215 protein-coding genes, 6 tRNA genes and 4 pseudogenes (2 of these 225 only partly in view) are annotated in these 230686 nt (G+C 47.0%); 102 read left to right on the top strand and 123 right to left on the bottom strand.

Annotated features, from left to right (window positions below):
- From ACT6PV_RS03015 to ACT6PV_RS02955, 13 genes are all read left to right on the top strand, one after another.
- Positions 1–252 carry the end of a phage tail protein I gene (locus ACT6PV_RS03015; RefSeq protein ID WP_445115018.1) on the top strand. It extends 276 nt beyond the left edge of the window, so only the last 252 of its 528 coding nucleotides appear in the window; the start codon falls outside the window, past its left edge; it ends in the stop codon at positions 250–252.
- A gap of 6 nt (positions 253–258) precedes the next feature.
- The gene (locus ACT6PV_RS03010; RefSeq protein ID WP_445115017.1) at positions 259–1905 is read left to right on the top strand and encodes a phage tail-collar fiber domain-containing protein; all 1647 of its coding nucleotides are present in this window, start codon (positions 259–261) and stop codon (positions 1903–1905) included.
- 56 nt (positions 1906–1961) lie between these two features.
- Positions 1962–3755: a hypothetical protein gene (locus ACT6PV_RS03005; protein ID WP_445115016.1), complete on the top strand. Its 1794-nt coding sequence runs from the start codon at positions 1962–1964 to the stop codon at positions 3753–3755.
- 152 nt (positions 3756–3907) lie between these two features.
- Positions 3908–4525 (top strand): hypothetical protein, encoded by a 618-nt coding sequence (locus ACT6PV_RS03000; RefSeq protein ID WP_445115015.1) that lies wholly within the window; start codon positions 3908–3910, stop codon positions 4523–4525.
- Between the two features lie 2 nt (positions 4526–4527).
- A complete protein-coding gene (locus tag ACT6PV_RS02995) occupies positions 4528–5151 on the top strand; it encodes a phage tail sheath subtilisin-like domain-containing protein (RefSeq protein WP_445115014.1) in 624 nt (207 codons plus the stop codon).
- A 2-nt stretch (positions 5152–5153) separates the two neighbouring features.
- Entirely contained in the window at positions 5154–5660 is a 507-nt protein-coding gene (locus ACT6PV_RS02990) for a phage major tail tube protein (RefSeq protein WP_445115013.1), read from the top strand.
- Between the two features lie 41 nt (positions 5661–5701).
- The gene (locus ACT6PV_RS02985) at positions 5702–6034 is read left to right on the top strand and encodes a phage tail assembly protein (RefSeq protein ID WP_445115012.1); all 333 of its coding nucleotides are present in this window, start codon (positions 5702–5704) and stop codon (positions 6032–6034) included.
- A gap of 14 nt (positions 6035–6048) precedes the next feature.
- Positions 6049–6168 carry a GpE family phage tail protein gene (locus tag ACT6PV_RS02980; protein ID WP_445117009.1) on the top strand — a complete coding sequence of 40 codons (120 nt, stop codon included), beginning with the start codon at positions 6049–6051 and terminating at the stop codon, positions 6166–6168.
- Entirely contained in the window at positions 6165–8699 is a 2535-nt protein-coding gene (locus ACT6PV_RS02975) for a phage tail tape measure protein (RefSeq protein ID WP_445115011.1), read from the top strand. The genes ACT6PV_RS02980 and ACT6PV_RS02975 overlap by 4 nt, the downstream gene beginning before the upstream one ends.
- A gap of 3 nt (positions 8700–8702) precedes the next feature.
- Positions 8703–9131, top strand: a complete 429-nt coding sequence (locus ACT6PV_RS02970) for a phage tail protein (RefSeq protein WP_445115010.1) — start codon at positions 8703–8705, stop codon at positions 9129–9131.
- A complete protein-coding gene (locus ACT6PV_RS02965) occupies positions 9128–10114 on the top strand; it encodes a contractile injection system protein, VgrG/Pvc8 family (RefSeq protein WP_445115009.1) in 987 nt (328 codons plus the stop codon). The genes ACT6PV_RS02970 and ACT6PV_RS02965 overlap by 4 nt, the downstream gene beginning before the upstream one ends.
- 125 nt (positions 10115–10239) lie before the next feature.
- On the top strand, positions 10240–10569 hold the full coding sequence (locus tag ACT6PV_RS02960) for a hypothetical protein (RefSeq protein WP_445115008.1): 330 nt from the start codon (positions 10240–10242) through the stop codon (positions 10567–10569).
- Entirely contained in the window at positions 10566–11636 is a 1071-nt protein-coding gene (locus ACT6PV_RS02955) for a hypothetical protein (RefSeq protein ID WP_445115007.1), read from the top strand. Before ACT6PV_RS02960 ends, ACT6PV_RS02955 begins: the two co-directional genes overlap by 4 nt.
- 40 nt (positions 11637–11676) lie before the next feature.
- On the opposite strand, the gene ACT6PV_RS02950 is transcribed toward ACT6PV_RS02955, so the two are convergent.
- Together ACT6PV_RS02950 and ACT6PV_RS02945 are read right to left on the bottom strand one after the other, a co-directional pair.
- On the bottom strand, positions 11677–12015 hold the full coding sequence (locus ACT6PV_RS02950; protein WP_445115006.1) for a helix-turn-helix domain-containing protein: 339 nt from the start codon (positions 12013–12015) through the stop codon (positions 11677–11679).
- On the bottom strand, positions 11999–12253 hold the full coding sequence (locus ACT6PV_RS02945; protein ID WP_445115005.1) for a type II toxin-antitoxin system RelE family toxin: 255 nt from the start codon (positions 12251–12253) through the stop codon (positions 11999–12001). Before ACT6PV_RS02945 ends, ACT6PV_RS02950 begins: the two co-directional genes overlap by 17 nt.
- Positions 12254–12449: 196 nt before the next feature.
- Between ACT6PV_RS02945 and ACT6PV_RS02940 the strand changes: the two genes are divergently transcribed.
- The 3 genes from ACT6PV_RS02940 to ACT6PV_RS02930 are packed head-to-tail and all read left to right on the top strand — an operon-like array spanning position 12450 to position 14820.
- Positions 12450–12983 carry a PAAR domain-containing protein gene (locus ACT6PV_RS02940; RefSeq protein ID WP_445115004.1) on the top strand — a complete coding sequence of 178 codons (534 nt, stop codon included), beginning with the start codon at positions 12450–12452 and terminating at the stop codon, positions 12981–12983.
- Positions 12976–13707, top strand: coding sequence for a VRR-NUC domain-containing protein (locus tag ACT6PV_RS02935; protein WP_445115003.1), 732 nt, complete (start codon positions 12976–12978; stop codon positions 13705–13707). The genes ACT6PV_RS02940 and ACT6PV_RS02935 overlap by 8 nt, the downstream gene beginning before the upstream one ends.
- A 12-nt stretch (positions 13708–13719) precedes the next feature.
- On the top strand, positions 13720–14820 hold the full coding sequence (locus ACT6PV_RS02930) for a type VI immunity family protein (RefSeq protein WP_445115002.1): 1101 nt from the start codon (positions 13720–13722) through the stop codon (positions 14818–14820).
- Positions 14821–14865: 45 nt separating this feature from the next.
- On the opposite strand, the gene ACT6PV_RS02925 is transcribed toward ACT6PV_RS02930, so the two are convergent.
- Positions 14866–15195 (bottom strand): DUF2511 domain-containing protein, encoded by a 330-nt coding sequence (locus ACT6PV_RS02925; RefSeq protein WP_445115001.1) that lies wholly within the window; start codon positions 15193–15195, stop codon positions 14866–14868.
- A gap of 28 nt (positions 15196–15223) precedes the next feature.
- Complete coding sequence (locus tag ACT6PV_RS02920; protein ID WP_445115000.1) at positions 15224–15685, bottom strand: WYL domain-containing protein; 462 nt, start codon at positions 15683–15685, stop codon at positions 15224–15226.
- Positions 15686–16215: 530 nt separating this feature from the next.
- Here ACT6PV_RS02920 and ACT6PV_RS02915 point away from each other — a divergent pair.
- The gene (locus tag ACT6PV_RS02915; RefSeq protein WP_445114999.1) at positions 16216–16452 is read left to right on the top strand and encodes a hypothetical protein; all 237 of its coding nucleotides are present in this window, start codon (positions 16216–16218) and stop codon (positions 16450–16452) included.
- Positions 16453–16956: 504 nt separating this feature from the next.
- On the top strand, positions 16957–17268 hold the full coding sequence (locus ACT6PV_RS02910) for a hypothetical protein (RefSeq protein WP_445114998.1): 312 nt from the start codon (positions 16957–16959) through the stop codon (positions 17266–17268).
- On the opposite strand, the gene ACT6PV_RS02905 is transcribed toward ACT6PV_RS02910, so the two are convergent.
- Entirely contained in the window at positions 17254–17466 is a 213-nt protein-coding gene (locus ACT6PV_RS02905) for a hypothetical protein (protein ID WP_445114997.1), read from the bottom strand. The two genes, ACT6PV_RS02910 and ACT6PV_RS02905, sit on opposite strands and share 15 nt — an antisense overlap.
- 13 nt (positions 17467–17479) lie before the next feature.
- Positions 17480–17839: a helix-turn-helix domain-containing protein gene (locus tag ACT6PV_RS02900; RefSeq protein WP_445114996.1), complete on the bottom strand. Its 360-nt coding sequence runs from the start codon at positions 17837–17839 to the stop codon at positions 17480–17482.
- A 103-nt stretch (positions 17840–17942) separates the two neighbouring features.
- Between ACT6PV_RS02900 and ACT6PV_RS02895 the strand changes: the two genes are divergently transcribed.
- From ACT6PV_RS02895 to ACT6PV_RS02875, 5 genes are all read left to right on the top strand, one after another.
- Positions 17943–18119: a hypothetical protein gene (locus tag ACT6PV_RS02895; protein WP_445114995.1), complete on the top strand. Its 177-nt coding sequence runs from the start codon at positions 17943–17945 to the stop codon at positions 18117–18119.
- A 253-nt stretch (positions 18120–18372) separates the two neighbouring features.
- Positions 18373–18768, top strand: a complete 396-nt coding sequence (locus ACT6PV_RS02890; protein WP_445114994.1) for an ogr/Delta-like zinc finger family protein — start codon at positions 18373–18375, stop codon at positions 18766–18768.
- A gap of 5 nt (positions 18769–18773) precedes the next feature.
- Entirely contained in the window at positions 18774–21500 is a 2727-nt protein-coding gene (locus tag ACT6PV_RS02885) for a toprim domain-containing protein (protein WP_445114993.1), read from the top strand.
- A gap of 214 nt (positions 21501–21714) precedes the next feature.
- A complete protein-coding gene (locus ACT6PV_RS02880; RefSeq protein ID WP_445114992.1) occupies positions 21715–22143 on the top strand; it encodes a DUF2528 family protein in 429 nt (142 codons plus the stop codon).
- Positions 22144–22272: 129 nt separating this feature from the next.
- Positions 22273–22560: a hypothetical protein gene (locus tag ACT6PV_RS02875; RefSeq protein ID WP_445114991.1), complete on the top strand. Its 288-nt coding sequence runs from the start codon at positions 22273–22275 to the stop codon at positions 22558–22560.
- 73 nt (positions 22561–22633) lie between these two features.
- On the opposite strand, the gene ACT6PV_RS02870 is transcribed toward ACT6PV_RS02875, so the two are convergent.
- Positions 22634–23701 carry a tyrosine-type recombinase/integrase gene (locus tag ACT6PV_RS02870; protein ID WP_445114990.1) on the bottom strand — a complete coding sequence of 356 codons (1068 nt, stop codon included), beginning with the start codon at positions 23699–23701 and terminating at the stop codon, positions 22634–22636.
- Positions 23702–23888: 187 nt separating this feature from the next.
- Positions 23889–23975, bottom strand: a tRNA-Leu gene (locus ACT6PV_RS02865).
- Between the two features lie 209 nt (positions 23976–24184).
- Here ACT6PV_RS02865 and queA point away from each other — a divergent pair.
- The 7 genes from queA (at position 24185) to secF (ending at position 31681) form a co-directional block, all read left to right on the top strand.
- On the top strand, positions 24185–25225 hold the full coding sequence (gene queA, locus ACT6PV_RS02860) for a tRNA preQ1(34) S-adenosylmethionine ribosyltransferase-isomerase QueA (RefSeq protein ID WP_445114989.1): 1041 nt from the start codon (positions 24185–24187) through the stop codon (positions 25223–25225).
- Between the two features lie 126 nt (positions 25226–25351).
- Complete coding sequence (locus ACT6PV_RS02855; protein WP_445114988.1) at positions 25352–26377, top strand: hypothetical protein; 1026 nt, start codon at positions 25352–25354, stop codon at positions 26375–26377.
- Between the two features lie 28 nt (positions 26378–26405).
- On the top strand, positions 26406–26972 hold the full coding sequence (locus ACT6PV_RS02850; protein ID WP_445114987.1) for a LemA family protein: 567 nt from the start codon (positions 26406–26408) through the stop codon (positions 26970–26972).
- A gap of 206 nt (positions 26973–27178) precedes the next feature.
- Positions 27179–28309: a tRNA guanosine(34) transglycosylase Tgt gene (gene tgt / locus ACT6PV_RS02845; RefSeq protein WP_445114986.1), complete on the top strand. Its 1131-nt coding sequence runs from the start codon at positions 27179–27181 to the stop codon at positions 28307–28309.
- Between the two features lie 103 nt (positions 28310–28412).
- The gene (gene yajC, locus ACT6PV_RS02840; protein WP_445114985.1) at positions 28413–28742 is read left to right on the top strand and encodes a preprotein translocase subunit YajC; all 330 of its coding nucleotides are present in this window, start codon (positions 28413–28415) and stop codon (positions 28740–28742) included.
- Positions 28743–28793: 51 nt separating this feature from the next.
- Complete coding sequence (gene secD, locus ACT6PV_RS02835; protein ID WP_445114984.1) at positions 28794–30695, top strand: protein translocase subunit SecD; 1902 nt, start codon at positions 28794–28796, stop codon at positions 30693–30695.
- A gap of 8 nt (positions 30696–30703) precedes the next feature.
- A complete protein-coding gene (gene secF / locus ACT6PV_RS02830; RefSeq protein WP_445114983.1) occupies positions 30704–31681 on the top strand; it encodes a protein translocase subunit SecF in 978 nt (325 codons plus the stop codon).
- Between the two features lie 45 nt (positions 31682–31726).
- On the opposite strand, the gene ACT6PV_RS02825 is transcribed toward secF, so the two are convergent.
- The 35 genes and pseudogenes from ACT6PV_RS02825 to ACT6PV_RS02655 form a co-directional block, all read right to left on the bottom strand.
- Positions 31727–32383, bottom strand: coding sequence for a 4'-phosphopantetheinyl transferase family protein (locus ACT6PV_RS02825; RefSeq protein WP_445114982.1), 657 nt, complete (start codon positions 32381–32383; stop codon positions 31727–31729).
- Positions 32384–32402: 19 nt separating this feature from the next.
- Positions 32403–32837, bottom strand: coding sequence for an excinuclease (locus tag ACT6PV_RS02820; protein ID WP_445114981.1), 435 nt, complete (start codon positions 32835–32837; stop codon positions 32403–32405).
- A gap of 30 nt (positions 32838–32867) precedes the next feature.
- Positions 32868–34088 (bottom strand): beta-ketoacyl-ACP synthase, encoded by a 1221-nt coding sequence (locus tag ACT6PV_RS02815; protein WP_445114980.1) that lies wholly within the window; start codon positions 34086–34088, stop codon positions 32868–32870.
- Positions 34088–34813, bottom strand: a complete 726-nt coding sequence (gene fabG, locus ACT6PV_RS02810) for a 3-oxoacyl-ACP reductase FabG (RefSeq protein WP_445114979.1) — start codon at positions 34811–34813, stop codon at positions 34088–34090. Before fabG ends, ACT6PV_RS02815 begins: the two co-directional genes overlap by 1 nt.
- A 58-nt stretch (positions 34814–34871) precedes the next feature.
- Entirely contained in the window at positions 34872–35399 is a 528-nt protein-coding gene (locus ACT6PV_RS02805) for an ApeP family dehydratase (RefSeq protein ID WP_445114978.1), read from the bottom strand.
- Positions 35396–36595, bottom strand: a complete 1200-nt coding sequence (locus tag ACT6PV_RS02800) for a beta-ketoacyl-ACP synthase (RefSeq protein WP_445114977.1) — start codon at positions 36593–36595, stop codon at positions 35396–35398. Before ACT6PV_RS02800 ends, ACT6PV_RS02805 begins: the two co-directional genes overlap by 4 nt.
- Complete coding sequence (locus tag ACT6PV_RS02795; protein ID WP_445117008.1) at positions 36588–37202, bottom strand: DUF3261 domain-containing protein; 615 nt, start codon at positions 37200–37202, stop codon at positions 36588–36590. Before ACT6PV_RS02795 ends, ACT6PV_RS02800 begins: the two co-directional genes overlap by 8 nt.
- A 5-nt stretch (positions 37203–37207) precedes the next feature.
- Positions 37208–38518, bottom strand: coding sequence for an NAD(P)/FAD-dependent oxidoreductase (locus tag ACT6PV_RS02790; RefSeq protein WP_445114976.1), 1311 nt, complete (start codon positions 38516–38518; stop codon positions 37208–37210).
- A gap of 14 nt (positions 38519–38532) precedes the next feature.
- On the bottom strand, positions 38533–40872 hold the full coding sequence (locus tag ACT6PV_RS02785) for an MMPL family transporter (RefSeq protein WP_445114975.1): 2340 nt from the start codon (positions 40870–40872) through the stop codon (positions 38533–38535).
- Complete coding sequence (locus ACT6PV_RS02780) at positions 40847–41413, bottom strand: outer membrane lipoprotein carrier protein LolA (protein ID WP_445117007.1); 567 nt, start codon at positions 41411–41413, stop codon at positions 40847–40849. Before ACT6PV_RS02780 ends, ACT6PV_RS02785 begins: the two co-directional genes overlap by 26 nt.
- A 135-nt stretch (positions 41414–41548) precedes the next feature.
- Positions 41549–41968, bottom strand: coding sequence for an acyl-CoA thioesterase (locus tag ACT6PV_RS02775; protein ID WP_445114974.1), 420 nt, complete (start codon positions 41966–41968; stop codon positions 41549–41551).
- Positions 41958–43547 carry an HAL/PAL/TAL family ammonia-lyase gene (locus ACT6PV_RS02770; protein ID WP_445114973.1) on the bottom strand — a complete coding sequence of 530 codons (1590 nt, stop codon included), beginning with the start codon at positions 43545–43547 and terminating at the stop codon, positions 41958–41960. The genes ACT6PV_RS02775 and ACT6PV_RS02770 overlap by 11 nt, the downstream gene beginning before the upstream one ends.
- A 1-nt stretch (position 43548) precedes the next feature.
- Positions 43549–44475, bottom strand: coding sequence for an LpxL/LpxP family acyltransferase (locus ACT6PV_RS02765; RefSeq protein ID WP_445114972.1), 927 nt, complete (start codon positions 44473–44475; stop codon positions 43549–43551).
- Positions 44472–45218: a glycosyltransferase family 2 protein gene (locus ACT6PV_RS02760; RefSeq protein WP_445117006.1), complete on the bottom strand. Its 747-nt coding sequence runs from the start codon at positions 45216–45218 to the stop codon at positions 44472–44474. The genes ACT6PV_RS02765 and ACT6PV_RS02760 overlap by 4 nt, the downstream gene beginning before the upstream one ends.
- A 14-nt stretch (positions 45219–45232) precedes the next feature.
- The gene (locus ACT6PV_RS02755) at positions 45233–46996 is read right to left on the bottom strand and encodes an AMP-binding protein (RefSeq protein ID WP_445114971.1); all 1764 of its coding nucleotides are present in this window, start codon (positions 46994–46996) and stop codon (positions 45233–45235) included.
- A gap of 16 nt (positions 46997–47012) precedes the next feature.
- Positions 47013–47582, bottom strand: coding sequence for a septation protein IspZ (locus ACT6PV_RS02750; RefSeq protein ID WP_445114970.1), 570 nt, complete (start codon positions 47580–47582; stop codon positions 47013–47015).
- Complete coding sequence (locus ACT6PV_RS02745) at positions 47579–47827, bottom strand: acyl carrier protein (RefSeq protein ID WP_445114969.1); 249 nt, start codon at positions 47825–47827, stop codon at positions 47579–47581. Before ACT6PV_RS02745 ends, ACT6PV_RS02750 begins: the two co-directional genes overlap by 4 nt.
- 9 nt (positions 47828–47836) lie before the next feature.
- Positions 47837–48097: a phosphopantetheine-binding protein gene (locus tag ACT6PV_RS02740; protein ID WP_445114968.1), complete on the bottom strand. Its 261-nt coding sequence runs from the start codon at positions 48095–48097 to the stop codon at positions 47837–47839.
- Positions 48081–48885, bottom strand: a pseudogene (locus ACT6PV_RS02735) (lysophospholipid acyltransferase family protein). The gene ACT6PV_RS02740 and the pseudogene ACT6PV_RS02735 overlap by 17 nt, the downstream one beginning before the upstream one ends.
- Positions 48885–49505 (bottom strand): beta-ketoacyl synthase chain length factor, encoded by a 621-nt coding sequence (locus ACT6PV_RS02730; protein WP_445114967.1) that lies wholly within the window; start codon positions 49503–49505, stop codon positions 48885–48887. Before ACT6PV_RS02730 ends, ACT6PV_RS02735 begins: the two are co-directional and overlap by 1 nt.
- Positions 49506–49690: 185 nt before the next feature.
- Positions 49691–51100, bottom strand: coding sequence for a ribosome biogenesis GTPase Der (der, locus tag ACT6PV_RS02725; RefSeq protein ID WP_445114966.1), 1410 nt, complete (start codon positions 51098–51100; stop codon positions 49691–49693).
- Between the two features lie 167 nt (positions 51101–51267).
- On the bottom strand, positions 51268–52416 hold the full coding sequence (bamB, locus tag ACT6PV_RS02720; protein WP_445114965.1) for an outer membrane protein assembly factor BamB: 1149 nt from the start codon (positions 52414–52416) through the stop codon (positions 51268–51270).
- Entirely contained in the window at positions 52416–53117 is a 702-nt protein-coding gene (locus ACT6PV_RS02715; protein ID WP_445114964.1) for a YfgM family protein, read from the bottom strand. Before ACT6PV_RS02715 ends, bamB begins: the two co-directional genes overlap by 1 nt.
- Positions 53118–53146: 29 nt before the next feature.
- Positions 53147–54442 carry a histidine--tRNA ligase gene (gene hisS, locus ACT6PV_RS02710; RefSeq protein WP_445114963.1) on the bottom strand — a complete coding sequence of 432 codons (1296 nt, stop codon included), beginning with the start codon at positions 54440–54442 and terminating at the stop codon, positions 53147–53149.
- A complete protein-coding gene (gene ispG / locus ACT6PV_RS02705; RefSeq protein WP_445114962.1) occupies positions 54439–55554 on the bottom strand; it encodes a flavodoxin-dependent (E)-4-hydroxy-3-methylbut-2-enyl-diphosphate synthase in 1116 nt (371 codons plus the stop codon). The genes hisS and ispG overlap by 4 nt, the downstream gene beginning before the upstream one ends.
- 23 nt (positions 55555–55577) lie before the next feature.
- Positions 55578–56369 carry a helix-turn-helix domain-containing protein gene (locus ACT6PV_RS02700; protein ID WP_445114961.1) on the bottom strand — a complete coding sequence of 264 codons (792 nt, stop codon included), beginning with the start codon at positions 56367–56369 and terminating at the stop codon, positions 55578–55580.
- A complete protein-coding gene (gene pilW, locus ACT6PV_RS02695) occupies positions 56360–57151 on the bottom strand; it encodes a type IV pilus biogenesis/stability protein PilW (protein WP_445117005.1) in 792 nt (263 codons plus the stop codon). Before pilW ends, ACT6PV_RS02700 begins: the two co-directional genes overlap by 10 nt.
- Positions 57152–57189: 38 nt before the next feature.
- Positions 57190–58425: a 23S rRNA (adenine(2503)-C(2))-methyltransferase RlmN gene (gene rlmN / locus ACT6PV_RS02690; RefSeq protein ID WP_445114960.1), complete on the bottom strand. Its 1236-nt coding sequence runs from the start codon at positions 58423–58425 to the stop codon at positions 57190–57192.
- Between the two features lie 121 nt (positions 58426–58546).
- Positions 58547–58978 (bottom strand): nucleoside-diphosphate kinase, encoded by a 432-nt coding sequence (ndk, locus tag ACT6PV_RS02685; protein WP_445114959.1) that lies wholly within the window; start codon positions 58976–58978, stop codon positions 58547–58549.
- 109 nt (positions 58979–59087) lie between these two features.
- Positions 59088–59288: a Fe-S cluster assembly protein IscX gene (gene iscX, locus ACT6PV_RS02680; protein WP_445114958.1), complete on the bottom strand. Its 201-nt coding sequence runs from the start codon at positions 59286–59288 to the stop codon at positions 59088–59090.
- A 126-nt stretch (positions 59289–59414) separates the two neighbouring features.
- On the bottom strand, positions 59415–59966 hold the full coding sequence (locus ACT6PV_RS02675) for a phosphatase PAP2 family protein (RefSeq protein ID WP_445114957.1): 552 nt from the start codon (positions 59964–59966) through the stop codon (positions 59415–59417).
- A gap of 31 nt (positions 59967–59997) precedes the next feature.
- A complete protein-coding gene (locus ACT6PV_RS02670) occupies positions 59998–61284 on the bottom strand; it encodes a glycosyltransferase family 4 protein (protein WP_445114956.1) in 1287 nt (428 codons plus the stop codon).
- Positions 61285–61597: 313 nt separating this feature from the next.
- Positions 61598–62614, bottom strand: a complete 1017-nt coding sequence (ilvC, locus tag ACT6PV_RS02665) for a ketol-acid reductoisomerase (RefSeq protein WP_445114955.1) — start codon at positions 62612–62614, stop codon at positions 61598–61600.
- A gap of 114 nt (positions 62615–62728) precedes the next feature.
- Positions 62729–63220, bottom strand: coding sequence for an acetolactate synthase small subunit (gene ilvN, locus ACT6PV_RS02660; RefSeq protein ID WP_445114954.1), 492 nt, complete (start codon positions 63218–63220; stop codon positions 62729–62731).
- Positions 63217–64944, bottom strand: a complete 1728-nt coding sequence (locus tag ACT6PV_RS02655) for an acetolactate synthase 3 large subunit (RefSeq protein WP_445114953.1) — start codon at positions 64942–64944, stop codon at positions 63217–63219. The genes ilvN and ACT6PV_RS02655 overlap by 4 nt, the downstream gene beginning before the upstream one ends.
- 677 nt (positions 64945–65621) lie before the next feature.
- On the opposite strand from ACT6PV_RS02655, the gene ACT6PV_RS02650 reads away from it, so the two are divergent.
- The 7 genes from ACT6PV_RS02650 (at position 65622) to ACT6PV_RS02620 (ending at position 75355) form a co-directional block, all read left to right on the top strand.
- Positions 65622–66002, top strand: a complete 381-nt coding sequence (locus ACT6PV_RS02650) for a DUF4124 domain-containing protein (RefSeq protein WP_445114952.1) — start codon at positions 65622–65624, stop codon at positions 66000–66002.
- 137 nt (positions 66003–66139) lie between these two features.
- Positions 66140–68764, top strand: a complete 2625-nt coding sequence (gene leuS, locus ACT6PV_RS02645; protein ID WP_445114951.1) for a leucine--tRNA ligase — start codon at positions 66140–66142, stop codon at positions 68762–68764.
- 137 nt (positions 68765–68901) lie between these two features.
- Positions 68902–69441, top strand: coding sequence for an LPS-assembly lipoprotein LptE (locus ACT6PV_RS02640; protein WP_445114950.1), 540 nt, complete (start codon positions 68902–68904; stop codon positions 69439–69441).
- A 25-nt stretch (positions 69442–69466) separates the two neighbouring features.
- The gene (gene holA / locus ACT6PV_RS02635) at positions 69467–70465 is read left to right on the top strand and encodes a DNA polymerase III subunit delta (RefSeq protein ID WP_445114949.1); all 999 of its coding nucleotides are present in this window, start codon (positions 69467–69469) and stop codon (positions 70463–70465) included.
- A gap of 113 nt (positions 70466–70578) precedes the next feature.
- Positions 70579–71937 (top strand): efflux RND transporter periplasmic adaptor subunit, encoded by a 1359-nt coding sequence (locus ACT6PV_RS02630; protein ID WP_445114948.1) that lies wholly within the window; start codon positions 70579–70581, stop codon positions 71935–71937.
- A 3-nt stretch (positions 71938–71940) separates the two neighbouring features.
- Positions 71941–73920 (top strand): MacB family efflux pump subunit, encoded by a 1980-nt coding sequence (locus ACT6PV_RS02625; RefSeq protein ID WP_445114947.1) that lies wholly within the window; start codon positions 71941–71943, stop codon positions 73918–73920.
- A 10-nt stretch (positions 73921–73930) separates the two neighbouring features.
- Positions 73931–75355, top strand: a complete 1425-nt coding sequence (locus tag ACT6PV_RS02620; protein WP_445114946.1) for an efflux transporter outer membrane subunit — start codon at positions 73931–73933, stop codon at positions 75353–75355.
- 155 nt (positions 75356–75510) lie between these two features.
- Here the strand turns inward: ACT6PV_RS02620 and ACT6PV_RS02615 are convergent, their stop codons facing one another.
- From ACT6PV_RS02615 to ACT6PV_RS02600, 4 genes are all read right to left on the bottom strand, one after another.
- The gene (locus ACT6PV_RS02615; RefSeq protein WP_445114945.1) at positions 75511–76401 is read right to left on the bottom strand and encodes a hypothetical protein; all 891 of its coding nucleotides are present in this window, start codon (positions 76399–76401) and stop codon (positions 75511–75513) included.
- Positions 76398–77465, bottom strand: coding sequence for a GNAT family N-acetyltransferase (locus ACT6PV_RS02610; protein ID WP_445114944.1), 1068 nt, complete (start codon positions 77463–77465; stop codon positions 76398–76400). The genes ACT6PV_RS02615 and ACT6PV_RS02610 overlap by 4 nt, the downstream gene beginning before the upstream one ends.
- Before the next feature lie 8 nt (positions 77466–77473).
- On the bottom strand, positions 77474–78913 hold the full coding sequence (locus ACT6PV_RS02605) for an aspartate aminotransferase family protein (protein WP_445114943.1): 1440 nt from the start codon (positions 78911–78913) through the stop codon (positions 77474–77476).
- Between the two features lie 94 nt (positions 78914–79007).
- Positions 79008–79796, bottom strand: coding sequence for a MipA/OmpV family protein (locus ACT6PV_RS02600; protein WP_445114942.1), 789 nt, complete (start codon positions 79794–79796; stop codon positions 79008–79010).
- 505 nt (positions 79797–80301) lie between these two features.
- Between ACT6PV_RS02600 and ACT6PV_RS02595 the strand changes: the two genes are divergently transcribed.
- The 6 genes from ACT6PV_RS02595 to ACT6PV_RS02570 all read left to right on the top strand — a co-directional run bounded on the left by ACT6PV_RS02595 (position 80302) and on the right by ACT6PV_RS02570 (position 85253).
- Positions 80302–81021 (top strand): MtnX-like HAD-IB family phosphatase, encoded by a 720-nt coding sequence (locus tag ACT6PV_RS02595; RefSeq protein WP_445114941.1) that lies wholly within the window; start codon positions 80302–80304, stop codon positions 81019–81021.
- Positions 81018–81908, top strand: coding sequence for an alpha/beta hydrolase (locus tag ACT6PV_RS02590; RefSeq protein ID WP_445117004.1), 891 nt, complete (start codon positions 81018–81020; stop codon positions 81906–81908). Before ACT6PV_RS02595 ends, ACT6PV_RS02590 begins: the two co-directional genes overlap by 4 nt.
- Complete coding sequence (locus ACT6PV_RS02585; RefSeq protein WP_445114940.1) at positions 81905–82264, top strand: EamA family transporter; 360 nt, start codon at positions 81905–81907, stop codon at positions 82262–82264. Before ACT6PV_RS02590 ends, ACT6PV_RS02585 begins: the two co-directional genes overlap by 4 nt.
- Positions 82261–82662 (top strand): DMT family transporter, encoded by a 402-nt coding sequence (locus tag ACT6PV_RS02580; RefSeq protein WP_445114939.1) that lies wholly within the window; start codon positions 82261–82263, stop codon positions 82660–82662. Before ACT6PV_RS02585 ends, ACT6PV_RS02580 begins: the two co-directional genes overlap by 4 nt.
- Before the next feature lie 500 nt (positions 82663–83162).
- Complete coding sequence (locus ACT6PV_RS02575) at positions 83163–84131, top strand: formylglycine-generating enzyme family protein (RefSeq protein ID WP_445114938.1); 969 nt, start codon at positions 83163–83165, stop codon at positions 84129–84131.
- Positions 84132–84278: 147 nt separating this feature from the next.
- Complete coding sequence (locus ACT6PV_RS02570; protein ID WP_445114937.1) at positions 84279–85253, top strand: formylglycine-generating enzyme family protein; 975 nt, start codon at positions 84279–84281, stop codon at positions 85251–85253.
- A 27-nt stretch (positions 85254–85280) separates the two neighbouring features.
- On the opposite strand, the gene ACT6PV_RS02565 is transcribed toward ACT6PV_RS02570, so the two are convergent.
- Complete coding sequence (locus ACT6PV_RS02565) at positions 85281–85523, bottom strand: hypothetical protein (protein ID WP_445114936.1); 243 nt, start codon at positions 85521–85523, stop codon at positions 85281–85283.
- Between the two features lie 128 nt (positions 85524–85651).
- Between ACT6PV_RS02565 and ACT6PV_RS02560 the strand changes: the two genes are divergently transcribed.
- Positions 85652–86623 (top strand): formylglycine-generating enzyme family protein, encoded by a 972-nt coding sequence (locus tag ACT6PV_RS02560; protein ID WP_445114935.1) that lies wholly within the window; start codon positions 85652–85654, stop codon positions 86621–86623.
- A 27-nt stretch (positions 86624–86650) separates the two neighbouring features.
- Here ACT6PV_RS02560 and ACT6PV_RS02555 read toward each other — a convergent pair whose 3' ends face one another.
- The 4 genes from ACT6PV_RS02555 to ACT6PV_RS02540 all read right to left on the bottom strand — a co-directional run bounded on the left by ACT6PV_RS02555 (position 86651) and on the right by ACT6PV_RS02540 (position 95133).
- Positions 86651–89653 (bottom strand): hypothetical protein, encoded by a 3003-nt coding sequence (locus ACT6PV_RS02555; protein WP_445114934.1) that lies wholly within the window; start codon positions 89651–89653, stop codon positions 86651–86653.
- Positions 89654–89665: 12 nt separating this feature from the next.
- Positions 89666–92470, bottom strand: a complete 2805-nt coding sequence (locus ACT6PV_RS02550) for a type VI secretion system Vgr family protein (RefSeq protein WP_445114933.1) — start codon at positions 92468–92470, stop codon at positions 89666–89668.
- Between the two features lie 336 nt (positions 92471–92806).
- Positions 92807–93055, bottom strand: coding sequence for an RNA recognition motif domain-containing protein (locus ACT6PV_RS02545; protein WP_445114932.1), 249 nt, complete (start codon positions 93053–93055; stop codon positions 92807–92809).
- Between the two features lie 86 nt (positions 93056–93141).
- A complete protein-coding gene (locus tag ACT6PV_RS02540) occupies positions 93142–95133 on the bottom strand; it encodes an ATP-dependent helicase (RefSeq protein ID WP_445114931.1) in 1992 nt (663 codons plus the stop codon).
- Between the two features lie 224 nt (positions 95134–95357).
- On the opposite strand from ACT6PV_RS02540, the gene ACT6PV_RS02535 reads away from it, so the two are divergent.
- Positions 95358–95807, top strand: coding sequence for a carboxymuconolactone decarboxylase family protein (locus ACT6PV_RS02535; RefSeq protein WP_445114930.1), 450 nt, complete (start codon positions 95358–95360; stop codon positions 95805–95807).
- An 89-nt stretch (positions 95808–95896) separates the two neighbouring features.
- On the opposite strand, the gene ACT6PV_RS02530 is transcribed toward ACT6PV_RS02535, so the two are convergent.
- The 4 genes from ACT6PV_RS02530 to ACT6PV_RS02515 all read right to left on the bottom strand — a co-directional run bounded on the left by ACT6PV_RS02530 (position 95897) and on the right by ACT6PV_RS02515 (position 100153).
- On the bottom strand, positions 95897–96469 hold the full coding sequence (locus tag ACT6PV_RS02530) for an HdeD family acid-resistance protein (protein ID WP_445114929.1): 573 nt from the start codon (positions 96467–96469) through the stop codon (positions 95897–95899).
- Positions 96470–96613: 144 nt separating this feature from the next.
- Positions 96614–99256, bottom strand: a complete 2643-nt coding sequence (gene topA, locus ACT6PV_RS02525) for a type I DNA topoisomerase (RefSeq protein WP_445114928.1) — start codon at positions 99254–99256, stop codon at positions 96614–96616.
- 33 nt (positions 99257–99289) lie between these two features.
- A complete protein-coding gene (locus tag ACT6PV_RS02520) occupies positions 99290–99739 on the bottom strand; it encodes an ammonium transporter (RefSeq protein ID WP_445114927.1) in 450 nt (149 codons plus the stop codon).
- Between the two features lie 168 nt (positions 99740–99907).
- Positions 99908–100153, bottom strand: a complete 246-nt coding sequence (locus tag ACT6PV_RS02515) for a SlyX family protein (protein ID WP_445114926.1) — start codon at positions 100151–100153, stop codon at positions 99908–99910.
- A 37-nt stretch (positions 100154–100190) separates the two neighbouring features.
- Here ACT6PV_RS02515 and ACT6PV_RS02510 point away from each other — a divergent pair, with 37 nt between their 5' ends.
- The 4 genes from ACT6PV_RS02510 (at position 100191) to ACT6PV_RS02495 (ending at position 105334) form a co-directional block, all read left to right on the top strand.
- On the top strand, positions 100191–102101 hold the full coding sequence (locus tag ACT6PV_RS02510) for an ATP-binding cassette domain-containing protein (RefSeq protein WP_445114925.1): 1911 nt from the start codon (positions 100191–100193) through the stop codon (positions 102099–102101).
- Between the two features lie 489 nt (positions 102102–102590).
- Positions 102591–102827: a hypothetical protein gene (locus ACT6PV_RS02505; RefSeq protein ID WP_445114924.1), complete on the top strand. Its 237-nt coding sequence runs from the start codon at positions 102591–102593 to the stop codon at positions 102825–102827.
- 315 nt (positions 102828–103142) lie between these two features.
- Entirely contained in the window at positions 103143–104078 is a 936-nt protein-coding gene (locus ACT6PV_RS02500) for an LpxL/LpxP family acyltransferase (protein ID WP_445114923.1), read from the top strand.
- A 149-nt stretch (positions 104079–104227) separates the two neighbouring features.
- Positions 104228–105334 (top strand): glycosyltransferase family 4 protein, encoded by a 1107-nt coding sequence (locus tag ACT6PV_RS02495; RefSeq protein WP_445114922.1) that lies wholly within the window; start codon positions 104228–104230, stop codon positions 105332–105334.
- Positions 105335–105594: 260 nt separating this feature from the next.
- Here ACT6PV_RS02495 and ACT6PV_RS02490 read toward each other — a convergent pair whose 3' ends face one another.
- Positions 105595–105912, bottom strand: a complete 318-nt coding sequence (locus ACT6PV_RS02490) for a hypothetical protein (RefSeq protein WP_445114921.1) — start codon at positions 105910–105912, stop codon at positions 105595–105597.
- Positions 105913–106439: 527 nt separating this feature from the next.
- On the opposite strand from ACT6PV_RS02490, the gene asd reads away from it, so the two are divergent.
- The 5 genes from asd (at position 106440) to truA (ending at position 112375) form a co-directional block, all read left to right on the top strand.
- On the top strand, positions 106440–107558 hold the full coding sequence (gene asd, locus ACT6PV_RS02485) for an aspartate-semialdehyde dehydrogenase (protein ID WP_445114920.1): 1119 nt from the start codon (positions 106440–106442) through the stop codon (positions 107556–107558).
- Positions 107559–107698: 140 nt separating this feature from the next.
- On the top strand, positions 107699–109102 hold the full coding sequence (locus ACT6PV_RS02480; RefSeq protein ID WP_445114919.1) for a type IV pilus assembly protein FimV: 1404 nt from the start codon (positions 107699–107701) through the stop codon (positions 109100–109102).
- Between the two features lie 59 nt (positions 109103–109161).
- Positions 109162–110493 carry a hypothetical protein gene (locus tag ACT6PV_RS02475; protein WP_445114918.1) on the top strand — a complete coding sequence of 444 codons (1332 nt, stop codon included), beginning with the start codon at positions 109162–109164 and terminating at the stop codon, positions 110491–110493.
- Between the two features lie 68 nt (positions 110494–110561).
- Complete coding sequence (locus ACT6PV_RS02470) at positions 110562–111569, top strand: asparaginase domain-containing protein (protein ID WP_445114917.1); 1008 nt, start codon at positions 110562–110564, stop codon at positions 111567–111569.
- Positions 111570–111577: 8 nt separating this feature from the next.
- On the top strand, positions 111578–112375 hold the full coding sequence (gene truA, locus ACT6PV_RS02465; protein ID WP_445114916.1) for a tRNA pseudouridine(38-40) synthase TruA: 798 nt from the start codon (positions 111578–111580) through the stop codon (positions 112373–112375).
- Between the two features lie 23 nt (positions 112376–112398).
- On the opposite strand, the gene ACT6PV_RS02460 is transcribed toward truA, so the two are convergent.
- Positions 112399–113406, bottom strand: coding sequence for an AraC family transcriptional regulator (locus tag ACT6PV_RS02460; RefSeq protein ID WP_445114915.1), 1008 nt, complete (start codon positions 113404–113406; stop codon positions 112399–112401).
- A gap of 228 nt (positions 113407–113634) precedes the next feature.
- On the opposite strand from ACT6PV_RS02460, the gene infA reads away from it, so the two are divergent.
- The gene (infA, locus tag ACT6PV_RS02455; protein WP_004718087.1) at positions 113635–113856 is read left to right on the top strand and encodes a translation initiation factor IF-1; all 222 of its coding nucleotides are present in this window, start codon (positions 113635–113637) and stop codon (positions 113854–113856) included.
- A 212-nt stretch (positions 113857–114068) separates the two neighbouring features.
- Here the strand turns inward: infA and leuB are convergent, their stop codons facing one another.
- The 4 genes from leuB to leuC all read right to left on the bottom strand — a co-directional run bounded on the left by leuB (position 114069) and on the right by leuC (position 117963).
- Complete coding sequence (gene leuB / locus ACT6PV_RS02450) at positions 114069–115148, bottom strand: 3-isopropylmalate dehydrogenase (protein ID WP_445114914.1); 1080 nt, start codon at positions 115146–115148, stop codon at positions 114069–114071.
- A gap of 46 nt (positions 115149–115194) precedes the next feature.
- On the bottom strand, positions 115195–115755 hold the full coding sequence (locus ACT6PV_RS02445) for a hypothetical protein (RefSeq protein ID WP_445114913.1): 561 nt from the start codon (positions 115753–115755) through the stop codon (positions 115195–115197).
- 101 nt (positions 115756–115856) lie between these two features.
- A complete protein-coding gene (gene leuD, locus ACT6PV_RS02440; RefSeq protein WP_445114912.1) occupies positions 115857–116507 on the bottom strand; it encodes a 3-isopropylmalate dehydratase small subunit in 651 nt (216 codons plus the stop codon).
- Positions 116508–116529: 22 nt separating this feature from the next.
- Positions 116530–117963: a 3-isopropylmalate dehydratase large subunit gene (gene leuC, locus ACT6PV_RS02435; RefSeq protein WP_445114911.1), complete on the bottom strand. Its 1434-nt coding sequence runs from the start codon at positions 117961–117963 to the stop codon at positions 116530–116532.
- Positions 117964–118202: 239 nt separating this feature from the next.
- On the opposite strand from leuC, the gene ACT6PV_RS02430 reads away from it, so the two are divergent.
- Both ACT6PV_RS02430 and ACT6PV_RS02425 read left to right on the top strand, forming a co-directional pair.
- On the top strand, positions 118203–118460 hold the full coding sequence (locus tag ACT6PV_RS02430) for a DUF2061 domain-containing protein (protein ID WP_445114910.1): 258 nt from the start codon (positions 118203–118205) through the stop codon (positions 118458–118460).
- 210 nt (positions 118461–118670) lie between these two features.
- The gene (locus ACT6PV_RS02425) at positions 118671–119561 is read left to right on the top strand and encodes a LysR family transcriptional regulator (protein WP_445114909.1); all 891 of its coding nucleotides are present in this window, start codon (positions 118671–118673) and stop codon (positions 119559–119561) included.
- 16 nt (positions 119562–119577) lie between these two features.
- Here ACT6PV_RS02425 and ACT6PV_RS02420 read toward each other — a convergent pair whose 3' ends face one another.
- A complete protein-coding gene (locus ACT6PV_RS02420; RefSeq protein ID WP_445114908.1) occupies positions 119578–119820 on the bottom strand; it encodes a DUF2789 family protein in 243 nt (80 codons plus the stop codon).
- 170 nt (positions 119821–119990) lie between these two features.
- A complete protein-coding gene (locus tag ACT6PV_RS02415; RefSeq protein ID WP_445114907.1) occupies positions 119991–120641 on the bottom strand; it encodes an HAD family hydrolase in 651 nt (216 codons plus the stop codon).
- 184 nt (positions 120642–120825) lie between these two features.
- Here ACT6PV_RS02415 and ACT6PV_RS02410 point away from each other — a divergent pair, with 184 nt between their 5' ends.
- Positions 120826–121326, top strand: coding sequence for an RNA pyrophosphohydrolase (locus ACT6PV_RS02410; RefSeq protein ID WP_445114906.1), 501 nt, complete (start codon positions 120826–120828; stop codon positions 121324–121326).
- An 83-nt stretch (positions 121327–121409) separates the two neighbouring features.
- A complete protein-coding gene (gene ptsP, locus ACT6PV_RS02405) occupies positions 121410–123704 on the top strand; it encodes a phosphoenolpyruvate--protein phosphotransferase (RefSeq protein ID WP_445114905.1) in 2295 nt (764 codons plus the stop codon).
- A gap of 73 nt (positions 123705–123777) precedes the next feature.
- Here the strand turns inward: ptsP and ACT6PV_RS02400 are convergent, their stop codons facing one another.
- Complete coding sequence (locus ACT6PV_RS02400) at positions 123778–123966, bottom strand: DUF7230 family protein (protein ID WP_445117003.1); 189 nt, start codon at positions 123964–123966, stop codon at positions 123778–123780.
- A 174-nt stretch (positions 123967–124140) separates the two neighbouring features.
- Positions 124141–125808 carry an acyl-CoA dehydrogenase family protein gene (locus ACT6PV_RS02395; RefSeq protein ID WP_445114904.1) on the bottom strand — a complete coding sequence of 556 codons (1668 nt, stop codon included), beginning with the start codon at positions 125806–125808 and terminating at the stop codon, positions 124141–124143.
- Between the two features lie 472 nt (positions 125809–126280).
- On the opposite strand from ACT6PV_RS02395, the gene ACT6PV_RS02390 reads away from it, so the two are divergent.
- The 3 genes from ACT6PV_RS02390 to ACT6PV_RS02380 all read left to right on the top strand — a co-directional run bounded on the left by ACT6PV_RS02390 (position 126281) and on the right by ACT6PV_RS02380 (position 128736).
- Positions 126281–127801: a catalase gene (locus ACT6PV_RS02390; RefSeq protein ID WP_445114903.1), complete on the top strand. Its 1521-nt coding sequence runs from the start codon at positions 126281–126283 to the stop codon at positions 127799–127801.
- Positions 127802–127910: 109 nt separating this feature from the next.
- On the top strand, positions 127911–128366 hold the full coding sequence (locus ACT6PV_RS02385; RefSeq protein ID WP_445117002.1) for a thiol-disulfide oxidoreductase DCC family protein: 456 nt from the start codon (positions 127911–127913) through the stop codon (positions 128364–128366).
- A complete protein-coding gene (locus ACT6PV_RS02380) occupies positions 128344–128736 on the top strand; it encodes a DoxX-like family protein (RefSeq protein ID WP_445114902.1) in 393 nt (130 codons plus the stop codon). Before ACT6PV_RS02385 ends, ACT6PV_RS02380 begins: the two co-directional genes overlap by 23 nt.
- A gap of 46 nt (positions 128737–128782) precedes the next feature.
- On the opposite strand, the gene ACT6PV_RS02375 is transcribed toward ACT6PV_RS02380, so the two are convergent.
- On the bottom strand, positions 128783–129904 hold the full coding sequence (locus tag ACT6PV_RS02375) for an MBL fold metallo-hydrolase (RefSeq protein ID WP_445114901.1): 1122 nt from the start codon (positions 129902–129904) through the stop codon (positions 128783–128785).
- A 464-nt stretch (positions 129905–130368) separates the two neighbouring features.
- Here ACT6PV_RS02375 and ACT6PV_RS02370 point away from each other — a divergent pair, with 464 nt between their 5' ends.
- On the top strand, positions 130369–130818 hold the full coding sequence (locus tag ACT6PV_RS02370) for a GNAT family N-acetyltransferase (RefSeq protein WP_445114900.1): 450 nt from the start codon (positions 130369–130371) through the stop codon (positions 130816–130818).
- Positions 130819–131012: 194 nt separating this feature from the next.
- Here ACT6PV_RS02370 and ACT6PV_RS02365 read toward each other — a convergent pair whose 3' ends face one another.
- The 9 genes from ACT6PV_RS02365 to ACT6PV_RS02325 all read right to left on the bottom strand — a co-directional run bounded on the left by ACT6PV_RS02365 (position 131013) and on the right by ACT6PV_RS02325 (position 142558).
- Positions 131013–131474, bottom strand: coding sequence for a YbaN family protein (locus ACT6PV_RS02365; protein WP_445114899.1), 462 nt, complete (start codon positions 131472–131474; stop codon positions 131013–131015).
- On the bottom strand, positions 131471–132082 hold the full coding sequence (locus ACT6PV_RS02360) for a biliverdin-producing heme oxygenase (RefSeq protein WP_445114898.1): 612 nt from the start codon (positions 132080–132082) through the stop codon (positions 131471–131473). The genes ACT6PV_RS02365 and ACT6PV_RS02360 overlap by 4 nt, the downstream gene beginning before the upstream one ends.
- Positions 132083–132099: 17 nt before the next feature.
- Positions 132100–133470 (bottom strand): TolC family outer membrane protein, encoded by a 1371-nt coding sequence (locus ACT6PV_RS02355; protein WP_445114897.1) that lies wholly within the window; start codon positions 133468–133470, stop codon positions 132100–132102.
- Positions 133467–134795, bottom strand: a complete 1329-nt coding sequence (locus tag ACT6PV_RS02350) for an HlyD family type I secretion periplasmic adaptor subunit (RefSeq protein ID WP_445114896.1) — start codon at positions 134793–134795, stop codon at positions 133467–133469. The genes ACT6PV_RS02355 and ACT6PV_RS02350 overlap by 4 nt, the downstream gene beginning before the upstream one ends.
- Positions 134792–136663, bottom strand: a complete 1872-nt coding sequence (locus tag ACT6PV_RS02345; RefSeq protein ID WP_445114895.1) for a type I secretion system permease/ATPase — start codon at positions 136661–136663, stop codon at positions 134792–134794. Before ACT6PV_RS02345 ends, ACT6PV_RS02350 begins: the two co-directional genes overlap by 4 nt.
- Before the next feature lie 201 nt (positions 136664–136864).
- Entirely contained in the window at positions 136865–137482 is a 618-nt protein-coding gene (locus ACT6PV_RS02340; RefSeq protein WP_445114894.1) for a hypothetical protein, read from the bottom strand.
- A 173-nt stretch (positions 137483–137655) separates the two neighbouring features.
- Positions 137656–140634 carry a TonB-dependent hemoglobin/transferrin/lactoferrin family receptor gene (locus tag ACT6PV_RS02335; protein WP_445114893.1) on the bottom strand — a complete coding sequence of 993 codons (2979 nt, stop codon included), beginning with the start codon at positions 140632–140634 and terminating at the stop codon, positions 137656–137658.
- 446 nt (positions 140635–141080) lie between these two features.
- On the bottom strand, positions 141081–142061 hold the full coding sequence (locus ACT6PV_RS02330) for a FecR domain-containing protein (protein WP_445114892.1): 981 nt from the start codon (positions 142059–142061) through the stop codon (positions 141081–141083).
- 2 nt (positions 142062–142063) lie between these two features.
- The gene (locus ACT6PV_RS02325; protein ID WP_445114891.1) at positions 142064–142558 is read right to left on the bottom strand and encodes a sigma-70 family RNA polymerase sigma factor; all 495 of its coding nucleotides are present in this window, start codon (positions 142556–142558) and stop codon (positions 142064–142066) included.
- A 137-nt stretch (positions 142559–142695) separates the two neighbouring features.
- On the opposite strand from ACT6PV_RS02325, the pseudogene ACT6PV_RS02320 reads away from it, so the two are divergent.
- Positions 142696–142853 (top strand): annotated as a pseudogene (locus ACT6PV_RS02320) (DUF1345 domain-containing protein); the annotation flags it as partial.
- A gap of 5 nt (positions 142854–142858) precedes the next feature.
- Here the strand turns inward: ACT6PV_RS02320 and ACT6PV_RS02315 are convergent.
- Together ACT6PV_RS02315 and ACT6PV_RS02310 are read right to left on the bottom strand one after the other, a co-directional pair.
- Entirely contained in the window at positions 142859–143530 is a 672-nt protein-coding gene (locus ACT6PV_RS02315; RefSeq protein WP_445117001.1) for an HAD-IA family hydrolase, read from the bottom strand.
- A 14-nt stretch (positions 143531–143544) separates the two neighbouring features.
- Positions 143545–144480 (bottom strand): RluA family pseudouridine synthase, encoded by a 936-nt coding sequence (locus ACT6PV_RS02310; RefSeq protein WP_445114890.1) that lies wholly within the window; start codon positions 144478–144480, stop codon positions 143545–143547.
- 769 nt (positions 144481–145249) lie between these two features.
- Here ACT6PV_RS02310 and ACT6PV_RS02305 point away from each other — a divergent pair.
- From ACT6PV_RS02305 to ACT6PV_RS02285, 5 genes are all read left to right on the top strand, one after another.
- Entirely contained in the window at positions 145250–148600 is a 3351-nt protein-coding gene (locus ACT6PV_RS02305) for an Rne/Rng family ribonuclease (RefSeq protein ID WP_445114889.1), read from the top strand.
- 199 nt (positions 148601–148799) lie between these two features.
- Positions 148800–150641, top strand: coding sequence for a long-chain-acyl-CoA synthetase (locus ACT6PV_RS02300; RefSeq protein WP_445114888.1), 1842 nt, complete (start codon positions 148800–148802; stop codon positions 150639–150641).
- Between the two features lie 133 nt (positions 150642–150774).
- Positions 150775–150850: transfer RNA gene (locus ACT6PV_RS02295), tRNA-Lys, on the top strand.
- Positions 150851–150873: 23 nt separating this feature from the next.
- Positions 150874–150949 (top strand) — tRNA-Lys (locus tag ACT6PV_RS02290).
- Positions 150950–151331: 382 nt separating this feature from the next.
- The gene (locus ACT6PV_RS02285; protein WP_445114887.1) at positions 151332–151598 is read left to right on the top strand and encodes a PspC domain-containing protein; all 267 of its coding nucleotides are present in this window, start codon (positions 151332–151334) and stop codon (positions 151596–151598) included.
- A 107-nt stretch (positions 151599–151705) separates the two neighbouring features.
- Here the strand turns inward: ACT6PV_RS02285 and ACT6PV_RS02280 are convergent, their stop codons facing one another.
- On the bottom strand, positions 151706–152749 hold the full coding sequence (locus ACT6PV_RS02280; protein WP_445117000.1) for an HPP family protein: 1044 nt from the start codon (positions 152747–152749) through the stop codon (positions 151706–151708).
- A 384-nt stretch (positions 152750–153133) separates the two neighbouring features.
- On the opposite strand from ACT6PV_RS02280, the gene ACT6PV_RS02275 reads away from it, so the two are divergent.
- Positions 153134–154543, top strand: a complete 1410-nt coding sequence (locus tag ACT6PV_RS02275) for an SLC13 family permease (RefSeq protein ID WP_445114886.1) — start codon at positions 153134–153136, stop codon at positions 154541–154543.
- A 308-nt stretch (positions 154544–154851) separates the two neighbouring features.
- Positions 154852–156267 (top strand): SLC13 family permease, encoded by a 1416-nt coding sequence (locus ACT6PV_RS02270; RefSeq protein WP_445114885.1) that lies wholly within the window; start codon positions 154852–154854, stop codon positions 156265–156267.
- A 23-nt stretch (positions 156268–156290) separates the two neighbouring features.
- Here ACT6PV_RS02270 and ACT6PV_RS02265 read toward each other — a convergent pair whose 3' ends face one another.
- Positions 156291–156494 (bottom strand): hypothetical protein, encoded by a 204-nt coding sequence (locus ACT6PV_RS02265; protein ID WP_445114884.1) that lies wholly within the window; start codon positions 156492–156494, stop codon positions 156291–156293.
- Between ACT6PV_RS02265 and glyQ the strand changes: the two genes are divergently transcribed.
- The 3 genes from glyQ to ACT6PV_RS02250 all read left to right on the top strand — a co-directional run bounded on the left by glyQ (position 156493) and on the right by ACT6PV_RS02250 (position 160595).
- A complete protein-coding gene (gene glyQ, locus ACT6PV_RS02260; protein ID WP_445114883.1) occupies positions 156493–157470 on the top strand; it encodes a glycine--tRNA ligase subunit alpha in 978 nt (325 codons plus the stop codon). The genes ACT6PV_RS02265 and glyQ overlap by 2 nt on opposite strands.
- A 1-nt stretch (position 157471) precedes the next feature.
- The gene (gene glyS, locus ACT6PV_RS02255) at positions 157472–159541 is read left to right on the top strand and encodes a glycine--tRNA ligase subunit beta (RefSeq protein WP_445114882.1); all 2070 of its coding nucleotides are present in this window, start codon (positions 157472–157474) and stop codon (positions 159539–159541) included.
- A gap of 553 nt (positions 159542–160094) precedes the next feature.
- On the top strand, positions 160095–160595 hold the full coding sequence (locus ACT6PV_RS02250; RefSeq protein ID WP_445114881.1) for a hypothetical protein: 501 nt from the start codon (positions 160095–160097) through the stop codon (positions 160593–160595).
- A 1-nt stretch (position 160596) separates the two neighbouring features.
- Here the strand turns inward: ACT6PV_RS02250 and ACT6PV_RS02245 are convergent, their stop codons facing one another.
- Together ACT6PV_RS02245 and ACT6PV_RS02240 are read right to left on the bottom strand one after the other, a co-directional pair.
- Positions 160597–161559, bottom strand: coding sequence for a 2-hydroxyacid dehydrogenase (locus ACT6PV_RS02245; RefSeq protein WP_445114880.1), 963 nt, complete (start codon positions 161557–161559; stop codon positions 160597–160599).
- Positions 161560–161664: 105 nt separating this feature from the next.
- A complete protein-coding gene (locus ACT6PV_RS02240) occupies positions 161665–162927 on the bottom strand; it encodes a hypothetical protein (protein ID WP_445114879.1) in 1263 nt (420 codons plus the stop codon).
- 124 nt (positions 162928–163051) lie between these two features.
- Between ACT6PV_RS02240 and ACT6PV_RS02235 the strand changes: the two genes are divergently transcribed.
- A complete protein-coding gene (locus ACT6PV_RS02235) occupies positions 163052–163843 on the top strand; it encodes a class I SAM-dependent methyltransferase (RefSeq protein ID WP_445114878.1) in 792 nt (263 codons plus the stop codon).
- 124 nt (positions 163844–163967) lie between these two features.
- Here ACT6PV_RS02235 and ACT6PV_RS02230 read toward each other — a convergent pair whose 3' ends face one another.
- The 4 genes from ACT6PV_RS02230 to ACT6PV_RS02215 all read right to left on the bottom strand — a co-directional run bounded on the left by ACT6PV_RS02230 (position 163968) and on the right by ACT6PV_RS02215 (position 166841).
- Complete coding sequence (locus ACT6PV_RS02230; RefSeq protein WP_445114877.1) at positions 163968–164891, bottom strand: RsiV family protein; 924 nt, start codon at positions 164889–164891, stop codon at positions 163968–163970.
- A 227-nt stretch (positions 164892–165118) separates the two neighbouring features.
- Complete coding sequence (locus ACT6PV_RS02225) at positions 165119–165526, bottom strand: protease inhibitor I42 family protein (protein WP_445114876.1); 408 nt, start codon at positions 165524–165526, stop codon at positions 165119–165121.
- Between the two features lie 106 nt (positions 165527–165632).
- The gene (locus ACT6PV_RS02220) at positions 165633–166193 is read right to left on the bottom strand and encodes a hypothetical protein (RefSeq protein WP_445116999.1); all 561 of its coding nucleotides are present in this window, start codon (positions 166191–166193) and stop codon (positions 165633–165635) included.
- Positions 166194–166373: 180 nt separating this feature from the next.
- On the bottom strand, positions 166374–166841 hold the full coding sequence (locus ACT6PV_RS02215; RefSeq protein WP_445114875.1) for a Holliday junction resolvase-like protein: 468 nt from the start codon (positions 166839–166841) through the stop codon (positions 166374–166376).
- A gap of 129 nt (positions 166842–166970) precedes the next feature.
- Here ACT6PV_RS02215 and ACT6PV_RS02210 point away from each other — a divergent pair, with 129 nt between their 5' ends.
- Both ACT6PV_RS02210 and ACT6PV_RS02205 read left to right on the top strand, forming a co-directional pair.
- Positions 166971–167615 carry a ParA family protein gene (locus ACT6PV_RS02210; protein ID WP_445114874.1) on the top strand — a complete coding sequence of 215 codons (645 nt, stop codon included), beginning with the start codon at positions 166971–166973 and terminating at the stop codon, positions 167613–167615.
- A 117-nt stretch (positions 167616–167732) separates the two neighbouring features.
- Positions 167733–168845: an AI-2E family transporter gene (locus ACT6PV_RS02205; RefSeq protein WP_445114873.1), complete on the top strand. Its 1113-nt coding sequence runs from the start codon at positions 167733–167735 to the stop codon at positions 168843–168845.
- Between the two features lie 305 nt (positions 168846–169150).
- Here ACT6PV_RS02205 and ACT6PV_RS02200 read toward each other — a convergent pair whose 3' ends face one another.
- The gene (locus ACT6PV_RS02200) at positions 169151–169420 is read right to left on the bottom strand and encodes a transposase (RefSeq protein WP_445114872.1); all 270 of its coding nucleotides are present in this window, start codon (positions 169418–169420) and stop codon (positions 169151–169153) included.
- Positions 169421–169657: 237 nt separating this feature from the next.
- Here ACT6PV_RS02200 and ACT6PV_RS02195 point away from each other — a divergent pair, with 237 nt between their 5' ends.
- The 6 genes and pseudogenes from ACT6PV_RS02195 to sodC all read left to right on the top strand — a co-directional run.
- Positions 169658–172300, top strand: coding sequence for a type VI secretion system Vgr family protein (locus ACT6PV_RS02195; RefSeq protein WP_445114871.1), 2643 nt, complete (start codon positions 169658–169660; stop codon positions 172298–172300).
- An 8-nt stretch (positions 172301–172308) separates the two neighbouring features.
- On the top strand, positions 172309–173361 hold the full coding sequence (locus ACT6PV_RS02190; protein ID WP_445114870.1) for a T6SS immunity protein Tli4 family protein: 1053 nt from the start codon (positions 172309–172311) through the stop codon (positions 173359–173361).
- Positions 173354–173506 (top strand): hypothetical protein, encoded by a 153-nt coding sequence (locus ACT6PV_RS02185; protein WP_445114869.1) that lies wholly within the window; start codon positions 173354–173356, stop codon positions 173504–173506. The genes ACT6PV_RS02190 and ACT6PV_RS02185 overlap by 8 nt, the downstream gene beginning before the upstream one ends.
- Before the next feature lie 8 nt (positions 173507–173514).
- On the top strand, positions 173515–174564 hold the full coding sequence (locus ACT6PV_RS02180; protein WP_445114868.1) for a T6SS immunity protein Tli4 family protein: 1050 nt from the start codon (positions 173515–173517) through the stop codon (positions 174562–174564).
- On the top strand, positions 174557–176290 hold the full coding sequence (locus ACT6PV_RS02175; protein ID WP_445114867.1) for an esterase/lipase family protein: 1734 nt from the start codon (positions 174557–174559) through the stop codon (positions 176288–176290). The genes ACT6PV_RS02180 and ACT6PV_RS02175 overlap by 8 nt, the downstream gene beginning before the upstream one ends.
- Positions 176291–176605: 315 nt before the next feature.
- Positions 176606–177013 (top strand): annotated as a pseudogene (sodC, locus tag ACT6PV_RS02170) (superoxide dismutase [Cu-Zn] SodC); the annotation flags it as partial.
- A 69-nt stretch (positions 177014–177082) separates the two neighbouring features.
- On the opposite strand, the gene ACT6PV_RS02165 reads toward sodC, so the two are convergent.
- From ACT6PV_RS02165 to ACT6PV_RS02155, 3 genes and pseudogenes are all read right to left on the bottom strand, one after another.
- On the bottom strand, positions 177083–177958 hold the full coding sequence (locus tag ACT6PV_RS02165) for a pirin family protein (protein ID WP_445114866.1): 876 nt from the start codon (positions 177956–177958) through the stop codon (positions 177083–177085).
- Between the two features lie 301 nt (positions 177959–178259).
- Positions 178260–178641, bottom strand: a pseudogene (locus tag ACT6PV_RS02160) (hypothetical protein).
- Between the two features lie 99 nt (positions 178642–178740).
- Positions 178741–180150, bottom strand: coding sequence for an FAD-binding oxidoreductase (locus ACT6PV_RS02155; protein WP_445114865.1), 1410 nt, complete (start codon positions 180148–180150; stop codon positions 178741–178743).
- Between the two features lie 367 nt (positions 180151–180517).
- On the opposite strand from ACT6PV_RS02155, the gene serA reads away from it, so the two are divergent.
- Positions 180518–181750, top strand: a complete 1233-nt coding sequence (gene serA, locus ACT6PV_RS02150; protein ID WP_445114864.1) for a phosphoglycerate dehydrogenase — start codon at positions 180518–180520, stop codon at positions 181748–181750.
- 177 nt (positions 181751–181927) lie between these two features.
- A complete protein-coding gene (locus ACT6PV_RS02145) occupies positions 181928–182797 on the top strand; it encodes an EamA family transporter (protein ID WP_445114863.1) in 870 nt (289 codons plus the stop codon).
- A 12-nt stretch (positions 182798–182809) separates the two neighbouring features.
- Here ACT6PV_RS02145 and ACT6PV_RS02140 read toward each other — a convergent pair whose 3' ends face one another.
- Both ACT6PV_RS02140 and truB read right to left on the bottom strand, forming a co-directional pair.
- Entirely contained in the window at positions 182810–183577 is a 768-nt protein-coding gene (locus tag ACT6PV_RS02140) for a sulfite exporter TauE/SafE family protein (protein WP_445114862.1), read from the bottom strand.
- Between the two features lie 14 nt (positions 183578–183591).
- Positions 183592–184509, bottom strand: a complete 918-nt coding sequence (gene truB, locus ACT6PV_RS02135) for a tRNA pseudouridine(55) synthase TruB (RefSeq protein ID WP_445114861.1) — start codon at positions 184507–184509, stop codon at positions 183592–183594.
- A gap of 144 nt (positions 184510–184653) precedes the next feature.
- Between truB and ACT6PV_RS02130 the strand changes: the two genes are divergently transcribed.
- From ACT6PV_RS02130 to ACT6PV_RS02105, 6 genes are all read left to right on the top strand, one after another.
- Complete coding sequence (locus ACT6PV_RS02130) at positions 184654–185706, top strand: lipase secretion chaperone (RefSeq protein ID WP_445114860.1); 1053 nt, start codon at positions 184654–184656, stop codon at positions 185704–185706.
- A gap of 352 nt (positions 185707–186058) precedes the next feature.
- On the top strand, positions 186059–187051 hold the full coding sequence (locus ACT6PV_RS02125; protein ID WP_445114859.1) for an esterase/lipase family protein: 993 nt from the start codon (positions 186059–186061) through the stop codon (positions 187049–187051).
- A 466-nt stretch (positions 187052–187517) separates the two neighbouring features.
- On the top strand, positions 187518–188510 hold the full coding sequence (locus ACT6PV_RS02120) for an esterase/lipase family protein (RefSeq protein ID WP_445114858.1): 993 nt from the start codon (positions 187518–187520) through the stop codon (positions 188508–188510).
- 311 nt (positions 188511–188821) lie between these two features.
- On the top strand, positions 188822–189814 hold the full coding sequence (locus ACT6PV_RS02115) for an esterase/lipase family protein (protein WP_445114857.1): 993 nt from the start codon (positions 188822–188824) through the stop codon (positions 189812–189814).
- Between the two features lie 649 nt (positions 189815–190463).
- Positions 190464–191456, top strand: coding sequence for an esterase/lipase family protein (locus ACT6PV_RS02110; protein ID WP_445116998.1), 993 nt, complete (start codon positions 190464–190466; stop codon positions 191454–191456).
- A gap of 178 nt (positions 191457–191634) precedes the next feature.
- Complete coding sequence (locus ACT6PV_RS02105; RefSeq protein ID WP_445114856.1) at positions 191635–192621, top strand: lipase family alpha/beta hydrolase; 987 nt, start codon at positions 191635–191637, stop codon at positions 192619–192621.
- A gap of 125 nt (positions 192622–192746) precedes the next feature.
- Here ACT6PV_RS02105 and rplS read toward each other — a convergent pair whose 3' ends face one another.
- From rplS to ispH, 12 genes are all read right to left on the bottom strand, one after another.
- Positions 192747–193118, bottom strand: a complete 372-nt coding sequence (gene rplS / locus ACT6PV_RS02100) for a 50S ribosomal protein L19 (RefSeq protein ID WP_445114855.1) — start codon at positions 193116–193118, stop codon at positions 192747–192749.
- Positions 193119–193326: 208 nt separating this feature from the next.
- Positions 193327–194079: a tRNA (guanosine(37)-N1)-methyltransferase TrmD gene (trmD, locus tag ACT6PV_RS02095; RefSeq protein ID WP_445116997.1), complete on the bottom strand. Its 753-nt coding sequence runs from the start codon at positions 194077–194079 to the stop codon at positions 193327–193329.
- A 42-nt stretch (positions 194080–194121) separates the two neighbouring features.
- The gene (rimM, locus tag ACT6PV_RS02090) at positions 194122–194670 is read right to left on the bottom strand and encodes a ribosome maturation factor RimM (RefSeq protein ID WP_445114854.1); all 549 of its coding nucleotides are present in this window, start codon (positions 194668–194670) and stop codon (positions 194122–194124) included.
- A gap of 30 nt (positions 194671–194700) precedes the next feature.
- Positions 194701–194961, bottom strand: coding sequence for a 30S ribosomal protein S16 (gene rpsP, locus ACT6PV_RS02085; RefSeq protein WP_445114853.1), 261 nt, complete (start codon positions 194959–194961; stop codon positions 194701–194703).
- Positions 194962–195111: 150 nt separating this feature from the next.
- A complete protein-coding gene (locus tag ACT6PV_RS02080; protein ID WP_445114852.1) occupies positions 195112–195543 on the bottom strand; it encodes a type IV pilin protein in 432 nt (143 codons plus the stop codon).
- 5 nt (positions 195544–195548) lie between these two features.
- The gene (locus ACT6PV_RS02075) at positions 195549–196082 is read right to left on the bottom strand and encodes a type IV pilin protein (RefSeq protein ID WP_445114851.1); all 534 of its coding nucleotides are present in this window, start codon (positions 196080–196082) and stop codon (positions 195549–195551) included.
- Positions 196066–200001, bottom strand: coding sequence for a pilus assembly protein PilY (locus ACT6PV_RS02070; RefSeq protein ID WP_445114850.1), 3936 nt, complete (start codon positions 199999–200001; stop codon positions 196066–196068). Before ACT6PV_RS02070 ends, ACT6PV_RS02075 begins: the two co-directional genes overlap by 17 nt.
- 17 nt (positions 200002–200018) lie before the next feature.
- Positions 200019–200798: a pilus assembly PilX family protein gene (locus ACT6PV_RS02065; RefSeq protein ID WP_445114849.1), complete on the bottom strand. Its 780-nt coding sequence runs from the start codon at positions 200796–200798 to the stop codon at positions 200019–200021.
- Positions 200782–201675 (bottom strand): PilW family protein, encoded by an 894-nt coding sequence (locus tag ACT6PV_RS02060; protein ID WP_445114848.1) that lies wholly within the window; start codon positions 201673–201675, stop codon positions 200782–200784. Before ACT6PV_RS02060 ends, ACT6PV_RS02065 begins: the two co-directional genes overlap by 17 nt.
- Positions 201676–201702: 27 nt before the next feature.
- Complete coding sequence (pilV, locus tag ACT6PV_RS02055; protein ID WP_445114847.1) at positions 201703–202224, bottom strand: type IV pilus modification protein PilV; 522 nt, start codon at positions 202222–202224, stop codon at positions 201703–201705.
- Positions 202221–202730: a pilus assembly FimT family protein gene (locus ACT6PV_RS02050; protein WP_445114846.1), complete on the bottom strand. Its 510-nt coding sequence runs from the start codon at positions 202728–202730 to the stop codon at positions 202221–202223. The genes pilV and ACT6PV_RS02050 overlap by 4 nt, the downstream gene beginning before the upstream one ends.
- A gap of 141 nt (positions 202731–202871) precedes the next feature.
- Positions 202872–203822 carry a 4-hydroxy-3-methylbut-2-enyl diphosphate reductase gene (gene ispH, locus ACT6PV_RS02045; protein ID WP_445114845.1) on the bottom strand — a complete coding sequence of 317 codons (951 nt, stop codon included), beginning with the start codon at positions 203820–203822 and terminating at the stop codon, positions 202872–202874.
- Positions 203823–203957: 135 nt separating this feature from the next.
- Here ispH and gmk point away from each other — a divergent pair, with 135 nt between their 5' ends.
- The 6 genes from gmk (at position 203958) to bfr (ending at position 208837) form a co-directional block, all read left to right on the top strand.
- On the top strand, positions 203958–204587 hold the full coding sequence (gene gmk, locus ACT6PV_RS02040; RefSeq protein WP_445114844.1) for a guanylate kinase: 630 nt from the start codon (positions 203958–203960) through the stop codon (positions 204585–204587).
- 69 nt (positions 204588–204656) lie between these two features.
- Positions 204657–204938, top strand: a complete 282-nt coding sequence (gene rpoZ / locus ACT6PV_RS02035; RefSeq protein WP_445114843.1) for a DNA-directed RNA polymerase subunit omega — start codon at positions 204657–204659, stop codon at positions 204936–204938.
- Between the two features lie 207 nt (positions 204939–205145).
- Positions 205146–207251, top strand: a complete 2106-nt coding sequence (locus ACT6PV_RS02030) for a RelA/SpoT family protein (RefSeq protein WP_445114842.1) — start codon at positions 205146–205148, stop codon at positions 207249–207251.
- Between the two features lie 74 nt (positions 207252–207325).
- Complete coding sequence (locus ACT6PV_RS02025) at positions 207326–207709, top strand: RidA family protein (protein ID WP_445114841.1); 384 nt, start codon at positions 207326–207328, stop codon at positions 207707–207709.
- 171 nt (positions 207710–207880) lie between these two features.
- Positions 207881–208075, top strand: coding sequence for a bacterioferritin-associated ferredoxin (locus ACT6PV_RS02020; protein WP_445114840.1), 195 nt, complete (start codon positions 207881–207883; stop codon positions 208073–208075).
- A 297-nt stretch (positions 208076–208372) separates the two neighbouring features.
- Positions 208373–208837: a heteropolymeric bacterioferritin subunit Bfr gene (gene bfr / locus ACT6PV_RS02015; RefSeq protein ID WP_445114839.1), complete on the top strand. Its 465-nt coding sequence runs from the start codon at positions 208373–208375 to the stop codon at positions 208835–208837.
- 312 nt (positions 208838–209149) lie between these two features.
- On the opposite strand, the gene ACT6PV_RS02010 is transcribed toward bfr, so the two are convergent.
- From ACT6PV_RS02010 to tpiA, 16 genes are all read right to left on the bottom strand, one after another.
- On the bottom strand, positions 209150–210787 hold the full coding sequence (locus ACT6PV_RS02010; protein ID WP_445114838.1) for a Wzy polymerase domain-containing protein: 1638 nt from the start codon (positions 210785–210787) through the stop codon (positions 209150–209152).
- Positions 210788–210845: 58 nt separating this feature from the next.
- Positions 210846–211565, bottom strand: coding sequence for a TfpX/TfpZ family type IV pilin accessory protein (tfpZ, locus tag ACT6PV_RS02005; protein ID WP_445114837.1), 720 nt, complete (start codon positions 211563–211565; stop codon positions 210846–210848).
- Between the two features lie 44 nt (positions 211566–211609).
- Positions 211610–211954, bottom strand: a complete 345-nt coding sequence (locus ACT6PV_RS02000; RefSeq protein WP_445114836.1) for a pilin — start codon at positions 211952–211954, stop codon at positions 211610–211612.
- Positions 211955–212221: 267 nt separating this feature from the next.
- Positions 212222–212620, bottom strand: coding sequence for a prepilin-type N-terminal cleavage/methylation domain-containing protein (locus ACT6PV_RS01995; protein ID WP_445114835.1), 399 nt, complete (start codon positions 212618–212620; stop codon positions 212222–212224).
- 201 nt (positions 212621–212821) lie between these two features.
- A complete protein-coding gene (locus ACT6PV_RS01990) occupies positions 212822–213382 on the bottom strand; it encodes a TPM domain-containing protein (RefSeq protein WP_445114834.1) in 561 nt (186 codons plus the stop codon).
- On the bottom strand, positions 213376–214452 hold the full coding sequence (locus tag ACT6PV_RS01985) for a TPM domain-containing protein (protein ID WP_445114833.1): 1077 nt from the start codon (positions 214450–214452) through the stop codon (positions 213376–213378). Before ACT6PV_RS01985 ends, ACT6PV_RS01990 begins: the two co-directional genes overlap by 7 nt.
- Positions 214453–214513: 61 nt before the next feature.
- Positions 214514–215104, bottom strand: coding sequence for a LemA family protein (locus ACT6PV_RS01980; protein WP_445114832.1), 591 nt, complete (start codon positions 215102–215104; stop codon positions 214514–214516).
- Positions 215105–215402: 298 nt separating this feature from the next.
- Positions 215403–215801, bottom strand: a complete 399-nt coding sequence (locus ACT6PV_RS01975; protein ID WP_445114831.1) for a ribosome-binding factor A — start codon at positions 215799–215801, stop codon at positions 215403–215405.
- Positions 215801–218524, bottom strand: coding sequence for a translation initiation factor IF-2 (gene infB, locus ACT6PV_RS01970; protein ID WP_445114830.1), 2724 nt, complete (start codon positions 218522–218524; stop codon positions 215801–215803). Before infB ends, ACT6PV_RS01975 begins: the two co-directional genes overlap by 1 nt.
- 10 nt (positions 218525–218534) lie before the next feature.
- The gene (gene nusA, locus ACT6PV_RS01965) at positions 218535–220019 is read right to left on the bottom strand and encodes a transcription termination factor NusA (protein WP_445114829.1); all 1485 of its coding nucleotides are present in this window, start codon (positions 220017–220019) and stop codon (positions 218535–218537) included.
- A 36-nt stretch (positions 220020–220055) separates the two neighbouring features.
- Positions 220056–220580: a ribosome maturation factor RimP gene (gene rimP, locus ACT6PV_RS01960; RefSeq protein ID WP_445114828.1), complete on the bottom strand. Its 525-nt coding sequence runs from the start codon at positions 220578–220580 to the stop codon at positions 220056–220058.
- Between the two features lie 241 nt (positions 220581–220821).
- Positions 220822–220898, bottom strand: a tRNA-Met gene (locus ACT6PV_RS01955).
- Between the two features lie 92 nt (positions 220899–220990).
- Positions 220991–221067 (bottom strand) — tRNA-Met (locus tag ACT6PV_RS01950).
- Positions 221068–221108: 41 nt separating this feature from the next.
- A tRNA-Leu gene (locus tag ACT6PV_RS01945) sits at positions 221109–221193 on the bottom strand.
- A 53-nt stretch (positions 221194–221246) separates the two neighbouring features.
- Positions 221247–221576, bottom strand: coding sequence for a preprotein translocase subunit SecG (gene secG / locus ACT6PV_RS01940; protein WP_445114827.1), 330 nt, complete (start codon positions 221574–221576; stop codon positions 221247–221249).
- A gap of 11 nt (positions 221577–221587) precedes the next feature.
- Entirely contained in the window at positions 221588–222379 is a 792-nt protein-coding gene (gene tpiA, locus ACT6PV_RS01935) for a triose-phosphate isomerase (RefSeq protein ID WP_445114826.1), read from the bottom strand.
- A 276-nt stretch (positions 222380–222655) separates the two neighbouring features.
- Between tpiA and pilB the strand changes: the two genes are divergently transcribed.
- Genes pilB through coaE form a run of 4 tightly spaced genes read left to right on the top strand, consistent with a single transcriptional unit; the run spans position 222656 to position 227117 of the window.
- Positions 222656–224374: a type IV-A pilus assembly ATPase PilB gene (gene pilB / locus ACT6PV_RS01930; protein WP_445114825.1), complete on the top strand. Its 1719-nt coding sequence runs from the start codon at positions 222656–222658 to the stop codon at positions 224372–224374.
- Between the two features lie 27 nt (positions 224375–224401).
- The gene (locus ACT6PV_RS01925; protein WP_445114824.1) at positions 224402–225628 is read left to right on the top strand and encodes a type II secretion system F family protein; all 1227 of its coding nucleotides are present in this window, start codon (positions 224402–224404) and stop codon (positions 225626–225628) included.
- Positions 225628–226488 carry a prepilin peptidase gene (locus tag ACT6PV_RS01920; protein ID WP_445114823.1) on the top strand — a complete coding sequence of 287 codons (861 nt, stop codon included), beginning with the start codon at positions 225628–225630 and terminating at the stop codon, positions 226486–226488. Before ACT6PV_RS01925 ends, ACT6PV_RS01920 begins: the two co-directional genes overlap by 1 nt.
- 26 nt (positions 226489–226514) lie before the next feature.
- Positions 226515–227117, top strand: a complete 603-nt coding sequence (gene coaE, locus ACT6PV_RS01915; RefSeq protein WP_445114822.1) for a dephospho-CoA kinase — start codon at positions 226515–226517, stop codon at positions 227115–227117.
- Positions 227118–227158: 41 nt separating this feature from the next.
- Here coaE and ACT6PV_RS01910 read toward each other — a convergent pair whose 3' ends face one another.
- From ACT6PV_RS01910 to ppnP, 3 genes are all read right to left on the bottom strand, one after another.
- Complete coding sequence (locus ACT6PV_RS01910; protein WP_445114821.1) at positions 227159–228085, bottom strand: DMT family transporter; 927 nt, start codon at positions 228083–228085, stop codon at positions 227159–227161.
- Between the two features lie 43 nt (positions 228086–228128).
- The gene (gene rlmB / locus ACT6PV_RS01905; protein WP_445114820.1) at positions 228129–228875 is read right to left on the bottom strand and encodes a 23S rRNA (guanosine(2251)-2'-O)-methyltransferase RlmB; all 747 of its coding nucleotides are present in this window, start codon (positions 228873–228875) and stop codon (positions 228129–228131) included.
- A gap of 161 nt (positions 228876–229036) precedes the next feature.
- Positions 229037–229360 (bottom strand): pyrimidine/purine nucleoside phosphorylase, encoded by a 324-nt coding sequence (gene ppnP / locus ACT6PV_RS01900; protein WP_445114819.1) that lies wholly within the window; start codon positions 229358–229360, stop codon positions 229037–229039.
- Between the two features lie 338 nt (positions 229361–229698).
- On the opposite strand from ppnP, the gene recN reads away from it, so the two are divergent.
- Positions 229699–230686 carry the 5' portion of a DNA repair protein RecN gene (gene recN / locus ACT6PV_RS01895; protein WP_445114818.1) on the top strand. It continues 674 nt past the right edge of the window, so the window shows 988 of its 1662 coding nt (coding positions 1–988); it begins with the start codon at positions 229699–229701; its stop codon lies beyond the right edge, outside the window.

The raw sequence follows: 230686 nt of genomic DNA, 5'->3' as shown, positions 1-230686 counted from the left end.
ATTACAGAATATCAGCTGAAACCCTGGCATGCATTTGAACCGAAACTTACCCAATTTACATTTTATGTGCTTGTTCCTAAACACATCATCATTTCAGTTGATCAACTGCAGCAGATGCACACTGCAGTCGATGCCACAAAATCTCAGCGCGATCTATATGCGATCTACGCACGTGTTAAAGCAGAATGTAAATTCAATGTGAGTGGTACCGCGTATTTTGGGGAAAAAATTTTTATGACGACAAGGAATTAAAAAACTATGTCAGCCACATATTATTTAACTTTAACTGATTACGGCTCTAATCTGGTCGCACAGAGCCATAATAACCGAAATATTGAATTACTTAATTTATTATTGGGTGATGCCAATGGCCAGCCCTATAACCCACTTGATAAAAAGAACCGCACATCGTTAATAAACCAACGTGCATCAGTTCCTGTGCAATCCGTCGAAATTATCGACAATATTGCCCGAGTCACTGCAACAATTGAGAATCATATTGGCGGATTTAATATTCATGAATTAGGGCTGACAGATACCACAGGAAATCTGGTTTATATCGGTAATTATCATGGCGGCTTAAAGCCAGTGCTGGACGCAGGTGCAAGTGGTGAAATTGAACTGATTATTGACATTCAGGCGGAAGCTGGTAGTCAGGTCTTAATTTCAATTTCACCGAATATTGTTACTGCAAATAAAGCCTGGGTATTAAATACGATCAGTGCAAGTTTAAAAACATTTGCGGAAACAATATTTCATGTCAACTCGTGGCACGGCTCAAACAATATCAACTATGACCCAGCAAAAGTTCTAACCAGATTTTTTGGCTATGAAACCACATGGGTATTATGGCCTTACGTTCCAAAAGGTGTAGCAACAGATGGAGACGTATTAGGTGTAATTTCAGGAATAGCCGTGGGTAATTCAGCATCTGCTTCGACAACACGAATCTGGCAAAGACTTGAGGATGGAGCCTCTGGACCAACATACAGCTTAACTGCAAATAAAACGGCAGTTGATGAAGGTGGCCAAGTAATCTTTACGCTTCAGACCACAGGTTTGACTACCGGCACACCTGTCGACTGGACGATTACTGGCATTCAATCTGATGATATTTCACCATCGGCTCTGTCCGGTCAGTTTATTGTCGACGCTGAAGGTAAAGCAATATTAAGTTTAGATATTATTGAAGACAACAAAACAGAAGGTAATCAAACTCTTAACCTATCATTAACTTATATTAATGGTAAGCAAGTTGCTGTAGTTATTATTGATACGAGTCAATATCCAATAGGTCAGCAAACATACTACCAAGGCAGCCATGAACTCATTGTTGAAGCCAACCAAACTATCACCGTTGATATGTATGCGCCGGGTGGGGGGGGAGGTGGCTCTATTTACACTGGCGGTGTTCCAGATTGCCCTGGAACCGATGGCGGTGATGTAATTCTCAGTTTTGATTCAAACATTCTGACCGTTGGTGGAGGCAAAGGCGGTGGGGGGGGTAGATGGGGCAATGGTTCACATTACTTCAATGGTGGAGCAGGTGCTGGCGGTAAAAATAATATCATTGCTGATTCAGATTTTAATGTTTTGATCGATCAAATTGGTAATACTGCGGTAATCGGCTCACGCTGGAATCGACAGGAAGGTGCAGCTGGCATCCCATCCAGTATAGGCATACTTAATGGAGGTGGCGCGGGAGCATGGGGAATCGGTGATGAACGTTGGTCTTATGGCGGCGGCGGCGGCTCAGGCGGACGTGTACAAGTCCAGTTCACGAACAACTCTGAAGAAACCATCACCATGTCGCTGGTCGTTGGTGAACGTGGCCGGGGTTGGAAAAACAGCGGAAATTATGGTGATGATGGTGGGATCGGTTTTGCTTTAGTCACCACGTCATAATCCTGTTTAAGCTTTAAACAGGATTTTGCAGATGGCATCTTAAATCACCACACAACATGATGACTTCAAATCGTCAAAAACAGTTTGGAGCAATCATGTTTCACCACGGTATTTCCAAAAGGGAACTGGGTTCCGGCATCATTCCAATGCGTGACGCCAATACCAGTGTTATCGGACTCATCGCTTTTTCAAATGATGCAGATGAATTCACCTTCCCACTCAATACCCCGGCTTTAATTACATCCATTAACCAGGGCATTGCTGATTCAGGTACTGAAGGAAATTTACGCTCATCACTGGAAGCCATTGCAGCGATGACGTCCCCGACCCTTGTCGTTGTCCGGATACAGGACCCGTTTACAGGCCAAAGTTTCGATCAAAGTAAAGTCATCGGTACCACTCTCGATACTGGCCAGCGAATTGGCATACAGGCTTTACTGACAGCAAAATCAATTCTCGGTTTAACGCCAAAAATTATTATTGCACCAGATGTGGAGGCACCATCAGTAACACAGGCCCTTGCCGCAGTCTGTAAAAAGCTACGCGCTTTTGCATATGTCACCCCCAGGGATGAGTTTGGGTTAATGTTGCAGACCATGCCTGAAGTTACAACTTACCGAAACACGTTGTCTGATCGGGAAATCATGCTGATCTGGCCTGAATTCACCAATGGGAATGTTTTGCAGCCTAAACCGAAATCAGAAATCAGTTGTGCAGGAGCAACAAATACAGTATCAATGCATCGGGCAATATTGATAGATCAAAATGAAAGCACAGTTGTTCCGGAGGATGAAAGTCTTATCATTAATGGCGTGGTGGTGTTTGAGCAACCACCGGAGTTTCTTGAAGTAAACCCTTCTTCACCGCCACCATTTCCCCCGCCGAGCGGATATGCATGGCAAGATTCTATTGAGATTAAGAATAACTCAAATCAGGATATACGTCTGGAACATAGAGTGATTCCTGATAATCAAAATCTGGAAAGAGTTTTTTTTAGTGAAAATCCAACAGTAATATCATTTGATGCAAATCGAAGTGGAGTTTGTCTGGCAGGTTTGGAGCCCGTTTACCCGCCATATGCAGCAATTCAAACAAGTGCTTCATGGGGTGACAGCTTTCCTGCAAAAATCACAATCAATGGTGAAGTATTTACAGGAAATCTATTCGGTGATTTGGCTGACATTTTGGCGCATCAATACAATATCTACACGGGTTTTGAAAGAATCTATGCTGATTTTGAAGGTGAGACAGACTTAGTGCGGGTGGTATTTGCTGGTGATGTATATGCAAAAAATGCGGAAATATCCTTAGACTTCTTATCAAATATAGATATCGGAGTTGATAGTAGCTTCTTTTATCCTGAAAATGACACGCTTCAATTTAATGGAAACCAGGCAAGCTTTAATATTGGCAAGTTAGTTTGTGATATTAGAGTTGATCAAGATGCTGCGGTTGAATGGGGCAATCTAACCCTTGTTTATGGTCAATCTTTTGATTTCAAAGTGGGTGATCGAATCGGGGTAAATGTTCTTACAGAAAGAATTGCAGGCGCAGGGATAGAAGATCCAGCAGACTCTTGTTCAGTTGCAGCATCACCTGAACTATGCGTTCAATTTGCATTATTGGCGGATTTATCTGAACAGTGGAATCCTGAGTTAAAAACAATAAATGCAAAAACACACCCGAATGGTAAAAGTCGAGTAATAATACCTTTAAATTCAGATATAGGGGATGATCAAGGCGACCCGTTTGCAACTGCAAAAATTGTCATTCAACCCAGCAAGGATGTTCCACTCAGGGATATGTCATTTCTAGGATATGCCATTCCAAAATGCTTCGTGCCTAGATAGCGGGAGGATACATGGAACCACTTTCACAACTTAATTGGTCAGACGACAATGTCATAATCCTGTTTAAGCTTTAAACAGGATTTTGCAGGTGGCATCTTAAATCACTACACAGCATGATGACTTCAAATCGTCAAAAACAATTTGGAGCAATCATGGCCCAGTTTCACCACGGTATTTCCAAAATGGAACCCGGCTCCGGCATTATCCCGATGCGCGATGCCAATACCAATGTTATCGGACTCATTGCATTTTCAAATGATGCAGATGAATTCACTTTCCCACTCAACACGCCGGCTTTAATTACATCCATTAACCAGGGCATTGCTGATTCAGGTACTGAAGGAAATTTACGCTCATCACTGGAAGCCATTGCAGCGATGACGTCCCCGACCCTTGTCGTTGTCCGGATACAGGACCCGTTTACAGGCCAAAGTTTCGATCAAAGTAAAGTCATCGGTACCACTCTCGATACTGGCCAGCGAATTGGCATACAGGCTTTACTGACAGCAAAATCAATTCTCGGTTTAACGCCAAAAATTATTATTGCACCAGATGTGGAGGCACCATCAGTAACACAGGCCCTTGCCGCAGTCTGTAAAAAGCTACGCGCTTTTGCATATGTCACCCCCAGGGATGAGTTTGGGTTAATGTTGCAGACCATGCCTGAAGTTACAACTTACCGAAACACGTTGTCTGATCGGGAAATCATGCTGATCTGGCCTGAATTCACCAGTGGGAACGTATTTCTTGGCAATGAAAAGGAGCGATGATTATGAACTTAGAGTATGGACCCGGTATCCTCAGTGCAGTGGTTGTCGCTGCAGCATTACGTGTCGAAACAGACAAAAAAGTGGGATGGCACAAGTCCATTTCCAACATTCCTGTAACAGGTCCGACCGGAATCAGCCAGCCAATTACTTGGGATCTGGAAGATATGGACACAGATGCAAGCTATCTGAACCAACATGAGATTACGACATTAATTCAGCACCAGGGTTTCCGTTTTTGGGGCAACCGTACCTGTTCTTCAGATCCGAACTTTGCCTTTGAAGTGGCCACGCGTACCGCTCACTTTCTGTTGGACACCATCATTAACGGCTGTTTCCCATTTGTTGACCAACCCCTGACACCCTACCTGGCAAAGGACATTATCGATTCAATTGATTTTGAGTTGCAGGAACATGTTCAGGCAAAACGGCTATTGGGTGCAAAGGTCTGGTATGACCCGAATGAAAATTCAGTCGGTAACCTACAGCAGGGGAAAATGTGGATCGATTATGACTACACACCAGTTCCACCCCTTGAAAATCTTAATCTTAATCAGCGCATCACAGGGCGCTACCTGGTAGATTTCGCACAGTTGATCAATGGCGCAAACGCGACTGAAGGAGTATAAAAATGCTACCTCGCACACTCAAAAACTATAACGTCTTTGTTGATACACACTCCTGGGCCGGGGTTGCTGAAGAAGTCACAATCCCCAAAATCACCAAGAAAACCGAAGACTACCGAGGGGCTGGCATGATCGGTGACATCGCTCTGGGGTTAGGCTATGAAAAGTTGGAAGGTGAAATCAAATATGCCGGTTTCGATATCAGGCAATACCGTCAGCTGGGGGTCTGTGGCACATCAGATTTACCTGTTCGTTACGTGGGAGTTTATGACCGACAGGATACCTGTACCACTCAGTCCGTTGAAATATATATGCGCGGCATGGCCAGGGAGCTTGACCCAGGTGCTTCCAAAAATGGTGAAAAAACCGAAATCACAATGAGCTACAACTACACATATTACCGGATGGAAGTTGACGGTGTGATCGAAGTTGAGCTGGATCTGATCCGGGGTATTGAACGCTTCGGTGACAGCGATCTGGCAGCAGGATTGAAACAGTTACTTGGTCTGTAAGCAGACCAGGCATTCCCACTTTTTATTACTGAGTATTTAACATGACAGAAAAAACTGAAGAGCAGCTACAGAACCAGGAAGCCACCCAGGACCCGAATGTCACGACTGTAGATTTTGACATTGGTTTTAAGCGTGGTGAGAACATGATTAAGCAAGTTGATGTCCGGAAACCAAAATCCCGTGCATTACGTGGCTTAACTGTGGTCAATATCCTGCAGCTGGATGTAGACACCCTTGCCAGGCTTGCACCACGTATCACGGCCCCGGCCATGTCTGAAAATGATGTTTACGAGCTGGAACCGGCTGACTTAACCAAGCTGTGTAAAACGGTGATTGGTTTTTTCGTGAGTACGACGGACGACGACTTCCAGTAAGTGTTGATGAGGTCATTGCGGATCTAGCTGTCGTTTTTCATTGGCGACCTGCGGACTGTGATGACTTTGAACTGGGGGAGTTGATGGACTGGCACGAACGTGCGCGTGAACGATGGGAAACAGATAAACGATGAGCCAGATAAGTTTAAAGGCCATGCTTGAGCTGGTTGACAAAGCCACTAAGCCCCTGAAGGAAATCATGGGCGAAAGTGACAAAACCAGTAGGGCACTGAAAACTCAGCGTGAAGAACTGAAAAAACTCAATCAGGCTCAGTCGAATATCGCATCATACCGTCGTATGAACTCTGCACTGAAAACCACACGACAGGAAATTACAGCAGCACAGGCTGCTGTAACCCATCTTGCCCTGGAGCATGCCAGGGTTCAGAATCCGACCCGGGCCATGACCAAAGCGTTTGAACAGGCCAAACAGACTGTTAAACAGCTGAAACAGACTGAACAGGATCAGATGCGGCAGTTGTCCATGCTGAAACAGGGGCTTAGTCAGGCTGGTATCAGCACAAAATCACTGAGCAGGGATGAACGGGAATTGCGAACCCGAGTTGAATCCGCAACCACGGCCCTGCAAAAGAAAAAAAATATGTTGGACAAAGTGTCCCAAAGTCAGCAAAAACTAAAGGAGTTGCAAGCCCAGTTTAGCAGCGGTGCCATGAAAGTTGCTGGCGTTGGCATGTCTGCCTATGCTGGTGCACGGTTCCTGGCACCAGGTACCAGTCTTGATCAGAACATGAGTAAAGTCCAGGCGCTGGCACGGCTTGATAAAAACTCCCCACAGCTGAAAATGCTCCGGGAACAGGCAATGAAGCTTGGATCTGAGACATCCTTCACTGCAGCAGACGCTGCCGCAGGACAGGCTTTTTTAGCAATGGCTGGCTTTACCCCGGAAAGTATTAAGGCCGCTATGCCCAGTCTTTTAAATATTGCAAAAGCAGGTGATCTGGATCTGGGTACTGCGGCAGACATCACCTCCAATATTTTAGGTGGTTTTGGCCTTGATGCAGATAAAACAGAAAGCGTAGCAGATATTCTAACCAAAGCGTTCACTACCAGTAATACCACCCTGGGTATGCTGGGTGAAACAATGAAATACGTTGCGCCCGTTGCCAAAGCAGCCGGAATGAGCCTGGAGGAAGCCGCTACAATGGCAGGCCTACTGGGCAATGTCGGTATCCAATCTACACAGGCAGGTACTACTTTACGTGCTATGACTTTACGCTTATCCGCCCCTCCAACCGCTGCAGCAAAGGCATTGCAGAAACTTGGCATCGAAACAAAAGACGCAACGGGTAAATTACGGAATATTCCACAGATTATGTCTGATGTTGCAAAAGCGACTGAGAATATGGGAAGTGGTGACCGACTTGAGTATTTAAAAAATATCTTTGGTACAGAGTCAGCTTCTGGCATGGCTGAATTACTGGAAAAGTCAGGCTCTGGTGCTTTTGATAAATATTTAGACGTGATCAGGGACTATAAAGGCACTGCAGCTGAAGTCTCAAAAGTCATGTCAAATAATGTGGCCGGTGACTGGACCGTCCTGATCAGTGGCTTTGATGGCCTCCGCACCAGCATTTATGACATTGTAAAAGATGATCTGCGTATCCTTTTACAAGGCATCACCAATGTAATCTCCAGGTTCAATGAATTTGCCCAGGCAAATCCACAGCTCGTATCCATCATTGCTAAAGTAATTATTGTCGTTATGGCCATTGTGGCAGCTATGGGGGCATTAACCATGGCCATGGTCACAGTTCTTGCACCACTGGCAATTTTAAAATTGTCATTTGCAACTCTGGGACTGAAAAGTATTGGTTTCCTCAACATTATCAAAATGATTGGTCCTGCATTTATGTGGTTGGGTAAAGCCCTGCTCATGGTCGGGCGATTTATGCTTGCCAATCCTGTGATTCTGGCCATCACCCTGCTGGCTACTGCAGCTTATCTGATCTATAAAAACTGGGGGCCAATCAAAGAGTTTCTGGCCAATATCTGGAGCAGTATTTCTGCAGGTGCAGCCAATGTCTGGCAAAGCGTGACCGGATTCTTTAACAGTGGCATTGAAAATATCAGTGCAACCATTCTGAACTGGTCGCCTATCGGTCTTTTTTATCGTGCGTTTGCAGCGGTCATGAGCTGGTTCGGTGTACAGCTACCAAGTACATTTACTGGTTTTGGCCAAATGCTTATGCAAGGTCTGGCCAATGGGATCACCGGTGCAGTCAGCTGGGTGGTAGACAAAGCCAAAGCCGCTGCAGCGGCCGTGGTCAACAGTGTGAAAAACTTTTTCGGGATTCATTCACCAAGCCGCGTTTTCGCTGAATTGGGTGCATACAACATGCAGGGCCTGGCGTTGGGGATTGATCAGAACAGCAACTTGCCCAGCATAGCTGCGACTTCAGCCAGTCAGGACATGCTCGGGGTATTTGACACCAGTGCATTCACTTTTGACAAGCGTCCAGCCATTTCAGGCATGTCACCAGCTATCGCTGGCAGTACTGCAACACCCATGCATGTCGAAATCAACATCTACCCGACTGCAGGCATGGATGAACACGCCATTGCACAAATGGTGGCCTCTGAAGTCTCAAAAATCCAGCGTTTCCCCCAGACTTCCGGGGTCCGCAGTTACACCGACCAGGATTAAATTATGTTAATGAGTCTCGGACAGTTCATTTTTAAAACGGACACTCTGAGTTTTACCGAAATTCAGCGTCAGCGTTCCTGGAACTATGCTGAAAATTCTGTGGCCAAAGGCCGCAGCAAAAAACAATATATTGGCCCCGGTACAGATACCATTACCCTGCCTGGCCTGATCTATGAAGAATATGGCTTCGGTACACGCTTTTCCCTGGATGAGTTGGCGGCAATGGCAAGTACTGGACAGGGTTTTGTACTGATGGATGGTAATGGCTACCTGTACGGGGTTTACATTATTGACAGCATTGACGAAACAAAATCGATTCTGCTGGATAACGGTGTACCGAGAAAGGTCGACTACACCCTGAAGCTGACCAGGACAGATGATGAACGTATTGAAGAACAGACCGCACCGGATAAACACGAGGTGACAACATGATCAGAACACCGATCTGTATCATCACTGCCGACAATAAGCCGCTTAATGATGAAATCCTGAAACGGATTATCAGCGTGACCGTGACAGACAACCGGGCCAATGAAGCAGATCAACTGGACATTGCCCTGGATGACAGTGACGGAATACTGCAGATGCCCAGACGTGGTGTACGCCTGAACTGCAAAATGGGCTTTGTCGGCGAGGAACTGCACGACAAGGGTGATTTTATTGTTGACGAGTCAGAATGGGCCGGTCCACCGGATCAGATCACGGTGAAGGCATCGAGTGCAAATTTTAAAAGCAATCTGAAAGAAGCCATCTCAAAATCATATCACCGGAAAAGCTTTGGCCAGGTCGCTGCTGAAATTGCACAGAAACATAAATTAAGCCTGGTCATGGCTGCAGATTTAAAGACCATTGACCTGAATCACATTGATCAGACCAATGAGTCGGATCTCAACCTGCTGACCCGCCTGGCCAAACAGAACGGTGCGGAAATGTCCGTAAAAAAAGACCGGTTATTAATATTCAGGGCCGGTACTGCAAAAACTGCATCCGGTCAGAATCTGCCTGCAGTCACCATCACCCGGAACGACGGTGACCAGTTCCGTTACAACGAACAGGACCGGGAATCAGATCATACTGGTGTATCAGCCAGTTACCAGGACATTGGCAAGGCCAAACGCGAAACCGTGACTTCAGGCAACACAGGTAAGGTTAAGCGGCTGAAAGGAACCTATGCCAGTAAAGCCGAAGCTGATCGTGCTGCAGCAGCAAAAATGGCAGAAATCAAGCGTCAAATGGCAAAGTTCAGCATAAACATGGCCTTTGGTATCCCTGCGATCAGCACTGAATCCCCAGTGAGACTGGAGGGCTTTAAAAATGAAATTGATCAACTGAACTGGATTATCGCAAAAGCCACACACAGTTATCAGACATCCGGGGGCTTAACCAGCCAGCTGGATCTTGAAGCCAATATATAGGCAGCTCAGGTATGAAACTCATTGTGCTGCTATTCATTCTTCTTTCAGTGGGATGCTCTGCACACAGCATTCAGAACAATATACGCATCAGCATTTGCCTGCAATGCGTACAGGATAGGTGAATCATGCACCCAACGATTAAAGTCGGTGACAGTTTTGCAGTACCAATAAAGTTTTATGACACCCTTACCGGTAATGGTCTGAATATCAGCAGTGATATGCTGGTTACAGCTCATATTGTGACGCATACACATAAACTAATTGCCATACCAACAGTCACTGTTTACCCAGATCAGCAGACAGACACAGGCATGGTATTGTTTGAAGTATCAGCCACGGATACAGCTAAATGGCCAGCCGGGACAGCATTGATGGATATCAAGCTGGAAATATTCGGCAATATTCGCCACTCTCAAACATTTCAGTTTTTAATTGAAAAGAGTATTACACCATGAATATTGCATTAAAAGTATTCTGGTCAAATCAACCCATGACCGTGGCCGAGAAAGTAAAGCATGCTCCCCTGCAGATAGATATTCCGTTTGGAGTCATGATCAGCCATCCAGCATCCGGGAATATCGGCGGTATTCATTCAATCAATGGTAAAACCGGTACAAATATTATTTTATCCGCTGACGATGTACGTGCAGACAAAGCAGGTACAGCTCAACATGTTTTAGAACAACTCACACAACAACTGGAGTCATTAAACGCCAGCAAACTGGATGCATTAGATTATGTTCAGCATTTCAGAGGCGTCTTTAGCAGCTATGCGGCATTGGCTGAAGCACTACCAACTGCATTAGACGGTGACTATGCACATATTGACAGTGGTTCCAGCTTTGATCGGCTCCTCACTATCTGGGACAGCTCGGATAGTAGATGGATTGTAAATGATGTACATATCGCGTCTACAACAGATGAAATTGCCGAAGGCTCAATAAATCTTTATTTTAAATCTGAACGTGTACGAGAAACATCACTGACCGGGCTTCAGGAGCAAAATGCGTTAGAGATTTCTCATACGGATACTGTGCTGATTGCACTGGCAAAACTGCAGGCACAATTAAAAGCCACTTCAACCGTGACGTGGTTACCTGCTGCCACTGCATTTACATTTGATGAGAATGTCGTCACAACGAGCCTGACTTCCTGGGGAGGAACCATTCATCTTGAAGTCGCGAAAATCAATGGAATGCTGTGGCTCCGTGGTGGATTTACAATGCAATCCACTGTGACCGCTGGATATGCCATTTTTAACTTTAAGCCAGATTGGAAATTGTTGAAATCATTCTCAGGCAATGGCTCGGCAGGCCATATTTACGGAATCGCTGGAAGCTATATTTATAATATTTTATCAAATGACAGTGCATCATCCGGACAGATCCGTTGTTACAGTGAATGGGACTGCATAAACACTAAAAGTGCTGAAACTGTCAGGCAGGCAATACTGGCAAATAATCAAATTGCCCCCAAAGGGTATCAGATCTCTTTGTGCCTCGGCCAATTAATCATGCCTTAAGTTGAAAAAATGATACGCCACAACTGTGGCGCAGGATGAATTAAAAGTTTAATTGCTCAACATCAATACCCAAGGCCTGAGCTATTTTTGTTTTACTTGATACCCGTAAATTGGCACTATTTTCCTGCTTCGAGTAAGCCGCTTGTGAGATACCAAGCTTATCCGCGACATCGACCTGGCTCAGACGCAAATGTTCACGCCATGCACGAACCGGTGTCCAGTCATGATCAAACACAAGATTAACGACCGCAGCAGGTACTGTTATTTTATTACGATTAGATTTCGCTAAAACCACATAGTCATCATACGGCAGGATCACAAATGCCGGGTTACCACTGGCATCGTTCAAAACTGTTAGATTTTCAATATGTGCGTTCATCTCTTTTTTTCACCTCTTCAATCGTAACGATCTCAATGACACCATCAAAATTAAAAAAAACACGATAATTACCTACGCGTAACCGGTATTGATACTGGTGATTCTTTAAAGCTTTGACGTTAATACAATCTGGCATAGCTGCTAATTCATCAATCTTGTTACGGATCAATTTACTGTGATCTGGATGAATCTTTCGTAACTGCTTCAATGCTTTGATTGTATATTCAATAGAGTTCATGATCACAATTTCCTAAACCATGACGCCATTATATAACCAAAAAAGTTATAACACAATACAATTAACGAATATTTTGTTATATTTATTCATGTATTGCCCATTTTTGTACGCACAGTTATGATGGTATTGTGTTATCCATGAATAGATTAAATAAATAGACTTTATACATTTGAATCCAATTACATAAGAGATAATGATGATGAAAGCCGTAATAGTACAAGGCTGTAAAACTGATCATGGTGGTGTAGTAATACAGGGACACCCAACAGTATCTGTCAATGGCATTGGCATGGCTGGAAAAGGTTATATGGTTGCCTGCCCAAAATGTAAAGGTGTTTTCCCAATATCTGAAGGACTGGAAAGTTTTACTATACCCAGCGGTATTCCTGTTGCTTTAGCGGATATGAGAACCGCCTGTGGGTCAAGACTACTTCCCAGTTCTTTTCTGGTCGTGGTTGCACCCAGTTCACCTTTTGGATATCAACTGACTGGCAATCCAAATGATGAAGGAGAAGAAACAGTCCCACCCCCTGAAGACCCTCAGGGGCGTTTTCAATTGATTGACCAGAATACCGGGAAGCCAATTGTGAATCGTCGGGTACGGATCACTTTAGGCAATGGTACCAGTACAATTTATGCCAGTGATGATCAGGGCTTTACCGACTGGATTTATACACCCTCTGAGGAAGAAGTCCATCTCAACCTGGTGGATGAATTAAACAATGGCTGATCAGGGAAAACCGCAAGGAACACTCATAACCTCGCCATTAAAAACGACCAAAGTGGTTGCAATAGACAGCACTGCGCTCGACCCTCAGGATAAGAAAGTTATTTGTAAAGCAATTTGCTACTGCAATATAAATCCAAATAAAGGGAAAAAGGGAAATCGTGATCAGCACCAGTCTTGTGTATCTGAACGTTTAGGAGCGCTGGATCAGTTTTTAAACCATCAAAGCCCTTACAAGGCGGAGGTAAATTACGATATGCATCGTAATCCGCCCGCACCGATTATGGAGAAAGGAATTATAACCAAAGTACATCCTTATCTTCCTGGATGGATTAAAAAATATTGGGAAGAGGAAAAAGGTTATTCTTTTGAAAGGGGGCAAGGTATGGTTCGTCGTCCTGATGTAGTCATTGTCAAAGACCCGACTAAACCACCCACCCAGGACAATATTAAACATGTAGTTGAAATTAAATTTAAGGATAAAATTAACCATGGACAGGAAACTGATTACCCAATCATAGCCGGAGATAAAAATAAAGTTAAAAAGCTGGATCCTGATGAATGTGATTGTGGCAATGATGATGAGAATGGTAAAACATCAACGGTTTTTCAGTTTGTAACTTGGGCTGCAGCCATTGTCGCTGCTGCTTTACAATTAAGAAAAGGCCAAATACCAAAACTCCCTCGATTTCCATCACCTAAACCCTCACCTAATCCTGCTTGGTAAAAGGAGAACTAAATGTATTTAAAAAGCGAAGAAGAATATAAAGTCTGGGCTGAACAACAACAAGAAGGTGCTATCGGTGGAGGGCTTTTTGCCAAAGGTGGCCCTGAAGACTATGTCGGGGCGATTCCTGCCATTCGTGCCGTGCTTTACTTTAAAGAAGGGTTTAGCGATGAGATGCGAGAAGCCATCGCTCAATGTTTTGATGATTATCAAGATATTGCCAAAGGCCATTTAACATGGCTATGGCAGGATGAACCACCAAAAGGAGAAAGTGAAAGTATAGCTTTCAGTAATGCTAAGCCTTTTCGGGAGAGCTTAAAAAATTATAGTCCAATGAAAGCTTTTTACTTTTTATATGTCAGCGGCAAGGAAAAGTTTGCAACTGGAGCGTGGGAATTCGCTGTTGGAGGTGTTAGTAAGTGGCGATCTGAAATGGGAATATATCAAAGCAGTTTAACTTTTTCGATGCCGATTGAATGGGTTGAAGAAAATACCAAACTCTTTATTGATTTATTTATAAAATTTGCAAATCGCTTAAAAGCCAATCATGGTTATGCTGGTTATGCCTGTGTTTTATCTCAGATCAGGGAAGATAAAAATGAACCGACAGAAGCCTATTTTTCTCGAAAATGGTGGGCAATGGATGTTGGAAGTCCTACAAAAGAATCTAATAATTTAATTAGTGGAATAAAAACCGTCAGTTGGTTAACAGCGATCAATTACCAATGGTTTAATAAAATCAGGGAAGAAGGGGCGCTCAATAGTGAATTACCGATGAACTGGTTTATTGGCTATGACTATGGTACCGGTGTGGTCATTCAGGCAGGGACTTTACCATCAAACGGTTCAGTTGAAGACGATCCTTTGCCTGCACCTTATGTTTTGTTAAACAGCGTGTTAAAGCCTTTACGTGTTGAAAAAATAGGTAGTTTACATCGTGGAAATCATAATAATGAAGAGAACCCTTTGATTACAGGCTATCGCGCAGAAGCATGGATGAAACGCTTTGATATAGAAGAAGCTGAAAAACTGGATTATTTTGGAAAGTTACAGGATGAACCTAAATTGAACACTAAATATGCATTTTTAGATAAACGGATCGACTGGACTTAAATCAAAAAATCATTCTCTTAGTTTTTCTAAATCAATGATACTTCCCTATTTACACTGCTTTAGGCCAATCTCAATAAATGGAGAAAGGCTGACCTTTGTCCCAGGGATATTTTGATTATCAATCCAAACCGGGTTAATCCGCGGATAATTCTTATTTGCTACACCATTCAGGGCATAGGATTCACCAGCAGGAGTTGTAAAAATAACTTGCTGGCCCGGTTTACATTCAATCATTCCATATTCAACAGAAAATGCCCAATTCTCACCAAACTGATTATTAACCACTGAAACTCCAAGCGCTTCATCCTGTTTATGAGTATTTGCCCCTGAACAGCCCAAAAGTGCAAATACCATCAGCAATACAAACTTATTCATTTCAAAAAACCCTCATTTATATAAAACATCAGCCTCTGAACTTTTGTAAATATTTCAGAATTTCTTTTTTATCACTCAATGAAACATTTGAACCAGGAGCCTTCTGAGTCAGGAAATCAATTCGATCTATCCGAAAGGTACGTTCAGCTTTGGCAGACTGACAATTGGCATCTACATACCAATGCCTTCCATCCTTATAAGTCCTGATCACTTCAACTTTACGAATCGAAAAATTATCTTTGTAATCGTCATAGTGTATTTCCACGACTGACCTTGACGAACCCAATTTATTTAATGCTTTCTTTTCATTGATCACACTGTCATTACTATTTTCAGTATTATCTTTTACATCAAAATAACTACTTTCAAAGTCCAGCATTTTCTGCGTTATTTTTTTATATAATTCTGAATTAACCAATGAAATGATGAATAAAACGGGCAGAAAAATCAGTCCACAGAATAAAAATAAAAGATGCAGTACTTTTTTCAAACCTTATCCCCTGATTGCTATAATGCATGAAATCCAACAATGTTTAATTTACAGCATTTTCACAAAAGAAGTACATTCCATTCATCCTATTCCGAAAAAACTTGCATAAAAAAAAAGAGTCCGCTATATTTTGAAAATCACAGCAAAATCTGTGAACAGGCGTAGGAACCTGTTTTATTATCAAAGAGCGCAATCAAAAGTCGCTTATGCGGCTATTTTTTTGCTTACTGTTTAGTCAGTCGTTACGGTGGGCTAGGCAGGGCAGCTTTGTGCTGGCCGTGCATCTTTGAGCGGTATTTCCTACCCCTGTCTAGTCTGCCCCCATTCCGTAGGAAAGAATGGAGGTAGGTTCAAAACTTATCAAAGAGTAAACGACTATGAACACTCAGAATAAAAGTGCGACATCTGCACAACCACGCCTTAACCTGGATCAGCTCTGCATCCAGCGCCTGCAGTCTCCGGACTTCGCCAGACCCAACCTAAGCATTCAGATTAAAAATTATCTTCGTTCCTGTAAACGGAGATAAACCATGACGACTCTGAATATTTCCATCGAAAACGTTCAGGAACTGATTGCCGACCAGATAAGTAAATCGCTGCGATCCGCATTTACCCATCGTGAGTTCACCCATGATTACTATCATCTGGACGGTGTCCTGACGGCACTTCATCAACTTGAACTGATCAGCGCTGAAGAATATAAAACCCTGATCAATGGCTTTATCTACATGTATTTACACCTGCCGCATGGGGGTAAAAGCCAGTGAATATACGGACTTATATACAAACTGATTTAGGAACAGAAAAACGCTGTACCTGCTGCAATCAGTACTGGCCTTTTGATGAGGATTTTTTCTATAAAAACGGCTTACGGCATGGCAGCCAGCAATGGACGGCCAGATGTAAGGCCTGTTATATCGAAAGTTATCGTGGAGGGTACGATCTATGACCATTGAAAAACTAATCATCAGAATTCAGAACCCGGTCAGTAAAAAGCGCCAGTTCTTTGTCAGTTCCAGACAGCTGTATAGAGCAATCACTCCTGACGTTTCATATAAAACATTTGTTGAAACAAATATCGTATGGTCCAGGTTAAGGGACAACATTGACTACCATTACAACGAGCAATATCAAACCTACAATCTGAGTATTTCAGCAGTTCAGGCTATTTTGATTCTGGAAAATACAGACATAAGTTGGGCCTTATTCAATAATCTTTCAGACCATATAAATAATGGTTTTATGAAGTAAACAAATAAGAGGAAATTTTTATGGAAAATCAGACACGGCTTGAATTATTAAATAATCATTTAAACTTACTGATAGAAGCCACAGAAAACTGTGACACACTGACAGGAGAATCTGTATCAAGCACCTTGTATTTTATTCAACAGCAAATCCTTGAATTGATGAAAACTACGCATTCACCACAGCAATCACATAATATGACAATGGCTGGTAGATACAGATTTTTATGTCAGCAACTTAATATTAATTTTGAAGCTTCAGAGAATGGAAGGATTTCTCCCACCAACTTAGAGGAGTTAGAACAGCGTTATTACGCAACATTAAAACAAGATTAAAGGCTTATCACCTTTCATGGCTTCTAAAGCGAAAGGCTGTGCCAATTTAATCAAATCCAGATAGGTGTAGTCAACATTGGGGACTGCACCTGCTGTAAGCAAACCATCCTCAATATTCATAGCAACAACCAATAAATAATCTGTGAAATCATTCATATTTCCACGTTCAAATTTAATCAACGGCTTAATGTCTGTCATATCAATTCCTGTATTAGTTTTTAATTTTAAAACTTTCAGCAAAGTTCCGTACCAAAGTCAGTAAAGTTTCATGCTGTGCAGGTTCCACCTGATCCCACAACAACAACAGCTCCTTAGCTTCATCTGTTAGCAAATCAGAACGAGTCCGTTCACCAGTCAATACAAACCATATATCCACTTCCGCCCGATGTAACGCCTCCAGATCATCCACCCCCATTTCCCGCATACCTTTTTCATAACGGGAAACCGTCATAATTTTTTTACCGAATAAGCCTGCAAATTCAGATTGAGAAAGACCAAGTCTTAATCGTTCTGAACGAAGACGATCGCCTCTATTATTGATAATTTCGTTAACCATTTTAGATAAATCCATATGTAAATTATCCCAAATGGGATAATATAAACTCACATTGATAACATATTAACAAAGTTCTCTATTCACCATAGTTTAAAAACTGTGACTAAAGGAAAAACTTATGCAAACCCAGCATCCCCAGAAAGAAGTTCAGATCAGCTTCCGTACATCCATTGAAAACAAACACCTTGCCCGTATTGAGGCTGCAAAACAAAATATGTCCCTCAATGAATGGATCAAGGCATTGGTTGAATCGAAACTACCCAATACTTCCTCCCAAAATGCAAAAACATTTTAGGCTTTGGACTTTTAGGCAATCACAGAAAATGGGAATGCCGTTAACAAAAATACACATTAAAAATGATTTTATTTGCTGTCCCAACTGCGGAGAGCCTTTAAACATTTTGGGGACTGTGATTACTGCAGTCGGACCGCGTGGTTATGCAGGTGAGTGTCGGGAGCTGACATGCAGGACACTGGTTCATTTTCACATTCAGGTATCAGATGTGATTACTCCAGGTCGTTTAAAAAATTCGGAAAGGAATTGAACGATGAGTAAATCTATTGGCTTCTATTGCCCACACTGCGGCACACGAATGCATGTATCCAGCCGGAAAAAACCATCACCACTGCTGCACGAACTGATTGTTCAGTGCCGTAACGAAAACTGCCTGGCCAGTTTTGCCGCCAGCCTGGAAATGGTCCGCCCAATTCAGAACAGTATTAATCCTAATCCTGACGTCCAGACCGGATTGCCACAGCATAAACGGCAGTGGGAACTTGAACTGGAACACCAGCTCAAAAGCCTGGAACTGCTGCCTGAAATCGCAGATGAACAAAAGAATTATGTCGAAGGTTTTATTTCAGCCTTGTTTCATGCTTCAACCATCGACCTGACGCGAGCGCAGACATACCGTCAGCGACTTCAACAAATTAAACTTTTATAGGCTGAATGATGGACCTTCAACGTCGTATTGATGACAGGCTTAATCAACTCTTTAATTTTAAAAAAGTCGGGGAATGGTACCGTCGCGGCCTATGCCCCAACTGCAATGAAAAGGAGCTGTATACCCATGCCATTACACCACGCATGGTTAAATGCGGCCGGATTAACAAATGTGGCTATGAAGAACACGTTAAAGATATTTGCGAAGACCTGTTTAAAGACTGGTCCGAATATCATCCCAAAACACCGGAAAATCCAAATGCTGCTGCAGATGCCTATTTACGTGAAGGCCGTGGTTTTGAATTAACCAATTTGAAAGGCCGTTATACCCAGGAACTATTCCAGTCACCCAAAAATAAAAACCTCGTCAGTGCAACTGTGCGCTTCCAGCTGGCCAGTGGAATTTACTGGGAGCGTATCATCGACCGACCCGACCGTTTTGGGCGGCAAAAAGCCAATTTCATCGGCAAATGGACCGGACTGCACTGGACACTGCATGAACTGGATGACTTGTGTCAGACCGGCAGCATATGGATTACGGAAGGTATTTTTAACAGCATTGCCCTGTCACAATCTGAACTCTGCAGCATCAGCAATATGAACAGTGGCAATTATCCGAGCGTCATTCTTGATCAAATCAAAAAACGCTGTCTTGAGCTGAATTGCCAGCGCCCACGCCTGGTATGGGCCCTGGATAACGACCAGGCCGGGAAGAAATATCTACCGAAACATCACAGGCATGCCCTTGACGATGGCTGGATCTCTACCGCAGCCCTGCCTCCTGCCCCGGTCAATGGTAAGTCACTCGACTGGAATGACCTGCTCCAGCATGACCGGCTTACCCCCGTACACCAGAATACATATATTCATTATGGCAAATTGCAGATTGCTGAAACACCGGAAGAAGCCGGTCTGCTGATTTATAACTTTTATGACAGCAATCTCAGTAAGTTCTTTTTTAATCATCGTTTCCGGACATACTGGTGGGAACTGGATTATGAGAAGTACAACAAAGCAGTGCAATATGTCGAAGAAAGCAAACAGGATCAGATGCTCAGTGATGAAGAGATTCGGATCCAGGCATTACAAACCTGTTCATCTGCAAAGGAAATCTGTAATGCCCAGCTGGAACCCCTGTATTTCCAGCGCAACGAAATCACCGATGAGTCCTGGTATTACTTTCATCTGCAGAGTCCCTGGGGCGAAGTCAAAACCACATTTACAGCAGATCACATGGCATCACGCAGCAAATTCAAACCCCGGGTGATGTCAGTTCTATCCGGCGCAATGTGGACGGGATCAGATCAGCAGCTTGAAACATTCATCAAGCGTAAAACCGAAAAATTACGTGAAGTTAAAACCATTGATTTTATTGGCTACAGCAAAGATTACCAGACTTATATCTTTGACCAGTACGCTGTGCATAAGGGTCAGGTTATCCACAAAAATGAACATGATTTTTTCAGGACCGGCAAAAAGGAATTAAAAAGCTTAGCCAATAGCCCCGTGATTCATATCAATCCAAAGAAAGAATTCAAACCAACCTGGTGGAAAGACTACTACACATTAAATGGTGCCAACGGTCTGATTATTCTTGCATGGTGGACCGGTTCTTACTTTGCAGAACAGATCCGTGCAATGAACTCGTCATACCCATTCTTTGAGTTTGTCGGTCAGGCCGGTGCTGGAAAATCCACACTGCTCGAGCTGCTCTGGAAGTTCAGTGGCCGTGAAGCCTATGAAGGCTTTGACCCGAACAAATCCACCAGCGTGGCAATTTACCGAAACTTTGCCCAGGCATCAAATATGCCGATTGTACTGATTGAAGGTGACCGTAACGACCAGCAAGGTATCAGTCAGAAAAGTAAATTCAGCTGGGATGAACTGAAGGATGCATTCAATGGCCGTGCAATCCGCTCTAAAGGCTTAAAGACGGCTGGTAATGAAACCTATGAGCCACCATTTCGCGGTGCAATCATGATCAGTCAGAACACCCCCATTCAGGCAACTGAAGCGATTCTATCCCGGACGCTGCATATTACCGTGACCACCAAAGGCCACAATCTGGATAAAAAACGCATTGCCGACCGTTTATCCCGAATCGAACTTGAAGATGCCTGTACCTATATGACGCACTGTCTGAAGAGCGAAGAAAAAATCCTTCAGACCTATGCTGAGAGAATCAGGGAACTGGAGGAAGAATTCCACCGCAATGGCATCACACACACCCGGATCGCACTCTGTCATGCCCAGGTATCGGCCATGATAGATGCCCTGGAACAGCATGTTTTAAATGGTGTGATTGACCTGGATGAAATCTGTGACGCCAAACGGATTCTTGAAGAAATGGCCCGGGAACGGATGGAACAACTGGGTAATGATCACCCACACGTTCAGCAGTTCTGGGATGCCTACGAGTACTTAAATATCAGCCGTAGTGCCACATTCAATTTAAATCATCACGATGCAAACGCGCAGAGCATCGCAATCAATCTGAATGAAGTCTACAAAGTCGCTGCACGTAACTATCAGAGCCTGCCGGACATCACTGAAATGCGAGCTCTGCTGCGCTCCAGCCGGCGCTATAAATTTATTGAAATGAACAAGCCGGTGAAGTCTAAAAACTTCCCTGCTGATGACGTCAAAAATGTGGAAAGTCCGATCAAAGAACGTGTCGTGAAATGCTGGATTTTCTCAAACCCCTATTTTAACCAGAGTGGAACAAACACATGAAGATAAAAAGATTTTCACCAGTTCAGACAAACCTTATCTGTCAACGCTGTGAAGCCTCCATCCATTCAATTGGCATATCCCATACAGGAAATCCATCTGGACAATGGGAGTGTCGCTGCGGATGGATCTGTCAGGTTTCATCTAATTATTAATTTTTAACACACATACAGAAGTTGCCGCTTCTGTATGTGCCACACAACAACGGAGAGAAGTTATGCAAAACGATTCTAACGTAAAAACACCACAAGCGAAAATTCCAGAATATCTGAAGTGCGAGCCACGTACCTACAAAGTCAGATTAAACCATTGGCATGAAGATACCTGTGAACTTGAATTCACAGTCATCATTAAATGTACCGATAACATGCTGCATGAACACAATAATTTTTGGTCTTGCCATAAAGACCGCCTCAATGAAAATAACGGAGATATTGTAGCTGTAATACTAAAAATGATTGGAAATGTTGTTTTCTGGTGGTGTTATGAAAACAACTCTAATTCTTTGCATGAAAAATATGGTGTTAATTCTATTTTTCATGAAGAAGGCTGGCTATCAGACTGTTTTCAAATAACCAAACTCTATTTTGAAAACCATGTAAGAGATGAAGATTTTGAATTTAATCCTGTAACGGTGGAGGGTTAAGCAATGCGGAATACTCCTGAATCTACCGCAATTAAGCACCCATTAATCCGTTACCACGGTGGTAAATATCGTTTAGCACACTGGATTAATGCATCAGCCCAACAGCCGGATTTATTTTAGGGGATAGTCATGAATGACAAAATGATTGAAAAAATTTTTCTGAAAATGGCTAGGTTTATTGATGATAAACCGATTATACCTATTGAGCATCAGCTATGGAGTGAAAAGGACATTGCGCAGTACTTCAAATATTCAGAAGACTATACAAAAAGACATATTATGAAAAACCCAAACTTTCCACCCAGCCGGGAACTACCGACTTCGGTAGATGGTGAACGTACTGTTCACCGCTGGAAAGCCACTGATGTTATTAAATTCGGTATGGCTTTTGACAAAAGCTATGTGAAATATAATTAAGAACTTAGCCACCAAGGAATGAACTGCACCCCGAAAGTTAGACACTTATAGTATAACTTGAAGGGTGCTTTTCTTATGCCAATAATCTGCTTAAGCCTGAAGTCTGATTCAACTCTTCCAATATTTCGTCATTTGTCGGATTATAATAGGTCAATGCCTGTTTTGGATCCTTCCATCCAAAAATTTTACATAGAGTCAGCGCATTTTTAATACGCCTGGCCATCAATGATGCCGCTTCATGTCGTGAATCGTGAAATGTAATATCAGCATGTTCAAGTCCAGCACTTTTACGGGCCTTCCTGAATAATGTATCCCTGGAAGAGTCAGAAACAGTGAATACTTTGGGTGAATTTTTACGATCAATCTGCAGGGCCAGTGACCACAGCTGCAGAGAAAAATCATCAAGCGGTACATTCCGTGCAGAGCCATTTTTTGTAATTGGTAAACGAATGAATCGCTTATTCAGAAATACATCAGACAAAGGCCTGTTCACAATTTCCCCGGATCTCATCCCGGTGGCCATGGCAATCAGCCAGATTAGACCTACTTCCTGCATTTTTGTGGCAGGTATCGTACCAGGTACATATTTAAGTGCAGCCAGAATAGCTTCCAGTTCTTCAATTTCAGTCCGGCGTACTCTATGCTCCGGCTTTTTTGGCTTCCGGATATTCGCAACTGGATTAAAGTCAATCCACCCTTTATCCATTTTGCACCAGTTAAAAAATGCAGACAGTGTGGAGTAATCACGCAGCACACTGGATGCCTTCAGTGGTCGTATGGATCTCTTAGTGACGGAATTCTCCCATTGTTTTAAGAACTCATGGCGGTAATCAGTCAATGGCCAGTCCACATACGGCAGATGTTCCTGGAAATACTTAATCCGCTGGATTTCTTTTTTGGCCGTTGCCTTATGCATAGAGACTTCAGCTGAATAACGGCTCAGGGCTTCATGTACAGTTAAAACAATCTTTTTATTTAAAGCCACTGCGGTCGAGTAATTAAGGAAAAATTCCCGTTCCGTTTCTGCAGCCCACCTTTTAACTTCAGCCTTTGTTTTTTTGACTTTACTTTTACGCTGATTATAGGCACTCAGGTCCGCTCGCCAGCTGCCATTTTCAAGCTGATAAATAGACAAACTCATAAATCAATGATTCCCAATAACTTTACACCCCAAAACATCCAATAATAATGTGGAAAAAGTGTGGAACTTTATACCCGGAAATACAGAATAATACCCTAAAAAAACCACACACCTAGAAACGACAAAACCCTCAGGCCTTTATGTATCAAGGCCTGAGGGTTTTAAGCATTCTGTGCAACGCTATATGTGGTCCCGGAGGTCGGACTCGAACCGACACGTCATCTCTGACAGCGGATTTTGAGTCCGCCGCGTCTACCAATTTCACCACCCCGGGAAGGGTTGCTGTTGCGTATGATAGCGTGTTTCTTTCTCTTGTCAACTTCATTATCGGCGACAAGTCCGGTAATTGCCTGGTTTTAAATCACAAAGTTTTCAATCATCAACTTCTATCTGAAATGATCTATCCATCAGACTCCGCCATCTGTTAAAAAAAGATTATACTAGCCGCTGTTTTTTCTTTGTCCTGTCAGCACCGATCCCGTTATGCAACTTTCTGATTTTAATTTTGAGCTCCCCGATGAGCTGATTGCCCGTTATCCACTGGATCGTCGCAGTGCTTCACGTTTGCTGCATTTAAAAGCAGATGGCCATTATGAAGACCTGCACTTTGGTAATATTGTGGATTTGTTCGAAGCCGGCGATCTGATGGTGTTAAATGACACCCGGGTCATGAAGGCACGCCTGAAGGGAAAACGGGCAACAGGCGGTGCTGTTGAAATTCTGGTTGAGCGAATTTTTGATCAGACCATTGCACATTGTCATATTAAAGCCAGTAATTCACCCAAGCCTGGCGCAGAACTGCTGATTGGAGAAGGTGCGGTCCGGATCACTGTCACTGGTCGTCATGAAAATCTGTTTATTGTTGAATTTTCCCAGCCGATTTTACAGGTGCTGGATCAGTATGGTCAGCTGCCAATTCCACCCTATTTCAACCGTGAAGCAGAAGATATTGACACCATACGCTATCAGACCGTTTTTAACGATCCTGCCAAACTGGCCAGTGTGGCAGCACCGACTGCAAGCCTGCATTTTGATCAGGACCTGTTGGATCAGCTGCAGCAAAAAGGGGTAAATACGGCATTTGTCACCCTGCATGTCGGCGCCGGAACTTTTCTGCCGGTACGTACCACAGAGATTGAAAATCATGTCATGCACAGTGAATGGTGTGATGTCCCGGAACAGACTGCACAGCTGATTCAGCAAACCCAGGCACGGGGTAATAAGGTCATTGCCGTGGGTACAACCGCAACACGGGCGGTGGAAAGTGCTGCACAGGCCTGTGGTGGACGGGTTGGTGCATGGACTGGAGATACTCAGATTTTTATTTATCCAGGTTATCAGTTCTGTGTGGTGGATCGTTTAATTACCAATTTCCACTTACCGGAATCCACTTTATTAATGCTGGTTGCAGCATTGTCCAGTCAGCAAAATATCCTGAATGCTTACCGTCATGCCATCAACAGTCGGTATCGGTTTTTCAGTTATGGCGATGCCATGCTGGTTGACCGGGCTTCAATGCAGTAGAACCGCTGATCATCGGACATTCGACTGAAAATATAAGCTAAAATATAAATAGCTGTTTATTCACAATGACTTATTTTGCGTTTATGCTTTGTTTGATTCCGTTTGATCACAGCGTAGTGCATTGCCATGCCCCTTCACACCATCCAGCGATTGTTGCATATCAGGACAGGTAAAAATCAACAGGTAATGCGCAATATTGCCCGACTGTGGGACATTGGGCAACAGGCACAGTCGCACCAGGACATTCTGGACGCTCTGCATCCCTGGATGGAAAGCAAGCATCTATATTTCTATAATAATCTGCCCCGCCTGCTGGTTATGGGTGGTGTACTGACGGGTCTTTTCGGCTGGCTGATTCATGATTATCTGCCCTACCCACTGAGTCTGCTGGCTGGGCTACTGTGCTGTTTTCTTGCTTATCTGATGTACGAAAGTGATGACCCCATAGAGGAAGTGATTCTGTTCCTGGAGCAACGCATGATGATGCTCCGGTACAATCTGCAGTTCAACAGAACCCCCGGTCATCTATCCGCCACCTCCAGTCCATTGCTGGTGCTGAGCAGACTGAAACAGGCTTTCCCCTTATTTTCAAAGGGCAATGTCAGCAATGATATGCTTCAGTTTGCCTCAGGCTGCTGGCATGATGGTACAACGGAGCATCAGCTCATGCTGTTTCAGTACCGCTATGTCAATGAATTGGCCATTCACACAACCAGTCACACCAGACAACGCATCAGGCAAACCCAGCGCGACCAATGGGGTGCCTTTATTTTTCAGATGCCGGCACTCGGTATTGCCGCCAGTAATAAGCACGATGCGTTTATTGCACCCTATACCCAGCGCTGGCAGACCAGTGATATTCTGGCCAATCAGCAGCTGCATATTTTCGGTCTGGACCCGCATCAGCTGGCCCGGACCATCAGTCCAAGTCTGACCCTGAAACTGAGTGATTTTTTTCAACAATATTCCGGTGAGCTGATCTATCATTTTCAGGAAAATATTCTATGCTATATAGGCGATCAGGATCTGTTACGGATGTCCGGTAAAAAGCGGGAGATTCGGGATATTTCCATGCTCAGGGGACATTTACGCACCCTGACCCTGCCGGAATATGAACAATTCAGACAGAGCATGCTAAACTTAATTTCATAATAAACAAACGATAGCAGGAATAAAGTACATGGGGTTATTCGTTTTTATTGGCATATTCGTCATATTGGCCATCTGGGGTATTTCCATCCGCAATAATATTGTCCGGTATTTCAATGCCACCCGGCGGGCCTGGGCAGAAGTGGCCAATTTCGAACGCCAGAAAGTCAAAACACTGGAAAGCCTGGAACAGACCCTGGCGCAATATACCCAGTTTGAACAGTCCACACTGGAAAAGGTTACTGAATTACGTCAGCAGATTCTGAATCTGAACATGAACACCACCGATGTTTCACAGTTACAGCATATTGAAAAACTGGGGCAGGATTTAATGCGCAGCTTAAACGTGGTGGTTGAAAACTATCCGGAATTAAAAGCAGATAGCCTTTATGTCAAAATGATGGATGATATTCAGGAGCAAAATGAAAACGTCGGTGCAGCCATCACCATTTTTAACCGCAATGTGGAAGAATTCAACAACACCATTCAGATTTTCCCGAATAATTTAGTCAATACCGTAACGCTGGCAAAGAAACCGATTCGTCCATTTTCCGATGCCATCACCCTGCAGAACTTTAATTATCGACCTGATTTTTAGCCTGCTGATAAAGATGATGGCAACATCACAGGGTTGACCAGCAACAAACGACTCAACCCATACTTCAGATCTGCTGCTTCAGCACTCCGCCTGGATAACAAACTTAAGCGCCGGAATGCTGGTGTTTATCTGTATTTTCGGAGAAAATAGCCTCCTTTTGTCATCATCAATCAGCGAACTGTCTTTTCGCCGGATTCGGATATTTTATGAAGTTTGAAAAACTGGGTCAGTCAGGGCGTGCCCGCCGTGGGCGTCTGACACTGGCGCACGGTGTCGTGGAAACACCGGTATTCATGCCTGTCGGCACCTATGGTACGGTCAAGGGCATGCTGCCGCGCGATATTGAAGAAATCGGCGCGCAGATTATTTTAGGCAACACCTTTCATCTGTATTTACGGCCTGGTCTGGATGTGATCCGGGAGCATGGTGGCTTACACGGCTTTATGAAGTGGAACAAACCGATTCTGACCGACTCAGGCGGCTTTCAGGTGTTCAGCCTCGGCGCCATGCGCAAAATCAAAGAGGAAGGCGTGACTTTTCGCTCCCCAATTGATGGTTCAAAAGTGTTCCTGTCACCTGAAATTTCCATGGAAATTCAGCATACCCTGAACTCGGATATCGTGATGATTTTTGATGAATGCACGCCCTATCCGGCCACGCATGAAGAAGCACAGAAGTCATTGCAGCTTTCCCTGCGCTGGGCGAAGCGCTGTAAAACAGCACACCACGATCAGTTACAGAATAAAAATGCACTGTTTGGTATCATTCAGGGTGGGATGTATGAAGATCTGCGGGATGAGTCACTGCAGGGTCTGACCGAAATCGGTTTTGATGGCTATGCCATTGGTGGTTTATCTGTCGGTGAACCGAAGGAAGAAATGATGCAGGTGCTTGATTATCTTCCTGCAAAAATGCCTGAAGACAAGCCACGTTACCTGATGGGTGTCGGCAAGCCGGAAGATATTGTAGAAGCCATCCGCCGTGGTGTGGATATGTTTGACTGCGTCATGCCGACCCGTAATGCCCGTAATGGTCACTACTTTGTGACTGACGGCCTGGTCCGCATCCGTAACAGTCAGTACCGCCATGACCAGCGCCCACTGGATCCGCATTGTGACTGCTATACCTGCAGCAATTTCAGCCGGGCCTATTTATTTCACCTTGAAAAATGCGGTGAAATGCTGGGGTCCATGCTGGGAACCATCCATAATTTACGTTATTACCAGCGCTTTACACAGGATATTCGTAATGCACTGGACGCCGGGACTTTCGATGCCTTTGTTAAAGATTTTTATCAACGCCGTGGCCTGGAAGTTCCGCCCTGCCCGACGGATTGATTCAGCAGTATTTGCGCTGAACCCCAAGACAGGGTAAATTGCAGAACAAATTGATTAAAACGTCATATCTCTGACACCAGTTATTTAACTTTAGGAAACTGAAATGAGTTTATTTATTTCCTCTGCACATGCTGCACCGGCTGCTGCACAAGGTCCGGGCATGATGGCAAACCTGCTGATGATTGCCGTATTCGTTGCAATCTTTTATTTTCTCATCTGGCGTCCTCAGGCTAAACGTGCCAAAGAGCACCGCACCCTGGTTGACAGTCTGGGGGTTGGCAGTGAAATCGTTTTTGCCGGTGGTTTAATGGGTCGAATTACCAAGCTTGAAGGTGACTATGCTGTGGTTGAACTCAATCGCGGCAATGAAGTTAAAATCCAGCGCGCCAGTGTCATTTCAGTATTACCTGAAGGCACTTTAAATAACCTTTAATCATAAAACAGTCGTGCTTCCTGCACGACTTTTTCATTAAGAAGAAAACAAATGCGTTACCCTGCATGGAAATATATCCTGATCCTGGTTGTGCTGGTGATCAGTACATTATACGCACTGCCAAGTTTGTATCCAGACGAACCTGCTGTTCAGATTTCCGGTGCCAAGGCCGGTACCACAATTGACCGCAGCGTGATACAAAAAGCAGAGCAGATATTAAAAAGTGAAAATATTGTCAGTCATGACAATACCTTCAGTAATAATGCAGCACTGCTGCGCGTCAGCAATTCTGAAACGCAGTTAAAAGCCAGGGAAGCCTTGACCAAAGGTCTGGGAGAAAACTATACGGTTGCCTTAAACCTGGCACCGACCACACCGGAATGGCTCCGGAAAATCGGTGCCAAGCCCATGAAGCTTGGTCTGGATTTGCGTGGCGGTGTTCACTTCCTGCTGGAAGTGGATATGGACAAAGCCATTGCCCAGCGTATGGAAACATCCGTAGCGGATTTACGCCGTGCATTTCGTGACAATAAAATCAAATTTAACAGCCTGTCACTGAATAACAACGCCATCAGCATTCAGTTTGCCAATAATGATGACCGCGCCAGTGCCATGGATTTCCTGCGTCGTGACGGCAACAAGTATACCCAGCAGGCCATTGCAACAGATGCAGGTTCAACACTGAAACTGACCTATAACGATGCCACCCGTCAGGAAATTCAGTCCTATGCGCTGGATCAGAACCTGACCACGCTGCGTAACCGGATTAATGAACTGGGGGTAGCTGAAGCGCTGGTCCAGAGTCAGGGCAGCAACCGGATTGTGGTTGAATTACCGGGTGTACAGGACACGGCGGAGGCAAAACGTGTGCTTGGGCGTACTGCCAACCTGGAATTCCGTCTGGTTTCAGACCTGAACGATCAGTATATTGACCGTTTCAGTGGTAAATATAACGGCCAGCCTTTACCACCTGGCACTGAAGTTTTTGCTTATGAGTCGCTGGATAGCGGCAAACAGCTGTTATTGAATCGTAACCGTATTTTAACCGGGGAACGTGTTCAGAGTGCTTCCAGTGGTTTCAGCCAGGACACGGGCGGTGCTGAAGTCAACATCACCCTGGACAGTGCAGGTGGTAAGCTGATGGCTGATGCCACCCGCACTGCCCTGCAAAAACGCATGGCGGTTCTGTTCATTGAAAATAAACAGAAAATCAGTACTGTGACTGACCCGGTGACGGGTGCCCAGACCGAAGTCCGTACCCCTTATGCGGAATCTGTCGTGATCAATGCTGCCACTATTCAGGCCGTACTGGGTTCACAGTTCCGGATCACTGGACTGAATTCACCGCAGGAAGCATCTGAACTGGCATTAATGCTGCGTGCCGGTGCACTGGCAGCCCCGATGTACTTTGTAGAAGAACGTGTGGTCGGTCCAAGTCTTGGACAGGAAAATATTGATAAAGGCGTACTCTCCACGCAAATTGGTTTCATCCTCGTGGCCATCTGGATGATCGTATTCTTCCGCCTGTTCGGTTTAATTGCCGACCTGGCCCTGATGATCAACCTGGCCATGCTGTTGACCGTCATGTCATGGATTGGTGCATCACTGACCCTGCCGGGAATTGCCGGGATTGTCATCACCATTGGTATGGCAGTGGATGCCAACGTCCTGATCTGTGAACGAATACGTGAGGAAATGCGATGGGGGGCCTCGCCCAGACAGGCAATTATTGCCGGTTATGATCGGGCCTATAACACCATTTTTGACTCAAACCTGACCACATTCCTGGTGGCATTCATCTTATTTGCCATTGGTACAGGTCCAATCAAGGGCTTTGCGGTCACGCTGATGATCGGTATTCTTTGTTCGATGTTTACCGCCATTACAGTCACCCGTGCAATCGTCACGCTGATTTACGGCAAACGCCGTAATCTGAAAAAGTTGAGCATTTAAGGAGATCAATGATGACTGAAGTGACTCAACCCAAAGATAAAAAATACGGCCGTCCGGATAATGAGCGGGTCATAAACTTTATGAAGATTGCCGGACCTGCGGCAATCATGTCACTGATTCTGACCATTGCCGGACTGTTCTTCATTGTCACGAAAGGCCTGAATCTGGGGCTGGACTTTACAGGTGGTATTTCAGCCGAGCTGAATTACAGCCAGCCGGTCAGAACAACCGATGTCAGCAGTGCATTAACCCAGGCCGGTTTCCGTGATCCCGTAGTACAGACCATTGGTACCAACCGTGATCTACTGGTCCGCATGCCAGCACAGGATGATGTCAAAGTGGATGACTTAACTGCGGCCATCACCCAGGCGGTACAGTTGCCAGGCAACAAAGCAGATGTACATAAAGTGGACGTGGTCGGTGGTCAGGTCGGTAATGAACTTTACATCCGCTCTGCCGGTGCGGTCGCGCTGGCGATGCTGCTGATGCTGGTGTATGTCACCATCCGCTTTGAGTTCAAGTTGGCAATTGGTGCGGTGCTGTCATTACTGCATGACGTGATTGTCACTGTCGGTATTTTTGCCATGATGCAATGGCCATTTGACTTAACCGTACTGGCAGCCATCCTGGCATTAATTGGTTTCTCACTGAACGATAATATTGTGGTCTCAGACCGGATCCGGGAGAACTTCCGTAAAATTCGGGGGGCAGAACCGGTGGAAGTGGTCAATATTGCATTGACCGAGACCCTGAAACGGACCATTCATACCTCCATGACTCTGTTACTGGTGGTGGTCGCCATGATGCTGCTTGGTGGTGATGGCCTGAAATGGTTCTCTGTCGCCATGTTTATCGGGGTATTTGTCGGAACCTATTCATCCATCTACATTGGGACGGCATTTGCACTGTGGCGTGGTCTGAACCGGAATGACTTTATTGTACAGGTCAAACCTGAGTTTGAAGACGAGAAAGAAATCCCACGTTAAAACCTTATGCCGTATCACCCAAAGCTCATCTCCGGATGGGCTTTTTTAATGCTGAATCATCTGAATCTGAGGAAATGCAAAACCATGGCAGGAATATTCAGAAGGCCAGGCAACCGTCAGCATACAATCAGCCAGCCGGTAATTCTGGTAGGCAAAAGCCCCAATTGCCGGATGCTGACAGATGCCGCCATCCTGTACCGGATGCAGCTGCGTATTCAGTTCATTCAGATTGATCCGGATCCCCAGTCCCGCTGCCTTTAAAACAGCTTCCTTGGTAGTCCATACCCGGAACCAGTAATCAGCACTGCAATCTTCTGCCTGCCATATCCGATATTCATGGGAGTGAAAAGCATGCCGGGCCAGCGCATCAAAACGCACTGTCCTGTCCATATCTTCAATATCCACCCCAATACCGGACATATGATGACTGGTGGCCAGAGCGTAGCAGCGCTGACTATGCGAATGATTAAATGAAAATTCCGGGTGATGCAGTAGATAGGGCTTACCCATTTCAGTCAGGGCAATATCCTGATCACTGATCTGCGTCTGTAATCGGGTGGATAATAATTGGTTTCTGAACTGATGTATGACGGTTTTTTGATAATGGTTAAAACTGCGCAGATCTGCAAAATCAGACCTGCCTCGTTTTAATAACTGCGCCAATGGCTGAACATCAATCTGAATGCATCTTTGTTTTTTCATTGGCTCAATTGATTGGTCATCAGAATTTAACCAGGTCACCCCTGAGCGCCACACTGGCAATCGCTGTGCCCTTATAACATTCATAGGTAGTGGCATTTTTACTTTCATTGGCCTTGAAATAACTGACGATATTAGTCACAGCGTTAGCACCCCGAGCCTTTGCAGCCTCCTGAAGCTGGATCAGGGCTGAACGCAGCACATGATCACAGGATTTTTCAGCAGTTTTGGCAAAACCATTGGTTTTTTTATTGCTGACCAACTCTTTCTGCACCAGCTGACCACCGGATTTTGTTCCGGCCAGATAAAATTTGACCGAACCATCCAGAAAACCATCGCTCATGGCCCGGTCAACAGCCTGTTTAAAATTAAAGTGATGCACTTCATCGGCAGCCTGTGCCGTCACTATACTACCGGCACAAAGTGCTGTAACCATACAGATTTTTTTAATGAGCATGAATCCATCCTCTTTTCGTTGTTGCTGTGATCAGATACGTTTAAAAATCAGCGAGGTATTGATTCCCCCAAATGCAAAATTATTGCTCATCAACGTATTGGCATCCATAACCCGGGCCTGTCCGCAGATATAATCCAGCTCCCCGCATAATGGATCTATCTTATCCAGATTCAGTGTGGGAATAAAACGGTTTCGCTGCATCATTTCCAGACTGAGCCATGCTTCAATCGCGCCACAGGCCCCCAGCGTATGCCCGAAATAACTTTTCAGGGAGCTGATCGGTTTTTTCCCCAGAATACGGGCCGTGGCCTGGGTTTCGGCAATATCGCCCTGATCCGTGGATGTCCCGTGTGCATTGACATAGTCAATCTGCGCTGCACTGATTCCAGCATCCTTCAGCGCCAGCTGCATGCAGCGCCCCATCATCTCTGAATCCGGGCGTGTGACATGCTGCCCGTCAGTGTTGCTGCCATAACCGATAATTTCTGCATGAATGGTGGCACCCCGTGCCACAGCATGTTCATATTCTTCCAGAATTAAACAGCCGGCCCCCTCTCCGACCACCAGACCATCCCGATCTGCATCAAACGGCCGCGGCGATTTTTGCGGATGATCATTCATCCCACTGGTGGCAAGTAATACATCAAAGACTGCTGTACCCGCCGCACTCAGTTCTTCTGCTCCCCCCGCCAGCATCAGGGTCTGTTTCCCATAGCGGATTGCCTCATAAGCCTGGCCGATCGCCATCGAACCTGAAGTACAGGCGCTGGACGTAGGCAAAGTCAAGCCCTTCAGACCAAAATAGACGCTGATATTGACCGCACTGGTATGTGACATCATGCGGATATAGGTGGTGGCATTTAATTTTCCCATATTGTGGTGCAGCAGCATGCTGCCGAACTCAGAAACCGCATCGACACTGCCGGCAGATGAACCAAAAGCCACCCCGGCCTCACCGCTGTGCAGTATCTGATGCTGATGCAGCCCGGCCTGTTGCAGTGCCCGTTCTGCACAGACCACAGACATCAGCGCAACCCGGCCCATGCCCCGGGTCACCTTACGGTTAAAGTGCTTCGGTATGTGAAATTGCTGTACCGGACCGGCAATTTTACATCTTAAATCTGAATATACGTCCCATTCCGGCATATGGCGGATACCACTTTTCGCTTCGGCAAACTGAGCAAAGATTTCATCTGCCGTCTCCCCCAGCGAGGTAATCCCCGCCATCCCCGTCACAACCACACGCTTCATCAGATCAGTCCTCCATTGACAGAAATGACCTGACGGCTGATATAACCTGCTTCATCACTGCAGAGGAACCTGACTGCGCTGGCGACTTCATCCACAGTTCCCATACGCTGCATTGGAATCATTTTCAGCGCATGTTCCTGTACTTCTGGAGAAACCATTTCTGTTTCAATCAGCCCAGGGGCCACACAATTCACGGTGATTTTACGTTTGGCCAGTTCCAGTGCAAGCGCTTTGGTCGCACCGATCAGACCGGCCTTGGCAGCACTGTAATTGACCTGGCCACGATTGCCCATTATTCCGGAAACCGATGAAATGGTCACAATACGACCGCCCTGCTTCAGACGGATCATCGGCATCACCAGTGGTTTCAGCACATTATAAAAACCGTCCAGTGAAGTACTCATCACTTCATCCCATTCATGATCGGTCATGGCAGGAAATGCGGTGTCATGGGTCAGCCCGGCATTTAAGACCACCCCATAGAATGCACCATGTTCGGCGATATCCTCTGTCAGTAACTGCTGCATTGCAGTCCGGTCCGTGACATCACACAGCAGATAATGACTGTTGCGCCCCAATGCCCTGATCTGTTCCACCACAGCTGCGGCTTCCGGCTGTCTGGAGCGTGCATGTACCGTAATATCAAAACCGGCCTGGGCCAGCTGTAAGGCAATTGCCCTGCCAATTCCCCGACTGGAGCCGGTGACCAGTATTCTTTTCATCATGTTGCTCTCTCTGCTTGCGTCTGTCACATGTATCACGCGCTTCACATCGCTGTTCCGTTTATTTTTCAGTGTCATTGACGCTTTCAGTCTGCGGATGACTGACCTGTTGATGATCCCCTTGCTGATGATTAACCTGCTGATCATCAGCCGGTTCATAAACACTGAGCATGGCAGAAATCACATGCTCCCCGTACTGAATTTCGCAGGAAAACTGTCCCAGACCATCATGCAGATATTGCTGTTCCGCACGAATCCGCAACGTTGTTCCCAATGCAAAAAAAGCGATGGGTAAATTCAGCTTCCGGGTGCCCAGCAAAAAGCCGATTTTCGGAATCTGCCCCGATTGCTTTCCCTTAAAACCGGCATATAGGCTGATCGTCTGCGCCATCAGCTCAATACTGGTCCAGCTGGGCAGGCCCTGAGCTTCACAGAACATCAGTTTCGGTGTGATCTGCAAATCTGCAACGGCAAAGTGCTCCCTGATTTCCACCACATGATCAATAAATACCATCGGCGGATGATGCGGAATAAAGTCCACTGCAGCCTGTTCTGTCCCTGTTTGTAAGATATTTTCAGTATGGCTCATTTCAGTGCTGTCCCAAAGATTAAACTGATATTACTGCCACCGAATGCAAATGAATTAGACATGGTGTAATGAATCGGCTGCGTCAGATCAGCACTCACCACATAATTCAGATCATCCAGTTCAGCATCCAGCACACCACTGTGATGCAGTGGCAACCAGCATTGATCCTGTAAAACCCGGCTGCAGATATACGCCTCGATCGCCCCGGCAGCCCCCAGACAATGTCCGGTCTGATGCTTGGTACTGCTCAGCGGAATATCATAACCCTGAAATACACTGCGTACTGCCTTAATTTCCATTGCATCATTCTGGGGTGTTGCCGTGCCATGCAGATTCAGATAACCCATCTGCTCCGGTCTTAACCCTGCTTGCTGCAATGCCATCTGCATGGCCTGTGCTGCCCCCCTGCCTTCAGGATGCGGCGCCGAAATATGCCAGGCATCCATTGACTCACCAGCTGACATCAGCAATACCGGCGCCTGCCGCTTTGACAATAGAAACAGTCCCGCTGCTTCACCAATATTAATCCCGTCACGCTGCTGTCCGCAGGGCTGACAGATGTCCTGTGACAGGCTTTCCAGACTGTTGAAGCCATTCAGAGTCAGCTGACATAAAGTATCCACCCCACCGACCAGCACAACATCGGCAAGACCGGCATTAATCAGCCGTTGCCCGGCAGCAAAGGCTTTAGCAGCCGATGAGCAGGCTGTGGAAATGGTATATGCCGGACCGCGCCAGCCCAGATACTGCTGCACGGCTTTTGCCAGATAACCCATTTCCTGCTTTTTCTGATCAATCGCTATGCCCTGCTGGCCCTGAAAATACTGTTGCAGCCGTGGTTCATTATCAGCAATTCCTGACGTGGATGTTCCCAGTACAACCGCCAGCCGTGCTGAATCAAAACCGGCAACATAAGACCGGATATCCTGTTCCATCATTTGCAGCGCGGTCAGCGCAAAACGCAGATGACGACTGTCCACAGACTCCAGCTGCCGGGGTACCTCTTCGGTCAGCGCATGATTATAAGCACCGACCCATACTTTACGTTCCGGGATAAAGCCACTTTTCAACGTCAGACTATGCGGCAACTGCGTCAGGCTGTACTGTAACTGTTCAGCTGTGGCACCAGCTGCACAAAGGCCGACAGCAAACTGAATCCCAACGGCAGGATGTGCAGGATCAATCATTTCAGTCATGCTGTTGCTCCCTGCTGTTGTTATGGCGGCTGTTATGGTTGTTGTCGTTGTTGCCATGCTGATCGTTATCATGATCATTTTTCAGCGTGTTCTGTACGGACGTGAACACCATCTGATAAGGCACCTGCAGATTATCCAGTACGATCAGTTGCGGTTGCCGCTGAATGTTCAATACCGGCTGCTGCTGAATCAAAATAACCTGCTGATCTGCTGTCTCCTGCTGAACACCGACCTGTGCCCGCTGAAGCTCAGCGAAGCCCGGATAGCTTGCAAACAGAATGTCCCGGACCACAAAGTCAAATGGTAGCAGTTTCATCTGATCAATCCGCTGTACCACAGTGACCCGCTGCCCATCAAAAGTCAGCCGAAACAGCTGCTGTCCGGTCAGACTTAAGGCCAGTAATTCCAGTATCTGGCCCTGCTGTTGCTGATAGAGTAAAAAACTAAAACTGTGCTGTTTCCACTGCACTTCAACCTGATCCTGACGGGCATACTGCTGTGCCACCCATTGCTGAGTCACCAGCCCCTGTGCTTCCGGAACCCATAGCCTGCATGCGCTGATGCTCATCATCAGCAGCATCAATACGGCAATTCCAGTGCGTTTCAATTGCATTATTCAGCCTCAACCGCCTGCCCGGGCAACCGTCCATTCCGGCAATATTCTGCCAGGGTGCTTAATCGCTGACGGGCATTTTTGTGAATCGGGTTGCTATCATCCCATGCATAACCCGCCAGTAATGATGAAATCATACGACGAATTTTATCATTCTGAACCTCAGAAAAAACCACATCCTGAAATTCTCCCGTATACCAGGCTTCCACATAAGCCCGGAACACCTGAATGCCTTTGCGTAAGGGTTTTTCATAGGCATTCATCCAGTCAACCGTTTCTCCCCGCAGGACCTGATCCACCAGCGGAATCGCCAGACTGGAAGATTTCAGAGCAATGGTCACACCTGATGAAAAGACCGGATCCAGGAATTCGCCAGCATTGCCCAATAAAGCATAATGATGACCGAACAGTTGTGTTACGTTGGCTGAATAACCCACCAGGGTACGTACCGGTGTATCAAACTGCATATTACGCAGTAGCTGTGACAGGCTCGGATCATCGGCAAGAATCCGCTTGAATAAGGCCAGCAGCGCTTCGGGTTCCAGGTTGTCAAACCGGTACTGATCAAAAAAGTCCTGCTCTGCCACCACACCGAACGATGCACGCCCATCTGCAAAGGGAACCAGCCAGTACCAGGCACGGTGATCCTTTTCATGCACGGTGATCAGAATTTTTTCACGATCAAATCCCGAACCGTCTGCATCACCATCCACAATACCGTCTGCAATATGGGTAAATAGCGCACGCCGTACCGGAAAATCGGAGGGACTTTCCAGATCAAGCAGTTTTGGCAGAATCCGCCCGAAACCACTGGCATCCAGCAAAAACCGGGCCCGCATCTGATACGGCACGCCAGTTGCATCATTCAGCGTCAGCAAGGGCTGTGCTGCTGTAATATCCACAGCGATCACTTCATGCCCAAAGCGGATATCAGCCCCATCCGCCTGAGCCTTTGCCGCCAGCAAATGGTCAAAATCGGCACGGCGCACCTGCCAGGTGGTTCCCGGCCCTGCACTGAATTTTTCAGTAAAATCATAAAAACTGCGTTGTGTGCCCCGCAGAAAAGCCGCCCCGTTTTTAAACTGGAAGGCGTACTCCTGCGCATGATCACGCACTGTCTCCAGCAAGCCGGCTTCTTCCAGAAAAACCATTGCCTGAGGCAATAATGACTCACCAATTGAAAACCGGGGAAAGTGCTGCTTTTCAATTACGGTAACCTGATAACCTTTCTGACGCAGTAATGCCGCAGCAGAACTGCCTGATGGTCCGGCACCAATAATCAGTACATCAGTCTGTTGTATTAAATTCATTGTTCCCCACTTGTTCAGCGTCCGTGCTGATTCTGTAAATCCTGATGTTGTAAAACAACCCGATGTCCCTGGTCTGCACGGGTCAGTAAGCTTGCATAAATAAATGAAAAAATCACCCCCAACAAAACGGTCAGCCCAAAACAATGAATCGCATAGGTCTGGCTGAAGGACAGCAAGCCGAAGCCCAGCAGGGTTGACATCATACACAGGAACAGCGCCATGCCCACCACCTGCGGATGATCATGACCATGACGGTAGAAAATGGCATAATCCACGCCAATGCCCATGATCAGAAAACTGCCCATGATACTGAATAGATTCAGTTCAATACCAAGCCATGCCTGTACCGCAAAGGTGCTTAACAGCGCCAGACTGACCGGAAAAACCAGCGGCAATATGGCGCGGATGCCATAAATCAGCCCCAGTCCGATCGCCAGGGCAATCAGTGCATAAAACAATAAATATTGCGCCTGAATCCGATAAGCCTGAAACAGATCAGATAAATTTTTCACCGGTTGCAGCAGTTTGATCTGTGCTGTCTGTAACTGCCGGAGGGCCGGTTCATTGCGAACATCCTGCAATAACACCAGTCGTTCCGTGGAGTGCAGTTGTAAAAAGGACAGCGGATGTGCCTGGAACTGACTCAGCGACAAGACAGGCTGTGCTGACAATTGTTTTTGCCAGTTCAGCACAGCCCGGACATTCAGCTGCATGGCTGTTGCATAGTTGACCAGTTCAGCCGCGGGAATCTGTTGCAGCAGCTGGATATTCTGCTGCTGTTGCTGCCGGGAAGGTATGGACTGACCGATGGCCTGAAAATCCTGAAGCGCGCCGCGGGACTTTAACACCGACAATTGCTGAATCAGCTGTTGCTCAAGCTTTTCAAGTTGTGACGGAGTCTGCGCCCGAATGACAAAATAATCACTGCCCTGCTGCTGTCCAAAGCGTTCACGGACATAATGGTCCTGCTGCTTTAACTGCCGGTCCATACTCTGCAGATTGCGGATATCATCATTGGTTTTTAAAAAGGACAGGCTGATCAGTGCCGTAAGCAGAATCACCGCCACACTGCCGTAACGCAACCGGTGATGCTGTAAAAAATAACGGCGCATATGACCAATAAACCGCAGCGTCTGGATTGCCGGTTCGGCATTCAGCGCTTTCAGGCGTGGCAACAGCAGTACACTGGTGATCCAGGCCGCTGTTAATCCGACAATTGAAAACACCGCAATCTGACGAAAACCGGGAAACGGGGTAAACGTCAGGAACACATAAGCCACCAGGGTGGTCATCAACCCCATAAACAGGCTGGGCAGAATCGGTCTGAGAATGGCAAAACCATCCATGTTCCGGTGCTGCGACTGCAATGCCATAAAATAAAAGGAAAAGTCAACACAGACCCCCACCAGACTGGCACCAAACACCAGCGTCATCAGATGAATTTCTGAAAATAGCCCGTGCGTCACGGCAAAAGCCACCAGTGTACCGCTGGTCACCGCGACAAACTCGGTCAGCATGGGTCGGAATGATCTGAACCCGAACCACACCAGCAACAATACTCCCAGGCTGGACCCCAGGCCAATGGTGGAAATTTCCTTTTCTGCCGAGCTGGTGCCGGCACTGGCAAACAGCAATGTTCCGGTCCAGTGCGTCTGCACACCCAATTGCTTCATCTGCCGATTCAGCTGTTGTATCCACACCGCAGTATCTTTCTGATAATCAATATTGTACGGGCTTTGTGTCAATTGCAGCGTAAACAGCCTGGAAATACCCCGTTCATCATGCAGCGTGGCAAACCCCTGTTCCATCTCCACGGCCTGATTGCCCTGCTGAGCGGACAGCCCCATGACAAAGCGCGGAAACAGCAATAACGGATCCTGCTTTAACAGATCCTCTGTCACCGGCATGCCTGGACTCATGATCTGCAACAGACGCTGTTCGGTCAATCCGGCATATTCCCCGGTGCGCAGCAATTGCCTGTCTTCTGTACTGATCAGTCCGGCATGATGCCGGTACAGGGTCTCTGCAAACTGCGCTGTGTCCAGCTGCGCTTTCAATGGCTGCCATAAAGGGCTGTTTTGCAGTTGCCTGCTGAGTAATACCGTGGCCTGTTGCAAGGTCTGTTCATCCGGCGCATCCACCACCAGAAAAACCTGGTTGTTCAGTTGCCCACTGACATACTGCCGGGTCTTTTGCAGTGCCTTGTCCTGGCTTTGCTCAGGCAATAATGCAAAAATATTGGTCTGGATATGAATGTCCCGATGCAGCCATGACCAGGCCAGTGTAGCAGCAATGGTCAGCAGGATGATCAACCAGGCGGCTGACAGCCTATTTCGCCAGCTGGAAAAGCGCATGTTCCGCTGCCGTTAAAGTCTGAGGTTGAGGATTGTGCTGACTGAACTGAATCACGGTGGCATTACCAGCCTGTTCCGTAATCACAATCCGGTCTACATACTGACCGCCCTGTGCCTCAACACGCACGAATAATGTCTTAAACAGACTACTTTTCGGCGTCAGGCTAAGCTTCCACTGTCCCGCAGTGTAATGTACTGAAACAAGATTAAAATTTCTGGCCAACGCAATCTGATTTCCGGACATCAGTTGTAAAAACATATTGGCAACCGCAGCATAAGGCGATTTATCCATTTCAATCTGACTGTAGGTGCGCTGGGTTTTCTGTACCAGTTTACCCGGTGTAACAATCAGATCAGCCACCACCGGTTGCCGGATCTGCCACAATACGCCCTGTTGTTCTGAAAATAATACGCTGCCACTGGAGACAAATGTTCTGTTCAGAGCAGCCAGTTTCTTTTGCTGCTGAAATTGAGCCCGCACCACGGGGGTTGCAGACAATTGCCTGAAAATCTGCTCAAGCTGTGGGTTCTGCTGCGCCATGACAGTCGTGGAACAGAACAGGGTGAGCAGTAGACTGAATATCAGCAACCATTGCAATAATGGCCCTTGATCAGGTTTTTGCCCATCCGCAGGCATTCTCATTTTCACAGCGTTCATATTGGCTCTCTATCCGGGTTATTCGGCGTTAAAATCCGCCCATGCATGCAGCCGTTCCAGTAAAACCGGCGGTGACTGGAAACACATTTCACGTGTTGCAATACTGACTGCCACCTGCGAGGTATAACCTTTAGTCAGACGTTTTCCTGATTCAGCATCAAAAATAAGATATTCAATTTTTAAACGGTGTTCCCATTCCCTCAATATCGCACGAACCCGGATTTTCTGCTGAAACTGAATACCCTGTACATAACGTACATGACTTTCAATTACCGGCCATGCATAGCCGGATGCCTGCATCTGCAGATAGTTATAGTCGAAAGCATCCAGCAGCTGACAGCGGGCAATTTCAAAATATTTCAGATAATGCCCATGCCAGACAATATGCATACTGTCTACATCATGAAATGGAATGTCAATGATCACTTCAGCATGCATGCTGATCCTCCGGCTGATGCGTCGAAACCTGTGGGTACGGTAAATGGAATGCAGTACATTGCAGCAGTGACAACTGTTCCAGCCGATTCACCAACTGCTGTAAGTCCTGTTGCAGGGGACGATCTTCCCCCACAAATGTGAAGCTCTGCTGTACCCAGTCCTGGAATTGTGTTAATTCCTCTCCCAGTTGCTGTGAAAGTCCCTTCAACTGTATAGCCTGAACACTGGCACAGCAGAGTGCCGCAATCACCTGCTCTGTCAGCAGAATCACCCGACTGGCGTCCCGGGCAGCAATGGTCCCCATGCTGACCTTATCCTGATTATGGCATTCAGTTGAGCGCGAGAATATGGACGCAGCCACTGTCTGTTTCAGCGCTTCTGCAGTCCATGCGGATACCGCTATCTGTACCGCCTTAAACCCATGGTTGAGCGGTAGCCGTTCCGTACTGGCACCGGTCAGATTCCGGGCTAAACCGTGGTTCATTTTATGATCCACCAGCTGTGCCAGCTGACGGTCCATCAGATCAGCAATATTGGCCACCATAATCTTCAGACTGTCCATCGCCTGGGCAATATGCCCGCCATAAAAATGTCCGCCATGCAACACCCTCAGGTTGACCGGATCAATCAGTGGATTGTCATTGCTTGAATTCAGTTCATTTTCGATAAACTGCCGCAACCACTGTGCTGAATCTTCAAAAACACCAATCACATGCGGTGCGCAGCGTAATGAATAGCGATCCTGCAAACGTGGACTCTGATGTGCCGTCTGCACTTCACTGTTTAACCAGTGGCGTAACTGTGCCGCAACATGCTGCTGCCCCGGATGCGGTTTCTGAGCAAACAGCACTTCATCGAAATGACTGGGGTTGCCTTCCAGTGCCAGTACGTTCATTGCGGTAATCAGGCTGCTGGCCAGTGAAATCTGTTCTGCTTTTTTATAGTTTAAACAGGCGATGGCGGTCATGACCGCGGTACCGTTCATCAGTGCCAGCCCTTCCTTGGGGCGCAGCACCAGCGGCTGCATCTTCTGTTCTGCATAGACCTGGGCAATCGGTACAATCTGCTGCTGATCTCTCACATAGACATCACGCTCTCCCACCAGTGCACCGGCAATATAGGATAATGGCGTCAGATCACCGCTGGCGCCAACAGACCCCTCAGAGGGAATCACCGGAATAATATTTTCATTCAGCATCCAGACCAGTCGTTGCAGCAATGCCAGCGATACACCGGAATACCCCCGGGCCAGTGAACATAAGCGTGTGATCACCACGGCCCTGGCGGTGACCAGATCCAGGTTCTGCCCCAGGCCACAGCCATGAAAACGGGACAAATGCAGCGGCAATTCATGCACCTGATGTGGTGGAATGTCCACCAGACAGGAATCTCCATAACCGGTGGTGACTCCATAAATCACCCCTTCATCTTCCAGCAGCTGATCCAGGAAATCAGCCCCACGCTGAATCAATGCACGCCACGCTGCAGAATCCGGCAAGGCAACCTGTACCTGATCACAGGCAACCCGAATGACATCTTCAATCGTTAAAGGCTGCTCCCCAACCACTAAAACCTGCATGTTATTTATTCCAGACATGATAAAAATTAAACCATTGATAAGGCGCACGCATACAATGCTGTTCAAGCAGGGCAATATACTGACGGGTGTACAGCTGCATGTCCTGTAAGCGATTCGCCCTGGCTAACCGGACCTGATCAGCCACATGATGAATATGCACATCAAAACCCTGTTGAAAGCGATAACAAAACACCGCCAATACCGGAACTTTCAACAGGCTCGCCAGAATCCACGCGCCCTGCGGCCAGCTTGCATCCTGCCCCAGGAAACGGACGGTCTGTACCCGATCCGACTGTACCGGCACCCGGTCTGCCGCAATGACAACCCACTCGCCCTGGTCCAGTTTCTGTTGCAGCAATAGCGCCGTTTCCACGCCCAGTTCATCCACCGAAATCAGCTGTATCTCTGTCCGATCATTCAGTTTCCTTAAAAACCGATTAAACTGGGTGGCATGCTTCTGGTACACCAGCACATTAATTTTCTGCGGATGTTCTGACTTGATGGCCCGCAACAACTCAATATTGCCAAAATGTGAGACTAGGATAATCGCCCCGTTACCATAATGTGCCCGGAAGTTTTCATGCCCCTGTAAATTGAGCTTATGCTCCGGAATCCGGCCCAGCCAACCCTCAATTTTATCCAGAATGCACTCTCCGAACTGCAGCAGATGAGTATAGCTATTGGTGGATACAGGCCTATGCTGAAACGGCGATTGCTGACCGGCAAACCGATGCAGCTGCCTTAAATAGCCTAAGGATGCCCGCCTGACCGTCTGAGCAAACAGCCAGTACCACAGAATGACAAAGTAAAGAATCAGCCGGCACAAAAACCGCCCGCCCAGGCGGTACAGCCACAGCATCAGCATCAGCGGCAGCATGCCCCCCTTTTCCTTCAGCTCACTCCACTGCTCAGCGTCCGGTTCATTCATCTGATCCATCCTCTGAATTTACGGCTCAATAATTGCGGCAGCCGGATCAGCATGCCGGCAAACAGACTGGCATGTGCTTTGCTCAGCCCAAAATTGTCACGCCATACATCAAAATGAGAAATGCCCTGTGCAGGATAAATCACACGGGTCGGCACATTAATAAAGGGCACATTGTTCCACTTCAGACGAACCAGGATTTCACTGTCAAAACCCATACGCGGCTGAAATCTGGCACTATTCAGTATGGGCAGGGTTGCAGCAAGTGGATAAACCCGGAAACCACACATACTGTCCTTAATATCCAGCGACAGCGAGTTAATCCACACCCAGATATGGGTTGCATAACGGCCATATAGCCGCCCCTTTGGTACACTGTCATCAAAAACAGGCTGCCCGATGACCATCGCCTGCGGATTTTCCCTGGAAATCCTTAAAAATTTTGCAACGTCCTGCCAGTCATGCTGACCATCAGCATCCAACTGCAATACATGACTTAATCCCATTCGGTCTGCCTGACTCAGACCGGTCATCACCGCCTGGCCCTTGCCCTGGTTCCGGCAATGTTCCACCAGCACCATCCGGGAGGAGTACTGTCCGGCCAGTTCATGCAGAATGCGGGTACAGCCCGGCTCACTGCCATCATTGACCACAATGACAGGTAGTTCAAACTGGCTAAGGTGTGCCATGAGCGCAACCAGGCAATCCGGATGGTTATATACCGGAACAACCACACCATACTGCATACCGGCAGCACTGTTCATGCATCTTCTCCCTGATCCTTCAGTGCAAACAGCAACCGACCCGAAGCCAGTCGTTTATCTGCCGCATACATTTCAAAATGGACCTTATGCTGTTTACGCTGTAACTTCAACTGTACAACAGTATAGGGCCGGATCAGCTCCTGAAATTTCAGTTGTTCATACCCACTGCACCAGGCCAGCTCAGACCAGCATTCACGGGCGAAATGCTGAATGAAGCCAACCTGCCCAACACCCGGGTAAATGGGATACCCCGGAAAATGTCCCTTAAAACAGGCCATTTCTGCAGGAAACTCAAGTTCCAGTACAGTTTGTTCCGAATCCTGCTGCTGTTTCAGGACCACCGGCAGTAATAATGACTGAAACAGCGCTTGAATATCGTTTTTATTCAGTTTGGACTGGGTATTTTGGGGTAACTGACTGAGAAAACGCCACTGCCGGGGAGTGGCGATTCCTTCAAGCTTTGCTGTCAGTTGTACTTTCAATGCAGCAAGCAGCGCTGGTTTACCCTGCTGGATCAACAGCTGTTGCGCTGCATCCGTCAGAACCGCCACACAGGCCAGTAATTGGCGGTTTGCATGTTGCAGAATCAGCACATGACATTGCTGCACTTCAGGCAACGACTGAATTTCCTGCTCAATGACGTCCAGGCTCAGACGCTTTTCCTCAAGTTTGACAATGCGGTCCAGCCGCCCAAGTAACCGAAAAGGGCTTTGTACATGAGCTTCCTGCATTTCAGCCCGATCTCCGGTACAGATCCATTCCTCACTGAAAGCATGACTGCTTCTGACCGTCAGTTCCTGCTGTGGTCCCACCTGAACCTCGACATCTGCAAAAGGCAGCCATAGCGCTTCATCCTGCTGACGATATGCAATACCACCGGTTTCAGAGCTGCCCAACACTTCGGTAATGGGCCTGTTCAGCAGTGGCCGGACACCGGAATCCAGCTGACCGCCGGAACAATACACCATCAGGCAGTCCTGCAGCGACACATCCTGCGTCCAGCGTTTTAATAAAGCCGGACTGGAAATCACATAATTCAGCAGCTGTATCTGTTTTAACTGACGCTGTGCCTGTACCACGTCTTCCGGGAAAACCAGTTGTGGATTATAAAAACTGCGACCACAGGCCAGCGGCCACAGTAATTTAAACAACAAACCATAAATGTGCTGATGACTGACCGTTGCAACGGCCACAGCAGCAGGCTGTAGCTGAAAATACTGTTCCAGCCCCTGTATTTCATTGAGCAGCTGTCTGAATGTTCTTGGAATTTTTTTTGGTTGACCGGTTGAACCTGAGGTATAGAAATAAATACGGGCCTGATTTAAAACAGCATCATCCAGTTGTAGTGACTGCGCTGCATGTTCCATGACTGCCGGCTGTCGGCTCAGAAAATAAATCCCCTGAGCGGCCAGTTGCCGCTCAAGCTCCCGGACCCGATTCGGTACAATCATGATCTGTTTTTTTGCCAGTACAGCCGCCAGCAGCAACACCAGAAAATCATAGCTGTCCGGTTGCCATAAGGCCCAGATTTGTCCAGGCCCGGTTTGTCCAGGCTGAGTTTCTCCGGAAAAGCCTTTCCCGCTCTGAATAGTTTCACCAGCCTGAGTGCTGCTCAGCTGAATCCCGTCAGCCAACCTTTGAATGGCGGCCATCTGCGCTGTGACATCCTGCCAGAAATCCAGAAAACGGATGGTCGTCAAATCCTCACGGATGCATAAAGTCTGTGTAGACTGAAGGTGGTGCTGAAAGTGACACAACATAATTGATGGGTAACTCTTATGATTCTTCGGTGCTGTTGCTGACCGGATGCAGCCGCTGCTGACGCTTGCGCAGGATAAATTCCCCCAGCAGCAGCATGCCCATCAGCAAATAGGAAATAAAACCATTATAAATAACCCAGACCTGCATAGGGGCAAATAATACCGTTGCCAGCGCAATCATGGCATTCAAAGTAAAAAAAATGCACCATACCACCGTGATATTCCGGGTCCATGCCACACCGGATGCCGGCAGTTCCGGCTCCGCCAGCCGGGCAAAACGCTCAATCATGGAAGGTGGCCGGATTAACGTACCTGCAAAAATCATCAATGCTCCGACGCTCATAAAAACCGGATACATTTTTAACCAGGCATGATCCTTTAAAAGCAGACTTAAACTGCCACACAAAATGGCAAATCCGGTCAGCGGCCACAGCAGAGCATGTCCCGGACTGAATAAACGCACAACACCCAGACCAATCAGCAAGGCACTGACCCAGACCAATTGCCCGTGAGACAGACTCCATCCCACAAAAAAGGGATAGAGGATCAGTAAGATCACGACTATGCCCCTGATGATCTGTTTCATTCAGCCGACATATGCTGAATCACCGTTACAACATCCTGAACGGTACGGACATTTTTAAAATCTTCAGGCTTGACCTGCTTACCGGTCAATTCCTTAATTTTTACCACCAGGTCAATGGCGTCAATACTGTCGACATCCAGGTCAGAATATAAATTTGAATCAAGCTGAATTTCTGCAGGCTCAATTTCAAACAGTTCTTCCATCCATTCACGTAATTTTTCAAGTACCTGTTCTTGCGTTAACATCTTTACCTCTTATGCCGCCGATTGCGCTTCAACCAATGCCACCAGACTCTGAATTGATCTGAAATGCTGTCTGGTTTCAGCAGATTCTGCATTTAAATGGATGTTATAGCGCTTTTTTAACGCCAGCCCCAGTTCCAGTGCATCAATTGAATCCAGTCCCAGTCCATCCCCAAACAGTGGTGCTTCAGTGTCAATATCTTCCGTGCTGATATCCTCAAGGGCGAGTACATCAATAATCATTTGTTTTAATTCATCAGCAAGATTGCTCATTTTTTCGATAATTCCTGGTTAAAAAACTGTTGAAGCTTCCGATTTAACTGGCGAACCTGTTTAGGGGAAACCGTACTGTCAGTCAGCACATCATCCACATGAATTGCATCCAGCACCTTAATCTGGACATGAAACGGCTCTGATGGAATATGATACCATTTCTCATTTTTGGTCAATGTAGAAGGCGTACACCGAATCAGCACCGGACGAATGGGAACCCCTGCCCGAATGGCAATATTGGCAGCACCGCGCTGAAATTCATTCAGCAATGCTCCTTTTGCAGTCCGGGTTCCTTCCGGAAAAATCAGCAATGACGCCGCCTGATCCTGCTGCAGACTGTCCACGCAGTCCTGTATAAACTGTTCAGAACCTGCATTTAAAATATAATCGGCACTGCGTACCGGCCCCTGAGTAAACGGGTTTGACCACAGCGCCTGCTTGACCACACAATTGGCCTGCTCCATCAGACCAATTAAAATCACCACATCAATCAGGGTGGGATGATTGGCAATCACCAACTCCCGATGACTGCTCTGCAACCTGTCCAGCCCTTCCACCGTATAAGTCATGATGCCAAGTCTGACCATCATTTCGGTAAAGCCCTTAAAGCTGTATTTGATGACTTTCCGGGCACGCTGTCGTCTGACCTCAGCATCAGCGCTGCTCAACCTGACCAGCGGTGCAATAATACTGCCGATGGCAACACCACCCATACCAAAACTGGCAAAACTGAAACCGGTCGCTGCCATACGCCAGGCATAACTGGCTTTATGTTTTACATTCTGCATTATGGCCACACACGTATGCCCGGGTGATGCTGATCCTGCGTCCAGCAATGGTAAAAATTCAGCGCATCCTGATATTTAGGTTCAATCTCCACCAGTGCATCCAGATTCAGATACAAATCAGGCTGCTGTAAAGCAATCACTGCAGCCACCGCAAAACCCTGGAACTGCTGATGTTCCACATAGATATCCGGCAAGGGTTCATCATAATAAACCACGAGTGCCTGTGCCTGGTCCGACGCCGTCTTTAAAAAAGCATAGGCTTCAATCAGTGCTTCTGACCAGCTCGCACACAGACTGGTGGACGCAGTTGAATCCTGACATAAAATTGAATACAAGCCTGCCACAGCATTATGAACTGAAGTGGAAAACTGGGTCGGTGATGGCGTATGCGCCTGTAACACATCTTCCAGAATTTTACAGGTTCTGGTTTCATCGCCATATTGCGAAGCCCACACAATATAATCCACCCGTGTATCTGCAAGGCTCTGTATGGCGCTGTTCAGTGCCATTTTCGCCATGGGGGATAAGCGTCTGCGCTGCATGGCAGGAATATATTCCAATGCAGGATAAGTTTCCCCGGCACAACTCAGTGTGAGCCGCGATACCTTGATCTGAATCATGCCCAATCGTTACTCGATATTCTAATTTGTCTCTTACCCACCGCCGTGGCGCGGCAATTATAACACCTGAAATACAAAACAACAAAAATCTGCTTGTTTTTTTAAAAAGCATAATTAACCGAATTTAAACCCGGTCATCAGCCACATCTCTGCATTATTTTCAGATAAATCTGCATCTGACCCAATTAACGCTTAAATTTCTTCTCGGCCTTTTTAAACTTCTGCACATAACGGCGGCGGCGTGCAGCCACACGCTCATCCACCTGGGTCTTACGGCCCTCAAATGGATTTCCAGACGTTTTAAAATCAATACGGACCGGTGTCCCTTCCAGCTGATACACCTTACGGAATACGTTTTCCAGATAACGACGATAATCCGCCGGGGTTTTATCCACTTTATTGCCATGAACAACAATGGTTGGTGGGTTCTGCCCGCCCATATGAGCATAGCGCATTTTAATACGCTTACCGCTGATCATCGGAGGCTGATGTGCCTCGGTGGCGTCATTCAGAATCTGGGTCAGTTTTGCCGGAGAAACCTTTAAGTGAGATGAATCATAAGCCCGGTGGATGGATGGATACATTTCACCGACACCGGTACCATGCAGGGCAGAAATCAGATGTACCTTCGCCCAGGGAATAAAGTCGAAACGGCGTTCAACATCCAGTTTACATTGCTTACGGTCATACTCGGTCATGTTGTCCCATTTATTAATGGCAATCACCATGGCCCGACCCGCTTCAAGCGCATAACCGATCAGATGCAGATCCTGTTCAACCACTCCTTCACGGGCATCCAGCACCACCACCACCACATGCGCATCCTTAATCGCCTGCAGTGTTTTCACAATTGAGAATTTCTCAATCATTTCATCCACTTTACCTTTACGGCGCACACCGGCGGTATCAATCAGGGTGTAATGACGGCCATCCCGTTCAAATGGAATATAAATTGAATCCCGGGTTGTTCCCGGCTGGTCAAATGCCACCACCCGGTCTTCACCGAGCAGACGATTCACCAGAGTTGATTTACCGACATTGGGGCGACCAATAATCGCCAGCCGCAAACCCGTGGCCTGATCATGCTCATCTGCGTCCTGATCTTCAGGGACATCCTCAAGCACGTCTTCCAGCATCTGAGCCACGCCACGGCCATGACTGGCAGCAACATGAATCGGCTCACCAAAGCCCAGCTGGAAAAACTCCACTACCGCAGCTTCGGCATGCACCCCATCGACCTTATTGGCCACCAGATAAACTTTTTTACCCAGCGTACGAATTTCACGGGCAATCTGTTCATCGGAGGCAAGCAGGCCAGCCCGCGCATCCACCACAAAGACAATAATATCTGCTTCATGAATTGCCGTTTTTGACTGTTCTGCCATATAGGCGTCAATCCCGGCCTCACTTTCCCCAATACCGCCGGTATCCACCACAATAAATGATTTATTCTCATACACCGCATCGCCATATTTACGGTCACGGGTCAGCCCGGCAAAGTCAGCTACGAGCGCATCACGACTTTTGGTAATCTGATTAAATAACGTTGATTTTCCGACATTCGGACGACCAATGAGCGCAATTACGGGTTTCATAGATTAACCTTATATTCAGGTTGGCCACACTGAATGGCCTGAACCGGAAAGTATAAAAAGCAAATAAGTGTATCAGCTCAACAAAAACACGGGGTATTGAATATTCAATGACCCCGGGATTAATAAAAAGCTCAGTTTTGTCCAGGCCCAGCCATCAGACAAAAAAATTAACGGTTTTGCCAGACGCTCAGCGCACCCTTTCTGGTGGAAGCATATAGCTGCTGATCAATCACCCGCAGGGAACGCACTTCACCGCTGGTTTTTGAACGACCGACCAATTGTCCCGAGTCTGGATTAATCAGATGCAACATCCCATCCAGGTCTCCCACAACCAGGTTCTGCCCCAGCATGACAGGATTGCTCAGGTTCCGATTTAAAAGCTGCTCATTCTGCCACAACTGCTGGCCTGTTGTCAGGTCATAGGCTGTTAATTTACCATCTGTCTGCGCAACAAACACTTTATTGTCTGCCACTTCAGGACGGGTAATACTGCTGACATCCTCACTCCACACCACCTGTTGTGCCGCCAGATCCAGTACGGTGACCTGCCCCTGAAAACTATTGGTGACAAGGTACTGCCCTGCAACAACAGGATCGCCGTCAATATCCACCAGTCGCTGGATATCTGAATGACCTTCTGAAACCGCAACCCGACGCTGCATACGCGGGATTCCGGTCAGACTGTCAATGGCATAGACATAGCCATTGGACGTTGCCACCACAATGGTTCTGGCATCAATACTGACCGGTGCTGCCTGACCCCGTAAACTGAATGCAGCATTGGTCATTTTATAGGTCCATGCCTGCTGACCGGTGCTTTCATCAAATGCAAAGACTGTACCGTCATTGGCAATGGCAATGACCCGGCCAGCCTGAACCAGGGCAGGACTGATCACTGCGCCTGAAAGCTGAGCCACCCATTTTTGTTCACCTGTGGCCTGATCCACTGCAAACAGCTGACCCTTTTTATTGCCGGCAATGACCAGACCGTCTGCTGCGGTGACCCCGGAACTCAGACCATTTTTGCTGACCCGGGTCTCCCACAGACGCTGTTTACCCTTATAAGCAGCCACTGTCCCTTTGGGATCCAGCAGAAAAATTACGCCATTGTCTGAGTCCAGTCTCAGGCGCAACGGATCTTCTTCTGAGGTGGAAGAAACATTCTGGGAAAATACAGGCACCAGACTGGTGGCCTGGGCAAGCTTAGGCAGTGGATTCGGCTTAATTTTTTCCTCTTTAATCTTATTACTTGAACAGCCCATCAATGCTGCTGACAAAATTGCTAAGGCAAAAGGTATTTTATACTTTGTATCCATCAGGACTCATCCACTTGTGTTGCTAAAATTGGGCGTTCAATTTCAGGATCATCCACTAATACGCCAACACTTTCGAGTTTAATTTGTAAAATCTGACGTTCCTGTTTACGTTGCAGCAATGCATCCCAGGCAGCCTGATACGATTTTCTGGCATTTTCAGTATCATTTTTTGCCACATAAACATCCCCTTTCGCTTCTTCAGCTGTGGCCTTAAAAGCAGGGATCGTTACGGCTGTCAGGGTTTTCAGGGCATCATCATATTTCTTCTGGGCCAGCTGCGCATCTGCCAGACGAAGCTTTACAATCTGTAAAATACCTTCATCCTTCAGTTTCGCATGTTCCACTTTTTTCAGTTCACGCTCAGCCGCAGCATAATCCGCCTTTTCATAGGCCAGATGAGCCATGATCAGTTGCGCCTGCACGGCATGGATGGAATCCGAATCTTCCCGGACAATTTTATCTGCCGCCGGTACAAGCGCACCAAAGGCTTCTGGACGTCCAGCCATCTGGTGTGCTTCAGCAGCCAGTTGCTTCACCCGTGCGGTCTGAATCTGGTGATCTGCCAGGGTCTTTTTCTGCCAGTATTCCCAGCCAAAAAAAGCAATCAGTGCAATTAAAATACCGCTCACTATGGCTGAGCCATATTTCTTCATAAATGACTTTAAACCATCAAGTTGTTCATCACCAGTCATTGCGCCCATTGAGTTACCCTTTCCCTGTCCTTGCCAGTTTATTTTGAAGAAAATTTATCGATGAAGAATGATACGGCATCAGACACCACAACTTCAAATTGTTCAGCCGTGGCCAGTGCCTTGACAGAAAACCGCTGTGCTTCCCATTCCCGTTCACCCAGGATCAAGGCATAGACAGCCCCGGACTGATCAGCTTTTTTCATCTGACTTTTCATGGACCCCTGTGAACCGGTTTTCAGACGGATCAGACTGCCTGCGTCTTCCAGCTGATTACGGATCTGCTCAGCCAGCAGCAGGGCCTTACCCTGTGAAACCGGATCTGCCACCAGGAAAATTTCACAGTCACGGATAACGCTATGGTCTTCCACCATTTCCAGCAACAGCAGCAAACGCTCCATGCCCATTGCAAAACCGACTGCCGGTACAGACTGATCCGGTTTCGCCTTCAACTGTCCCACCAGACCATCATAACGCCCACCGGCACAGACAGTTCCCTGTGACCCCAGATGGGTCGTGGTCCACTCAAATACGGTTTTGTTATAATAATCCAGACCACGGACCAGTTGCGGGTTAATCACAAACGCAATCCCGGCATCGCTCAGATACTGCTGCAATTGCTCAAAATGATTTATGCTGTCTTCACCGATAAAATCATACAGCTTCGGTGCCTGTTCAAGGATCTGCCGGGTCCGTGCATCCTTGGAGTCCAGAATGCGCAATGGATTGGTACTCAGGCGACGCTGAGAGTCTTCATCCAGTTCATTTTTATGGATCATCAGAAAATCCACCAGCGCCGTACGATACGCAGCACGCTCATCCGGCTCCCCCAGCGTATTCAGCTCAAGGCGCACCATATCCGCAACGCCCATGCGTTTCCACAGCCGTGCAGTCATCAGAATCAGTTCTGCTTCCATGTCCGGTGTGGCCACACCAAAGGTTTCCACCCCAAACTGATGAAACTGCCGATAACGGCCCTTTTGTGGTTTTTCATAGCGGAACATCGGCCCGACATACCACACCCGGGGCGTGGCGCCACGCAGCAGATTGTGCTCCAGCATGGCCCGGACACAGCCTGCAGTGCCTTCCGGCCGCAAGGTCAACGATTCCGGTGGATTACCCTTATCCAGAAAGGTGTACATTTCCTTTTCAACAATATCGGTTGCATTGCCAATGGAGCGTTTAAACAGACTGGTCTGCTCCACCACAGGCAAACGGATCTGCTGATAACCATAGGCATCCATTAACGATGCCAGATATTGCTCCAGACGTCGCCATGCAGCGGTCTGTGCAGGAAGGACGTCATTAAAACCTTTAATTGCAGTAATTGAACTCATGATGAACTACGAATAATTTCCCTGGATTTAGCTTCTTCAAGCTCTGTAACACGCTGACGAACCATGGACTCAATTTCGTCAACCAGCTGTTTTGTATCAATCAGATGGCTCTTTTCACCATTATGATAGACCAGTGAACGCGGACTTGCGCCCACCACACCGATATCGGCTTCTTTGGCTTCGCCCGGCCCATTGACCTTACAGCCGATCACCGAAACATCCATTGGGGTGCGGACATCTTCCAGCCGCTCTTCGAGTGCCTGCATAACCCTGATCACGTCAAATTCCTGACGTGAGCAGCTTGGACAGGCAATAAAATTAATCCCATTGGAACGCAGACTCAGTGATTTCAGAATATCAAAACCAATTTTTATTTCGTCTTCCGGTTCAGCAGCCAGTGAAATACGCATGGTGTCGCCAATGCCTTCCATCAGCAGACCACCCAGTGCAATGGCTGACTTGACCGTCCCGGTACGGTAAATCCCGGCTTCCGTCACACCAAGATGCAGCGGATTGTCAATCTGTTCGGACAACAACCGATATGCATCCATTGTCAGGAACACATTCGATGCTTTGACCGACACTTTATATTCGTGAAAATTCAGACGATCGAGGATATCAATATGACGCAACGCAGATTCCAGCAGGGCTGCACCGGTCGGTTCACCGTATTTAACCTGCAGATCCTTTTCCAGCGAACCGGCATTCACTCCGATACGTATTGAGATATCATGATGCTTCGCCGCGGCAACCACTTCCCGGATTTTGGCTTCCGAACCAATATTTCCCGGATTAATCCGCAGACAATCCACCCCCAGATCGGCAACTTTCAGAGCAATTTTATAGTCAAAGTGAATGTCTGCCACCAACGGAACGGACACCCGTTTACGGATTTCGCCAAATGCCTCTGCCGCTTCCATCGACGGTACAGAGACACGCATGATATCAGCACCGGCATCTGCACAGCGCTGAATCTGTGCCACCGTTGCATCGACATCGCAGGTTTCGGTATTGGTCATGCTCTGAATACTGATGGGAGCATCACCACCGACATACACAGAGCCGACCCGGATTTTTCGTGTCGGTCTGCGTTTTATGGGATTCACAATCATCGTATTGCCCGGTTCAGATCTGATTAACGGGATAAACGGAATTCTGCCTTCCCGTTTACCGTATATGGAGACAATGGAATCTGTTCATTATTAAGGCTTAATGATACCGCATTCGCATCATCCAGGCGAATCTGAAATGGCGACTGCCCCTCAACCGTCAATGCAGCTGCCTGACGTCCACTGGCCAGTACCTTACCGGTACTGTCCACAATATGCACAGAAGTCGGATGCTTAAAGTTCAGCACCATATGATCCCCTGCAGCGGATGAAGCGCTATTATTCAGTGACAGCACTTCGACTTCCGAGCTTTGCGCCCGGCCTTCGTGCTGATCTGTTTTTTTGGCATACCATTTCTGAATGCCTTCAACAAGCAGCCAGATTGCCACAATCACCACCACAGCAATTAAGCCGCGCTTCAACCATTTTTTATTACGGCCACTGCCGGACCCCGGTAATTTCCCCATCATTTTAATCGGAGAATTATTTAAGGCATGATTTGGCAACAAACCGGTATCATTTTCATAAATTTCATCAAAACGCTGAATAATTGCCGTTGCATCGACATTTAAATATTTTGCATAGGAACGGTAATAGCCCTTGATAAAGGTAACTTCAGGCAAATTTTTATATTCATCCTGTTCCAGTGCCTGCAAAATTTTTACCGGTATATTCAAGTCAGCAGCAACAGCCTGAATATCACGGGCCTGAGAGACTCGAGTCTGGCGTAAATACTCGCCAGGACGCTGAATATTTCCCAAAGCATCAGGTACTGCATTTGAACCAGCAGATTGCTGTGAATTCGGATTTACTTCCATACGGCCTCAGTACTGTACTGTAATTGCAAATAACGTTGATATTGCTGGCTTCCAGGGAACAATGCCCGTAACTGATTCACCAGCACCTGCATGCCCATCTGGTCACCATTGGCACGCGCAATACGCATGCCGGTCCAGAGCGCCTGCGCCCCCTGATTTTTCTGACCAGTCAGACGCACATATTGTTCATAAAGCTGACTGGCAGCTGGAATATTACGCTGTAAATAAAATATTTCAGACAACTCTAACATTGATATGACTGAATCGCGATTCACCTGTAACGCCTGTTTGAATGTTTTTTCAGCATTTGCAACATCACCAAGCTTCAGATAAACCCGCCCCAGATTTTCAAGTGCCCTGAAACGCTGATCATAGCCCAATGTTGCACCAGCAACACTGAGTTGTTCTATAGCTTCATTGTAGCGCCCGACCTGATACAGATAAGTGCCGTAATTATTCCGGGCCTGGGCATTCTGCGGATCTATGGAAATGGCCCGCTTAAAATAGCCATCTGCCTTTTCCATATTGGGCTGACTGCCTTCCTGCTGCAACAGCACACCCATCATCATATTGGCAGCAGAATCCCTTGATTCTGACGCAAGTGCCTGATCCAGGGCACGCTTGGCAGCATCCAGATCGCCATTACGGATATATTCCGCCGCCAGCTGAGTGCGGACTTTTGCTGCTTTTTCAGGGTCTTTTTTTACAATGGTGTCCGGTGAAGTACTCTGACATCCGAGTATTGCCAGTGCAGAGAAACATATCGATATATTTAAAATTATTGTCTGATACTTAAGTTTCAAAACTCAGCCCCTGAATATTAATGCCGTGACCGCACAATCACATTGCGTTCTTCAACTTTCTTTTTCCATTGTTCAGCACGGCGGGTCCGATCTGCCACCTGCCCGACCAGCTGTCCACAGGCGGCATCAATATCATCACCACGTGTCTGACGAATCGTACACACAAATCCGGCATCAGACAAAGTTTTCTGAAAGGAAATAATCCGATTACGGCTTGAACGGCCATAAGGCGCATGCGGAAACGGATTAAAGGGAATCAGATTAATTTTACTGGGCAGGTTTTTCAGTAACTGAATCATCTGTTGTGCATGCTCAGGCTGATCATTAACCCCATCCAGCATGACATATTCAATGGTGACATGCTTGCGTGAACTTTCGTTGCCGTCTCTGGCAATATAACGCTGGCATGCAGCAATCAGCTGTTCCAATGGATATTTTTTATTGACCGGCACCAGTTCATTACGCAACGCATTGTTGGGTGCATGCAGTGAAATCGCCAGCGCCACATCAATATCCTGCGCAAGCTGGTCAATTTTCGGCACCACGCCCGAGGTGGATAAAGTAACCCGGCGCTTGGACATACCATAGGCAAAATCATCCAGCATGATATGCATTGAACTGAGTACCGCGTCATAATTCAGCAACGGCTCACCCATGCCCATCATCACGACATTGGTCACTGAACGCTCACGTTCTGCAACAGCAACATCTTCCATATAGGAATAATTCGCCATCCACAACTGACCAATAATTTCATCCGGCGTCAGATCACGCTGAAAACCCTGCTTTCCGGTAGAGCAAAAGGAGCAATCCAGCGCACACCCCACCTGTGAGGAAATACACAGCGTCTTACGCGAACCGGTTTTATCTTCTGCCGGAATCAGCACCGTTTCAACCAGCGAACCCGCCCCTTCACCGACCCGGAATACCCACTTACGGGTGCCGTCCTTTGAATAATGGCGATGCACCACCTGCGGTGCCTTAATCTCACAGTGTTGCTCCAGTTTTTCACGCAGTTTGCCTGAGATATTGGTCATCTCTGCAAAATCAGTGACAAAAAACTGATGCATCCATTTCATCACCTGAGTGGCCCGGAACTTCTTCTCACCCATGTCCTCAAAGAATTTTTCCAGCTGTGCACGGGACATGCCAAGTAAATTCACCTTCTGCGCTGTTTCAGCCGGCACCACAACAGCAGATGAATACTGCTGTTCATACTGTACCAGAGGCGAAGTGACTACTTCAGAATTCATGTGTATACCCAGACCATGCCATATGATGAAAAGAATTGTTCAATATTTAAACAGAAAAATCTTAAAAGAATAAAAAAACCAGACAAGCAGTATAACACTTATCTGGTCTGAAAACTGCTGATTAGCGGGTACGCGGGCAAATCTCTGTCTGAGCAAAGAAGTAATTGATTTCACGCTCTGCTGATGCAACAGAGTCAGAACCATGTGCTGCATTTTCATCAATACTGACTGCAAAATCTGCACGAATAGTACCAGGAGCTGCTTCCTTCGGATTAGTTGCACCCAGGATATCACGATGTCCAAGTACCGCATTTTCACCTTCCAGTACAGAAACCACAACCGGACCGGAAGTCATGAATGCCACCAGCTCACCAAAGAAACCACGTTCCTTATGTTCAGCATAAAAACCTTCTGCTTCAGCCTTGGACAGTTGTTTCATTTTGGTTGCCACAATTTTAAGGCCGGCTTTTTCAAAACGAGCAAAAATGTCACCAATATGGTTTTTACCAACAGCATCCGGTTTTACAATGGATAAAGTACGTTCAACAGCCATGATTGGCTCCTTAAAGTCAATTTAATAACAAAATTTTGCCGCATTATACCGAATAACAGGCCATTTTCTGCTGTTCAAATAAAAAAAATCCTGATTTTTCGATGGATGATTAACGGACTTCGTCCATCCATGCCATTTGAATGGCTTCCAGCAGACCTTCTGTAGATTTTTCCGGATCATCAGTGAAATCCGGCAAGGCACAGACCCAGGCATGCAGATCGGTAAAACGGACCCATTGCGGATCGACATCAGCATGCGCTTCACTCAGTTCTATTGCAATATCAATTGTATCTGTCCAGCGCAATCCCATTCAGGTTCTCCCATATACACCCGATAAACATGGTCCTACTTTAACAAAGAACCCATAGGGCAGGATACCGTCATATTCAGTAAAAATCGGCAAAAGCAATTCGCCCGGTAAAAAAGAGCTGCACGATCACAGGATAATATTGAGCAACGGCGCGCCGGCAATGACCAATGCCGCAACTGTCGCACCAATCAGGGCACCGACAATCACATCACTTGGATAATGCAGACCCAGCACCATACGGGATAACGCCACCAATACCGTAAATGGCAGCATCAGAAACAACATAATCGGCTGAATATAGCCCAATACTGTCGTTGCCATGACTGCATGCAGAGTATGGCCCGATGGAAAACTGAAATGATCCAGCGGGCGCTCACCCATGACAATCACCTGGTGAACCTGGTAAGGACGTGGGCGGACCGTCTTGTGTTTCAGAAATTTATAGGTTCCGGTCCCCAGCGTTCCACCGAGTATCACATAAATCAGTTGCAGTCCGTATCCAAGACCTTTCTGCATCCACACCAGCAACAGCATGACATACCAGAATGCACCATCACCCAGTCGGCTGATGACCTTAAAGAACAGAGAAACTCCCTGTGACTGAGACAGGTTGTTCAGATACAGACAACCCTTAAGATCGAGATCGAGTATTTTTATTTTGGTATTTTTTAAGTTCATTTCAGTTCTCCTCTCACATATTTAAGATGCTCTAGGTAACCAGGGGGTTCTCCTGCGCTACCCGATACAGTGCCTGTTCGAGTTGCTGAACCGGATGTTGCCATCCAATATTCTGTACATCATGCATCGCCTGCTGACCCATACGATGCAGTACTCTGTTGCCGGGTAATTGCATCATCAGCTGCTTCAGCTGGTCAACCTGCCCCAGCGGGCAAAGCCATCCTGTCACGTCATGCCTGACCTGTTGCTGTGCACAGGTATAATCATAGGCAACCACTGGCAGGCCACTGGCCATCGCCTCCAGTACAACATTACCAAAGGTTTCCATCTGACTGGCAAATGCAAATACATCTGCACTTGCATATGCTTCAGCAAGTTGTGTGCCACTCAGACTGCCGGTAAAAATTGCCTGTTCAGCACCCGGCATTTTTTCCAGCCGCGCCCGATCCGGCCCGTCACCCACCACCACCAGTTTAACCTTCTTCTGGCCCTGTTGTTTCAATGCTGCATATGCGTCAATGACGACATTGATTTCTTTTTCCGGTGACAGCCGTCCGACATACAGCATGACCGTGGTGTCATCACAGACACCCCATTTTTTACGCAGCTGCTCTGAGCGGCGTTTTGCAGAGAAACGTTCAACATCAATACCACGACCCACCACCACCAGTGGACAGGTCACACCAAATTCCCGTAACGCTCTCTCTGTATCCTTACTCGGCACACAGGTCAATTGTGTATTGTTATGAAACCACCGTAAATACTTCTGTACAGGTTTGACCAGAAATGCCAGGTCAAAGAAACGACTGAATTCCTGAAAGGGTGAATGAAAGCCACTTGAAACAGGGATCTTTTTTGAATTTGCCGCATGTAACGCTGCAAAACCCAATGGTCCTTCGGTTACGATATGCACCACATTCGGGGAAAAATCAGCCAGGGCCTGAGAAACCTTCAGATATTGTGGCCACCCAAACTGCATCCCCGGATATTTCGGAATGGACTGCGCATTGACCAGACACTCCCTGTTGGGCTGAAAGTCGTGGCATTGACGCTGCTGTGAAGGACGGATCAATAAAATCTTGTGTCCCTGTTGCTGCAGACCTTTACTTAACTGTAGAAGAGACAGTGCAACACCATTGATCTCTGGTGGCCAGGTTTCAGTGACAATTGCGATTCTCAGCCTTGGGCGGACAAGATCTTCTAACAAACCTGAATCATCCTCAGGCAGATTATTGTTTTTCTGCTTAAAATAAAACTTATAACTTTCGGGAAAATCCTGTTGCTTGTACAGTAAGGCTTCTGCGTACGGATTGGTCATACGAGCACCTATTTTGCTGGTTTTAACTTAGATTAGATCAGGTTTCTTACATTTTGATGATTACTGGATGACAGTTTCTTTAAATACCCAATGGACTTTTATTGCAGATTCAATTATCTATCCATACCTTCCACAGGTTTCAGGCACGGCCACAATTTGCAAAAGTTTTTAGATTATAAAAAATAATTGAATTTTTTCATTAATATAAATTTAATAAAACCAACTGTAATCTGACCTGACACCATTTCCGCATGACCTGCTGTGCATAAAAAAACCACTCTGAGGAGTGGTTTTTTTTAAATCATGCAAAGAATCAATTCTTTTCTTTGTCCACAATTTTGTTGGCCTGAATCCACGGCATCATGGAGCGCAGTTTGCCACCGGTGACTTCAATACCATGTGCTGCATTCTGACGGCGACGGGCTGTCATGGAAGGATAGTTCAAGGCACCTTCCTGAATGAACATTTTTGCATATTCACCAGACTGAATGCGTTTTAATGCATTGCGCATTGCCGCACGTGACTGTTCGTTAATGACTTCAGTACCGGTGACATATTCACCATATTCCGCATTATTGGAGACTGAATAGTTCATGTCGGCAATACCGCCTTCAAACATCAGATCAACAATCAGTTTCAGCTCGTGCAGGCATTCAAAATAAGCCATTTCAGGTGCATAACCTGCTTCAACCAGGGTTTCATAACCCATTTTCACCAATTCAACCGCACCACCACAAAGCACTGTCTGCTCACCAAACAAGTCAGTTTCAGTTTCTTCACGGAATGACGTCTCAATAATACCGGTACGGCCACCACCGATACCTGAAGCATAGGAAAGTGCCACATTACGGGCATTACCGGAGGCATCCTGATGAATGGCAATCAGATCAGGCACACCTGAACCACGCTGGAATTCTGAACGTACAGTATGACCCGGTGCTTTAGGTGCCACCATGATCACATCCAGATCCTGGCGTGGAACCACCTGGTTATAAAGCACAGAGAAACCATGTGCAAATGCAAGTGTCGCGCCCTGTTTGATATTGGGCTCAATCACATCACGATAAAGCTGAGACTGGAACTCATCCGGCGTCAGAATCATCACTAAATCGGCCTGAGCCACTGCTGCCGGAACTTCAGCAACTTTCAGTCCGGCATTTTCAGCCTTTTTCCATGACGCTGAACCGGCACGCAGGCCCACAGTCACATCCACACCGGAATCCTGAAGGTTCTGTGCATGGGCATGACCCTGTGAACCATAACCAATGATTGCTACTTTCTTCGCCTGGATAATGGATATGTCACAGTCTTTATCGTAAAAAATTTGCATTGTTGTCTCCGCTAAAAAGTTTTTTTAATCCTCTGCTTATTCCGGGAAGGTCATCACTTTAAATCTTCCCGGCTAAGCTCTTCCCCAAAAGGGAGGTTCTGAGGGCTATGAAAATCAAATGGATAATACTTTTTCACCCCGGGCAATACCGGACACACCTGAACGTACGACTTCAAGAATGGTATTTTCAGCCAGCGCATCAATAAAACCATCTATTTTTTCGGTTGTTCCTGTGATTTGAACGGTATACGACGCAGGGGTCACATCTACAATCTGGGCGCGGAAAATATCTGCCGTACGTTTTATTTCAGCACGGGCAGCACCCAGTGCCCTGACCTTAATCAGCATCAGTTCACGTTCAATATGCGCACCTTCCGACAGGTCCACCACCTTAACCACTTCCACCAGTTTATTCAACTGCTTGGTAATCTGTTCAATTTTATGATCATCACCATAGGTGGTCAGCGTCAGACGTGACATGGTCAGATCTTCCGTTGGTGCAACATTCAATGTTTCAATGTTATAGCCACGCTGAGAAAACAGCCCCACCAGACGGGAAAGCGCGCCGGCTTCGTTTTCAACAAGTACTGAAATTATATGTCTCATTCGGTACGCTCCCCTCTGGACAACCACATATCGCTGAGTGACTGACCGGCAATCAGCATTGGATACACGTGCTCGGCACGATCGACCATGACATTGATGAATACGCATTTATCATTAATCGCCATCGCCTGCTGCAAACCGGATTCCAGTTCATCCACATGATCAATCTGAATACCGACATGACCATAGGCCTCCATCAGTTTGCCAAAATCCGGCAATGATTCGACATATGAACTGGAGTGACGACCTTCATAGTTCATATCCTGCCATTGTTTCACCATGCCCAGGGCACGGTTATTCAGACACAGAATTTTGACATTCAGGCCATACTGCTTACAGGTGGACAACTCCTGGATACACATCTGAATGGATGCTTCGCCGGTAATACACACCACCTGCTGCTCAGGAAATGCCAGTTTGGCTGCCATGGCATAAGGCAAACCCACGCCCATGGTCCCCAAACCGCCGGAGTTGATCCACTGACGCGGACGTTTATATTTATAGTACAACGCACCAAACATCTGATGCTGACCCACATCCGAGGTAATGATTGCATCCCCGCCCGTGATCCGATACATGGCTTCGACCACCTGCTGTGGCTTCATTGTGCCATCAGTCAGCTGTTCATATCGGAGACCATGCACCTTGCGCCATTCATTAATCTGAGACCACCATTCGGCAAGCGTTTCCGGGTTGGGCTTTGAAACATCCATCTGTTTCAGCTGCGCCAGCATTTCCTGCAGAATCGGCTCAACCGCCCCGACAATTGGGATATGCGCCATAATGGTTTTTGAAATGGTTGCCGGATCGATATCAATATGAATGACCTTGGCATTCGGACAGAATTTTGCCGGATTATTGGTAACACGGTCATCAAAACGCGCACCAACCGCCAGAATAACGTCTGCATGATGCATGCTCATATTGGCTTCATAGGTGCCATGCATGCCCAGCATGCCCAGGAATTGTGCATCATCACCCGGGAATCCTCCCAGACCCATCAGGGTATTGGTGACCGGATAGTTCAGCAGATGTGCAAGCTCGGTCAGCAGTTCAGAGGCATTGCCCTGGACCACACCGCCCCCGGTATAAATGACCGGGCGTTTTGCATTGATCAGCTCATCAATCGCCTTACGAATCTGTCCCGAGTGACCACGATGCGGTGGTTGATAGGAACGCATCTTCACTTTTTCAGGATATTCGTAGGCAAATTTTTCCGCCGGATTGGTTACATCCTTTGGAATATCGACCACCACCGGACCTGGACGGCCACTGGATGCAATATAAAATGCCTTTTTAATGATGGCCGGAATTTCACTGGCATGCCGCACCTGAAAACTGTGTTTTACAATCGGGCGGGACACCCCGACCATATCAGTTTCCTGGAAAGCATCTTCACCAATCAGATGTGTCGCCACCTGGCCGGACAGGATCACCATTGGAATGGAATCCATATAGGCTGTTGCAATAGGCGTGACCGTATTTGTAGCGCCCGGACCTGAAGTGACCAGCACTACCCCGGTTTTGCCTGTGACACGTGAATAAGCATCTGCCATATGACCGGCAGCCTGCTCATGACGTACGAGATAATGGTTGATTTTGTCCTGTTTAAACAGCGCATCATAAATATGTAAAACTGCGCCACCCGGATATCCAAAAACATGTTCAACGCCTTCATCCGCCAGAGCGCGGACAAGCATTTCACCACCAGATAAAAGTTCCAACGTGATTCACCCTAATCTTTTATTTCACAGCCGTATGGGAGACATAAGCCGTATCATTCATTGACGTGTGCGCTGTTATAGCACACATATTTCATGGTTTTTGCAGCAATACTCATTTTTTCTGACGCAACAGCTGTATGGCGGCGGCAGAATCTAAAACATGTTGGGATAAACATATTCTGGACATATTCACTTCCCCGGCTTAGGGGGAAATGTGATTGCAGGCTATGCAGTTTACCCGAAGGGTGATCGAATAAAAACATAATAAAACCAAACTGCATTTTTGTTGTTTCAACCGGCAAAGTCAAGGATTCAGTGTCTCTTTTTGCTGATTATTTATATTGCTTGTTATACAGCCCGGTCATTTCAGGGCATTACACCCTTCCACTTCATTTTTTTTAAAATATACCAATGATCGGTAAGATGGTAAATTTTCAGAGGAAATATATAATATTCCAGAGAAATGATTAAAATAATATCCACACAACCCGTAACAATATAAATGATTTCATCAGTGATGAAGATTCAGCACCAATGACTGAGCGGACAATAGCCAGGCCGGCAATGATGCACCGTCAGCCAACTTCAGCACAGACTCATCCGCCGACCATCACCCAGGATCATTTGACCATTACATCGACATAACCATGGCATGAATAATTTACAGGATATTGCACATGCAAACAAAAACAGGGCTTAAACTGACACTGCTGCCTGCAGTGATCATCATTGCAGCATTGCTGTCTACACAAAGCTTCGCCAGACAATATTATAAATGGGTCGATCACAAGGGGTCGACCCATTACACCACCACACCACCCCCAAAAAATGCAAGACAACAGGGCAAAGTGGAAACCTATGGTCATCCGAACTCCGCCATGACACCTGCCCAGTCCGTACCAGCCAGCACACAGAACAACAACCAGCACCCTTCAGCCATACCGGCCCCTGATAGCGAACGGACACAACCACAACCGGCAGTCATGCTGGCACCAGCCGGAGAAAATACCGAGCCATCCCCGATGCCGGCACCAGCCGGCATATCTGACCCCAGGTAATCAGGGACTGCTGACAACGCATCCTCTCATTCACTGCTAATTTTTTTACTTGCAGATGACATGCAAAATTCACTTTCAGGTGGATTTTGCGCTATGCTGTGCATCTGACTTTTAACCGTTGTTTCCTACATAGATTTATGACTACTTCTCACATTGACCCCGAATATTCAGCCAGTGCGATTGAACCACAGGTCCAGCAGGACTGGGAAAGCCGCAAAGCCTTTAAAGTTGCCGACACGACCGAAGGAAAGCGTCGTTATATTCTCTCGATGTTTCCCTATCCGAGCGGCAAACTGCATATGGGTCATGTGCGTAATTATACCATTGGGGATGTAATCAGCCGTTTCCACCGTTTAAAAGGTGAACAGGTCCTGCAACCCATGGGATGGGATGCTTTTGGACTGCCGGCGGAAAATGCCGCCATTGCGCATCAGGTCGCCCCGGCAAAATGGACCTTTGAAAATATTGCCTATATGCGTGGCCAGCTGAAAAAACTGGGGCTTGCCATTGACTGGGACCGTGAATTTGCAACCTGCACCCCTGAGTACTATCACTGGGAACAATGGTTATTTGTACAGCTGTATAAAAAAGGGCTGATTTACCGCAAATTGTCCACTGTCAACTGGGATCCGGTCGATCAGACCGTACTTGCCAATGAGCAGGTTGAAAATGGCCGGGGCTGGCGCTCGGGCGCGCTGGTGGAAAAACGTGACATCCCGATGTACTACTTCCGCATTACCGATTATGCCCAGGAGTTGCTGGATGATCTGGACCAGCTCCAGGCGGGCTGGCCTCAGCAGGTGCTGACCATGCAGCGCAACTGGATTGGTCGTTCCACCGGGATGGACATCACCTTTCCGTCCAGCCGACCGGAACAATATGCCGATGGTTTAACCGTGTATACCACGCGTGCAGATACGCTCATGGGAGTCAGCTATGTTGCGGTCGCCGCAGAACATCCACTGGCCCTGAAAGCTGCGCAGAACAACCCTGAACTTGCTGCCTTTATTGAAGAATGCCGCATGGGTTCGGTTGCAGAAGCGGATCTTGCCACCGCTGAGAAAAAGGGCATGGCAACCGGCTTTTTCGTACGGCACCCCCTCACAGGAGCAGACATTCCGGTATGGATTGCCAACTATGTGCTGATGTCATACGGTTCCGGCGCTGTCATGGCCGTTCCGGGTCATGACCAGCGTGACTTTGAATTTGCCACAAAATACCAGTTACCCATTATTCAGGTGATTGACGCCAGAGGTGCAGAAGACGCTGATTATTCGGTAAGCGAATGGCAGGAATGGTACGGCTCAAAGGAAGGCCGGATCATCAACTCCGGTGAACTGAATGGCCTGGACACACAGGCGGCTTTTGATGCAGTACTGGCAAAACTGGAACCGCAGGGTCTGGCCAGCAGTAAAGTTCAGTTCCGTCTGCGTGACTGGGGCGTTTCCCGTCAGCGCTATTGGGGCTGCCCAATTCCGATGATCAATTGTGAAAAATGTGGTCAGGTGCCGGTGCCGGAAGAGCAGTTACCTGTGATTCTTCCAACCGACGTGGTTCCGGATGGTTCAGGCAACCCCCTGAATAAAATGCCCGAATTCTACGAAACCACCTGCCCGAACTGCGGGGGCCATGCACGCCGTGAAACAGACACCCTGGACACTTTTGTAGAATCTTCCTGGTATTATGCCCGGTATGCATCTCCTGATTTTACCGGCGGTATGGTCAAACCGGAAGCAGCGCAATGCTGGTTACCAGTCAACCAGTATATTGGCGGAGTGGAACATGCCATTCTGCATTTACTGTATGCCCGGTTCTTTCATAAACTGATGCGGGATGAAGGTGTGGTACAGGGCAACGAGCCTTTTACCAACCTGCTGACTCAGGGCATGGTGCTGGCCGACACCTTTTACCGTGAGGCCGATTCCGGCAAAAAGACCTGGTTTAATCCGGCCGATATTGAACTGGAACGTGATGAAAAAGGCCGTATTCTTAGCGCAAAATACCGTGGCGATGGTGAACCGGTAGTTATCGGCGGCCAGGAAAAAATGTCGAAATCGAAAAATAACGGCGTTGACCCACAGGCCATTATTGATCAGTACGGCGCAGATACAGCACGGGTATTCACTATGTTTGCAGCGCCACCTGACCAGTCACTGGAATGGTCCGATGCCGGTGTTGAAGGTGCAAACCGCTTTTTAAAACGGGTGTGGCGCTTAACCACAAGCTTCCTTGAAAAAGGTCATCAGGTTTCAGACATCGACCGCACTACCCTTTCAGGCGATGCGCAAGGCTTACGCCGTAAAACCCATGAAACCATTCAGAAAGTGAGTGATGACATTGAGCGTCGTCATGCATTTAACACCGCCATTGCAGCTCAGATGGAACTGCTGAATGCAACCGGTAAGTTTGAAGTGAAATCTGCCTCAGATGCGGCGGTGGCACATGAAGCCATTACCACCTTACTGATCCTGCTGGCACCATTTGCCCCGCATTTAAGTCAGACGCTGCTGGCCCAGTTCGGTATTGGATTGACCACAGCCTCCTTCCCGGTTGTGGACGAGTCCGCATTGGTTCGCAATACCCAGACCATTGTGGTACAGGTCAACGGTAAACTGCGTGGCAAACTGGAGGTTGCAGTGGATCTTTCAAAAGAAGAGATCCTGACTCAGGCCAGGGCATTGCCAGAAGTACAACAATTCTTAACAGGTCCAACCAGAAAAGAAATTGTGGTACCGAATAAACTTGTCAACCTTGTGGTTTAATAGCCCATAGTTGAAACATCCCTGGTTCAGGCATTCGGTCAGACTGAAATGTTGCCGGATTTTCCCTGACCAGGAGTGAAATACAAATATAATCCATGCCCTGCACTATGCAGGGAATCTTTTCAAGAGGAACAGACATGCACTTCGCTCAACGTATGGCAACCGTCGTTTTAACCTTAGGCTTAAGTGCAGGCCTGGCCAGCTGTGGGTTTTATCTGAAGGGAACCAATCCACAGACAACACCCCTGGTTTATACCAAACTTGAACTGATCATGCCCAAAGACACTGAAACACTGGAACAGAAACTCAGCGTCTATTTAACAGCCAGTGGCGTACAGCTGAGTAACGCCAGTGATGCCTACGTACTGCGTGTCCTGGAATACACACCCCGTCGTCATGAACTGAACGGTAAACTGGTGGAAACCCTGCTTCGCCTGACCGTCACGTTCCAGATTGAAGACCAGCAGGGCAACCCGATTACTGAGCCCCGTACCGTGACAGCGTCACGCAGTTATCAATACGATGTGGCCACGGTCAACACCGATGACCAGCAATATAACTATTTAAGCCGGATTCTGATTGATGACATTGCCCAGCAAATGACCCGTCAGATTTCAGCGAACCGGCTGCCCAAAGCCCGTGTTAATGCCACGCAACCTGCCCAGACCACACCATAATATTTCAATTTATGAATGAAGCCCCATGAAGCTCGACTATATCCAGGCTCTAAAACGTGTCAGTGAAGCCCGGGGTGCCTGGATATTACATGGTCAGGAACCGCTGCTCGAGCAGAATCTGCTTGACAGCTTCCGTCACAGCTGGCAACAGCACGACATAGAAAGACAGCGATTTGATATCAGCAATGTCAGTGACTGGAAAAGCGTGTTTAATGCACTGAACAGCCTGTCACTGTTTTCCCAGCAGCTGGCCATTGAAGTACATGGCAATATCAAGCCTGATGCCGCCAGCATGAAACTGCTGAAACATTATCTTCAGCACAATGAATCCAATCTGCTGCTGATGATTATGCCCAGGCAGGACAGCAGCAGCCTGAAGTCAGCTTTTTTTCAGGTGGTGGAAGCCAATGGAGTGGTTGTCCCCCTATTGGCCAGTTCGGTACAGGACCGCAAACGCATTTTAGCCGGTGAAGCTGAAAAACTCGGCATTCAGTTGCAGGCGGATGCCTGGCTGTGGCTGGAACAGCATCATGAACACAATTTACTGGCAGCCAGAAACAGCCTGATGCGGGTTCATGATATTTTCCCCGATGAAACAGATATTCAGGTTCAGCAGCTGCAGGACTGCCTGCAGGACCAGTCCCGCTATAGCACCTTTGATTTAAGCGATGCGCTGATTCAGGGCAACCTGGCGCAATCGGTCAAAATTTTTCAGTTCCTGGCGCTAAGCGGTGAGGCAGATAGTTTAATTTTGTGGACCATCAGTAAAGAAATGCGACTATTGATGCAGCTGTATGAACAACCACAGCATGCATTACAGCTGGGCATCTGGAAAACCAGGGTATCCCACTACCAGCAGGCACTCAGACGGCTCACCCCACAGCGCTTTCTGACATGGCCTCAGTTGCTGTTGCATATTGATGCTGCAATTAAAGGCATGAGTCATGAAAACCCGCAGCATCTGATTCAGCAGTGTATTGCTGAATTATGCGGCCAGCCCCTGTTTCCTGCAGCACTGAAATGAAGGCTTCACACAAAACTGTTATTGCTGTTTGTTAAAACAAAATTCACGCTTTATCCTTAATTAAACTCTATAATTTCAGCAATTTTTGAATTCAGCTCAGACGTTTAACCACTATGCCAAAAATAAAACTCTCCAGAGCCATCCTGATCACGATCTGTGTTGCGATCATCGCAGCCATCGCCTGGGCCATGCTCAAACCGAAGAATGACCAGCCACAATACATTACTGCAACCGTAGCACGTGGTGATATTGAAGATTCCGTCATGGCCACCGGTGACCTTGAAGCCACCAAAATGGTCAGTGTCGGCGCCCAGGTTTCCGGTCAGGTCAAAAAAATGTACGTCCGACTGGGTGACCAGGTCAAACAGGGGCAACTGATTGCCCAGATTGATTCGGTACGTCAGCAGAATGATCTGAAAGCCGCGGAAGCCAATATTAAAAACCTGCAGGCACAACTTGCAGTCAGAGATGCCAACCTGGCCAAAGTCGACGCAGAATACAAGCGCCAGCAGGCCATGTATACACAGGATGCCACCTCACGTGCTGAGTTTGAATCTGCACTGGCCAGCTACAAAACTGCCCAGGCAGATATTGCAGCCATCAATGCTCAGATTGAACAATCCCGTCTAACCCTGGCCACAGCGAAGGAAGATGTGGGTTATACCCAGATTGTTGCGCCGATGGATGGGACCGTGGTGGCGATTGTCACCGAAGAAGGTCAGACCGTAAACGCCAACCAGACTGCTCCAACCATTGTCAAACTGGCCAGGCTGGACACCATGACCATTAAAGCCCGGATTTCTGAAGCAGATGTCATGAGGGTTCAGGAAGGTCAGCAGGTTTATTTCACCACACTGGGCGACAGTGAAAAGAAACGCTATGCCAGCCTGCGTCAGGTTGAACCTGCCCCGGAATCCATCAATACTGAATCCAGCGGCAGTAATTCCAGCTCATCTTCATCCACCAGTACCGCCATTTATTATAATGCGCTGTTTGATGTACCCAATGATGATGGCAAACTGCGTATTGATATGACTGCACAGGTTTACATTATTCTGGCTGAGGCAAAAAATGCCCTGACCATTCCTGCGTCGGCCATACAGGCGCCGAATCGTCCACAGCGCGCTGAAAATGGTGCAAATCCTGCACAGAAGCCCGGCGGCGGTAAAAATGGAGAAAATCGGAAACGTCAGCGTCAGACAGACAACCCGGAAAACACTGAACGGCCACAACCCCTGCAACTGACTGCAGATGAAAAAAATCTGATCAGCCAGGACAAAGCCTCTGTGGCCATGGTCCGGGTTTTACAGCCAGACGGAACTGCAAAGCGTCAGCAGGTACTGATCGGCCTGAACAATCGGGTGGTTGCACAGGTTTTACGTGGCGTGCAGCAGGGTGAGAAAGTCATTATTGCAGACAGCTCAGATACATCAAACGATGCTGCAAAACGCAGCCGCGGCATGGGATTCTAAAACATGGATCAGCAGAATCAGCCTCTGCTTGAGGTCAGTCATCTGATCCGTGAGTTCCCTGCCGGGGAAAGTACCGTTCAGATTCTGAAAAGCATTGATTTAAAAATTTATGCGGGTGAACTGGTGGCCATTGTCGGTCAGTCCGGTTCCGGTAAATCCACGCTCATGAATATTCTCGGCTGCCTGGATAAACCCACGTCCGGCAGTTATCAGGTCAATGGCCGTGAAACCCGTCAGCTGGAACCCGATGAACTGGCACAATTGCGCCGTGAATATTTTGGTTTTATTTTTCAGCGCTATCATCTGCTGGGCGATTTAAGCGCTGCCGGAAACGTTGAGGTCCCGGCTATTTATGCCGGAGTTGATTCAACCGCCCGCCATCAACGGGCAACTGAATTGCTGACCGAACTCGGACTGGCGGATAAAACGGCCAATCGTCCCAGTCAGCTGTCCGGTGGTCAGCAACAGCGTGTTTCCATTGCCCGTGCCTTAATGAACGGCGGTGACGTCATTCTTGCCGATGAACCCACCGGCGCACTGGACAAGAACAGTGGCGTGGAAGTCATGCGCATTCTGCGTGAACTGAATGCCAGGGGACATACCATCATCCTGGTTACACACGATATGAACGTCGCAAAAAATGCGACCCGTATTATTGAAATCAGTGACGGTAAGATCATTTCTGATACGCCCAATACGCCTGTCACCGACCATGATATTGACCCGGCCCTTGAAGCAGAAGAACCCAGGAAGCAGAAAAAAGCCGCAGCGTGGCGTTCTGCGCTGGACCGCTTTGCTGAGGCCTTCCACATGGCATTGCTGGCAATGAATGCACACCGTATGCGTACTTTCCTGACCATGCTCGGGATTATCATCGGTATTGCATCGGTAGTGTCCATTGTCGCCCTGGGCAACGGCTCAAAAGCACAGATCCTGGACAACATCAAAGGGCTGGGAACCAATACCATTACCGTGTATCAGGGCCGTGGCTTTGGTGACAACTCCAGAACAGCCCAGACCAAAACCCTGATTCCGGCCGATGCCGAAGCACTGGCTGAACAGCCCTATGTCGATGGCGTCAGCCCTTCCGTCAACTCCAGTGTCACAGGTCGCTACAAAGACACCGAGGCCTCGGTCAGTGTCAATGGCGTCGGCACTGACTTTTTCTATGTCAGGGGCATCAGCTTTGCCTCCGGTCAGCCTTTCAGCAAACAGAGTGTTACTCAGCTGGCTCAGGATGTCGTGATTGATGCCAACACCCGGGACACCTTTTTTGCCGATGGCAGTGACCCATTGGGCAAAGTCATTTTGCTGGGCAGTGTGCCCAGCCGGGTGATTGGAGTATTGACCGAGGAAAAAGGCATGATGGCCTCAGACAGCCTGAACGCCTATCTACCCTACTCCACAGTGATGAGCCGGATGCTGGGCCAGGCCAATGTCCGGAATATTGTGATCCGGATTAAGGACGGCTACCCGACCAATGCGGCGGAGAACGCCATTCTGTCGTTGCTTGAACAACGTCATGGCGCCCAGGATGTCTTTACCCAGAACTCCGACAGCATCCGTCAGTCCATTGAACAGACCACAGCCACCATGACCCTGCTGGTGTCTGCCATTGCCGTTATTTCGCTGGTGGTCGGCGGAATCGGTGTCATGAATATCATGCTGGTTTCCGTAACGGAACGCACCCAGGAAATCGGGGTGCGTATGGCCGTCGGTGCACGGCAAAGCGATATCCTGCAACAGTTCCTGATTGAATCGATCCTGGTCTGTCTACTGGGTGGGGTCATGGGGGTGCTGCTCGCGCTGGGCCTGGGCATCATTGTTGATTATGTAGCAAAAGGCATGTTCCAGATGGCCTATTCAACCACCTCCATTATTGCGGCATTTATTTGTTCAACCCTGATTGGCGTTGTGTTTGGTTTCATTCCTGCACGTAATGCAGCACAGCTTGATCCCGTTGATGCCCTCTCCCGAGAATAAGGAAAATCATATGCAGTTTAATTTAACCCGACTGGCAGGCACCTTCATTCTGGGAAGTTCATTGGTCGGATGTGCGGCCGTTGTCAAAACGCCGTATCAGTCACCCGCGGTTCAGATTCCCGCAACGTTTGCCCATGAACAGCCACAGGGAAAATCACTTCAGACTGAACTGTATGCTGACCAATGGTGGACATTATTTGCTGATGCTCAGTTAAATCAGCTGGTCAATCAGGTCCTGAACAGCAATACCGACCTGGTCGTTGCAGGCATCAACCTGCAACAGGCCCGTCTGAAAGCAGGCCTGGCCCGCAGCCAGCAGGGCGTCCGCATTGGTGATGCGTCATTGTCCACCGGGCATCAGTTTGAACTGGATGGCGGCAATGACTCATCCACCGGCTACCGCATTGGTTATCCGCAACTCAGTTATGAAATTGATCTGTTCGGCAAACTTGCCCGTCAGACGGAAGCGGCAAAATGGGAAGCCCTGGCCACCGAACAGGATTTACAGGCCACCGGGCAAAGCCTGATTGCAACAACAGCCAGTCTTTACTGGCAACTGGGTTATCTGAATGAACGCTATGCCACAGTTCAGCAGAATCTGGCATCAACACAGAAAACCTATGAACTGGTCCGTTCCCAGTATCGTGCCGGCGCGGTTTCAGGACTGGACTTAACCCAGGCAGAACAGGCAGTACAAAGTCAGCAGGCCAGTCTGAGCCAGATTGAACAACAGCGTGTGGAAACGCGCACGGCGCTGGCGGTACTGTTACATCTGCCTGTCCAGCAGCTCAACATACAGGAACCGCAGACCTTGCCACAGGCCCGGTTACCGGCCATTGCTGCCGGTCTGCCTGCTGACATTCTGGCGCGCCGCCCGGATCTGCGTGCTGCCGAATTGCGCTTGCGTGAAAGCCTGGCCAATAATGATGCCACCAGAGCCAGTTATTATCCATCTTTCAGTCTGACCGGGAATTTAAGCACCGGCAGCATCGGCTCCAGCACTTCCCTGTCCGATGCACTGAAAAATCCAATTGCAACACTCGGCGCAGGCCTGACCCTGCCCTTTCTGCAATACAATGACATGAAGAAAAATCTGAAAATCAGTGCACTGGACTATGAAAAAGCCATTGTCCAGTACCGTCAGACTCTGTACCAGGCGTTTGCCGATGTGGAAAATGCGCTGTCCAGCCGGACTGAACTGGATCGGCAGGTTACCCTGCAGCAAAAGAACCTTGAGCTGGCAGAGAAAGCCGAACGTCTGACCAATGTCCGCTATCGCAACGGGGCCATTGCCTTAAGAAATCTGCTGGATGCCCAGGAAACCACACGCAATGCCCGTCTGTCACTGGTGCAGACCCGACAGAGTCAATACGACGCTTATGTCACGTTGTTGCAGTCGCTCGGCGGTTCACCGCTAAAAAACATTCCCGACTAACCAGGCATAAGCACTGCGGTGCCTGCACTGTGATTTCAGTATGCAGCATACATCAAATGCCGGCCGGATCCTTTCAGCGCAGAAAGCCGGCCATGCTGATCTGACCACCAGACAGGATGATTTTATTCTGTTGTTTAATGCAGATGGTTAAATATTTACAGCCAGGCTGAATCCATGGCTGCCATTAAACGCAGATTCAACTGCTGCTGGTCCTTTTGCCAGCATTCGATCTCACGCTGTGAGGGTTCCTGCTGACCATCCAGACCTGTTAAAAATCGTTTCAGCCAATTTTTATACTGATATGCAGAAACATCCCCGGTAATATCAGCAGCAATCAGGCGTCCCCGACAGGCCTGTATCAAATCCTGTAAATGACTTTCCAGTAAATGCCCCTGATCCCAGTTGGTCACGACCACATCCCGGGACAGTACATCCTTGTCAATGGACAGATAAACAGGGGCATCCATACCGGCAATTTCCGCGCGGAACGCAGTCAGCAGCTCATCTGCATGATCACAACCATGCCATGCATTTCTCGCGCCGATAACACGTGTCCATGCCGCATTCTGCTGAACACTCCAATAGTGCAATTTTCCCTGACGCAGCGGGGACCAGTGATTTTCCCAGGCATGCGCCAGGCCAATATCACCAGAGCTGATCCCAATTACATCTATACGGGCAACCTGTTCCAGCCGGCTTGCCCAGTACACCCATGAACCGCAGTGTATGCCCAGCGGATAACGCATATTATCCGGGTGGTTATCACAGACAATCAGATGAATCGGTTGTGTTGCCGCCCGGGTTTCCAGTAACAGCTGCGTCACATGATGATAGTCACCGCTGCCCATACACACACAGCCCAACTGACTGGACTGCGGTAAATGACCGGCAAGATAGTTTTGCAATTGTCTGAATTCAGACCATTGACAACCAAAACGAATCATTTCCTGCCATTCGGCCAGGTCAATATTGAGTGCGTTTTCAGGCTTTCCAGCGGAATCATCGAAATTTAATAGCACATGCTGTCTGGAGTAAACTGAGCTCATGACTTCAATTCCTGCTGTTGATGCCAGTGGTGATCTGCTTCAAAAACAGAACGCAGCCGGGTCAGAATAAAACGTAAAACCGGCGAACGGATCCACACCAGATGACGGGTAAATGTAAATTCAGCGCCAAGCTGCGCCTTGACCTCAGGGTCTGTCCAACCGGCGATATAAAACTTCATGCCCCTGACCCGGGCATACTCCAGGTTGACGAACCAGCTGATAAAGTACAGGTTATGATCAGTGGCCAGTGGATAATTGAACCCGATATATTTATCCACCAGATTACCCCGATATTCATAACAGAGATTAAAGCCGGCCAGCGCCGTACCGACCCAATAGAACAATACCGTTCCACCACTGTCGCCATCCTGTAGAATGGCCTGAAAAAACGCCGGGCTGAGCAGATCAAAGTGAATTTCACTCTGATGATAGACATTCAGATATAACCGATATAATTGTGCTGTAAATTCAGCATCCTGAAACTTTGCATGTCCTGTCGCCAGGATTTCAACATCGATTTCATTTAAACTTTTCAGCTTGCGCTTTAAGTTCTTACGGCGGCTCTTCGAAAGCCTGGATAAATAATCTTCCCGATTTTCAAAATCTATTGGTACATAGGCCAGTGCCTGCCCTTCCACAGATAAAAACCCATTCTTTTCAGCGGATTTAATCAACTCCTGGCTATAGTTGTTTTCCATCTCACTGATGAACGGTGAATTTAAAGGCAAATCCTTAATAATGGTCAGACGGGTCTTTTGAATATGCTGTTTCAGAAATTCAGTCATCTGCTGTGCCGACAGCTGAGCTGAAAGCAGCGTATATTCGGTCACCGTGGTCCCGACAAAACAGGTCTGCAGATGCAGCATGTTCTGCCAGTGCCGATAACCGGGTAATGCCTTAATTTTCTGATGCAGCGCCACATCCAGTGTGGTCAGTAAATTAAACCGGGTATAAAAAAAAGCTAAAAAATTATCCGGTTCATGAACCTGAAAGCCGGCTGGTGGATACTTTAAAAAAGCATCCACCAGTGCCTGAGGTTCCAGTTGATTCAGGTCAGTTTTCATGACTGAATCTACATTTCCCGTTTGGCACGTGTCATCAGCTGATCCAGCAGAACCATCGCCTGGTCAATTTCAGCACGGGAGATTTCCAGTGATGGTGCAAATGTGATGACATTTTTATAATACCCACCGACATCCAGCACCAGACCGCACTGCTGCCCCTGATATTCCAGAGTTCCCGACAGGCCGATATCCACCATTTTATCCAGTAGTTCCTTATTGGGACTAAAACCATCTGCCTGGCAGATTTCCGCACGCAGTGCCAACCCCAGGCCATCGACATCACCTATTTCCGGGTGGCGTTTTTGCAGATCTTTCAGACCATCCAGGAAATAAGCACCACTTTCCATAATCTGTTTTTCATAATCTTTTTCAGCCAGCATGTTCATGACTTCAAGACCGACTGCAGTACCCAATGGGTTTGAGGCAAAGGTTGAATGTGTGGAACCAACAGGAAATGTCACCGGATTAATCATTTCTTCTTTTGCCCAGATACCGGCCAGCGGGTTTAACCCATTGGTCAGTGCCTTACCGAAAGCCACCACATCAGGCTGAATGTCGAAATGTTCAAATGACCATAATTTACCTGTCCGGTAAAAGCCCATCTGAATTTCATCAACCACCAGTAAAATACCGTGATCATCCAGCACTTTTTTCAGACCCTTATAGAAGTTTTTCGGTGGAATAACATAACCACCTGTCCCCTGAATTGTCTCAATATAAAATGCAGCGAACTCACTTTCCCTGACTTTCGGATCCCAGACCCCGTGGTATTCATTTTCAAATAAACGCGCAAACTCAGCAATTAATTTGTCGGCGTATTCCTCCGGTGTCATCCCTTTGGGACGACGGAACGGATAGGGAAATGGAATAAACTGCGCTCTTTCACCAAAATGGCCATAACGGCGGCGATAACGATAGCTTGAGGTAATGGAAGATGCCGCCAGGGTCCGGCCATGATAGCCCCCTTCAAAAGCAAACATCCGGCTTTTACCTTTAGAGAAATTGCGGACCAGTTTCAGAGAGTCCTCAATAGCCTGTGAACCGCCCACATTATAATGCACCCGGCCCTGTATACCGGTTTTTTTCAGTATATCCTCAGCAATGGCTTTACTCAGCTCAATTTTGGTCGGATGTAAATACTGACTGGCAATCTGAGGCAGCTGGTGAATCTGACGAATCAGCGCCTGATCCAGCCGTGGGTTTTTATAACCGAAATTGACGGCTGAATACCACATCTGTAAATCAAGATACGGGATATTCTGATCATCAAAAATATAACTGCCCTCACAGTTGGTAAAAATTTTAGGCGGATTAACATAATGTACCGTATCGCCATGCGAACAGTATTTTGCCTCATCCTCCAGCAGCTGTGCCTCATCAAGCGGTGCTCTGTCAGGGAAATTCACCATCAGTGATGGTTCCTCAGTAAATTTATGACGATTATTCATATGTTTGTTTCCTTTGACCGGTAAATTTCAGTCTGTATGTTGCAATACAGGGATTGAGGGGAGAGAAATAAATACAATTCAATGGCGCCACCCTCTAAAAGGTGTAGCTGATACCAAAAGAAGGCGAAATATCTGTCCTTCGCCTGACCATGGGGCTTTTATATTGCTCATCTGATAAATAGCTCAGATCAACCGTACTGAATACGCTCAACTGTTTTGACACATGGTAACTGGTGGCAAAACTGGCGTAGGGATGAATGCTCTGCTTTGGCTGATAGTGTGCGATACCGCTTTGCAATGCCTCAGCATCACTGACACCAAAGTAATACTGGTTATATTTCGCATCATTCCACTGCAGTCCGAATTCCGGATAAAACGACCACTGACGATGATGCAATTCTGCAAGATACGATGCAGTAACCACTGTGCCCTTATTGCGGGATAACACATCCGTGCCCACACCGACCTTAAAGCCACCATAAGGGGTAATATGCAGATAGCTTGCACCGGACATGACGGACCACTTGCGTTTATTCAGTAAATGCAGTTCACCGGCCGGATCATAGGAATGACTGTCATAATACACATTGAGCGCCAGCTGATCCCGGCTGTTTTTAAGCAAATATAGACCGGCTTCATCCCCTTGAACGTAAACACGATTGTTATCGTAAAAAAATGTCGGTAAAACGCTCTGGTAACTTCCATGTCCTTTATACGGCTGGAAATCAACTGAATAATTAACGCCCACACTTAAAGCCGGTGATTGAGCACTCCCGGCATAAGCAGAAGCACAAAAAGCAAAACCCATACTGAGCATGGCTGTCTTTAGTGTTCTGAATGACTGGTTCAGCGTAGTGGCGCCTTTATCAATTGACCGAAGCATAATATTCAAAGTTAAGAGAGACTTTATAAAAATATATTTTTCGATCCTTATACCAATCTTAAGAGATAGTAAAAATAAATTTCATTTTGTGTGATTTTTACAATATATTGTTGATAACATGTTTCAACCGTGACAATTGGTAACCCTTACTCATACGAACTGAAAGCAACATTAAAATCAGCTTTAATCAACACTAGCATAAACAATAATAATCAATAATTTACACATAATCAGCCATAACATTGCTGCTACAGGGCAAGCACCTTCAAGCACAGCACTGCCTCTTTGACAACAGATAATGACTATGCTTCTTTGTGCTGAATCACAGCATTTTCCCCATAAATATTGCAATATTTTGTTACTTTATTTTCCGAAAATTCAGATTTATTCCCATTTTTTAAAATTAAATATGTCTGAATGATACCGCTTAAAGAAATTTTAAGATTCGCTGCTTAAGGTCAAAGCATTATTCCCTGTAAAACCTTTTAAATGTGAGAGGCCATTTATGTTCCTAATCAGTCAAAATTACCACACGGACGGTACTGTTCCCTGGCATATTTTATGTGATTTTGATGGGACGATCAGCCTGACGGACACCACGGATCAGCTACTTGAACATTTTGCACAACCGGGATGGCAGGAAATAGAGCAACAATGGTTACAGGGACACATCGGTTCAAAGCTGTGCCTGCAACAACAAATCGCACTGCTTGACATGTCTGTCAATGAACTGCATCAATGTCTGGATCGTATTGAAATTGACCCCGGGTTTATGGAACTGGTCAAAATCACCACACAATTTCAGATTCCCCTGACCATTGTCAGCGACGGCATGGACCTGGTGATCCGCCATATTTTAAAGAAACATCATCTGCAACACTTACCCGTAATCGCCAATCGACTGGTACAAACAGCGGAAAGAACATGGCAGCTTGAATTTCCCAATGAAAATGCAAACTGCATCAGCCAGAGCGGAACATGCAAATGTAAAGTTGCTCAGCAATACCCCCGGGAGCATATTATTTTAATTGGTGACGGGCGCTCGGACTTCTGCCTGGCCGCAGCTGCAGATTATGTTTTTGCCAAAAAAAGTTTAATACAGCATTGCCGGGAGCATCATATCCCCCATACTGCATTCAGCGGTTTTTCAGACATTTATCGCCCGCTGGCCAAATTATTACACAGTGATTTTGAACTGGATGATTCAGCCATGGTGATTACATAATGCAGGATCATTCATTTTTTTTAGCAGGAAATCGTACCGGGATTTTACTGATACACGGCCTGACAGGCACGCCAAACGAAATGCGCGGCATTGCAAGAACATTTCATCAGGCCGGCTACAGTGTCCATGGCGTACAGCTGGCAGGCCACTGTGGAGAGGTCAGCGATCTGGTACAGACCCGCTGGGAAGACTGGTTCAAAAGTGTCTGTGAGGCTGCCGAAAAATTAAAACAATATGTCGATGAGTTATTCGTTGCCGGGTTATCAATGGGTGCATTACTGGCTTTAAAATATGCTTCGACTTATCCTGTTGCCGGTGTCATCAGCTATAGCCCCACGTTCCAGTATGACGGCTGGAGTATTCCACAATGGTCAAAATTACTGGCCCCGATTGTCCTGCCTGTGGTGTATCATCTGAATATTTGCCGGGAATGCACGTTTAATGAGGCTGAGCCCTACGGCATAAAAAACAAGGCATTACGCTCACGTATTGTTCAGGCCATGAACAGCGGTGACAGCAGTGAAGCAGGCTTACCCGGTAACCCGTGGCATGCGCTGTACCAGTTACAGCGTTTATCACAGCATGTCCGCAAGTGTTTATATCGCATTACAGCCCCTACACTGGCATTGCATGCCCATGCTGACGATATTGCACACCGGCGCAATAGTCAGCTGATTTATGACCGGGTTCAGGGCCCCAGGCATCTGGTATGGCTATATCACAGTTATCATATGATTACCCTGGACAATGACCGCAAACAGGTTATTGAAGAATCCATTCACTTCATTCAGCATTATCAGCAGACTGACCACAAATCAAAGGTCCTGCCTGACAACCCTGCTGTCGCATTGAAAGACAGCCGGCACCAGCTCCGTATTCCCACATGAATACTTTAGTATTGAGTGTATGGGCGCTGACCATTGCAATTGACACCGTCGGACAGCTGGCCTTTAAGGCTGCTGCCTTTGAAAGCAGAACCAACCAGGGCCTGGCCCACTGGAAATTTATCGTGCAGCGTCCCTGGCTATGGCTGGGCATCATTTGCTATATAGTTGAGTTTGTGGTCTGGCTGGCCTTTTTATCCCTTGTTCCGCTGTCCATTGGTGTCATGCTGGGCTGTATAAATATCGTGGTGATCATGTTCGCAGGCCGGATGTTCTTTAAGGAAAAACTGACCCGCAACAGACTGGTGGGCATTGCTCTGATTGCATTGGGAGTAGCCATTGTGGGGATTGGGGCATGAGAAAATTTTACATTACCGGTTTTCTGATATTAATGGCTTTTGACACGCTGGCCCAGCTCAGTTTTAAACTGGCTTCCATCCATGCCATGCCATTGACTTTTGACTGGGCATGGCTGGTCCGGGTGTTTTCTCATCCGTGGATTTATGGTGCATTTATTGGTTATATCGGTGCTTTTTTTATCTGGCTGAATTTACTGAAACATGCTCCGATTGGTCCGGCTTTTGCCGCCTCACACCTTGAGTTGATCAGTGTAATGTTCATTTCTGTATGGTTGTTTAATGAGCCCCTGACACTGACCAAGGTCCTGGGCGCTGTTTTAATTTTTGCCGGGGTCTGCTTTCTGGCGAAGGATGAAGAAAGTAGCCAACAGCATGAGGTGGAGCCCCCCCCAGGCTGAGCGTAAAAATAACTGAATATATGGCGACATCGTTTTGAACACAAGTGAAAGGTCGAATGCCCCATACAGTTTTTTTGTCACCAATGGTTTTTCAGGGTTTATGTGACAGAAAGCTATTTATAGTATGGCTTGAGTATTTATTCCGGAATTTACCTGAGTCAGGGCATCTTTTGATCCTGAACAATCCATCCATTCATAAAGGCCGGTAAATAGAATAGCTTGCTGAAACGCATAATGTACAAATCGCCTATATTCCAGCATACAGCAAATCCCCTGAGAAAAATCCACAGGGTCCGGCCACAGGCACCCTGAAGGTGGTGCGAAGTTCCTATCCAACAGATGGTCAGTCCCTGCTGCAGTTGCGAACCGACAAGCATTCCCAGCCCCCACTTTATCTCCCCGCCACAGTCGTTTAGAATGGCTTAATTAAAATGACTTTTTACATCAAAAAAATATGTCATCACAACGATATTCCCAGCACAGGAGCATCAGACTTTAACATGGTCAAACAGCATATCGCCCTGATCCTGCTGGCCGGCGTCGCATTGGCCGCCTGCGCCAGAACTGCGGATACCGCACAGAAAACACCGTCCCCCGAACTGCAGCAGAAAATTCAGCAACTGGTGCAAAAAACTAAAAAAAATATGATTTTTGTCGAAGGCGGCTCCTTCATGATGGGCGATTTCGGACCCATCACCCGCAAGGATAAACTGCCGATTACCGGTCTGTATGCAGCCATGCCGGTACATAAAGTTACGCTGGACAGTTTCAGCCTGAACGCCTATAAGACCACCTTTGAAGATTTTGATATTTACAGCGAAGCCATCGGACTGCCCAAAATCAGTACCCAACAGGTTTCTAAATACTTTCGTCAACCCAATGCCCCGGCTGGGATCAGCTGGCAGCAGGCCCAGGACTACTGTCAGTGGCTGGGCCAGCAGGTCGGCATCCCCATGACCCTGCCCACCGAAGCCCAGTGGGAATATGCGGCAAGGAACCGTGGTCAGTATGTGATTTACCCCACTGACAATGGTGAATATGAACTGGGCCGTAATGTCTGGAGTGATGAACAGAGACGTGAAATTAAAAAATCTGTTGGTGTAGATATGCCAATACCTATCTTAGGAAAATTTCCTCCAACCCCATTGGGTTTTTATGACCTGGCTACTGATAGCTATGAATGGATGTCAGACTGGTTCGATCCGACCTATTATAAAAACTCCCCGGAACATAATCCACAGGGACCTGCCAGTGGCGAACTGAAATCAGTCCGCAGCAGCTATCAGGTCGGTGCGGCACAGAGTCTGCAATGGGGCGGCAGTGTCACCACCATTTACCGTCGTGGTGAAAATCCTCAACCTAAAATTCGTGAAGAAGATGTAAAATATCTTAACCCTAATGACGCAACAGCTGTTCGATGTGCCTCTAACGCAGCTCAGCCTTTTGTCAGCAGTACTGGCACTAAATAGTCACCCTTCACATACGGCATCAACTGGAGACCCTACTTTATCTCCCCGCTACAGTCGTTTAGAATGGCTTAATTCAACTGACTTTTTACATCAAAAAAAATATGTCATCACAACGATATTCCCAGCACAGGAGCATTAGACTTTAACATGATCAAACAGCATATCGCCCTGATCCTGCTGGCCGGCGTCGCATTGGCCGCCTGCGCCAGAACTGCGGATACCGCACAGAAAACACCGTCCCCCGAACTGCAGCAGAAAATTCAGCAACTGGTACAAAAAACTAAAAAAAATATGATTTTTGTCGAAGGCGGCTCCTTCATGATGGGCGATTTCGGACCCATCACCCGTAAGGACAAACTGCCGATTACCGGTCTGTATGCTGCCATGCCGGTACATAAAGTTACGCTGGACAGTTTCAGCCTGAATGCCTATAAAACCACCTTTGAAGACTTTGATATTTATACTGAAGCAACAGGACAACCCAAAGTCGGGATGCAAGAAATCTCTAAAATTAAACGTGTTCCTAATGCACCGGCTGGGATCAGTTGGCAACAGGCCCATGATTATTGTCAATGGTTAGGTGAACAAGTGGAGATTCCGATGAACCTTCCGACCGAAGCCCAGTGGGAATATGCAGCACGGAATCGTGGTGAATACATTATTTACCCAACTGATAATGGAGAGTACGAACTGGGCCGTAATGTCTGGAGTGATGAGCAAAGACGTGAATTTAGTAAATCTGTTCCAGAGGCTGATGGAATGAAAATCCCAGTTCTGGGTAAATTCCCGCCAACCCCATTGGGTTTCTATGATCTAGCCACTGATGGCTATGAATGGATGTCGGACTGGTTTGATCCAAACTATTATAAAGACTCACTTGAAAAGAATCCACAGGGCCCTGCAACAAGCACATTAAAATCTATTCGCAGTACCTTCCAAGTTGGTGCTGCCCAAAGTCTGCAAATCGGTGGAAGTGTCACCACAATCTACCGAGGTGGTAAAGAACCTAATCCACAATTTGATAAAGATGATCAAGAGAATCCACAATATATCAATATAAATGGCTCAACTTCAGCACGTTGTGCTTCAAACCATTCTCAACCATTTATCGAACAAAAATAAATCGCCCTCACTTAACATGGATGGCCATTAGGTGATCCATGTTTTAGTATCAGTTTCGGTATATCTTGTTATATCAAGTTCTTCAATCGGCTGTGGAGCCTGTGCCATAAACAGCTCTGGTTTTTGTAAGTGCTGGGCAATCTGCACCTGGCGGAACTCCTGGGTATTAAAGCTGGCAATTTTATAATCCTTAGGATAGGCCAGTATCCGCTGGCCACGCATCTGCAAATAGGCGTCAATATATGTATAGTCGCCCTTCACATACGGCATGTACTGGAGACCCCCGCTTTATCTCTCCGACACAGTCGTTTAGAATGGCTTAATTCAACTGACTTTTTACATCAAAAAAAATATGTCATCACAACGATATTCCCAGCACAGGAGCATTAGACTTTAACATGATCAAACAGCATATCGCCCTGATCCTGCTGGCCGGCGTCGCCCTGGCCGCCTGCGCCAGAACTGCAGATACCGCACAGAAAACTCCGTCTCCTGAACTGCAGCAGAAAATTCAGCAACTGGTACAAAAAACTAAAAAAAATATGATTTTTGTCGAAGGCGGCTCCTTCATGATGGGCGATTTCGGACCCATCACCCGCAAGGATAAACTGCCGATTACCGGTCTGTATGCAGCCATGCCGGTACATAAAGTTACGCTGGACAGTTTCAGCCTGAACGCCTATAAAACCACCTTTGAGGACTTCGATATCTATAGCGAAGCCATCGGACTGCCCAAAGTCGGTATGCAGGAAATCGCAAAAATATATAGACAGCCGAATGCCCCGGCTGGAATCAGCTGGCAGCAGGCTCAGGACTACTGCCAGTGGCTGGGCCAGCAGGTCGGTGTACCGATGAATCTGCCCACCGAAGCCCAATGGGAATATACAGCGAGAAATCGTGGTCAGTATATCATCTACCCCACCGACAATGGTGAATATGAACTGGGCCGTAATGTGTGGAGTGATGAACAGAGACGTGAGTTTAGTAAATCTGTGCCAGATGCAGAGGGACTTAAACTTCCCGTTCTGGGTAAATTCCCCCCCACCCCACTGGGTTTCTATGACATGGCCACGGACAATTATGAATGGATGTCGGATTGGTTTGATCCGACCTATTATAAAACTTCACCCGAACAGAATCCGCAGGGTCCGGCCACCGGCACACTGAAATCTGTGCGTAGTACTCGTCAGGTCGGTGCGGCACAGAGTCTGCAATGGGGCGGCAGCGTCACCACCATTTACAGGAAGGGAATGGAACCCAATCGACAGTTTGATAAGGATGATAAGGATGGTATTAAATACCTGAATCCCAATAGTGCAACTTCCGTGCGTTGCGCTTCCAATGCAGCTCAGCCCTTTTTAAACAAATAAGCAAATAGATAAAATCTGTGGATGGCATTATGCCATCCATGTTTGCTCTTTAGATGTCGATGTATAACTTTCCATATCCAGCTCCTCAATTGGCCGTGGAGCCTTTGCCATAAACAGCTCCGGTTTTTGTAAGTGCTGGGCAATCTGTACCTGGCGGAACTCCTGGGTATTAAAGCTGGCAATCTTATAATCCTTGGGATAGGCCAGTATCCGCTGGCCACGCATTTTCAGATATTCATCGATATATGTATTGCCCGAGCGATAATTGGCCGGAAAGGCATGGTCCTGGTTAATCAGGGCAATAATCTCCTGCAAATTGGCCAAGGGCAATACCCCGTTACTTCCCAGGTTTAAAAATTGCAGCAACTCCTTCTCATTTTCGGCGATGCTTTTGCTGGATTTCTCACCCTCTGGGCTCATGTGCTGCAGGGTATTGGTCCAGTGACTGACCACAGTCACACTTTTAAACAGGTTAATTACTGCCTGTTTATGTTCAGGCAGTTCATGTTCCTTCAGGTTTGCCATCAGCCACCAGCCCTCACTTTCTGCAGGGTCCAGCATGCGGCTGATCAGACCATGCCGGGTGATATGATATAAATAACAGCCACGGCTTTCCGGACTCAGGTATTTCAGCCATTGCGATACGTCGCTGTTTATTTTCCTGACAATTTTTATCCGCTGCTCTGCAACCTGCATTCTTGAGGTAAATAGTTTAAAACGGTCAAGAATATCCTGAATACTCGATGTTAGAATATTTTCATTTTCAAACGGCAGCATCATACTGACTTTATGCAGCAGCATAAAATCGTCATGCAGCATATAGATCAAATGTTTAAAGGAGGCATAGGTCAGCTGGTAGGCAATAAACCGGATCAGCATGCTGATATTCTTAAAGTCCACCATAAACTCCAGTGAACCCTTGCCTCCAACCCCATAACAGGCAGCAATACTGGCCCGGAAACGGAATGCTCCATCCTTATAATACAGTTTAAAATCGGCACTGCCGCCAATCCCGGCACTTAAGCCCAGCGTCGGGGAGATTCTGGCCAGGTCGGTAAAGTCTTTCGGATTCTCAGGGTCCAGCCACTGCAGCCCGCCAAAGGGGGTAATACTGGCCTGCATGCCGGCAAAGGCGTCAATACCGGCATTGAAGTGATTATCCGGGGAAATTTTGTCATCCATCTGGCCTTTTTTCAGTTTTAAAACAGACCGTCCGTTCCTGACACTGTCTGCAATGGTGGCCTTCGGGTCCCGGGCCACACTGGAGAGCATCTGGCTGGTGCCTTCATTGCCGGCAGTCACTGCAAAGGCCGCAGAGGCTGCAAAAACTGCACCGGCAAAACCATAAATTTCCGCACCGCAGATAAAACGGATTGCCCCCAGTGGGGTGTCATCCACTTCCATAATCCAGCCGTTCAGGCTCGGATAGGCCCATAACCACTTTTTCTTACCTTCCAGCAGCACCATTCTGGCCTGGGCATAGGCCGAACCGGACGCCTGAAAGCCTTTGGTTCCCCATTTCACCGTACCATCATAGCCGGTGCCGGCAACCAGACGCAGCCACTGCGCCTGCACATCCACCGTGGAGGATTCACTGGTTTTATAGCTTTCCGCCAGTTCTGTAGAGGTAATGCCGAATATTTTCGGGTCAGGCACCCAGGTGGCCGACTTCCCCCCCTTGGTTTTATAAATTTCGACGTGAATATCCTGGATGGTCTCCATGAATTTTTCTTTGAACTGATCACTGTCAATGGTCATGGCCGTGCCTTCCCTGATGCCGGCCTTCGGGGTATCCGGCGAGTTTTTCCAGGGCACCTGATATTTCAGCTGGTATTCAAATTTATTCTGACGGTTGTTTTTGTTCTGAAGATGCTGACTCTGACTGGTATATTTACGCACTGCATTCAGCTTCTGCTGCCCATCTGCAGTCGTAAACAGCTCAAATGCCAGTACTTCCTTCAGATCAGCCTTGTTTTTAAATTTCTGATTCAGCATCTGAATGGCTTCATCCTGGGCAATGCCCATGTTTTTCTCAGCTTCCCTGATCTGCTCCGGGGTTCTGGACTCCAGCGCCATCAGGGTATTCAGTCTTTCGCGGCTCTGGTGCAGATGGTTGAATACCGTCGACAGGCTGGTTGAAATCTCATTGAATGATCTGAAATCGTCAGGACTCAGTACGTAGATTTCATTGCTGACCGGATCAACAATCACCGGGATATTCTTTTTACCGGCCAGTAAGACGGTGTTTTTTTCATCCGGTGCCGTCACTGCCTGCACTGTTTTGACATACTGGGTGACAAAAAGCCCCTGATGTTCAAAAAATGGCTGCACTGCTTCGGTCACCACCCGGACCTTGCCCAGATCACCGCCATAAAATCTGAATTTCAGCGGCTGTTCACTGTAGTGTTGCCCGGTCAGCCCGGCTGCCCGCGTTCTGAGTTGTTTCAGCTCCCGGTTATTTTCCCTGAGGATGACTCCATTGCGGTCCAGTACATCATAGTTCAGCCGGGTTTTATAGCTGTGTTTTAAATGGTCTTTCAGCTCGACCATAATATGAGATTTCAGCCGCAGTGCGACCACCTTCACCGGTGGCGGTTTACTGAGCATCGGCGTCACCGGCTGAGATGATGCAGACGGACGGTTTCCTGCAGATTTTAAAACAAGTGGCGTGCTCTGTTGCGTCCGCTGACCTGCACTGCCGGGAAGCCCATATTCAAAGTTCAGCGGTGTACTGCCCACACGGCTGAGCTGATCCACCGTTGGATTATTCAGTAAAATGGCACCTGCATCAGCATATTCATGCACGGATGGCACCAGGTAGCCGCCCTTGCCATTGTTCATTTTCGGATTGAAGATCAGCAGCCTGACCATAGTGGAAACATCCACTTCAAAGACTGCAGTTTTACCCTGTGCCGTTGTTTTCCCCTGCACCAGTATCTGCCCCCTGGCCAACACGCTGTATGCAACACCGGACAGAGGGGTTTTACTGGACTGACCGGCAAACAGCTGGAATTGATATGGGGTTTTCATAAGCCACCCTTGTTATTCATTGTCATTCATCTTTGAAACCCGGTAACCCTGATGATCTTCATCATCCATCAGTACATTGGCTTTTTGCGGACCTGATGTTTTTATTTTTTCAGTTTCCCCACTGGCATTGGTCACGCCTTTCTTTACGGTGCCGTCCGCCATATACATGGCATAGTTTTTATTTTTCAGGGGTTCTCCGACGGTATCAGTAATCTGATAGGCCAAATAGCACGGCGATGTATTAAATTTTCGTGATGTCACCTGCACCGTCTTGCCCCCCTCCAGCAGCACCTGCCCGGCATGGATTTTAAATATTCCGCCGGTGGTCGGGAAAATACCCGATCCTTCTATTTTCAGCTCGGAACCACCTGCCTTGAAACTGACGCCCTTTGGACTGGTAATGTAAGTTGCCGCCTCAGTGGACATGATCCGGATGTCCTGACAGGCAGTCACGTCCATTTCACGGGCCTGCGCCTGAATACTGACTTTTCCGCTGGCCGCTACGGCACTGATGTCACCCTGTGCCGCATACAGATCAATTTTACCGCTCGCCTGCGCAATCAGGTTGTTCTGCGTGCTGGCGCTGATGCTGCCGCCGGCCTGTTGACTCAGCTGTCCCTCGGCACTGATATGCAGGTCCCTGTCACAGGCCAGTGCCATGCTGTCCTGACTGGACAACAGCATCAGCGCCTGTTTAAAGGATGCTGCCTGGTCTTCATCCTGTTGCTGTATCTGTTCCAGCAGGTTTTTCAGACGATCCAGTACCGGTAAGGGGCTGGCCTGCTGACTTTCTGCGTTTTCACTCAGCGCCGTGGCACTCTCCAGCCCGGACTGTAACTGCTGACGGGCTTCTGCCGCATCCAGGTGGCTGCCTTCGGCCCGCCTGCGTGCATGCGTACTCAGCAGCAGGCCTTCACCGGCCCGCAGGGCTCCCCACCGGTCCGTCCGGAGTTCAAAGCCTTCACCACGGCCGGGACTCCTGTCATTACCGTCCTGTAACGTATCCTTCGGATGGCTTAAATTACCCAGGTTCAGCTGGCTTGATGCATGGCTGCTCTGTAGCTGTGCACTGACCTGATCCCGGGTGTCGTCAAAGCGTAACTGATTCCAGTCCGTGCCATCCACTTCCCGGGTACGGATGCCGCTGAGCTTTTTTGTGTCCGGCAGCTGGCCCAGTCCGTCAAAGCGGGCCGGGGACCGATGGCCTTCGTGCAGCCGACCGGCCACGTAGGGACGGTCCACGTTGCCGTCAAAGAACTGGATCACCACGATTTCATCAACCCGCGGCAGAAAGCGTGCGCCGTAGCCATCCCCGGCCCACGGGGTCAGGACATCCACCCAGGCGGAGTCGCTGTCGTTGTCCCTGGTTCCGGCACCGCCGTCATGGGCATGGTCGTCTTCACGGGTGAACAGGAAGCGGACTTTGATCCGGCCCCACCGGTCAGTGTGCAGTTCCTCGCTTTTCGGACCCACCACCCGGGCCCGCTGCGGATGCGCCACCGGCTGCTGCCGGGCGTCGTAGTCCGGTACCATCGGGATCTGCCGCCGGATCAGGCTCAGCCGGCTGCGCTGGTGTTGTGGTCGGGTGCTGTGGTGAGTCTGCCGTTCCCGGTCGGTCAGCAGGGCATTGAGTTGTTGCTGCAGTGCTCTGGGCAGGTTGTTCTCGTGCCAGTAGCTTTTTGCCGTGATCAGCAGTTCCCGCTCAGACCGGTCATGCCGCTGAAGTTCCGGGTGGTGTTCCAGTTCAAACCAGTAGCCCACCCGGGCATCGCGGACGCTGCCCTCTGCCGTGAACTGTTTTGCCCGCAGTTCGTGCAGCCGGCTGAGGTGCAGGTTCAGCCGTTCCGGCTGGCTGTTGCCGGCGCGGGTGGCACCGTCGTCTCCGTTGAGGTCCGCTGTCCACGCCGGGCTATCCTGCCGGGCATCCTCCAGGCCCAGCCGGGCCACGCTGTGCTGGGCCGAGTGCTGATGCAGGCTTTGCACTGAACCGCTGCCGTCCTGCCGGTACAGGCCTTCCGCCTGCCAGCGCTGGATGTGGACTGCGGTCGGCTGCAGGCTGCGCTGTGCGCTGAAGCTGTCGATGCTGTCCCGGGCTTCGGTGGCATCGCTGCGGTGGTAGCGGATGCTGCCCCGCATCAGTGCGCGGTAGTGGCGGTTGTCGTCAATCAGCCGCAGCAGCTGCGGCTGGATCGGGCTGGTCACGTCTGCCGGGACCGGCTCGCTTTCGTCAATCAGGCTGTTGATGGATTCGGAAATCAGCAGGCGCTGGATGAATGCCGCATCGCTTTCCATGCTCTGCATGATGAAAGGCCGGATGTCGTAATCCTCCCTCAGGCCCCGGGTGTCCAGCTGCAGTGACGCGGCAAACAGCGGACTGCGCTGCTGCCATTCCCGGAACAGGATCTCCACCACCTGCGGTACGCTTTTGTTCATGAACACCCGGCTGTTGCGGCGTTTTTCCCACAGTGCCGTGGCATCCTGCAGCTGCAGCCGGTAGATGCTCAGCGCACCGTCCGACTGGCCGGCTTCCGCCCCGGTGATGATGCCGCTGATGCGGTGCAGTTGCCCCAGGTCGGTTACCGTGTCCACGGCCACCCGGCAGCCGATCAGCTGTTTCAGTTCGATATGGGCATTGATGGACAGGCACAGCAGTTCGGCCTTCAGCCCGGCATTGAGGGCGTGTTCGGCGTCGATGCGCTGCAGGAACAGCTGCAGGTTCAGGCCCGGGTCTGAAAACTGGATGTGCAGGCTGCGGTTGCGGGCACTCAGCCCGAGCCGGTCCATTTCGGCGTGGATGTGTTGTAATATGAAATTCATTAGCAGAAATTAATTGTTATTCAATGCATTGTCTGCATTATAGAAACAGAATTGCCGGTTTATCCATCAACATTTTAATTTTAATGGTAATAATTCTTTACAGACATTTTGTTACAAACAGTCACATTCAAACCAGTGTATTTATTTTAATCAGTATTTTATCTGTTTCTCTTTTTCAGACTGGCTTTTATACGCTGTTTTTTCGGACAGGTGGTCTGAGATCAGATAAAAAATAAGTCAGCCTGAGGACCAGCTCATGAAATCAGTAAAAGAAATGAAATAAAAAACCAGCTCTACAGCTGGTGATGGTTCCTGGTACATAATCACCAGGATGGTTCAGGCCTTGTCATCCTCAGCGGCCTTTACCCGAATACCATGCCCATGCAGGCGCAAGGTATTCAGGCCTTTTATGGCTTTCACAGCTTCACGTCCATGCGGCATTTCCACAAAGGCAAAACCTTTTGACTTCCCGGTCACAGCATCCAGGACCAGTGTGCAGGAGTCTACGCTGCCATATTGTTGAAACAACTCCAGCAGTTCAGCTTCTGTTACACTGCGTTCCAGACTACGGACTAAAATTTTCATTTCACAACCTTATCAAGCAGGCAAAAAGTATCAAAAAGCATTTATATGCAACTTTTTGCCTGAAAATCATCATTTATTTGCACAGTTTAATCGAGATCGATGCCAAAATCTAAATTAATCTCCTGGCGTTCCATTAAAGTACTTTTTACGGTCTGCTGACGTGTTTTGTAATGTGTTTCGGTCATACATAAATTGCGGCTTAAATCATTCAGAAAATAACTTTCAATTTTCCGTCCCTGCTCATCCACCTGGTCCCTGGCCCACAGGTTCAGGTTCTGTTTAGTCAGAATCAATTCGTTCCGTGCGCGGGTTAAAGCCACATATAACACCCGGCGTTCTTCTTCAACTGCATCAAAATCGCCCTGCGCACGTGCATGCGGATATTGCCCGGCAGAAACATTGGCCACATAGCAGACATTCTGTTCGGTTCCCTTTGCAGAATGAATGGTGATCAGGGTGACCACTTCATCCTGGGACTGGCGTTCAATCTCGCTGATTGAAACCGGGTCCAGTACGTATTCTTCCAGAAACTCACTCAATTGTGAGTGTTTCGAGGCCAGTTGTTTGACCAGTTCAAAATCCCCCCGCCGTTTTGACCAATCCTTTTTGGCATAGTTTTCCTCAAGCTGTGCAGACAGTGCTTCCACGGCCAGACCAACGCAGGCTTCCACCTGATCCTTCAGCACCTGCATCTGTTTCATCATCAGCAGGGTCTGTTCAGGAATGCGGCCAAATTTTTCCAGTTGTGTAAAAAGTAAATCATTGCCCGGTTGTTGCAACAGCTGATGCGACAGTTTGCTGGCGCCGACATCCCCTACGCCATTCCACAGGGTCAGAAACCGCATCCAGGCAATATCATCCAGTGGATTGGCAATCACCCGTAATAAACTCAGCAGATCTTTGACATGCGCGGTTTCCAGCAGCTTCATACCGCCAATAAAACGGTAGGGAACCCCGGCCTGAATAAACGCCGCTTCTATGTGCCGTGCAGCAAAGGCTGAACGCACCAGCACCATGTGTTCATGCCAACTGCTCCCCTGCAATATATGACGTTCCTGAATATCAATGGCAATCCATTTGGCTTCATCAAATTCATTGGGAAAAATATGCAGGCGGGGTTTAATGCCATCGCCACGGTACGCCTGCAGATGTTTATCATAATGAATCGGGCTCTGCTCAAGCAGCCAGTTGGATAAATCCAGAATCTGCTGGGTGGAGCGATAATTTTGTTCCAGTTTAAAAATCTGCGCATCCGGTACACGGTCCCTGAAATGATGAATATTCTCAAAATCCGCACCACGAAAACCATAGATGGACTGTGCATCATCACCGACACAGAACAGATGGGTCCGGTTTTTTAATGGCTCCAGCAAGGCCCATTGCAATGGATTGGTATCCTGCATTTCATCCACCAGCATGTGCTGGCACAATGATGCCACATAATCCACCAGCCCTTCGGACTGAACCAGCGCCGTTGCCACCACGGCCAGAATATCATCGTAATCCAGGAAACTGCGTGCCCGTTTACGGCTTTCATATTCCTTCATGATCGCTGCAATCTGATCCCTGTATTGCAGAAATTCCGGGTGCTGCTTTTCCAGTGCCAGACTGAGCTTCTGACGGGTATTTCGGGCAAAGGAATACAGGTCACAGAGCTGTTGTGGTTTCGGCAGCGCATTGGGATGATTTTTGTCGTCCCTGCCACGGATCAGTCGGAACATCATGATCTGATCATCACGATCGATAATGGAAAACTGATCCAGTCCGAAAGCTTTCGGCGCACGGCGCAGCAGATACATACAGAATGTATGGAAAGTGGAAGCCCGCAGTCCTTTTGCCTGTGACCCAAGTGCCAGTTCCACACGTGCCACAATTTCACTGGCCGAACGACGGGTAAAGGTCAGAATCTGGATCTGACTGGCTGGAATGCCCTGATCAATTAAATAGGCAGCACGTGCAACAATGGTTTTGGTTTTGCCACAGCCGGCACCGGCAAGGACCAGACTGTGTTTTGCCTGAGTGGTTGCAGCTTGTTTTTGCTGAGGATTTAATTCATCAATCAGGGCGGCTAAACTCATAAATCTCTAATCTGCGTTACAATGCTGAATACTGACAGTTTAACAGAGCTATATCTGCAGTAATCAACTGATTCGGTCATGCGGCAACTGGAAATACCGCTTTGCCTTCATCCATACTGGTCATGCCATAAATTCCTGTAAATATTTTTTAAGATCAGCTTCACTGAAATCACAGCTGGTTTACACTGATCCTTCACTCATCATCAGAACAAACAGGACAACTCATGGAACATATCAATCTGGCTAAAGCTGCACCGGACCTTTATAAAAAAGTTGCAGAACTGGATCAGATGACCAGCCAGAAAATGAAGGATGCCGGTATTGCCGAAGGTTTTTCCCATCTACTGAAATTAAGAGCATCTCAGGTCAATCAGTGCGCATTCTGCATCCGAATGCATACCCAGGACGCACTGAAAGCCGGTGAAAGCGTTGACCGTGTTGTCCTGCTGAATGCATGGCGCGAAACAGAATATTTCAATGACAAAGAACAGGCAGCATTACAGCTGATTGAAGAAATCACCCTGATCTCTGCGCATCAGCTGGCAGACGATGTGTATGCCCAGGCGGCTCAGCATTTATCCAGTGATGAAATCAATGCCATTGAATGGCTGGCCATTGTCATTAATGTCTGGAACAGGATTGCCATCAGCAGTCGTTTTCAGGTCAAACCCTGAGAAAAAATAGGGCATCGCCTTGTTTTTAATACCAGGGTTTGCAGCACCAGGCACAACATGTGTTTGTTTTTTTATGATTTCCTATAGGACTACATATCTGCCGAGCTGGGCGGAATCTGTTTAATCGCAGCCGCAAATGTCAGGTAGTTAATCCCCTGAAACAGAATATCAATCCCCAGGAACAGGCCCAGTACCCAGAACGGTGAATCCGGTGATGCCAGAATAATAATACCGGTCGCCAGCGTCAGAATACCGGAAAGCAGGGTCCATCCCCAACCCGACATGGGTTTCAGCATAAAAGCATTGATAATCCGGATAAAACCACCAATCAATAAAGCAATGGCCAGTAAACTGGTCAGCACCACAGCAGTGGTAATGGGTGATTTAAATGCATAATAACCGGCAATCAGGTAGAGTACACCAAATAATGCCCATAACCAGCGATAGCCGCCATCAAAAATTTTAAATGCGGCAATCAGATGCAGGACACCACCAGTCATCATCAGCAGACCAAACAATGCAACCACCGTCAGCGTGGCAAAACTGAGCGACGCCAACAGCACCAGGCCAAAAATAACCAATAGAACGCCCAGTATCAGATACCATTTTCGATTTTCATGTAATTGATGGCGGACCAGATCATTACCCACAGTTTTCATCATTTATTTTCTCCTGAGGACTTTTTAGATTATCTTTATTGTTCATTCATTTGAATCATATTGTCTGTATTAAATCTGCATCCGCATTATCCATAAAAAATGCCGGACAAAGCCGGCATTTTTCATCAGTCACCGCAGCGGGTGCCATCAGGCCTCGGCCCATTTACCATCCTGATACACCAGGCTCCACTTGGTCTGCTTACCTTCCGGCGTTTCAGAACCTACATACTGCGCCTGATTTTTACGGCTGAATTTCACCAGGGTCGGATTGCCTTCCGGGTCCGTGTCCGGAGCCTCCAGGATAAACTGGTATTTCGCATCCAGTTGATCGGCAACCGTACGCAATTCTGCAACTTTAGGTGCACGGGTTTCTCTGACTTTCGGAAACTTACTTGCAGCCAGGAACAGACCCGCAGCACCATCACGCAGTACAAAGAAATCATCATGCTTTGTAGAGCGTAAATGTTCCATTTTAATCGGATCCACCCGGGGAGGTGCCGGCTGACCATTTTTCAGCACCTTGCGGGTATTGTCACAGCTGGTACAGGCAAAATACGGACCAAAACGACCAGTTTTAAGCTGCATCTCGCCGCCGCATTTATCACATGGAATGGTCGGGCCATCATAGCCCTTGATTTTAAACTCGCCTTCTTCAAGTTCATAACCATTACAATCCGGGTTATTTCCGCAAATATGCAGTTTCCGGCCACCATCAATCACATAACTGTCCATGGCTGTCCCGCAGACCGGACAGCGCTTCCTGGACATCAGATCGGCTGTTTCGGCGCCATCGTCATCAGACAATATCGCCAGTGACTCAACCGGCGTCAGATTCTGGGTGCCCTTACAGCGTTCCTTCGGCGGCAGGTTATAACCGGAACATCCCAGAAATACTCCGGTGGTCCCGGTACGAATCTGCATCGGACGGCCACAGATCAGACAGCCCACGGCCGCCACTTCCACTGGCAGGTTGCGGCGCATGCCGTTCTCCCCCTGTGCCGTGGTCAGACGTTTCTTAAAGTCGCCGTAGAAACTGTCCAGTAACTCTTTCCAGTTCCGCTCACCCATGGCCACCTTATCCAGCTGACCTTCCAGATCGGCGGTAAAGGCATAGTTCATCAGATTATTGAAGTTCTCATCCAGGCGGTCTGTAACAATCTCGCCCATTTTTTCGGCAAAGAGACGGCGGTTATCCAGTTTGACATAACCCCGGTCCTGAATGGTGGAAATAATCGCCGCATAGGTCGACGGACGGCCAATGCCACGTTTTTCCAGTTCCTTGACCAGTGAGGCTTCGGTAAAGCGTGCCGGTGGTTTGGTAAAATGCTGAGATGGATCCAGTTTTTTAAGTTCAAGCACTTCACCGACCTTCACAGCCGGCAGCAACACGTCATCATCCGACTTGTTGGCACCACGGACCCGGGTAAAACCGTCAAATACCAGGGTACGCCCTCTGGCTTTGAGCTCCACCCCACTGGCGTCCACCAGAATTGTGGACGACAGATATTCTGCGGCGGTCATCTGACAGGCCACAAACTGGCGCCAGATCAGATCATATAAACGCTGTGCGTCACGTTCAGCACCGGCCAGCTGATCGCCTTTCAGGGCAACACTGGATGGACGGATGGCCTCATGTGCTTCCTGTGCACCGGCTTTGTTACCATAGCGATTGGGTTTAGCCGGTAAATATTTTTCACCGAATTCAGATTCAATATGAGCCCGTACCATATTGACGGCGTCATCACTCAGGAAAGTCGAATCGGTACGCATATAGGTGATAAAACCGCCTTCGTACAGGCGCTGTGCCAGCATCATGGTTTTCTTGACTGAAAAACCAAGACGGGTACTTGCTGCCTGTTGCAGCGTCGATGTGATATAGGGCGCACTCGGATTGACTTTTGTCGGTTTGTCTTCGCGGTTTGCAACTTTATATTCAGCATCAGTCAGAATTTTCAGCAAGGCATCGGTCTGTGCCTTGTTCTGAAGCTTCAGGGTTTTACCGCCCTGTTTGACTGCTTCCAGACGAATATCATCTTTCTGGGACTGCGTATCTGCAAAGACCTGCCAGTATTCTTCCGGAACAAAGGCCCGAATTTCACGCTCACGTTCCACCACCAGTTTGGCCGCAACCGACTGAACCCGACCGGCCGACAGGCCACGGGCAATTTTTTCCCACAACAGCGGTGAAATCATAAAACCGACGATACGGTCCAGAAAACGGCGGGCCTGCTGGGCATTGACTTTATCGGTGTCCAGCCGGGCGGGATGCTTAAAGGCTTCCTGAATGGCATTTTTAGTAATTTCGTTAAAGACCACACGCTGGTAGCGGGAATCATCTCCACCAATGACTTCTTTCAGATGCCAGGCAATGGCCTCTCCTTCACGGTCCAGATCCGTTGCCAGGTAAACTTCGTCGACCTGCGACGCCAGTTTTTTCAGCTCTGCAACCACATGCTCCTTGCCCGGAAGCACTTCATAATGTGCCTTCCAGTCATGTTCCGGGTCCACGCCCATCCGATTGACCAATGCATGCTGTGCTTTTTCAGCCTTCTGTGCATCGGTCAGTTTTGCCCGGGTCACCGGTTTTTTTTCTGTAGTTCTGGCCGATCCGCCTGTGGGCAGGTCACGCACATGACCCACCGAAGATTTTACAATGTAGTTTGAACCTAAATATTTATTAATGGTTTTCGCTTTTGCCGGCGACTCCACAATCACTAAGGCACGCTTATTTTTCGTATCATGGGATTTAGCTGTAGTGCTTCCGGATGTGGACTGAGGAGCTTTCGCCATAGTGAATCGTTTTTCCTGTGTATCGATTAAAAGTTAAATTGCCGCCAGCTGAAGTAAATACGCTTTCATGTCATTCAACTGTATTGCCTTAAGGTCAGATTCTTCATCCCAGTAAAGACCTACACAGTTTGCCTGCATATCAATAGCATAAATCCCTTTTAATGCAATGGGCAAATCAGTAAATTTTTCATCGCCCTGTACCACCTGAAGGGTCTGATCCTGCACCCGGGCACGCATTAAAGGCAAACGGGCCTCAGGAATCAGTACGCTGTAATAGGCCACCATACTGGCCCGGTTTTCTGTCGCCATCGGCACATGTGTCCACTCAGGTGCTGCAATCAGTCTTGGATGCAAACCCATTTTCCGGGCACTGTCCCGCATTAAACCCAGTGCTTTTTCTCTGGGACTGACTTTCAACCCCAGCACCGAGCCAAGCACAAAAATGATAATGACCAATGCAACCCAGAGACCCGTATGTTCCATAATTCACCCTTTATTCCCATATTAGAGTTGCATAAGCTGAATATAAAACGCAAGATTATATTGGATAATGCCGCTGAATACATCCATTCACTTTTTAGAGGCAATCGATGCACAATACAGCAATCATCCATAAACAGTGGATGATGACTCATGCAACATCATGACAGATTAATAATGTGGTGGCCGGTTGGTCAGTGGATCAAATGCGGCAATCCCGTCCGATAGATCAGAAGATTCAACACGGCGATATAACAGCTGCATTTGTTTTTTTAAATCAGCGATTTCGGAACCCTGTTGCACCACCTGGTCATTAAGTTGTTCAACTAAATCATCCAGAAATGCAATTCGGACTTGCAAATCTTCCATGAGTGCGGAAAATGACGCCTGATCATCAGGATTATTTTGCTCAGTCATTTTTTAGTCCTCATTTCAGGATATTTCAGGAAACCATATGGCCTATATTACATTAAGGGATGTTCAGCTTGCATTTGGCGGGCCATTCCTGCTCGATGGCGCGAACTTTACTTTGGAACGTGGCGAACGGGTATGTTTAATTGGCCGTAACGGTGAGGGCAAGTCTACCTTACTTAAGCTGATTGAGGGAAGTCTACTCCCGGACCGCGGTGAAGTCACCCTGCAAAATGGTATCAGTATTTCCATGCTGGCACAGGATGTCCCCATGAATTCCGGCAAAGTCGCCGACATTGTGGCCGATGGTGCAGGAGAAGCCGCCAGGGTTTTAAAACAATATCATGAAGCAAGCGACGCCTGTGTACTGGGCGATATGGAAGCCTGTGACCGCATGGGCAACCTGCAGCATGAACTGGATCAGCTCGATGGCTGGGCACTGGAAAATAAAGTCAATTCAATTTTAAGCAAGATGGGCCTGGATCCGCATGCCGACCTTGCCGACCTGTCCGGCGGTCGTAAGCGTCGCGTGCTGCTGGCCCGGGCATTACTGACCCAGCCGGATGTGCTGTTACTGGACGAACCGACCAACCATCTGGACGTTGAAAGTATTGAGTGGCTGGAAAAATTCCTGTTGGACCAGAACAACTTAACCTTATTATTTATTTCACATGACCGTTCTTTTGTGGACAGCATTGCCACCCGGATTGTGGAACTGGACCGTGGCACACTGCGCAGCTATGAAGGCAACTACTCGCGTTACCTGGAGCTGAAAGCGCAGCAGCTGGAAGCCGAAGAAAAGCAGAATGCGCTGTTTGACAAACGACTGGCAGAAGAAGAAGCCTGGATCCGCCAGGGCATTAAAGCCCGCCGTACCCGGAATGAAGGCCGGGTACGTGCCTTAAAAGAATTGCGTGAAGAGTCCAGGGCCCGTCGCTCCCAGCAGGGCAAAGTCAGCATGGCAACGCAGGATGCCAGCCGTTCCGGCAAACTGGTGTTCGACATTGAACATTTAAGTGTAGCCTTTGGCGACCAGCCACCTATTATTGCGGACTTTTCCGCACTGGTCATGCGTGGTGACCGCATTGGCCTGGTCGGTGATAACGGTGTAGGTAAAACCACACTGATCAAAGCCATTCTGGGTGAACTGGAACACGGTGGTTCGGTCAAAACCGGGACTCAGCTGGAAGTGGCTTATTTTGACCAGTTACGTAATGCGCTGGACCTTGAAAAATCAGTCATGGCCAATGTGTCTGAAGGCTCAGACTTTGTCGATGTTAATGGTAGTCGCCGTCATATCTACAGCTATTTACAAGACTTTTTATTCTCACCTGAGCGTGCACGTACCCCCGTAAAAGCACTTTCAGGTGGTGAGCGTAATCGTATCCTTCTGGCGAAGTTATTGCTTAAACCGTCTAATCTTATTGTGATGGATGAGCCCACCAATGACCTGGACATGGTGACCCTCGAATTACTGGAGGAAATGCTTGGCGACTACAAAGGCACACTGTTGCTGATCAGCCATGACCGTGCATTTATGGACAATGTGGTGACATCCACCTGGGTATTTGATGGTAAAGGGCATATTGCTGAATACATCGGTGGTTATCAGGACTATTTACAGCAGCGCCCGGATGAAAAAGTGGTCGACCAGAAAGCCGATGTCAAAAAAGCACAGGCCAAAGCTGAAGCAGCGGCTCAGACCACCGCGACACAGCCAAAGAAAGTCAAACTGAGCTATAAGGATCAGCGTGAACTGGAACAATTGCCTGCAGAAATTGCAGCTCTGGAAAAAGAACAATCTGAATTGACTGCAAAACTTGCAGATGGTTCCTGGTTTGTGACTGATGCAGATGCAGCGACCAAAGCGTCGCAACGACTTGGCGAGATTGACGAACTGATGCTTGAAAAAATGGAACGCTGGGATGCATTAGAAGAAATGAGCAAAGGTTAATTCTTTTAAAATCTCCAAATAAAAACTCCGCAAAGATGCGGAGTTTTTATTGAGCCTGCCGACATTAAAACCAACAACACATAATAAGCCCGTCAAAAAACTCATACACATGAATATAATTTCTCTTAATTAAATCAATTGTATGAAGAAATTAGTTGTTTGATTACAAAAAACTTTCATTGCCACATTTTGCCTTGAAAATTTGAATAAGTCTGCGTAGGGGATGCCAAACCTTGCGCTGCAAACAAGGCTGTGCTTTGTTTTTGCCCAGACTCAATTCAGGTTAAAATGACGGCAACACCTTACTGATTAAAATTAAATAAAACTTAAAAAATCAAAACACTTACCATTCCCCTCTCATCTTACCAATGATCATTTCATTTCTACTGATTTTTGCTACAAGCACTTCATGATGTTTCCATACAAATCCACCAGGATATGATGATCGGATCCAGTTCAGATCCCGAATTATTTAGTGAGAATATGACCATGAAAAAAGTTACATCATTACTTGTTGCCGCATTCACCACCGCAATTTTCGCAGGTTCTGCAATGGCTGCAACCCCGGTTCAGCAAGCGCCTGCTAAAGTCACCACGCATCAGAAACAGCAGCATAAGCCAGTTCATGCTGCAACACATAAAGCCACAGTACATAAAAAAGCGGCAAAAACTGAAACCGGCACAACCGCTGCAACGACCGGAACCCCGACCCCGGCGGCAAAATAACACAGCCGCTGTTCATATTCACAGCAACATACACGGCCTTCGCCACAGTCCTTCCGGATGAGTGGCCAGGCCTTTACTGTGTTCAGTCACTGAAAAGCAAAATAGCAAATACCGGAGAAAAGATTGCTGCCGGGTCCTTCTTCATTATCAGGGGGGCAGTCTGTGCAGAACCATCTGCAATACCATAAAAAACCCGCTGAATGTGTCCAGATTACCGCTTTAATCTGAATGGTTACCGCTGACTGCTTTATCCTTTAAAAACAGAACATGCTACACTCTGCACAACTTTTCACTGAATGAATACGCACCACAGCTATGAGCGAGCAACAGCACTATCAGCCCGGCAGATTTTACTGGACTTTTCTACTCCCACACTACTGGGGCGTCTGGATTGCCATGCTGTTTCTAATGCTACTGGCCATTTTACCGTGGGCGATTCAGCACCGACTGGGCACATTTCTTGGTCAACTGGCCTTTCGATACTTAAAATCACGGCGAAAAACCACAGTTCGCAACCTGGAAGTCTGTTTCCCGGAATGGTCTGCCGATCAGGTGCAGGACAACGCCCGTCAGGTATTTGTGGACATGATGCTTGGTGTCTTTGAAACCCTGAATGCCTGGTATTCACCACAGTGGTTTAAAAACCGGGTCAGTATTGAAGGACTGCAACACATTACACAGCCGCAGGCTGCAGGCAAAGGGGTGCTGTTACTCGGTACACACAGTACGCTGCTGGATGCCGGTGGTTATATCTGCTCAAAATATTTTGATCCTGATGTCGTGTATCGCCCACAGAATAATCCTCTGCTGGACATGCTGATTTACCGTTGCCGGTCCACCATTTACAAAGCACAGATTGATCATGACGATATGCGGGGCCTGATCCGCCACCTGAAAAACACCGATGCCATCTGGTACAGCCCGGATCAGGATTTCGGCCTTAAGCAGGGCGTCATGGCGCCTTTCTTTGGAATACCGGCAGCCACCGTTACCGCACACCGCAGGCTGCTGAAAATTTCCGGTGCCGTTGCAGTGCCCTTATATTTTTATCGTCATGGGGAAATTCAGAATCCGAAATATCGTATTCTGATTGAGCCAGCAGTTGCCCATCTGCCAGGTGAGGATGAAGTCGATGATGCCACCCGGGTCAATCAGATTATTGAAAATCAGCTGCGTATTGCACCCACTCAGTACATGTGGTTCCATCGTCGTTTTAAGACACGGCCAGAGGGCTATGAAGAAATTTATTGATACAGATAACAACTGTCTTAAACCGAAAGTGAATCCAGCTCCGGTTTAAGATACGATTCAGACACTTTAGCGCAGGCATCCTGCCGCCACACCACGATAGCAATTTCAGGTTCTGAATTTAAATTTCCAGATATTTAAAAGGTATAAAAATGAAAGTGATGCAACTGCTTCCTGAACTGAACAGTGGTGGGGTTGAACGCGGCACCCTGGAAATTGCCCGCGCACTGGTGGCCAGTGGCCATGAATCACTGGTGGTGTCTAATGGTGGACGGCTGGTCGCCCAGCTGGAAGCGGAAGGCTCCCGGCATCTGAACCTGGCCATTCATAAAAAATCACTGTCCAGCCTATGGCAGATCCGTCCGCTGCGCCGGCTGATTCAGCAGCATCAACCGGATATTGTGCATGTCCGTTCCCGTGTTCCGGCCTGGCTGACCCATTTTGCCCTGAAAGGCATTCCGGCGGCTCAGCGTCCCCACCTGATCAGCACTGTACACGGTTTTTATTCGGTGAACCGGTACAGCGCCATCATGACACAGGCAGAAAAAGTAATTGCTGTCTCGGACAGTGTGGTGAAATATATTACTGATCATTATAAAAACTGCCCGCCTGAAGATATTGTCAGAATTTACCGCGGAATTGATCCCAGGGCCTTTCCTCATGGCTATCAGCCTTCTGCCCAATGGATTCACCAGACCTTTGCGGACTTCCCACAGCTGGAAAATAAATTTTTAATCTGCCTGCCCGGGCGGATTACCCGCTTAAAGGGCCATGAAACACTGATTCATCTGATACAGAAACTTCAAGCCGACTACCCTGACCTGCATGCCGTTGTAGTCGGTGGTGCTGACACCCGAAAAGCCGCTTATCTGGATGAACTGGAAACAAACATTCAGTCGCTGGGACTGACTGATCGGATCACCTTTACCGGGCATCGCCCGGATATCCGTGAATGGCTGGCGTTCAGCAATGTGGTGCTGTCGCTTTCCAGTCAGGCTGAAACCTTTGGCCGGACGGTGCTGGAAGCTTTATCTGTCGGGACCCCTGTCATTGGCTGGAATCGGGGCGGAGTCGCAGAAATTCTGAATCGCCTTTATCCTCAGGGCTTAATTGATGTGGATGACCAGGCAGCGCTGCTGCACGCCATCCGGCAGCAAATGGATACGCCGCAGCAGATTGCCCCGGTGACTGAATTCAGCCTGCAGGACATGTGTGATCAGACCATTGCCCTGTATGACCAACTGCTAAAATCCGGCTGATACAGAACATCAAAAACCGGAGCTCTCAGCAGGTTTTGCCTTTTCCGATGCTGCAAAGGTTCCGGCCTGTCATATATTCACCCAACTCGGGTTTGATCCACGGCAGGCGGGAAAATGCCTGAATATGGATATGGATATGATCTTTTTTGAAATGCCTACCTGATTTTTCATCAGCGTTAAAATAATAGGGTCAGAAAACGTTCAAATAACAAACCATTCAGCCGAATGCTTCTGTATGCTCCTGTCAGCCTGCCCCTGTTTCAACCTTTCCATAGCTTGAATTTTGCCATCAGCCAGATCATCAGCGGCCAGAAACTGGTATTAATGATGTCATGCAGACTCGCGCCAACCCGCCAGTAACCATGATTAAATAAATCATCGCGGGCATCGAACAGTTCAGCCGCAACGGCCACAATCACCACAGCCCACATGGCCAATTGTGATTTCAGCTGCCGCTTATGAAAAAATGCAACAATAAAGAAGACCAATAAGCCTGCATAGATATGCAGAGCATCACGGTCAAGACCGGTCAGATGAATAATATAAATTTTGAATTCCTGAAAACTGGATAAATGCATAACACCCCTGAGTTGCCATGACGCATATTTTAAATATCTCAGGACAAGCATAACCTGGGTTCTGCATCCTGCAAAACCCAGGTTGATGAGGTTGTGCTTTCAGATCTTATTGTTATTATGGGCGGTATTCCATACCATCATCATATCCATGATGTTCTGTCCATCGGCGTCGTCTTCCTTAATGGGATATTCCATTCCCGATTCCCTGTGCCGATGAATACAGAATACGTATTTTGATCAGGCCAGACCATTCGTCCAGGCCTAAATCCATGTAAGCAAATGCTTACATCATTCAATACACCACCACACCATGCAGCGGGTTTTCAGTTTTGTCATCGTTGCTGACATTTATTATTTTCTTACTTTTTGCCCATCGCTGAATTTATTTCAGCATGTGCATGTAAAATAATCAGGTAATCCTGCAGATTTTTTCCAGCATTTTCATAATGCGGCGCTTGCAGTTACACATCCTTTTGGTACACTCAAACCCCCTTTTAATTTTTTTTAACGCACCGAGGCAAAGTGACATGAAAGCAGGTCTGGTCGGATGGCGCGGGATGGTGGGTTCCGTCCTGATGCAACGTATGGTTGAAGAAAATGATTTTGCTCATTTTGAACCATTCTATTTCTCTACCAGTAATGCAGGTGGTGAAGCGCCTGCATTTGGCGGAAAGACCGCCCCGGCACTGATGGATGCAACAGACATTGACAGTCTGAAGCAGATGGATGTCATTATTACCTGTCAGGGTGGCGACTATACCTCGGAAGTGTTTCCAAAGCTGAAAGCTGAAGGCTGGAATGGTTACTGGATTGATGCTGCATCCACATTGCGTATGAATGATGAGGCCATCATTGTACTGGACCCGGTTAACCTGAATGTCATCAAAGACGGACTGGCCAATGGCACAAAAGTCTTTGTCGGTGGCAATTGTACTGTTTCATTAATGCTGATGGCGGTGGGATCACTGTTTCAGCAGAATCTGGTGGAGTGGATGACCGCCATGACCTACCAGGCGGCATCAGGCGCCGGAGCGCAGAATATGCGGGAACTGATCAACGGTATGGGTTATCTGTATAACAATACCCGTGACCTGCTGGATGATCCAAAATCTGCAATTCTGGATATTGACAGTAAAATTGCTGAATTACAGCGTGGCGAAAACTTCCCTGCGGCCAATTTTGGTGTGCCTTTAGCCGGCTCGCTGATTCCCTATATCGACAAACAGCTGGAAAGCGGTCAGTCCAAGGAAGAATGGAAAGGTCAGGTAGAAACCAATAAGATTCTGGGAAATGCTCAGATTGTTCCTATTGACGGTCACTGTGTACGTATTGGAGCAATGCGCTGCCACTCTCAGGCATTGACCCTGAAACTGAAAAGAGATGTTCCGCTGGATGAAATTGAAGACATGATCGCTCAGTCAAACCCGTGGGCAAAAGTGATTCCGAATACCCGTGAAGCATCCATGACTGATCTGACGCCGGTTGCAGTTACAGGGACACTGAGTATTCCTGTAGGCCGCTTACGCAAGCTGAATATGGGCAAGGAGTACCTGGGCGCATTTACCGTAGGTGACCAGTTACTGTGGGGGGCTGCAGAACCCTTACGCCGCATGCTCCGCATTCTGATTGAATACAAAAATACATAAATCAGCCCTGCTGAGAATGAAAAGCCGATCACGTTTGATCGGCTTTTCATGTAACTGAAGAGTTAAAATTTTACATTCGGATAACATCCCGGTATTGTATACTTTTGCTGCCCTGAACTTCATCTGAGTTATGGATAGAGATGACTGTATATAACAAATTAAAAATTGCCATTTTAGCCATCATTTCTTCGCAATCAATTGGTGCGATTATACTTGATCCCATTCAGATTCAGTCCGGTTCAGGTGATTTGCTGTATGCAGAAATGAAATTCCATCAGGCCAGTCCCGACTCAAAACTGGAAGTGGGACTGGCTGATCCTGAAGATCTGATGACGCTGGGCGTGAGCCATAAACCACCCGGTCATTTAAATTTCTTTACCCGGCGTTCCAGTGATGGCAGCGGTGTCATTGTCATTACCTCGTCCCGGCCCGTGACCGAATCCGAACTGAATATTCTTGTCAAAATTAAAGAAGGCAATGCCACCCGGATTCAACAGGTTAAAGCCCCGCTGGGCAGAAGCAAAACATCAGACACGCCGACACTCAGTAACACTGAACAGAAACTGACGCCACAGATGATTGTCAGTGAAAAGGATATTGCCCTGAATCTGCCAGTCAGCACACAATACCAACCCACTGCAACAACAGTTGATTCAGGTACTGCAACAGCCAGCACTGCTCAATTGCCGGCAATCAGTATCAGTGCGCCGCCCACGACATCATCTACAGCTGCCCTAGCTCAGACAGGCACTGCAACGACCACAGCTCAGACTGCAACGGTTTCAGGGTCTGAACCTGTTACTGCATCACAGGCTGCAAATCCAGCAGTTGCAGTGGCTGCACAAACAACTGCAGAGCATTCCCAAAAACAGACAACAGCCACCGGAACCCATACGGCCAGATCTGCATCCGCAAAATCAGATTCAGAAAAATCAAGCACAACAAAATCAGGTTCAGCAAATCAGCATAAGTCTGCTCAGACCGCTAAAGTCACCAACCCAAAACAACAGCATGTGGTCCGGGCAAATGAGTCACTGTGGAAGATTGCATCACAGATTGCAGCAGAAACCAATCAGAGCATTCCCGCTGTCATGCGTCAGATTAAAGCCAGCAATGAGCATGCGTTTATTCAGGGAGACGCCAATCGTATCCGTCAGGGAGTTGCCATTAATCTGGCTGCCGGCTATCAGCCCATATCCGCACAGAAAAAAGCAGCTTCCACCACCCCGGCAACGGCTCAGAAACAGTCAGGTAAAGCAAAATATAAGCTGAATCAGGCAGAAATGAGTATTGTTGCTGAGACTGATCAGAACGCCGGGCATGGCACAGCGACAAAAGGCAGCCAGCAAAACCGGAGCACTGCTGAATTATCTGCAAAAGTTATGACAGCCCGTGAAAAAACAGTTAAATTACAGCAGAATGTCTCGCAACTGGCTCTGTCACTGCAACAGAAGAATCATCGAATTCAGTTACTGAATTCACGGCTTGCTCAGTTGCAGCAGCAATTACAACAGCAAAACCATGCGAAAAAGTCAGCACACTGATGCATTATTATTTTTGAGGAAAATCAGCCATGACTGATTTTCCGTAAAGGGGTTAAATTATGTTGTACGTGATTCCTTTTGTCTTATTACTGGTCGTCGCGATTATTCTAAAAAAGCGTGAAGATGCCAGTAAGGGCAGCAGTCCTGAAAAAACCAGAAAGACCAATGGCAAAAAGACGACCAGGAAAACAGCTGTCCGCCCCACTCGGACACCCCGTGCTCCGCAGCCACAGAACAGCAATGTAGTCGTCGAAGATCAGACCATCATTGCCAGCAAGACGACAACCCCCTTAACAGCTGAGTTCAAACAGAAAATTGAACAACTGATCCATGAAAAAAACTACTTTTCAGCAGAAGCCCGGATCAATCAATCGCTGAATCAGGACAATTCACAACACGAATTATATTTATATCTGCTGGATATTCATCTAGCGCATAAGGATGAATTTGCAGTCAATCAACTGCTGAATCATATCCGCTCACTGGCACTGAATGACATTCTGGTTCAGGCCGAAGCCAGAAAGAAAGCATATGATGAACAACATCAGACGGCACAGACCGATGCCATTGAATTCAAACCTGAATCAGCCACAGCACAACCTGACCGACAATTCCGGTCAAATGCGGCATTTGATGCATTGGTCAATGCGCCGGACATACAGCATCAGCAGAACAGTGCTCAGCCATTCCCCGGTGAACCGGCTTCACTGAAACTGACCGCAGAGACTGCACCGGATCGCTCACAGGAATTGGCTCAGTCTGAACCACTGGCAACAACAGTACAAAACCCCGATATTCAAAGCGCTGATGTTCAAGACCTGAACACTCAAAACCTGAGTATTCAAACGCCAGGCATTCAGAATCCTGCCAGCCCGCAAGTAAACACAGAAAATACAGTTCAGCCACTTGAGTTTAACTTTAGCTTTGAAAAAACTGTCCCTGACACTACTCCGGCAGCTGCCGATGAAACCACAACCGTTGCAGACCCGCAGTCCCCTGTCATCCCACCACTGGAATTCAGTTTTGAACTGAGCCCGAAAGAAGACACGACGGACAAGCCACCCGAACTGATCGAGCCGGCTGTTGCTGAAACAGCGACCGATGAAACCGCAACGATGACTGACATACCTGCGGCAGTTCCCCTGACCCTGCAACTGGAACCACTTCAACAAGTGGAGACAACATCTGCGGATAGCACTGATCCATTGCCAGCCATATTTCCAGAGCTGTTACAGGTCAATGAGATACAGCTCAATCTGGAGCTAGCCGAACAATATATTGCATTGGGGGCTTTTGATTCGGCACGTCAGCTGTTGAGTCAGAGCCCGCAACTGTATTCTGACGAACAACGCAGACAGTCACAAAACTTACTCAATCTCATAGCTTCTTAAAATAATTCGTTTTAAGATGAAGCAGTCATTTATGACTGCTTTTTTATGATGATGAAAAAAATATTGCAATGAAAACATATGATGAAAAACTGAATGAAAAAATTGCCTTAATTTATATGGGCGGCACCTTTGGATGCACAGGCACGCCACTGGCCCCCATGCCTGAAGCGTTTTTTTTACCGCAGTTGCAACGTGTGCTGCCGCCATTTCAGCAAATCACCTGTTTCACGGCCCCCTCCGTCATTGACAGCAGTGCCTGTACCGCCGAAGACTGGCTGAAATTAATCCAGCAGATCCAGCGCCTGCAACAACAGGATTATCAGCGTTTTGTGATTATTCATGGGACTGATACCTTAAGCTATGCAGCAGCAGTGCTGGCACAGTTCTTACAACAATCCTGCCACGTGGTTGTAACAGGCAGTCAATATCCGCTGCTGAATACACCGGGGGATGACACCCGGGAATTTACCGATGCCATTGACAATTTAAACACTGCACTGGACTATGTGACCCGTGCCCCTGCCGGTGTATATCTGGCCTTTTACCATCAGGTGTTCCATGCCGGCACTGCATTGAAAGTACATACCACTGCACTGGATGCCTTCCGCGGGCAGAAGGTGGACAAAATAGACCCATCACCCAATGCCCGACAGCAGCCTGCATTTACTGTACACACTTCGCATGTGCACCAGGTCCGTGATTTAAACATCATCAACTGGATGATGTTTCCCATCACCCGGGAGCAACTTGCACAGAATCTGAAAAATCTGCTCAGCTCGCCGCCCCACGCCCTGATCATTCAGGCGTACGGCACCGGGAATCTGGCCGTCAATGCTGAAATTATTCACAGTTTTCAACAGCTGCAGCAGGCAGGCTGTGTGGTGATTCTGTCCACCCAGGTTCCACTTGGCGGGATCGATCAGCGCTATGCCATCAGTCAGTGGGTTACAGATGCCGGAATTCTGGTCAGTGATGCACTCAGCCAGGCAGATCTTTATGCCAGAATTCTGAAAAGTTATTTACAATACCCGACGCTGGCGCAATGGCATCAGCATTGGTATCCACCTTCTGAATAGAGATCATTATGCAACGTTTTGCTATGGGGATTGAGTTTTGTGGTATGCGCTATAAAGGCTGGCAAACGCAGCAGCCCGGTGTCCGCAGCATCCAGCAGACCATGGAAAACGTACTCAGTAAAATTGCCGATGAACCCATTATCCTGCATGGTGCAGGCCGGACGGATGCCGGCGTGCATGCAACCAATATGGTGGCGCATTTTGATACCCATGCCATACGGCCCATTCGTGGCTGGCTGATGGGTACCAATAGCCAGTTACCGAAAGACATTGCCATTCAGTGGATCAGGGAAATGGATCAGGACTTTCATGCCCGCTTTAAAGCCCAGGCACGGCGTTATCGCTATGTGGTTTATAACCATCCGAGCCGTCCGGCACTGCTGCACAAACAGGTGACCCATGCCTACTACGCGCTGGATGTCGACAAAATGATTGAAGCGGCCGGTAAATTTGAGGGCGTGCATAATTTTGAAAGCTTCCGGGCCGCAGCCTGTCAGTCAAACCAGCCGGTCCGTCATGTAACACATTGCCGTCTGATCCGTCACGGCGCTTATCTGGTGCTGGATATTCAGGCAGATGGCTTTTTGCACCACATGGTCAGGAATATTATGGGATGTCTGCTTGAAATTGGTCAGGGCATGTATGAAGTTGAGCATATTGATGCCATCTTTGCCGCAGAAGACCGCAAAGCCGCAGGCATTACCGCCCCGCCGGATGGCTTATATTTTATTCAGGCTGATTATCCTGAACAATTTGCCTTACCGCATGTGCCCCTCGGGCCTCACTGGTTAAATTTGCCTGAATAAGCCATAAGGCAATCAAACCCGTTTTAACGCTGCTTACGCTTCCGGTATTCCACCGGCGTTTCATTGGTCCAGCGCTTAAAGGCCCGATAAAACGTACTCGGTTCGGAAAACCCGGTCAAATACACAATCCGCTCCACACTTTCCCGGGTATTGGCCAACAGTTTTTTGGCCAGACGACAGCGATAATCTGAAAGAATCTGCTGAAAACTGGTATTTGCCTCAGAAAGCTGAGTCCGTAAACGGCGTGGGGTAATATTCAACTGTGCTGCAACCGTCTCCAGTGTGGTTTCACCACTTTCCAGGGTTGAACCAATGGCACGGCGAACCTCTCCCACCAAATCATAGCGGGCGAGTTCCTGTAATTTTTCAAGCGCCAGTTGCTCATGCAGCTGCAGCAGCTCAGGTTCAGCCTGCCACAACGGATATTCCATGATGGATGCATCAAAATACAGGCGGGTTTCCTTTTGCCCCAGACTCACCGGACATTCATAGACCCGAAAATATTCATCATCCGCAGCACCACTGCTGAAATTGAAATCAATATAAATCGGTGCAAAACGCCCTTCGGTAATGAATTTAAAAAACCGTAGAATTCCGGAAATGGCACACTCAGAGAAATGGCGATTGACAAGATTATCCGACCAGGAATGTTCGCCATTGGTCAGGTAACAACGGCCATCTTCAATCACCAGCTTTGCGTGAAAAGCATCACTGATCAGACGCTGATACGCCAATGCCCGTTTCAGCCCTTCTCCAAAATTTTCACTTGAAATAAACAGATGTTCAATCACCTGCCCCCGATACAGCGGCAAATGCTCTCCCAGGTGCAGACCGATATCGGGATCCTTACTGACTTCTTCAGCAGCCACCCAGAATGCATATTGCGCACTCAGCGGTGTACGGGCATTCTGATCCAGCTGATTCAATGCCACACCAGCCTTTGTCAGAATTTCTTCCGTCGGCAATCCCGCACGACGGATTGCCTGATAGCCTAACCGTAAAACAACTGAAGCATCTGTTAGCTGACCCACGTAATGCCCTTCCCTGTATGTTATTCATTTATACCAGAAACATGGATTTTAGATTACAGTCGATTGACCATGCTGACAACAATTATCCGCAACTTTTTGTAGAATTTTTTTAATGATTTGCTGGTCAATTATGCAGATATCAGGCCACTGTAAACAGCCGTTTGCCTTGTGTTTTTCAAAAAAATTGCCTATAATTTGCGCCTTTCCAATTTGATCATCAGGTAGGCTATGGCCAATAAAGAGGAACTTATCGAGTTCGAAGGCGTTGTCACCGAAACGCTTCCTAATACCATGTTCCGTGTACGTTTAGAAAACGGTCACGAAGTGATTGCCCACATTTCCGGTAAAATGCGTAAACATTACATTCGTATTTTAACGGGAGATAATGTAAAAGTGGAAATGACTCCATACGATCTGACCAAGGGTCGCATCACTTACCGCGCACGCTGAGTTTTAGTGTAAGCAAAGCCACCTTCGTGGCTTTTTTAATGTCCCGAAGTCGGGACTACCTCCAGGCCTACTGATGCATATCAGAATTGCCTGGATGCTTTCTCAGCAGAAATGACTGTCATGGTGAACCACACGCAGGTGTCAGCTCAGAACTCATGATCAATAAAAAACGCAGCTCAATGGCTGCGTTTTAAACTCAGACACTGATCGGATCAGGCCAGTGCCGCAATCACGGCATCTCCCATTTCAGATGTTCCGACTTTTTTCATCCCCTCAGACATGATATCAGCTGTCCGTAATCCCTGATCCAGTACACGCCCCACCGCAGCCTCAATGGCACTGGCAGCGGCCTCCTCCCGGAAGGTATAACGCAGCATCATGGCAACAGACAGAATGGTGGCCAGTGGGTTTGCCAGATTCTGACCTGCAATATCCGGCGCAGAACCATGACACGGCTCATACATACCTTTGCCATTTTCATCCAGCGATGCAGAAGGCAACATACCAATTGAACCGGTCAGCATGGCAGCCTCATCGGACAGAATATCACCAAACAGGTTGCCGGTTACAATCACATCAAACTGTTTCGGTGCGCGTACCAGCTGCATTGCTGCATTATCCACATACATATGTGACAGCTGAATATCAGTATATTGCTGTTCCTGCAGTGCAGTCACTGTCTGTTTCCATAATTCAGTCACTTCCAGTACATTGGCCTTGTCCACAGAACAGACCTTACTGCCACGCAGACGGGCAAGTTCAAACGCCACCTTTGCAATCCGTTTAATTTCAGATTCGGCATATACATCGGTATTAAAACCCTGTTTTTCGCCGTTTTCGAGCTCACGGATGCCCCGTGGCTGACCAAAATAAATACCGCCGGTCAATTCACGGACAATCAGGATATCCAGTCCTGCCACGATTTCAGCTTTCAGACTGGAGGCATCCGCCAGTTGTGGATACAGAATTGCAGGACGCAAATTGGCAAACAGGTTTAACTCACTGCGGATTTTTAATAAACCCCGTTCCGGGCGGATGGAGCGCTCTATATTGTCCCATTTCGGGCCACCGACAGCCCCCAGTAAAATGGCATCTGCTTTTTTTGCCTGCTCAGCAGTCACAGCCGGATACGGTTCACCATGCGCATCAATGGCAGCCCCGCCCAGCAGGCCCTGCTCCCAGCTTAAACCCAGTTGAAACTGATCATTGACACGGGTTAATACTTTTTCTGCTGCGGCAATAATTTCCGGACCAATTCCATCACCGGCCAGAATCAAAATTTGTTTAGACATCTATGTGTTTCCATCTGATGATCAGCAGCATGGCTACTGAGTGAGTTTAAATTTTCTGCTCGATAAATTCGCTGACCCCCGTCACCACATTATAAGGGCGACAAAAACGGCGAATGGTGCGCTGTTCCTGCAACATATCCACACATAAGGGATTCGGAGCAGAAACATTCAGCAGACTGCCCGAATCCCGGGAGCGCTGACGGTACATTTTAAAGGTATAACGCTGATTTTCCTTAAAATTATGAATAATATGAAAAACTTCAGCATGCTGCTGTGAAATCGGATAAAACCGGATCACCATTTCATATTGCTGTGCAGGAATGGTTAAATAAGTCCCCTTCTGATCAGGCCGGTCCGCCATCTGCCTGACATAGGCTTTTTTCATGGCCTCCGAGGTCACCCGATGTGATTTTTCATCCACAATAATCAGCCCGTTCAGGCGCCCGAATTCACAGATTTCAGCACCGGCACAATACACCTGGACCGTGTTCCGGTTATGTTGCTTCTTATCTGTCTGTATCATCCGCATTGCATCCATCGACTGGCAGGCACTCAGTACCAGCCCCACCAGACCAACTAAAACACGATAACCTAAGACTCTGGTCATTGTTGCCGCCCAACCTCACTCAATGAGTAAACACTAAATACATATGTATCGTTATACCCGCATGTTAGCAAGAGTTGGACGCTCAGGCTATGTTTAAAATCTCAGGCCTGAATGTCCCGAAAAATCCAGGGACGGGACTGCCGGGTCTCTGCTTCATAAGTGCGAATGTCATCTGCCACCTGAAGGGTCAGTCCAATGTCATCCAGACCATTTAACAGACAGTGCTTTCTGAATTCATCCACTTCAAATTGAAAGATTTCTCCGCCGGGTGTGCGTACTTCCTGTGCCTGCAGGTCAATGGTCAGCTGATAGCCTTCTGTCGTTGCACATTCACGGAACAGCTGATCTACAATGGTTTCAGACAAAACCACCGGCAACATCCCGTTTTTAAAACAGTTATTAAAGAAAATATCGGCAAAGCTGGAGGCAATGATGGTTCTGAACCCATATTCATTCAACGCCCACGGCGCATGTTCACGACTGGAACCACAACCGAAATTCTGGCGTGTAATCAGCACTGAAGCCCCCTGATAACGCGGTAAATTCAGCACAAAATCAGGGTTTTTCGGCCGTACTGAATTATCCTGACCGGGATAACCTTCGTCCAGATAACGCAATTCGTCAAATAAGTTATCACCAAAGCCAGTCCGCTTAATCGATTTCAGAAACTGTTTCGGAATAATCAAGTCGGTATCCACATTGGCACGATCCAATGGTGCAACAATACCCTGTTCAACAGTATAAGCTTTCATATTTTGCTCCCTTTAGACCTGATCAGAATGAACGGACATCAACAAAGTGGCCGGCAATTGCTGCTGCTGCCGCCATCGCCGGACTGACCAGATGGGTCCGACCGCCATTGCCCTGACGTCCTTCAAAGTTACGATTGGAAGTCGAGGCACAGTGTTCTCCCGGTTGCAGCTTATCGGCATTCATGGCCAGACACATGGAACAACCCGGCTCACGCCATTCAAAACCGGCTGCAGTAAAGATTCTGTCCAGTCCTTCCTGTTCTGCCTGTTGCTTGACCAGACCTGAGCCCGGCACCACCAGCGCCTGTTTAATTGAATCTGCAACTCTGCGTCCTTTGACCACTTCAGCTGCTGCACGGATATCTTCAATACGTGAGTTGGTACATGAACCAATAAACACCCGATCCAGCTGAATATCCGCCAGTGACTGACCGGCCTGCAGTCCCATATACTGGTAAGCACGTGTCCAGTCATTACGCTGGACTTCATCCTGCGCCTGCTCCAGTACAGGAACCCTTTTGGAAACAGCAACCACCATTTCAGGAGAAGTTCCCCAGGAAACCTGCGGTTCAATGTCTTCACCCTGCAATTCCACCACTGTATCAAATTCAGCATCGGCATCAGAATGCAGTGTATTCCAGTAGGCAACCGCAGCATCCCACTGCTCACCTTCCGGTGCATAGTTCCGGCCTCTGACATATTCAATGGTCTTGTCATCCACAGCGACCATACCAACCCGTGCGCCTGCTTCAATGGCCATATTACACACGGTCATCCGGCCTTCAATGGACATGTCACGAAACACCTGCCCGCCAAATTCAATTGCATGCCCTGTTCCACCTGCGGTACCAATTTTGCCAATAATGGCCAGTACCACATCCTTTGGCGTCACACCACGGCCCAATACGCCGTCCACACGCACCAGCATATTTTTCATTTTCTTCTGAATCAGACACTGTGTCGCCAGCACATGTTCAACTTCCGAAGTTCCAATTCCATGTGCCAGACAGCCAAACGCACCGTGTGTTGCCGTATGTGAGTCACCACAGACCACCGTCATGCCCGGCAATGTCAGGCCCTGTTCAGGACCGACCACATGTACAATCCCCTGACGGATATCATTGATCTTAAATTCTGCAATATGAAATGCATTACAGTTATCATCCAGGGTCTGAACCTGAATACGGGACGTATTGTCTTCAATTCCGGCAATGCCCTGCTCACGTTCTTTTTTCGAAGTCGGAACATTATGATCAGGCGTAGCGATATTTGCACTTAAGCGCCACGGCTGACGACCGGCAAGCTGCAGGCCTTCAAAGGCCTGTGGCGAAGTGACCTCGTGCAATAAATGCCGGTCAATATACAACAGGCTTGAACCATCCTCCTGTTGTTTAACCAGATGGTCATCCCACAATTTGTCATACAGTGTTTTTGCTTTTTCGGTTTTGCCTGCCATGTCGATGCACTCCATAGAACTGGGTATCCTGCTGTTTACAGCCCATTATACTCCCCAAATAACATAAATCTAATTTATCATTTTTATTAATCTTAAAACTTTATGGAATCATTTATACTGTAAACCGCAGCACTTTCATAAAATTTAATGCACCAGATCACATAAAGGCAAAATTCTTATTTACAAATTAAATGATAATGATTATTATTTGCAAATATAGATCAAAAATGGTGATTGCCATGATGTTCCTTCAGCGTTTTTTCAATAACAACCAACGGACCCTGAAAAAAACTTTCAGTTACTATATTATGCATATTACAGTTGCAATGCTGGTGGCCTATGCTGTGACAGGTAATTTCTGGATGGCCATCACGCTGAGTCTGATTGAACCGACTGTACAGGCCATTGCCTTTTTCTTCCATGAGAAAGTATGGAACCGGACAGAGTCCGGCGCACAACCCATGAATCAGGCAGTCATCCACAGCTCTGAACCCTGATGAGCCAGGTGGATAATGACCTGACCAGCACCACCGAAACCATATATTCATGGCCTGACATGGTTCTGACGGTGCCTTAGAGCATCGGCACTTCCGTCAGGCCTGAACATAAGACCTCCATCATTATTTCGACTCATTATTATTTTGATTAATTTAAAAAAGTTTTGAATAATAAAATTCTCATAAAAAAACTTTATGGATGTAAATATCATGAATCTTGCTGCCTTTGACGCCTTTGTAAAAGTGATGGAAACTGGATCAATTTCCACGGCTGCAGATTTACTGTTTATTACCCAGCCAGCCGTGACCAAACGCATTCACTGTCTGGAGCAATACTTTGGGGTGAAATTATTTGAGTCGGCAGGACGGGGAGTACAGGCAACCCATGCAGCCAACTCACTGTTGCCAAAAGTCAAAAACTGGTTAAATGAACTGGGTGATATTCACCATACCCTGAGCCATGAACAACGCCAGGCGCAGGGCAAACTTAAAATCGGCACCAGTCATCACATCGGCTTACATCATCTGCCCATGCACCTGAAAGACTATGTGCATCAGTTTCCGGACGTTACACTGGATGTGCATTTTGTTGACTCTGAGCAGGCCCATGAACAGGTCTTTTCAGGTGACCTGGAACTGGCCTTTTTAACCCTGCCGCCACAACTGGATGACCGGCTGAACTACGTCACGCTCTGGAATGATCCACTGATTTTTGTGGCAGCACCCTTTCATCCGCTGGCACATAAAAAAAACCTGAAACTGGAGGATTTAATCCCCTATCCTAATTTACTGCCTGCGCCACAGACCTATACCAGTCAGATTACATTATCAGTGTTTGAAAAACAGGGGCTGAAGCCGGAGGTGATCATGAGCAATAACCCGCTTGAATCAATCCGTATGCTGGTGTCCATTGGCCTGGGATGGTCGGTTCTCCCAAGAACACTGCTGAATCAGGATTTACAGCAGCTGGATATTAATCTGGAAATAAACCGTCAGCTGGGCATGGTATGGCATCCGGCCCGTACACAATCCAGGGCCGCATCCGAATTGATTCAAATGATGAAGCCACTCCCCACAGCGGGAAATAGCCCTCCGTTATAATACAGCGAGAATCCACTTATTTCAGTGAATCTTCATGCAGGGCTTCGTTTAACTGATCCACAACAATGGCCCACTCACCATCTGACCGGATTTTTTCCTCCAGGAACTGACGCTGTGCTTCACTCCAGTAAGTTGCCTGTGTGATTAAGGTTCCTGCATCCAGCTGATGCGTGCCAATAAACTCAGTAATGGCCGCTTCGCCTGAATCCAGGCCCAGTTGTTCAAACAAACTGGTCATTGCCGGTCGTAAACCATTCATTTTGAATCTCCATCAGTCGTAGTATTGAGTAATCGCAGTAGGTCTTTCATTCATCATTTTACGTTTTAAGGCTGTCTAAAACCATATTCAGCATCCGGACAACTGTATCATTTTCATTGATGACAATCCCCGGATGACCACGGCAGTTCATGTCCACGGCATCCGGATCATCAGATGGACCAGTCCTGTATGTCCCAGTGCTGCTGTCTGGCCAGCGCCTCCAGTCGATCATCCGGATTGACTGCTATGGCATGATCCGCATATTGCAGCAGGAAACTGTCGTTGATTGAATCTGAATAAGCCCAGCTTTCTGAAACCGTACGACCCGCCAGCCATTGCTCCAGTCGTGTCAGCTTGCCCTGCTGATAACAGGGAATTCCTGCAACTTTGCCGGTATATTGACCGTCCACCACTTCGGCATTGGTCGCAATAATGTCACTGATTCCAAATGCATGAAATATCGGTACCGTAATAAAATCACTGGTTGCGGTAATCCCGACAATCACATGGCCCAGTTCCCGGTGTTTCTTAATCATGTCAAATCCACGCGGTCTCATCCGGGGCCTGATGACGTTCTGCATGAACAACTGATGCAGCCCGGTTAAATAGGTCCGGTCATGCTGCGTCAGAAATTGAAAGACAAATTGGTTATAGGCCACCGGATCCAGCTGCCCGGCTTTGTAATCTTCATAGAATGCATCATTCATCTGACGGTGATGAACCGGATCCACCAGGCCTTCACTGATCAGAAACTCACCCCAGGCATGATCAGAGTCCGTATTTAACAAGGTATGATCTAAATCAAACAGCGCCAGTTGCATGAAAATTCCCGTTCAAACTGAAATTTAAGAAAAAAAATGTAAATCTATCTCCGCTAATCAGCAGAAATTCGTTAAGATCATAGCAATTTTAAAACATTTTTACTTTGAACTTTTCGAGCCGGATATAAAAGAGTGGATGTCCCCGAATACAAAGTCAATAAATTTGATATATTTTAGGTGCCAGATGATCGACTCAGAAGGTTTCCGACCCAATGTCGGGATCATTTTGGCAAATGATATTGGACAGGTTTTATGGGCAAAGCGCATTGGTCACAATGCATGGCAATTTCCTCAGGGCGGAATCCAGCGTGGCGAAACCCCTGAACAGGCGCTCTACAGAGAACTGCGGGAAGAAGTCGGGCTGCTGCCGGAACATGTCCAAATAATTGCACAGACTGACGACTGGCTGCATTATCGTTTGCCACTCCGATACATCCGATCTGATTCGGACCCGGTATGTATTGGACAAAAGCAAAAGTGGTTTTTACTGAAACTCAACGTGCCGGCGAAAAACATTCAGCTGGACCTGTCTGATCCGCCGGAGTTTGATCAATGGCAATGGGTCAGCTATTGGTACCCGCTTGGACAGGTGGTCAATTTCAAACGCGATGTCTACCGCCGGGCCATGCTGGAACTCTGTATGCATTTGCCACAGCAGTCGCCTGAAAATTCTGCAAAAATGTGAATGATTTTTGAAAACAGTGCTGTTATAAATGCTGTTATCCACCCTGTTTCCCAAACCTCAGCCCCATTTCAGGAGCGCACTACATGTCGAACATGCAACTGGACACACTAAGACGCATTGTGCAGGAAATCAATGCATCGGTCAGTCTGCATGATTCACTGGAAATTATGGTCAGTCAGGTGTCTGAGGCCATGCATGTGGATGTCTGCTCCATCTATTTACTCGACGAACGTAATCAGCGCTATGTGCTCATGGCTACCAAAGGCCTGAACCCTGAAGCTGTCGGCAATGTATCGCTCCAGCTGGGTGAAGGCCTGGTCGGTCTGGTCGGTCAGCGCGAGGAAATCGTCAACCTGGAAAATGCGCTCAAACATGAACGCTTCAGCTATTTCCCCGAAACCGGCGAGGAAGTCTATAACTCATTCCTTGGTGTCCCGGTCATGTACCGGCGTAAAGTCATGGGCGTGCTGGTGGTGCAGAATACTGAACCGCAGGATTTCAGCGAAGCGGCGGAATCCTTCCTGGTTACCCTGTGCGCCCAGCTGTCCGGCGTCATTGCCCATGCCCATGCCGTAGGAAATATTGATGTCTTCCGCAAAGTCAATAATGTTCCAAACTTTAAAACCTTCCAGGGCTCTTCCGGTGCCGGCGGCATTGCGCTGGGTCGGGCAATTATTCTTTACCCACCGGCGGATCTGGCCGCAGTGCCGGATCGTGAAGCTGATGATATCAGTGAAGAACTGACATTACTCGACCAGGCGGTTGCATCGGTCAGGGATGAAATCCAGTCCCTGGATGAAAAAATGCAGGACTCGCTGATGTCCGAAGAACGGGCATTGTTCAGTGTATTCCTGCGCATGCTCGATGAAAATGCCCTGCCGGCTGAAATTAAGGAACTGATCCGTGGCGGCAACTGGGCACAGGGTTCTGTAAAGCGGGTGATTGACCGGCATATTGCCCTGTTTGCACAGATGGAAGATGATTACTTACGTGAACGGGTGTCAGACCTGAAAGACCTGGGCCGGCGCATCCTTGCTTCCCTCCAGGAAGCGGATGCCAGTCACCGGGAAATCACCACAGAAAGCATCCTGGTCGGTGAGGAAATCAGCACCGCGGCACTTGTGGAATTGCCGGTGGATAAAATTGCCGCCATTGTCACCTCCGAAGGCGCTGCAAATTCACATATGGTCATTGTGGCCCGTGCGCTTGGCATTCCTACCGTTGTCGGTGTCACCGAACTGCCTGTCAACAGCCTGGATGATGCAGAAATGATTGTGGATGCCTACCAGGGACGTATATTTGTGAACCCGCCACGGCGCCTGCGGCAGCGTTACCGGGAAATCCAAAAAGAAGAAGAACAGATCGCCAAGGATTTAAAACAGTATGAGACCCGGGATGCCATTACCCCGGATGGTGTTGCCGTGAAACTGTTCGTCAATACCGGCTTAATGATTGATGTGGTTCGTGGTGTACAGCGGGGTGCCAAAGGTGTGGGGCTGTATCGCTCTGAAATTCCCTTTATGTTGCGTGAACGCTTCCCCGGTGAAGAGGAACAGCGGGCCCTTTACCGCCAGCAGCTGAGCCACTTTGCCAACAAACCGGTGATCATGCGCACCCTGGATATCGGTGCAGACAAGGACCTGCCTTATTTTGAGATTGAAGAAGATAATTCAGCACTGGGATGGCGCGGCATCCGTTTCACCCTGGACCATCCTGAAATCTTTTCATCACAGATCCGGGCCATGCTGAAAGCCAGCATTGGCCTGAACAATCTGCATATTCTGCTGCCGATGGTCACCAGTGTCAGTGAAGTGGAAGAAGCACTGTATTTGCTTGAGCGTGACTTACAGGCTGTGCAGGAAGAAGAACAGGTTAAAATCAATAGACCTAAAATCGGGATTATGGTGGAAGTGCCCAGTGTCCTGCTGCAGATTGGTGAATTTGCTGAGTTGGTGGATTTCTTCTCGGTCGGTTCCAATGACTTAATTCAGTATTTACTGGCGGTTGATCGGAATAATCCACGTGTTTCCGGGGTTTATTCACATTTTCATCCTTCCATTATCCGGGCTTTGCAGCAACTGGTTGCCGAATGTCATAAATACGAAAAGCCGGTCAGTGTCTGCGGTGAAATGGCAGGTGATCCACTGTCTGCAATTCTGCTGATGGCAATGGGCTTCAACACCCTGTCCATGAGCTCCAGCAATATTCTGCGGGTTCGTAAGGCAATCTGTCATGTTCCCATGACGGATGCGGTACAGTTACTGGAGAATGTCATTAAAATGGACAATCCATTAATTATAAAAAGCTGGATGGAGTATTATTTCAGGAATCATGGCCTGGGAGATATGGTGAAATCGAATCGAATGCTGACTGTCTGATAGCAGCTGTTTAAAGCAGGGAATGTCCAGGACTGAAGATATTGAAGGAAAACTGAGCGTACCTCAGACTAAATCAGGCACCAATAAACGGCCATAAAGAAGGGCGATCATCCTCAGAATATCGCCCTTGCTTATGCTTGCTATAGCCACGTTTTACATTTTTCTTTCGATCTGTAAACACCTGGCTTTTATTCACTTCATGCATATATTTTGCCACAAAATTATGCACCACCACTTCAGATTGCTGTTTTTTCCTTGCCATATTCCTCACCTTCAGGCTGTGGATTTGATTCATGGGATTTCCCAGGAGGGTGATATTACGCTTTTCTACACAGAATACAAGCGCTTCACGCCCAGCCGCTGTAACCTGGCGATTGCTGTCTGTAGAGATATAACTTTTATACTGTGGCACTCATCATTCATCTGCTGACAACTATCAGCTCGCCAGTGCCCGTTGCAGTAATCTGTCCACATCCACCGACCGGGCATCCACTATTCCGACAACCCGCCCATGAAATACACTGTATCGCGTCTGAATAAATGCATCACTGACAAATGCCGGGGCATGCTGTTTCAGTAAAACGGCCTGTGCCAATATCACCAGCCGGCTGACCAGACTACGGGCCATAAACTGCATTTCATCCGAATTCAGACTGCTGAATAATTGAAACAATGCCTGTAATTCATGTTGTAATACAGCATCCTGCCCTGCAGTTTCAGCAAATGACCGGAAAAGCAGCTCAATCGACTCACGTTCCCGCCCAATGGCACGCAGTACGTCCAGGCACATAATATTACCCGAACCCTCCCAGATGGTATTGACCGGAGCTTCCCTGAAAATACGTGCCATAATGCCGGTCTCAACATAGCCATTGCCACCAAACACCTCCATGGCTTCACCACTGAGTTCCACAGCACGCTTGCAAATCCAGAACTTGGCAGCCGGGGTCATGATCCGTTTCCATGCCAGCGACAGATCATCCTGATTTTCATAGCAATGCGCCAGATGGAAACTCAGCTGCATGGCTGCCTCTGTTTCCAATGCCAGATCCACCAGTACCGCCTGCATTAATGGCTGCTCAGCCAGAGTCCTGCCAAAAGCACTGCGCTGTCGGGTATAGGCCAGGCACTGCACCAATGCCTGCCTCAGCATGGCGCACGAACCTAAGGAACAGGTCAGTCGGGTATAGTTTGTCATCTCAATAATGGTTGGAATGCCTCGCCCGGCTTCACCGATCATGATGCCCCAGGCCTCCCTGAACTCCACTTCCGAGCTTGAGTTGCTCCGATTCCCCACTTTGTCCTTTAAGCGCTGAATATGAATCTGATTCTTCCGGCCATCCTCCAGCCAGCGGGGAACATAAAAGCATGCCGGACCATCCTGCTCTGTCTGTGCCACCACCAGGTGGGCATCGGACATGGGTGCTGAAAAAAACCATTTATGCCCGGTCAGCAAATAAGCTTTGCCCCTGCCGGATGCAGCAATCGGACGGGCCGTAGTCTGATTGGCACGGACATCCGAGCCACCCTGTTTCTCAGTCATGCCCATACCAAGCCAGATCGATTTTTTCTGTGCAATGGGAAGATCACGCGCATCATATTCCGTTGACAGCAATTTCTGACCAATTTTCTCCCATAATTCAGGTTCGCGCTGAATCAGTGGAATACTGCCCAATGTCATTGCAGCCGGACAGAGACTGCCACTTTCCACCTGGGCCGCCACAAAAAACCGTGCTGCCCATGCCACCCAGCCCGCCTGCGGCGCAGACGGTAAAAAAGGATAGGCATGCACCGCATACTGCCGATTCAGTGCCATCCACCGATGCCATGCCGGATGAAATTCCACCAGGTCACTGCGATGCCCGCGGGCATCAAAGGCATGTAACTCAGGTGAATGCCGATTCGCCTGTTCAGCATAGGCATAATATTCAGCAGATCCGGCGATCTGTGAAAACTCAGACAGCTGCGCTTGTTGCCGACAGCCATAACGTTGCAGAATGTCCTGTAACACCTGATCCGTATCAGCCAGGTTATAGTCAGTCAGCTCATCAAACTGATTGGTGATGGCATGGGTTTCCCCATTGTTGTTATAAGTTATCTTCATTCAGACATCCTGTCCCATACTGCCAATTATTTTAATTCAGTATAAAAGCAAATGACATCCGGCAGGTTCATGTTTTGTTAATAACGGGTTTGATCAATAAAAACCCTGTGATCGGCGCGAACTGCAGCAGCCCTATGCCCCATTGTCTCTCCAATAAAAGCAAACCAATGATAAATCATATGCTTGTTTGATCGAATATTCCTGTCATGAAAAGAATTTTATTCCATTTGAATTTCCCGGGTGATGCCTTTACAGTCAATAACGATCATTCAATTCTGGTCATTTTTAACGTATTACACTCAGCGACAACAGCAGATGTTCAGGCTGAATAAAAATGTCAGCTGACGATTTTCTTTCACAATTGCAGTTTATAGTGAATTAACAAAACGGTTAATGTCATGCTGAAAAAGTCATGTTATCCCTATCAGAGGATTCCTGTTTTAAGCATGATGATAAAAAATGGAGAAACGCGATGAGTCAAGACCCTAAAAAATGCCCTGTCACCCACCTGACAACTGATTTTGGTGCACCAGTCACAGACAACCAGAACAGTTTGACGGCAGGTGCGCGTGGTCCCCTGCTTGCCCAGGATTTATGGCTCAATGAAAAACTGGCCAACTTTGTTCGTGAGGTAATTCCTGAACGGCGTATGCATGCCAAGGGTTCCGGTGCTTTTGGTACATTTACCGTCACTCACGACATCAGCAAATACACCCGTGCAAAAATTTTCAGTGAAATTGGTAAAAAAACTGAAATGTTTGCCCGATTTACCACCGTTGCCGGTGAACGTGGTGCAGCGGATGCTGAACGAGATATCCGTGGTTTTGCACTGAAATTTTATACCGAAGAAGGCAACTGGGACCTGGTCGGTAATAACACCCCTGTCTTCTTTCTGCGCGATCCGCGCAAATTTCCGGACCTGAATAAGGCAGTGAAACGTGATCCACGTACCAATCTGCGCAGTGCAACCTATAACTGGGATTTCTGGACGCTGCTTCCCGAAGCATTCCACCAGGTGACCATTGTCATGTCAGATCGTGGCATTCCTAAAAGCTACCGGCATATGCATGGTTTCGGCAGTCACACCTACAGTTTCATTAATGCCGCCAATGAACGTTACTGGGTAAAATTCCATTTCCGTACCCAACAGGGCATTGAAAACCTCACCAATGCCGAAGCAGCTGCGGTAATCAGCGAAGACCGTGAAAGCAATCAGCGGGATCTGTATGATGCCATTGACCGTGGTGATTTCCCGAAATGGAAAATGTATGTCCAGATCATGCCGGAAACCGATGCCGAAAAAGTGCCATATCATCCATTTGACCTGACCAAAATCTGGCCGCATGGTGACTATCCGCTGATTGAAGTCGGTGAATTTGAACTGAATAAAAACGCTGAAAACTTCTATCTGGATGTTGAACAGTCCGCTTTTGCACCGAGCAATCTTGTTCCGGGCATTGCGGCTTCACCTGATAAAATGTTACAGGCCCGTTTATTTAACTACGCCGATGCACAGCGCTATCGCCTGGGGCCGAATTATCAGCAGATTCCGGTCAACGCAGCACGCTGCCCGGTACATTCCAATCACCGTGATGGTCAGGGACGCAGTGATGACAACTATGGCGGCCTGCCACACTACGAGCCAAACAGTTTTCATCAGTGGCAGGAACAACCGCAGTTTAAGGAACCACCTTTAAAAATTACCGGCGATGCCGATTTCTGGGATTACCGACAGGATGATGCAGACTATTTCAGCCAGCCCCGCGCATTATTTAATTTAATGAATGACAGTCAGAAACAGGCTCTGTTTGATAATACGGCTGCCGGCATGGGCGATGCGCTGGATTTCATCAAGTATCGTCATATCCGTAACTGTTACGCCTGTGATCCGGCCTATGGCGAAGGTGTCGCCCAGGCGCTGGGAATGACAGTTGCTGACGCACAGGCGGCACGGGCAACTGACCCGGCACAGGGTAATCCAGGCCTGCTGTAATTGAAGCGGTAATTAAAAAAGCAATGATAAAAAACCACCTTCGGGTGGTTTTTTATTTTCTGTAAATACACTATATTTATTAGAGAAACTCCCAATCGTGAGTAAAGCCATGCAACAGAAAATTGAAGCGATAATTCAACAACATGACATCATTTTATTTGATGAAATCTGTGTTTTATGTAATGGTTGGGCAAAGTTTTTAATCAAATATGATACACAGGCACAATTTAAATTAACTTCGATGCAATCACCATTAGGGCAAGACATCTTAAGGTATTACCAAATGCCCACTGAGTATTTTGATAGCATGCTGGTGATCAAAAATGGGCAGGCCTATAGTGAATCCACTGCTTTTTTAAAAGTGATTGAAAGCTTAGGACTGCCCTTTTCATGTTTGAAAATGGGTTATCTGATTCCCAGATTTATCCGGGATTTTCTATACCGCCAAATCGCTTTCAATCGTTATCGTCTGTTGGGTACAACAGATCAATGCTTATTCATTTCTTCACGTCATCAACAACACTTTTTGGAATATGCTGTTGATGAATCCACTGCAAGCAATTAATCGCGCCTTATTCAGCATTCAAATCACTCTGGCTGTATTATGGATTTATCAAGGCCTGGTTCCTAAAGTCATCTATAAGGTCATAGAAGAACAACTGTTCTGGCAAATGACCGGTATTCAGTTTCTTCCCACTGCACGGCTGATTGAATTATCCGGCATTGCCGAGATCATTTTCGGATTACTGTTTCTCATATTCAGACATTCAAAAACTCTGCATTATCTGAATATTACAGGCATGCTGTTCTTCTGTGCAATCGTTGCCATACTGTACCCACACTCCTTTACTCAGGCATTCAATCCCTTTGTCATGAATGTGGCGATGGCAGGGCTTTCAGTGGTCGCCATTCAGTTGGTGTCTGTCCGGCAATAACACAGCCAGCCCGGCTTCTGTGCCAATGACCATACGCTACACCTGACTACACCGTCAGTTTCCGGCCTTCCCGGACACAATAAAACGGATTCATTAACCGGGAAAAATGTTTCATGGCTTCGTGCAGATCAAGTTCCGGCTGATCCCGGTTTTCATCCGTCAGTTGAAACGTTCGGTAATGAATGGCCAGTGATCGCTTTGCCTGTAGATCAAGATGTGCCTGAAATGCATCCTGAGGATTCATATGCATATAGCGCATTAACTCACGTGGTTCATAAGCACCTATGGGCAGCAGTGCAATACGCGGTGCCCCAAAGCGTTTCTGAATTTCCCTGAAATGTGGAGAATAGCCGGTGTCTCCTGCAAAATAGCAATGCCCCTGATCAGAAATAATGGAAAACCCGCCCCACAGTGCCGCATTCTGATCACGCAGCCCACGGCCGGAACCATGTTGCGCAGGGGTATAGACGATTTTCAGCTGATGCAGCAGTGCCGACTGCCACCAGTCCATTTCAATCACATGAAAGCTGTCCGGTAAATAAAATGAATTCCCCAGGCCGGTATAAATCGGCATGCCGAATTTTTGATGCAGCCACGCCAGGGTAGCAAGATCCATATGATCATAGTGATTATGACTGAGCAATACCGCATGAATCTCCGGCAGCTGCTCCAGTGCAATCCCGGCGGGAATCACCCGCTGCGGTCCCCGGCCTTGCTTCGGTCCGGCATAATCTGCCCATACTGGATCCGTCAGCAAATTATAGGGACCAATCTGCAGCAGCACAGTAGCATGCCCGACAAACCACACCTGCCAGTCATCCATATCGGCATCAGGTCTGTTCTGGGGCACCGCACGCCGGGTTGCATAAAACTCTTCAGCTTCCCGGACTTTATCAACATTCCAGGTATAGGATTTCCGGGTCATGACCCATCTGGCCAGCTGCCAGCGACTGCGTCCTTTGGGCTGCCGTATTTCATTGAAAAACCGCTGGCCATTATGATGCCCCGGTAAAACAGCATGAAATACCGGCTTACACCACAGGTGTGACAAACACGCTTCGGCTGCCAGATGGTAGTGCAATGGCTGTGACTCTGTTGCTGATAACGCACGCTGTGCGTTTTCCACGACCTGATCCTGACCCGGATTCACTTTTGTCCTGTTCGACATGATTACCTTAAACGCCCTTTCATTCTTTCCATCCATACCGCCCGTTTGTTGTTGAACAGACCATGCCACACAATCAGCGCCTACTTTAAGCCTGATTTCAATATAATTAAACAGGCAATCAACAGGTTTTAATATTCTGTGAAGTCAAATTACTGCCCGCACTTTCTTAAACCATAAAGCAGGAATATTTCATTTAAACGATCCATCACTCATTGAATTGCTTTACCAGGTGTCACAGCAAGCATCCTGCCTCATCTCAGTGACAAACTGGACCCTTGTGATGATCGAATCGCCAGAAAATGCTGTATATACGACAATTTTGCTGGAATCTGACATTTATTGCCCTGTTTTTACAGAATCATACATATGGATTTGATTTTTATCTGCATATTGGTCCATATTAGCGAAACAGCATGTGAGTTTTCTTTATTTTTTGTTGTCTTTCACAGTTGCACGAGTGAGTCATGAAACATACCACAGCCAATATTAAAAAAACTGAACCCGTACAACACCCACAATTACTCAGCATCTGGGAGGATGCTGTCAAAGCCACGCATGACTTTCTGAGCGAACAACAGATTTCCCAGATTAAATCCATGATCATTCAGCATCATTATTTTGATCATGTACAGTTGTTTCATGTGGAACAGCATGCACAGATTACCGGATTTATTGGTCTTGCCTATAAAAAAATTGAGATGCTGTTTATTGCACCCGACTCTTTCCGTCAGGGTACAGGCAGCCTGTTACTGGAACATGCACTGTCTCTCGGTGTTGAAGAGGTTGATGTCAATGAGCAGAATCCCGGTGCACTGGCGTTTTATCAGAAACATGGTTTTCAGCAAATTGCCCGCTCTGAACTGGATGCAGAGGGTAATCCCTTTCCCATTCTTCATTTAAGACGGAAACAATAAACCGGGATATACAGACCAGCATATTGTCAGCTCAATCGCGACCACCTTAAGCCCTATGCTCCACTGCAATAATAAAACGGCCATTCCATCTCTTCAATTGCACTAATGTTTTTTAAGTTTATCAAATATATAACAGTACTCACTCCTCCTGAACCTTTATATCAGGCCTGCACGGCCCTGCATGGGATCCCGCCTTAATGCTCATTCTGACGCCACATCCATAGCCAACCGCAGACCATACCGGCTATGGCCATGCCAACAAACCATGGATGAGGTATTTTCCACAGCATAATGAGGGCTGCAATACTCATGCTGACTGCGGCCATATACTTTGCCTTCCTGGAAATACGCCGATACTCTTTCCAGTCCCGGATCATAGGACCAAAAATTCCATGCCGGTAAAACCATAAGTACAGACGCTCCGATCCCCTGGAAGCAAAAAATGCAGCCAGCAGGATAAACTCCACTGTAGGCAGGCCGGGGACAAAAATGCCAATGACCCCCACAGATAAGCTCAGGCATGATAATACAATATAAACCCCACGCACCAGCCGGGATCCAGACAATCCTGTCATTGGTGGCGGGGACAGTTCAGCCGGCGCAGCTGTAGACTGCGGGCCTGTCTCAGGCTCTCCTGAAGGTAAGGGCTTCGTCATCTCAATTGTTCCAGCTGTTCCAGCATCTGTCCAAAGTGGCCAAAGGCATTCAAGGCCCCCTGAATGACTGCATCCTGCTGGGATCCATTAAAGTCTGCAGCATCCAGCGCCTGCACAAAACGCTTCCATACCCTGGCCCGCCCTTCCGGATAAGCTGCCAGATTCCTCGCGCCAAAACCTGCTGACAACCCCAGGCTATTCTGAGCCTCCTTAAATAAGAAAGCCGCACCCAGGGTTGAACCTTCCGAGACATAGATCCATCCGAGCCCCTCGGGATGAACTGCATCCAGGCTTTTAAGCTCATGGCCTTCAGGCTTTATTCCCAGATCATGGAGATCCTGCAAGGCTACCTGTGCACGCCCACGAACTTCAATATCAGGAATCAATGCCGCCAACTCAGGATGCTGAAACAGATATTCAACATCCTGCTGGAAATAATATTGTGCCAGGGTAAACCGGGAATATCTTTCCTTGCTTGCAAAAACATCTGCTTTTGCCATCAACCGGTGCATCCGTTCATGCTCACCTGCAGTTTCAGCCTTAAGACGCTGCGCCAGACTGGCTGTGGTCGTGTGACTTTGCGCTTCAGTATCGGTAGTAAATGTCATAAAATTCTCCCTGTTCACTAATGCGATGCCGGATGAGCCGATGGCTGGAAACATTGTGCCAGCAACTCAATATCCGACTGATTTAAAATACCAGCCTGCCAGCGCAGTGCCTGCCAGGCCTGTAAAAAGTCGTAATTTGCCTGAGCCAGATCCTTTAGGGTCCGATAATACTGCTGCTGAGCGTTCAGTACATCAAGATGGGTCCGTTCCCCACCCTGCATACTGTAACGGGTGGCCTCCAGTTGCGCATCTGCGCTATGTACGGCCTGCTCGTAGGCTAAAATACGCTGTTGACTACTGGTCAGATTTAAATACTGACGGCGTAATTCATTACTGACCGTTTTCTGCATATCCACCCATTCATAACGTGCCTGCTCAGCTCTTGCCCTTGCCTGCTTCACCGAGGCCAGGGTATAACCACCGTTAAAAACGGGAAATGAAACCTCAATACCCACACTGTCAGTATCGTATTTTTCACCTAAAGTATTTTCTGTATTGGACGACGATACCTGCTTCTGGGCAAAGGCATTTACCTTTGGATAATAGTCGGCATTCAGGCGTTTCACTTGCATTTTAGCCACTTCATAAGCAGTCTGTTTAGTTGCCAGTTCCGCATTATGCCGTTCTGCCAGCTGACTCCACTGCGATAAGTCCGCCTTATCCATAAAGGCCTTTGACTTAAATTCCTTAAATGCAGTTTCAGATAGCCCATCAATACCATTACTCATGGTCAGGGAACTGCCAGTCATGGCTTCCAGTACTCTCAGTCGGGCATCATACTGGTTCTGACTGTAAATCAATTCAGCCTGTGCCAGCTGATAACGTGACTGCACTTCCAGCTGATCGGTTCTTGTTGCTTCACCATACTTAAAGAGCTGACTAAGACGCTCTTCTTCAGAAGACAAGGCCTGCAACTGTGCCTGCCCCAACTGCACCTCTTCCTGACTCATCAGAATATCCAGGTAGGCCTGCAGCAACCGTACGGAGAGTTGTTGTTTGTTCTTTAATAAATTCCACTCAGCCATTTTGCTGCTCAGACCGGCCTGATTGTACTGACGGATGGCAGCCAGATCAAAAATAGGCTGGCGTAAAACCAGGGCCGAAAAATAACTGTCATAATTTCTATGCTGAGTGGCGGAAAGGCCCTGCCGATCAACCTCGATATCCGAGTCATTTTTATTGCGGCGGTAGTTATAGCTGATGTTTGGGAGTAAATTTGCGCGGCTGATATTGCGGTCCTGAAACGCAGCTTTTGCTTCCTGCTGTGCAGCCAGCCATTGTGCATCATGTTGCAAGGCCAGCTGATAAGCTTCGGTAAAGTTCATGGCCTGAGCCGGCATGACCATTGCCAGCAAAGCTACACTCAGTATTAAACGGGGAAATTTCATGAATCCCCCCATGAGGTTCTGGTCCGATCCATTAAAGGTTTAAATAGGTAATTCAGCAGGCTGCGCTCACCGGTCTTTACAAATATTTCCACCGGCATACCGGCAACCAGCGCCTGTCCCTTCAGACGCTTCAACTGCTGTGCTTCCACCCGGACCTGTAATGAATAATAAGGCTGACTGGTCTGTTCATCGACCAGGCGGTCTGGTGCAACCTGACTGACCACACCTTCAATACGCGGGGTTTTACTCTGATTAAATGCCGTAAATAACAGCTCAACCGGTAAACCCGCCTGTACCTTATCAATCTGATTCACCGGTAATTGTCCTTCAATCACCAGCGGCACATCTTCAGGCACGATTTCCATCAACCGGTGACCGGCATTGACGACCCCCCCCACAGTATGGATATTCAGCCCAACCACCACACCGGAACTTGGCGCATGAATCTGAAACTGGTCCAATTCAAAGCTGACAGATTGCAGGCGGTACGTTGTATCCTGCAGTTGTAACTGGCTTGCAGCAAGATCATCATCCACTTGCTGGGTAAATTCCTGCTGCGTTTGCTGGTACTTATATTTTAATTCAGCAATCTGCCTGGAGGTCTGTCCAATGGTTCCACTATCGCGGGCTATTTCCGAATGCAACTGGGCGTACTGACGCTCCAGCTCCAGGAATCTATTTCTGGGAACATAACCACCCTCGGTCAGTTGCCGGATATTTCCCAGCTGTTCATGCATACTTTTGGCCTGTATCCGCTTTTGTTCAACCGCACCCTGCAGGCCAGACAGAATAGCCTGCTGACCATTAATACTTGCTTCAATAGATTGCAAGCTACTGCTCAGGGTCGATTTTCTACTGTTAAAAAGCTGCTGCTGCATTGCCACTGCAGTCATGACATTCATATCCGTGTCTGCCTGAATAGCTGCCGGAAAAGTCACAATTGATGCCTTGTTTTGCTCTGCCTGTAAGCGGGCTATTTTAATTTGCAGGGTTTTTTGCTGAATATTCAGATTATCACGCTGGCTCTGCGCCGCTGTTGGATCAATTTCAATCAGCAACTGATTTTTCTTTACCCTATCACCTTCCTTGACCAGCAGTTGCCTGACCACCCCACTGGATGCTGTCTCAACCGCCTGGCGCTTACCTGTCACCATGACCGTTCCCGGCAATGCTACGCCATTATCCAATGGCGCCAGCGCAGCCCATACCAGAAAACCCACAAAACCAGCTGCCACCACAATCCAGCCCCAGCGGCTTACCCGACGCTTTGCATAGGTTTCCTGCAGACTCTGCTCAATCCTGCCCCGTTCAGTAATATTAGTCATGAAGATGAAGCCTTTTTATCAAAAGGGTTATTCTCTGCCACAGCATTCTTATCGTCGGCTGCAGTATCATTGGACGGCCCCTGATTTTTATCATTCGATTTATTTGAAGCTGTAGACTGCATGGACATGTTATAACTGCTGACCTGTTTTGCCGCCATAACTGGCGTTGCCGGTTTTGCAGCTGTAGCCGAACTCAATTGTTTCAATACCTCCTGGGTTTTATCATCCATCTTCAGCTGCCCCTGATTCAATACCATTAACCGATCTGTGACTGCCAGAATTGGTGGACGATGCGTAATCAGCAGCACGGTGATCTGCTGTTTTTTTAATTGTTCTATGGCTGTAATCAAAGCTTTTTGACCCACTTCATCCAGACTGGCATCTGGCTCATCCAGCACCACAATCCGGGGCGAACCATACAGGGCCCGTGCCAGCGCAATCCGCTGGCGTTGCCCACCGGACAGCCCCTGACCCGAGTCACCCAACGCTGTGTCATAACCTTTGGGAAGTTTTAAAATCAGCTCATGTACATTGGCCAGTCTGGCTGCCGCAATCACTTTTTCCACATCCGGTTCGGCAAAACGGGAAATATTTTCTGCCACGGTCCCGGCAAATAGCTCGACATCCTGGGGTAAATAGCCAATAGAGTGTCCCAGCTGATCTTTGTCCCAACGCTGTATATCAGCGCCATCCATGCGTACAACACCTATCCGGGGTTTCCATACACCAGTAATGACACGGGCCAGTGTTGATTTTCCTGAGCCTGAGGCGCCAACAATTCCTACTGCTGTTCCGGCAGCAATCTGACAGGAAATCTGCACCAGCGTCGGACTACTGCCCTGGGGAGGAACTGCACTGACCTGTTCCAGACTGATCTGTCCTGTTGGTGCCGGCAATTGCATCGTGCTTTCCCGTGCCGGATAGTCGGTCAGCAAAGTATTTAAGCGTTCATAGGCCAGTCGGGTACTGGTCCATTGCTTCCAGGCAGCAATAATCTGGTCAACCGGTGCCAGCACCCGTCCCATAAGAATTGAACCGGCAATCATCATACCCGCACTCATCCGGCCTTCAAGCACCAGCCACGCCCCAAGCCCCAGCACCAGCGACTGCAACGCAATTCTCAGGCTTTTGGATAGCGACGCAGTTACTGCCATCCGATCTGTGGCAATACTTTGTTTATGCACATAGGCACGATGCAGCTTTTGCCAGCGGCGGCTTAAGTTTTTCAGCATCCCCATGGCTTCAATCGCGTCGGCATGCTGTAACTGATTATTGGCCACCAGATTCGCTGCCACTGAAAGCTGTGAAGACTCCTTCAACAGGCGACTGCTCCATGCCTGATTCATCCATGCAATCATTACCAGTACGACTGCACCCCCCAGCGCCAATATGCCAATCCAGAAATCAAATAAAAACATTACTGCAAGATAAACCGGGAACCACGGCGCATCGAACAGGGCAAAAATAGCACCGCCAGTTAAAAATTGCCTGAGATTATCCATATCCTGTAAGGACTGGCTGGCATTGCTTTTCAGTCCTGCCAGATTTTTTTCAAACGCCGCCGTATAGACACGCTGCCTGGCCTGCTCATTAAAGCCCAGACCGATATTTACCGCCACTATACTGCGGATATATTCCAGCACGCCCATCAGGGTATACAGCCCCAATGCAATCAGAGTCAGCATAAGCAGGGTAAATTCGTTGCCGGATGCCAGTACCCGATCATAGACCTGCAGCATATAAATGGCAGGGACCAGCATGAGGATATTAATGACCGCACTGAATGCACCAATACTGGCGAAACTTTTACGGTATTTTTTCAGGGCCACCAGCAGTTCACTGGATTGCGGCTCATGGGAAGATGTCATGCTCTATAGCCAGATTTCAGTGTAAACCAGGTGAAAATCCGTATCTGAAAACTGGATTCTCACGAACAGGGTGGCCACCGTCCCCAGTAACCTGATGGACAGTGACCGTTCACTTTTGGCTGACAGACCGCTATAAACACTTGAATTTATACAGGTCTGGTGACTAATGAGTGACTTAAACAGAAATAAATAACAACTGCTTTAGGCAGCAAGTGCAACCTGATCCGCAGCTACAGTTTCCGGCAGTGTACCGGAGCTGTCCGCTGCCAGGTAGTTGTCCGCAGTAGAGCTCAGATCAATACCAATATCAGTCAGATACTGTTGCAGACCACCCTGAGAGGTTGAGGTTGAAGAGTCAGCACCCGTAGTACTGCTGTTCATCAGCCCCCATACAATGTCATGTACATCATTGGCACGACCTTCTTCCAGGGTGCCGGTTATAGGCTCGTCAAAAGTCAGGGTAAGTAGTTCATCAATCACATGGCCCTGGGAATCAACACCAGCACCGATAGTAATCGATTTGACCGTTCCATAAACAACATGTTGCTGAAAATTATAAGTCAGGCTACTGCCTGCATCAGCAGTAATTGAATAGGCATAACCCCCGCCATTGCTGCTGCCGGCATAGGTATCACCAGCCAGGCCTGTATTTACTCCATTGGTAAAGAAACCTCCTGTATTACTTTCACCATGTTCAATAATCCCAGTCCCACTAGCATCAAAGTTATCAAACAATGCCTTTAGAGTTTTTTGAGAGTTATCAAGACTCTTAAAATCCACAGGCGCAGTGTTATAGGTAAAACTGTAATTTACTGACATAATTATATCCTCTTGTTGAGATTGTCAGATTGCAGCAGGATAACCATTTACCCTGCTGTACCACCAGTCAACCACAGGGCTGACTACCTTACTAACAGGACAAACGCCCTGTTATTACTCCATATTCCATGCATTCCTTATATTTTCCATTCATTCTTTAATAGTCCCGTGCCTTAAAACCGTAGTTCCATGCCACCAAAAAAGGTCCGCCCCGGCTCATAGGTCAGTGACAGTGGATCGCCATAGTTGGCCAGGTAACTCTTGTCCTGGATATTCTCCACTGAACCACGCAGGGTCAGGTTCTTACTGACAATATAGGAAATATAGGCATCATAGGTGGTGGAAGTTTTCCATACTTCTGAACCAGGCCGTTTAGTAGAGTCCACCTCCAGCACACCATTAGCCTTACGATCATCCCGGGAACCATAATTATAATCATAACGTGGACCACCCTTTTCACTGTAGTTAACCCGGACCCCCATATCCAGCCTGCGGTCAAACAGCCGAGCCCCAAGCACAAAGGTACCCTTATCGGTCGGCATGGTTCTGGCAGAGTTCAACATAGTATCAATGCCAATAGCACAGTTCATCTGAGCATCCAGATATGACCTGACATTCGGATAACCTCTCCCCGCAGCCTCGTCATATTCCTGATACAAAAGCGGTTGTGTTGCACCAGACCTTGTTATTTGTGCGTAATCATCCGGCCGGCCACTGCCCTGAGGAAAATTCAGAAGACAGAACTTATTGTCTCCGCCAATCACATGATTATAATTAAGGCGTGCATACCACACTTCTGCATCATAGCTGAGATCCAGCTCCACCCCCTTAAAGGGAGTGGCAATCTGGTTCTGCACATACATTGAACGTCCTAAAGCGCCTGGCTGTCCTCCAGGGACCCCAACAGCCATACTGGTCACTGTATAATTATCTACTTTGGTATCGTAGTAGCTAACCTTGGCATTCAGCTTGTCCTGCGCAGTCAGCAGCCCCTGCTTATTGATGTTAAAACCCAGTTCCAGGCTCTCACTGTGTTCCGGCTGTAGATAGGGGTTTGGATACATCCGGGACATGCTATCTCCTGCATGCCTGCCTTCAAGCAGGGTTTCAGTAATCGCCGGCGGTCGCCATGACCGGCCCCAGCTGGCAAACAGGTCCAGTCCATCCACCACATTGACTGAACCGGCAACAGATGGCAGCAGCTTTTTCCAATCCTTATCCAGATTTACCGGGGTATTTTCCGGCCTCGTGTACCACCCAATAAGCGATGGATTTGGATTATTGGGAGGCAACCCCCAATACATTTCCTCAGTTCTCAGGGTCGTATCACCCTTTAGTCTATAATAGTCATAACGCAGCCCCGCCTCGAGGTGATGCCCGTCACCGTCATAGTTCAGCGAGCCAAAGACACTGCCCATCTCCCGCTGACCACTGCCATCAAATGAATCTTCCACCACCCCATAAGCCACTCCGTCACGGGATAAACCAGATGCCGGGCTTTTTGACTTATCCCGGAAATACTCCAGCCCATAATTGGCCGAAAATCCCGGCACACCGCCTACCTTAAAGTGCGAGGTATTGTCCAGCTGCAGCCCCTGGGTCCGGGTGCTGATTTTTGTCTGGCGGTCATAACCCTGCGCGCAAGTAGTCAATATACTTTGCACAGAAGTCCGTGGTCTTAAAGAAGGATCCAGACATATTCCATCCCGCCAGAACTCCTCGGAACGAATACCGGTTCTCGGCGACCAGGACAGTTGATCAGTTTGCGTATCGACATAGTACAGCTTGGCCTTCAGGTCCACCCAATCGTTCGGGTGGTAGGCGTAGTCCAGTGCATAGGATTCGGTTTTAGTATGGGCATCGCCATTCTTTTTCCAAAGGGATTCATTATTCAGATTACCTGAATATAAAGCACCTCCATTAAGCTGCTGGGACATATTGCTATAGTCAAATTCAGTATCAATATAGCTCAACTGCAGTGACTGAATGTCACTGAGATGGTATTTGGCCTTGAGTAGATTGGATTGCTGACGCCGTCCGGAATCATTCAGTATGCTGATATTCCTTCCTGTATTATTTATAGTCGGGTCCCTGTCAATGCCCCAAATCACATTACTCTGATTATGCTCACCCACCCGGGTTGCCCCCTGCTTGTTGTAGGCATGCGCATACAGCAGCTGTAACTGATCCTCCGCACCAAAGTTGCCCGCTACCGCCGCACTGCCCTGAAAGCGAATGTTGCCGTCATATTTATTCCCAAGGCCGGTACCGGCACGGATCCTCACCCCCTGGTCCTTGCCCTCCATCACTACATCACTGAAATCAATGGTCTTAAAGTCAGCTGAACCGGCAATCGCCGTGGCCCCATGTACCCCATTGCGCGGCCCCTTTTCAATCACCACACTGCTGATGAACTCCGGGTCCATGTACATCTGGCCATTGCGCTGCTGATGACCCACTTCCACATGGTTCTGGCGCATGCCGTCAATCATCATGTTGACCCGGCCAAAATCCTGCATGCCCCGAATATTGATCGATAGTGCAGGGTCCTGGCGGTTCACCACACTGTATACCCCCGGTGTGTCCTTCAGGATGTCGGCAAGGTGCAGCACCGGGCGGTTGTCTATCGAACTGCGGTCTATCACACTCACTGCACGCGGCTGCTGGAAGGCCCAGCTTTCCTTATCTGTGGCCTGCACATGGATCGGAGCCATGTGTGCCTCAGTCTGGGTGCCTGACGGGGCAGCAGGGGCAGACCCACCTGCCGCTGCAGACCGGACAGTCTCCTGCTGTGGCCGGACCCTGATGGTATAGGAAGTGCCCTGCTTCACCGCCATCAGCCGGGTCCCCTGCAGCAGCCGCTGCAACCCCTGCTCAACCGTATAGCTGCCCCTTAAGCCCGGACTCTGCAGCCCGCGGGTCAGGGCCGAGTCAAACGACAGGGTGATTCCCGCCTGGGTGGCAAAGGCAGACAGCACATAGCCCAGTTCCCGGCCAGGTATATTATAGGATGACGCTGCTCCCCGTGATGATGCGTCATCTGCTGCATGGGCGGCATACAACGGAACCATTCCCAGCACCGCCCCCAGGCTGAGTGCGTGAACCCAGAGCGCAGGATGCGATTTCCTGTAGGCTACCCTTAATAAAGACATTGCGTCATGCTCCACTCCAATTATTATCATCAAACCGCTTCTATATAAGTCTTACCAAGTGAGATACGGAAAAGTGACAAAAAAAATGATTTTTTCAGAAGATGACTGCATGATTAGCCTGTTCATGAGTACAAAACAAAGCCCGGCTTTTATCAGCGTAACAATAAACTTGATCTGTATTTATTTTTCAGCCTCAAGCCAATGACCTCACCCTGTACAGGCCTGAATTTACTGAACAGTCCTGACATCGGCTGTATCAGCCGACCTACAGGGCAAAAACGGGACCAGACCATAGCGTTGACAGACCACTGATCCTACCTCCCCCCTACCACCTTCCGATGCAGCAGCTTGCAGCCCTGCAAACCCTGAATTCAGCCTGAGCAGGCCACAAGCCTGGCCCAACTCCTCCTGTCCTGGCATGCGCCCCTGACAGACTCTGCTGTTTATTACTCAGCTTTAGCCCTTAGGAAAATAACCCGTCCTGCCAGTTTTTTCTCCACCCGCACAGGATAGGTCCTGTTTAAAAGAGCCAGCACCTGAGAAAGGTCATCCAGGGGATACGAACCTGAAATAAGCATGTTTTTTACCTCATCATCGACCTGAAAATAAGTCAGCTGATGGTAGCGCCGTATTTCCTGAATAAACTTTTCCAGTGGCATGTCATAGGTAAACAATAGCTTTCTTTGCCAGGCTTCCACTGCATTTACGTCCATCATCTGCAACGGCTGATAGCCCTGCCGGTTAAAGCACAATTGCTGATTTTCCCGGACCAGCAGCGGCGCCCCCCCCGTGACCCGGACCTCCACTGCACTTTTGATTACTGCAACACAGGTCTGATCATCCAGTTGCCTGACATTAAAAACCGTGCCCAGTGCCTCCAGCACCCCCTGCCGGGTCTGTACCCTGAAAGGCCGCTTGACCGGATAACTATCCGGCGCAGTGCTGATATGGATTTCACCATAATGCAATTTGATTAAACGCTGCTGTTGATCAAACTGTGTATCAAAAGCGGTACGGGTATTTAAATACACCTGGCTGCCATCACTGATCCGCACACGTTTTTGCTCACCTGTTGCGGTGGAATATTCTGCCATAAGCTGATAACGCAACTGAGAATCCCACCCCATCCAGCCGGCATAAGCACTGAGCGCCACTGCACATACCACAGCCAGTTTCCCCCCCAGCTGACGCAGCCGAGTCTGCCGGGCCTGTTTTAAAATCTGCCGGGCCTGTTTTCCAGGCAGCCCCTGTAGCGCAATATTCAGATGTTCTACGCACTCCCATGCACGCTGATGCTGCTCACTTTGCTGCACCCATTGTTCAAAGGCCTGTTGTTCAGCAGCACTCAGGGGTGCTGATTGCTGCTTCAGCATCCAGTCTGCAGCCTGCCTGAAAATACGTTGCCGCTGTTGGACCTCTGCTCCCATGTTTAAATTTCCAGGTCAATTTCACTCAGGCAATGTGCCAGGGCACAGGATAAATCCCGCATGACCGTACGCACCGAAACCTGGTGACGCTGTGCAATTTCCTTCTGGGACAGTCCATCAAGCTGAGACCAGATAAAGGTCTGTCGTTGCCGTTCCGGCATGCCCTCCAGCATCTGAAAAATCAGCACCAGCGACTCGATGGTCTGTAATTGCTGTTCAGGGGGCGGCATATACTCCTCTGGCTGTAAAGCCAGTGACTGCAGATAAGCCCGTTCCACGGCCTGTCGCTGGAACCAGTTGACCAGTACACCACGGGCAATGGTCGTCAGCAAGGCGCGTGGCTGGTCAAAATACAAGTGTTCCTTACGCTGTAAAATCCTGACAAAAGTGTCATGCGCCAGATCAGCTGCTGTTTGATTATTGTTTAAACGTTGTTTGAGCCATCCATGCAACCATGAATGATGCTCAACATATAAACGCTGGATTGCAGTATTCATATGCGGTACTTGTTTAGTTGAGCGGACAATCATGATAACAAGAATCATTATCAATTGAGATAAAAATATGGTCTTTTTATGTTTTGACACACCATTCGGTCAAACATCATACAAACCGCGGTTTACAATTGCTACAATCCGTTATGTCATCGACTTCAGCACAAACCACAGATGTGTTCATCAGCTCACGTTCAATGCGGATTTTAAACATCCTGCATATTTGCTGGTTTATGGCTTCAACACGACTATCCTGGCAATCTGCATTAACGTTGCAGTCAGTTTTCTCAGGCCCTGAACCTGTTAAATCGCCTGTTTCACCTGAATCTGCTGATTCAGTAACTGATGCAATTGCCTGACATTATCAACAATCGCCAATGGATTAAACTGCTGCAATATTTGCGGTGTATGCACGCCATAACTCACTCCAATCCGTGGCATGGCAATACGCTGTGCCATCTCCAGATCATAGGATGTGTCTCCCACCATCATGGCATTGCCCACTTCAACCCCGGTGACAGCCAGAATTTCCTCAAGCATGCGCGGGTCCGGTTTGGAACGGGTTTCACTGGCGGCACGGGTGATCTCAAACAAATCATGGCTATTGGTCTGACTGAGAACCCGATCCAGTCCCCGGCGACTTTTCCCGGTGGCTACTGCCAGTCGAATGCCCTGACCTTTTAAATCAGCCAGCAATTCGGCAACCCCATCAAACCATACATCGTTTTTTGAATGGGCAACATAATGATCTGCATAACATTGCAGCAAATCATGATGCAGATCAGGTACCCCTGGAAACAGGGCCTGCATAACTTCCGGCAATCCCAGACCGATAATGCCCTTCGCAGCATCATACGTTAAGGGCTGGGCATATGCCCGGGCTGCAAATTGCAGACTGTCCACAATCTGTCCGACTGAGTCAAACAGCGTGCCGTCCCAGTCAAAAATAATCAGCTCCACCGGATTTTGTTTCAGACTCACTTTCAGGCTCATTTCGACTGCGCTCTCAGTTGTGCCAGCAGGCTCTGCATATCTTCAGGAAGTGGTGCTTCCATCACTGGATATCCGGGAATTTCCAGCCTCATGGCATGCAGGCAGAGTCGCCTGGCTTCAGAACCCCGGTATTCGGTCTGATGGCCATATTTGTCATCTCCGACCAGTGGGTGACCAATACTCAGACCATGCACCCGAATCTGATGAGTCCGTCCGGACAGGGGTGAAGCATGAATCAGGGTTGCATGACGAAAACGCTCCGCAACATTCCACTGAGTCTTACTGTCCTTGCCATCCCGGGAAACCCGCACACGGCGTTCGCCATTGGACAGTTCATAACGCAACAGCGGCGCATCAATCAGCTGTTTGTCCAGGCTCACCTGCCCCTTGACAATTGCCGCATAGGTTTTGCTGATTTTATGCTCACGCAGTAAATCCTGCAGCATCTTTAAGGTACTGCGTTTTTTACTGATCATTACCAGTCCTGAAGTGTCCCGGTCAATCCGGTGAATCAGCTCCAGATAGGGTTTAGCCGTAGCTATGCGCAAAGCCTCAATCAGGCCATAAGCCATACCGCTGCCACCATGCACGGCGATCCCCGATGGTTTGTTCACCACCATGAGGCCTTCATCCTCATAAATCACCCGACTGAGTAAACCACTGGCCACCTGGTCTGAGACCGGCACGGCTGACTCATCTGTCTGTCTATAACGAATGGGCGCAACACGAATCTGATCGGCAAACACCAGGCGGGTTTCTGCCTTGATGCGTTTTTTATTGATGCGCACCTGTCCTTCACGGATCATGCGGTAAACACGACTTTTGGGCACACCCTTTAAACGACTGAACAAAAAATTATCAATACGCTGACCTGCCTGATGCTCATCAACCTCAAACCAGCTGACACCTTGCCACTCTTGCGTAGAATTCATACAGTTATTATGACCTAAAAATGTCAGATTTGATTAAAAACCGATCACCTGAACAATACTTTTTACTGAAAACCTCAATATAGCCCATAGGCAGATGCTGTAAGGTTTGCTATAGTCAGCGCACGGATACCGCCGTAAGTGAACTGTATTCCAGTGATTTCAAAACTTTTGAAACAAAAATACTGCCTTTACAGTTCATCAGCAGCTCGGAATGGTCCCTAAAGAATATGCCGACGCCGAAGGCTGTATTATATCGGCAAAAAGACAAACTGTTGCGTTTAATTGTGCTTATGCACATAAATCAGTTTGTTTAAAAATATATGTCGCCAGCTCAGAGGCTGGTTTTTAAACATAAACTGATACACATCAGGACAAGTCGCTTTCAAGCGTTATTCAGGACATAAGTGTTTGAGGCATTGGAACTGCGCATTTTGTAAAGATACGATGATAATTCCGTATCAAGACACTCCGCTCTTATTGGACGAGTTGATCTTCGAGCAAAATGCCCGGTGAAAGTTATCATCCAGTGCCCACTTTATAGAGACCAGTGAAAAACTTGAAGACTTTAATTATTTGATGTTTCAACTGAATAGTTAAAGCTGTATTGCAAGCGCCAGTACAAAGACCGCACCGGTCATTCAAACAGCCGGTCAGCGATTTAGATCATCACGGTTATCCCCATGATTTAAGCCACCGGTCTGTTGTATCCGGTCCCTGCAGCCATCAATCAGCGAATTGCCGGTGTGGATCACTATTAGGTGTTACCCCCATGAAACGTATGTTGATTAATGCAACACATGCCGAAGAAGTCCGTGTTGCACTCATCACCGGTCACCGTCTTTACGATTTCGACCTGGAAAATCGTACCCGCGAACAAAAGAAAGCCAATATCTATAAAGGTCATGTCACCCGCGTAGAACCATCCCTGGAAGCTGTATTCGTCGAATACGGTGCAGGCCGGCAGGGTTTTCTGTCAATGCGCGAAATTGCCAGTTCCTATTACAAAGCGGACCCCCGTCAGACCTCCAATATCCGTGAACTCATTACAGAAGGCACTGAACTGTTGGTTCAGGTTGAAAAAGAGGAACGCGGTAATAAAGGTGCAGCACTGTCCACCTATATCTCACTGGCTGGCCGTTATCTGGTGCTGATGCCGAACAATCCCAAAGGTGGCGGTATCAGCCGTCAGATTTCCGGTTCAGTCCGTGATGAGCTGAAGGAAATGCTGGCCTCACTGAATACACCACGCGGAATGAGCGTGATCGTCCGTACAGCCGGCATTGGCCGCAGTCAGGAAGAATTACAACAGGATTTACAGCACCTGCTGGACCTGTGGGCAAGAATTCAGGACACTGCCGGTTCAGGTCCATCCCCTATGCTGGTCCATCAGGAAGCCGGTGTAGTGACCCGTGCCATCCGTGACTATTTACGTGATGATGTCTCCGAAATTCTGATTGATAATGAACAGGCCTATAACGAAGCTTATAATTTCGTCAAAGCGGTCATGCCAAACCAGCTGGATAAACTGAAAACCTATACCCAGAATGAGCCATTATTTGCCCACTTCGGCATTGAAAGTCAGATTCAGACGGCGTATGAGCGTGAAGTCAAATTGCCTTCCGGTGGTTCAATTGTCATCGATCAGACTGAAGCACTGGTCTCCATTGACATTAACTCAGCAAAATCCACCCGTGGTCATGATGTTGAAGAAACAGCACTGAACACCAATCTGGAAGCTGCAGAAGAGATTGCCCGTCAGTTGCGTTTACGTGATATTGGCGGTCTGGTGGTTATTGACTTTATTGACATGACCCGCGAGCGCAACCAGCGCATGGTTGAAGCCAAACTCCGTGAAGCCACGCAAAGTGACCGGGCCCGTATTCAGTTCGGCCAGTTATCACGCTTCGGTTTAATGGAAATGAGCCGTCAACGCTTACGTCCATCATTGGAAGAAGCAACCGGTTACGTCTGCCCACGCTGCCACGGAACAGGCATGGTGCGTGACTTACGCTCCCTGTCGCTTTCCATTATGCGCAGAGTTGAAGAAATTGCCCTGCGTGAACGTCAGGGTGAAGTTCAGGTTGAAGTGCCTGTGGAAATTGCAGCGTTCCTGCTCAATGAAAAGCGTCATAGTCTGGTGTATCTGGAACAGACCTCAAATGTACGTGTAACGGTTTTACCTCACCCGCACCTTGAAACACCGCATTATGAAATTTCCTTCAACCCTGAAGGTTTTGCACCAAGCAGCTATGAACGCACTGAGGCCACCCGTTCCAGTGAAAAAGAACTGGGTTATGAGTCATCCACCTGGCATCTGGAAGGCGAGTCATCGCAACATCTGCCGGCAGCCGCAGTTCAGAACAATAAGCGTCCGGCCCGGGCAGAAACAGCTCAGACTCAGCCGCAAAAAGCACAGCCGATACAGGGTCAGGCAGCGTCTTCTGCCAGTCCATATGCATGGCTGGAAAATCTGTTTGTACAGAAACAGGCCGCTACAGTTGACCAGTCCCGGACCGCAAACCATGCCGCCGCTGCCATTGAACAGCTGGTGAATGGCGGTGCAGTCAGTCGTGGCCAGTTTGGACAACTGACAGAAGCGCCGACGGCCCATACAACACCGGCGGCTGAAACAGTCAGTAATGCCTATATGGCCAATACCACTGTGCAGAAGCAGGAACCACGGGATTACCCTGAAAAGAATACAGACAGGGAAGAAAAATCTCAGCGCAACAATAAAAAGCGCAACAACAATAAGTACAAGGAACAGCGTGAGCTGACTCAGGATCAGGCCCAGCCACAACAGGCACAGGAAGATACTGTTCAGGCATCACCACGTCAGGAACAACGCCATGAACAGCGTGAACAAAAGCGCCATCAAAAGCGTCAGCCTTCATCGCAGGATCAGCAATATGACGCTCAGGCTGAACAGGCGGTACCCCGTCGTGACCGCAACAGTCAGCAGCGCCCACAACGCCCGGACCGTCACCGCGACCCTGCTGTCCTGAATGAACAGACCAGTAATGCAGCCACCACACCGGTTGAAAACAATCAGCCAGACAGAAATCAACAACCGAAGGTTGATCTTGTGGATGCGCCACGTCATGAGGCCATGACTACTGCTTTAGTGGTCAATGTTGACCAGGCACAAAGCGGAATCGTGGCATTGAGCCCTGCGGCACCTGTTACAGCAGCAGAACCGGCTCAGACTGAAACGGCCAGCACTGAAATTGCAACCAGCGATACTGTGCAGAAAAAGACCACTGAAGAAGTTGCAGCCGTCAGCACACAGACGCAAGCAGTGGAGCAGCCGGTCAGACGTGCCAGCAATGATCCACGTCAGCGTCGCCGTCAACAGCGTGCAGCAGCCAATGCAAAAAACCAGGCAAGCAGCAATGTACTGCCTTCACAGGTTCCGGCCCTGGCTCAGCACACCGTCGGCAGTCTGATCCGGCATGTCTATGGTGAGGATTGCTCTGTCTTGATTGAACAGTTCGGTCTGATTCCAACCTTCAACCGTGCGTTGCTTAAATTCACAACAGAATTCAACGCAACAACAGCCGTGGCAGATACCGCTGAACCGGCAGACAAACAGCCGGTCACACGTGATGTTGCGGTCTCCAGAGCCCAACCGGAAGCAGAGCCTGCACCCGTACTGGACTTAACCCCACCGAAGGCAGTGTCTGACAATCGTGTCGCCAATGATCCACGCGAACGCCGCCGTCTGGCAAAACTCGCTGCTGAACAGGCCAGAAATACTCAGCCGACAGAAAATAAAACCACTGTCACTGAAACACCTGCTGTTGAATCACAGGCCACAGCCAGTCAATCCGTAACTCAAACCGTATCTGAAGAAGCGGCTCAGCCGACAGAATCGGCTGCAGAAGATACAACCGTCACTGAAACGGTCGACACTGCGGATACCACAGCCAAAGCAGCTCCGGCAAAAACCGCAACAGCCCGGAATAAAGGGACTGCCAAAGCCCAGCAGGATCTGGCGCTGGAAGCCAAAAGCAGCGAAAGTGAATCAGCCAAAGCAGAAGGCTCAGAAACCGAAAAACCGGCACGTCCACGCCGTCCACGTGGCCGTCCACCCAAAAAAGCCACACCTGTAACTGAATGATTTGCAGAATTACAGACAAATAATAAAAAAACAGTCATTTCGATGGCTGTTTTTTTTTGGTACTTTAACCAGAGCACTTTGAATGCTTCTGCAGGACCTGGCAGTCCGCCTGAGCCGTTCTGATCAAAGAAAGCTGCAAAGTTACTGCAAAATAAATTGCCTATAAATAGTTTCGGAATATGGAAAAAACAGGATTCCTATGAGCCAGATGCCACAAAACGATTTGATCAGTATTGCTGATGTTGCAGCACGTCTACCCAGATTTATGAAAAAAGTGCCGAACCTGATCACAGGCCTGAAAGAAGCTTATTTCCGTACACCGAACACCGCTGCCGGTCTGGGGCTGGCTTTTGAAAAAGCAGTAAAGCGCAATCCCTATGGTGATGCCCTGCTCTATGAAGATCAGCGCTACAGCTACCAGGAACTGAATGAATGGGCCAATCAGATTGCGCATTATTTTTTATCCCTTGGTGCATCAAAGGGTGACTGCATTGCCGTCATGCTGGAAAACCGCCCTGAAATGATTGCAACCGTGATTGCACTGGCCAAGACCGGAATCACTGCGGCATTGGTCAACACTTCACAAACCGGGAAAGTCCTGGTTCACAGTATCAACCTGGTACAGCCGATCGCCCTGATTGTCGGAGAAGAATGCCGCGAGGCCATTGATGAAATCCGCCAGGACTTAAATATTGCCGGGGATCGGCTGCATTGGTTTGCAGACCAGCCAACCCGTGAAAGCACAGGCAATACACCGCAGGGTTATATCAACCTAGCTGAACAGATGGAACAATTTCCAAAATTCAATGTACCAACCACACATCATGTCAAAGGCAAGGATGGGCTATTTTACATTTACACCTCGGGAACCACAGGATTACCCAAAGCCGTCATTTTCACCAACAGCCGATGGACACTGGCATATGGGACCTATGGTCACATCCTGAACCTGAATGAAGACGATGTCATGTACTGCACCCTGCCACTGTATCATGCAACCGGCATGGTGGTATGCTGGTGCAGCGTGATTGCCGGTGGCGCTGCTTTTGCCATTCGCCGCAAGTATTCAACTTCTGCTTTCTGGACTGACGTGCAGAAATTCAATGCCTCTGCCATTGGCTATGTGGGTGAGCTGTGCCGTTATCTGATGGATAATCCGGCCTCAGAAATTGATCGCGCTCACCGGGTAACCAAAATGATTGGCAATGGCATGCGTCCCAATATCTGGGGTAAATTCAAACAGCGTTTTGGCATTGAGGAAATACTCGAGCTCTATGCCTCCAGTGAAGGTAATGTCGGTTTCAGTAACATCTTTAATTTTGACAATACCGTCGGCTTTTCCCCAACGCCTTATGCCATTATCGAATTTGATAAGGAAACAAACGAAGGAGTCCGCGACAGCAAGGGCTTCTGTCAGAAAGTCAAAAAGGGCGATGTCGGCCTATTGATTGGCAAAATTACCAGCCGCAGCCCTTTTGATGGCTATACTGACCCGGAGAAAAATAAATCCGTCATCATGCATGACGTTTTTAAACAGGGCGACTCGTATTTTATTACCGGGGATCTGGTCAGGGATATCGGTTTTCGTCATGCACAGTTTGTAGATCGCCTGGGGGACACTTTCCGCTGGAAAGGTGAAAATGTATCCACCACTGAGGTTGAAAATATTGTCAGTGCATACCCTAAAATTTCAGAAGCGGTGGTCTATGGCGTGGAAATTCCCAACACCAATGGTCGTGCAGGAATGGCAGCCATTACTCTGACAGCGGGTGAAATCCTGTCTGCGCAGGACCTCAGCGACATGGTGGCTGAATTTAAAAAGGAATTACCATCCTACGCTGTCCCTGTATTTCTGCGTATTCAGCAGACTGTTGAAACCACAGGAACCTTTAAATATCAGAAAAATAAGTTGAAGGAACAAGGCTTTGATTTAGACCAGACTACTGACCCCCTGCTGGTTCTATTGCCAGGTGCCACAGCATATGCTGATCTTACTGTGGAGGTCCATGCCAACATACAGGCCTATCAATACCGCTTTTAAATGAACGAAACGGATCATACCCATTCAGGTGATTCTAAATTGTGTTATTTCTAATCAAACGTAACAAAGTTTATTAATTTTCGCTTGCGCTTGATGAGGATCTTGTTAAAATACGCTGCATTAAAACGACGATGGGTCGTTAGCTCAGTTGGTAGAGCAGCGGACTTTTAATCCGTTGGTCCCGCGTTCGAGTCGCGGACGACCCACCATGATTCAGTTTTAAGCCCGTTATGGGTCGTTAGCTCAGTTGGTAGAGCAGCGGACTTTTAATCCGTTGGTCCCGCGTTCGAGTCGCGGACGACCCACCAGGATTTCAAAAAAACCTATCGATTCAGATAGGTTTTTTTATTCTGATCATTGTAACCTGATCACTGCAATATCTCCCCTGTCACCTGTTTCCATAACTCACACCAGACAACAAATTGTTCTGTTCATTTTTTAAAGCGCTCCGCTTTTTACAAAAGTACAAAGAAGGTACATCTTTAGCCCTTAATTGACTGCAATACTGAAACTTACAAATGATCAGTATGAATGAAAGTACTTTTTAATGTTGCCAGCTACATAAAATGAACATTTTATCATTGCTGCGGACTTTAAAAATCCCACAATGAACAGCATGTACTGTACGTAGATGCAATGTTATTTTCATTCAGTTCCATACCATTGATTTATTTTCTGAGGAGAGTTCAGATGGCCAAATCCGGTTTATATCGTTCCAGCCGACATAATATGATCGCCGGTGTCATGGGCGGTATTGCTGAACGTTTTGGTTGGAATGTAACCTTATTACGCATTATTTTCGTATTGGTTTCCATCATGAGTGCTGCATTTCCAGGAATTCTGGTCTATCTGGTGCTGTGGCTCCTGATTCCAAAACAGGATTTACAACTGGATGCCCCGGCGGGTTATCAGCATCCGGTTCGCACCGTGCAGGACGAAGACAGTATCAGGCACTGAGCCTTTCTTTCATTCACAGCAGCTTTTTTACAGTCAATTTCCATGCTACGACGATTCACCCCTATTCTGTCGTAGCATTTTTTTATCTATCTGATTTAAAATGGTATTTATAAACGATTCAGTTGTTGCTGCAATGCCGCAATCATATCGGCACGGCTGATCATGCCCACCAGCTGCTGATGCTCAACCACTGGAATATAATTGAAGGAACGCTCCACAAAATAAGGTACCAGGTCCTGAATGGGTTGTGTCGGCTGAACTGTGACCACCTTACGGTCCATGATCTGTTTCACCAGATGTTCCCATGACGCCCTTGGATCTGCTGCGCGCCTGAACCATTCCACGACCTCATATAAGGCCAGTGTTCCCACCAGTTCATGCTTGGAATTCACCACCGGTAAGCTCATTAAATTGACCTGTCTGAATTTATCCAGCGCCCGTGGAATGTCATCTTCCATGTGCAGGGAAATCACATCCCGGCTCATAATGTCCTGACACTGATAAATACTGACCGCCCTCGCATTGGCTTTTTCCTGCGCTTCCAGAATGATTTTCTGTAAATCATACTCACTGATATCCAGCAGCTCCGTCTGATGTTCCAGTACATCCTGAATGTCCTTCGGCTGAATGCTGACTTTCTGGGTCGGGGTCGGGTCACTGGAACGGGTATTCAGCTGCACTGCCTGAGGATATTGCTTTCCCAGCAGCCGATTAAAAACCACCGCCACCAGTAACAGCAGCACTGAATTCAATAAAACCGGATAAAGAATAAAATTGTAGCCCAGCTGATGTACCGGTTCACCGCCCAGTACGGCAGTAATGGCAACTGCACCGCTCGGTGGATGCAGGGAGTCCGTGGTCATCATCAGTAAAATGGAAAGCGCCACGGCAAGACTGAATGCTTCGGTCAGATCGGGGATATACAGGGCACAGCTGACTCCGATCATGGCAGCAATAATATTGCCCGTTACCATATTCCAGGGCTGTGCCAGCGGGCTTGCCGGGACCGCAAACAACAATACGGAAGATGCACCCATCGGAGCGATATACCAGGCCTGAACATCGCCCAGTACCCACCAGCTGATGCATGATGAAATCACCAACCCCAGTAATGCCCCCAGGGTACACCAGAGCCGTTCTTTCAGCGGCATCACTTTAAAATTGGGTTTTAGAGTATTTAACCATTGCTGCCGGGCTAAACGCACCTTGCACCTTCCCTGACTTTTTTACGTCACTGATCAATGGCTTGAGTATACTGCAAACCCTTCTGAACAGGTATTTCAATTATATCTTTATGGAATCAGAAAATCTGATAACCCCGTGCAGACCACAGTTAAATCATCCGCCACTGCATTCAGAATGCTCCAGCAGGATAATGTCATCAAAAGGTGTAGACCGGGTTTTATACTGAGCATTTAGAATTTCATGAATGCCCTGGAGAATGTTATATTTCAATTTCTCTTAAAAACCAGGTCCATACGAGTCAGAAATTTTATGAATTCAGCTCATGACGACTTAGATTATAAGGATATTCCATGAATGCACCTCTTTCTGCAGCACCTGACAGTACAATGCCCAGAGGGGTATTGAAAGGCTGGATCATTATTCTTGTTGCTGCATTGCTGTCCTACGGTCTTTTTCAGATTCTCCCTTATGATGAAAATGCCAGTAAAGGATTAAGCCTGCTGTTATTTATTGCCATTTTATGGCTGACGGAAGCCGTTCATATCACCATCACTGCTTTACTGGTACCTGTACTGGCGGTACTCACCGGTATGCCGGCTGAAAGCAAGGGAGAACTGGCCCCCATCACCACAGCCAAAGCCCTCAGCACCTTTGCAGATCCCATTATTTTTCTGTTTTTTGGAGGGTTTGCACTGGCCACGGCCTTACGGATCCAGAAACTGGACCGCAAAATTGCCATGTGGATTATTTCCATTTCCGGGGGGCACCTGGGCATTTCGGTGCTGATGATTTTTGCAGCAACGGCACTGCTTTCCATGTGGATTTCCAATACAGCAACTGCTGCAATGATGCTGCCGCTGGCACTGGGATTGCTTTCACAGATTGATGCAGCCCGGGAGCGTAAAACCTTTATTTTTATTTTACTGGGGATTGCCTACTCCGCCAGCATCGGTGGGCTGGGCACACTGGTGGGTTCTCCGCCCAATGCCATTGCCGCCAAAGCACTCGGTTATGATTTTGCAGACTGGATGAAAATCGGTCTGCCCATGATGCTGCTGATTCTGCCGGCTATGCTACTCAGTTTGTATCTGGTACTGCGTCCAACGCTGAATCGGAAAATCAGCTTTCAGACTGAGAATATTCCCTGGACCGGTAGTCGTATTGCAGCCATGCTGCTGTTTATCTGTACAGCACTGGCCTGGATTTTCAGTAAAAGTCTGAGTGACAGCCTGGGCATCAGCCAGCCGGACACCTGGGTGGCACTGGTTGCCGCCTGTCTGGTGGTCATGCTGGGAACCGCCAGCTGGAAAGATGTCGCAGACAATACCGACTGGGGTGTATTGCTGTTGTTCGGTGGTGGGCTGACCTTAAGCGCTGTGCTAAAAGATTCCGGTTCTTCGCTGGTGCTTGGACAGACACTGGCCAGCACCTTTGGGCAGGCTTCTCCATTTCTGGTGATTGTCATTGTGACCGCTTTTATTATTTTCCTGACCGAGTTCACCAGCAATACCGCCTCTGCTGCCTTGCTGGTGCCTGTCTTTGCTGCCATTGCAGATCATATGGGCATGCCTAAGGAAATCCTGGTGATTGTGATTGGCATCGGTGCGTCCTGTGCATTTATGCTGCCGGTTGCAACTCCGCCGAATGCCATTGTTTTTGGTACAGGTCACATTCGTCAGAGTGAAATGATGCGGGTCGGACTGGTGCTGAATATCATGTGCATTGCATTAATTTCCACTTTTATTTACTGGTTCTTTTAACCCATCTGATAAAAGCGCTTCGGCGCTTTTATTTTTAGCCGCATGATCACCGAACATCCATCTACCACAGTTTCATCCGCCATTTTCCAGCAGAATATCGATAAATATTCAATTATGTTATTTTTCTTATCCTGAACTTGCCAGCAGGCAGATCTTCCGACAAAGTCCACAATGGATTAAAAAATATCCCGGATGAGCGTTAACCTGATTAACCGGCGGTAAATTGATTAAAAAAACCAATTGTATGAGTCCGCACTTTGCATCCTGGTCCATGCAGCTGATTCAGCAATGCTAAAGGATGGTCTCCCATGAACACTGCATCTCCTGTCGAAACACCTGCCCATATCATGCCCAGAGGCCTGCTGAAAGGCTGGATCATTATTCTTGTTGCTGCCGTACTCTCCTTCGGTCTGTTTCAGATTCTCCCCTATGATGAAAATGCCCGTAAAGGTATAAGCCTGCTGTTCTTTATTGCCACCCTGTGGTTAACAGAAGCCATTCACGTCACTGTGGCTGCACTGCTGGTGCCGGTACTGGCGGTACTGATCGGCATACCGGCTGAGACTGATGGAAAACTGGTTCCCATCAGTACAGTCAAAGCACTGAGTGACTTTGCCAATCCCATTATTTTCCTGCTTTTCGGCAGCTTTGCCCTGACCACAGCTCTGCGTGTCCAGAAATTGGACCGGAAAATTGCCATGTGGATTATTACCATTTCCAGGGGGCATCTCGGCGCTGCGGTACTGATGATGTTTGCGGCAACTGCTGTACTTTCCATGTGGATTTCCAATGTCACCACAGTCACTATGATGTTGCCGCTGGCACTGGGGCTGCTCTCACACATGGACACCGTCCGGGAACGAAAAACCTTTGTTTTCATCTTATTGGGGATTGCCTACTCCGCCAGCATCGGTGGACTGGGCACACTGGTGGGTTCTCCACCCAATGTCATTACGGCCAAAGCGATTGGCTATGACTTCAGCGACTGGATGAAGGTCGGGCTGCCCATGATGCTGTTGCTTTTCCCGGCCATGCTCGCCAGTCTATATCTGGTATTACGCCCGGCGCTGAATCAGAAAATCACCTTCCAGACCGAAAACATCCGCTGGACCGGTATGCGCATAACCGCCATGCTGCTGTTTGTCGGCACAGCACTGGCCTGGGTGTGCAGTAAAAACATCAGTGACCATCTGGGCATCAGCCAGCCGGACACCTGGATTGCCATGGTAACCGCCTGTCTGGTCGTGATTACCGGCACCGCCAGCTGGAAAGACGTCGCAAATAATACCGACTGGGGAGTTCTTTTACTGGTGGCCGGTGGCCTGACACTGAGCGGTATCCTCAAGGACTCCGGCACCTCACTGGTATTGGGACAGGCCCTTGCCGGCGCCTTCGGTCATGCGTCTGCATTTTTAATTCTTGTACTCGTTGCTACATTCCTGATTATTCTGACCGAATTTACCAGCAATACTGCCACTGCAGCCCTTATGGTTCCCGTATTTGCGGCAATTGCCGGTCAGGTTGGTGTGCCAAAGGAGATGCTGGTGCTGGTGGTGGGTATCGGAGCATCCTGTGCCTTTATGCTGCCGGTTGCCACCGGGCCGAATGCCGTGGTTTTTGGTACAGGTCATATCCGCCAGAGTGAGATGATGCGGGTCGGACTGGTGCTGAACATCATGTGCATTGTATTGGTTCCAGCCTTTATTTACTGGTACTTTCACTGACACTCAAAAGCACCTCGGTACTTTTATTTCCGGTCGCCTGGCTGTCCGGACAGCCAGGCGAATACATCGCAAATCAGCACGGATTGTTCATTGCGTGTTTTCATTGCTTTATACAGGCCACATAGATCTGATTGCTGACTGAATTTTGCAGAGAAGCCTTTGCCACACCTCCCCAAAATCCTTATACTTAAAGCCAATTTTTCCTCTGATTTTAATGGATGCTGCATGAGTCGCGCCATATCGCATATTGATACATTTCAAGGCTTAATTCTTGCCTTACAAAACTATTGGGCTGAACAGGGGTGTGTAGTATTACAGCCCTACGATATGGAGATGGGTGCCGGAACATTTCACACGGCAACCTTTCTGCGCGCATTGGGGCCAGAAACCTGGAATGCGGCTTATGTGCAGCCTTCACGCCGTCCGAAGGACGGCCGTTATGGGGAGAACCCAAACCGCCTGCAGCACTATTACCAGTTCCAGGTGGTGTTAAAGCCAAATCCGGACAATATTCAGCAGTTGTATCTGGATTCATTAAAAGCCATTGGCATTGACCCATTGGTCCATGACATCCGTTTTGTGGAAGATAACTGGGAGTCACCTACCCTGGGCGCCTGGGGACTGGGCTGGGAAGTCTGGTTAAACGGTATGGAAGTGACGCAGTTCACTTACTTCCAGCAAGTCGGTGGTGTGGAATGTTATCCGGTCACCGGCGAGATCACCTATGGCCTGGAACGGCTGGCCATGTATCTACAGGGTGTGGATTCTGTTTACGACCTGGTCTGGACCAGGGGCCAGTTTGGTACAGTGACCTATGGCGATGTGTTTCATCAGAATGAAGTGGAACAGTCCACCTATAACTTTGAATATGCCAATGTTGAAAAAATGTTTGAATTTTTCGACTTCCACGAAACGGAAGCCAATCGCCTGATGGAGGCAAAACTGCCACTGCCGGCCTATGAGCAGGTCATCAAGGCATCACATTGCTTCAACCTGCTGGATGCCCGTGGCGCCATTTCCGTCACTGAACGTCAGCGCTATATTCTACGGGTCCGTACCCTGGCCCGTGCAATCGCCCAGAGTTATGTTCAGGCACGTGCAGCACTCGGCTTCCCGATGGCAGAACCCCATTTACGTGATGAAGTCCTGGCTCAGCTGAAGGCACAGGCTGAAGCAGATGCAGCAAAGGCGGAGAAAAACTAAAATGACACAACATACTGTTTTATTCGAACTGGGCTGCGAAGAATTACCACCGAAAAGTCTGAAAGTCTTAAGTGAGGCACTGCAAGCCGAAACAGAAAAAGGTCTGAATGCTGCAGGTCTGAACTTTTCATGCATTGAAGCCTATGCTGCCCCACGCCGCCTTGCACTGAAAATTACCAATGTAGATGGTGCTCAGCCAGATACACAAAAACGCTTTGATGGCCCTGCTGTACAGGCAGCTTATGATGCAGACGGCAAGCCGACCCGGGCACTGGAAGGCTTTATGCGTGGTCAGGGCATTACTGTTGACCAACTTTCCACCTTTCAGGCCGGTAAAGTAGAAAAAGTATGCTATTTAAAGGATGTACAGGGTCAAGATCTGGATGCCTTACTTCCACAGATTCTACAGACTGCACTGGATAACCTGCCAATTGCAAAACGTATGCGTTCAGCAGCAAGCCGGACTGAATTTGTGCGTCCAGTCAAATGGGTGGTTTTGCTGAAGGATGATCAGGTTATTGATGCAACCATTCAGGATCACCAAACCGGCAACCAGACCCATGGTCACCGTTTTCATGCGCCTGAGGCGATTACACTTACCCATGCGGATGCCTATCTGGATGCGCTGCGCAATGCCTATGTGATCGCTGATTTTGCAGAACGTCAGGCAATCATTGACCAACAAGTCAAGGCCCTGGCGGATGAAGTCAATGCAATCGCCATTGTCCCTGCGGATCTGCGTGATGAAGTGACTGCACTGGTTGAATGGCCTGTTGCGCTACGTGCAAGCTTTGAAGAACGTTTTCTTGCAGTACCTCAGGAAGCGCTGATCACCACCATGCAGGACAACCAGAAATATTTCTGTCTGGTCAATGCTAACCACAAATTACAGCCCTACTTTATTACCATCTCCAATATTGAATCCAGAGACCCGACTCAGATTATTGAAGGCAATGAAAAAGTGGTTCGGCCCCGTTTGTCTGATGCTGAATTCTTTTTCCTTCAGGACCAGAAGCAGCCACTGGCGTCACGTAAGGAAAAGCTGGCCAATATGGTGTTCCAGGCACAACTGGGTACACTATGGAACAAATCTGAACGTATTGCTCATTTAGCGGTCGCTTTATCTGCCATTACAGGTGCAAATCCGGCAGATGCTGAAAAAGCAGCATTGCTTGCAAAATGTGACCTGACTTCCGAACTGGTGGGCGAGTTCCCTGAACTACAGGGCATTGCCGGCACCTACTATGCACGTATTGAAGGCGAAAATGATGAAGTGGCTGAAGCTTTAGGTGAGCAATATTTACCTAAGTTTGCTGGCGATGTTCTACCGACAACCAAAACCGGTACCACCCTTGCCTTGGCAGATCGTTTAGACACGCTCACAGGTATTTTCGGAATTGGCCAGGCACCAACAGGTTCGAAAGACCCGTTTGCACTACGTCGTTCCGCCATTGGTATTTTACGTCTGGTGACTGAAAATCATCTGGATGTATCCATTGAAACGCTCATTCGTCTGGCGCTGGATGCCTATGGCGCAGTCCTGACAGATCAAGATAAAACGCTTGCAGATGCTGTTGCCTTCCTGGAAGGACGCTATCGCGCCAGGTATGAAGACCAGGGCGTTGCCGTTGATGTGATTCAAGCTGTTCAAGCCCTGTCACCCAAATCCCCCCTTGATTTTGATAAGCGTGTGACGGCGGTAAATCATTTCCGTGGCTTGCCTGAAGCTGCCGCCCTGGCCGCTGCCAATAAGCGGGTTGCCAATATCCTGGCAAAAGAACAGCAGCCTGAGGGTGAAATTGCTGAATCCAGACTGATTGAAGCTGCTGAAAAAGCACTTTATGCAGAGATTCAAACCGTTAAACCAGTAATTGAACCTTTACTGGCCGCAAAGGACTATACTGCTGCATTGTCTCAATTGGCTGCGCTTCGTACACCGATTGATACATTTTTTGAAAATGTCATGGTCATGGCGGATGATGCTGAATTAAAAACCAACCGTTTACGCTTGCTTGCTCAGCTACGTGATTTATTTACACGTGTTGCTGATATTTCAATATTGCAGCATTAATCATACAGCAACAGGAATACCGCAGCCATCAACGAATGTTTTTCCATCACTCAAAATTGGTAAAAATATTATACTGAAATATAAGGGAATTAATTGTTAATTCCCTTATATTATTTAACAATCATAGCCTATTACAGTTTATGGCATGGCAGGGGCGCCGTCACTGACCGGGATAAACTGTCGGGACGGTGCCTTTGCAAGTATTCTGCCGATATTTTTTTAATTTAAAAAAATAATAATTACTTATATTCATTCTCAAACACAGCATTAACAATTCATACCTATATGTTTCTGAGATGTTGACGAGCTGTGTAATTTTTATCTCAAAATCAACTTTTCGGATTTTTCGCTTTATCATAAGACTATCTAAAGCTTGTCAGCACGCTGAGTTGCCTGTTTGAAAGACAGATTTTCCGTCATTCATCAGATGTCCCAGAAGGCTTACTGCAATGGTGAGCCTTTTGGTCAAAGACAGTTCATATTTCGTCCCTGATGTAGCACAATACTGCCATCAGCCCGCATACTGTAAAGGAATCGATCCATGATAAAGCAGATGAAAATCGTATCTATTGCAGCAGCAATGCTGACGGCAACAGCACTGTACGCCCAGACACCGACAGAAACGAAAACGCCGCCCCCTTATGGAGATAATCCCAATATCTTTAAGGTAATAGGCTATAAGACCCAGCAAACTGTAGAAAATACGGCGGGGAAAATTGGTAAAGCAGCTGAAAAAGGTGTGGATGCTACCGTGAAAAAGGTCAATCAGGCCAAAGATGCCATCGTCGGCAACAGCGGCGGCGTCCCGATTGAACAAAAGCAATTAAGCCAGTCTTCAGCAGAGACGACAGCTACTGCGCCAGTTGTCGCGACAACGCCGGTAACCGATGATAACCGTCAGGTCGTCACATCTGAAACTGTGGCAACCACGGGAAATACTGCCCAGCAAAACCCGGGCACAGACCCACAGACGGCTGTACAACCTGCCACAGGAGCTGATCAAAATGCATCAGATTCAGAGCATACGGGTTCAGATGAAGGGATTCCCCGTTAATTCATCCAGTTGAATTCACCTGTCTGATGGGTTGCCCCTGCATGAATGCCACGGTATTTTCCACCATCTGATCCACAATTCGCTGACGGGCGTCAACACTGCCCCAGGCACTGTGCGGGGTAATCACCAGATTGGGAATATCATCTGCCAGCAGCACATGATCAGGTTGCGGGGGTTCCTCAATCAGCACATCCATTGCAGCACCGGCAATCTGTTTCTGCCTCAGTGCATCTGCCAGCGCCTGTTCATTGACAATGCCGCCACGTGCGCAATTTATTAAAAATGCTGAAGGTTTCATGACGGCAAATTCAGCCGCGCCAATTAAATCCCGGGTTTCTGTGGTCAGGGGACAATGCAGGCTTAAAAAATCAACCCGAGGCAATAAGTCGGCAAAGGGTACACGATCCGGATGCTCCGGCCGGTCCTCAAGTCTACCGATCAGTACCTTCATACCAAAGGCTTCAGCCAGTTTTGCAACAGCCTGTCCCAGCTCACCATAACCGATAATGCCCAATGTCTTCCCAGCCAGCTCAATCACCGGAAAATCGAGGATACAAAAGGTCGGCGACCGACTCCATTGCCCCTGTCTGACGGACTGATCATATTTCATCAGTGATGTCGCCATTGCCAGCATTAAACACAGGGTATGCTGTGCAACAGATGCAGTTCCATAACCCTGGCAGTTGCAAACCACAATGCCCTGTGCCGATGCCTGTTTTAAGTCAATATTATTGGTCCCGGTCGCAGAAATCAGAATCAGCCGGAGCGCTGGACATTGGCGGATGATCTCAGCATCCAGCATGACTTTATTGCTGATAATGACCTCAGCATCATGGACACGCTGCAACAGCTGTGTTTTTTCTGTCACCGGGTACAGGATTAACTCATCAAAAAGCCGCTTCAGTGCGCTCAGGTCCAGATCATTTTTGTCCAGTGATGCGTGATCCAGATAAACTGCCTTCATGATTTAAACCTGTTTTTTAAAAGACCACACTGAATTTAACCCAGCACAGCGTCAGATAGAATACATCCATGCACTTTTTATGTTACACAAGGCAATAGTTCAGGCTTAAATGATGACAAACTTTGCAGTCTCCTGCACAGCATCCAGTTCAAAACTGCAATTGCCCTGTAGATCACAGCTCATATACAGCGCTTTATACATCAGCACATAAAATTCCGGACATTTCTTAATCATAACCGGGGTCATATCCAATGGCAGGGCCTGATCCAGCGGAAACAAACGGGTTACCCGGCGGTCATTCATACAGATCAGATAACGCTGCTGGCTGATCTCCACCTGCGCCAGCCCGCTCTCACGAACATTCAGCGGAATAATATATTTACCATTAATATCAATAACCTGCTGCTGATAGCTTTCAATTTTCTGCGTAATCATATTAAATACCAGCACCTTTGCAAAACTGTCCTGAAGCTGTGCTTTTTTCTCAAACGGTAAATTGACAACGATGCCCAGTTTCAGCAAATCATGCTCATCCACCCGTTTGTTGGTCAGCAAAATCCGGGTAATCGTCTGTTTTAAACCGGCATCCAGAAAATTGCCTTCGAGCTGCAGATCATTCGCTTTCAGAATTTTCCCGAGCGCGGCATTGTGGCTTCCCAGTAAATGGGCAATGACGCTGCGGTAATAGTATTTACTGTTTTTTTTGACTTCACGTATTTGCCGATAAAAATAAACCGGATCATAAGGATGCTCAATCAAATCATGCAACAGCGATGAACTCGCCAGTACGGCAATGACATCGTGACCGGTATAAGGTAAATTCAGGGTATGCAGCTGTGGAATCAGCGGTTTTATTTTCTGATAGTGCTCACGGTCAGCCTGAAAATACGGGTCATAGACCATGATATATTCACAATCGCCAGCAATATCCTGTGGCTGAATACGCATATCTCCATTAACATGCACATCATAAAAATCTGTATAACGGCGGTCTTCGACATCATTTGGGTCAATTGAATATTGCGGGACCATCGCCACCACCCGCTGCATATGCAGTATGCCGGAATATTTAATGGCCGCATAGCCACCCATGGAGCCGCCATAACCCACAATATAACGGTATTGTGCCAGAATCGGTTGCAACTGCTGCAGTAATGCCTGCATGCATGAAGCCGGAAACCATGATTTCTGCTTAGGCATAATGCCAATCACAGCATAGCCATATTTATCGAGTGATTTTTCTGCATTAATCGCCAGTCCTTTGGCCCGGGTAATCAGATCACCAAACGAAAAAACCAGTGTCTCTGCCTTCCCTTCCAGGTAAATTGCCCTGATATGTTCATCTTCAAAAATTATCTGCTTATCCATTGCAATACCAGAAAGTGGGCGCTGTTACTGTTCAGCATAAAAATCCAGTGAATGGATCACTTGTCTATTGATCCTGTTCAGTGTCATATTTTATAGATCATGGCCAGATAAAAAAGCGCAAAATATGACAGATTCCCTACATCCTGCGGCACAGCAGGGCTTCAGTTCTGCGGCAGAACTTTATCAACAGGCCCGTCCGGATTATCCACAGCAGATTGTCCAGTGGCTGAAGGATGAACTGCAGATCGGTCCTGAATCGGTGGCCCTGGAACTGGGCGCAGGCACAGGCAAATTCCTGAATTATCTGAAACAGGCAACAACGCATGTTACCGCGGTTGAGCCTGTCACAGAAATGCTGCAACAGTTAAAAATGCGGCATCCCGACATACAGACGCTTCAGACCAGCAGTGATCAGTTGCCCCTGGCATCCCAGACAGTAGATGCTGTTTTATGCGCGCAGTCTTTTCACTGGTTTGCCAATATGGAAACCCTGAAGGAAATTCACCGGGTACTGACGCCCACAGGACAGCTGGGACTGGTCTGGAACCAGCGCGATGAAAGTATCGACTGGATTAAAGCACTGGCAGATCTGCTCATTTCACTGGAAGGTGACACGCCGCGCTATCATAGTGACGAATGGAAACAGGTCTTTGAACACCAATCCCTGTTTCAGCTGAACAGTGTCAAAGTATTTTCCCAGTTGCACCGTGGGACGGTGGAACATGTCGTGAGCCAGCGGTTGCTTTCCACCAGTTTTATTGCCTGTATGCCGCCAGCACAGCAACAACAACTCAAACAGCAGTTTGAACAGATTGTGCTGCACTATACAGGCAAACACCCACAGGATCAGATTGATTTACCCTATATCACTTATGCCTGGCATTTCGGAAAACTGGACAATCAATCATCCAGCTAAAAAAATAAGCAAAGAGGAAAATCGATAGACTGAACTGAAAATTCGAGGGATCGAATGCTCCATACCGTTTTCTGTCACCGATGGTTTTTCAGGCCTCAGGTGACAGGATCACGGAGTGCACACCCTATGGCTTAGCAACCTTTACAGTTTCTGGCAAATATTCAGGCTTTAGAATCCCCTGTAATTTGTCATATGGAATAACCAATGAAGGCAGGCCTGCCGCATACGGCGCAATATCATATTCACCATATTGTAATAACAGTCCTTTTTCATCCAATGTAAAATTATCAGAAAGATGAAATTTCCACATTTGCTCATATTCTTTTAAATTATCGGTCAGCTCAGATTCCATTACCCATGCCTTAAATACCTCATGGGCTTGCTGCTCTAACGCCGATTTTTGTTTTGGCACTAATAAATCATCTAATTGCATCAGTTTTTGTTGTTTTAAATCGAAATTATAATACTGTTTAGTTCCAGAGCCATGCGCCCCACTTAAATAGTTATCCATCTCAAGTGCTACTACTGCCAATGCATCATTTGTCTTTAAAATAGAAGGTTTAATCATTAACTGAATATGATGATCAGGGCTACTTGCCGTTGACTGTTTATCCAACTGAATAAACGCCTGAGCATACGGGGTAATTTCCTTCACTAATGGCTGGTCAGCAGTAGAAGATGGTGTCTTTTCAGACGAAGCGTTTTCAGCAGGAGATGACGCCGCATTTTCCGTTGTATTCATCTCTGGAGTTTCTACAACCTGAGCTACACTTTTCAGAATTTCCTGATCAATTATTTTATCAATAAATGGGTAATTACTCTGTAAACGTTCAATTTCAAATTTTGCACAGTTATCATGATTACATTCAGGTAATCCACTATTAACTTTGACGATGGATCCATTAAATTTCACCTGTTGTTGCTTTTCTACGACAAGTGGTTGCTGATCCTCTGTCTTTTCTTTAGGCTCTGATTTTGGTTGACACGCAGCTAATAACAAGGCAGCTGCCAAAACCGTTAAACCAATTTTTTCATTAACTTTCAACATGATTTATATCCCAACATCAAATTACATTTTGCCATGCTACGTAATCTACTGAAATATCACCAGTAAACATCAAACTTAGATACAGAATTAAAACATTTTATGATAAATAAAAGATATTATATTTACATGCCGGAACAATGAAAATATCCACCTTCGTCAAAGGCATAATATTTTACACCTCAATTTGCTTAAATTAAGCGGCAAACACTCTCTGAACCTTTAAAATATTACGAAACCCGAACCCGGCACTGCCATTGCTGTTCAGGCTGTTTACTGGACTCCCACGCCCGAACATAAACCAGTTCAATTAATTCCTGGCCCGCTGTCTCTGCATGAAAACGGAATGTCTTTTCCCCACCTGCGCCCACAACAGCTTCTTCTGCCTCGTTCTGCAAATAGGTTTCTTCGGTTTTAAATAACTTTAAAGGCTGCACCAGTTGCCACTGATAGCCTGTACTTGGATTTTCCGGCGCATTAAACACCAGGTTTTCACCCACTTTCATTTCCAGCAGGGTTGGACATTTCTGCGTCAGCGCATATTCATGGGTCCTGCCATCCAGGGTTGGACTGGAACTCTGGCAGGCACTTAAGCCTGCACCCAACACCACAGCGGTCATACAAACCAGGCTTTTCATTACGTGTTACTCTTTATTGTGAATCTGTTTATTGTGAATCTACCGATGATTGGGACATGAGTTTAACACTTTCCGGAATATCGCTCAAATCCGACACTTGAGCTACTTAAATATTTTGCTTTTCAACCCATTGAATTGAACTGACACGAATCAATTTACAGGCGCCATCACCCACACCATTCCAGTCCAGCGCAGACTTCCAGACCAGGTTTTTATCATTGACCTGTACCAGATCGCCCTGTAAACGTACCAGGTCACCCCGTTTCACCTGTTTAATCTGACTGGCAATCTCGGGTGTCGCAGGAATAATGTGCATATTGCTGACCAGTTGGGTGGCCAGCCGTGCAGGAACAGGAGGACGTGCCATTTTCCAGTTCAGATACCGGTCATACTGGTTAATGGAAATTTGCCTGGCAATTTCAGGTTCTGTAAATAGTCCCCGGGTCACGGCATAATCAATGGGCGAAAATTTAGCCTGCTCATCATGACTGTATTCCTTTGAACCCAGGATCCGGAATTCACCCTTAAACGGCTCAAGCACAGAAATGGTCTGTTCTTTCAGGGCAGGCGCCAGTCCCCGGGCAATATTATATTCAACCGACTGATCTGCATTGACATAGCTGACACTGGTGGCCCAGACTGCTGCAAAGACCAGTCTTTTTATCATTAATCGCATATCCAGGCTACTCCTGCACAAGATGAATCCAATTTTAGCATATGCCCATACTGGGCCTGAAAACCAGACTTAAAATTAAGATCCGGTAACAACATACAGAAGTTTCGTGATTTTTTGTCTGCGCCCTGATCATCGGGATTTGAACCCTATACACCGCGTCCATACAGAAAATCAGGGCTCAAAATCAATGCGCACGGTTTCAAAACGGACCCGCCCTTCCTGAATGGCCTGAGCAATGGCCTGCTGCCCACGGGTCAGTCGGGCACCACCACTTTTAATGTCAATAAAAATAATGTCCAGGTCCTGCACGCTTCCGTCACTGTCCCGAAAGTCGGTATAACCATCAAACACCACATAATCCACAGGATCCCCCAGAAATTTGGCGTCGCTTGGCAAATAGCGGAATTCTGGCAGAATCGGCGCCAGCTGTTCAGCCATTTTACCCTTTAACACGGCACGGCTGGTGTTGACACTGCGTTTCTGCGCATTCACCAGCGCCTGTTGATGTTCCAGTTCAAGTTCTGCAATATATTGCTCATATTCTGCTTTTATTCTGCCATTGCGTGTCCCTGACAACACAATCGTGGTCAGTACCATACCCATACAGGCACCAATAAACATCGCCATCCAGACGGACATGTTTTTATCCTGAAATGAAAACTCTGCACAATGTAAACAACATCCAGACTTTTGTCATGTTTCATCAACCTGCCGCTAAAATAATGCTAAGCTAACAGCAGATACTCTTTCACATTTGAATTGTAGACCATGAAAACGATACTCATTGCAAATCTCAAAGGTGGCTGTGGCAAAACAATTACCGCCATCACCCTGGCTTCAGCACTGGCACAGAAAGGCTATAAGGTCGCCCTTGCAGATGCAGACACCCAGAAATCTGCACTGCAATGGCTAAAACAGCGCGCAGAAGATGCGGCTGCAATTCAAAGCCTGGACTGGCGCCATGAAAAATCCATTGGTGATGCACCCGGGAACCTGGATTACCTGGTGATTGATGCGCCAGGTGCCCTGACCGGGGAACATGCCGAACAGTTAATCAGTGAATGTCATGCCATTGTGACGCCGTTACAGCCTTCATTTTTTGATATTGACAGCACCAGACGTTTTTTAAAACACATTCAGGACATTAAGCGCATCCGTAAGGGCAAGGTCGCGGTACATCTGGTAGCCAACCGGATGAAACCCAACAGTGCAAGCTCAAAGGACATTCAGCAATTTTTTGAAAAAATTGACCACAACCCGGTTGCCTGGATTTCCGAACGCAGTGCCTATGGCCAGCTGGCCATGCAGGGCCTGAGTGTTTTTGACAAACAACAGAAGACTTATCTGGCCATTCAGCAACAATGGCAACCGGTATTGGATGCCCTGATTGAAGATTCAGGCAGCTGGTTCTGAGTCTCATGTATTCAGACAGCAGACAGCATAAAAAAATCAGCAGGTCAGGCTGCAATTTCCGTGGCTGAACCTGTGACAATTTCAATAAATCAATGGATCAATGGATCAGAGTAGCTTGTGCAACAGTTTAATCCGACCTTACAGCGTGTGCTGTTATTTGGGCTGTTTTTTATACTGATTTATCTGGGTTTCAACATACTCAAATATTTCATTGTGCCCGTGCTCTGGGCGAGCATTATTACCTACATGACCTGGCCCATGTATAAACGGGTGCAACAGATCTGTGGTGAACACCGCCCCAACCTGAGTGCCTCCATTATGCTGACGCTGGTGATTCTGGTGGTTGGATTACCACTGACCTTTGCCATATTTATTTTACAGCATGAAGGCCGAAACTTATATCTTGACCTGCATCGTCAGTTGTCTTCCGGACAGCTAACCATACCGGAACTGATTCAGAACCTGCCCATTATTGGCAAGGAAATCAGCCGGACCATCGCCGAAATTAATGCAGATCCCACCAGCCTGTCACAGACCATAGGTGCCTGGATTCAGGGACATATGAACTATGGCAAATTTGTGCTGAACAGTATTACCCGGAATGTCATCAAACTGTGTTTTGCGCTGATGTCACTGTTTTTCTTCTATCGTGATGGTCAGACCATTGTGCATCAGGTCAGTGGTGCCATGGAAAAAATCATTGGTCCACGTATTCATCATTATGTTGACACCATTTCTGAAACAACCCGTGCGGTCGTCTACGGCGTCGGTTTAACCGCGATTGCCCAGGCGATTCTGGCCGGAATCAGTTATTTTGTGGCAGGTGTTCCCAACCCGATGGTGCTGACCATTGTCACCTTCCTGATGGCACTGATCCCGTTTGGCCCTCCGGTTGCCTACAGCGCCGTCTCCCTGTGGCTGTTTTCTCAGGGGCAGACTGTGGAAGCACTGGGGGTTATGGCATGGGGAGTCTGTATTGTCAGCACTGCCGATAATGTCATACGGCCATTGGTGATTTCAGGCGCTACCCGCATTCCTTTCCTGTTGATCATGTTTGGTGTACTGGGTGGCCTCGCCAGCTTTGGACTGGTCGGTTTATTTGTTGGTCCGGTCATTCTTGCTGTTTTACTGGCCATCTGGCGTGAATGGCTGCATGAAAATCTGGAACCGGATGATCAGTATCCGGAAAGGACGACAACAGATGGAATGGAACACCGCGATAAATCATAAATCTGCTGTGGCTGAATTCTGCTGCGACTGAGCTGAGTTAATAAACTCATACAATCCGCTGCCTTAAAGCCAATTGCCGTGCAGGGTGATTTTTGCTTGAATAAACTGCAATAGAAAGCAGAATCAGGATGTTTTGCATGCCCTCTGTACGCTTGAAAGTTTCGGTTTTTTACAGTGTGCTGGCAGTGATCACCACAGCATGCAGCACCGCTGCGCCCCGCAATACTACAACAGCCACATCTCCCATACAGGTGGTGACCATGAATGCTGTTTCTGCAGAAGGCATTGGTATAGCCACATGCAAATTAACAGCTACATTTCTTTAAATCCGATATCCAGAGCCTCACAGATGGAAATATTCTGCTGACTGACAATATTCCTGATTTCCTTTTCAGTACAGACCATGCCTGTTCAATTGGATTTAAATCAGGACTGTATACAGGTACATGATACATTCTGGCAAGCTGCTCTATTTCTTTGCCTTTATGAATGGATGCATTATCCAGGATTAAAAGATGCCCTGACCCGGATAAATTCTGAAATAAATACTCAAGCCATCCGGTAAAACTATCCATAAAACCATTATTTACCCATTCATTGCGCCCTGATCAGGTCATGAATAAGCAGACAGATTACAGCCCTGCGTATATCGCTTAAAATTGGTAAAAACATCCTGCTGAAAGATAAGGGAATCCACCATGAATTCCCTTATTGTTTAACTGTCATAAAGTATTACAATTTATGGGGTGGACTTGCCGATCAAACCACCCATAATTATAAAAAACTGCTTAAAAATAATCAGCATGCCGAACATGATCAAGCCATTGCACATCCACGCCGAAATGGACCGGCTCGGGCTGAGTGCCCGCAACCGCAGCCTGCACATCCAGTTTTCAGACCCGGGCCTGAACCTGCAGCTGTTCCTGCAGCGCATCGATGCCGGACACGCCCTCAATGCCGGGCTGAAGGCCGAGCTGCTGTGCCTGTCCATCAATGCCCATATCGAACTGAAACAGCTGATCGGCTGCCGGGTGGCCGTGGACACGGTAACCGACCTGGGGCAACTGCACCGCATCAGCGGCATCATCACCGGGGCGGAAGCCGGCCAGTCGGACGGTGCGCTGAGCATCTACCGGCTGCAGCTGCAGGATGCCACGGCACTGTGGGAAAAACGCCGCAACAGCCGGGTGTTCATGAACAAAAGCGTACCGCAGGTGGTGGAGATCCTGTTCCGGGAATGGCAGCAGCGCAGTCCGCTGTTTGCCGCGTCACTGCAGCTGGACACCCGGGGCCTGAGGGGGGATTACGACATCCGGCCTTTCATCATGCAGAGCATGGAAAGCGATGCGGCATTCATCCAGCGCCTGCTGATTTCCGAATCCATCAACAGCCTGATTGACGAAAGCGAGCCGGTCCCGGCAGACGTGACCAGCCCGATCCAGCCGCAGCTGCTGCGGCTGATTGACGACAACCGCCACTACCGCGCACTGATGCGGGGCAGCATCCGCTACCACCGCAGCGATGCCACCGAAGCCCGGGACAGCATCGACAGCTTCAGCGCACAGCGCAGCCTGCAGCCGACCGCAGTCCACATCCAGCGCTGGCAGGCGGAAGGCCTGTACCGGCAGGACGGCAGCGGTTCAGTGCAAAGCCTGCATCAGCACTCGACCCAGCACAGTGTGGCCCGGCTGGGCCTGGAGGATGCCCGGCAGGACAGCCCGGCGTGGACAGCGGACCTCAACGGAGACGACGGCGCCACCCGCGCCGGCAACAGCCAGCCGGAACGGCTGAACCTGCACCTCAGCCGGCTGCACGAACTGCGGGCAAAACAATTCACGGCAGAGGGCAGCGTCCGCGATGCCCGGGTGGGCTACTGGTTTGAACTGGAACACCACCCGGAACTGCAGCGGCATGACCGGTCCGAGCGGGAACTGCTGATCACGGCAAAAAGCCACTGGCACGAGAACAACCTGCCCAAAGCGCTGCAGCAACAACTCAATGCCCTGCTGACCGACCGGGAACGGCAGACTCACCACAGCACCCGACCACAACACCAGCGCAGCCGGCTGAGCCTGATCCGGCGGCAGATCCCGATGGTACCGGACTACGACGCCCGGCAGCAGCCGGTGGCGCATCCGCAGCGGGCCCATGACGGTGGTGCCGGAACCAGGGACAACGACAGCGACTCCGCCTGGGTGGATGTACTGACCCCGTGGGCCGGGGATGGCTACGGCGCACGCTTTCTGCCGCGGGTTGATGAAATTGTGGTGATCCAGTTCTTTGACGGCAATGTGGACCGTCCCTACGTGGCCGGTCGGCTGCACGAAGGCCATCGGTCCCCGACCCGTTTTGACGGACTGGGCCAGCTGCCGGATACTAAAAAACTTAGTGGCATTCGTTCCAGAGAAGTTGGCGGCGAGGGTTATAACCAGCTGCGTTTTGATGATACGACAGGACAAATCAGTGCCCAGTTACACAGCAGTCATGCTGCAACCCAGCTGAATTTAGGCCATTTAAGTCATCCGAAAGACAAAGCTGAAAGTGAGGGTCGTGGTGAAGGATTTGAACTGCGGACGGACCGGTGGGGGGCGATCCGTGCGTCAAAGGGAATTCTTTTATCTTCAGAGTCATCAGAGCAAGCGCAAGGCGAGCAATTAAGCAGATCCAGTATTCATGAAAATCTAAAGTTTCATAACGAAAGTAATCAATATTTTAAAGAGCTGGCTTCAGCCCATGAAGTTGATGAACCTGACCTGGAATCACAAAACTCTCTTCTGGAAAAGATTGAGCAGTGGAATGAAGGTTCAGATGCTTTGGTCGCTTTACACAGTGAATCGGCAATGGTGTTCAACAGTAAAGAGAACATGCTGCTCGAAGCAAAACAAAATATTGATGTCAGTACACCGAAAAATCTTCAGTTCTTTACGGGTAAAAGCTGGATTGCAAAGGCACTGGATAAAATCAGTATTTTTGCAAAACATGCAGGGATCAGGATTAAATCCGGTGAAGGTGATGTGGATGTCACAGCACAAAAAGGAAAAATGACGCTTTCTTCAAAGCAACAAATGCATGTGTATTCACTCAGTGACCTTGTAAGAGTGGAAAGTGGAAAAGGTATTCTCATTACATCCGGTGGTGGATATATCAAAATCGAAGGTGGAAATATTGAAATTGGCTGTCCGGGTCTGATGGAACTTAAGGCAGGCCAGGTAAAAATCAGTGGTGGCGCATCACTTTCCAGTCAGCTTCCAGCAATGCCTGAGTTGAAATCCAGCTATGACGAGCATTTTATTTTGTACTATCCAGATGGAGCACCTGTAAAAAATCTTAAATACAAAATCACGGCGGAAGATGGGCAGATTTTTGAAGGGGTTTCAGATGAAAATGGAAAAACCAAATTATGTAATGCTGACTTAATGAAAGAGTTAAAAATTGAAATATCTACAGAAGAATGAGATTGCGAATGAAAAAACTAAAGATTTTACTGCTGCTTTCTTTAATGTTACCTGGAACATCCTGTTCAAAACTTCAAGGTGAGGATGAAAAAAATAATATGATTAATTTCAAAGACACAAAAAATATTTGTTTGGGACGTATTGAATTTACCGTCCCAAAAGATGCTGATGTTAAATTCGGTACACTTTCATTTGATGGGAGTGATTTTGAAATTGTTGAAGAGGTAAAAACTCTTGATCAGTATGATCAATTTATCAAAGATAAAATTGAAAATTTAAAAAAAGAAAAGCACGAAACTGAGGGGAATTTGCTTAAACTGGAAAAAATGGGCAGTTTAAAACTGAATCAAAGATCAATTAGTCATATTATTGTTTATAGACCTACTGAGTATACGGATGTTTTATTTAATATAGATGCATATATCTATTTAAATCGAAAATTAATTAAAGTAAAAAGCCAAGCAGGTAATGACAGATTAATGAGAGCTTTAAGTCGAACAGAAAATATTATTAAAAACTTTAAATTAAAACCATCCAAAGGTCCAGATCAAGCAGGCTTATGCTGGAAAGATTACTTTATTGCAGATGATATGAGTGAAAACCGCTTCTTTTTAAGCGAAGCATTTTTATCCTTTCCTTCTTATCCTGAAGTGACGATGAATATTGAAAATAGAGCAAGAGATGAGTCTGATTTACCATTAGTACAGATGATTCAGAAAAATAGGGAAGAAATACCAGAAGAACTTAAAAAAGTATTTAAAGTCAGTGACATTCGATCTGGTGTTAGAGAAATTAATGGTCTAAAAGGTGAAGAAGTGATGACCCATTACCAGCAGCGTTTAAGCTTTGGTCGAGGCTTTGAATCAGGTGCATGGCAATATTTAGGGACTTTGGATGATCCTAAGGATTCTTATCTATATTTAGGCTTGGAAAGTGTGGATGAAGTTAATAATAAAGCGCTAAATGCACCTCTAAATCAAAAGCTCGTGCTTGGATTAAATGATTTTATTTTAGAGAGCATAAAAATATCGGCATTTAATCGAGAGAAAGGACATGATTGAAAAAAATAATAGGATTTATTTTCCATTAGCCACTGACTTATATGTGAGTTTAGATCAAGAGATTTTAAATGAACATGATAAAGCTAAGTTGAGTAATCGTGATTCGATAGAGCCATTAACAACTAAAATAGTTATAGGGGAATGAGATTGCGAATGAAGAAACTAAAGATTTTACTGCTGCTTTCTTTAATGTTACCTGGAACATCCTGTTCAAAATTTCAAGGTGAGGATGAAAAAAATAATATGATTAATTTCAAAGACACAAAAAATATTTGTTTGGGACGTATTGAATTTACTGTCCCGAAAGAAACTGATGTTACATTCGGTGAATTTTCATTTGATGGGAGTGATTTTGAAATTGTTGAAGAGGTAAAAAATCTTGATCAGTATGATCAATTTATCAAAGATAAAATTGAAACCTTAAAAAAACAAAAGCACGAAACTGAGGGGAGTCTGCTTAAGTTTGAAAAAATGGGCAGTTTAAAGCTGAATCAAAGATCAATTAGCCATATTATTATCTATAGAAATAATAAATTTACATCTTCACAGTTTAATATAGATGCGTATATCTATTTAAATCGAAAATTAATCAAAATAAAAAGCCGAGCAGATGATGATAAATTAAAAGATGCTTTAATCAGTGTTGAAAATATTATTGAAAACTTTAAATTAAAACCATCCAAAGGTCCAGATCAAGCAGGCTTATGCTGGAAAGATTATTTTATTGCAGATGATATGACTGAAAACCGCTTCTTTTTAAGCGAAGCTTTTTTATCCTTTCCTTCTTATCCTGAAGTTTTGATGAATATTGAAAATAGAGCAAGAGATGAGTCTGATTTACCTTTGGTACAAATGATTCAGAAAAATAGGGAAGAAATACCAGAAGAACTTAAAAAAGAACTTAAAGTCAGTGACATTCGATCTGGTTCTAAAGAAATTAATGGTATGAAAGGTGAAGAAGTGATGACCCATTACCAGCAGCGTTTAAGCTTTGGTCGAGGCTTTGAATCAGGTGTATGGCAATATTTAGGAACTTTAGATGATCCTACGGATTCTTATATATATTTGGGATTAAAAGGAGTGAGAGATTCTATCAATAAAGAAAATTCATCAATAAGCCAGAAACAAATTCTTCAACTGAATGATTTTATTTTAGAGAGCATAAAAATATCAGGATTTAATCAGGGGAAAGAACATGATTGAAAAAAATAATACCATTCAGGCGACATCAGCAAGCAGCAATAAAACAGGAACACTGGTGGAAATTCCCTGGCCAGATACCATTCCTATTATCTTTATTCCTGGGATTATGGGATCAAACTTAAGAAATAAAAAAAGCAAAGAGCCTGTTTGGCGTATAGGTAATTATGCTGGTGCAGTTAGAACAGTTTATAATCAATCTCAAAAGTCTCCGGCACAATTGCAAAATGAATTGGATGCAGAAAAAACCGAGGTCGATCCAACAGGTGATTTATATATCGATCCAAGAGCAAAAATCACCACCGAAGAAGCAAGAAAGAGATTATGGGGAACGGTACATTGGGAAAGTTATGGACCCTCCCTGATGTTTTTTGAAGGGGCGCTTGCCAATGTACGTTTAGAGGCAACTGAAAAAAATTGGCTGGAAAGTCGGCAAGGTTATCAGTTAATCGTTCAGGATGATAAATATACACCAGACTGGTTAAGTTTATTGAGTTCAAATGAGAAACAGACATGGCAACCGCAAACTGGGTTTGAGAGTATAGATAAGACTGATATTGAAAAACTCAAAAAGTTTAGTTTTCCTGTTTATGCCCTGGGCTACAATTGGCTTCAGTCCAATGCACTGTCCGCAGATGACATTATGAAGACAATGAAAAACATAAAAGCCAAATATGGGAAGAATTTTCATAAATTTATTGTCGTCACCCACTCGATGGGCGGTTTGGTGGGTCGAAATTTATCCACAAAAATGGGAGAAGATATTGCAGGCATCATTCATGGGGTGATGCCCACTGTAGGTGCACCTGCTGTTTATCGTCGCCTGGTTGCAGGTTCTATTGAAGGAAGCGGAGCAAAAGATATCGCAGCTGGACTGGTTTTAGGGAAAAACACAGAACATGTAACTGCTGTTTTATCGAACTCCCAGGGTGGCTTGGAGCTTTTACCCGGTAAAGATTATCGTATTCTTAAAAAAGACAAGACAACAACCCCATTCTGGTTGAGTTTACGAGGTACGGATGAAAAAGGCACCATCCATGTCGTTAACCTGCCTAAAGCTGATCCTTATAAAGAAATTTATAAAGCTCATAATGTCTGGTGGGAAATGGTCAAAGATGAACTGATTAATCCACTTGGTAGAAGATATTCTAAACAAACGCCTAGAAAAAATTTCGAATTTTTGATTGAAGGAGTTCAAGATTTTCACGAATCTATTGAAAAACATTATCATCCACATACCTATGTGCATTTTGGTGCTGACCCTAAAAATCTGACTTATGGTACACTACACTGGAGCCTGGATCGACCTTTGACAGGTCTAAATCCAGCCCAGTTACATACCTTACCACGTGTGAATGGGCAGGAAATTAAAAATAAAAATAACCAGGTGCTTGCACAGATGAAGCAGATCAAAGACAAAAAGGAGAAAAAAGCGTACTTTGATCAAAATTTTATTCCAAACAATGGATTTAGATATATTCGCTTAGCCAATGGAAAATATGGAAAATTTTCAATTTCCAGTAAAAACTTATATGGTGATGGCACTGTACCTTTTTACTCTGGTGTTGCCCCGATATCACCAACAAAACAGAGTGGCATTAAACAAGTATTTCAAATGCAAGGCTTTGATCATCAAGGTAGTTATGCTAATCAGCATGTAAGGAGAAGTGTGTTGTATTCAATTGTTAAGATTATCAAAGATAATAATATTCAGCCGAAGTTTAGATAAACCGGGATGTGTGTGAAAATTAAAAAACTTCTGTTGACATTCTGGTACATTTTCCTCATGTTACAGGAGTTTAAATTTTCACAGATTATGAAATAAAAAGCCGGGATTAACCCGGCATTCCTGCATAGCCACATGTGGATTAAGAGCTACATTTCTTTAAATCCGATATCCAGAGCCTCACAGATGGGAATATTCTGTTGACTGACAATATCCTGACTTTCAGATGCAAATCTTTTGAATATATTTTTGGCATGATAGCAGGCAATCTAAAAGGGTTTACCTATTGTAGCTCAAAAAATATATCTGGCTGTAAAAAAAATTGGCACCATCAACTTACAGGACAGCCCTGAAGGCTTACGCATCCGTCCACAACTGACTGAGCTGCCTTCCGGTTTTCATGGCTTTCATATCCACGAAAAAGGTTCCTGCGCACCGGCTGAAAAAGACGGAAAAATGGGCGCTGCGCTCGCAGCCGGCGGACATTTCAACCCGAATCATGCACAAGGCCACGGCACTCCCAATAACGGACATCTGGGTGACCTGCCGGTACTGAATGTCGCCACTGATGGTACAGCCACGACCACCGTCATTGCCCCAAGGTTAAAATTGTCAGATATCCATGGACTGGCCATGATTGTCCATGCCGGTGGCGATAACTACTCAGACTTTCCCAGACCATTGGGCGGCGGTGGCGATCGTATTGCCTGTGGTGTGATTCCTTAATTCAGCCTGAATGTCATCTGCTGCTGTAAAAGATCAGCAATATTTTTCAGATGTCAGATAGCTTCCAGTTCAGTCTGAAATGGGTGGATTCAGAAATTTACCTGCTTTCAGGTCATCATAAGCCTGTAAAATTTCAGCGTAACTGTTCATCACAAACTGGCCCCGCGCATGAATCGGTTCATTCAGCGGCTGAGCAGACAAAAACAGCAGATCACTGTTTTGCAATGCGGTGATCTCCACATTTTCGCCCTGACTGGACATCATCGCCATGGACTGTTCCTGCACTACTTCCTCTTCCGGAGCAAACTGCAATCGCCCTGAACGCAAATAAATGATCGTGGTATCACCGGCATCTGCCGGTAAAGTGATGCGCTCGCCTGCCGGAAGATGAACGTCAAAAACACGGACCGGTGTATGGGTTGCTGCCGGACCGGTACTGTTCATATATTGCCCGGCAATGACCCGGACATAAGCAGCTGAATGATCCAGACTGATGCGGGGAATGTCTGCACTGCGGATGCTCTGATAACGGGCCGCCTTCATTTTGTCCTTTGCCGGTAAATTCACCCAGAACTGGATCATTTCAAATGCACCGCCGGCTATGGAAAATGCCTCACTGAAGGTCTCGGTATGCAACACCCCGGACGCTGCTGTCATCCACTGCACATCGCCGGGTCCAATCACACCGCCGCCGCCGGATGAATCACGATGTTCCAGTTCGCCTGCAAAAATTACAGTGATGGTTTCAAAACCACGATGCGGATGTTCAGTCACCCCCTTACGCAGCCTGGTCGGCTTTAAGACACCCGGCCCCAGATGGTCAAGCAGCAGAAAAGGCGAAATGGTATTGCCCAGTTCATAATGTGAAAAAACCGACAGGGCCGGATAAAAATCCCCAATAGCAAAACGGGTATCATTGCGATGCGTAAAAGCAAGGGTTTTCATACGCGCATTATTGTCCTTTAATCGTGCCGGCTTTCACCACCATGGTATTGTGTCTCAGGCTGCAATCATCTCTCATCAGATGCTGCTGCCCTGGCTCTGGATCATCAAATGTGAATATCACCCTGAATACTCAGCATATAAACGACTGGAAAACTGCTGATCATGTATAGCATGTTCAGGCGATACGCAGACCGTTTTTACATGAAAAAAAGCGTATCCGATCGAATACGCTTTTTTGTGATTCATATCAATGCAAGCGATACAACATCCAACAGCTCAATGGCAAAATTCACAGGTGAAACTAGGGACATAACTTACTCTGAAAGGCTCCGGTGTTTTTGCCGCGCGAGCATTTATAACTTTTTCGGGTTTCCTGCAGCTTCCACTCATCATGGTCCATACGCTTAAAAATATAATCCGTACGCACCGCAGCGACTGAATCATCCATTAAACGTGACTCAACCACTGCAATCTGGGATGCAGTCGGTGATTCAACCCGGTTAAACACCTGACGGACCGAAATACTGTTCTGATTTTTCAGAATATCCGGCTGTGCTTTCAGGACCTGCTGCATTGGAGTACCAGACGTTCCCAGACCAACTTTTTTTGGTCAGTTTTTCAGTGGTTGCACACCCTGTCATCACTGCAACAGAGATAACGGAAATTGAAAGAAAACGCAGCATCTGCAGACTCCCCTGAATAAAAAAAGCATGGCTTAATGATGCTATGCCTTTTTTATTTACACTATGGAAACTATGTATCGCTCGCTCTGCAAATATGACCTACAGATCAAATAACTTCCCGGGATTCATAATTCCGGCTGGGTCGAACACTTTTTTCAGTGCTTTCATATATTCGATTTCCTCCGCAGAACGCGTGTAATCCAGATACGGTTTTTTGGTCATGCCCACACCGTGTTCAGCAGAAATGGAGCCTTCATATTTTTTTACGATATCAAATACATATTGATTGACCACCTGACATTTCGCAAAAAAATCGTCCTTACTCAGATCAGCCGGCTTTAAAATATTCAAATGCAGATTGCCGTCACCAATATGACCGAACCAGCAGATTTCAAAGTCCGGATAGTTTTCAGCCACAATTGCATCAATTTCCTGAATAAATGCCGGCACATGGGTGATCAGTACTGAAATATCATTTTTATAGGGCGTAAAAGGTGCAATGGATTCTGAAATATCCTCACGCAGACGCCACAGATTCTGCACCTGTTCCAGATGCTGACTCATGACACCGTCCAGTACCCAGCCCTGTTCCATACAGTGCTCAAAGATTTGCATTGCCGCGTCCATAATCGGTGCATAAGGCGCTTCAAATTCCAGCAGCACATAAAATGGACATGCTGTATCAAATGGACGCTGTACGTGACCACGGTCCAATACCTTCTGCATGGCTAGTTCACCAAAGAATTCAAATGCAGTTAAATCAATACGGGACTGAAACGCATGCAACACCGGCATGACCGCCTCAAAATCAGGCACGCCTAGCACCAGCACCTGTAAATCCTGTGGCTGACGCTCCAGTTTAATTTCAGCTTCCGTCACCAGGCCAAGTGTACCTTCACCGCCAATAAATAAATGCTGCAGGGCATAACCAGTGGCATTTTTAATCATGCCTTTATTCAGACGCAGAATATCGCCTTTACCGGTCACCACAGTCAGACCCAGTATCCAGTTACGGGTCATGCCATATTTAATGACTTTAATACCGCCTGCATTGGTGCCAATGTTCCCGCCAATCTGTGACGAACCTGCTGAGGCAAAATCCACCGGGTAGTACATGCCCTGCTCTTCGGCATAATTCTGTAATTGTTCAGTGACCACCCCCGCCTGCACACGGACCATACGATCCGCAGGGAAAAACTCCAGCACCTGGTTCATTTTGTCGAAACTCACCACAACTTCACCATTGGCAGCAACAGCACCTGCTGATAAACCGGTACGGCCACCGGACGGGGTGATTGCAACATTCAGCTGATTTGCAAGCCGCACAATGGCCTGCACCTGCTCTGTCGTGGACGGAAAAACGATGACTGACGGGTTCGGATCAAAATGTTTTGTATGATCCCGCCCCCAGTTTTCGAGGCTGTCAGCATCCGTTTTAATTCGGTTTTCACCGACAATTGCCGTTAACTGAGTCAGTAATTCAGGGGATAATGCAACAGGAACATTCATCGTATACAGGCCTGGGAAAAATAACAGGGGTTAAAGGGGGCACTTCCAGTTTTACTCACCTGTGGATCAATCCTGGCATCTGTCTGAAGACAGCCGAATGACAATACAGATAAAGCACTGAAAACGGAAATATTTAAAAAATACTCACCACTCACTGACGCTGCATTTCAGCGACAACACTGCATAGACTGAAACCCCGGATGATCAGCCCATGATCATGGAGTATACGTCATTGCAGCAACAGCGCCAGACCCGTCAATTATTGCCGATAAAATATCCACTGTCACGATCATAAACGAAATATCTATAGCGTATTGTCTATGCTATCATACTGCGACTTAATTTGGCCTTTGTAGCGGAGCCGTTAATGAGCCAACACCTTTCACTGCCTAAAGACAAAATCCGTTTCCTGTTACTGGAAGGCGTTCATCAGAACGCTGTCGACACCTTAAATGCTGCCGGATACAACAACATTGATTACCGTAAAACTGCGCTTGAGGGTGAAGCGCTGAAAGAAGCGATCAAGGATGCGCACTTTATTGGTATTCGTTCCCGCACCCAGTTAACTGAAGAAATCTTTGCTTCGGCACAAAAACTCATTGCTGTTGGCTGTTTCTGTATCGGCACCAATCAGGTGGACCTGAACACTGCCATGGAGCGCGGGATTCCTGTCTTTAACGCCCCGTATTCCAATACCCGTTCCGTTGCTGAACTGGTACTGGCAGAAACCATTCTGCTGCTTCGTGGTGTTCCTGCAAAATCGGCGTCCACACACCGTGGTGGCTGGAACAAGTCGGCCAATGGTTCATTTGAAACCCGCGGAAAAACCCTGGGAATCGTGGGTTATGGTTCAATCGGCTCCCAGCTTTCCGTACTGGCAGAAAGTCTGGGTATGCATGTCATCTATTATGATGCCGTGACCAAATTACCCATGGGTAATGCCCGTCAGGTGGGTTCCCTGGATGAACTGCTGGCCAATGCTGAAGTGGTTACCCTGCATGTACCTGATGTTCCATCCACCAAAAACTTCTTTGCCAGGGAACAGTTTGCCAAAATGAAAGAAGGTTCCATCTTCTTAAATGCAGCACGGGGAACCTGTGTGGTCATTGAAGACCTGGCCGATGCGATTAAATCCGGTCATATTGCCGGTGCCGCTGTTGACGTATTCCCGAAAGAACCGAAAGCGAACGGTGAAGAATTTATTTCACCCTTACGTGGTCTGGACAACGTGATTTTAACACCACACGTGGGCGGTTCAACCATGGAAGCTCAGGCCAACATCGGCCTTGAGGTTGCAGAGAAATTTGTGGCTTATTCAGACAAAGGCATGACCCTGTCCGCAGTCAACTTCCCTGAAATTGCTCTGCCGTTGACCGAAGGCAAACACCGCTTACTGCACATTCACAAAAACGTGCCGGGCGTACTGTCCAAAATCAACAACCTGTTTGCCGAACATAACATTAACATTTCCGGTCAATCGCTCATGACCAAAGGTGATGTCGGTTACCTGGTCATGGATGTTGATGCCACAGCATCTCAGGATGCACTGGATACACTGCAGAATGTTGAAGGGACCATTCGAGTCCGTATCCTGTTTTAATTTCCTGCGCTCAGGACGTTCTGAGCTATTCTGAGTCCGTCAAAAAAGCCTCAGCCCGTGCTGTGGCTTTTTTGATCAGGCAGATCATCAGAGCCAATCTTTAGAACTGATCCTCAAAATTGCAAATCCGCCCTGAACAACTGAAATCCGTTCAGTAACCCTGACTTTATCTGACCTATGCCAAACGCCCGACTCACTGCTGTTTTTTACATGGTTTTATCCATGGTGGCCTATCAGATCAGCGCGTCATTTGCCAAACAGCTGATTGCAGTACTTGATCCTTTTACCGTGGTCACGCTGCGACTCTGTTTCGCCGCTATTCTGGTGATTGTGATCTTCCGCTCCTGGAGAATCATCAGGCGGCTGCCTTATTTAAGATGGACTGATCTGTTGTTCTACAGTGGTTCCGTCTGTCTGATGAATGTCCTGTTTTACGCATCACTGGGCAAACTGCCTCAGGGCATTGCCGTTGGACTTGAGTTCCTGGGACCACTGACACTTGCCCTGCTGTCCATCCGACAGAAAAGTGATTATCTCTGGGTTGGCCTGGCCATTGCCGGAGTTGTGCTGATGGTGCCGTGGCAGAATACCGGTGATCATCATTTTTCATATTCAGGTGCTGCTTTTGCAATCGGTGCCGGCGCATGCTGGGCAATGTATATTTATTTTGGACAGAAAGTGGTTCGTCAGAATATTGGCCTGCACGCCCTGAGTATTGCCATTACTCTGTCTGCACTGGTGCTGCTGCCCATCAGTGCCGTACAACATCCTGCCGCACTGATGCAGACCCAGTACTGGGGTCTGGCTGCACTGATTGCCCTGTTGGCCACCGTGATTCCCTATGCACTGGACTTACTCGCCTTAAAACATTTAAGTAAACTCAGCTACGGTACGCTGTCCAGCCTGTCGCCGGCACTCGGTGCAGTCAGTGGTATGATCCTGTTACAGGAATATCTCAATATATGGCAGAGCATTGCACTGGCCTGCATTATGCTGGCCTCTATTGGCGTGACATTCAGAGCCGATCGGCAATCCGGCATCACTTAGCAAAAAGCCACATTATGTCACCAGCATCTGATAGCCCAGCCGGCAGATGAGAATGCTGACCAGGATCAGAAACAAAATGCGGATAAAGCCGCTGCCATATTTCAGCGCCATTTTTACCCCAGCCAGTGAACCGGCAATATTGGCCACAGCCATCATCAATCCCAGGCTGAACAGTACATGTCCGGTCGGAATAAAAAAACTCAGTGCCGCAAAGTTGGTCATAAAATTGCCGATTTTCGACAGCGCTGAAGCATGCAGAAAATCCACCTTTAAATAACGGATAAAATAAAAGATAAAGAAACTGCCGGTTCCCGGTCCAAATATGCCGTCATAGAACCCGATGACCAGGCCACCAATAGCAGCCAGCAATAAAGTTTTTGGCGTGATGGCCTGCTGAAAATGCACCTGTCCAAATTGCTTTCTGGCGAAGGTATAAATGGCAATAACGATCAGCATAAACAGCACAAAGGGTCTTAAAACTGCCTGGGGGACCATGGACACACAGGCCGCACCGCCAAATGAACTGATAAATGCAGTCACCCCAATCACAACAAGCAGCTTCCACTCAATTTTTACCTGACGCATATATGAAAATGCTGCGGAAGCCGTGCCACAGATGGATGCCAGCTTATTAGTTCCAAAAACTGTCGCTATTGGATAATGCGGTAATGCCCCCATCAGTGCCGGGGTCTGAATCAGCCCGCCGCCACCCACCGCCGCATCAATCGCCCCTGCACAGAACGCAAAAAAAATCAGACTGGCAACCAGATCAAATTCCATCTTTTTTACTCGGTTCAGAGGTTAAGGACACGTTTGGGGACCAGTCTGTTTTTATCAGTAATTTCAGCCAGTCCCAGGCAGGTTTCTGCATCAAATACCAGCACCTGAGCGGCTGCCGGATGTTCAATATTACTTTCCATGCCCTTTTTAAAATAATCTGCACGCCCTGCCGGAACCTGAACTTTCGTAAAATGGTCAACGGGGGCATAAACCTCAAGCAATAAAGCGTCCCGTTCCGCCTCATCCAGGCTTTCCAGATACTCAATGGTATATTCCGGAATCAGGGCAAAATGACCGGTCTGAATCCGATGCAGCCAGCTCAGGTGGCCACGGGTGCCAAGTGCAATGGCAATATCTTCACCCAATACCCGGATATAGGTGCCCTTGGAACAGGTAATATCCAGTGAAATCGTGGTTTCAGTGAAGCTCAGCAATTCAATGGCATAAATGGTAATGGGCCGGGCTTCCCGCTCCACCTCAATTCCCTTCCGTGCCAGTTCATATAAAGGACGCCCCCCCTTTTTCAGGGCCGAATACATAGGCGGAATCTGCCGGATTCCGCCACAGAATGCTGCCAGTACCTGCTCAATTTTTTCACGGCTCAACGGTGGAACCTGCTGCTGTTGCCAGATATCGCCTTCCACATCTCCAGTCGTGGTGCTGTGCCCCAGCTGAATGGTGGTCTGATAACGCTTGGCCGAATCCAGCAGATAATGCGAAAACTTGGTTGCTTCTCCCAGACAAATGGGTAAAAGCCCGGATGCCAGCGGATCAAGCGCCCCGGTATGCCCGGCTTTTTGCGCCCGGAATAACCAGCGGACTTTCTGCAGAGCAGCATTGGAGCTAATCCCCAGCGGTTTATTCAATAAGAACACACCATTGATGGGGCGACGGGGCAACTTCTGAGGTGTGTTCTGCGTAGTGGGGGACATGGACCTGAACATTCATGAAATAATAAGACACACTTTATCAAATTCATTTGTTCTGTTTTACAAATTTTGGCTTCCATTTGATTTTTTTTATGCTAGATTCAAAAACGTTTGATTAACAAATATTAAAAAAAGGATTTTCATATTATGCTGGGTAAACAAAAAAAATCGACCTGGGCTCTGATCGGCATCTGCTGTATAGCAGTCATTGCACTTATTTTCTGGTTAAAACCTCAGCATCAGACTGCCGACGAAAGTGCGGTAAAATCAACTGAACATGCTGCGGAAACAGGCACTGTCGCTCCGGCACTGACCGGTACTCAGGCAGGCAGTTTTTCCAGTAAAAGCCAACAGGACACTCAGATCAACTGTCAGATTCGTACTGATGACTCAAATCGCCTGATCGTCAATGAGCAGACACGGGACTGTTTTGAATATTTCATTACCCAGTACGGCGAGAAAAATCTTGATCAGATTAAAGCTGACTTTATCAGCTACACCAAAGCCAGCTACAAAGACCCCCTGCTTTCCCAGTTAACAGACCTGTGGTCCCGCTATCTGCAATACCGTGACGGCCTGGGTAAAATGAAACCTGCGAATGGCGGTCACGTCAGCGCTGCTGATCAGAACAATCCTGACTATTATCGTGGGGTGTTTTCCCAGATTAAAACCCTGAGGAAACAGTTCTTTTCAGATTATGAAATTGAAGGTCTGTTTGGCAATGAAGATGTTTATAACGATTACACCATTAACCGTATGAGCATCATCAATGACAAGTCGCTGTCCGCAACAGAAAAAGCTGAAAAACTGAAACAGCTGTTCAACGGCTTACCCGAGAAATGGCAGGAAAGTCTGCAACAACTGTCTAAAATTGACGATTTAAATAAACTGACTGCTGAAATCAAGGCGCGTGGTGGATCACCTGAAGAGATACGGCAAATGCGTACACAACTGGTCGGTCCCGAAGCAACACAGCGCCTGGAAAAACTGGACGTTCAGCGCAGTGACTGGAAACAGCGTGTCGATCAGTATCTGGGTGAACGTGACAACATCATGAAAAGTTCGATGAGCGATTCTGCCAAAGAAGATGCAGTGAATCAATTGCGCAATCAGCAGTTCAGTAATCAGCAGGAACAACTTCGCTTAAAAACATTTGAAGGTGTTCATGACCAGGGTGGCAAACTGCCATATGCCGATTAATTACGTTAAAGTTACATTCATTTATATAATAATGCACAGCTGATTTCAATCATCGGCTGTGTTCAGAGCTATCATATCAACGCCCTTATTTTAGAAAGAAATAGGCAATCCAATTGTCGTCGGATTGACAGATTTTCGCACAAAAAACCAATAAATTGGCTACGATAACTCATGAATGGAGATACAAATGGAATCAATAAGACAATTCATTTAAGCAGTTATTTATACTGAGTACTGAACTGTGCTTATACCGATACCACTGATAAATCAATTAATTGCTTCACGAAGAAAGTAGTAGATTATTCATCCCTTACCGGGTGCCAATCATAAAATTTTTAAAGGAATTTTTAAAATGAAATACAAATTATTATCTGTAGCTTTAGTGGCTGTATCATCATTGACCTCCACCGCACATGCTGAAACGTTATACAAACAGGTCACTGACGACAAAGTTGATTCTGTCGACTATGCAAAAACCAAATATCCCATTGTTTTCGCATATGGGCTGTCGGGCTTCATGCGTATCGGTACCGAGAATTTTGGACTGGATTACTTCTACCAGATTCTGCCTGACCTGGCACGTAATGGTGCAACGGTTTTTGCAACACAGGTCTCCCCCTTTAACTCTTCTGAGATCCGCGGGGAACAGTTACGGAAGCAGGTTGACGAGATTTTGGCAGTAACCGGGGCTGATAAAGTCAACCTGATCGGGCACAGCCACGGCGCACAGTCCATTCGTTACGTTGCCGGTACCATGCCGAAAAATGTTGCATCCGTCACGACTGTTGGAGGGGTTAACCGCGGCTCACCCATGGCGGACACCGCGTTGGAAATCTATAACACACTGGGTAAAGTCGGTCTGAATACAGTCTTCACCACCGTTGCCGATGTTGCTTCACGTGCAATTGTCTGGGCCAGCCAACTGGACCCGAATATCTTCCCGCATGACTCGCTGGCGGCTGCCAAAAGTCTGTCCACTGAAGGCGCACTGGCCTTCAACAAGGACTTTCCAATGGGAATTCCAGATACAGCATGTGGCGATGGCGTTTCAGAAGAAAATGGAATCAAGCTCTATTCCTTTACCGGCCAGTCAGCGACGACCAATTTGCTGGACCCAACGGATTATTCACTCACACTAACTTCTTTGTTTGTAAACGGGGCTGGCAAGAATGACGGCCTGGTCCCGGTCTGCAGTTCGCACTTCGGTAAAACCATCCGAGATGACTACAACTGGAACCACATGGATGAAGTCAACCAGATGATGGGTACGATTGGCTGGTTCACTGCCAATCCGGTCCAGGTTTACCGTGAACATGCCAGTCGTCTGAAAAATGCAGGACTCTGATTACTGACTGGATATAATACTCATCATGAGAGGATGACTTCCAACAAAAGCAGGTCAGGACCCGAAACGCATACTGACGTATAGACCAAGGCCTGCTTTTTCTGCATCTGTCATTTCAACAGTCATGCAACAACATCCTTTCACAAGGTCCCCGTCCACAAAGTGGACGCTGACAATGTATTGATCCCGCCACTTTTCAGCTGGCACCGATCTCTTATAATATAAGAATTAAGGATGATGAGAATCTGATCAACCACTATATCCCCCACAATGGGCCGATAATAGGTGATGACCAGACGATACTGATCCTGATGAAATAAATCAGCTACCGAGGCATGACGAGTTTATTCTTCGCTGACCCGGTGACGTTATATCCTCAGCACGCCAATCGATTAAAACCGGAGGACTTTAATCTCTTTATCTATTGTTTAACTACATCGATGGAAATTTTAAAAGGACTTTTAAAATGCAATACAAACTATTATCTGTAGCTATAATCACTGCATCGTCACTTATTACAACTGCAACAAATGCCGCAGATCTGTTCAAACAGGTCACTGTCAGTAAAGTCGACTCCGAGTATGCAAAAACCAAATATCCGATTGTTTTTGCTCATGGGCTGTCTGGCTTCATTAGTCTCGGAACAGAGAATTTTGGACTGGATTACTGGTATCAGATCCTACCGGATTTAGCCCGTAACGGAGCGACCGTTTATGCAACACAGGTCTCTCCCTTTAACTCTTCTGAGATCCGCGGGGAACAGTTACGCAAACAGGTCGACGAGATTCTGGCAGTAACCGGGGCTGAGAAAGTTAATCTGATCGGGCACAGCCACGGCGCACAATCCGTTCGTTACGTTGCCGGCACCATGCCGAAAAATGTCGCCTCCGCCACGACTGTTGGAGGGGTTAACCGCGGCTCACCTATGGCAGACACCGCACTGGAACTCTATAACACACTGGGTACAGTCGGTCTGAATACAGTCTTAACCACCGTTGCCAATATTGCCTCACGTGCCATTGTCTGGGCCGGCCAATTGGACCCGAATATCTTCCCGCATGACTCGCTGGCGGCTGCCAAAAGTCTGTCCACTGAAGGTGCACTGGCTTTCAACAAGGACTTTCCTGCCGGTATCCCGGATACAAAATGTGGCGATGGCGTTTCAGAAGAAAATGGAATCAAGCTCTATTCCTTTACCGGCCAGTCAGTGATAACCAATTTGCTGGACCCAATAGATTATGTACTCCAGGCAACCTCTTTGTTTGTAAACGTGGCTGGCAAGAATGACGGCCTGGTCCCAGTCTGCAGTACGCACTTCGGTAAAACCATCCGTGATGACTATAAATGGAATCACATGGATGAAGTCAACCAGGTCATGGGCGTGCGTGGTTGGTTCACTGCCGATCCAGTCCAGGTTTATCGTGAACATGCCAATCGTCTGAAGAATGCCGGGCTCTGATTACATTACTGACTGGATATAATACTCATCATGAAAGGATGACCAACAAAAGCAGGTCAGGACCAGAAACGGATACTGACGTATAGACCAGGCCTGCTTTTTCTGCATCTGTCACTTCAACGGCCATGCAACAACATCCTTTCACGAGGCAGCAGTCCGCAAAGCGGGCGCCAACGATGAATTAATCCACATTAAATCAATTGTCTACCATATATTGACGTTATCGTCAGCACGCTAATCGATTAAAACCGGAGAACTTTAATCGCTTTTGTTTAACTACACCGATTAAATTTTTAAAAGGAATTTTTAAAATGAAATACAAATTATTATCTGTAGCTTTAATGGCTGTATCATCGCTGGCCTCCACTGCACATGCTGAAACATTATACAAACAGGTCACTGACGACAAAGTTGATTCTGCCGGATATGCCAAAACCAAATATCCGATTGTTTTTGCCCATGGGCTGTCGGGCTTCACGCGTATGGGTACAGAGAATTTTGGACTGGATTACTGGTATCAGATTCTGCCTGACCTGGCACGTAATGGTGCAACGGTTTTTGCAACACAGGTCTCTCCCTTTAACTCTTCTGAGATCCGCGGGGAACAGTTACGCAAACAGGTTGACGAGATTCTGGCAGTAACCGGGGCTGAGAAAGTCAATCTGATCGGGCACAGCCACGGCGCACAATCCGTTCGTTACGTTGCCGGCACCATGCCGAAAAATGTCGCCTCCGCCACGACTGTTGGAGGGGTTAACCGCGGCTCACCTATGGCGGACACCGCACTGGAACTCTATAACACACTGGGTAAAGTCGGTCTGAATACAGTCTTAACCACCGTTGCCAATGTTGCTTCACGTGCCATTGTCTGGGCCAATGGCCTGGACCCGGATACTTTCCCGCATGACTCGCTGGCGGCTGCAAAAAGTCTGTCCACTGAAGGTGCACTGGCTTTCAACAAGGACTTTCCTGCCGGTATCCCGGATACAAAATGTGGCGATGGCGTTTCAGAAGAAAATGGAATCAAGTTCTATTCCCTTACCGGCCAGTCAGTGATGACCAATTTGCTGGACCCAATAGATTATGTATTCCAGGCAACCTCCCTTTTTGTTAACAGTGCCGGTAAAAATGATGGCCTGGTCCCGGTCTGCAGTACGCGCTTCGGTAAAACCATCCGCGATGACTACAAATGGAATCACCTGGATGAAGTCAACCAGATGATGGGTATACGTGGCTGGTTCACTGCCGATCCAGTCCAGATTTACCGTGAGCATGCCAATCGTCTGAAAAATGTGGGGCTCTGATTACTGACTGGATATAATACTCATCACGAGAGGATGACCAACAACAGCAGGTCAGGACCAGCAACGGATACTGACGTATAGAGACCAGGCCTGCTTTTTCTGCATCTGTCATTGCAACGGCCATGCAACAGAACAGCATCCTTTCACAAAGTATCAGTCCATAAAGTGGGGGCTGACAATGTAAAGACCAGATGCCCCATGATATTTAATCATGAAATATCTGGTTTTTGCTGATCTGTAGCCGTGTGGACTATTGCCGGAATTTTACCAGTTCCGACACATAATAAGGAAGAAAAAGAACAGCCAGTATGGGAGGGCTACCGTCAGTTACGGACTGACACAGCACAACAGGAAAATCGCTGAGTGTTATTGATCCTGCCACTTTCCAGCTGGCACCGATCTCTTATAAAAATTAAGGATGATGATGGTCTGATCAACCACTGTATACCCATAATGGGCCGGTAATAGGTGATGACCAGACGACACCGATCCTGATGAATCAATCCGCTACCGGGGCATGACGAGTTTATTCTTCACTGATCCGGTGACGTTATATCGTCAGCACGCCAATCGATTAAAACCGGAGGACTTTAATCGCTTTATCTATTGTTTAACTACATCGGTGGAAATTTTAAAAGGACTTTTAAAAATGCAATACAAATTATTATCTGTAGCTTTAATCACTGCATCATCACTTATTACGACTGCAACAAATGCCGCAGATCTGTTCAAACAGGTCACTGCCAGTAAAGTCGACTCCGGGTATGCAAAAACCAAATATCCCATCGTGTTTGCCCATGGGATGACCGGCTTCATTAGTCTCGGAACAGAGAATTTTGGACTGGATTACTGGTATCAGATCCTACCGGATTTAGCCCGTAACGGAGCGACCGTTTATGCAACCCAGGTCTCCCCCTTTAACTCTTCTGAGGTACGCGGGGAACAACTGCTGAAGCAGGTCCAGGACATTCTAGCAGTAACCGGCGCTGACAAAGTCAACCTGATCGGGCACAGCCACGGGGGACAGTCCATCCGTTATGTCGGTGGGACCATACCGGGCAAGATTGCCTCCATGACCTCAGTTGCAGGGCCCAACCGTGGTTCACCCATGGCAGATTTTGTGGTAAAAGCCAATGACATGCTGAATGGTACAGGACTGAATGTTGTCGTAGCTACCATTGTCAATGCTTTTTCAGGCGCAATCACCTGGGCCAGTGGCCTGGACCCGAATACCTTCCCGCATGATTCACTGGCCGGTGCCAAAAGTCTGTCCACTGAAGGCGCATTGGCTTTCAATAAGAACTTTCCAATGGGAATTCCAAACACAGCATGTGGAGATGGACCGGCAGAAGAAAATGGAATCAAGCTCTATTCATTTATAGGCCGCTCACCTTTTACCAATATGTTTGACCCAATGGACTATGCAATGGAAGCAACCTCCTTTTTTGTGAACAGTGCCGGTAAAAATGATGGCCTGGTTCCGGTCTGCAGTTCACGCCTTGGTAAAACCATCCGTGATGACTACGGCTGGAATCACCTGGATGAAGTCAACCAGATGATGGGCATACGTGGCTGGTTCACTGCCGACCCAGTCCAGGTTTACCGTGAGCATGCCAACCGCCTGAAAAACGAGGGACTGTAGTTTTTTAGCACTGATGTACAAAAAATGCGCCTTACGGCGCATTTTTTTATAAAAAGTGATTTATTTTATTTTTGCCTGAATATTGTTTGCTTTTTGTTCACATTTTACTTTTGTTCAAAAAATATGCGATAGAGTTCACGTTTTAATTTAGAAAAAATTAACAATAGGAGCTCTATATATGAAAATAAAACGACATATCCGACATATTTTTACACTTACAGGCCTGTTGTCATGTATAACCACGGCGCAGACAGCCTCTGCTTCCGAGTTATTAATAAAAGCCCAAGCAAATACTGTAAAATCAGACTATGCACAAACCCGGTATCCCATGGTTATGGTCCACGGACTGATCGGCTTTTCACGATTGGGTGGCAACCCTTTTGGTGTGGATTACTGGTATCAGATTCTACCTGATTTAACCAGTAACGGAGCGACCGTTTATGCAACTCAGGTTTCTCCGGTCAATTCAACACAGGTCCGCGGTGAACAGCTGCTCAAACAGGTGGAAACTGTCCTTGCTGTGACAGGCGCAGAAAAAGCCAATCTGATTGGCCACAGTCAGGGCGGGCCCACCATTCAGTATATCGGGGCAGTCATCCCCGATCAGGTTGCATCACTGACCGCCATTGCCGGCGCATTCAGGGGAGCTGAGTTTGCAGATACCACACTGGAAAACAGCATATTGAATCCTGTATCGCTGGTGGCTTACACAGTTGTCGGCAGAGCAATTACCTTATTGAGTGGCAATCCCCACCTGCCCAATAATTACCAGGATGCATTTAACTCCATCTCTGCTGAAGGTGCAGCAGCATTTAACAGGGCATACCCGTCCGAAGCAATTGCTGCTGACTGCAACAGTACCGGAAAACATATCACTGACGATGGAATCCATCATTATTCCTGGACAGGGAATCGCCTGTTTACCAATCCCCTGGATGTTGCAGATACCCTACTGATTGCCTACTTTTCATCTCTGATGAAAACCCAGAGTGATGGCCTGGTATCCATTTGCAGTTCCAACTATGGTCGGGTCATCAGAAATGACTATAAACTGAATCATTTTGATGAAATCAACCAGTTCCTGGGACTGCGTGGTCTATTCTCACCGGACCCGGTGGCACTGTATCGTCAGCATGCCAACCGTCTGAAAGAACAGGGCTTATAAATTACTCATCATCATTTTAAAAACATAAAAAATGCGCCATCTGGCGCATTTTTTACTTCAAAACCTTATTCCATCACTTTGCTTTATCAGCCCGCTAAAATGCTGCTTTTAAAACAAAACTGAAATTAGCCCTGTTTACGTGCAGGCAGTTTTTCACGAATACGTGCAGCCTTACCTGACAATTCACGCAGGTAATACAGTTTAGCACGGCGAACATCACCACGACGTTTCACTTCGATTTTTGCAACAATCGGTGAATGTGTCTGGAATACACGCTCAACACCAATACCGCTGGAAATCTTACGAACAGTAAACGCAGAGTTCAGACCGCGGTTTTTCTTCGCGATAACAACACCTTCAAAAGCCTGAAGACGCTCACGCTCACCTTCTTTTACTTTTACCTGAACGACAACAGTATCACCTGGTGCAAACGCAGGAATATCTGACTTTAACTGCTCATTTTCAATTGCTTGAATTAAAGGATGTTTACCACTCATTGTGGGAATCTCCAATAGGTGCGGAACAGAAAAACTCTGTACAACCGCTGGGGATAGAGGCTAAAACGCATATCGACCCGTTTATCTTTCCCTTTATTGCTGAGTTTTGTGATCAGTCAATAAAAAGCCTGTTTATGGATACTTAAAATTTATGTTTTAAGTCCTGACTCGAAGCACCGCTTCTCGTCCTGGGCTCGGACAACAATCATCAATGGTTGTTGCTTCCTCGCTCATCTTTCAGCCATTTCTTCTGCTGCTTTGTCAACTCCACTTTATCCACCAACTCAGGCCGGCGTTCAAGTGTACGCTGATAACGCTGCAAAAACCGCCATTTTTCAATATTGGCATGATGTCCCGATTTTAATATTTCCGGAACATTCAGGCCTTCAAAATGGTCTGGCCTGGTATATTGTGGGCAATCCAGAAGACCATCCACAAATGAATCCTGCACTACTGACTGTTCATCTGACATCACTTCCGGAAGCTTCCGGATGATACTGTCCATTAAAACCATCGCAGGGAGTTCACCACCCGACAAAACGTAATCACCAATGGACCATTCCTGGTCAACATAACGCTGGATCAGACGCTCATCAACACCTTCATAACGCCCACACAGTACAATAAGTCCATCATATTCAACAAACTGCTGTACTGCAGACTCATTCAGTGTATTTCCCTGAGGTGACATATACACCACAGGCACATGAACACATCCTGCCTGCATTGCAAGCTTTCTGGCATGGTTGATTGCCTGAGACAAAGGCTCTGCCATCATCACCATACCCGGGCCACCACCAAATGGACGTTCATCCACTCTTTTGTAGTTACCCTCGGCAAAATCGCGTGGATTAATACAGCTGAACTGTAAAATGTCACGTTTTACCGCACGCCCGCTAATTCCGTAAGCTGTAATCGCTTCGAACATTTCAGGAAAAAGTGTAATGACTGCAAAAAACACCACAGACTCCCCTATTTTCCTGCTGCGTTCATCCTGAAAGGATTAATAATCCACGCCCCAGTTGACGTAGATACGACCAGCTTCGAGATCAACCCGCTGCACCACATCCTTATGCCATGGAATCATTCGCTCTTCGCCATCGACGCTGTCCGGTGTCGCGTGAACCACCATAACGTCATTGGCCCCTGTTTCAAACAGTTCATGGATTTGACCGAGATTGACTTCCTGCTCTTCATCACTCAGACCCAACACAGTTAAGCCCTTTAAATCTGACCAGTAATACTCATCCACGCCCGGTTGAGGCAGTTGCGATTTTGAAATCCAGATACCGGCGCCGACCAGGCCATCTGCCGCAGTGCGATCACTCACACTTTTCAGCGAAACAACCAAACCCTTGCCATGTGGTTTCCAGCGTTTTACATCTGCTGTTTGCCATCCTGCCCCGGTTTCAATGTACCACGGTAGGTAGTCAAAGATGTTGCTCATGGGTTCTGTATTGGAATAGACCCAGAGCCACCCATTTAATCCATATGCTGAACGCAACTGTCCAATCTGAATACGATCTTCGGGTACATTCTGTGCTGGTGTCATGGGTTACCTGCTTACCAATTAAATCAATAATTAAGCAGTAGCTGCTGCAGCTTTTTTGGCCTGAGCCGCTAAAGAAGCAACACGTTCAGACGGTTGAGCGCCCTGAGCAACCCAATGTGCAAAACGGTCAGCATCCAGACGAAGCTTTTCCGCCTGACCCTGAGCTGTCGGGTTAAAAAAACCAATACGTTCGATGAAACGACCGTCACGCGCATTGCGGCTATCAGTAACAACAACCTGATAGAACGGACGTTTTTTAGCACCACCGCGTGCCAGACGAATTACGACCATGATAGATAGAACCTTATAGTTTTTACGGATTATCCCTGTATCGACCATCGACACATTTCAAACCCCTTTCATAGAGGGCAGTATTTTACGGTATCTTTACAACGAAAGAAAGATCAAAATTTATTTATCCACAATTTTGAATTTGTATTTTTAACGACCATCCCAATTTGAGGTAGCAGATGGGGTACATGAAGTACCTTTAGTCCAGCATTTTTGGTCTCGATTATTTATAACTACTGCACCATTTCCATCTTGTTTAGAACCTGAAACAGGAGAAGCTGTTAAAGACCATGTTAAATTATCAGAAGAAATCACCAATGTGATTTTATAATTTGGATTTGCTCCAGTACTCGGATAGTTTTCTTCTAATGTACCATTTTCAAGTTGTGCGTCCTTATAAGTACCTTTTGCCATTTTATAATTTGACAATTTTTGATTAATGCCCAGCATTTCACTTTGCACGTCTGTTCGATTTGTCTTAATTATATAATCCTGGTACGAAGGATAAGCAATTGTGGCGAGAATACCTATAATAACAATTACAATTAACACTTCAATTAATGTAAATCCTTTTTGTTTCATATGCATCACCATGATTCGACTGTGCCACCAGTACAATTAGTATATGTTACGCTATCAATTGTTTTACAACGGAGCCCTTCACTTGTCATCAATAAGTTATAGTTTTTGATATCCGTACTCTCCGCTTTAATAGCCCAACCAAAACCAGATGCATTTGAAGCTGTAAGCGATAAATCTGGATTTGATAAATCTTTGATTGTAATTTTATATTTGATTTTATCTCCTGCTGAACCAATTGGTGTCATTATTTCATCCGAAGAATTCAAGCCATATACATTTTTTAAATCAAAATTCTGATATGTAAAATTCTTAGATTTAAAACGCTCTAATTGCTCTGCAATTTTCTGCATCTCCTGTTGAGCTTGTGCCGCTGCCGCTCTTCTAACATAATCCTGATAATTTGGATAAATAATTGCTGCTAAAATTGCAATCACAACTACAACAACCATCATCTCTATCAATGTAAAGCCATCATCCCTCCTGTGATAAGTTTTGCTTATCACAGGCTCATATTGATTAGTTTTATTTAGCTTCAACATATTTTTCATACCATCGAATTGGATTCAGGATTTTATTACACTCCCATCTTCCTTTCCCTTGTTGTAAGCCCAGCAAAGTCAAAGCACCACAATTATTACCTGTATTCGTATTGTTCCCACCATTATTCGTATCATCTGGACCAAAAGTAATACCTTGAATACCAGATCCTAATATATTGAGATTTCTACCATCCTTTATCTGGAATCCTGTGCTTTTCTCAATCTCCCAATCTACATTACCTTTTGAATCCAGACATGCTCCAAAAGGTAAGCAGAATTGTTGAGTGTTACTTTCACCAATGATACGTGGCTGACAAGGATTCTGTTTGTTATCAACACCAGTTCCTTCTGGATCATATACAGGAATAATTAATCGCCCTGTCATAGCTACTGGCTCTTCTTCAAAGGCTTTTAGCCCTCCGGGGGTTCGATTTGCAATTGGATTCCCATTATAATCACCAGATAGTGAACGATACCAACCTTGCAAACCAGTTTTTGCATATGGAAAGAACTTCAGAGCAACTATACCTGATATTTTTTGAGGATTTTCCTGTAAATACTCTAAAGTGATATCAGTCGTTTTCAACTCAATATCCTTATAGGCCTTTGTTGTAGTATCCAGTTCTCCTGTAAAAAGACCTTTCTCTGCAACATCCCGATCTATCAATCCATATACTTTATTGGTTGGGCGATCTGTTAACTCTTTTAAAGGTAACATTAATTCACGACCTCTAACCGGGGAAACATCCAATGGCGTACTACGATCTCCAGAAGCAATACCAACAACAACAAATGTAGAGGCTCCCTGATCGTGCACAGTCAAAGTGGGGGGTTGATAAAAACGAGGTTGATCCCCATTACGGATGATCGTTCCATCCGCTTTTGTAGCTAAATTCGCTAAACGTACAACTCTTTTTCCAAAAGCTGCTGTTGATGTGTCTTTTGCATTATTTAGGTCAGCGCGAAATACCTGCCCCCCCAAATCTCCAAAATACAAATGATCAACAAGTCCATCCCCATCTCGATCAAGTGTACTAATCCGACTTACAACACTATGAGTCATATTTGCATTATTAGTATTAGCACCTGTATTACTCGCCCACCAAATTCTCTCACCAGTTTTAGCGTTGATAATATAGACTGCATTTCCTTCAGCAACCGTTTTATTACAACCCCCTCCATATTCAGCAGGATTTGCAGTACCAAATTTAAAACGTGGATTTTCATAGCACTGATCATAGCCACCACCAACAATCATGACCCGGGTAATTTTATTATCATAACGAATATTCGCTAATATTGGTTTAGACCATGTCTGTCCCATACTTGCATAATCACCTTGCCCCCCAATGACCTGAAACAGTAGTTTTGGCGATTTAGGGTTAAGTACGTCCAAACCATAATAACTTTTCCCTCCCATACGCATGCCACCATAGACATTCATTTTGTTAGCTTTCACAGAGGTTTCTGTATCACTCTCGCTTACCACAGTATAGGCAGAGTCAGATATCCAGGGGCCGTTAATACCCTGTGCTACTCCATTTCTGTCCGACTCACCTTTCCTAAGTGCTTTTGACAGCCTTCCATCGTTCAAAATTTCTGTCGGAACAAATGCCATTTGTTCTTCGCCTGTAGATGTATCCACAATACGTAATGCACCTTCCATACTGCCATAAAGTACTGATTGATCCCGCGTAGGCTTCAAATTCCCATCAGCATCAAGTGTTCCCTTATAAGTCATTTGTACAGGGAAAGAGTGAATACTCGCGCCCATTGAAGTAAATGCTTCTTTAGGAGCATTTAAACGATCTGGAAGCTTTGTTGCACTGAGACTTAAGTCATAACCTAAATAATTCAATAATTTTAACTGGATATTCAGAGGTAAATTTTTCAATCTGCTGTCTGTTTTAAATTTATCTAACAGCTGATCTCCAGTCGTTGCAGATTGGGTAATTAATAATAAATCTGAATTTTTATCTGTAGTCGTAATTGCCCCACCCGATGCTACAGCTTTAATATCTGAAAATAATGATCTAAATCCATTGGGACTTGTGATCGTTGGTAACTTAAGTTTGGAATATACCCCTCCAACTGTAATTCCCTCACCATCAGTAAGAGATGTTTTATTCCAAAGATCTTTAGAAACAGGATTAAGCTTACCATCAGTCTGGAAAACAAAGTTATTACCAGACTTTAGTGCACCCCCCAGAATGTCATACTTTTTTAAATTTCCAGTCCACGTAATATTCTGCGTACCTGGTTTCGGCTCCAATGCTCTTAAATAACCATATGGCTGAAATGTTTGTGGACTTAATGCATCAACCGGAACAGAAATTGCTCCCGTTGACAATGGGTTAATTGGATTTCTCCCCAAGTTATCAATAAATTGAATAACACTATTGGTAATTTCATCTGAGTCTTTAGCAATAAAAAAACCACCGTTACCGTAACCTGGGTTAGGGGTTTTATAGCTCGGTGCTGTTGGAGAACACTGATCATCTGAAGTCCGATCATCCTGTGTACGGGAACTGAGTCTGCAAGCATTTTCTACATACCCATTCTCTATATTATTCATTTCATTACCAAAACCTACAAAAGCAGTTTGGATAGACACACCTGTTGGGTTTTTTGTTTTATCAAATAATTTTTGAGCAAGTGCCCCCATACAACGCCAACCACCGGGATTGTTTCCATCATAGCCCTCAGCAAGTCCACTACCACAACTGAAATCACTACCGTATGCCCCCAGCGAGACTGACATCAAATCCCCAGCCCTGGTCTCACTTGTAGAGTTCGCAGCACCATCCGAAAGAATGTAAACACCTTGCCCATCACAGCTTTGTCGATCTGCAACATCAGGTAAAGGTGATGCATATGTGGTCTTATCGCCGATTTTAGTGGTATCAGCAGATTTACTAAATCCGCTATCGTTATTTGAAAACAATATGGTGCCTGTTTTTTTATAACATGTGCCACTATTACCATTTATAATACACGATTGGGGTGTTAAACCACTTGCATTAATGGAACTGACGCCACTCCAGGAAGTACAATTTGTTCCTACATTATTCCATTGATTACATTGATAATTATAAGTTGTTGGCCACCTCCCCCCAGTTGAATATGAAAAGAAAACTGGTGCATTATTTAAACTGACAGATTGTAAAGTGTTAGTTCCCATTAAATACGCAGCTGCTTCGGCGTAAGCATGTGCCGTTGGAGTACCATTGTAAGCTGTTAAATCTTTAAGTGCATTTTTCAGTGCTGTTCTTTGATCAGAATCTACTTCTTCTAATTCTTTTGCCGGGACTAAAATTTGACCACTTCGACCATCCCCACCAGCAGAATAATTCCCTAAACCAACACGAACTTGTCGTAATGAAGCATCCTCACTATTTAAAAATGCAAACATTCCATCTTTTAATCGAGTCAATCGGTCTAAACATTGATATCCTGTTATAGTTCCACTCGAATTTTTAATTTGCTCACACCCAGAAACCTCGTCTTTAACTGTAGCTGTTGCCGAACCGGAAGATACATAACAAAAGTTACGCTCATAACTTGGTACTGTTCCTGAACTGATCCGATATGCTTTATTATTAGAAAGACCTGATAGCCTTGTGGTTAAGGTCGCTAAAGCCGTTTGGGTATAACTGATTCCACAGTTTAAACCATAGTCATCCTTATAACTGAATCCACTGCCACTCGCTGGCCCCATACTGCCCGATGTATCCAACATCATCACCAAGGTCTTTTTTCCTGCCGTAGGTGCAGCATAGATCTGTAAATCATTTGCCTGAGTGACCGAAGAAACGATCAGGAATGTACCAATAAATGCTGTAAATCCAACCCCGCCTGAATTTAACTTTTTTTGTTTACCGACAAAACTCAATGAGGCGGCAAGCTTTTTAGATTTCATTTTACATTCCCCTGAATTTATACTGGTGCTTTAACCATTTTTATAAATGTTTGCAAATTAAACTCTTGTACCTGGCTATTTACAGGAATACCAAGATTGACTAAACATTGTGCTGTAGTTTGTTTCGCCTTAACTTCAGTATCAGCATTATCATTGAGATTGTTTTTAAGACAAGCCTGTGCAGCCGTCAGACTTTTAGCGTAGATCGGCATCACTGCTACGGTCGTCATTCGAATACGTTTTTGCTCAGTAATGCCTTGTGGAATCGTTTGACCACCACTGACATTAATATTTCTTGCGAGTAATGCTAAAGGCGGTAAATCCGCTGTATCTGTTGGAATTTTAATAGAAACCTGTGTAACCACCCCTCTTCTTGCACTCCCAAAGTCAGTGGTTAAATTACAAAAATTATCGGTACTTCCCTCAACCAGCTCAACGCCAGAACTTGTATTTCCAAGCACAGCCATGGAAATAACCGAACCAAAGCGAGTGTTTACTTTAGGTTTATAGCAAAAAACATATTCTTTACCAGGTTCTGTATCTGCATCTTTCAAAGCCTTACCAATAACACTTGAAAGATTCACTTGCTTATTTAAATCTTCTAAAAAAACCTGGTTAATTGGTGTATCTGCTGTTTGACCTGAAAGCTGACCAATTTGTGCATTTGTCGCAATATTCAATGTTATCATAGCGGTTCGTATCGCCATGACCCCCACGACCGTTAATAGCAACAACATCATCATCACAACGATGATGGTCGAACCTTTTTGCGTGCTTAGGTTAGTTCGATGTTTCATAAATCTTCTCTCCCAGGCCATTTCTTAAAGCAATATTTGTTGTATATAAACGGCGTAAGTATTTGGTACTTTGATCTTTCAAAGTCACAGCACCATCAGGGAAATTAAAACTTTCTTTAGAAGGATCTATATTTTTATTTGTAATTGGATCTCTGGAACGGACCAGAACCATCATTCTAATGGATACAACTCTCGGGATATCTGGAGAAGTTGCCCCATTTACTGCTGTTTTAAATTGTTCAATGGTATAATAACTAAAATTATTTCCAGCTTTTGCTCCGATGTAAAATCTAACAAGATCCACTCTCGGCATAATCACTTCACCATTGTTTGAATCATTTAATCCAGCAATGGAAGGAACACTGCTTCCTGTTCTGTTTGCATCGCAAGCTAATGCCAACTCACCATTATTTCCTCTAAGAAAATACCGTTGAATAACATACTCATTAGTCTGTACTTCTCTACCTTCACAGTTCATCATTTTATTGGGTGCCTGAAACATAATTGTCAGTTGATCACTACCTGAACCGGTACCAGAAGGACCTCCTGATTTTGTTAACAATCCTGCACTGACATCTTTTAACTGTAAATTTGCTTTACCTAAAGCAGGATCCCCACTGGTAAAAATAATTCCACCATTGGGTGTTGTTGTATCCAAAACAGGATTATTTACATTTCCAAAATTCGCCAGACGAATATCTCTGGCAATATAATCGACACCGAACACACCACTATCTTGCAACTCGGCACTTGCTTCTTGCATTTTTGCAGTAATTAAACCACCTGTGAACAATTGCAAAGCTGCTGCGCTAATAATAAGACCAATAGCAAGAGCAACGATCAGCTCAATTAGTGTGAAACCCTTTTGAGGTCCCATTATTTCGTGCTTCGTCCTGAATCTCATTTAATATGCCTCCATCATTAGGCATTTTGCAGTAAACTCATATGTTCCACTGTTACTCATACAGGCACTATAATCGCTTGCTTTTAACTTCGATGCAGTTTCATCCCAGGCAGCGAATAGGCATTGTCTTTTAATTGTACTGCCTACCCCAGGGCAATCGGTCATTGTAATACTAATACCTAACTCAGAGGCTGCATCAGCAGCCAAATATGCATCATATGCCGCCATTTCTGCTGGTGTGCACGTTTCATTAAAACATTTTTTTTTGGGAGACTTTTCTCCCACACCAATATAACCTTTTACAGCAGCAGGATAACTTGATTGACCATCAGGATTAGCGCGAATACTTTCTGTTAACCCTCTTAAAATTAGTGTTGCCTGAGATCTTATAAGCGCTTCACCAGTCGCATCCACAGCCCTTAACTGCAAAGCAGTAAATCCCAAAACCCCAATTGCAAGTAAAACCAGAGCAACTAAAACTTCAACCAAGCCCACACCCAATTGATTTTTCTTATTCTTCATGAGCATGCTCCATTCTTTTCAGAAGTTACAACTCCTAAAATAGATATTGTTATTTCAGATAACTCTTTATTTCCACACAATGCTATTTTTCTAGCTTTTGGACTTATACTTGTTGCATTATCCAATGATGAACCTATAGCACTAAAAACAACATTCATATCACCACTGACACTTACCACTTTATCCATAGCTGCCAAAACAACTCTATTATCATCAATATACTTTGAAACATCTGAGCTATTAACACCTGATTTTGTTAAACAAATTTTTTTTGTGATTTGCTGATTAAACCCATCCTTATCAGGACAAACCATAACTGACGCTTTAAGGGCAGCAGCACGACTTCGTCCCTCCTTTAAAGCTTTCATCATCTGTTCTTTACTTTGGTTGGATTGATAAGTTTGCACCAAATCAGAAAAAGAAGGCACTGCAATTGAAGCTATAATCGCCAAAACAGCTATCGTCACCATCAACTCAATTAAGGTGAATCCCCGATTTTTTTGCATCACATCCCCATTGCAATACGACTTTTCCCAATGAAAATCATAACTGTTTTTTTTACACAACCAATACAAGATGGATAAGTGGCATAAAAAAGCAGATAACTGAAAAAATTCAGTTATCTGCTTTAAAAAACCAGCTTAAATTTAAGCTTGGGTCACTTGTATTCGTAATTCTTTTGGCAAACTAAAGGTAATATTTTCTTCACGTCCCTTCAGCTCCTGCGGAGCTGTTGCGCCCCAGTCACGTAAGCGCTGAATCACCTGTTTAATTAAAATTTCCGGGGCAGATGCTCCCGCTGTCACACCAATTTTTTCCACCCCTGCAAACCATTCCTGTCTGAGCTCATCTGCATTGTCCACCAGATAGGCATATTTGCCCATGCGCTCTGCAAGTTCCCGCAGACGGTTGGAATTGGAGGAGTTCGGCGAACCAACCACCAGCACCACATCACACTGAGTAGCTAAATCCCGGACAGCATCCTGACGGTTTTGTGTGGCATAACAGATATCATCCTTACGTGGGCCCTGAATTTCCGGAAATTTTTCACGCAACGCATCAATGACTTTGGCCGTGTCATCAATCGACAGGGTAGTCTGCGTCACAAAGGCCACTCGTTCAGGATGACGTACAGTCAGGGATGCAACGTCGTCCTCATCTTCAACCAGATAAATATTTCCGCCATTTTTTTTATCGTACTGGCCCATTGTCCCTTCAACTTCAGGGTGGCCTTCATGACCAATCAGAATGGCCTCGGTCCCTTCACGGGCATATTTGGTCACCTCAATATGTACCTTCGTCACCAGTGGACAGGTCGCATCAAAAACTTTCAGACCACGGCGTTCGGCTTCCTGCTGGACCGCCTTCGATACGCCGTGCGCACTGAAAATTACAATATTGTCATCAGGTACTTCATCCAGCTCATCAACAAAAATTGCCCCCCGCTGACGCAGATCATCCACCACAAATTTATTGTGTACCACCTCATGCCGGACATAGATTGGTGGATTAAAACACTCAAGTGCCCGATTGACGATTGCGATTGCCCGGTCTACACCAGCACAGAAGCCACGCGGATTGGCCAATACAATTTCCATAACACCCTCAGAGTTCAATTGGATTTGCAAATAAAATTTATTGCTGAAAATGCAAACAAATGACAGCTGGCTATTTTGTTTGATTCCCGTCTACTCTAAAATAGAGAAGATATTTTATCATATCAGGAAAATATCATGTCGGGTCTCCTGTTTGTCGTTTCTGCTGCTTCGGGAACAGGCAAAACATCCCTTGTCAAAGCCCTGCTTGAGCGTGTCAGCAATCTGCACGTTTCTGTGTCACATACCACCCGTGGACAACGTCCCGGCGAACTGGATGGCGTGCATTATCATTTTACCGAAAGGGGATTGTTCCTGTCTCAGGTGGAAGAAGGCGGATTCATTGAATTTGCCGAGGTATTCGGTAACTTTTACGGTACCTCTCAGAGCACGGTAAAAGAGCAGCTGAGCAAAGGCCATGATGTGTTACTTGAGATTGACTGGCAGGGTGCCGGCCAGGTCCGTAAACTGTTCCCGGACTCCAGACAGATTTTTATTTTACCGCCTACACAGTTTGATCTGCGTCAGCGGCTGTCAAACCGGGGGACAGACTCCGTTGACGTGATTGAACATCGTTTGGGCTGTGCCGTTGAAGATATGCAGCAATATGTTAATTTTGACTATATTATTATCAATGATGACTTCAACAAGGCACTGCATGACCTGGAATCCGTGGTAAATGCCAATCGCCTGACTCTGAAACAGCAGGCAATCCGGCATGAAAGCCTCATTCAGAAATTAATCCATCCAGACACCGATCAAACTTGAGTCTGTCAGCAAAGCATTTTATACTATGCAGTCTATATTAAATTTGCACTCAACCGGGAATACCTACCTATGGCACGCGTAACTGTTGAAGATTGTCTGGACCACGTAGACAACCGTTTTGAGCTTGTGCTGGTGGCCAGCAAACGTGCACGTCAATTGGCACGTCAGGGTATTGAACCGACCGTGGAATGGGACAATGACAAATCCACTGTGGTTGCGCTGCGTGAAATTGCCTCAGGTCATGTGACCAAAGAAATTTTAAAGCAGCGTGATCAGGACTATCAAACCTCCAGCCTGGATATGGCCCTGTCTGCAAACAGCTTAAATCTGGAAAGTTTCTCCTTCCAATAAGGTCTGAATTTTTATATAAAGCCTGGTTTGAATACTGGGCTTTTTTATTTGCAGCCGTGTATGTGAAAAATTAGACAAATTCCGGTTTTTTTGTTAAAAAATAGAATTTTTCTTTTTTAAAAAATTGACAAGTGACGCAATATGCTTTTCATTAATAGATTGGGAAAGTATTGTCATCTTCTGCAACCCGAAACAGGTGTGAGTAATATGCCAGGCGAAGAGGTCAGCCAAGCAAGACAACAGCTCAATATGATTATCGATGCCTATTTAGAACCGGGCGATATCGAGCGGGTTCTTGCGGCCTGTGATTTTGCTGACATTGCACACGACGGAATTACCCGTAAAAGCGGTGAGCCGTATGTGGTACACCCGATTGCGGTCAGCTGTATTCTTGCACATATGCGTATGGATGCAGAAACCCTGATGGCAGCCCTGCTGCACGACGTGATTGAAGACACCGAACTGACCAAAGAGGATATTGGCCAGCAGTTTGGCCGAACTGTTGCTGAACTGGTGGATGGTGTTACCAAACTCAGTTCTTCCAGTGACAAGGAATATAATAAGGCAGCATCATTCAGAAAGATTCTACAGGCAACCCTGCAGGACCCACGGGTCATTATTATCAAACTTTCTGACCGCTATCATAATATGACCACCCTGGATGCGCTGCGTCCTGACAAACGGGCACGCATTGCCCAGGAAACATTTGATATTTTTGTTCCAATGGCCCGATTGGTCGGCATGAATGAAATGGCCGATAACCTGGAACATCTGTGTTATCAGAATCTCGATTTGGATATGTACAATGATGTGCAGGACTCGCTGCGGCAAACCCGGCCTGAACGCTGTAAATACCAGACCCTCTGGGAGCAGAATCTCGCTGACTTACTGCACACCTATAATATTCAGGGCCGCATTAAAAAGAAAAATAACAATATTGAACTGCTCCGCCATTTTGTCAAAAATGAAATCGATCTGCAGGAACTGACCCACAGCCACGCCTTTGAAATTGTTTTGCAGAGCATTGCTGACTGTGATCGTCTGGAAGAAGCCCTGAGTGAAAATTTTCAGGTGCTGGATTATGAGGATCATATCCGGCGTCCACTGCCCGGCGGCAATCAATCGCTGATGCTGAAGCTCAAAGGGGAAAAAACCACCCTTTCGCTCACCATTCAGACGGAACTAATGCGTAAGGCGGCACGTTTTGGTGTGGTATTGGGTGAAAATGCGCCACAGGCCTGCCGTTCAGCCATTCAGGCTTCCATGCAGAATCTGAACGTGTTGGTGGGTGGAGAATGTGCCAAAACCACATTTAACGATTTACTCGATTATCTGCACCAGGAAAAAATCTGGGTCTACACCCCGCATGGTCAGCTGCATGAGCTGCCTCAGGGCGCCACTGTGGTTGATTTTGCCTATTCGGCCAGCCTGTTTCTGGGCAACCACGCGGTCGGTGCAAAAATCAATGGTGAACTCCGGCCATTGTCTACCCCGTTGTCCAATGGACAGGTGATTGAAATTATTACGGATGTACTGGCAACGCCCAACCCTGACTGGCTCAGCTTCATCAATACACAAAAAGCCCGGCGTGCCTTACAGAATATCCTGAAAGAACAGGATGCAGATGAACAGCGCCTGGTGGGGCAACAGGCCCTGAACCGTGCCTTAAAGCTCTTTAACCGTTCGGTAACCGATCTGTCCGAATCAGACTGGATTAACTTACTGGAGTGGCGCCACGTTCCTGACAGGGAGGCGCTGTTTGAACAGATTGCAGTCGGTGATTTACTGCCTCAATTGGTGGCCAACCATTTATATGCCCAGGATCATGGCAGTGAAAATCCGGAATGTGACCGCCTGATTCAGGAAACGGACGGTATTGATGTCAAATATGCGCATTGCTGCAATCCTGTGCTGGGTGATCCAATTCAGGGGCATTTGTCCCGCCGTGGTTTAATTGTGCATCGTATCCGCTGCCATAATCTGTTGCATGAACAACATCTCCATCCGGAAAATATTATGCTGCTGCACTGGACCTCCGAAGCAGAAACGGATGTGAATTTCAATGCTTATTTAAGTATTGATCTGATGCTGAATGACGAACAGATTTCCGAACTGATCTATTTATGCAGAAAATCAAATATCGGGGTTGAATCCGTCCGCGCGCACGAAGGCAAAACCTACGTCAATATCGTGATCAACAACCGCCGTCAGATTGCAAAAATTATCCGTGAATTGCGGATGCATTATGGTTTCCCGCGCATTATCCGCTTAGCCATGCCCGTTACCATCAATGAAGTCTCCAGGGCATGTTAATGGAATTGACTACCGGGTATTTTCATGAACATAATGCCTGACGCTCCATTGAACTGAAATAAAGGAAAAAATCGATGTCCCGCCAAGTGATTCATACTGAAAATGCCCCTGCTGCAATCGGAACGTATTCTCAGGCGATTTTAGCCGGAAATACGCTGTACCTCTCGGGTCAAATCGGTCTGGATCCCTACAGCATGCAATTGGTTGAAGGTATTGAAGCACAGATTCGGCGTGTTTTTGACAATGTAAAAGCCGTATGTGAAGCGGCAGGCAGCTCACTGACAGATATTGTCAAATTGAATATTTTTCTGACTGATCTTGCTCATTTTCAACTGGTCAATCAGATTATGGGCGAATATTTCGCACAGCCCTATCCTGCCCGTGCGGCATTGGGGGTGGCAAGTCTACCCAAAGATGCACTGGTTGAGATGGACGGCATTGTCATCATCAATCAATAAGTATCAATGCCCGCATCCTGATTTCTGATGCAGATGATACCGCCGATCAGGTGGTATTTTTTTATTTGAAATGCCAATCATCTTCATAGTAATTACAGATGAATTGTGTTGACAAACGATAATAATTATCAATAATATTAACTATTGCATTTAACATTGTGATTTATGCTTATGTATGTTTGCTTATGCCGTGGCATTACAGATCAGGATATCAGAGATGCCATTGCTGATGGTGCAGACAGCTATGCCGACATCCGCGAACAGCTTGATCTTGGCACCTGCTGTGGTCGCTGCGCCCCTGAAGCCCGCAGCATTATTAATGAAGAACTTGCTGAAATTGCAGCACGGATCTCTGTGGCTGCCTGAGCATCATTGCACTTATTTCATGGCTCATGACCAGATTGCTCATGAATTAAACTGACAATAAAAATATCTCCCGATAACGATAACAATATCCCAGATGATCTCAGGATCATTCTCCTCCCCCGCTTCGACTCAGAGCGGGTTTATTTTTGTCCGAACAGAGCATGATTGTTTTTGATTGCGATTTTCATTTGCCGTTCCATAAATCACTCGAAAGCCAGGCTGAACTTGTTTAATATAGCCACATCCAATGGGCCTTAATCAGGATTAGGGCGTGAATTGTTGAACGGAGTTTAAAGCATGAAAGGCAATCGTGACGTCATTAATCAGCTGAATCAGGTGCTTTTTCATCACCTTACAGCAATCAACCAGTATTTTCTGCATTCCCGCATGTTTAATGACTGGGGTATTGAACAATTGGGATCGGCCGAATATAAAGAATCCATCCGCCAGATGAAACATGCCGATAAAATTATTGAACGAATCCTCTTTCTGGAAGGTTTACCGAATCTGCAACATCTGGGTAAATTGTATATCGGCCAGCATACGGTTGAAGTTTTAAACTGTGATGTGCGCAAAGTAAAAGAAAATATTGATGCCATTAAAACTGCTGTAGAGATTGCTGAACAGAATATGGATTATGTCACCCGTGATCTGGTACAGGAAATTCTGGAAAAAGAAGAAGATTACTGGGATTGGCTGACCACTCAGCTGGATCTGACAGAACATACCGGTATTGAAAATTATATTCAAAGCCAGATGTAATCAGTGATGTACTGAAACAAATACACTTACACCATAAGAGAATCCCCGATCATCATCGGGGATTTTTTTATGGTCAATTGCTTATAATCCAGGTATCGTTGATATAGTTAAATCATTCACATCAATGAAAATTACTTTCAATTAAAGCACAGAATAAAATCCTGGAAAGAGGTTAAACATATATACAGCAACGACCATAAAGTACAAAATTGTAAAACTGATCGCAGTGATGTAATTCGGTATCCAGCACTATCCATAATGGGCAATGCCGGTACAGAATGGAATTACACACCGGCAGTAAAAGAAATTCATTTATTTTGCATCGTCCATCAGCAATTCCTGATAATGATGCTCCTCTCCATGTAGCTGCTTTAAAATCCACAACTGATGTTCAGCCTCTGCCCGCTGGCCATTAAAGGCAAGCAACTGTGCATATTTATATAAATCATACTCTGATGCCATATTGGCAACCATTCGGGCGATGTAAGCCAATTGCTGGTCTGACATGCGGGTCTTCGGATCCAGACCAATCCACCATACCCGCTCCCGGAACTGCGTCAGCACCAGGATATTCTGATCCATAATTTTTTGCTGAGATGCATTTAAAGGCATCTTCGATGTGATCAAGACACTCTGTTGTTTGTATAAACCATAATCCCGGTACACCACAGCAGTCAGAATCAATCCCAGCACCAACAGGCACTGCAACAGCAATGTATTGAAATTGATTGCCGGTAAACGTGGATATTGCGCCTGAATCAGCCCGAGCAGGAACCCCATGGGCAGCAGAAAATAAGCATAGTGAACTGGGTATTCAAGCATGGCATGAATCAGAATGGCACAGACCATCAGCGTGGCAACCAGTGATTCCGCGTCTTTTATCCCTCTATTCAGCCAGAACAACCAGCTCGCCAGATAAAGCAGAATCAATGCAGCCAATGGAATACCATTCCACACCAGCAGATCCAGCACCAGATTATGTGCACTCTTATACCATTCGTGTGAAGGATATAAATCAAATGCAGCAATCTGCGCCATTCCCGTCTGATTCCAGCCATAGCCCAGCCACGGACGTTCAGTAATCGCGATCAGCGTCTGAGACCACATATCCAGACGTAAATACCCGGAAGAAGCACGTTCCACCACAGTGGCTGTTTCTGCAACCTGTTGCTGTAAAAATAATTCGATCCAGTCATTCAATACAGGTAACACACTGATCATGAAAACAAATACAGCAACCCAGCTCAGTAATTTTATAAAACTGAACAGTCGGGGTTGCTTAAACTGCTGAATACCCAGATAAATCAGGATAAACAGACAGACCACCCATGAGGTCCGGGACTGAGTCAAAGCAATACTGAAAATCAGTACCAATGAAACCGGAATTAAAATAAGATTTGAAGCAATGCGTTTTTCATAAAAATAGAGACAACCTAACAGCCCCATTGTCAGAAATGTAGCTAAATTATTCGGTTGCGCAAAATTGGCATAGGGCCGATTTCCCTTGAACAGATCCATATAGGGGAAAAAATATGTGCTGAACTGCAACCACTGTAAAATGGCAATCAGGCTGGAAGCCACTGCAACAACAATCAGTAATCCACTGAATAACCTGAGTACGTTTTCTCTGCCATTCTCCAGAGCCAGATTATAACCTGCAGCAACCATCAGCCAGAACATGAGAATATAGGCCGTGCATAACAGGGCATTACTGAAATACAGCACCTGCCCAAATAACCACTGCACCAGTGGAATCAGCAGAAAAAGACCCGCCATTAACTGGGGCTTTGCAATCTTCAGCGGCTGTTTAAAAAAAGCCGTCAACAATGCCAACCCGGCAAGAAAGGTCAGGATTTCACTACCGAAAGTGGTCCACGGTATTTTATGGATGGGGAGAAGCCATGCGAGTAGAAGTAAAATAGCTGAAAGGATGTAAGGAATGGCTTTCATAGGAAAAGTGAAAAGAAAAACTGAGCGTATTATACGCTCAGTTTTTGGAAGTTTTGTGTTATTTCCAGGGTCGTAAATCGACGATTTTGACTGCTTCACCTTTTTCTTTATTAATGAGAACAACCATATCTTTTACTGGTGCTGAAAGTCCAGCCCAAGCATTCGCTTGCGGATACTTTTGTATCACATCACGGACCTGCTCATTATCATTATATTTTTCAAGTAAAGAGATTGGAAACGAAACAGACTGCATTTGACTTTTAGCATTCGAAATATTGGTAAAATACATGGGATGATCGATTGCAATAGTCCCATTAGGTGGAGGGTTATCACGAAATAGTGTTGATGAAATATCTAAATTAGCAAATTGAGGCTTTAACCACGAGGTATTCTGGAACTCTGGTTTTGCCTGATCAATTCTACTTGTTTCGATATCGCTCTTTTTAAGTACATGAAAAACCATTGAATCATAAATAATCCAGACAGGCCGGCCTTGAGCAATGATATTAAACCCATAACTAAAAGCCATAATCTGTATTAAAATTATTATTGTTAAATCAAACTTTAAGCTTTTTTTCCCTTCCTTATAAATTATAAGCCCTAATAGAGGACCAATCATTACATCAATAAAGATCAACATTAAAAACAAATGCCCTACCCCCAAAGCTTCCGCTAGTGGTGCAGGATACCAAACAAAAAAAACCAACCAAATTGAAATCAAAGCTATCAATAATGAAATTAGCAAATGACCCGAAAAAAATTTTAACCGTTTTGACATCACGACCTATACTCTAAAATTTATCAATAAGATTTTACAAAGTCCTAATGGATCAACTTGCAAGGAGATCCAGCAGGCAAATCACACTCTATTTGTTCATTGACTGGAGCTTTTGTGGTTGCCTTAATTTTTTTTATTGTTGCAACAGTCCAACCAGAGGCATTTGTAATCGTTCTGCAAGCACTTATATTCGGCGCTGCTGGTGAAACTCGCTCAGGGCTATATAAAGCATAAATCACCGAATTACTATACGCCTTAACCTCATACATACATGCATTGACATTAGCTTTATACATATATTGACTATATAATGGTATAGCGATAATCACCAATAGCCCCAATATTGCTATAGCAACCATAATTTCAATTAAAGTAAAGCCTTTTTGCATTATCTAAAACCCTTATATGCCTGATAAAAAGAAGCTTTTACTTTTATAAAATAGACTTCTTGCGAAAGTATCATTTTTAATGATTTTGGATGTTAAAAATCATAGTTGTATAAATTTTGAATTTTGTAAGGGCTCTAACTATTATCTATATTTACTTTTATAAAAGTAAATATAATCACTTATAGAAAATTTAATATGAACAATAAAAAATGCACCATATTTGATGCACTCTTTAAAAATTTTCACATTACTAATACTGGATTGTAATTAAGGAGCTTTTGCTAGAAGTTTACAAGTACCTGTCGCTGTAGAACACTCAGTAACTTGCACATCACCAGCAGCACCACGAACTAAAGGATCAAATTTTAAAATAGGAGCTGAAGTACTATTAAGTACTGCATCTACAGCAAGTGCAGTAATTGATTTAGCTGTTTCAGTACCATCACCTTTACATGCAGCAGGAGCGTAAGAACTAACCAACTTTCCTTCTGAAGCCATTTCAGCAATCGCTGCATTTACAGCAGACTTACCTTCACCTAAACATGCATTATTTGCAGATTTTTGTACATAAGTTTGATAAGCAGGAAGTGCAATCGCAGCAAGAATACCGATAATCGCAACAACGATCATTAATTCAATAAGAGTAAAACCCTTTTGAGCATTCATAACATTTCTCCAATATTTAAAAATTTATAGCTTTTTAAGTTGTTGTAAGTTGATAAAATACTGATTAATCAGTAATATTTTACCAAATCGCACCCTATTTATTCTATTGCGTCAGGTATGCTTTACAAGCTTTTTTTATCATCATGTGACTATGGGTTATTTTATGTAAAAAAGTGACATTTTTCGTCACAAGTGCTGTGCTCAATTCATGATAATTGGACTATTGGATAACTCGTTGTCATTATCCGGCAGCTGATGATCATAAAATTGGTTCAGTATTTCACCAATTTCGACCACACCCTGTATCACCGCCTGTCGGTAATGCCTGCCCTTTAACTCTGAAACCATATGTTCACAAATCTGCTGCCATTCCATCTGCTCCGTGGCTTTATTGATACCACGATCAATCACAATTTCCACGGCCTGGTCACACAGATTTAAATACAGCAATACGCCGCTGTTATATTCAGTGTCCCATACCCCCAACTCTGCAAACAGCTGCTGTGCACGTAAGCGTGAATTCTGACGGTACGCCTGTGCCCCGGGAATATGGCCTTCTATGACCACCTGTATTTCACCGACATGTCCCTGTTCAGCCTGACTGACCGCCTCTGCAATGGCGAACTGGTCCTGTTTTGAAAAGTATCGTTTTGATGCCGGCATATACAAAAAATGCCTGAGCCAGCGTTTAAAACTGGGTTGTACTGTTTCCTGGAGTTTGGGTTCTGTAATAATTTCTGTCGTCTGTGTCTTTGTTACCATGAGCCAGATGCGCCTCCCCCGCCAAAACCACCACCGCCGCCACTATAACCGCCGCCGCCGCCAAAACCGCCTCCCCCACCGCCGCCGCGACCAGCACCGGAAAGGAATGCCTGAAAAATCAGCTGAGCAATGGAAGTGATCAATAAAAAGAAAATACCGAAACCCATTAACAGGCTCATGACAATGCCGGATCCATAGATCAGGCCTGCTGCAAAGGCTGTCACACCAGCCACAGAAGCACTCAGACGGTTACCAATGACAAATGAGCCAATAATACCGGCAATTAAAATAAATAATGCCGTACTGAAACTTTTCTCCCGGGCCTGTTGTTCATGCAGGGCCTGGGCCTGTCTGTCTTTCAGCTCTTCAGCCGCTTTCTGCGCCACTTCCGGATCCAGATTCAAAGTCCGATCAATCTCTGTGATCGCAGCCTGAATGCCCTGGGCATATTGCCCCTGTTTAAATGCCGGACTAATCTGATTGCGGATAATCCGATTCAGTACAATATCCGGTAATACACCTTCCAGCCCATAACCGGTTGCAATATGAATTCTGCGGTCATTTACAGCAACGGCAATCAGTAATCCATTGTCCTGTTTGGCTGAACCAAGTTTCCACTCCCCGGCAACCCGCATGGCATAGTCAAAAATACTTTCCTGACCTGTGGTCGGGACAATCACTACGCCAATCTGTGCCTTGCCCTGCTGATGAATCGCCCGGATCTGCTGACTGAGATTCTGTCTGTCTGTATCCGATAAAACACCGGATTGATCAATCACCGGCGCATTCAGGGTCGGCAGCTGACGAATCGATTCGCCTTCTGCCATATCACTGGCCACCGATGGCGTTGTCTGTTCAGCTTTCGGTGCTGATGCCGGTTGTGCAGCAGTAGTGGAATTCCCGGTGACACCAGGAATATTGACCGGGTTTTGCTGTGGATTCAGTACTTTACCCAATACCACGGCATCTTCCACTTCATCCGTTGCCGTTGCGACTTCTGCCCGGCTGACCGATTGAAAGACAATCAGCAGCACAAACAGTACCATCATCATGGCAGCACGCATTTTCATGACCACTGACCCGTTGCCTGAACCCAGCATATCAACATCCCAGTCTGAAACAGTTTAATGCTTAATTAAAACTCACCGTCGGCGCTTTTTCTGCACCGGCATCTGCACTGAAGTTTGGCTTGGCTTTCATACCAATCACTTTGGCTGTCATGACCTGCGGGAACTGACGCACATAGGTGTTGTAATCCTGCACAGTCGAAATATAGCGATTACGGGCAACCGCAATACGGTTTTCAGTGCCTTCGAGCTGCACCTGTAAATCACGGAACTGTTCATTGGCTTTTAAGTCAGGATAGTTCTCGGTTACCGCCAGTAAGCGTGATAAGGCACCGGTCATCTGAGACTGAGCTTCCTGATATTTTTTAAATAATTCAGGATTTTCCAATACCTCCCTGTCCACTTTCAAGCCGGCAACATTGGCACGGGCTTCAGTGACTTCGGTCAGCACTTTCTCTTCATGGGTGGCATAGCCCTTGACCACATTCACCAGATTAGGCACCAGGTCTGAACGACGCTGATATTGGTTCTGCACTTCAGACCACGATGCCGTTACTGCTTCATCCTTGGCCTGCAGAGTATTATAACCACAACCTGAAAAAGTCAGGGTGCTTGCCAATGTGACAGCCAATAAGCCTTTTTTGATCATATTCATTGATTTTCACCTCAAGTATTTCTTTGTATTTGTTCACTTAAATTCATTCTAAACACAAATTTCAAAAGTTCTGTTTAGTTTATGCTATTCATCCTGTAAAAATTTCCAACAATGTAAATGTAATCAGAGATATAAAGCGTGTCTCTTTCGCTCAACATTGTATATTGCCGGCAGATTTTATATGGCCACTCTTTTTTCACGACAATAAAAAAAGCCATCACAACATGATGGCTTTATTCAGTGCTCAGGTTCCACAATGAGAATACGGCAATATCACCCTCATTCTGTTTTTACTATTCTATTGTTCATCATCTTTGCGTTCCGGCAAATCTTTCACTGCCTCCGCAATCAGACCGAACATATAGTTACCGTATGCATTGGTTTTGTCATAATGAAAACGCAGACGAGGCGTGATACGGGTCTTAATACGACGGCCCAGTTCATGGCGCAGGAAACCTGATGCCTTATTCAGCACATCCAGGGTTTCCTTATTTGCGGCTTCATTCTGATCATCACCCAATTCACGTCCCATAACGGTAACATAAACTTCTGCATAACCTAAATCCGGGCTGATTTTCACGCCGGAAATAGTCACCAGACCACCCAGGCGCGGATCCTTAAGCTCCTGACGAATCAACTCTGACAGCTCACGCTGTACCGTATCCCCCATTCGCTTAAGACGCTGACTACCCGCCATTAAAGACTCCGTTTAACCAATTGGACATCATAAACTTCAATCTTATCCAGTTCCTTGATGTCATTATAACCCTTGACTGCCAGACCACACTCCATTCCGGCACGAACTTCCTCAACCACGTCCTTATAACGGCGCAGTGATTCAAGTTCGCCCTGGAAGACAACCACGTCATCCCGCAGGACACGGATCGGTTTGTTCCGGTGAATGGTACCTTCCATCACCATACAGCCTGCAGCAGCACCAAACTTACTGGAACGGAACACTTCACGCACCTGAGCCACGCCCAGAATTGTTTCCCGGTGTTCAGGCGCAAGTTTTCCGCTCATCGCCGCTTTCACGTCATCAATTAACTGATAGATGACGCTGTAGTAACGGATATCCAGACCATCTTCATCGGCTTTCTGACGAGCCGTATTATCAGCACGGACGTTAAAGCCCAATAATACAGCTTCAGAAGATTCCGCAAGTCCCACGTCGGATTCAGTAATTGCACCCACACCGGAACCAATGACACGGACTTTTACTTCGTCAGTGGACAGTTCACTCAACGCAACAATCAATGCTTCCAGCGTACCACGTACATCTGTTTTCAGTACCACATTGACATAAGGCACGTCTTTTTTGCCCATGGACGCCATGATATTTTCAAGACGCATTGCGCTCTGACGCTCAAGACGCTTCTGACGTTCACGGTCCATACGCGCATCGGCAACTTCACGTGCCTTTTTCTCGTCATTAACCACAAGCACTTCATCACCGGCCATCGGTGCATCCGGCAGACCGAGGATTTCCACAGGAATGGAAGGACCAGCCGTTTTAATCCGCTTACCGTTTTCATCGGTCATGGCCCGCACACGTCCATAGGATGAACCGGCAAGCACCAGGTCTCCAACGTTCAGTGTACCGTTCTGTACCAGAATGGAAGTTACTGCACCACGGCCTTTGTCGACACGGGCTTCAATCACTACACCCTGCGCGGCACCTTTTTCAGAAGCTTTCAGCTCCAGCATTTCGGCCTGAATGGAGATCAGATCAAGTAATTCATCAATACCCTGACCGGAATGTGCTGAAACCATGGCAACCGGTACATCACCGCCCCACTGTTCAGGTACAATTTCCTTGGTGGTCAGTTCATTCAGTACGCGATCCGGATCAGCCGATTCCTTGTCCATTTTGTTGATGGCAACAATAATCGGTGTTCCTGCCGCACGGGCATGATCAATGGCTTCTGCGGTCTGTGGCATGACACCATCATCTGCGGCCACAACCAGCACCACAATATCGGTTGCTTTGGCACCCCGTGAACGCATGGCAGTAAATGCCGCATGTCCCGGTGTATCAAGGAATGTGATAATGCCTTTTTCAGTTTCCACATGGTAAGCGCCAATGTGCTGGGTAATCCCACCGGCTTCACCCTGTGCCACCTTGGCCCGGCGGATGCGGTCAAGCAGCGAGGTTTTACCATGGTCAACGTGACCCATAATGGTGACCACAGGTGGACGTGTGGTCTGTACACCACGTGCTTCTTCCGCAGCTTCCAGCAGGTTGTCTTCAGCCTGAGTATCGGAAACCATCACAGGATGATGTCCCATTTCCTCAACCACCAATGCCGCAATTTCCTGATCAATCGCCTGGTTCTGTGTGACCAGTTCACCCATTTTCATGAGTGATTTAATGACTTCACGAACCTTGACCGCCATTTTCTGTGCCAAATCAGCAACCACAATGGTTTCGCCAATTTCAACATCATAAACCTGTTTTTTCACCGGCTTTTCAAAACCATGTTTGTTGGCCTGGCTGGTTTTGAAACCACGTTTATGCGGGTTATGGCTGAAAGATTGCTCTTCCTGACCACGGCGCCCTTTTTTGGTCGGACGAATACCTGCGGTATTGGCGCCCCGTTTGATTTCACGGTCTTCTTTTTCAAATGAGTCTTCATAGGCCTGCCCCACCAGACCGGCGGCCAATGGAGAGTCATCCACAACACGGATGGTGGTTGCCGACTCATCACTTGAGTATTTCGACGCCATCTGACGCATCTGTTCAAGGGTGCGTTGCTGTGCTTCCTCCGCTGCCTTACGGCGTACAGCTTCCTCTGTTGCCTTTAACTGAGCCGCCTGCTCTTCACGTGCTTTTTTCTGTTCAGGCGTTTCAGTGGATTTCACCACCGGCTTAGCCACAGGTTTACTGACGACGCCGCGACGTTTAACCACCACTTCCGCCTTTGGTGCCGCTTTTGCCGTTTCTTTCTGCTGAGCAGCACGCATGGCATCCAGGGTTGCCCGGGCCTTGTTTTCAGGTGTTCTGTTGTCAGCAACAGCTTGCTCTTTTGCCGGTACCGCAGCCGCAGGTGCTGTTTGTTCAGCACGTGCTCTTGCTGCAGATTCTGCCTTTGCCAACGCTTCAGCCTTGATCTGCTCCGGATCCGGTTTGGTAAACGTATGCTTTTTACGCACTTCAACGTTAATGGTTTTTGCCTTACCAGAAGTACTGGCCACTTTGGCCGTACTTGTTGTTTTACGTTTCAGTGTGATTTTTCCTGTATGCCCACCGTCCTGACCATGTGCTTTTTTCAGATGGCTGACCAAAGTATCCTGCTGTGCAGCAGTAATTTTGTCCTCAGCCTTATTTTGCGGCAGACCCGCTTCGCGCACCTGATCAAGAAGTTTTTCAACCGGGAGTCCTACGCTGACTGCTAACTCTTGAATTGACTTATCCGTCATGTATTTCCTCCTAGTTAAACCATGATTCACGTGCTTTCATAATCAGCTGACCTGCTTTTTCAGCACCCAGGCCTTCAATATCTGAAATATCGTCAGTTGCCTGATCTGCCAGATCATCAACTGTAATAACGCCGCGAGCGGCTAAAGCACGTGCGATCTCTGTGGTGATGCCTTCCATTGCCAGAAGTTCCTCACTCGGATCCTGAATATTTTCCTGCTGTTTCAGTGCATCTGCCAGGGCAGCTTCCTTGGCACGACTCTGCAACAGCTCAACCAGATCTGCATCCAGTTCAATTTCATCAAATGTTTCTGCCGGCACATAGGCAATCTCTTCCAGTGAAGTAAAGCCCATTTCAACCAGCGCCATCGCCAGATCTTCTTCAATATCCAGACGTGTCACAAACATGTCCAGATACTGCTGTGCCTCATTCTGCTGACGGGCACGGTATTCATCTTCCAGCATCATATCAAGCTTATAACCGGTCAGCTCCGAGGCCAGGCGGACATTTTGTCCCTGTGAACCAATGGCACGTGCCAGTTGATCACTGGTGGCAAAAATAATATCGGCAGTACGTGCATCTTCATCAATCACGATACCGGATACATCTGCCGGCTCCAGCGCACTGGCAATATATTGTGCCGGATCATCCGACCACACCACCACATCAATGCGCTCACCATTCAGTTCAGACTGTACCGCCTGGATACGTGTGCCACGCATACCAATACATGCACCTACCGGATCAATACGATGATCATTGGTTTTTACTGCAATTTTGGCCCGGACACCCGGTTGACGTGCTGCAGCCTTAATTTCGATGATTTCTTCAGAAATTTCTGGAATTTCCTTTTTCATCAGCGCAATCAGCATTTCCGGTTTTGCCCGGGACAACAACAGTTGCGCACCGCGACCTTCACGATTCACATTATGCAAAATGGCATTAATACGCTGCTTGGGGCGAAGAATTTCCTTTGCGATCATTTCCTCGCGCGCCAGATAGGCTTCAGCGTTGTCACCCAGGTCAATGATAAAACCGTCTTTGGTCTGTTTTTTAACTTCACCGTAGATCAGTTCACCCACTCTGGATTCATAGGCATCTGCAACCAGTGCACGCTCTGCTTCACGAATCTTCTGGACAATCACCTGCTTTGCAATCTGTGCGGCAATACGGCCAAACTCAATCGATTCAACTTCCAGTTCACGGATATCACCGATGGACCACTTTGCAGGATCGACATCTGAAATGGCATCCTGACAGGCCGGCATTTCATGATCTTCGTCCGCAACCACTTCCCACTGACGGAAAGTACGGTATTCACCGGTTTTACGATCAATTTCAACCCGAAGCTGTGCTTCTTCAGCGTTGGTACCTTCGTAAAATTTTTTCCTCGTTGCTGCTACAAGTGCCTGCTCAAGCGCTTCAAAGATCGCTTCACGACTGACACCTTTTTCATTACTGACCGTCTCTGCAACGGTAAGAATTTCACGGCCCATACGTCACCTACTGTTCAAATTCTTATGAATTAAATCTTAGTCCTGATAAACCAGGTTCGCCTTGTCGATGTTGTTACTGTCAATCTCCAGTAACTGTTGCTGTTCAACTTCAACCTGTATCCGTTCATTTTCAGCATCAACTGCCACCAGTTTTGCCTGGAACTTACGGCGATTTTCCACCGCAGCAATTAAACGCAGCGCCACCTGCTGACCGACATACGCCTGCATCTGCTCAAGCTGAAAAAAGGGACGGTCCCAACCCGGTGACGACACTTCCAGTGAGTATTCACCGGAGATTGGATCATGCACATCCAGCATGGCGCCAACCTGCTGTGTCACCAGCACACAGTCCTGCACACCAATACCCCGGCCCTGCTCTTCCTCACCATCTTCATTCAGTACAGGCACCGCATTTTTATCAATGGGTTTATCAATAAAAATACGCAATAAAGAACGTTTTCCCTGCGGAAGGAATTCGATTCCCCACAGTTCCACATGACAGGCCTGAACTGCGGGGGCAATTAAATCCTGAAGTGCCTGCGTTTTATTTGATAGCTTCATTTACTCTCGTCATTTTTGCGGTTCAATGGCCCGACCGGACCCATCACAGTACCATGTACACTACGCATCATATAATAGTAGTTGTGGAACATGACACTTTGACTTTAGCTCATATCCGACTTACATCGACACGGTACATCAGCCAATAAAAAAGGGCGTAATCGCCCCTATTATTACACAGAAAATCATCGTTCACTGTGCAAAAAGGCCCACCTTGTCCTGTGAGCCTTTTTTAGAAACTTGGTAGCGGGAGCTGGATTTGAACCAACGACCTTCGGGTTATGAGCCCGACGAGCTACCAGACTGCTCCATCCCGCATCAACGTTGCAATATTATATATAAAAAATAAATCTTTTCAATGAATGAAAATTTTATTTTTTACCCTGATTAATCTGCGCCTTAATCAAAATTGGTAGCGGGAGCTGGATTTGAACCAACGACCTTCGGGTTATGAGCCCGACGAGCTACCAAACTGCTCCATCCCGCATCAACATATTCACTGGGTGCACCAATGACTGATTTTCAGTCTGGTGCGGAAGGGGGGACTTGAACCCCCACGCCCGAAGGCACTACCACCTCAAGGTAGCGTGTCTACCAATTCCACCACCACCGCAGCTGTGACGCATTCTAGTAGCTTCAACCGTAAATTGAAAGTCTTAATTTCAATTATTGTGGTGATTTCGGTACAGATGGTGAAGTTTCAGGCGAAACCGGTTGCGCCGGTGCCGACGCCGGGACTGTTTTTAAGCCATAGGTCTCAGAAGTCTGCTTTTTGGCAAACACCGCCAGGCTGAGACTGGTGATAAAAAACAGTGCGGTCAAAATGGCCGTCAGACGTGTCAGAAAGCTTGCCGAACCGGATGCACCAAATACGGTTGCTGCACCGCCACCGCCAAAAGAAGCGCCGGCATCTGCCCCCTTGCCATGCTGAACAAGGATTAATACAACCATTAATATGGCCAGAATGATATGCACGACCAATACCAGAGTATGCATGCTCGACTCCTCTATTTTGTTTTTGCAAATGCCTGAGCAATTTGATAAAAAGACTCGGCATTTAAGGATGCGCCACCCACGAGTGCGCCATTAATATCCGGACAGGCTGCCAACTCTACTGCATTTTCAGGTTTAACACTACCACCATATAAAATGGCGCTGTTGCCGGCCTGTATCGCAATCTGCTGCAAGCCCTCACGAATTTTTGCGTGCATGGACTGTGCGTCCTGTGGCGACGCTGTTTTTCCTGTACCAATTGCCCAGATCGGTTCATAGGCAATCATGACATTTGACCACTGTTCCTGCTTCACAACGCTGGCCACATCACAGATTTGTTGCAACACCACCTGTTCAGCCAGACCACTCTCCCGCTGTTCCAGGCTTTCACCGACACAGTAAATCACGGTCAGGCCCGCAGCCAGTGCATGCTTGATTTTATCTGCCACAACGGCCGGACCATCGCCAAAAAACTCACGGCGCTCTGAATGCCCAATCAGAACAAACTGAATACTGCTGTCTTTTAACAGATCAGCACTGATTTCACCGGTATAGGCCCCTGTTGCAGGGAAACGGGAAACATCCTGCGCGACAGTGACCACCTTGACAGCGGCATCTTCCAGTTGCTCCCTGACCGGCAACAATGCGATGGAAACAGGCGCTATACCCAGCTGACAATCCTGCTCAGCAATTGGCCCGTGCTGTAACAATTGTTTTAAATTCTGAATCAACTGCTGGGCATCCGCCTGTACTGGGTTCATTTTCCAGTTGCCAATTACCCATGACCGAATAGTCGAAGCCGACATCCATTTAACCTTTTACCGAAAATGTGCACATTCTACACGTAATTTTGCCATTTCAAGAATATTTTCATCACCCGCCAGCCACTGCCACATAAAAAATCGGTATTCCTTTGTAGCCAAACGGAAAATACATCAATATTCGGCCCTGAAATTATAATTAGTTCATGTTCTCCGGGAAATATCCCGTAATATAAATGCTTTTAAATATGGATATTTTTTCAAGGAATCGTATAATTTCCAGATTCTAATTATAAAACGAATGATTAAGGTGTATTGGGGATGTCTTCACAGCAAAGTTCGCTACGGTTCTCGGGCTATATTCGTCGCCTGGTCGACGAAGGGGCGCTGTCTACACAACAAATGCAGACGGCACTGGAAAAAGCAAAGAAAAATCATCTCAGCATTGTCAGCTATCTGGTTGAACATTTAAACATCAATCCACTGGTGATTGCTGAAACCATTTCACAGGAATTCGGCGAACCGCTGTTTGACCTGGACGCCTATAACCCGGAGTTATTTCCCAGGGCGCTGGTGGATAACAGCCTGTATACCCGACACCGGATACTGCCGCTGATGCAGCGGGGAAATGCACTCTATGTTGCCACCTGTGATCCCACCGACATGGAAGCACTGGATGCCATCCGCTTTAACAGCAATCTCAGTATTGAACCAATTATTGTTGAACATCACAAACTGGAAAAACTGTTAAACCAGCACTTTACTGTAGAAGAAAGCTTTGACTTCGGCGATGAAGATTTCGATGTTGCCATTATCGCAGGCAATGACGACGCCCACAGCCCTGAAGAACAGGAAGATGAACCGGCGGAAGATGAAGCGCCCATCGTCAAATATGTCAACAAACTGCTGATCGACGCCATCCGTATGGGCGCTTCAGACCTGCATTTTGAACCGTATGAAAAAAGCTATCGAGTCCGTTACCGGGTGGATGGCGTACTGCGTCAGATCACCAATCCGCCCCTGCAACTGGCCAATCGGCTGGCATCGCGTTTAAAAGTAATGTCGCAGATGGATATTTCTGAGAGACGTCTTCCTCAGGATGGACGTATCAAACTTAAACTGTCAAAAACCAAAGCCATTGATTTCCGGGTGAGTTCCCTGCCGACGCTGTTTGGTGAAAAACTGGTATTGCGGATTTTGGATGCCTCCAGTGCCATGCTCGGCATTGACGCACTCGGTTATGAAGCCGACCAGAAAGCCCTGTTCATGGAAGCACTGGAAAAACCGCAGGGCATGCTGCTGATCACCGGGCCGACCGGTTCCGGTAAAACCGTTTCGCTTTATACCGGTCTGAATATTCTCAATACTGAAACCGCCAATATTTCAACAGCAGAAGATCCGGTGGAGATTAACCTGGAAGGCATTAATCAGGTCAATGTCAATCAGAAAGTGGGACTGACCTTCTCGGCCGCCCTGAAATCATTTCTACGTCAGGACCCGGACATTATTATGGTCGGTGAGATCCGGGACCTGGAAACCGCTGAAATTGCCATTAAAGCTGCTCAGACCGGACATATGGTCATGTCAACCCTGCACACCAACAGCGCACCGGAAACCCTGACCCGTCTGCGTAATATGGGGGTTCCATCCTTCAATATCGCCACTTCAGTCAATCTGGTGATTGCCCAGCGACTGGCGCGCCGTCTCTGCAACCATTGCAAAACACCCATTGATATTCCTGAACAGAGCCTGCTGGAAATGGGATTTACTGAACAGGACCTCGCCAATCCGGACTTCCAGATTTTCCAGCCAACAGGCTGCAATGAATGCCGGGAAGGCTACAAAGGCCGAATCGGGATTTATGAAGTCATGAAAGTCACACCTGAAATTTCCAGGATTATTATGGAAGATGGCAATGCATTACACATTGCAGAAGCCTCTGCACAACTGGGGTTTAATAATCTGCGGCGTTCAGGTCTGATCAAGGTCATGAACGGCCTGACTTCATTGCAGGAAATTAACCGCGTGACCAGCGAATAACGATAATAGACAATAAAGGATAGAAGCATGGCAGTCAAAAAAGCACAAATGATGCCGACATTTTCTTATGATGGGGTTGATCGCAAAGGGATCAGAATCAAGGGGGAATTGCCGGCACGCAATATGGCGCTGGCAAAAGTCACATTAAGAAAACAGGGCATCACCATCAGTCACATTCGGGAAAAGCGTAAAAACATTTTCGAAGGCCTGACAAAAAAGAAGGTGTCAACATTGGACATTACCATTTTCACCCGTCAGCTGGCCACCATGATGAAAGCCGGTGTTCCATTGGTTCAGAGCTTTGAAATTGTCGCTGAAGGGCTGGAAAACCCGTCCATGCGTGAAGTGGTACTCGGCATTAAGGGTGAAGTGGAAGGCGGTAATACCTTTGCCGGGGCGCTGAGGAAATACCCACAGCATTTTGATAATCTTTTTTGCTCACTGGTTGAATCCGGTGAACAGTCCGGTGCGCTGGAAACCATGCTCGACCGGGTGGCCATCTATAAGGAAAAAAGTGAGCTGCTGAAACAAAAAATCAAAAAAGCCATGAAATATCCCATCGCCGTGATTGTGGTCGCTGTCATTGTCACCATTATTCTAATGGTGAAAGTCGTACCGGTATTCCAGGATTTGTTCAGTTCATTTGGTGCCGATCTGCCGGCTTTTACCCAGATGGTGGTCAACATGTCCAATTGGATGCAGAAGTACTGGTTTATTTTCCTGATTATTGTCGGTGTGATCATTACCACCTTTCTTGAAGCAAAGAAACGCAGTCAAAAATTCCGGAATGGACTGGATAAACTCAGCCTTAAACTGCCAATTTTTGGTGATCTGGTTTATAAGGCCATTATTGCCCGTTACAGCCGCACCCTGGCCACGACCTTTGCCGCAGGTGTGCCATTAATCGACGCACTGGAATCTACCGCAGGGGCAACCAACAACGTCGTCTATGAACAGGCAGTGATGAAAATCCGGGATGATGTCGCCACCGGTCAACAATTACAGTTTGCCATGCGAGCCTCAAATTTATTTCCGTCCATGGCGGTACAAATGGTCGCCATTGGCGAGGAATCCGGTGCGCTGGATGCCATGCTGGATAAAGTGGCCACACATTTTGAAAATGAAGTGGACAATGCTGTGGATGGTTTGACTTCCATGATGGAACCCCTGATTATGGCGGTGCTGGGTGTCCTGGTCGGTGGCCTGGTAATCGCTATGTATCTTCCAATTTTCCAAATGGGTTCAGTTGTTTAATGCAGGATCTTATTCACTATTTTATCGCATCACCTACAGCACTCTATATTGCTGTTGCAATTGTCAGCTTATGCATTGGCAGTTTTCTGAATGTGGTGATTTTCAGAACGCCTAAAATGATGGAACAGGAATGGCAGCAGGAATGTCAGCTGTTATTGCACCCTGACCAGCCCATTATTGAACATCAGAAACTCAGTCTGAGCCGACCGGTATCGACCTGCCCAGCCTGTAACAGCCCCATCCGCTGGTATCAGAATATTCCACTGATCAGTTGGTTGATGCTGAGTGGCAAATGTGGCAGCTGCCAATCGCCGATCAGCTGTCGCTATCCACTGGTGGAACTGCTGACCGCTGGCTGCTCGCTGGTGGTGGTTGCAGTTTTCGGTCCCAGCTGGCAGATGCTGGCCGGACTGATCCTGACCTGGACCTTAATTGCCCTGACCTTTATTGATTTTGATACACAGCTGCTGCCAGACCGATTCACCCTGACACTGGCTGCGCTGGGTCTGGGCATCAACAGTATGGGACTGTTCACCACGGCAACATCGGCAATCTGGGGTTATATCATCGGATTCCTCTGCCTGTGGATGGTGTATTACCTGTTTAAACTCATCACCGGCAAGGAAGGCATGGGCTATGGCGACTTTAAATTACTGGCTGCGCTGGGGGCCTGGATGGGTCCTCTCATGCTGCCTTTAATTGTTCTGCTGTCTTCCCTGGTCGGCGCCATTATTGGTATCATTCTGTTGAAAGTCCGTAGGCAGAATCAGCCTTTTGCCTTTGGCCCCTATATTGCCATTGCCGGTTGGATCGCCTTTCTATGGGGCGAACAAATTATGAAAGCCTGGCTGGGCGGTTAACATACTCTGCTGAACTGGACATATGCATGACGTTTATTCTCGGCCTGACAGGCGGTATTGGCAGTGGCAAATCTGCTGCCACTCAATGGTTTGAGACCCAGGGCATTCAGGTGGTTGATGCAGATATTGTGGCACGGGAAGTGGTTGCCGGCGGTCAGCCTGCGCTGCAACAGATCCAGCAGACCTTTGGCGACTGGGTATTGCTGGCCAATGGAGAACTGGACCGCCGCGCACTAAGGGAACATATTTTTAAAGAACCTGCTGCACGCCAGCAACTGGAACAGATCACCCATCCCGCCATACGCGCATCCATCATTCAGCAGTTACAGGCAGCAACCAGCCCCTATGCCATTTTAGTATCGCCGCTGTTGTTTGAAACCGGTCAACATGAACTGACCAGCCACACCCTGCTGATTGACGCCAATGAAGAGTTACAGATTCAGCGTGCTGCACAGCGGGATGACCAGCAGACCGAGCAGATTAAACAAATTATTGCCGCACAGATGCCCCGCCTGCAAAAGCAGCGTATGGCCAACGATATTGTGCTGAATGACGGACCATTGGAACAACTGTATGCCCAGCTTAGCTCCCTGCACCTGCAATATCTGGCACGCAGTGAAACGGCATAACCCATCATCCTGATCAGCAACAGCGCACGCTGCAGCAGTGCTTATTCTGTTGAGTCGGTTTTATTCTGCCGATCCAGCTGACGTTGCAGACTGTCTTTGTACCTGAACCATCGCCAGGGTTGCAGCGCTCCCACTCCCATGCCCACCAGACCGCAGACAATAGCTGGACTCAGTGCTTCATTCAGCAATGGTACGGCAATAAGCGCGGCAATAAATGGTGCCAGCGTGACCACACTGCCTGCCCGGAAAGCACCCAGTCGCTTAATGGCTTCCACATAGCTCAGCGTGGCAATGATCACCACAAAGATGCCATGAAAAACACTCTGAATCACCAGATGCGACCATGACGCCTGATCCAGCTGTTTCGGTAAAAACAACAGATAAATGGGAAGATAAATGATGGCCGACCAGATAGCAACGCCTGCCGTGGCATGCCATGCTGACAATTTCCATTGTTTCAACAAAACCGTGAATATGCCCCAGCAAATAGCACTGACAAAAAACAGCAGATCTCCCACACCAAAAGCAACCCCGGTCTGTTCATACATCAGCAGACTCATGATGGTAATGGCACTGAGCATAATCACCAGACTGATCCAGGTATGCCGGTCAAAAGGCTGTTTAAACAGAAAAAAGGCTGCCAGGGCGGTACACAGTGGAATACAGCCATTCAGAAAGATAGCCGCATGCGCCGCCGGAACAAAATGAAATGCGCTATAACAGGCCAGGCAATAAACCACGCCGCCGACCATCGCCAGTAAAAAAGGTTCTTTCTTCCATAAAAAGGCGGTGTCTTTCCTGTAAATCAGGATCGGCATTAGTATACAGAATGCCAATGCAAAGCGTAATGCAGTCATGTCCCAGGCACTGATATGCCACAGGGCATTCAAACGTGAGGTAATGGTAAACCCACCCCAGATACACATGGTAATGGCGACAAACAGATAACCCTGGGTACGGGAAGTCATAAGCACTTGCTCAGATCAACAGACTCGACATCATTCCAGCCGATCAGGCATGACGCTGACGACAGGCTTCATAAAGTGTCATTCCCGTTGCGACACTGACATTCAGGCTCTGCAGATTGCCTGCCATGGGAATATACACCGTCTGATCACACTGGGACTGGGTAATCGGACGCAGGCCGGTATCTTCCGCCCCCATGACAATGGCAACCGGCCCGGTAAAATCACACTGATGCAAAGGCAGCGCCTTATCGTCCAGTAAAGTGCCGATCACCCGGACATTAAATTCCTGCTTCATCTGCCCCAGGCTGCGTGCCAGATTGGTGACCTGAATAAATTTGATTTTTTCAGCACCGCCAGCTGCAACCTTACGTGCAGTGGGGGTCAACCCGGCAGAACGGTCCCGGGGAACAATCACCGCATCCACGCCCATGGCTGCTGCAGTCCGGATACAGGCACCCAGATTATGCGGATCCGTCACCTGATCCAGCGCCAGCAGAAACGCAGATGGCGTACTGCTCAGCAACTGTTCCAGATCTTTTTCATTTAAAACAGGATGAGGACGTACTGCCGCCACCACGCCCTGATGAAAAGGCAAACCCGCCAGTTTTTCCAGACTGTCCCGGCTGGCTTTCTGTATACTGATGCCAAATGGCTCCGCCAGTTCCAGAATCCGCTGCAAGCGCTGATCATCCCGCCCTTTTAAGGTAAACAGGGTCAACACACGTTCAGGCTCAAGCTCCAGTAATGACTCCACAGAGTGAACGCCATAATAATATTCGGGTTTAGCCATGAACAACCTCAGCATACAATCATGTTAGAAAAGAAAAATCCTGCAAAGCCAACTTTACAGGATTCCCATTTCATCTAGTTTAACTGATTCAGGCCAGAATTTCCCGGTCCATTCAGCTTTTAATCATCAAACGGCGTTTAGTAATCGGCCGGTTTTGATGATCAACCTTCAAGATGGCAGACATAGTCCAGCACATCATCAGTTTCAATTTTAAATGTGCTACTGCCCGGCACATAAAAAGACTGTCCAGCACGAAATAATTCGTGCTCTTCACTGTCCGCAATCCGAACCCGGCATTCACCGGAAATAATTTCCATACGCTCAGGCACATGGGTTTCAAATGTTAATGGCTGTTCAGTCGGCAGAATAACCCCTAATGTTTTTTTCGTTCCATCTTCAAATTGAACTGTATGGCTGATGCATAAACCGCCAAAATAGACATTTGATTTTTTTATCACTGATACATGATCAAATTGTGATGACATGCGTATTCTCCAGATAATGCGCATTTATATAAATTTTGATTGAAGTAGTTTAATTGTGCCTGAGCAACTAATCAATCCATGTTTTCACCTGAGTCTGATCAGCACGTTCCATTCCAGCACGGCTTTTTACTGCCTGTTGACCGACTGGCGCAACAGAAAGGATAAAAAGGCTGTAATAACAACATAATGATCAATCAGTTAATGAGTTACTGAACAGCTCTCCCCTGCATCTCAGTCGGCCCTGTAAAATAAACTGAATATTCGAAGATTTCCTGACTTGTGACAATAACAAAACTTGACTATCTTAGAACCACACTTTTCGCAGTCCGGATGCGTTTATGCTGACACATTTAAATCTGATCAATTTTGCTTTAGCAGACAATTTAGCCATTGATATTGAGCAGGGTTTTAACGTTCTTACCGGCGAAACAGGCGCAGGAAAGTCATTGTTGCTGGATGCACTGTCCGCCTGCCTGGGGGAACGCACCGACACGGGGTACGTCCGTTATGGGTCAGAAAAAGCAGATATCACCGCTATTTTCAACTATCAGGAGCATAGCCCTGAGGCCTTGTGGCTGAAAAACCACGAACTGGATGATGACTCCGGGGAAATACATCTGCGTCGGGTGATTTTTGCAACCGGCCGTAGCAAAGCCTGGGTCAATGGCCGCCCGAGCAGTCTTTCTGAACTGAAGGAAATTGGCCGTCTGCTGGTACAACTCTATAGTCAGCACAGCCAGCAGCAATTGCTGGAACCACCGTATCCACGGCACTGGCTGGACCGTTACAGTAATTTTGCAGATCCGGCTCAGCAGGTCCGCGACAGCTATCATACCTGGCAAAAAAACATCCGCAGCCATCAGGCTGCCATTGATGCCCAGGCAAACCGACTGCAACGCATGGATACCCTGCAACAGCAACTGGAGGAACTGGAGGAACTGATCCAGATTGACTATAAGGACATTGAACAGGAATTTGACCGGCTCAGCCATCATGAACATATCATGCAGGACTGTGGCTACAGCTTAAATGCACTGGATGAATCTGAACAGAATATCAGCCAGGAAATTGCTGTCATCATCCGTCGGCTGGAGTCACATGCCGGTCGCAGCGAACAACTCTCTGAAATTTATAATGCCTTATTGAATGCCCAGAGTGAACTGGACGATGCAACGGCAAATTTACGCCAGTTCGTTGACCGGCAGAGTTTCGACCCTGAACGCATGGAAGAGCTGAATGCGCAGCTGGAGGTTTTTCACCGACTGGCCCGCAAATACCGCACGCAACCGGAAACCCTGAAGGAACAGTACCAGTTGTGGCAGGACG

The organism is Acinetobacter sp. WZC-1, from assembly GCF_052544965.1.
Note: the sequence above shows the minus strand (reverse complement) of the source record. Positions and strands in the feature narration are given on the sequence as shown.

Coding starts and splice junctions, on each gene's coding strand:
- ACT6PV_RS03010 (WP_445115017.1), top strand. CDS start 259: ATGTCAGCCACATATTATTTAACTTTAACTGATTACGGCTCTAATCTG.
- ACT6PV_RS03005 (WP_445115016.1), top strand. CDS start 1,962: ATGATGACTTCAAATCGTCAAAAACAGTTTGGAGCAATCATGTTTCAC.
- ACT6PV_RS03000 (WP_445115015.1), top strand. CDS start 3,908: ATGGCCCAGTTTCACCACGGTATTTCCAAAATGGAACCCGGCTCCGGC.
- ACT6PV_RS02995 (WP_445115014.1), top strand. CDS start 4,528: ATGAACTTAGAGTATGGACCCGGTATCCTCAGTGCAGTGGTTGTCGCT.
- ACT6PV_RS02990 (WP_445115013.1), top strand. CDS start 5,154: ATGCTACCTCGCACACTCAAAAACTATAACGTCTTTGTTGATACACAC.
- ACT6PV_RS02985 (WP_445115012.1), top strand. CDS start 5,702: ATGACAGAAAAAACTGAAGAGCAGCTACAGAACCAGGAAGCCACCCAG.
- ACT6PV_RS02975 (WP_445115011.1), top strand. CDS start 6,165: ATGAGCCAGATAAGTTTAAAGGCCATGCTTGAGCTGGTTGACAAAGCC.
- ACT6PV_RS02970 (WP_445115010.1), top strand. CDS start 8,703: ATGTTAATGAGTCTCGGACAGTTCATTTTTAAAACGGACACTCTGAGT.
- ACT6PV_RS02965 (WP_445115009.1), top strand. CDS start 9,128: ATGATCAGAACACCGATCTGTATCATCACTGCCGACAATAAGCCGCTT.
- ACT6PV_RS02960 (WP_445115008.1), top strand. CDS start 10,240: ATGCACCCAACGATTAAAGTCGGTGACAGTTTTGCAGTACCAATAAAG.
- ACT6PV_RS02955 (WP_445115007.1), top strand. CDS start 10,566: ATGAATATTGCATTAAAAGTATTCTGGTCAAATCAACCCATGACCGTG.
- ACT6PV_RS02950 (WP_445115006.1), bottom strand. CDS start 12,015: ATGAACGCACATATTGAAAATCTAACAGTTTTGAACGATGCCAGTGGT.
- ACT6PV_RS02945 (WP_445115005.1), bottom strand. CDS start 12,253: ATGAACTCTATTGAATATACAATCAAAGCATTGAAGCAGTTACGAAAG.
- ACT6PV_RS02940 (WP_445115004.1), top strand. CDS start 12,450: ATGATGAAAGCCGTAATAGTACAAGGCTGTAAAACTGATCATGGTGGT.
- ACT6PV_RS02935 (WP_445115003.1), top strand. CDS start 12,976: ATGGCTGATCAGGGAAAACCGCAAGGAACACTCATAACCTCGCCATTA.
- ACT6PV_RS02930 (WP_445115002.1), top strand. CDS start 13,720: ATGTATTTAAAAAGCGAAGAAGAATATAAAGTCTGGGCTGAACAACAA.
- ACT6PV_RS02925 (WP_445115001.1), bottom strand. CDS start 15,195: ATGAATAAGTTTGTATTGCTGATGGTATTTGCACTTTTGGGCTGTTCA.
- ACT6PV_RS02915 (WP_445114999.1), top strand. CDS start 16,216: ATGACGACTCTGAATATTTCCATCGAAAACGTTCAGGAACTGATTGCC.
- ACT6PV_RS02910 (WP_445114998.1), top strand. CDS start 16,957: ATGGAAAATCAGACACGGCTTGAATTATTAAATAATCATTTAAACTTA.
- ACT6PV_RS02905 (WP_445114997.1), bottom strand. CDS start 17,466: ATGACAGACATTAAGCCGTTGATTAAATTTGAACGTGGAAATATGAAT.
- ACT6PV_RS02900 (WP_445114996.1), bottom strand. CDS start 17,839: ATGGATTTATCTAAAATGGTTAACGAAATTATCAATAATAGAGGCGAT.
- ACT6PV_RS02895 (WP_445114995.1), top strand. CDS start 17,943: ATGCAAACCCAGCATCCCCAGAAAGAAGTTCAGATCAGCTTCCGTACA.
- ACT6PV_RS02890 (WP_445114994.1), top strand. CDS start 18,373: ATGAGTAAATCTATTGGCTTCTATTGCCCACACTGCGGCACACGAATG.
- ACT6PV_RS02885 (WP_445114993.1), top strand. CDS start 18,774: ATGATGGACCTTCAACGTCGTATTGATGACAGGCTTAATCAACTCTTT.
- ACT6PV_RS02880 (WP_445114992.1), top strand. CDS start 21,715: ATGCAAAACGATTCTAACGTAAAAACACCACAAGCGAAAATTCCAGAA.
- ACT6PV_RS02875 (WP_445114991.1), top strand. CDS start 22,273: ATGAATGACAAAATGATTGAAAAAATTTTTCTGAAAATGGCTAGGTTT.
- ACT6PV_RS02870 (WP_445114990.1), bottom strand. CDS start 23,701: ATGAGTTTGTCTATTTATCAGCTTGAAAATGGCAGCTGGCGAGCGGAC.
- queA (WP_445114989.1), top strand. CDS start 24,185: ATGCAACTTTCTGATTTTAATTTTGAGCTCCCCGATGAGCTGATTGCC.
- ACT6PV_RS02855 (WP_445114988.1), top strand. CDS start 25,352: ATGCCCCTTCACACCATCCAGCGATTGTTGCATATCAGGACAGGTAAA.
- ACT6PV_RS02850 (WP_445114987.1), top strand. CDS start 26,406: ATGGGGTTATTCGTTTTTATTGGCATATTCGTCATATTGGCCATCTGG.
- tgt (WP_445114986.1), top strand. CDS start 27,179: ATGAAGTTTGAAAAACTGGGTCAGTCAGGGCGTGCCCGCCGTGGGCGT.
- yajC (WP_445114985.1), top strand. CDS start 28,413: ATGAGTTTATTTATTTCCTCTGCACATGCTGCACCGGCTGCTGCACAA.
- secD (WP_445114984.1), top strand. CDS start 28,794: ATGCGTTACCCTGCATGGAAATATATCCTGATCCTGGTTGTGCTGGTG.
- secF (WP_445114983.1), top strand. CDS start 30,704: ATGATGACTGAAGTGACTCAACCCAAAGATAAAAAATACGGCCGTCCG.
- ACT6PV_RS02825 (WP_445114982.1), bottom strand. CDS start 32,383: ATGAAAAAACAAAGATGCATTCAGATTGATGTTCAGCCATTGGCGCAG.
- ACT6PV_RS02820 (WP_445114981.1), bottom strand. CDS start 32,837: ATGCTCATTAAAAAAATCTGTATGGTTACAGCACTTTGTGCCGGTAGT.
- ACT6PV_RS02815 (WP_445114980.1), bottom strand. CDS start 34,088: ATGAAGCGTGTGGTTGTGACGGGGATGGCGGGGATTACCTCGCTGGGG.
- fabG (WP_445114979.1), bottom strand. CDS start 34,813: ATGATGAAAAGAATACTGGTCACCGGCTCCAGTCGGGGAATTGGCAGG.
- ACT6PV_RS02805 (WP_445114978.1), bottom strand. CDS start 35,399: ATGAGCCATACTGAAAATATCTTACAAACAGGGACAGAACAGGCTGCA.
- ACT6PV_RS02800 (WP_445114977.1), bottom strand. CDS start 36,595: ATGACTGAAATGATTGATCCTGCACATCCTGCCGTTGGGATTCAGTTT.
- ACT6PV_RS02790 (WP_445114976.1), bottom strand. CDS start 38,518: ATGAATTTAATACAACAGACTGATGTACTGATTATTGGTGCCGGACCA.
- ACT6PV_RS02785 (WP_445114975.1), bottom strand. CDS start 40,872: ATGCGCTTTTCCAGCTGGCGAAATAGGCTGTCAGCCGCCTGGTTGATC.
- ACT6PV_RS02780 (WP_445117007.1), bottom strand. CDS start 41,413: ATGGCGCAGCAGAACCCACAGCTTGAGCAGATTTTCAGGCAATTGTCT.
- ACT6PV_RS02775 (WP_445114974.1), bottom strand. CDS start 41,968: ATGCATGCTGAAGTGATCATTGACATTCCATTTCATGATGTAGACAGT.
- ACT6PV_RS02770 (WP_445114973.1), bottom strand. CDS start 43,547: ATGCAGGTTTTAGTGGTTGGGGAGCAGCCTTTAACGATTGAAGATGTC.
- ACT6PV_RS02765 (WP_445114972.1), bottom strand. CDS start 44,475: ATGAATGAACCGGACGCTGAGCAGTGGAGTGAGCTGAAGGAAAAGGGG.
- ACT6PV_RS02760 (WP_445117006.1), bottom strand. CDS start 45,218: ATGCAGTATGGTGTGGTTGTTCCGGTATATAACCATCCGGATTGCCTG.
- ACT6PV_RS02755 (WP_445114971.1), bottom strand. CDS start 46,996: ATGTTGTGTCACTTTCAGCACCACCTTCAGTCTACACAGACTTTATGC.
- ACT6PV_RS02750 (WP_445114970.1), bottom strand. CDS start 47,582: ATGAAACAGATCATCAGGGGCATAGTCGTGATCTTACTGATCCTCTAT.
- ACT6PV_RS02745 (WP_445114969.1), bottom strand. CDS start 47,827: ATGTTAACGCAAGAACAGGTACTTGAAAAATTACGTGAATGGATGGAA.
- ACT6PV_RS02740 (WP_445114968.1), bottom strand. CDS start 48,097: ATGAGCAATCTTGCTGATGAATTAAAACAAATGATTATTGATGTACTC.
- ACT6PV_RS02730 (WP_445114967.1), bottom strand. CDS start 49,505: ATGATTCAGATCAAGGTATCGCGGCTCACACTGAGTTGTGCCGGGGAA.
- der (WP_445114966.1), bottom strand. CDS start 51,100: ATGAAACCCGTAATTGCGCTCATTGGTCGTCCGAATGTCGGAAAATCA.
- bamB (WP_445114965.1), bottom strand. CDS start 52,416: ATGGATACAAAGTATAAAATACCTTTTGCCTTAGCAATTTTGTCAGCA.
- ACT6PV_RS02715 (WP_445114964.1), bottom strand. CDS start 53,117: ATGGGCGCAATGACTGGTGATGAACAACTTGATGGTTTAAAGTCATTT.
- hisS (WP_445114963.1), bottom strand. CDS start 54,442: ATGAGTTCAATTACTGCAATTAAAGGTTTTAATGACGTCCTTCCTGCA.
- ispG (WP_445114962.1), bottom strand. CDS start 55,554: ATGATTGTGAATCCCATAAAACGCAGACCGACACGAAAAATCCGGGTC.
- ACT6PV_RS02700 (WP_445114961.1), bottom strand. CDS start 56,369: ATGGAAGTAAATCCGAATTCACAGCAATCTGCTGGTTCAAATGCAGTA.
- rlmN (WP_445114960.1), bottom strand. CDS start 58,425: ATGAATTCTGAAGTAGTCACTTCGCCTCTGGTACAGTATGAACAGCAG.
- ndk (WP_445114959.1), bottom strand. CDS start 58,978: ATGGCTGTTGAACGTACTTTATCCATTGTAAAACCGGATGCTGTTGGT.
- iscX (WP_445114958.1), bottom strand. CDS start 59,288: ATGGGATTGCGCTGGACAGATACAATTGATATTGCAATAGAACTGAGT.
- ACT6PV_RS02675 (WP_445114957.1), bottom strand. CDS start 59,966: ATGAACTTAAAAAATACCAAAATAAAAATACTCGATCTCGATCTTAAG.
- ACT6PV_RS02670 (WP_445114956.1), bottom strand. CDS start 61,284: ATGACCAATCCGTACGCAGAAGCCTTACTGTACAAGCAACAGGATTTT.
- ilvC (WP_445114955.1), bottom strand. CDS start 62,614: ATGCAAATTTTTTACGATAAAGACTGTGACATATCCATTATCCAGGCG.
- ilvN (WP_445114954.1), bottom strand. CDS start 63,220: ATGAGACATATAATTTCAGTACTTGTTGAAAACGAAGCCGGCGCGCTT.
- ACT6PV_RS02650 (WP_445114952.1), top strand. CDS start 65,622: ATGCAAACAAAAACAGGGCTTAAACTGACACTGCTGCCTGCAGTGATC.
- leuS (WP_445114951.1), top strand. CDS start 66,140: ATGACTACTTCTCACATTGACCCCGAATATTCAGCCAGTGCGATTGAA.
- ACT6PV_RS02640 (WP_445114950.1), top strand. CDS start 68,902: ATGCACTTCGCTCAACGTATGGCAACCGTCGTTTTAACCTTAGGCTTA.
- holA (WP_445114949.1), top strand. CDS start 69,467: ATGAAGCTCGACTATATCCAGGCTCTAAAACGTGTCAGTGAAGCCCGG.
- ACT6PV_RS02630 (WP_445114948.1), top strand. CDS start 70,579: ATGCCAAAAATAAAACTCTCCAGAGCCATCCTGATCACGATCTGTGTT.
- ACT6PV_RS02625 (WP_445114947.1), top strand. CDS start 71,941: ATGGATCAGCAGAATCAGCCTCTGCTTGAGGTCAGTCATCTGATCCGT.
- ACT6PV_RS02620 (WP_445114946.1), top strand. CDS start 73,931: ATGCAGTTTAATTTAACCCGACTGGCAGGCACCTTCATTCTGGGAAGT.
- ACT6PV_RS02615 (WP_445114945.1), bottom strand. CDS start 76,401: ATGAGCTCAGTTTACTCCAGACAGCATGTGCTATTAAATTTCGATGAT.
- ACT6PV_RS02610 (WP_445114944.1), bottom strand. CDS start 77,465: ATGAAAACTGACCTGAATCAACTGGAACCTCAGGCACTGGTGGATGCT.
- ACT6PV_RS02605 (WP_445114943.1), bottom strand. CDS start 78,913: ATGAATAATCGTCATAAATTTACTGAGGAACCATCACTGATGGTGAAT.
- ACT6PV_RS02600 (WP_445114942.1), bottom strand. CDS start 79,796: ATGCTTCGGTCAATTGATAAAGGCGCCACTACGCTGAACCAGTCATTC.
- ACT6PV_RS02595 (WP_445114941.1), top strand. CDS start 80,302: ATGTTCCTAATCAGTCAAAATTACCACACGGACGGTACTGTTCCCTGG.
- ACT6PV_RS02585 (WP_445114940.1), top strand. CDS start 81,905: ATGAATACTTTAGTATTGAGTGTATGGGCGCTGACCATTGCAATTGAC.
- ACT6PV_RS02580 (WP_445114939.1), top strand. CDS start 82,261: ATGAGAAAATTTTACATTACCGGTTTTCTGATATTAATGGCTTTTGAC.
- ACT6PV_RS02575 (WP_445114938.1), top strand. CDS start 83,163: ATGGTCAAACAGCATATCGCCCTGATCCTGCTGGCCGGCGTCGCATTG.
- ACT6PV_RS02570 (WP_445114937.1), top strand. CDS start 84,279: ATGATCAAACAGCATATCGCCCTGATCCTGCTGGCCGGCGTCGCATTG.
- ACT6PV_RS02565 (WP_445114936.1), bottom strand. CDS start 85,523: ATGCCGTATGTGAAGGGCGACTATACATATATTGACGCCTATTTGCAG.
- ACT6PV_RS02560 (WP_445114935.1), top strand. CDS start 85,652: ATGATCAAACAGCATATCGCCCTGATCCTGCTGGCCGGCGTCGCCCTG.
- ACT6PV_RS02555 (WP_445114934.1), bottom strand. CDS start 89,653: ATGAAAACCCCATATCAATTCCAGCTGTTTGCCGGTCAGTCCAGTAAA.
- ACT6PV_RS02550 (WP_445114933.1), bottom strand. CDS start 92,470: ATGAATTTCATATTACAACACATCCACGCCGAAATGGACCGGCTCGGG.
- ACT6PV_RS02545 (WP_445114932.1), bottom strand. CDS start 93,055: ATGAAAATTTTAGTCCGTAGTCTGGAACGCAGTGTAACAGAAGCTGAA.
- ACT6PV_RS02540 (WP_445114931.1), bottom strand. CDS start 95,133: ATGAGTTTAGCCGCCCTGATTGATGAATTAAATCCTCAGCAAAAACAA.
- ACT6PV_RS02535 (WP_445114930.1), top strand. CDS start 95,358: ATGGAACATATCAATCTGGCTAAAGCTGCACCGGACCTTTATAAAAAA.
- ACT6PV_RS02530 (WP_445114929.1), bottom strand. CDS start 96,469: ATGATGAAAACTGTGGGTAATGATCTGGTCCGCCATCAATTACATGAA.
- topA (WP_445114928.1), bottom strand. CDS start 99,256: ATGGCGAAAGCTCCTCAGTCCACATCCGGAAGCACTACAGCTAAATCC.
- ACT6PV_RS02520 (WP_445114927.1), bottom strand. CDS start 99,739: ATGGAACATACGGGTCTCTGGGTTGCATTGGTCATTATCATTTTTGTG.
- ACT6PV_RS02515 (WP_445114926.1), bottom strand. CDS start 100,153: ATGACTGAGCAAAATAATCCTGATGATCAGGCGTCATTTTCCGCACTC.
- ACT6PV_RS02510 (WP_445114925.1), top strand. CDS start 100,191: ATGGCCTATATTACATTAAGGGATGTTCAGCTTGCATTTGGCGGGCCA.
- ACT6PV_RS02505 (WP_445114924.1), top strand. CDS start 102,591: ATGAAAAAAGTTACATCATTACTTGTTGCCGCATTCACCACCGCAATT.
- ACT6PV_RS02500 (WP_445114923.1), top strand. CDS start 103,143: ATGAGCGAGCAACAGCACTATCAGCCCGGCAGATTTTACTGGACTTTT.
- ACT6PV_RS02495 (WP_445114922.1), top strand. CDS start 104,228: ATGAAAGTGATGCAACTGCTTCCTGAACTGAACAGTGGTGGGGTTGAA.
- ACT6PV_RS02490 (WP_445114921.1), bottom strand. CDS start 105,912: ATGCATTTATCCAGTTTTCAGGAATTCAAAATTTATATTATTCATCTG.
- asd (WP_445114920.1), top strand. CDS start 106,440: ATGAAAGCAGGTCTGGTCGGATGGCGCGGGATGGTGGGTTCCGTCCTG.
- ACT6PV_RS02480 (WP_445114919.1), top strand. CDS start 107,699: ATGACTGTATATAACAAATTAAAAATTGCCATTTTAGCCATCATTTCT.
- ACT6PV_RS02475 (WP_445114918.1), top strand. CDS start 109,162: ATGTTGTACGTGATTCCTTTTGTCTTATTACTGGTCGTCGCGATTATT.
- ACT6PV_RS02470 (WP_445114917.1), top strand. CDS start 110,562: ATGAAAACATATGATGAAAAACTGAATGAAAAAATTGCCTTAATTTAT.
- truA (WP_445114916.1), top strand. CDS start 111,578: ATGCAACGTTTTGCTATGGGGATTGAGTTTTGTGGTATGCGCTATAAA.
- infA (WP_004718087.1), top strand. CDS start 113,635: ATGGCCAATAAAGAGGAACTTATCGAGTTCGAAGGCGTTGTCACCGAA.
- leuB (WP_445114914.1), bottom strand. CDS start 115,148: ATGTCTAAACAAATTTTGATTCTGGCCGGTGATGGAATTGGTCCGGAA.
- ACT6PV_RS02445 (WP_445114913.1), bottom strand. CDS start 115,755: ATGACCAGAGTCTTAGGTTATCGTGTTTTAGTTGGTCTGGTGGGGCTG.
- leuD (WP_445114912.1), bottom strand. CDS start 116,507: ATGAAAGCTTATACTGTTGAACAGGGTATTGTTGCACCATTGGATCGT.
- leuC (WP_445114911.1), bottom strand. CDS start 117,963: ATGGCAGGCAAAACCGAAAAAGCAAAAACACTGTATGACAAATTGTGG.
- ACT6PV_RS02430 (WP_445114910.1), top strand. CDS start 118,203: ATGATGTTCCTTCAGCGTTTTTTCAATAACAACCAACGGACCCTGAAA.
- ACT6PV_RS02425 (WP_445114909.1), top strand. CDS start 118,671: ATGAATCTTGCTGCCTTTGACGCCTTTGTAAAAGTGATGGAAACTGGA.
- ACT6PV_RS02420 (WP_445114908.1), bottom strand. CDS start 119,820: ATGAATGGTTTACGACCGGCAATGACCAGTTTGTTTGAACAACTGGGC.
- ACT6PV_RS02415 (WP_445114907.1), bottom strand. CDS start 120,641: ATGCAACTGGCGCTGTTTGATTTAGATCATACCTTGTTAAATACGGAC.
- ACT6PV_RS02410 (WP_445114906.1), top strand. CDS start 120,826: ATGATCGACTCAGAAGGTTTCCGACCCAATGTCGGGATCATTTTGGCA.
- ptsP (WP_445114905.1), top strand. CDS start 121,410: ATGTCGAACATGCAACTGGACACACTAAGACGCATTGTGCAGGAAATC.
- ACT6PV_RS02400 (WP_445117003.1), bottom strand. CDS start 123,966: ATGGCAAGGAAAAAACAGCAATCTGAAGTGGTGGTGCATAATTTTGTG.
- ACT6PV_RS02395 (WP_445114904.1), bottom strand. CDS start 125,808: ATGAAGATAACTTATAACAACAATGGGGAAACCCATGCCATCACCAAT.
- ACT6PV_RS02390 (WP_445114903.1), top strand. CDS start 126,281: ATGAGTCAAGACCCTAAAAAATGCCCTGTCACCCACCTGACAACTGAT.
- ACT6PV_RS02385 (WP_445117002.1), top strand. CDS start 127,911: ATGCAACAGAAAATTGAAGCGATAATTCAACAACATGACATCATTTTA.
- ACT6PV_RS02380 (WP_445114902.1), top strand. CDS start 128,344: ATGAATCCACTGCAAGCAATTAATCGCGCCTTATTCAGCATTCAAATC.
- ACT6PV_RS02375 (WP_445114901.1), bottom strand. CDS start 129,904: ATGTCGAACAGGACAAAAGTGAATCCGGGTCAGGATCAGGTCGTGGAA.
- ACT6PV_RS02370 (WP_445114900.1), top strand. CDS start 130,369: ATGAAACATACCACAGCCAATATTAAAAAAACTGAACCCGTACAACAC.
- ACT6PV_RS02365 (WP_445114899.1), bottom strand. CDS start 131,474: ATGACGAAGCCCTTACCTTCAGGAGAGCCTGAGACAGGCCCGCAGTCT.
- ACT6PV_RS02360 (WP_445114898.1), bottom strand. CDS start 132,082: ATGACATTTACTACCGATACTGAAGCGCAAAGTCACACGACCACAGCC.
- ACT6PV_RS02355 (WP_445114897.1), bottom strand. CDS start 133,470: ATGAAATTTCCCCGTTTAATACTGAGTGTAGCTTTGCTGGCAATGGTC.
- ACT6PV_RS02350 (WP_445114896.1), bottom strand. CDS start 134,795: ATGACTAATATTACTGAACGGGGCAGGATTGAGCAGAGTCTGCAGGAA.
- ACT6PV_RS02345 (WP_445114895.1), bottom strand. CDS start 136,663: ATGACATCTTCCCATGAGCCGCAATCCAGTGAACTGCTGGTGGCCCTG.
- ACT6PV_RS02340 (WP_445114894.1), bottom strand. CDS start 137,482: ATGTCAGTAAATTACAGTTTTACCTATAACACTGCGCCTGTGGATTTT.
- ACT6PV_RS02335 (WP_445114893.1), bottom strand. CDS start 140,634: ATGTCTTTATTAAGGGTAGCCTACAGGAAATCGCATCCTGCGCTCTGG.
- ACT6PV_RS02330 (WP_445114892.1), bottom strand. CDS start 142,061: ATGGGAGCAGAGGTCCAACAGCGGCAACGTATTTTCAGGCAGGCTGCA.
- ACT6PV_RS02325 (WP_445114891.1), bottom strand. CDS start 142,558: ATGAATACTGCAATCCAGCGTTTATATGTTGAGCATCATTCATGGTTG.
- ACT6PV_RS02310 (WP_445114890.1), bottom strand. CDS start 144,480: ATGAATTCTACGCAAGAGTGGCAAGGTGTCAGCTGGTTTGAGGTTGAT.
- ACT6PV_RS02305 (WP_445114889.1), top strand. CDS start 145,250: ATGAAACGTATGTTGATTAATGCAACACATGCCGAAGAAGTCCGTGTT.
- ACT6PV_RS02300 (WP_445114888.1), top strand. CDS start 148,800: ATGAGCCAGATGCCACAAAACGATTTGATCAGTATTGCTGATGTTGCA.
- ACT6PV_RS02285 (WP_445114887.1), top strand. CDS start 151,332: ATGGCCAAATCCGGTTTATATCGTTCCAGCCGACATAATATGATCGCC.
- ACT6PV_RS02280 (WP_445117000.1), bottom strand. CDS start 152,749: ATGCCGCTGAAAGAACGGCTCTGGTGTACCCTGGGGGCATTACTGGGG.
- ACT6PV_RS02275 (WP_445114886.1), top strand. CDS start 153,134: ATGAATGCACCTCTTTCTGCAGCACCTGACAGTACAATGCCCAGAGGG.
- ACT6PV_RS02270 (WP_445114885.1), top strand. CDS start 154,852: ATGAACACTGCATCTCCTGTCGAAACACCTGCCCATATCATGCCCAGA.
- glyQ (WP_445114883.1), top strand. CDS start 156,493: ATGAGTCGCGCCATATCGCATATTGATACATTTCAAGGCTTAATTCTT.
- ACT6PV_RS02265 (WP_445114884.1), bottom strand. CDS start 156,494: ATGCAGCATCCATTAAAATCAGAGGAAAAATTGGCTTTAAGTATAAGG.
- glyS (WP_445114882.1), top strand. CDS start 157,472: ATGACACAACATACTGTTTTATTCGAACTGGGCTGCGAAGAATTACCA.
- ACT6PV_RS02250 (WP_445114881.1), top strand. CDS start 160,095: ATGAAAATCGTATCTATTGCAGCAGCAATGCTGACGGCAACAGCACTG.
- ACT6PV_RS02245 (WP_445114880.1), bottom strand. CDS start 161,559: ATGAAGGCAGTTTATCTGGATCACGCATCACTGGACAAAAATGATCTG.
- ACT6PV_RS02240 (WP_445114879.1), bottom strand. CDS start 162,927: ATGGATAAGCAGATAATTTTTGAAGATGAACATATCAGGGCAATTTAC.
- ACT6PV_RS02235 (WP_445114878.1), top strand. CDS start 163,052: ATGACAGATTCCCTACATCCTGCGGCACAGCAGGGCTTCAGTTCTGCG.
- ACT6PV_RS02230 (WP_445114877.1), bottom strand. CDS start 164,891: ATGTTGAAAGTTAATGAAAAAATTGGTTTAACGGTTTTGGCAGCTGCC.
- ACT6PV_RS02225 (WP_445114876.1), bottom strand. CDS start 165,526: ATGAAAAGCCTGGTTTGTATGACCGCTGTGGTGTTGGGTGCAGGCTTA.
- ACT6PV_RS02220 (WP_445116999.1), bottom strand. CDS start 166,193: ATGATAAAAAGACTGGTCTTTGCAGCAGTCTGGGCCACCAGTGTCAGC.
- ACT6PV_RS02215 (WP_445114875.1), bottom strand. CDS start 166,841: ATGTCCGTCTGGATGGCGATGTTTATTGGTGCCTGTATGGGTATGGTA.
- ACT6PV_RS02210 (WP_445114874.1), top strand. CDS start 166,971: ATGAAAACGATACTCATTGCAAATCTCAAAGGTGGCTGTGGCAAAACA.
- ACT6PV_RS02200 (WP_445114872.1), bottom strand. CDS start 169,420: ATGGATAGTTTTACCGGATGGCTTGAGTATTTATTTCAGAATTTATCC.
- ACT6PV_RS02195 (WP_445114871.1), top strand. CDS start 169,658: ATGATCAAGCCATTGCACATCCACGCCGAAATGGACCGGCTCGGGCTG.
- ACT6PV_RS02190 (WP_445114870.1), top strand. CDS start 172,309: ATGAAAAAACTAAAGATTTTACTGCTGCTTTCTTTAATGTTACCTGGA.
- ACT6PV_RS02185 (WP_445114869.1), top strand. CDS start 173,354: ATGATTGAAAAAAATAATAGGATTTATTTTCCATTAGCCACTGACTTA.
- ACT6PV_RS02180 (WP_445114868.1), top strand. CDS start 173,515: ATGAAGAAACTAAAGATTTTACTGCTGCTTTCTTTAATGTTACCTGGA.
- ACT6PV_RS02175 (WP_445114867.1), top strand. CDS start 174,557: ATGATTGAAAAAAATAATACCATTCAGGCGACATCAGCAAGCAGCAAT.
- ACT6PV_RS02165 (WP_445114866.1), bottom strand. CDS start 177,958: ATGAAAACCCTTGCTTTTACGCATCGCAATGATACCCGTTTTGCTATT.
- ACT6PV_RS02155 (WP_445114865.1), bottom strand. CDS start 180,150: ATGAATGTTCCTGTTGCATTATCCCCTGAATTACTGACTCAGTTAACG.
- serA (WP_445114864.1), top strand. CDS start 180,518: ATGAGCCAACACCTTTCACTGCCTAAAGACAAAATCCGTTTCCTGTTA.
- ACT6PV_RS02145 (WP_445114863.1), top strand. CDS start 181,928: ATGCCAAACGCCCGACTCACTGCTGTTTTTTACATGGTTTTATCCATG.
- ACT6PV_RS02140 (WP_445114862.1), bottom strand. CDS start 183,577: ATGGAATTTGATCTGGTTGCCAGTCTGATTTTTTTTGCGTTCTGTGCA.
- truB (WP_445114861.1), bottom strand. CDS start 184,509: ATGTCCCCCACTACGCAGAACACACCTCAGAAGTTGCCCCGTCGCCCC.
- ACT6PV_RS02130 (WP_445114860.1), top strand. CDS start 184,654: ATGCTGGGTAAACAAAAAAAATCGACCTGGGCTCTGATCGGCATCTGC.
- ACT6PV_RS02125 (WP_445114859.1), top strand. CDS start 186,059: ATGAAATACAAATTATTATCTGTAGCTTTAGTGGCTGTATCATCATTG.
- ACT6PV_RS02120 (WP_445114858.1), top strand. CDS start 187,518: ATGCAATACAAACTATTATCTGTAGCTATAATCACTGCATCGTCACTT.
- ACT6PV_RS02115 (WP_445114857.1), top strand. CDS start 188,822: ATGAAATACAAATTATTATCTGTAGCTTTAATGGCTGTATCATCGCTG.
- ACT6PV_RS02110 (WP_445116998.1), top strand. CDS start 190,464: ATGCAATACAAATTATTATCTGTAGCTTTAATCACTGCATCATCACTT.
- ACT6PV_RS02105 (WP_445114856.1), top strand. CDS start 191,635: ATGAAAATAAAACGACATATCCGACATATTTTTACACTTACAGGCCTG.
- rplS (WP_445114855.1), bottom strand. CDS start 193,118: ATGAGTGGTAAACATCCTTTAATTCAAGCAATTGAAAATGAGCAGTTA.
- rimM (WP_445114854.1), bottom strand. CDS start 194,670: ATGACACCAGCACAGAATGTACCCGAAGATCGTATTCAGATTGGACAG.
- rpsP (WP_445114853.1), bottom strand. CDS start 194,961: ATGGTCGTAATTCGTCTGGCACGCGGTGGTGCTAAAAAACGTCCGTTC.
- ACT6PV_RS02080 (WP_445114852.1), bottom strand. CDS start 195,543: ATGAAACAAAAAGGATTTACATTAATTGAAGTGTTAATTGTAATTGTT.
- ACT6PV_RS02075 (WP_445114851.1), bottom strand. CDS start 196,082: ATGTTGAAGCTAAATAAAACTAATCAATATGAGCCTGTGATAAGCAAA.
- ACT6PV_RS02070 (WP_445114850.1), bottom strand. CDS start 200,001: ATGAAATCTAAAAAGCTTGCCGCCTCATTGAGTTTTGTCGGTAAACAA.
- ACT6PV_RS02065 (WP_445114849.1), bottom strand. CDS start 200,798: ATGAAACATCGAACTAACCTAAGCACGCAAAAAGGTTCGACCATCATC.
- ACT6PV_RS02060 (WP_445114848.1), bottom strand. CDS start 201,675: ATGGGACCTCAAAAGGGTTTCACACTAATTGAGCTGATCGTTGCTCTT.
- pilV (WP_445114847.1), bottom strand. CDS start 202,224: ATGAAGAATAAGAAAAATCAATTGGGTGTGGGCTTGGTTGAAGTTTTA.
- ACT6PV_RS02050 (WP_445114846.1), bottom strand. CDS start 202,730: ATGCAAAAAAATCGGGGATTCACCTTAATTGAGTTGATGGTGACGATA.
- ispH (WP_445114845.1), bottom strand. CDS start 203,822: ATGGAAATTGTATTGGCCAATCCGCGTGGCTTCTGTGCTGGTGTAGAC.
- gmk (WP_445114844.1), top strand. CDS start 203,958: ATGTCGGGTCTCCTGTTTGTCGTTTCTGCTGCTTCGGGAACAGGCAAA.
- rpoZ (WP_445114843.1), top strand. CDS start 204,657: ATGGCACGCGTAACTGTTGAAGATTGTCTGGACCACGTAGACAACCGT.
- ACT6PV_RS02030 (WP_445114842.1), top strand. CDS start 205,146: ATGCCAGGCGAAGAGGTCAGCCAAGCAAGACAACAGCTCAATATGATT.
- ACT6PV_RS02025 (WP_445114841.1), top strand. CDS start 207,326: ATGTCCCGCCAAGTGATTCATACTGAAAATGCCCCTGCTGCAATCGGA.
- ACT6PV_RS02020 (WP_445114840.1), top strand. CDS start 207,881: ATGTATGTTTGCTTATGCCGTGGCATTACAGATCAGGATATCAGAGAT.
- bfr (WP_445114839.1), top strand. CDS start 208,373: ATGAAAGGCAATCGTGACGTCATTAATCAGCTGAATCAGGTGCTTTTT.
- ACT6PV_RS02010 (WP_445114838.1), bottom strand. CDS start 210,787: ATGAAAGCCATTCCTTACATCCTTTCAGCTATTTTACTTCTACTCGCA.
- tfpZ (WP_445114837.1), bottom strand. CDS start 211,565: ATGTCAAAACGGTTAAAATTTTTTTCGGGTCATTTGCTAATTTCATTA.
- ACT6PV_RS02000 (WP_445114836.1), bottom strand. CDS start 211,954: ATGCAAAAAGGCTTTACTTTAATTGAAATTATGGTTGCTATAGCAATA.
- ACT6PV_RS01995 (WP_445114835.1), bottom strand. CDS start 212,620: ATGAATGCTCAAAAGGGTTTTACTCTTATTGAATTAATGATCGTTGTT.
- ACT6PV_RS01990 (WP_445114834.1), bottom strand. CDS start 213,382: ATGGTAACAAAGACACAGACGACAGAAATTATTACAGAACCCAAACTC.
- ACT6PV_RS01985 (WP_445114833.1), bottom strand. CDS start 214,452: ATGAAAATGCGTGCTGCCATGATGATGGTACTGTTTGTGCTGCTGATT.
- ACT6PV_RS01980 (WP_445114832.1), bottom strand. CDS start 215,104: ATGAATATGATCAAAAAAGGCTTATTGGCTGTCACATTGGCAAGCACC.
- ACT6PV_RS01975 (WP_445114831.1), bottom strand. CDS start 215,801: ATGGCGGGTAGTCAGCGTCTTAAGCGAATGGGGGATACGGTACAGCGT.
- infB (WP_445114830.1), bottom strand. CDS start 218,524: ATGACGGATAAGTCAATTCAAGAGTTAGCAGTCAGCGTAGGACTCCCG.
- nusA (WP_445114829.1), bottom strand. CDS start 220,019: ATGGGCCGTGAAATTCTTACCGTTGCAGAGACGGTCAGTAATGAAAAA.
- rimP (WP_445114828.1), bottom strand. CDS start 220,580: ATGAAGCTATCAAATAAAACGCAGGCACTTCAGGATTTAATTGCCCCC.
- secG (WP_445114827.1), bottom strand. CDS start 221,576: ATGCATACTCTGGTATTGGTCGTGCATATCATTCTGGCCATATTAATG.
- tpiA (WP_445114826.1), bottom strand. CDS start 222,379: ATGTCGGCTTCGACTATTCGGTCATGGGTAATTGGCAACTGGAAAATG.
- pilB (WP_445114825.1), top strand. CDS start 222,656: ATGTCTTCACAGCAAAGTTCGCTACGGTTCTCGGGCTATATTCGTCGC.
- ACT6PV_RS01925 (WP_445114824.1), top strand. CDS start 224,402: ATGGCAGTCAAAAAAGCACAAATGATGCCGACATTTTCTTATGATGGG.
- ACT6PV_RS01920 (WP_445114823.1), top strand. CDS start 225,628: ATGCAGGATCTTATTCACTATTTTATCGCATCACCTACAGCACTCTAT.
- coaE (WP_445114822.1), top strand. CDS start 226,515: ATGACGTTTATTCTCGGCCTGACAGGCGGTATTGGCAGTGGCAAATCT.
- ACT6PV_RS01910 (WP_445114821.1), bottom strand. CDS start 228,085: ATGACTTCCCGTACCCAGGGTTATCTGTTTGTCGCCATTACCATGTGT.
- rlmB (WP_445114820.1), bottom strand. CDS start 228,875: ATGGCTAAACCCGAATATTATTATGGCGTTCACTCTGTGGAGTCATTA.
- ppnP (WP_445114819.1), bottom strand. CDS start 229,360: ATGTCATCACAATTTGATCATGTATCAGTGATAAAAAAATCAAATGTC.